The 228,626-nt window shown below is 57.7% G+C and carries 210 protein-coding genes, 3 tRNA genes, 5 pseudogenes and 2 riboswitches (2 of these 220 running past the window's edge); of the genes and pseudogenes, 97 read left to right on the top strand and 121 right to left on the bottom strand.

Features of this window, described 5'->3' with window-relative positions; all coding sequences use genetic code 11:
• The 4 genes from ACP7E4_RS01360 to ACP7E4_RS01345 all read right to left on the bottom strand — a co-directional run.
• Positions 1-335 carry the beginning of an endonuclease gene (locus ACP7E4_RS01360; protein ID WP_426110939.1) on the bottom strand. 619 nt of this gene lie to the left of the window's left edge, so the window shows 335 of its 954 coding nt (coding positions 1-335); its start codon is at positions 333-335; its stop codon lies beyond the left edge, outside the window.
• A gap of 61 nt (positions 336-396) precedes the next feature.
• The gene (locus ACP7E4_RS01355; RefSeq protein ID WP_426110937.1) at positions 397-735 is read right to left on the bottom strand and encodes a DUF7693 family protein; all 339 of its coding nucleotides are present in this window, start codon (positions 733-735) and stop codon (positions 397-399) included.
• On the bottom strand, positions 732-1,193 hold the full coding sequence (locus ACP7E4_RS01350; RefSeq protein ID WP_426110935.1) for a potassium channel family protein: 462 nt from the start codon (positions 1,191-1,193) through the stop codon (positions 732-734). The genes ACP7E4_RS01355 and ACP7E4_RS01350 overlap by 4 nt, the downstream gene beginning before the upstream one ends.
• A gap of 220 nt (positions 1,194-1,413) precedes the next feature.
• Positions 1,414-2,160 (bottom strand): substrate-binding periplasmic protein, encoded by a 747-nt coding sequence (locus tag ACP7E4_RS01345; protein WP_426110933.1) that lies wholly within the window; start codon positions 2,158-2,160, stop codon positions 1,414-1,416.
• A 397-nt stretch (positions 2,161-2,557) separates the two neighbouring features.
• On the opposite strand from ACP7E4_RS01345, the pseudogene ACP7E4_RS01340 reads away from it, so the two are divergent.
• The 4 genes and pseudogenes from ACP7E4_RS01340 to ACP7E4_RS01325 form a co-directional block, all read left to right on the top strand.
• Positions 2,558-2,722 (top strand): annotated as a pseudogene (locus ACP7E4_RS01340) (winged helix-turn-helix transcriptional regulator); the annotation flags it as partial.
• 48 nt (positions 2,723-2,770) lie between these two features.
• Positions 2,771-3,391 (top strand): TetR/AcrR family transcriptional regulator, encoded by a 621-nt coding sequence (locus tag ACP7E4_RS01335; RefSeq protein ID WP_426110931.1) that lies wholly within the window; start codon positions 2,771-2,773, stop codon positions 3,389-3,391.
• A gap of 149 nt (positions 3,392-3,540) precedes the next feature.
• Positions 3,541-4,659, top strand: coding sequence for an efflux RND transporter periplasmic adaptor subunit (locus ACP7E4_RS01330; protein WP_426110929.1), 1,119 nt, complete (start codon positions 3,541-3,543; stop codon positions 4,657-4,659).
• Positions 4,656-7,742, top strand: coding sequence for an efflux RND transporter permease subunit (locus ACP7E4_RS01325; protein ID WP_426110927.1), 3,087 nt, complete (start codon positions 4,656-4,658; stop codon positions 7,740-7,742). Before ACP7E4_RS01330 ends, ACP7E4_RS01325 begins: the two co-directional genes overlap by 4 nt.
• Positions 7,743-7,793: 51 nt before the next feature.
• On the opposite strand, the gene ACP7E4_RS01320 is transcribed toward ACP7E4_RS01325, so the two are convergent.
• The gene (locus tag ACP7E4_RS01320; RefSeq protein WP_426110925.1) at positions 7,794-8,687 is read right to left on the bottom strand and encodes a LysR family transcriptional regulator; all 894 of its coding nucleotides are present in this window, start codon (positions 8,685-8,687) and stop codon (positions 7,794-7,796) included.
• A gap of 66 nt (positions 8,688-8,753) precedes the next feature.
• Complete coding sequence (gene msrA / locus ACP7E4_RS01315; protein ID WP_426110923.1) at positions 8,754-9,260, bottom strand: peptide-methionine (S)-S-oxide reductase MsrA; 507 nt, start codon at positions 9,258-9,260, stop codon at positions 8,754-8,756.
• A gap of 107 nt (positions 9,261-9,367) precedes the next feature.
• Between msrA and ACP7E4_RS01310 the strand changes: the two genes are divergently transcribed.
• Complete coding sequence (locus ACP7E4_RS01310) at positions 9,368-9,559, top strand: hypothetical protein (protein WP_426110921.1); 192 nt, start codon at positions 9,368-9,370, stop codon at positions 9,557-9,559.
• Here the strand turns inward: ACP7E4_RS01310 and ACP7E4_RS01305 are convergent.
• Both ACP7E4_RS01305 and ACP7E4_RS01300 read right to left on the bottom strand, forming a co-directional pair.
• Positions 9,536-9,952, bottom strand: coding sequence for an NMCC_0638 family (lipo)protein (locus tag ACP7E4_RS01305; protein ID WP_426110919.1), 417 nt, complete (start codon positions 9,950-9,952; stop codon positions 9,536-9,538). The genes ACP7E4_RS01310 and ACP7E4_RS01305 overlap by 24 nt on opposite strands.
• A complete protein-coding gene (locus ACP7E4_RS01300) occupies positions 9,895-10,782 on the bottom strand; it encodes an SDR family oxidoreductase (protein ID WP_426110917.1) in 888 nt (295 codons plus the stop codon). Before ACP7E4_RS01300 ends, ACP7E4_RS01305 begins: the two co-directional genes overlap by 58 nt.
• Positions 10,783-10,880: 98 nt before the next feature.
• Between ACP7E4_RS01300 and ACP7E4_RS01295 the strand changes: the two genes are divergently transcribed.
• Positions 10,881-11,759 carry a helix-turn-helix transcriptional regulator gene (locus tag ACP7E4_RS01295; RefSeq protein WP_426110915.1) on the top strand — a complete coding sequence of 293 codons (879 nt, stop codon included), beginning with the start codon at positions 10,881-10,883 and terminating at the stop codon, positions 11,757-11,759.
• Between the two features lie 100 nt (positions 11,760-11,859).
• Here the strand turns inward: ACP7E4_RS01295 and ACP7E4_RS01290 are convergent, their stop codons facing one another.
• The 4 genes from ACP7E4_RS01290 to ACP7E4_RS01275 form a co-directional block, all read right to left on the bottom strand.
• Positions 11,860-12,606, bottom strand: a complete 747-nt coding sequence (locus ACP7E4_RS01290; RefSeq protein WP_426110913.1) for a substrate-binding periplasmic protein — start codon at positions 12,604-12,606, stop codon at positions 11,860-11,862.
• Between the two features lie 23 nt (positions 12,607-12,629).
• Positions 12,630-13,970: a diguanylate cyclase domain-containing protein gene (locus ACP7E4_RS01285; protein WP_426111491.1), complete on the bottom strand. Its 1,341-nt coding sequence runs from the start codon at positions 13,968-13,970 to the stop codon at positions 12,630-12,632.
• Position 13,971: 1 nt separating this feature from the next.
• Positions 13,972-14,742 carry a substrate-binding periplasmic protein gene (locus ACP7E4_RS01280; RefSeq protein WP_426110911.1) on the bottom strand — a complete coding sequence of 257 codons (771 nt, stop codon included), beginning with the start codon at positions 14,740-14,742 and terminating at the stop codon, positions 13,972-13,974.
• Between the two features lie 198 nt (positions 14,743-14,940).
• The gene (locus ACP7E4_RS01275) at positions 14,941-16,167 is read right to left on the bottom strand and encodes an MFS transporter (RefSeq protein ID WP_426110909.1); all 1,227 of its coding nucleotides are present in this window, start codon (positions 16,165-16,167) and stop codon (positions 14,941-14,943) included.
• A gap of 724 nt (positions 16,168-16,891) precedes the next feature.
• Between ACP7E4_RS01275 and ACP7E4_RS01270 the strand changes: the two genes are divergently transcribed.
• The 3 genes from ACP7E4_RS01270 to ACP7E4_RS01260 all read left to right on the top strand — a co-directional run bounded on the left by ACP7E4_RS01270 (position 16,892) and on the right by ACP7E4_RS01260 (position 19,350).
• Positions 16,892-17,527 carry an NADPH-dependent F420 reductase gene (locus ACP7E4_RS01270; RefSeq protein ID WP_426110907.1) on the top strand — a complete coding sequence of 212 codons (636 nt, stop codon included), beginning with the start codon at positions 16,892-16,894 and terminating at the stop codon, positions 17,525-17,527.
• Positions 17,528-17,579: 52 nt separating this feature from the next.
• Complete coding sequence (locus tag ACP7E4_RS01265; RefSeq protein ID WP_426110905.1) at positions 17,580-18,545, top strand: SDR family oxidoreductase; 966 nt, start codon at positions 17,580-17,582, stop codon at positions 18,543-18,545.
• A 184-nt stretch (positions 18,546-18,729) separates the two neighbouring features.
• The gene (locus ACP7E4_RS01260) at positions 18,730-19,350 is read left to right on the top strand and encodes an NADPH-dependent F420 reductase (RefSeq protein ID WP_426110903.1); all 621 of its coding nucleotides are present in this window, start codon (positions 18,730-18,732) and stop codon (positions 19,348-19,350) included.
• A gap of 172 nt (positions 19,351-19,522) precedes the next feature.
• On the opposite strand, the gene ACP7E4_RS01255 is transcribed toward ACP7E4_RS01260, so the two are convergent.
• The 3 genes from ACP7E4_RS01255 to ACP7E4_RS01245 form a co-directional block, all read right to left on the bottom strand.
• Complete coding sequence (locus ACP7E4_RS01255) at positions 19,523-19,942, bottom strand: nuclear transport factor 2 family protein (RefSeq protein ID WP_426110901.1); 420 nt, start codon at positions 19,940-19,942, stop codon at positions 19,523-19,525.
• Between the two features lie 79 nt (positions 19,943-20,021).
• Positions 20,022-20,621: an NADPH-dependent F420 reductase gene (locus tag ACP7E4_RS01250; RefSeq protein ID WP_426110899.1), complete on the bottom strand. Its 600-nt coding sequence runs from the start codon at positions 20,619-20,621 to the stop codon at positions 20,022-20,024.
• 73 nt (positions 20,622-20,694) lie between these two features.
• Positions 20,695-21,429, bottom strand: a complete 735-nt coding sequence (locus tag ACP7E4_RS01245; RefSeq protein ID WP_426110898.1) for an SDR family NAD(P)-dependent oxidoreductase — start codon at positions 21,427-21,429, stop codon at positions 20,695-20,697.
• A 111-nt stretch (positions 21,430-21,540) separates the two neighbouring features.
• Between ACP7E4_RS01245 and ACP7E4_RS01240 the strand changes: the two genes are divergently transcribed.
• Complete coding sequence (locus ACP7E4_RS01240; protein WP_426110896.1) at positions 21,541-21,924, top strand: winged helix-turn-helix transcriptional regulator; 384 nt, start codon at positions 21,541-21,543, stop codon at positions 21,922-21,924.
• Between the two features lie 400 nt (positions 21,925-22,324).
• Here the strand turns inward: ACP7E4_RS01240 and ACP7E4_RS01235 are convergent, their stop codons facing one another.
• From ACP7E4_RS01235 to ACP7E4_RS01225, 3 genes are read right to left on the bottom strand one after another with little or no spacing between them, the layout of a single operon-like run.
• Positions 22,325-23,194 carry an NmrA family NAD(P)-binding protein gene (locus ACP7E4_RS01235; RefSeq protein ID WP_426110894.1) on the bottom strand — a complete coding sequence of 290 codons (870 nt, stop codon included), beginning with the start codon at positions 23,192-23,194 and terminating at the stop codon, positions 22,325-22,327.
• A gap of 32 nt (positions 23,195-23,226) precedes the next feature.
• Positions 23,227-23,397, bottom strand: a complete 171-nt coding sequence (locus ACP7E4_RS01230) for a hypothetical protein (RefSeq protein ID WP_426110892.1) — start codon at positions 23,395-23,397, stop codon at positions 23,227-23,229.
• A complete protein-coding gene (locus ACP7E4_RS01225; RefSeq protein ID WP_426110890.1) occupies positions 23,394-23,618 on the bottom strand; it encodes an alcohol dehydrogenase catalytic domain-containing protein in 225 nt (74 codons plus the stop codon). The genes ACP7E4_RS01230 and ACP7E4_RS01225 overlap by 4 nt, the downstream gene beginning before the upstream one ends.
• Positions 23,619-23,720: 102 nt before the next feature.
• On the opposite strand from ACP7E4_RS01225, the gene ACP7E4_RS01220 reads away from it, so the two are divergent.
• Complete coding sequence (locus ACP7E4_RS01220; RefSeq protein ID WP_426110887.1) at positions 23,721-24,596, top strand: LysR family transcriptional regulator; 876 nt, start codon at positions 23,721-23,723, stop codon at positions 24,594-24,596.
• A 134-nt stretch (positions 24,597-24,730) separates the two neighbouring features.
• Here the strand turns inward: ACP7E4_RS01220 and ACP7E4_RS01215 are convergent, their stop codons facing one another.
• From ACP7E4_RS01215 to ACP7E4_RS01205, 3 genes are read right to left on the bottom strand one after another with little or no spacing between them, the layout of a single operon-like run.
• The gene (locus ACP7E4_RS01215; RefSeq protein WP_426110885.1) at positions 24,731-25,345 is read right to left on the bottom strand and encodes a LysE family translocator; all 615 of its coding nucleotides are present in this window, start codon (positions 25,343-25,345) and stop codon (positions 24,731-24,733) included.
• Between the two features lie 58 nt (positions 25,346-25,403).
• Entirely contained in the window at positions 25,404-25,592 is a 189-nt protein-coding gene (locus ACP7E4_RS01210) for an SDR family NAD(P)-dependent oxidoreductase (protein ID WP_426110883.1), read from the bottom strand.
• Positions 25,593-25,619: 27 nt separating this feature from the next.
• Positions 25,620-26,837 (bottom strand): MFS transporter, encoded by a 1,218-nt coding sequence (locus tag ACP7E4_RS01205; RefSeq protein WP_426110881.1) that lies wholly within the window; start codon positions 26,835-26,837, stop codon positions 25,620-25,622.
• A gap of 200 nt (positions 26,838-27,037) precedes the next feature.
• Here ACP7E4_RS01205 and ACP7E4_RS01200 point away from each other — a divergent pair, with 200 nt between their 5' ends.
• A complete protein-coding gene (locus tag ACP7E4_RS01200; RefSeq protein WP_426110879.1) occupies positions 27,038-27,496 on the top strand; it encodes a winged helix-turn-helix transcriptional regulator in 459 nt (152 codons plus the stop codon).
• Between the two features lie 902 nt (positions 27,497-28,398).
• Here the strand turns inward: ACP7E4_RS01200 and ACP7E4_RS01195 are convergent.
• Together ACP7E4_RS01195 and galE are read right to left on the bottom strand one after the other, a co-directional pair.
• The gene (locus tag ACP7E4_RS01195; RefSeq protein WP_426110877.1) at positions 28,399-28,740 is read right to left on the bottom strand and encodes a helix-turn-helix domain-containing protein; all 342 of its coding nucleotides are present in this window, start codon (positions 28,738-28,740) and stop codon (positions 28,399-28,401) included.
• A gap of 185 nt (positions 28,741-28,925) precedes the next feature.
• Positions 28,926-29,954, bottom strand: a complete 1,029-nt coding sequence (gene galE / locus ACP7E4_RS01190; protein ID WP_426110875.1) for a UDP-glucose 4-epimerase GalE — start codon at positions 29,952-29,954, stop codon at positions 28,926-28,928.
• Between the two features lie 288 nt (positions 29,955-30,242).
• Between galE and ACP7E4_RS01185 the strand changes: the two genes are divergently transcribed.
• From ACP7E4_RS01185 to ACP7E4_RS01175, 3 genes are read left to right on the top strand one after another with little or no spacing between them, the layout of a single operon-like run.
• Positions 30,243-31,418: a glycosyltransferase family 1 protein gene (locus tag ACP7E4_RS01185; protein WP_426110873.1), complete on the top strand. Its 1,176-nt coding sequence runs from the start codon at positions 30,243-30,245 to the stop codon at positions 31,416-31,418.
• The gene (gene glf / locus ACP7E4_RS01180) at positions 31,406-32,587 is read left to right on the top strand and encodes a UDP-galactopyranose mutase (RefSeq protein WP_426110872.1); all 1,182 of its coding nucleotides are present in this window, start codon (positions 31,406-31,408) and stop codon (positions 32,585-32,587) included. Before ACP7E4_RS01185 ends, glf begins: the two co-directional genes overlap by 13 nt.
• Before the next feature lie 25 nt (positions 32,588-32,612).
• Complete coding sequence (locus ACP7E4_RS01175) at positions 32,613-33,764, top strand: beta-glucosidase (RefSeq protein ID WP_426110871.1); 1,152 nt, start codon at positions 32,613-32,615, stop codon at positions 33,762-33,764.
• A gap of 171 nt (positions 33,765-33,935) precedes the next feature.
• Here ACP7E4_RS01175 and ACP7E4_RS01170 read toward each other — a convergent pair whose 3' ends face one another.
• Positions 33,936-34,184: a hypothetical protein gene (locus tag ACP7E4_RS01170; protein WP_426110870.1), complete on the bottom strand. Its 249-nt coding sequence runs from the start codon at positions 34,182-34,184 to the stop codon at positions 33,936-33,938.
• A gap of 114 nt (positions 34,185-34,298) precedes the next feature.
• Between ACP7E4_RS01170 and ACP7E4_RS01165 the strand changes: the two are divergent.
• Positions 34,299-34,622 (top strand): annotated as a pseudogene (locus tag ACP7E4_RS01165) (IS5/IS1182 family transposase); the annotation flags it as partial.
• A 97-nt stretch (positions 34,623-34,719) separates the two neighbouring features.
• On the opposite strand, the gene ACP7E4_RS01160 reads toward ACP7E4_RS01165, so the two are convergent.
• The gene (locus tag ACP7E4_RS01160) at positions 34,720-35,166 is read right to left on the bottom strand and encodes a MarR family winged helix-turn-helix transcriptional regulator (RefSeq protein ID WP_426110868.1); all 447 of its coding nucleotides are present in this window, start codon (positions 35,164-35,166) and stop codon (positions 34,720-34,722) included.
• Positions 35,167-35,220: 54 nt separating this feature from the next.
• Here ACP7E4_RS01160 and ACP7E4_RS01155 point away from each other — a divergent pair, with 54 nt between their 5' ends.
• Complete coding sequence (locus ACP7E4_RS01155) at positions 35,221-35,589, top strand: VOC family protein (RefSeq protein WP_426110866.1); 369 nt, start codon at positions 35,221-35,223, stop codon at positions 35,587-35,589.
• A gap of 315 nt (positions 35,590-35,904) precedes the next feature.
• Here ACP7E4_RS01155 and ACP7E4_RS01150 read toward each other — a convergent pair whose 3' ends face one another.
• The 8 genes and pseudogenes from ACP7E4_RS01150 to ACP7E4_RS01115 all read right to left on the bottom strand — a co-directional run bounded on the left by ACP7E4_RS01150 (position 35,905) and on the right by ACP7E4_RS01115 (position 41,891).
• Complete coding sequence (locus ACP7E4_RS01150; protein WP_426110864.1) at positions 35,905-36,633, bottom strand: amino acid ABC transporter ATP-binding protein; 729 nt, start codon at positions 36,631-36,633, stop codon at positions 35,905-35,907.
• Positions 36,630-37,316, bottom strand: a complete 687-nt coding sequence (locus tag ACP7E4_RS01145; protein WP_426110862.1) for an amino acid ABC transporter permease — start codon at positions 37,314-37,316, stop codon at positions 36,630-36,632. Before ACP7E4_RS01145 ends, ACP7E4_RS01150 begins: the two co-directional genes overlap by 4 nt.
• 3 nt (positions 37,317-37,319) lie before the next feature.
• A complete protein-coding gene (locus ACP7E4_RS01140; protein WP_426110860.1) occupies positions 37,320-38,048 on the bottom strand; it encodes an amino acid ABC transporter permease in 729 nt (242 codons plus the stop codon).
• A 98-nt stretch (positions 38,049-38,146) separates the two neighbouring features.
• On the bottom strand, positions 38,147-39,046 hold the full coding sequence (locus tag ACP7E4_RS01135; RefSeq protein WP_426110859.1) for a transporter substrate-binding domain-containing protein: 900 nt from the start codon (positions 39,044-39,046) through the stop codon (positions 38,147-38,149).
• 52 nt (positions 39,047-39,098) lie between these two features.
• Entirely contained in the window at positions 39,099-40,301 is a 1,203-nt protein-coding gene (locus tag ACP7E4_RS01130) for a pyridoxal phosphate-dependent aminotransferase (protein ID WP_426110857.1), read from the bottom strand.
• 559 nt (positions 40,302-40,860) lie between these two features.
• Positions 40,861-41,351 (bottom strand): annotated as a pseudogene (locus ACP7E4_RS01125) (transposase); the annotation flags it as partial.
• 56 nt (positions 41,352-41,407) lie between these two features.
• Positions 41,408-41,494: pseudogene (locus ACP7E4_RS01120) on the bottom strand (hypothetical protein); the annotation flags it as partial.
• 103 nt (positions 41,495-41,597) lie between these two features.
• Positions 41,598-41,891, bottom strand: a complete 294-nt coding sequence (locus tag ACP7E4_RS01115; protein WP_426110855.1) for a helix-turn-helix domain-containing protein — start codon at positions 41,889-41,891, stop codon at positions 41,598-41,600.
• Here ACP7E4_RS01115 and ACP7E4_RS01110 point away from each other — a divergent pair.
• Positions 41,890-42,654 carry an SDR family oxidoreductase gene (locus ACP7E4_RS01110; protein WP_426110853.1) on the top strand — a complete coding sequence of 255 codons (765 nt, stop codon included), beginning with the start codon at positions 41,890-41,892 and terminating at the stop codon, positions 42,652-42,654. The two genes, ACP7E4_RS01115 and ACP7E4_RS01110, sit on opposite strands and share 2 nt — an antisense overlap.
• Positions 42,655-43,070: 416 nt before the next feature.
• On the opposite strand, the gene ACP7E4_RS01105 is transcribed toward ACP7E4_RS01110, so the two are convergent.
• A tRNA-Asn gene (locus ACP7E4_RS01105) sits at positions 43,071-43,146 on the bottom strand.
• Positions 43,147-43,308: 162 nt separating this feature from the next.
• On the opposite strand from ACP7E4_RS01105, the gene ACP7E4_RS01100 reads away from it, so the two are divergent.
• From ACP7E4_RS01100 to ACP7E4_RS01080, 5 genes are all read left to right on the top strand, one after another.
• A complete protein-coding gene (locus ACP7E4_RS01100; RefSeq protein ID WP_426110851.1) occupies positions 43,309-44,934 on the top strand; it encodes an NADP-dependent glyceraldehyde-3-phosphate dehydrogenase in 1,626 nt (541 codons plus the stop codon).
• A gap of 129 nt (positions 44,935-45,063) precedes the next feature.
• Positions 45,064-45,651 carry a biliverdin-producing heme oxygenase gene (locus tag ACP7E4_RS01095; RefSeq protein WP_426110849.1) on the top strand — a complete coding sequence of 196 codons (588 nt, stop codon included), beginning with the start codon at positions 45,064-45,066 and terminating at the stop codon, positions 45,649-45,651.
• A 211-nt stretch (positions 45,652-45,862) separates the two neighbouring features.
• The gene (locus tag ACP7E4_RS01090) at positions 45,863-46,747 is read left to right on the top strand and encodes a DMT family transporter (RefSeq protein WP_341520039.1); all 885 of its coding nucleotides are present in this window, start codon (positions 45,863-45,865) and stop codon (positions 46,745-46,747) included.
• 158 nt (positions 46,748-46,905) lie between these two features.
• On the top strand, positions 46,906-47,139 hold the full coding sequence (locus ACP7E4_RS01085) for a hypothetical protein (protein ID WP_331152643.1): 234 nt from the start codon (positions 46,906-46,908) through the stop codon (positions 47,137-47,139).
• 111 nt (positions 47,140-47,250) lie between these two features.
• Positions 47,251-48,681, top strand: coding sequence for an NAD-dependent succinate-semialdehyde dehydrogenase (locus tag ACP7E4_RS01080; RefSeq protein WP_426110847.1), 1,431 nt, complete (start codon positions 47,251-47,253; stop codon positions 48,679-48,681).
• 74 nt (positions 48,682-48,755) lie between these two features.
• Here ACP7E4_RS01080 and ACP7E4_RS01075 read toward each other — a convergent pair whose 3' ends face one another.
• Together ACP7E4_RS01075 and pbpG are read right to left on the bottom strand one after the other, a co-directional pair.
• On the bottom strand, positions 48,756-49,214 hold the full coding sequence (locus ACP7E4_RS01075; protein WP_426110845.1) for a DUF2214 family protein: 459 nt from the start codon (positions 49,212-49,214) through the stop codon (positions 48,756-48,758).
• A 219-nt stretch (positions 49,215-49,433) separates the two neighbouring features.
• On the bottom strand, positions 49,434-50,369 hold the full coding sequence (gene pbpG / locus ACP7E4_RS01070; RefSeq protein WP_426110843.1) for a D-alanyl-D-alanine endopeptidase: 936 nt from the start codon (positions 50,367-50,369) through the stop codon (positions 49,434-49,436).
• 264 nt (positions 50,370-50,633) lie between these two features.
• On the opposite strand from pbpG, the gene ACP7E4_RS01065 reads away from it, so the two are divergent.
• Entirely contained in the window at positions 50,634-51,194 is a 561-nt protein-coding gene (locus tag ACP7E4_RS01065) for a hypothetical protein (protein WP_426110841.1), read from the top strand.
• A gap of 103 nt (positions 51,195-51,297) precedes the next feature.
• On the opposite strand, the gene ACP7E4_RS01060 is transcribed toward ACP7E4_RS01065, so the two are convergent.
• From ACP7E4_RS01060 to ACP7E4_RS01050, 3 genes are all read right to left on the bottom strand, one after another.
• Positions 51,298-51,480, bottom strand: a complete 183-nt coding sequence (locus ACP7E4_RS01060) for a hypothetical protein (RefSeq protein WP_331152648.1) — start codon at positions 51,478-51,480, stop codon at positions 51,298-51,300.
• Positions 51,481-51,594: 114 nt separating this feature from the next.
• The gene (locus ACP7E4_RS01055) at positions 51,595-51,789 is read right to left on the bottom strand and encodes a hypothetical protein (protein WP_426110839.1); all 195 of its coding nucleotides are present in this window, start codon (positions 51,787-51,789) and stop codon (positions 51,595-51,597) included.
• Positions 51,790-51,966: 177 nt separating this feature from the next.
• The gene (locus ACP7E4_RS01050) at positions 51,967-52,335 is read right to left on the bottom strand and encodes a hypothetical protein (protein WP_065835532.1); all 369 of its coding nucleotides are present in this window, start codon (positions 52,333-52,335) and stop codon (positions 51,967-51,969) included.
• A gap of 223 nt (positions 52,336-52,558) precedes the next feature.
• Here ACP7E4_RS01050 and ACP7E4_RS01045 point away from each other — a divergent pair, with 223 nt between their 5' ends.
• Complete coding sequence (locus tag ACP7E4_RS01045) at positions 52,559-53,371, top strand: shikimate 5-dehydrogenase (RefSeq protein ID WP_426110837.1); 813 nt, start codon at positions 52,559-52,561, stop codon at positions 53,369-53,371.
• Positions 53,372-53,437: 66 nt separating this feature from the next.
• Here the strand turns inward: ACP7E4_RS01045 and ACP7E4_RS01040 are convergent, their stop codons facing one another.
• The gene (locus tag ACP7E4_RS01040) at positions 53,438-54,115 is read right to left on the bottom strand and encodes a YceH family protein (protein WP_426110835.1); all 678 of its coding nucleotides are present in this window, start codon (positions 54,113-54,115) and stop codon (positions 53,438-53,440) included.
• A gap of 166 nt (positions 54,116-54,281) precedes the next feature.
• Between ACP7E4_RS01040 and ACP7E4_RS01035 the strand changes: the two genes are divergently transcribed.
• Positions 54,282-54,791, top strand: coding sequence for a DUF1993 domain-containing protein (locus tag ACP7E4_RS01035; RefSeq protein ID WP_426110833.1), 510 nt, complete (start codon positions 54,282-54,284; stop codon positions 54,789-54,791).
• 131 nt (positions 54,792-54,922) lie between these two features.
• Here the strand turns inward: ACP7E4_RS01035 and nhaR are convergent, their stop codons facing one another.
• Positions 54,923-55,825 (bottom strand): transcriptional activator NhaR, encoded by a 903-nt coding sequence (nhaR, locus tag ACP7E4_RS01030; protein ID WP_331152654.1) that lies wholly within the window; start codon positions 55,823-55,825, stop codon positions 54,923-54,925.
• 133 nt (positions 55,826-55,958) lie between these two features.
• Between nhaR and ACP7E4_RS01025 the strand changes: the two genes are divergently transcribed.
• Both ACP7E4_RS01025 and ACP7E4_RS01020 read left to right on the top strand, forming a co-directional pair.
• Positions 55,959-56,195, top strand: a complete 237-nt coding sequence (locus tag ACP7E4_RS01025; protein ID WP_426110831.1) for a hypothetical protein — start codon at positions 55,959-55,961, stop codon at positions 56,193-56,195.
• Between the two features lie 30 nt (positions 56,196-56,225).
• Positions 56,226-56,987, top strand: a complete 762-nt coding sequence (locus tag ACP7E4_RS01020) for a TerC family protein (protein WP_426110829.1) — start codon at positions 56,226-56,228, stop codon at positions 56,985-56,987.
• A 75-nt stretch (positions 56,988-57,062) separates the two neighbouring features.
• Here ACP7E4_RS01020 and ACP7E4_RS01015 read toward each other — a convergent pair whose 3' ends face one another.
• Positions 57,063-57,233 carry a hypothetical protein gene (locus tag ACP7E4_RS01015; protein WP_426110827.1) on the bottom strand — a complete coding sequence of 57 codons (171 nt, stop codon included), beginning with the start codon at positions 57,231-57,233 and terminating at the stop codon, positions 57,063-57,065.
• Between the two features lie 218 nt (positions 57,234-57,451).
• Here ACP7E4_RS01015 and ACP7E4_RS01010 point away from each other — a divergent pair, with 218 nt between their 5' ends.
• Positions 57,452-58,150, top strand: coding sequence for a peptidase C39 family protein (locus tag ACP7E4_RS01010; protein WP_426110825.1), 699 nt, complete (start codon positions 57,452-57,454; stop codon positions 58,148-58,150).
• Between the two features lie 33 nt (positions 58,151-58,183).
• Here ACP7E4_RS01010 and ACP7E4_RS01005 read toward each other — a convergent pair whose 3' ends face one another.
• On the bottom strand, positions 58,184-59,467 hold the full coding sequence (locus ACP7E4_RS01005) for an NAD(P)/FAD-dependent oxidoreductase (RefSeq protein WP_426110823.1): 1,284 nt from the start codon (positions 59,465-59,467) through the stop codon (positions 58,184-58,186).
• A 185-nt stretch (positions 59,468-59,652) separates the two neighbouring features.
• On the opposite strand from ACP7E4_RS01005, the gene ACP7E4_RS01000 reads away from it, so the two are divergent.
• Together ACP7E4_RS01000 and ACP7E4_RS00995 are read left to right on the top strand one after the other, a co-directional pair.
• Positions 59,653-59,729 (top strand) — tRNA-Val (locus tag ACP7E4_RS01000).
• A gap of 1,197 nt (positions 59,730-60,926) precedes the next feature.
• On the top strand, positions 60,927-61,358 hold the full coding sequence (locus tag ACP7E4_RS00995; RefSeq protein ID WP_426110821.1) for a nuclear transport factor 2 family protein: 432 nt from the start codon (positions 60,927-60,929) through the stop codon (positions 61,356-61,358).
• A 96-nt stretch (positions 61,359-61,454) separates the two neighbouring features.
• On the opposite strand, the gene ACP7E4_RS00990 is transcribed toward ACP7E4_RS00995, so the two are convergent.
• Positions 61,455-61,820, bottom strand: coding sequence for an NUDIX hydrolase (locus ACP7E4_RS00990; protein WP_426110819.1), 366 nt, complete (start codon positions 61,818-61,820; stop codon positions 61,455-61,457).
• 253 nt (positions 61,821-62,073) lie between these two features.
• Complete coding sequence (locus ACP7E4_RS00985) at positions 62,074-62,454, bottom strand: hypothetical protein (protein ID WP_426110817.1); 381 nt, start codon at positions 62,452-62,454, stop codon at positions 62,074-62,076.
• 273 nt (positions 62,455-62,727) lie between these two features.
• Between ACP7E4_RS00985 and ACP7E4_RS00980 the strand changes: the two genes are divergently transcribed.
• Together ACP7E4_RS00980 and ACP7E4_RS00975 are read left to right on the top strand one after the other, a co-directional pair.
• Positions 62,728-62,934 (top strand): hypothetical protein, encoded by a 207-nt coding sequence (locus ACP7E4_RS00980; RefSeq protein WP_426110815.1) that lies wholly within the window; start codon positions 62,728-62,730, stop codon positions 62,932-62,934.
• Between the two features lie 14 nt (positions 62,935-62,948).
• Positions 62,949-63,197 (top strand): hypothetical protein, encoded by a 249-nt coding sequence (locus ACP7E4_RS00975; RefSeq protein ID WP_426110813.1) that lies wholly within the window; start codon positions 62,949-62,951, stop codon positions 63,195-63,197.
• 6 nt (positions 63,198-63,203) lie between these two features.
• Here ACP7E4_RS00975 and ACP7E4_RS00970 read toward each other — a convergent pair whose 3' ends face one another.
• Positions 63,204-63,842, bottom strand: a complete 639-nt coding sequence (locus tag ACP7E4_RS00970; RefSeq protein WP_426110811.1) for a hypothetical protein — start codon at positions 63,840-63,842, stop codon at positions 63,204-63,206.
• 215 nt (positions 63,843-64,057) lie between these two features.
• Between ACP7E4_RS00970 and ACP7E4_RS00965 the strand changes: the two genes are divergently transcribed.
• The 4 genes from ACP7E4_RS00965 (at position 64,058) to ACP7E4_RS00950 (ending at position 70,121) form a co-directional block, all read left to right on the top strand.
• Positions 64,058-65,395 (top strand): MFS transporter, encoded by a 1,338-nt coding sequence (locus tag ACP7E4_RS00965; protein ID WP_426110809.1) that lies wholly within the window; start codon positions 64,058-64,060, stop codon positions 65,393-65,395.
• Positions 65,376-66,305, top strand: a complete 930-nt coding sequence (locus tag ACP7E4_RS00960; protein ID WP_426110807.1) for a 2-hydroxyacid dehydrogenase — start codon at positions 65,376-65,378, stop codon at positions 66,303-66,305. The genes ACP7E4_RS00965 and ACP7E4_RS00960 overlap by 20 nt, the downstream gene beginning before the upstream one ends.
• A gap of 189 nt (positions 66,306-66,494) precedes the next feature.
• On the top strand, positions 66,495-69,392 hold the full coding sequence (locus tag ACP7E4_RS00955; protein WP_426110805.1) for a sensor domain-containing phosphodiesterase: 2,898 nt from the start codon (positions 66,495-66,497) through the stop codon (positions 69,390-69,392).
• A 171-nt stretch (positions 69,393-69,563) separates the two neighbouring features.
• On the top strand, positions 69,564-70,121 hold the full coding sequence (locus tag ACP7E4_RS00950; protein WP_426110803.1) for a hypothetical protein: 558 nt from the start codon (positions 69,564-69,566) through the stop codon (positions 70,119-70,121).
• Positions 70,122-70,266: 145 nt separating this feature from the next.
• Here ACP7E4_RS00950 and ACP7E4_RS00945 read toward each other — a convergent pair whose 3' ends face one another.
• The 8 genes from ACP7E4_RS00945 to ACP7E4_RS00910 all read right to left on the bottom strand — a co-directional run bounded on the left by ACP7E4_RS00945 (position 70,267) and on the right by ACP7E4_RS00910 (position 79,703).
• Complete coding sequence (locus tag ACP7E4_RS00945) at positions 70,267-71,205, bottom strand: carbohydrate kinase family protein (RefSeq protein WP_426110801.1); 939 nt, start codon at positions 71,203-71,205, stop codon at positions 70,267-70,269.
• A 32-nt stretch (positions 71,206-71,237) separates the two neighbouring features.
• Positions 71,238-72,719, bottom strand: coding sequence for a xylulokinase (gene xylB, locus ACP7E4_RS00940; protein WP_426110799.1), 1,482 nt, complete (start codon positions 72,717-72,719; stop codon positions 71,238-71,240).
• 7 nt (positions 72,720-72,726) lie between these two features.
• Positions 72,727-74,211 carry a mannitol dehydrogenase family protein gene (locus ACP7E4_RS00935; RefSeq protein ID WP_426110797.1) on the bottom strand — a complete coding sequence of 495 codons (1,485 nt, stop codon included), beginning with the start codon at positions 74,209-74,211 and terminating at the stop codon, positions 72,727-72,729.
• Between the two features lie 18 nt (positions 74,212-74,229).
• Entirely contained in the window at positions 74,230-75,333 is a 1,104-nt protein-coding gene (locus ACP7E4_RS00930; protein WP_426110795.1) for an ABC transporter ATP-binding protein, read from the bottom strand.
• A gap of 57 nt (positions 75,334-75,390) precedes the next feature.
• Positions 75,391-76,224, bottom strand: a complete 834-nt coding sequence (locus tag ACP7E4_RS00925; RefSeq protein ID WP_426110793.1) for a carbohydrate ABC transporter permease — start codon at positions 76,222-76,224, stop codon at positions 75,391-75,393.
• A gap of 10 nt (positions 76,225-76,234) precedes the next feature.
• A complete protein-coding gene (locus tag ACP7E4_RS00920; protein WP_426111489.1) occupies positions 76,235-77,143 on the bottom strand; it encodes a carbohydrate ABC transporter permease in 909 nt (302 codons plus the stop codon).
• Between the two features lie 103 nt (positions 77,144-77,246).
• Complete coding sequence (locus ACP7E4_RS00915; RefSeq protein WP_426110791.1) at positions 77,247-78,557, bottom strand: ABC transporter substrate-binding protein; 1,311 nt, start codon at positions 78,555-78,557, stop codon at positions 77,247-77,249.
• Between the two features lie 240 nt (positions 78,558-78,797).
• Positions 78,798-79,703: an AraC family transcriptional regulator gene (locus ACP7E4_RS00910; RefSeq protein WP_426110789.1), complete on the bottom strand. Its 906-nt coding sequence runs from the start codon at positions 79,701-79,703 to the stop codon at positions 78,798-78,800.
• Positions 79,704-79,791: 88 nt separating this feature from the next.
• Here ACP7E4_RS00910 and cobF point away from each other — a divergent pair, with 88 nt between their 5' ends.
• Entirely contained in the window at positions 79,792-80,550 is a 759-nt protein-coding gene (gene cobF / locus ACP7E4_RS00905) for a precorrin-6A synthase (deacetylating) (RefSeq protein ID WP_426110787.1), read from the top strand.
• Positions 80,551-80,831: 281 nt separating this feature from the next.
• Here cobF and ACP7E4_RS00900 read toward each other — a convergent pair whose 3' ends face one another.
• Together ACP7E4_RS00900 and ACP7E4_RS00895 are read right to left on the bottom strand one after the other, a co-directional pair.
• A complete protein-coding gene (locus ACP7E4_RS00900; RefSeq protein WP_426110785.1) occupies positions 80,832-82,157 on the bottom strand; it encodes a glycosyltransferase in 1,326 nt (441 codons plus the stop codon).
• Positions 82,144-82,503: a response regulator gene (locus ACP7E4_RS00895; RefSeq protein WP_426110783.1), complete on the bottom strand. Its 360-nt coding sequence runs from the start codon at positions 82,501-82,503 to the stop codon at positions 82,144-82,146. The genes ACP7E4_RS00900 and ACP7E4_RS00895 overlap by 14 nt, the downstream gene beginning before the upstream one ends.
• 269 nt (positions 82,504-82,772) lie before the next feature.
• On the opposite strand from ACP7E4_RS00895, the gene ACP7E4_RS00890 reads away from it, so the two are divergent.
• From ACP7E4_RS00890 to ACP7E4_RS00870, 5 genes are all read left to right on the top strand, one after another.
• Positions 82,773-86,291, top strand: a complete 3,519-nt coding sequence (locus ACP7E4_RS00890; protein WP_426110781.1) for a response regulator — start codon at positions 82,773-82,775, stop codon at positions 86,289-86,291.
• Positions 86,292-86,339: 48 nt separating this feature from the next.
• The gene (locus ACP7E4_RS00885; protein WP_426110779.1) at positions 86,340-87,161 is read left to right on the top strand and encodes a CheR family methyltransferase; all 822 of its coding nucleotides are present in this window, start codon (positions 86,340-86,342) and stop codon (positions 87,159-87,161) included.
• On the top strand, positions 87,158-87,775 hold the full coding sequence (locus ACP7E4_RS00880; RefSeq protein ID WP_426110777.1) for a chemotaxis protein CheB: 618 nt from the start codon (positions 87,158-87,160) through the stop codon (positions 87,773-87,775). The genes ACP7E4_RS00885 and ACP7E4_RS00880 overlap by 4 nt, the downstream gene beginning before the upstream one ends.
• A complete protein-coding gene (locus tag ACP7E4_RS00875) occupies positions 87,769-88,950 on the top strand; it encodes a hybrid sensor histidine kinase/response regulator (RefSeq protein WP_426110775.1) in 1,182 nt (393 codons plus the stop codon). The genes ACP7E4_RS00880 and ACP7E4_RS00875 overlap by 7 nt, the downstream gene beginning before the upstream one ends.
• 98 nt (positions 88,951-89,048) lie before the next feature.
• Positions 89,049-89,426 (top strand): response regulator, encoded by a 378-nt coding sequence (locus ACP7E4_RS00870; protein WP_426110773.1) that lies wholly within the window; start codon positions 89,049-89,051, stop codon positions 89,424-89,426.
• A 61-nt stretch (positions 89,427-89,487) separates the two neighbouring features.
• Here the strand turns inward: ACP7E4_RS00870 and ACP7E4_RS00865 are convergent, their stop codons facing one another.
• Positions 89,488-91,518 (bottom strand): response regulator, encoded by a 2,031-nt coding sequence (locus ACP7E4_RS00865; RefSeq protein ID WP_426110771.1) that lies wholly within the window; start codon positions 91,516-91,518, stop codon positions 89,488-89,490.
• Complete coding sequence (locus tag ACP7E4_RS00860; RefSeq protein ID WP_426110769.1) at positions 91,515-92,999, bottom strand: ATPase domain-containing protein; 1,485 nt, start codon at positions 92,997-92,999, stop codon at positions 91,515-91,517. The genes ACP7E4_RS00865 and ACP7E4_RS00860 overlap by 4 nt, the downstream gene beginning before the upstream one ends.
• Positions 93,000-93,301: 302 nt before the next feature.
• Between ACP7E4_RS00860 and ACP7E4_RS00855 the strand changes: the two genes are divergently transcribed.
• Together ACP7E4_RS00855 and nudC are read left to right on the top strand one after the other, a co-directional pair.
• Positions 93,302-94,114, top strand: coding sequence for a crotonase/enoyl-CoA hydratase family protein (locus ACP7E4_RS00855; protein WP_426110767.1), 813 nt, complete (start codon positions 93,302-93,304; stop codon positions 94,112-94,114).
• Positions 94,115-94,130: 16 nt separating this feature from the next.
• Positions 94,131-94,967: an NAD(+) diphosphatase gene (nudC, locus tag ACP7E4_RS00850; protein WP_426110765.1), complete on the top strand. Its 837-nt coding sequence runs from the start codon at positions 94,131-94,133 to the stop codon at positions 94,965-94,967.
• Here the strand turns inward: nudC and ACP7E4_RS00845 are convergent.
• The 5 genes from ACP7E4_RS00845 to ACP7E4_RS00825 all read right to left on the bottom strand — a co-directional run bounded on the left by ACP7E4_RS00845 (position 94,935) and on the right by ACP7E4_RS00825 (position 98,952).
• Positions 94,935-95,714, bottom strand: coding sequence for a TSUP family transporter (locus ACP7E4_RS00845; RefSeq protein WP_426110763.1), 780 nt, complete (start codon positions 95,712-95,714; stop codon positions 94,935-94,937). The two genes, nudC and ACP7E4_RS00845, sit on opposite strands and share 33 nt — an antisense overlap.
• Before the next feature lie 95 nt (positions 95,715-95,809).
• Positions 95,810-96,577: an SDR family oxidoreductase gene (locus ACP7E4_RS00840; protein ID WP_426110761.1), complete on the bottom strand. Its 768-nt coding sequence runs from the start codon at positions 96,575-96,577 to the stop codon at positions 95,810-95,812.
• 26 nt (positions 96,578-96,603) lie between these two features.
• Positions 96,604-97,671: a phosphotransferase family protein gene (locus tag ACP7E4_RS00835; protein WP_426110759.1), complete on the bottom strand. Its 1,068-nt coding sequence runs from the start codon at positions 97,669-97,671 to the stop codon at positions 96,604-96,606.
• Between the two features lie 200 nt (positions 97,672-97,871).
• A complete protein-coding gene (locus ACP7E4_RS00830) occupies positions 97,872-98,186 on the bottom strand; it encodes an SCP2 sterol-binding domain-containing protein (protein ID WP_028621361.1) in 315 nt (104 codons plus the stop codon).
• A 55-nt stretch (positions 98,187-98,241) separates the two neighbouring features.
• A complete protein-coding gene (locus tag ACP7E4_RS00825; RefSeq protein ID WP_426110757.1) occupies positions 98,242-98,952 on the bottom strand; it encodes a histidine phosphatase family protein in 711 nt (236 codons plus the stop codon).
• A gap of 202 nt (positions 98,953-99,154) precedes the next feature.
• Here ACP7E4_RS00825 and sohB point away from each other — a divergent pair, with 202 nt between their 5' ends.
• Complete coding sequence (sohB, locus tag ACP7E4_RS00820; RefSeq protein WP_426110755.1) at positions 99,155-100,177, top strand: protease SohB; 1,023 nt, start codon at positions 99,155-99,157, stop codon at positions 100,175-100,177.
• Between the two features lie 156 nt (positions 100,178-100,333).
• On the top strand, positions 100,334-103,951 hold the full coding sequence (locus ACP7E4_RS00815; protein WP_426110753.1) for an NEL-type E3 ubiquitin ligase domain-containing protein: 3,618 nt from the start codon (positions 100,334-100,336) through the stop codon (positions 103,949-103,951).
• Between the two features lie 63 nt (positions 103,952-104,014).
• Here ACP7E4_RS00815 and ACP7E4_RS00810 read toward each other — a convergent pair whose 3' ends face one another.
• From ACP7E4_RS00810 to ACP7E4_RS00800, 3 genes are all read right to left on the bottom strand, one after another.
• A complete protein-coding gene (locus tag ACP7E4_RS00810; RefSeq protein WP_426110751.1) occupies positions 104,015-104,509 on the bottom strand; it encodes a DUF934 domain-containing protein in 495 nt (164 codons plus the stop codon).
• Complete coding sequence (locus ACP7E4_RS00805) at positions 104,493-106,151, bottom strand: nitrite/sulfite reductase (RefSeq protein ID WP_426110749.1); 1,659 nt, start codon at positions 106,149-106,151, stop codon at positions 104,493-104,495. Before ACP7E4_RS00805 ends, ACP7E4_RS00810 begins: the two co-directional genes overlap by 17 nt.
• 210 nt (positions 106,152-106,361) lie before the next feature.
• On the bottom strand, positions 106,362-106,529 hold the full coding sequence (locus tag ACP7E4_RS00800; protein WP_426111503.1) for a hypothetical protein: 168 nt from the start codon (positions 106,527-106,529) through the stop codon (positions 106,362-106,364).
• Between the two features lie 119 nt (positions 106,530-106,648).
• Between ACP7E4_RS00800 and ACP7E4_RS00795 the strand changes: the two genes are divergently transcribed.
• Positions 106,649-107,734, top strand: coding sequence for an ABC transporter substrate-binding protein (locus ACP7E4_RS00795; protein ID WP_426111487.1), 1,086 nt, complete (start codon positions 106,649-106,651; stop codon positions 107,732-107,734).
• A gap of 12 nt (positions 107,735-107,746) precedes the next feature.
• Here ACP7E4_RS00795 and ACP7E4_RS00790 read toward each other — a convergent pair whose 3' ends face one another.
• Together ACP7E4_RS00790 and metH are read right to left on the bottom strand one after the other, a co-directional pair.
• Positions 107,747-107,977 (bottom strand): DUF2970 domain-containing protein, encoded by a 231-nt coding sequence (locus ACP7E4_RS00790; protein WP_426110747.1) that lies wholly within the window; start codon positions 107,975-107,977, stop codon positions 107,747-107,749.
• A 105-nt stretch (positions 107,978-108,082) separates the two neighbouring features.
• Positions 108,083-111,790 (bottom strand): methionine synthase, encoded by a 3,708-nt coding sequence (gene metH / locus ACP7E4_RS00785; RefSeq protein WP_426110745.1) that lies wholly within the window; start codon positions 111,788-111,790, stop codon positions 108,083-108,085.
• Between the two features lie 349 nt (positions 111,791-112,139).
• On the opposite strand from metH, the gene ACP7E4_RS00780 reads away from it, so the two are divergent.
• On the top strand, positions 112,140-113,162 hold the full coding sequence (locus tag ACP7E4_RS00780) for an acyltransferase family protein (protein WP_426110743.1): 1,023 nt from the start codon (positions 112,140-112,142) through the stop codon (positions 113,160-113,162).
• Between the two features lie 130 nt (positions 113,163-113,292).
• Positions 113,293-113,886 carry a Fe-S biogenesis protein NfuA gene (nfuA, locus tag ACP7E4_RS00775; RefSeq protein WP_426110741.1) on the top strand — a complete coding sequence of 198 codons (594 nt, stop codon included), beginning with the start codon at positions 113,293-113,295 and terminating at the stop codon, positions 113,884-113,886.
• Between the two features lie 57 nt (positions 113,887-113,943).
• On the opposite strand, the gene cobM is transcribed toward nfuA, so the two are convergent.
• The 4 genes from cobM to ACP7E4_RS00755 are packed head-to-tail and all read right to left on the bottom strand — an operon-like array spanning position 113,944 to position 116,043.
• Entirely contained in the window at positions 113,944-114,690 is a 747-nt protein-coding gene (gene cobM / locus ACP7E4_RS00770) for a precorrin-4 C(11)-methyltransferase (RefSeq protein WP_426110739.1), read from the bottom strand.
• Between the two features lie 43 nt (positions 114,691-114,733).
• On the bottom strand, positions 114,734-115,153 hold the full coding sequence (locus ACP7E4_RS00765) for a cobalamin biosynthesis protein (protein ID WP_426111485.1): 420 nt from the start codon (positions 115,151-115,153) through the stop codon (positions 114,734-114,736).
• On the bottom strand, positions 115,143-115,844 hold the full coding sequence (locus tag ACP7E4_RS00760; protein WP_426110737.1) for a CbtA family protein: 702 nt from the start codon (positions 115,842-115,844) through the stop codon (positions 115,143-115,145). Before ACP7E4_RS00760 ends, ACP7E4_RS00765 begins: the two co-directional genes overlap by 11 nt.
• 10 nt (positions 115,845-115,854) lie before the next feature.
• Entirely contained in the window at positions 115,855-116,043 is a 189-nt protein-coding gene (locus ACP7E4_RS00755) for a CbtB domain-containing protein (RefSeq protein ID WP_426110735.1), read from the bottom strand.
• A 100-nt stretch (positions 116,044-116,143) separates the two neighbouring features.
• Positions 116,144-116,360: riboswitch (cobalamin riboswitch) on the bottom strand.
• A gap of 76 nt (positions 116,361-116,436) precedes the next feature.
• A riboswitch (cobalamin riboswitch) is annotated at positions 116,437-116,660 on the top strand.
• A gap of 112 nt (positions 116,661-116,772) precedes the next feature.
• Here ACP7E4_RS00755 and cobW point away from each other — a divergent pair.
• Genes cobW through ACP7E4_RS00735 form a run of 4 tightly spaced genes read left to right on the top strand, consistent with a single transcriptional unit; the run spans position 116,773 to position 123,304 of the window.
• Positions 116,773-117,837: a cobalamin biosynthesis protein CobW gene (cobW, locus tag ACP7E4_RS00750; RefSeq protein ID WP_426111483.1), complete on the top strand. Its 1,065-nt coding sequence runs from the start codon at positions 116,773-116,775 to the stop codon at positions 117,835-117,837.
• A 3-nt stretch (positions 117,838-117,840) separates the two neighbouring features.
• Positions 117,841-121,599, top strand: coding sequence for a cobaltochelatase subunit CobN (gene cobN, locus ACP7E4_RS00745; protein WP_426110733.1), 3,759 nt, complete (start codon positions 117,841-117,843; stop codon positions 121,597-121,599).
• Between the two features lie 20 nt (positions 121,600-121,619).
• A complete protein-coding gene (locus ACP7E4_RS00740; protein ID WP_426110731.1) occupies positions 121,620-122,633 on the top strand; it encodes an ATP-binding protein in 1,014 nt (337 codons plus the stop codon).
• 20 nt (positions 122,634-122,653) lie between these two features.
• Positions 122,654-123,304, top strand: a complete 651-nt coding sequence (locus ACP7E4_RS00735) for a vWA domain-containing protein (RefSeq protein WP_426110729.1) — start codon at positions 122,654-122,656, stop codon at positions 123,302-123,304.
• Positions 123,305-123,316: 12 nt separating this feature from the next.
• Here ACP7E4_RS00735 and ACP7E4_RS00730 read toward each other — a convergent pair whose 3' ends face one another.
• Positions 123,317-123,583, bottom strand: coding sequence for a hypothetical protein (locus ACP7E4_RS00730; RefSeq protein ID WP_426110727.1), 267 nt, complete (start codon positions 123,581-123,583; stop codon positions 123,317-123,319).
• Between the two features lie 385 nt (positions 123,584-123,968).
• On the opposite strand from ACP7E4_RS00730, the gene ACP7E4_RS00725 reads away from it, so the two are divergent.
• The gene (locus tag ACP7E4_RS00725) at positions 123,969-125,294 is read left to right on the top strand and encodes a sigma 54-interacting transcriptional regulator (RefSeq protein WP_426110725.1); all 1,326 of its coding nucleotides are present in this window, start codon (positions 123,969-123,971) and stop codon (positions 125,292-125,294) included.
• A gap of 26 nt (positions 125,295-125,320) precedes the next feature.
• Here ACP7E4_RS00725 and ACP7E4_RS00720 read toward each other — a convergent pair whose 3' ends face one another.
• Both ACP7E4_RS00720 and pnuC read right to left on the bottom strand, forming a co-directional pair.
• Positions 125,321-125,848, bottom strand: a complete 528-nt coding sequence (locus ACP7E4_RS00720) for an AAA family ATPase (protein WP_426110723.1) — start codon at positions 125,846-125,848, stop codon at positions 125,321-125,323.
• Positions 125,845-126,408, bottom strand: coding sequence for a nicotinamide riboside transporter PnuC (pnuC, locus tag ACP7E4_RS00715; protein ID WP_426110721.1), 564 nt, complete (start codon positions 126,406-126,408; stop codon positions 125,845-125,847). The genes ACP7E4_RS00720 and pnuC overlap by 4 nt, the downstream gene beginning before the upstream one ends.
• Positions 126,409-126,745: 337 nt before the next feature.
• Here pnuC and ACP7E4_RS00710 point away from each other — a divergent pair, with 337 nt between their 5' ends.
• Together ACP7E4_RS00710 and ACP7E4_RS00705 are read left to right on the top strand one after the other, a co-directional pair.
• Positions 126,746-127,576, top strand: coding sequence for an undecaprenyl-diphosphate phosphatase (locus tag ACP7E4_RS00710; RefSeq protein ID WP_426110720.1), 831 nt, complete (start codon positions 126,746-126,748; stop codon positions 127,574-127,576).
• Between the two features lie 8 nt (positions 127,577-127,584).
• Complete coding sequence (locus ACP7E4_RS00705) at positions 127,585-128,028, top strand: DUF1294 domain-containing protein (RefSeq protein ID WP_426110718.1); 444 nt, start codon at positions 127,585-127,587, stop codon at positions 128,026-128,028.
• A gap of 7 nt (positions 128,029-128,035) precedes the next feature.
• On the opposite strand, the gene ACP7E4_RS00700 is transcribed toward ACP7E4_RS00705, so the two are convergent.
• Positions 128,036-128,380 (bottom strand): MmcQ/YjbR family DNA-binding protein, encoded by a 345-nt coding sequence (locus ACP7E4_RS00700; RefSeq protein ID WP_426110716.1) that lies wholly within the window; start codon positions 128,378-128,380, stop codon positions 128,036-128,038.
• A 24-nt stretch (positions 128,381-128,404) separates the two neighbouring features.
• A complete protein-coding gene (locus tag ACP7E4_RS00695; RefSeq protein ID WP_426110714.1) occupies positions 128,405-129,310 on the bottom strand; it encodes a LysR substrate-binding domain-containing protein in 906 nt (301 codons plus the stop codon).
• Between the two features lie 128 nt (positions 129,311-129,438).
• Here ACP7E4_RS00695 and ACP7E4_RS00690 point away from each other — a divergent pair, with 128 nt between their 5' ends.
• Both ACP7E4_RS00690 and ACP7E4_RS00685 read left to right on the top strand, forming a co-directional pair.
• Positions 129,439-130,050, top strand: a complete 612-nt coding sequence (locus tag ACP7E4_RS00690) for an FMN-dependent NADH-azoreductase (RefSeq protein ID WP_426110712.1) — start codon at positions 129,439-129,441, stop codon at positions 130,048-130,050.
• Between the two features lie 213 nt (positions 130,051-130,263).
• Positions 130,264-131,304, top strand: a complete 1,041-nt coding sequence (locus ACP7E4_RS00685) for an alpha/beta hydrolase family protein (RefSeq protein WP_426110710.1) — start codon at positions 130,264-130,266, stop codon at positions 131,302-131,304.
• 10 nt (positions 131,305-131,314) lie between these two features.
• Here the strand turns inward: ACP7E4_RS00685 and ACP7E4_RS00680 are convergent, their stop codons facing one another.
• The 10 genes from ACP7E4_RS00680 to glgA form a co-directional block, all read right to left on the bottom strand.
• Positions 131,315-131,977, bottom strand: coding sequence for a glycosyltransferase (locus ACP7E4_RS00680; protein WP_426110708.1), 663 nt, complete (start codon positions 131,975-131,977; stop codon positions 131,315-131,317).
• Positions 131,974-132,588: an SAM-dependent methyltransferase gene (locus ACP7E4_RS00675; protein ID WP_426110706.1), complete on the bottom strand. Its 615-nt coding sequence runs from the start codon at positions 132,586-132,588 to the stop codon at positions 131,974-131,976. Before ACP7E4_RS00675 ends, ACP7E4_RS00680 begins: the two co-directional genes overlap by 4 nt.
• Positions 132,585-133,343, bottom strand: coding sequence for a PIG-L deacetylase family protein (locus tag ACP7E4_RS00670; RefSeq protein WP_426110704.1), 759 nt, complete (start codon positions 133,341-133,343; stop codon positions 132,585-132,587). The genes ACP7E4_RS00675 and ACP7E4_RS00670 overlap by 4 nt, the downstream gene beginning before the upstream one ends.
• Positions 133,340-134,359 carry an acyl-CoA dehydrogenase family protein gene (locus ACP7E4_RS00665; protein ID WP_426110702.1) on the bottom strand — a complete coding sequence of 340 codons (1,020 nt, stop codon included), beginning with the start codon at positions 134,357-134,359 and terminating at the stop codon, positions 133,340-133,342. The genes ACP7E4_RS00670 and ACP7E4_RS00665 overlap by 4 nt, the downstream gene beginning before the upstream one ends.
• Positions 134,356-136,560: a glycogen debranching protein GlgX gene (glgX, locus tag ACP7E4_RS00660; protein WP_426110700.1), complete on the bottom strand. Its 2,205-nt coding sequence runs from the start codon at positions 136,558-136,560 to the stop codon at positions 134,356-134,358. The genes ACP7E4_RS00665 and glgX overlap by 4 nt, the downstream gene beginning before the upstream one ends.
• A 153-nt stretch (positions 136,561-136,713) precedes the next feature.
• Positions 136,714-137,118, bottom strand: a complete 405-nt coding sequence (locus tag ACP7E4_RS00655; RefSeq protein WP_426110698.1) for a DUF2934 domain-containing protein — start codon at positions 137,116-137,118, stop codon at positions 136,714-136,716.
• Positions 137,119-137,135: 17 nt separating this feature from the next.
• Positions 137,136-139,919 carry a malto-oligosyltrehalose synthase gene (locus ACP7E4_RS00650; protein WP_426110696.1) on the bottom strand — a complete coding sequence of 928 codons (2,784 nt, stop codon included), beginning with the start codon at positions 139,917-139,919 and terminating at the stop codon, positions 137,136-137,138.
• Positions 139,916-141,994: a 4-alpha-glucanotransferase gene (malQ, locus tag ACP7E4_RS00645; RefSeq protein ID WP_426110694.1), complete on the bottom strand. Its 2,079-nt coding sequence runs from the start codon at positions 141,992-141,994 to the stop codon at positions 139,916-139,918. Before malQ ends, ACP7E4_RS00650 begins: the two co-directional genes overlap by 4 nt.
• Positions 141,984-143,798 (bottom strand): malto-oligosyltrehalose trehalohydrolase, encoded by a 1,815-nt coding sequence (gene treZ / locus ACP7E4_RS00640; RefSeq protein WP_426110692.1) that lies wholly within the window; start codon positions 143,796-143,798, stop codon positions 141,984-141,986. Before treZ ends, malQ begins: the two co-directional genes overlap by 11 nt.
• A 14-nt stretch (positions 143,799-143,812) precedes the next feature.
• Positions 143,813-145,399, bottom strand: coding sequence for a glycogen synthase GlgA (gene glgA, locus ACP7E4_RS00635; protein WP_426110690.1), 1,587 nt, complete (start codon positions 145,397-145,399; stop codon positions 143,813-143,815).
• Between the two features lie 595 nt (positions 145,400-145,994).
• Here glgA and ACP7E4_RS00630 point away from each other — a divergent pair.
• From ACP7E4_RS00630 to ACP7E4_RS00620, 3 genes are all read left to right on the top strand, one after another.
• Positions 145,995-146,486, top strand: coding sequence for a GNAT family N-acetyltransferase (locus ACP7E4_RS00630; protein WP_426110688.1), 492 nt, complete (start codon positions 145,995-145,997; stop codon positions 146,484-146,486).
• 139 nt (positions 146,487-146,625) lie between these two features.
• The gene (locus tag ACP7E4_RS00625) at positions 146,626-146,814 is read left to right on the top strand and encodes a hypothetical protein (protein ID WP_426110686.1); all 189 of its coding nucleotides are present in this window, start codon (positions 146,626-146,628) and stop codon (positions 146,812-146,814) included.
• A 23-nt stretch (positions 146,815-146,837) separates the two neighbouring features.
• Positions 146,838-147,146 (top strand): hypothetical protein, encoded by a 309-nt coding sequence (locus ACP7E4_RS00620; protein WP_426110684.1) that lies wholly within the window; start codon positions 146,838-146,840, stop codon positions 147,144-147,146.
• Between the two features lie 54 nt (positions 147,147-147,200).
• On the opposite strand, the gene ACP7E4_RS00615 is transcribed toward ACP7E4_RS00620, so the two are convergent.
• Together ACP7E4_RS00615 and ACP7E4_RS00610 are read right to left on the bottom strand one after the other, a co-directional pair.
• Entirely contained in the window at positions 147,201-148,943 is a 1,743-nt protein-coding gene (locus ACP7E4_RS00615) for a phosphoethanolamine transferase CptA (RefSeq protein ID WP_426110682.1), read from the bottom strand.
• A gap of 349 nt (positions 148,944-149,292) precedes the next feature.
• A complete protein-coding gene (locus ACP7E4_RS00610) occupies positions 149,293-149,466 on the bottom strand; it encodes a DUF6026 family protein (RefSeq protein ID WP_426110680.1) in 174 nt (57 codons plus the stop codon).
• A 317-nt stretch (positions 149,467-149,783) separates the two neighbouring features.
• Between ACP7E4_RS00610 and gnd the strand changes: the two genes are divergently transcribed.
• The 4 genes from gnd to ACP7E4_RS00590 are packed head-to-tail and all read left to right on the top strand — an operon-like array spanning position 149,784 to position 154,979.
• Positions 149,784-150,761 carry a phosphogluconate dehydrogenase (NAD(+)-dependent, decarboxylating) gene (gnd, locus tag ACP7E4_RS00605; protein WP_426110678.1) on the top strand — a complete coding sequence of 326 codons (978 nt, stop codon included), beginning with the start codon at positions 149,784-149,786 and terminating at the stop codon, positions 150,759-150,761.
• Positions 150,761-152,293, top strand: a complete 1,533-nt coding sequence (gene zwf, locus ACP7E4_RS00600) for a glucose-6-phosphate dehydrogenase (RefSeq protein WP_426110676.1) — start codon at positions 150,761-150,763, stop codon at positions 152,291-152,293. The genes gnd and zwf overlap by 1 nt, the downstream gene beginning before the upstream one ends.
• Positions 152,286-153,104, top strand: a complete 819-nt coding sequence (locus tag ACP7E4_RS00595) for an HAD family hydrolase (protein WP_426110674.1) — start codon at positions 152,286-152,288, stop codon at positions 153,102-153,104. The genes zwf and ACP7E4_RS00595 overlap by 8 nt, the downstream gene beginning before the upstream one ends.
• A 54-nt stretch (positions 153,105-153,158) precedes the next feature.
• Positions 153,159-154,979, top strand: a complete 1,821-nt coding sequence (locus ACP7E4_RS00590) for a glycoside hydrolase family 15 protein (protein WP_426110672.1) — start codon at positions 153,159-153,161, stop codon at positions 154,977-154,979.
• 15 nt (positions 154,980-154,994) lie between these two features.
• On the opposite strand, the gene alkB is transcribed toward ACP7E4_RS00590, so the two are convergent.
• Genes alkB through ACP7E4_RS00575 form a run of 3 tightly spaced genes read right to left on the bottom strand, consistent with a single transcriptional unit; the run spans position 154,995 to position 156,209 of the window.
• Positions 154,995-155,675, bottom strand: a complete 681-nt coding sequence (gene alkB, locus ACP7E4_RS00585) for a DNA oxidative demethylase AlkB (protein WP_426110670.1) — start codon at positions 155,673-155,675, stop codon at positions 154,995-154,997.
• 20 nt (positions 155,676-155,695) lie between these two features.
• Positions 155,696-155,878, bottom strand: coding sequence for a hypothetical protein (locus ACP7E4_RS00580; protein WP_065835617.1), 183 nt, complete (start codon positions 155,876-155,878; stop codon positions 155,696-155,698).
• Between the two features lie 25 nt (positions 155,879-155,903).
• Positions 155,904-156,209, bottom strand: coding sequence for a DUF1883 domain-containing protein (locus ACP7E4_RS00575; protein ID WP_020293889.1), 306 nt, complete (start codon positions 156,207-156,209; stop codon positions 155,904-155,906).
• A gap of 169 nt (positions 156,210-156,378) precedes the next feature.
• Here ACP7E4_RS00575 and ACP7E4_RS00570 point away from each other — a divergent pair, with 169 nt between their 5' ends.
• Positions 156,379-156,729, top strand: coding sequence for a hypothetical protein (locus tag ACP7E4_RS00570; protein ID WP_426110667.1), 351 nt, complete (start codon positions 156,379-156,381; stop codon positions 156,727-156,729).
• 67 nt (positions 156,730-156,796) lie between these two features.
• On the opposite strand, the gene ACP7E4_RS00565 is transcribed toward ACP7E4_RS00570, so the two are convergent.
• Positions 156,797-157,078 carry a hypothetical protein gene (locus ACP7E4_RS00565; RefSeq protein ID WP_426110665.1) on the bottom strand — a complete coding sequence of 94 codons (282 nt, stop codon included), beginning with the start codon at positions 157,076-157,078 and terminating at the stop codon, positions 156,797-156,799.
• 115 nt (positions 157,079-157,193) lie between these two features.
• Positions 157,194-157,382 carry a hypothetical protein gene (locus ACP7E4_RS00560; protein WP_426110664.1) on the bottom strand — a complete coding sequence of 63 codons (189 nt, stop codon included), beginning with the start codon at positions 157,380-157,382 and terminating at the stop codon, positions 157,194-157,196.
• 123 nt (positions 157,383-157,505) lie between these two features.
• On the opposite strand from ACP7E4_RS00560, the gene ACP7E4_RS00555 reads away from it, so the two are divergent.
• The 4 genes and pseudogenes from ACP7E4_RS00555 to ACP7E4_RS00540 form a co-directional block, all read left to right on the top strand.
• Positions 157,506-157,784, top strand: coding sequence for a UDP binding domain-containing protein (locus tag ACP7E4_RS00555; protein ID WP_426110662.1), 279 nt, complete (start codon positions 157,506-157,508; stop codon positions 157,782-157,784).
• 60 nt (positions 157,785-157,844) lie between these two features.
• A complete protein-coding gene (gene galU, locus ACP7E4_RS00550; RefSeq protein WP_020293893.1) occupies positions 157,845-158,678 on the top strand; it encodes a UTP--glucose-1-phosphate uridylyltransferase GalU in 834 nt (277 codons plus the stop codon).
• A 112-nt stretch (positions 158,679-158,790) separates the two neighbouring features.
• Positions 158,791-160,158, top strand: a complete 1,368-nt coding sequence (gene gorA, locus ACP7E4_RS00545; RefSeq protein WP_426110659.1) for a glutathione-disulfide reductase — start codon at positions 158,791-158,793, stop codon at positions 160,156-160,158.
• Positions 160,159-160,288: 130 nt separating this feature from the next.
• Positions 160,289-161,962, top strand: a pseudogene (locus tag ACP7E4_RS00540) (ATP-binding protein); the annotation flags it as partial.
• On the opposite strand, the gene ACP7E4_RS00535 reads toward ACP7E4_RS00540, so the two are convergent.
• On the bottom strand, positions 161,953-162,963 hold the full coding sequence (locus ACP7E4_RS00535) for a DNA-binding protein (protein WP_426110657.1): 1,011 nt from the start codon (positions 162,961-162,963) through the stop codon (positions 161,953-161,955). The pseudogene ACP7E4_RS00540 and the gene ACP7E4_RS00535 sit on opposite strands and share 10 nt — an antisense overlap.
• 170 nt (positions 162,964-163,133) lie before the next feature.
• On the opposite strand from ACP7E4_RS00535, the gene ACP7E4_RS00530 reads away from it, so the two are divergent.
• From ACP7E4_RS00530 to ahpF, 3 genes are all read left to right on the top strand, one after another.
• On the top strand, positions 163,134-164,087 hold the full coding sequence (locus ACP7E4_RS00530; RefSeq protein WP_426110655.1) for a site-specific integrase: 954 nt from the start codon (positions 163,134-163,136) through the stop codon (positions 164,085-164,087).
• Positions 164,088-164,188: 101 nt separating this feature from the next.
• Positions 164,189-164,752: an alkyl hydroperoxide reductase subunit C gene (ahpC, locus tag ACP7E4_RS00525; protein ID WP_020293898.1), complete on the top strand. Its 564-nt coding sequence runs from the start codon at positions 164,189-164,191 to the stop codon at positions 164,750-164,752.
• A gap of 124 nt (positions 164,753-164,876) precedes the next feature.
• A complete protein-coding gene (ahpF, locus tag ACP7E4_RS00520; protein WP_426110653.1) occupies positions 164,877-166,439 on the top strand; it encodes an alkyl hydroperoxide reductase subunit F in 1,563 nt (520 codons plus the stop codon).
• Between the two features lie 62 nt (positions 166,440-166,501).
• On the opposite strand, the gene gloA is transcribed toward ahpF, so the two are convergent.
• Complete coding sequence (gene gloA / locus ACP7E4_RS00515; protein ID WP_426110651.1) at positions 166,502-167,023, bottom strand: lactoylglutathione lyase; 522 nt, start codon at positions 167,021-167,023, stop codon at positions 166,502-166,504.
• Between the two features lie 153 nt (positions 167,024-167,176).
• Between gloA and ACP7E4_RS00510 the strand changes: the two genes are divergently transcribed.
• Positions 167,177-167,728: a DUF4946 domain-containing protein gene (locus ACP7E4_RS00510; RefSeq protein ID WP_426110649.1), complete on the top strand. Its 552-nt coding sequence runs from the start codon at positions 167,177-167,179 to the stop codon at positions 167,726-167,728.
• A 474-nt stretch (positions 167,729-168,202) separates the two neighbouring features.
• Here ACP7E4_RS00510 and ACP7E4_RS00505 read toward each other — a convergent pair whose 3' ends face one another.
• From ACP7E4_RS00505 to ACP7E4_RS00475, 7 genes are all read right to left on the bottom strand, one after another.
• Positions 168,203-168,565 (bottom strand): histone-like nucleoid-structuring protein, MvaT/MvaU family, encoded by a 363-nt coding sequence (locus tag ACP7E4_RS00505; protein ID WP_044901731.1) that lies wholly within the window; start codon positions 168,563-168,565, stop codon positions 168,203-168,205.
• A gap of 364 nt (positions 168,566-168,929) precedes the next feature.
• Positions 168,930-170,030, bottom strand: coding sequence for a tetratricopeptide repeat protein (locus tag ACP7E4_RS00500; RefSeq protein WP_426110647.1), 1,101 nt, complete (start codon positions 170,028-170,030; stop codon positions 168,930-168,932).
• Positions 170,031-170,165: 135 nt separating this feature from the next.
• Positions 170,166-171,560 carry an efflux transporter outer membrane subunit gene (locus ACP7E4_RS00495; RefSeq protein ID WP_426110645.1) on the bottom strand — a complete coding sequence of 465 codons (1,395 nt, stop codon included), beginning with the start codon at positions 171,558-171,560 and terminating at the stop codon, positions 170,166-170,168.
• Complete coding sequence (locus ACP7E4_RS00490; RefSeq protein WP_426110643.1) at positions 171,557-174,736, bottom strand: efflux RND transporter permease subunit; 3,180 nt, start codon at positions 174,734-174,736, stop codon at positions 171,557-171,559. Before ACP7E4_RS00490 ends, ACP7E4_RS00495 begins: the two co-directional genes overlap by 4 nt.
• Positions 174,737-174,748: 12 nt before the next feature.
• The gene (mexE, locus tag ACP7E4_RS00485; protein ID WP_426110641.1) at positions 174,749-175,993 is read right to left on the bottom strand and encodes a multidrug efflux RND transporter periplasmic adaptor subunit MexE; all 1,245 of its coding nucleotides are present in this window, start codon (positions 175,991-175,993) and stop codon (positions 174,749-174,751) included.
• A gap of 260 nt (positions 175,994-176,253) precedes the next feature.
• Positions 176,254-177,798, bottom strand: coding sequence for a Fic family protein (locus ACP7E4_RS00480; RefSeq protein WP_426110639.1), 1,545 nt, complete (start codon positions 177,796-177,798; stop codon positions 176,254-176,256).
• A gap of 221 nt (positions 177,799-178,019) precedes the next feature.
• Positions 178,020-178,595, bottom strand: a complete 576-nt coding sequence (locus ACP7E4_RS00475) for a TetR family transcriptional regulator (protein ID WP_426110637.1) — start codon at positions 178,593-178,595, stop codon at positions 178,020-178,022.
• A 131-nt stretch (positions 178,596-178,726) separates the two neighbouring features.
• Here ACP7E4_RS00475 and ACP7E4_RS00470 point away from each other — a divergent pair, with 131 nt between their 5' ends.
• Genes ACP7E4_RS00470 through ACP7E4_RS00460 form a run of 3 tightly spaced genes read left to right on the top strand, consistent with a single transcriptional unit; the run spans position 178,727 to position 181,684 of the window.
• Positions 178,727-179,809, top strand: coding sequence for an alkene reductase (locus tag ACP7E4_RS00470; RefSeq protein WP_426110635.1), 1,083 nt, complete (start codon positions 178,727-178,729; stop codon positions 179,807-179,809).
• 50 nt (positions 179,810-179,859) lie between these two features.
• Positions 179,860-180,648, top strand: coding sequence for an SDR family NAD(P)-dependent oxidoreductase (locus tag ACP7E4_RS00465; RefSeq protein ID WP_426110633.1), 789 nt, complete (start codon positions 179,860-179,862; stop codon positions 180,646-180,648).
• 34 nt (positions 180,649-180,682) lie between these two features.
• Positions 180,683-181,684: an NADP-dependent oxidoreductase gene (locus ACP7E4_RS00460; RefSeq protein ID WP_426110631.1), complete on the top strand. Its 1,002-nt coding sequence runs from the start codon at positions 180,683-180,685 to the stop codon at positions 181,682-181,684.
• Positions 181,685-181,890: 206 nt separating this feature from the next.
• Here the strand turns inward: ACP7E4_RS00460 and dctA are convergent, their stop codons facing one another.
• Both dctA and ACP7E4_RS00450 read right to left on the bottom strand, forming a co-directional pair.
• Positions 181,891-183,198 (bottom strand): C4-dicarboxylate transporter DctA, encoded by a 1,308-nt coding sequence (dctA, locus tag ACP7E4_RS00455; RefSeq protein ID WP_426110629.1) that lies wholly within the window; start codon positions 183,196-183,198, stop codon positions 181,891-181,893.
• 102 nt (positions 183,199-183,300) lie between these two features.
• Positions 183,301-184,470: a mandelate racemase/muconate lactonizing enzyme family protein gene (locus tag ACP7E4_RS00450; protein ID WP_426110627.1), complete on the bottom strand. Its 1,170-nt coding sequence runs from the start codon at positions 184,468-184,470 to the stop codon at positions 183,301-183,303.
• 99 nt (positions 184,471-184,569) lie between these two features.
• On the opposite strand from ACP7E4_RS00450, the gene ACP7E4_RS00445 reads away from it, so the two are divergent.
• Positions 184,570-185,463 carry a LysR family transcriptional regulator gene (locus tag ACP7E4_RS00445; RefSeq protein ID WP_426110625.1) on the top strand — a complete coding sequence of 298 codons (894 nt, stop codon included), beginning with the start codon at positions 184,570-184,572 and terminating at the stop codon, positions 185,461-185,463.
• Between the two features lie 124 nt (positions 185,464-185,587).
• On the opposite strand, the gene ACP7E4_RS00440 is transcribed toward ACP7E4_RS00445, so the two are convergent.
• Positions 185,588-186,502 (bottom strand): LysR family transcriptional regulator, encoded by a 915-nt coding sequence (locus tag ACP7E4_RS00440; protein ID WP_426110623.1) that lies wholly within the window; start codon positions 186,500-186,502, stop codon positions 185,588-185,590.
• Between the two features lie 469 nt (positions 186,503-186,971).
• On the opposite strand from ACP7E4_RS00440, the gene ACP7E4_RS00435 reads away from it, so the two are divergent.
• From ACP7E4_RS00435 to pgm, 5 genes are all read left to right on the top strand, one after another.
• Positions 186,972-187,994, top strand: a complete 1,023-nt coding sequence (locus ACP7E4_RS00435; protein ID WP_426110621.1) for a zinc-dependent alcohol dehydrogenase family protein — start codon at positions 186,972-186,974, stop codon at positions 187,992-187,994.
• Positions 187,995-188,680: 686 nt separating this feature from the next.
• Positions 188,681-190,186 (top strand): hypothetical protein, encoded by a 1,506-nt coding sequence (locus tag ACP7E4_RS00430; RefSeq protein ID WP_426110619.1) that lies wholly within the window; start codon positions 188,681-188,683, stop codon positions 190,184-190,186.
• 103 nt (positions 190,187-190,289) lie between these two features.
• Complete coding sequence (locus tag ACP7E4_RS00425; protein ID WP_426110617.1) at positions 190,290-191,696, top strand: PLP-dependent aminotransferase family protein; 1,407 nt, start codon at positions 190,290-190,292, stop codon at positions 191,694-191,696.
• Between the two features lie 180 nt (positions 191,697-191,876).
• Positions 191,877-194,120 carry an ATP-dependent DNA helicase gene (locus ACP7E4_RS00420; RefSeq protein ID WP_426111481.1) on the top strand — a complete coding sequence of 748 codons (2,244 nt, stop codon included), beginning with the start codon at positions 191,877-191,879 and terminating at the stop codon, positions 194,118-194,120.
• A gap of 136 nt (positions 194,121-194,256) precedes the next feature.
• Entirely contained in the window at positions 194,257-195,903 is a 1,647-nt protein-coding gene (pgm, locus tag ACP7E4_RS00415) for a phosphoglucomutase (alpha-D-glucose-1,6-bisphosphate-dependent) (RefSeq protein ID WP_426110615.1), read from the top strand.
• A gap of 81 nt (positions 195,904-195,984) precedes the next feature.
• On the opposite strand, the gene ACP7E4_RS00410 is transcribed toward pgm, so the two are convergent.
• The gene (locus ACP7E4_RS00410) at positions 195,985-196,680 is read right to left on the bottom strand and encodes a pirin family protein (RefSeq protein WP_426110613.1); all 696 of its coding nucleotides are present in this window, start codon (positions 196,678-196,680) and stop codon (positions 195,985-195,987) included.
• Positions 196,681-196,960: 280 nt separating this feature from the next.
• Here ACP7E4_RS00410 and ACP7E4_RS00405 point away from each other — a divergent pair, with 280 nt between their 5' ends.
• Positions 196,961-199,435 carry a UvrD-helicase domain-containing protein gene (locus ACP7E4_RS00405; RefSeq protein WP_426110611.1) on the top strand — a complete coding sequence of 825 codons (2,475 nt, stop codon included), beginning with the start codon at positions 196,961-196,963 and terminating at the stop codon, positions 199,433-199,435.
• 3 nt (positions 199,436-199,438) lie between these two features.
• Here the strand turns inward: ACP7E4_RS00405 and ACP7E4_RS00400 are convergent, their stop codons facing one another.
• From ACP7E4_RS00400 to ACP7E4_RS00375, 6 genes are all read right to left on the bottom strand, one after another.
• Entirely contained in the window at positions 199,439-199,696 is a 258-nt protein-coding gene (locus tag ACP7E4_RS00400) for a DUF1652 domain-containing protein (RefSeq protein ID WP_426110609.1), read from the bottom strand.
• Between the two features lie 417 nt (positions 199,697-200,113).
• Positions 200,114-201,139 carry a 2-hydroxyacid dehydrogenase gene (locus tag ACP7E4_RS00395; RefSeq protein WP_426110607.1) on the bottom strand — a complete coding sequence of 342 codons (1,026 nt, stop codon included), beginning with the start codon at positions 201,137-201,139 and terminating at the stop codon, positions 200,114-200,116.
• A 16-nt stretch (positions 201,140-201,155) separates the two neighbouring features.
• On the bottom strand, positions 201,156-202,472 hold the full coding sequence (locus ACP7E4_RS00390; RefSeq protein ID WP_426110605.1) for an MFS transporter: 1,317 nt from the start codon (positions 202,470-202,472) through the stop codon (positions 201,156-201,158).
• 65 nt (positions 202,473-202,537) lie between these two features.
• On the bottom strand, positions 202,538-203,503 hold the full coding sequence (locus tag ACP7E4_RS00385; RefSeq protein ID WP_426110603.1) for a sugar kinase: 966 nt from the start codon (positions 203,501-203,503) through the stop codon (positions 202,538-202,540).
• Entirely contained in the window at positions 203,496-204,293 is a 798-nt protein-coding gene (locus ACP7E4_RS00380; protein WP_426110602.1) for a sugar phosphate isomerase/epimerase family protein, read from the bottom strand. Before ACP7E4_RS00380 ends, ACP7E4_RS00385 begins: the two co-directional genes overlap by 8 nt.
• A gap of 68 nt (positions 204,294-204,361) precedes the next feature.
• On the bottom strand, positions 204,362-205,345 hold the full coding sequence (locus tag ACP7E4_RS00375) for a LacI family DNA-binding transcriptional regulator (RefSeq protein WP_426110600.1): 984 nt from the start codon (positions 205,343-205,345) through the stop codon (positions 204,362-204,364).
• Between the two features lie 301 nt (positions 205,346-205,646).
• Here ACP7E4_RS00375 and ACP7E4_RS00370 point away from each other — a divergent pair, with 301 nt between their 5' ends.
• The 6 genes from ACP7E4_RS00370 (at position 205,647) to ACP7E4_RS00345 (ending at position 213,556) form a co-directional block, all read left to right on the top strand.
• Entirely contained in the window at positions 205,647-206,765 is a 1,119-nt protein-coding gene (locus tag ACP7E4_RS00370) for an MFS transporter (RefSeq protein WP_426111479.1), read from the top strand.
• Positions 206,766-207,047: 282 nt separating this feature from the next.
• Positions 207,048-207,728 (top strand): hypothetical protein, encoded by a 681-nt coding sequence (locus tag ACP7E4_RS00365; RefSeq protein ID WP_426110598.1) that lies wholly within the window; start codon positions 207,048-207,050, stop codon positions 207,726-207,728.
• A gap of 75 nt (positions 207,729-207,803) precedes the next feature.
• A complete protein-coding gene (lexA, locus tag ACP7E4_RS00360) occupies positions 207,804-208,421 on the top strand; it encodes a transcriptional repressor LexA (protein WP_426110596.1) in 618 nt (205 codons plus the stop codon).
• Positions 208,421-209,038 carry a translesion DNA synthesis-associated protein ImuA gene (imuA, locus tag ACP7E4_RS00355; protein WP_426110594.1) on the top strand — a complete coding sequence of 206 codons (618 nt, stop codon included), beginning with the start codon at positions 208,421-208,423 and terminating at the stop codon, positions 209,036-209,038. The genes lexA and imuA overlap by 1 nt, the downstream gene beginning before the upstream one ends.
• 7 nt (positions 209,039-209,045) lie before the next feature.
• Complete coding sequence (locus ACP7E4_RS00350) at positions 209,046-210,461, top strand: Y-family DNA polymerase (RefSeq protein WP_426110592.1); 1,416 nt, start codon at positions 209,046-209,048, stop codon at positions 210,459-210,461.
• Positions 210,458-213,556 (top strand): error-prone DNA polymerase, encoded by a 3,099-nt coding sequence (locus tag ACP7E4_RS00345; protein WP_426110590.1) that lies wholly within the window; start codon positions 210,458-210,460, stop codon positions 213,554-213,556. Before ACP7E4_RS00350 ends, ACP7E4_RS00345 begins: the two co-directional genes overlap by 4 nt.
• 65 nt (positions 213,557-213,621) lie before the next feature.
• Here ACP7E4_RS00345 and ACP7E4_RS00340 read toward each other — a convergent pair whose 3' ends face one another.
• The gene (locus ACP7E4_RS00340) at positions 213,622-214,059 is read right to left on the bottom strand and encodes a response regulator (RefSeq protein WP_426110588.1); all 438 of its coding nucleotides are present in this window, start codon (positions 214,057-214,059) and stop codon (positions 213,622-213,624) included.
• A gap of 490 nt (positions 214,060-214,549) precedes the next feature.
• Between ACP7E4_RS00340 and ACP7E4_RS00335 the strand changes: the two genes are divergently transcribed.
• From ACP7E4_RS00335 to ACP7E4_RS00320, 4 genes are all read left to right on the top strand, one after another.
• Entirely contained in the window at positions 214,550-216,883 is a 2,334-nt protein-coding gene (locus tag ACP7E4_RS00335; protein ID WP_426110586.1) for an Orn/Lys/Arg decarboxylase N-terminal domain-containing protein, read from the top strand.
• Positions 216,880-219,063: an ornithine decarboxylase gene (locus ACP7E4_RS00330; protein WP_426110584.1), complete on the top strand. Its 2,184-nt coding sequence runs from the start codon at positions 216,880-216,882 to the stop codon at positions 219,061-219,063. Before ACP7E4_RS00335 ends, ACP7E4_RS00330 begins: the two co-directional genes overlap by 4 nt.
• A gap of 81 nt (positions 219,064-219,144) precedes the next feature.
• On the top strand, positions 219,145-220,509 hold the full coding sequence (gene potE, locus ACP7E4_RS00325; RefSeq protein WP_426110582.1) for a putrescine-ornithine antiporter: 1,365 nt from the start codon (positions 219,145-219,147) through the stop codon (positions 220,507-220,509).
• A 58-nt stretch (positions 220,510-220,567) separates the two neighbouring features.
• Positions 220,568-221,467, top strand: coding sequence for a polysaccharide deacetylase family protein (locus tag ACP7E4_RS00320; protein WP_426110580.1), 900 nt, complete (start codon positions 220,568-220,570; stop codon positions 221,465-221,467).
• Positions 221,468-221,540: 73 nt separating this feature from the next.
• Here ACP7E4_RS00320 and ACP7E4_RS00315 read toward each other — a convergent pair whose 3' ends face one another.
• Positions 221,541-222,629, bottom strand: a complete 1,089-nt coding sequence (locus tag ACP7E4_RS00315) for an NADH:flavin oxidoreductase/NADH oxidase (protein ID WP_426110578.1) — start codon at positions 222,627-222,629, stop codon at positions 221,541-221,543.
• Between the two features lie 87 nt (positions 222,630-222,716).
• Between ACP7E4_RS00315 and ACP7E4_RS00310 the strand changes: the two genes are divergently transcribed.
• Positions 222,717-223,019, top strand: coding sequence for an ArsR/SmtB family transcription factor (locus ACP7E4_RS00310; RefSeq protein ID WP_426110576.1), 303 nt, complete (start codon positions 222,717-222,719; stop codon positions 223,017-223,019).
• 93 nt (positions 223,020-223,112) lie between these two features.
• Here ACP7E4_RS00310 and ACP7E4_RS00305 read toward each other — a convergent pair.
• Positions 223,113-223,197, bottom strand: a tRNA-Leu gene (locus ACP7E4_RS00305).
• A 278-nt stretch (positions 223,198-223,475) separates the two neighbouring features.
• Between ACP7E4_RS00305 and gvpU the strand changes: the two genes are divergently transcribed.
• Positions 223,476-223,946 carry a gas vesicle accessory protein GvpU gene (gene gvpU, locus ACP7E4_RS00300; protein WP_426110574.1) on the top strand — a complete coding sequence of 157 codons (471 nt, stop codon included), beginning with the start codon at positions 223,476-223,478 and terminating at the stop codon, positions 223,944-223,946.
• 65 nt (positions 223,947-224,011) lie between these two features.
• Here the strand turns inward: gvpU and ACP7E4_RS00295 are convergent, their stop codons facing one another.
• The 5 genes from ACP7E4_RS00295 to ACP7E4_RS00275 form a co-directional block, all read right to left on the bottom strand.
• Positions 224,012-224,347, bottom strand: a complete 336-nt coding sequence (locus ACP7E4_RS00295; RefSeq protein WP_426110572.1) for a hypothetical protein — start codon at positions 224,345-224,347, stop codon at positions 224,012-224,014.
• Positions 224,348-224,396: 49 nt separating this feature from the next.
• A complete protein-coding gene (locus ACP7E4_RS00290) occupies positions 224,397-224,738 on the bottom strand; it encodes a transcriptional regulator (protein WP_426224875.1) in 342 nt (113 codons plus the stop codon).
• A gap of 44 nt (positions 224,739-224,782) precedes the next feature.
• Positions 224,783-224,968, bottom strand: coding sequence for a hypothetical protein (locus tag ACP7E4_RS00285; RefSeq protein WP_426110568.1), 186 nt, complete (start codon positions 224,966-224,968; stop codon positions 224,783-224,785).
• A 518-nt stretch (positions 224,969-225,486) separates the two neighbouring features.
• Positions 225,487-225,903, bottom strand: coding sequence for a hypothetical protein (locus tag ACP7E4_RS00280; RefSeq protein WP_426110566.1), 417 nt, complete (start codon positions 225,901-225,903; stop codon positions 225,487-225,489).
• Between the two features lie 173 nt (positions 225,904-226,076).
• Positions 226,077-228,626, bottom strand: the 3' portion of a protein-coding gene (locus tag ACP7E4_RS00275; protein ID WP_426110564.1) for an excinuclease ABC subunit A. The gene runs 117 nt beyond the window's last position; 2,550 of the gene's 2,667 nt are visible here — the last part of the coding sequence; its start codon lies beyond the right edge, outside the window; it ends in the stop codon at positions 226,077-226,079.

The following is a 228,626-nucleotide window of genomic DNA, read 5'->3' as shown; positions in this document are numbered from 1 at the left end:
CTTACACAGTGTTCACGACCGCCGTTCTGCCAGCACTGTCTCTGGTGGCCGAATGTCCACGCCGGAACGATGTGCTCCCACTCGGTTCTGTCGGAACGGTTTTCTTGCTTACGGGCTTGAAGGCCGCAGGAAGCGGCATCGATACGCCCACCCGATTTCCCCACCCACGTCCATTTACAGCCGCAATACAGGTCACCTAGCGGGCTGTTGGCCTGGTCTAGGTAGATCTTCTGTTTCGCGATGACCTTGGCTTCGGAAAAGTTGGATGGAGGGCTTGAGAAGGCGGGGTTGATGACGGCGATGGACAGCAACAAGACGTAAAGCAACAATTTCATGAGTGAGCATATTCAAAGTTTCAGGTGCCGCATTGTACTCATGTTCCGGTTGAGGACTGGCTCACAATCGCTTTAGTAATCGTTCAAGCGTCCCGTGTTCCCAGGTCGAGAGCAGGGCGATTGGGTCTGTACCGTATCGGTCGCCATTGTCGAATGACCACCGTCTGCCCTCCGGGCTGACGCACTCTTCACAGTAGTCGAGCTCATCGCAGTCGTTGTAGATCGTGATACGCCAGCCGTCGACGATAACGACGAACAAGCCGGCGTGGATCTCATCCCAGGACTGATCGCATGCCCTGGCCATGACGCGGCGTTCGAAAGTCACCTCGCGCAGGATATGGCAAACTTCCCTTGCGGTCAGCGCAGTGCCGGAGTCGTCAGTACGGTTGTCTGCATTCATGAGCTTTTCGAATCGCGGGCATGCACACGCGGTTCCTTTATGCCCCAGTATTTTTGCATCTCGATGAACAGGAAAGACGCCGTCCAGGTGATTAGCACCAGGCCGGTAAGGGCTTCGAGACCAGTGAGGAACTTGAGTGGGCCAATCGGCGAGATGTCACCAAAGCCAATGGTCGTGTAGGTGGTGAATGAAAAGTACACCGAGTCCATGAAACTGCCGTCAAAGTTGCCGGTGAGCTTGCCCAGCCTTTCGCTCTTGTTCATGAGGTAATAACCCAGCGCAAAGACCCAGACTTCAATTGCGTGGGCTACCAGCGCACCCATGACACCGAATACGATTCGGAACCGATGCCAGATTTTAAGCCTGGGCATGAGCAGGTTCAGGCGCAACAAGCACTCGTGGTGTATGAACACCGCAGTGGTGATGATCAGCATATTGATCAGGGTGACGAGGATCATGGGAGGCACTCTGCTCGGCGTTTTTGGGTGCGCTCAGCGCATGGCGTGATTATGGCCGGGATCACGGCAGGCCTGGGACTTGAACTGCGGTTTTCTGATCCGGATCAGGACCGGCCGCCGACATCTGCTGGAAGATCAGCCCGCACAGGAGCGATCCCGTAGCCTCGATTGCTCGGTCGAGGTGCTGACGGTTAGACAAGCATGTCGCGCCTCATTCACTTCACTGCCCAACACGTTGCTGGTACTGACGCTGGATGCGCTCCAGCTCGCCGGAATGACGCAGTTGCTCTAAAGCGCTGGCCCAGGCGGCTACCAGTTCGTCGTCACAGTCGAGGCTGAAGGCGATGTACAACGACGAGCGATAGAGTTCGATGGGAATCTGCCGTAGCGTACCGGGAGCGATGTTCAACCGGCGGCTGTAAAAAACCACCCCTGCATCGGTATCGCCGATGATGATGCTGGTGCGCCCGGCCAGCAGCATGCGGTAGAGCTGCAGGTTTTCGGTGGCGCTTCGGTCCAGGTTGTTGAAACCCAGCGACCGCAGCATATCGGGTACCAGGCCGGCATGGCGCGTAGTGATCTGCGGAGCGCGCAGCAGTTGCTCAAGGGAATTCACCGGCGGCGCGTTGGACAACTGATAGGGATGGATGGACTCTTCCACAATCGGTCCAACCCACTTGTATAGCGGCTCACGCTCCGGCGTGCGGAACATGGAATACATGATTGTCCTGGGCCGGGTTTTCAATACACGGGTGGCTCGCATACTGGGTAGCAGCACCACTTCAAAGTCATCCCCGGTCAGCGCCATGATGGCCCGGACGATTTCCGTGGTCATGCCGGTGAGCTGATTGTTCTCTTCGTAGTTGTACGGTGCCCATTCTTCGGTAACGACCTGATACTGCTCAGCCCTGGTCGGAGTGCCAGGCAATGCACACAACAATGCTGCGGCAAGTGTCCAATACTTCACATTTTCTGCTCGGTGAGCTGTTCAGTGTTCCAGGGTGGACCGAACAGGCAATACAAGCATAGACCGTGATGCGCGTATAACGGCGTAATGTCACCTGGAAGCGCAGAATTGATAACGCCGCGATTTGCGCCGCGCTGCTAGTAGATATTTTGGGTGAGCTCGCTATTGGCAATGCTGTCAGATTTATCCAGCGGGTGTGAGGCTATTCCATTGAGTCTATTCATGTGGATTTCCTTCAGTTCAGAAAGGTTTGGATTACCGTCGCGGCAGGCGCATACGGCGACGCAAGCTCACGAGCAGCGTTTTGCGTCATGAAGGAGGCAGCGAGAAGGATGAGCCCTACAACCGCTGGAATCGCACCTTTGAGCTTGCGAACACCTAAGTGTGCTAACCCGGACGAACTGTGTTTGCGCAAGTGCCCCCACGAGTCGAGTACAAAATTACCGAAAAAGCCCAAGGGCTTGGACCGATGATGGAGGCGCTTATGTTGTGGTGGAAAGAATATGGAGCAAGCTTGCCAGTTAAACCTGCCACGCGTGGTCGCATTCGTGACTATAGTTAGAATCGGTCACGCGTTGTCAATTGCCTGTTGGATGCGTAAGCTATTTGTATGAATCAGCCCTTAATAGCTTCACCTGGCGCCCGTGGCCCAGCCGATCACGGCATTCGAGACCAGATTGTCGCGGCGGCCAACGAACATTTCAGCCAATACGGTTACGGTAAAACCACCGTTTCCGACCTGGCCAAAGCCATCGGCTTTTCCAAGGCCTATATCTACAAGTTCTTCGATTCAAAGCAGGCGATCGGGGAGGCAATTTGTGGAAATTGTCTGTCGCAAATCATCGTGGCCGTCGAGCAAGCCATTCAGGTGGAGGGAGTTTCGCCCACGGAGCGTTTTCGGCGGCTGGTCAAAACCCTGATTATCAAGGGGGTAGACCTGTTTTTCAATGACCGAAAACTCTATGACATCGCGGCATTCGCGGCTTCGGAAAACTGGCCCAGCTCTCAGGTCTATGACGCGAGGATCAAGAGCTTTGTGTTGCAGATCGTGCGAGAAGGGCGCGAACTCGGTGAGTTCGAGCGCAAGACACCGTTGGACGAGACAGTCGATTCGATCCATCTCGCATTACGACCTTATATCAACCCGTTGCTGTTGCAGCACAATCTCGACGTCGTTGACGAAGCGCCTGGGCTCATTTCCAATCTGATCTTGCGCAGCCTGATGCCTTGATCGACCTGGCTCACAGGCACATTGCGAATCCGCTTTAGTACCAACCTCTAAACTCCGGTCAGCAAGGCACCGTTTATTGCCTGGTTAGTGACCATTGACATAATTAGTCACTTGAATGAGCATGGCGCATCCGCTTTCAAGAGGTCTTTATGATCCAGCGCCGTCTGCCATTCATGCTCATTGCCTTATTGCCGTTCGCGTTAGCCGCTTGCAACGAATCGATACCTGTCGACCCGCGCCTTCAGGTGCCTTTGGTGCGTGTAGGTATGGTTCAACCCTCTGTACCTGCAGCCCGCGTATTTACGGGTATCGTTGCAGCTCGCGTTCAGAGCGACCTCGGCTTTCGAGTTTCCGGGAAGGTCTCGGAACGCTTGGTGGACACCGGGCAAGGTGTCAAGCGTGGGCAGCCCCTCATGCGCATTGATGCCAATGATCTGGTGCTGACCGCCCGGGCCCAGCAAGAAACCGTGCTGGCCGCCATCGCCCGGTCCAGACAAGCCTCCGATGATGAACGTCGTTACCGTGCGCTGGTAGCGACCGGTGCCGTCTCTGCTTCAGCTTACGCAGGGTTTAAAGCGGCGGCCGACACGGCCACAGCGCAACTAAACGCAGCCAAGGCCCAGGCGGATGTAGCGAAGAATGCCACCGGGTATTCGACGTTGCTTGCTGATGCGGACGGGGTCGTGGTGGATACCTTGGCAGAGCCCGGCCAGGTGATCAGCGCAGGTCAGACAGTGGTTCGGGTGGCTCATTCCGGGCAGCGCGAGGCGCTGATTCAGTTGCCCGAAACGCTTCGTCCTGCGCTGGGATCGCGGGCCATGGTGGAACTGTATGGCCAAAACCAATCTGCCAGCAGTGCGCGTTTGCGTCAGCTGTCTGACTCAGCGGATCGGCAAACCCGTACATTCGAGGCGCGCTATGTGCTGGAGGGCGCGCTGGCCAACGCCACACTGGGTTCAACCATTTCGGTCGTGATTACCGGTACACCGGCTGACGATGCCAATGAATTACAAGTGCCAGTCACTGCCCTTTACGACGCGGGCAAAGGGCCCGGCGTCTGGGTCGTTGCGGGCGACCCTGAGCTGGTGACCTGGCGCCCTGTGAAGTTCCTCGGTTTGAGTAACGCAGAAACTGCGCGTGTGACAGGTAATCTCAATATCAATGATCGTATTGTCGCATTGGGAACTCATCTTTTGAGTGAGGGCCAGCAGGTCAGGGCTCAGGCGGTAGTCAACGCTCAGGCACCGGTGGCAGAGGTGCGCCGATGACCGGGTTCAACCTGTCCGCACTGGCCGTGCGCGAGCGTTCGATCACGCTGTTTTTGATCCTCCTGATATCCGTAGGTGGGCTGTATGCCTTCTTCAAACTCGGGCGCGCGGAAGATCCTGCCTTCACCATCAAACAGATGACAGTGGTCACGGCATGGCCTGGTGCAACGGCTCAGGAGATGCAGGATCAGGTGGTTGAAAAGCTGGAAAAACGTATGCAGGAACTGCGTTGGTATGACCGGACCGAGACCTTCACGCGACCGGGACTGGCATTCACCACCGTTTATTTGCTCGATAGCACGCCACCTTCCGCAGTCGCGGAAGAGTTTTATCAGGCGCGTAAGAAGATCCTTGATGAGACGGCGGGCTTACCTCCTGGAGTGATCGGTCCGATCGTCAACGACGAGTATGCAGATGTCACCTTTGCGCTCTATGCGCTCAAGGCCAAGGGCGAGCCGCAACGGTTGCTGGTGCGCGAGGCTGAGACCTTGCGCCAGCGCCTGCTGCACGTGGCGGGCGTGAAGAAGGTCAATATCATTGGCGAGCAGTCCGAGCGCATTTATGTCGAGCTGTCATACGAGCGTCTGGCGACGCTGGGTATTTCTGCAAGGGACATTTTCAGCGCGTTGAACGCGCAGAACATGATGACGCCTGCCGGTTCTGTTGAGACGAAGGGACCACAGGTTTTCATTCGACTCGACGGCGCGTTCGATGACCTGCAAAAGATTCGTGAAACCCCGCTCGTCCTGCAAGGCAGAACCCTCAAATTATCCGATGTGGCGGAGGTCAGGCGCGGATACGAGGATCCCACCACCTTCATGGTGCGCAACAATGGAGAGCCCGCGTTGCTGCTCGGTATTGTGATGCGAGACGGCTGGAACGGTCTGGATTTGGGTAAGGCGCTGACAGCCGAGACAACGTCGATTAATGAGAAAATGCCGTTAGGCATGACGTTGAGCAAGGTCACCGATCAGGCGGTGAACATAGATGCATCCGTCACCGAGTTCATGATCAAGTTTTTCGCGGCGTTGGGTGTCGTGCTGCTGGTGTGTTTTCTCAGCATGGGCTGGCGCGTCGGTATCGTCGTCGCTGCAGCGGTGCCGCTGACCCTGGCGGCAGTGTTCATTGTCATGGCTGCGACAGGTAAGGATTTTGACCGCATCACGCTGGGGTCGTTGATTCTGGCGCTGGGACTGCTGGTGGACGATGCAATCATCGCCATTGAAATGATGGTGGTGAAGATGGAGGAGGGTTATGACCGCATCAAAGCCTCCGCCTATGCCTGGAGTCACACCGCAGCGCCTATGTTGTCGGGCACGCTGGTCACTGCTATCGGCTTTATGCCTAACGGCTTCGCCAAATCAACGGCCGGTGAGTACACCGCCAACATGTTCTGGATCGTCGGCATTGCGCTGATCACTTCCTGGGTGGTGGCGGTGGTGTTCACACCCTACCTGGGCGTCAAACTACTGCCGCAGATCAAGGTGCCAGAAGGTGGGCATGCCGCGATTTACGGTACAGCCAATTACCGTCGTTTCAGGCGCGTGCTGGGTGTGGTTATTCGCCGTAAGGGCCTGGTGGCGATATCGGTGGTGGGCTTATTCATCGTCGCGATTCTCGGTATGGGCGTGGTGAAGAAGCAGTTCTTCCCCACGTCAGACCGGCCTGAGGTGCTGGTGGAGGTGCAGATGCCTTACGGCACGTCCATCGAGCAGACCGATGCAGCAGCGGCCAAGGTAGAAGCGTGGCTGGCTGAGCAACCTGAAGCCCGGATCGTCAGCGCCTACATTGGCCAGGGCGCGCCGCGTTTCTACCTGGCGATGGCACCCGAGTTGCCTGATCCCTCATTTGCAAAAATCGTTGTGCTGACGGCGAGTCAGGAAGAGCGCGAGGCCCTCAAGATCAGGCTTAGACAAGCTGTTGCTGATGGTTTGGCACCTGAGGCTCGCGTGCGTGTAACGCAGTTGGTCTTTGGCCCTTATTCGCCGTACCCGGTGGCCTACCGGGTGATGGGCCCGGACTTGGCAGTGCTGCGCGATATTGCTGGCCAAGTGCGCCAGGTCATGACCGACAGCCCCATGATGAGAACCGTCAACATGGACATGGGCGAGCGTGCTCCGGCACTCCACCTGACGCTTAACCAGGATCGTCTGCAGGCATTCGGTTTAACGTCCGCAGAGGTTGCTCAGCAGCTTCAGTTTCTGTTGACCGGAGCACCAGTGACCCAGGTGCGCGAGGATATTCGCTCAGTGTCGGTGGTTGCACGCTCTGCCGGTGACACGCGTCTTGATCCCTCGAAAATCGACGCCTTCACATTGACCGGGGCGCTGGGCCAAAGGGTGTCTTTGGCTCAGGTCGGAACAGTGGAGACCCGTATGGAGGAGCCCATCCTCAGGCGTCGTGATCGTACGCCGACCATCACTGTACGCGGTGATGTGGCTGAGGGGCTTCAACCGCCAGACGTTTCCAGCGCCGTGATGAAGCAACTGCAACCGATTGTTGAGCAGTTGCCTGTGGGCTATCGCATTGAGTTGGCAGGCGCGATTGAGGAGTCGGGTAAAGCGAACAAGGCGTTGCTGCCCTTGTTCCCGATCATGATCGCGCTGACGTTACTCACCATCATTATTCAGGTGCGCTCAATGGCGGCAATGATGATGGTGTTTGCCACCGCACCTCTGGGCCTGATCGGTGTGGTGCCGATGCTTCTGCTCTTTCAGCAGCCGTTTGGGATCAACGCCTTGGTGGGACTGATTGCGTTGTCAGGGATTTTGATGCGTAACACGCTAATCCTCATAGGTCAGATTCACTCCAATAAACAAGCGGGCCTGTCGCCTTATGACGCCGTGGTCGAAGCTACTGTACAACGCGCGCGGCCCGTCATTCTCACCGCGTTGGCGGCGATGCTGGCGTTCATCCCGCTGACCCATTCGGTGTTCTGGGGAACGCTCGCCTACACCCTTATCGGCGGTACGTTTGCCGGCACAGTGCTGACGTTAGTGTTCCTGCCTGCGATGTACGCCCTCTGGTTCAAGATCAAACCTGACACCTCTCAGGACGCTTCGAGCCCCGCACGTTCTGCCTGATTGGGCACCCGACAGGATATGTTCCTTTTAGAGAAATCATATGTCGTAGGGCTAACCCAGAGTTTCCATCAGATGGTCGACAAAACAGCGCAGCTTTAATGTCATTTGGCGGTCCGCCGCGTACAACAAGTGGATAGGGCGGACCGGTCCCTCGTAAGCGGGCAGGACCCGAACGAGGAGGCCGGACGCCAGGTCGCCCGCAAGGGCACGCTCGTAGCCGATCAAGATACCGAAGCCGTCGCGCGCGGCTGCACGCAAAGCCTCCCAATCATTGACATGCAGGCGCCCACGCACGGGTACTTCTGAGACAAGCCCATCTTGCTCGAATTGCCAATTGCGACGCAGATCGGATACCCAGGGGGCAAAGCCCAGGCACTCGTGGCTGATGAGATCCGACGGCAGTTGTGGCGTACCGTGTGCGAGCAGGTAAGCTGGCGACGCACAGGCTACAAGACGGTAGGGCTGCAACGGCCTCGCAACCAGCGCGAGATCTTTTTGCAGCGGTCCGAGGCGCACTACAGCTTCATAGCCTTCTTCCACCGGATCGATCAGACGATCTGACAATGTCAGCTCGACGTCAATTTCGGGATAGCGATCAAGAAAACGAGTAATTAACGGGACTAACTCATGGCGCCCATAAGTGACTGGAGCGTTAATCCGCAAACGACCTTGCGGCCTGGCATGTGAAGACTGGACCAGCGAGTCTGCGGCTTCCACTTCGGCAAGGACCGATTGGCATCGGTCCAGATAAAGACGACCGAATACCGTCAAGCTTTGCTTGCGGGTTGTCCGGTTCAACAAGCGGGTTGCCACCCGTTGCTCAAGCGCCTCGATATGTTTGGCTACCATCTGTGGCGACATATTGAGCTTTTCCGCTGCGGCAGCGAATGACCCGTAGCGAGCCGCCTGGACAAACACCGTCATGCTGGTCAGTCGATCAAGCATTAACAATCACCAGTTGTTAAACGAACAACATGCAACGTTGCGCATTGATGATGGCGCTACCGGGTCTCAGGCGCGTTTTGGCAGTTTCCAGTTCGGCCGGATGAAGTGGCAGGTGTAGCCGTTGGGAATCCGTTCCAGGTAATCCTGGTGCTCCGGCTCCGCTTCCCAGAAGGGTCCCGCCGGTTCAATTTCGGTAACTACGCGGCCCGGCCACAGTTGAGAGGCGTCGACGTCGGCGGCAGTGTCTTCGGCGACATCGCGTTGCTGTTCGCTGAGGTAGTAGATCGCCGAACGATAGCTGGGGCCGAGGTCGTTTCCCTGACGGTTGGGCGTGCTGGGGTCATGAATCTGGAAGAAGAACTCGAGGATCTGCCGGTAGCTGATGACGGCAGGGTCGAAAACGATTTCGATGGCTTCAGCGTGATTTCCGTGGTTGCGGTAAGTAGCGTTCGGCACCTCGCCGCCGGTGTAGCCGACCCGCGTGTGCAGCACGCCAGGGTAACGCCGCAGCAGGTCCTGCATGCCCCAGAAGCAGCCGCCGGCGAGGATGGCGGTTTCGGTTTGGCTGGTCATGGTCTGTCCTTCCCCTCGGTGATGTTGGATATCCGTTGTTATGAGGGCGCGCAGCGTGATTCCAAGGAGGGTTTGTCATCCTCCTCGAAATTTCTGTTTCATCCGTTTTGCCTGCCTCAGCCGTGTTGCCGCAGCACGTCATCTGTCGGGACATGCCGGCGCTGCCACCCTCCGAGATGGCGTTGCTCAGCACGGGTGCAACGCTCAATGCCGCGCAACTGGCATTGGTCGGCTACCTGCGCGAAGCGCTGCGCCAAGTCAGACGTGATTGCGGTTCATTGATCGATGATAGCCGCTGATCCAAGCACTTGAAGTTGCGCTGATTCAGATGAGGCGGTCGTAAGGGTAAACAACATTTTTCGCGTCGCGTTCGGAACTGACCACTCATAGGAAACAGTCTGAATCTGGCCGTTTGAGGCCGTTTTCGCTTGCTCGTTCTTCACCTGTCTAACGATAAGCGCAGCGGGTGCGTTCGCGACCAGCGCGGTAAACAACTTTGTAGCGGTCTCGGTATTCGCCTTTCGGACATGCACCGCGCAAAAATTCTTGCCGCCAGGAAGGGCAAGCACAAACGTCCCGTATTTATCCGGGACAGGCCACGCGTCGCTGACCAATTGGTTCGGGAGCGCATGGACTATCGGTTGAAAAAGCTTCTGAGGTCGGTAATCAAACCTGGCCCGCTTGGCTTCCAACCCAACCGCGTTTGGGTCTTGTTGCTCATGCTGGACATGTCCTTACCCACAAAACTCGATAGCCAGCCGAAACTCTCCATCGCTTGACCCGCTGGCACCACAACGGCGGGCAGGCCTAAGCCCTCTCCGATTGTTTCAGCAATGAGGCGAAAAGAGATGCTGGATTCGGCAGTTGCATGGTAACGAGCGCCCGGTTGGTGCTTTTCAAGGGCCAGGCGATACAAGTGCGCAGTATCTGCAACGTGAGCGGCGGACCACCGATTGAGCCCTTCATCGATATAGGCTGAGACTTTTTTTTCCCGCGCCAGCGTGATGACCTCGGTGACCAGACCTTGTTTATACGGGTTGTGGATTTGTGAAAGCCGCATGACTATTACGTTGACACCGCGTTGTAATAGCGCCTCTCCAGCCAATTCCGACGCGATCCGAGGATTGGGATGCTCTGGGTCGAAGTGATCTTCGTCAGCGGGCTGTCCTGGCGCTGGCGAGCCCATCGGCGTGCCGGAGGTGATGATCAACGGGCGCTCCGAACCTTCCAGTGCTGAACCCAAGGCCGCAATAGCACGTGAGTCCTTCTGACAATTGGCGACGAAATGTGCGAAGTCGTGATCGAACGCTGTGTGGATCACTGCATCGCACGCTTCGGCACCCCTCTGGAGGCTGGTGAGGTCTTCGATATTGCCCTGGTGGGGCTCGGCACCCATCGCCAGCAACGCACGAGCACCCGTATCTGAACGCGTCAGCCCCAGCACCTGGTGGCCTGCGTTGAGTAACTCACGGGTTACCTGAGAGCCAATAAAGCCTGTTGAACCGGTAAGAAATACGCGCATGTCTGAAATCTCTCTTTGCGGAAGTCCGCAGAGTGCGCGTAACGTTTATCCGGTTAAAGGTGTGACATTATCAGGGTATAAAAACTAACAGGATCACCATGGCAAGCCAGTCTGCTCATTTGCTGGGAACATATTTGAAGGATTGCCGAGCGCGTCTGGACCCTGTGAGTTTTGGTTATTCCAGCGCTCGTCGGCGCACTCCAGGCTTGCGCCGAGAGGAAGTTGCGCACCGTGCCAATATTAGCGCTACCTGGTACACGTGGCTGGAGCAAGGACGCGGTGGCGCACCCTCCGCGCAAGTGTTGAACCGAATTGCTCAAAGCCTGTTGATGACCGAGCCGGAGCGGGAGCACTTGTTCATGCTCGCCTTTGGTCATCCTCCCGAAGTTGTCTACTCTGCGCCTGATGGGGTGACGCCGCGCTTGCAACGAGTTCTGGATACCCTCGAATTCAGCCCCGCTTTTATTAAAACCGCCACGTGGGATGTGTTGGCCTGGAACAGCGCTGCGGCGGCAGTTTTTACTGACTACAGTCTGCTGCCGGTCGAGCAGCGCAACATCCTGCGTCTGATGTTTTGCAACCCCGGCGCGCGGGCCAAACAAGACGACTGGCAGGCTGTCGCGCGTTTCATTGTCGCTGCATTCCGGGCGGATGCCACACGCGCCGGAGCTGCCGCCGAAGTCATCAAGCTCGCCGATGAGCTCTGCATCCTGAGCCCCGATTTCGCGGCGTTGTGGCGTGACAATGACGTGCGTCTACAGGGTGAAGGAACCAAGCGCCTGCGCCATGCAATCCATGGCGTCATCGAGCTGGAATACTCCGGCTTTGCGGTGGATGGTCGCCCGGACCTTTCGATGATCGTCTATAACCCGGTTTCGAACGCCGATGCAGATCGCGTCCGGGCGATTCTGGAAAGCCATTTGGCACCCGGAAGTGTTGCTCGCGACAAGTCCTGCAGACCTTCATCACGGCCCTAGAGACCTCGGCAAGGCTCCTGGCTGATGCAAGCAGCTGGTACCGATCCAAATCGGCCATATCGCCCGAGCAACAGGTGACAAGCGACGAGGCAACAGTCGCTCAGTCCGTTAGCTTTGAGGGACGATCTTCACTCCATATCCGGGCCACTGCCCCTGAGGCTTCGAGTTGCTCGAATGAGCGCCGGGCCTTGTCGACCACTTCGTCCGATGTGCCTCGACTGAACGCCATGTATATCCTGGCGGGCTGCTCGCTGATCGAATAGATTTCCTCCAGCGAGTCAAAATCCAGCTGCGCGGCTTCACTGGCCAGACGTGCCGAGGGCTCTGACATCGGGAGCAGCTGGATTTGTTGATTGAGCAATTTTTGAAAGTTATCGCGATTATCGGCTGACACAACCAGGCGAGTGAACCCTTGCAGCTCCAGAAAAGTCTGCTTGGTATCGTTACGGACCACGCCAACAGTGTAGCGTTTGGCATCTTCAAGGCTGTTCACCGTGATACCGGTGCGCCCACGTAACTTGTAAAACTTGATCGTAACCCTGTGGATCTCGCCTACCCACTCGAACAACTCTTCGCGGATCGCGGTACGCGTCACGGGATAGATCAGGACGTCAGGCTCATGCAAAGCCTTTTCGTAGGCCCGTGCCCATGGGTATATCGTGAGGCTATAGTCAGTCAGCGCAGCGCCTCGCAAGGTTTCTTCGACGATGCGAGTACCCGGACCGACAATCTTGCCGTCACGATGGTACGCGTACATAGAGTCCTCGGTCACCACTTCAATCCCCTCGGCGTGGGAGTGCAGGCTGACCAGGAACAAGCATGCGCAGAACGTCATACGAGAATGCATACAGACCTCATGGCCACACTGATTTATAAAGCGACGCGATTGCGCCCTTGAGATTTGGCCCGGTACAGCGCTTGATCGGCGCGTTGCAGCAATTGGTCGAAATGGTCCATGGTTTGGGGTTCCAGCTCAGCGACCCCGATACTCAAAGTCACAAAGGGCGACACGGTCGAGCCGCTATGTGGCAACTCTCGAGCAGCCAAGCTTGTGCGCAGTAGTTGGGCAGCGTTGTATGCCTGTTTTGCATCGACGTTAGGCAGGACCACTACGAATTCCTCGCCGCCCACTCGGGCAGCCAGTTCGCCAGAGCGTCCAAAGACGCTCCTCAAGGTTTCAGCGACCTGTTTCAGGCACTCGTCACCCAGCATGTGGCCGTAGGTGTCGTTGTAAAACTTGAAGAAATCGACGTCGCACATGAGCACCGCCAGCGGTGTGTTGTGACGCACGGCGCGGCGAAACTCCACTTCCTTCAGTTCGTCGAAATAGCGACGGTTGGCCAGTCCCGTCAGCGCATCGTGACGTGACAGGGCTTCGAGAGACTGATTGGCGGCCTTCAATTGCGCGGTACGCGCTTCAACCAGTTCGGCCAAATCATCGCGGCTGGCGGCAATGGCCAGTTCATCCGAATGCTGGCGCTCCAGATGGGCATGAAGATTGTCCTGAAGCTCATTCACTTGGGATTCGAGCAGGCCAAGCTCGTCCTGACGCCGCACTGAGCGCTGCAGCTTGAGGTGATTCCCGAGCGTTTGTGGCGCGAGCCCACCCAGATGCCTCGCGATGTGGACGACGTGCACGGTCACCAATCGATTAAACATGGTCATGACCAATCCAGCCAGCAACAACGACTGGATCACTTGCGTAATAACGATGCTCCGGGCTTCGCCCCAAAGACGCGCCCAAAGCAAATCAGCATCGCCTTCGATAGTCAGCGCGCCGACAACTTCGTGTGCTCCCGCATAGGGCTGGGCTACGAGCTGGCGATGCAGCATCGGCGCCTTGTCCGACGTGGCGTCGGTATAGCGATTGAGTTCAATGACTTCAGGCAATTGACCGGGGCGCAGGATGCTCAGCACCACGCGCCCGACCGGCGCGGCGCTGGCGACGCTGGCGAGTTGCTTGTTCAGCGATTCACGGTCCATTTCCCAAATGGCATGGGACAAGGTGTTTTGGAACACCTGATCGATCAGGACAAGTTCCGAATTCATCTCCTTCAGATTACTTTTCCAAGCCATCCAAGTACGCAAAGAGACCATCGCCAAGGTAAAGATCAGGCAAAATAAAAGCGTCGCCAGCACCAGGCGACGTCCCAGCGAGCTGAACCTGTTGCCTTGAGGTTGTTGAGCTGGACTCTCGAGATTACCCTCCATGTCATAACCACTTGCGCATGATGGCGTCGTAAACGCCATTGCGTCTGATGGTTTCCAGGCCTAGACGAAATTTTTCAACCGTCTGGGCCGGCGTCTCCCGGCTGAACGCCATGCTCAAGCCTTCCTGACTAGTGAGCTCTGGCAGCGCCAGGGAACGGATCAGCACCTTTTCCGGGTCTTCGCCATTCTGGCGGGTCAGGTACAGCGCGTTGAGTTCGTTGGAAATCCACAGTTCGACGTGATCGACTTTGAGCTTGCGGTAGTTGTGTTCGTACTTGGTGCTCGACTGCAGTTCCTCACCAATACGAAAACCTTTTGAAATCAGATATTGCTCCCCCACGTCCTGATTGACCGTAGCGATTTGATGACCGCGGGCATCGTTTAGCGAGTTGAGTTTTATCGGCCGCTCCGCCAATGAAAATATGTACCACTGAGTCGGCGCAATCGCGCCTACCCAGTGAAACAGCTCCTCTCGCGCAGGCGTGCGGGCAATTGAATAAATCAACACATTGCTTTCATTGAGCGCCAGCTCGTATGCACGCGCCCAGGGCATAGGTTGAATCGAAGTTTCAATGCCAATCTCCTTGAGTACGGCCTGAACCACTTCGGTACTCATGCCAGTCACCTGGCCATGCTGTGTCATGTTGTAGGGTGGCAACTCTTCCGTGACGATCCTCAAAGCAGGCTCTGCGTTGGCGGTCGGCGAAAACTCGCTTGCGGCCAAAAGCATGAGGACGCTAAACGTCAGTAGGCGGTTGAGCGGCGAAGCCATAGACGTTTACCCTGGTTTACTCATAGAGGCGGACGAGGCTTGGAGCCGTCGCCTTACTATTTATCGGCTGGGCTAGCGCGCGCTTGAGTTCACCCATGGAAACCGAAATTTTCAAGGGGTCGACTGAAGAATTGAGTGCCAGGGTTGGCCGAAAGGCGTCATTTAACACGGCAGGATCGGCGCCTTCCAACGGTCTGATCAGCAGGGTTGCGCCGCCAGGCTATTACTGACGTTACGCCCTAGGACAAGCACCGTAACAAAACCGAAGCCCACCAGGGCCGTGGCTAAACTCAACAGCACTGAGCTTCCCAGTTGGTCGACGATCTGCCCACCGAAGAACGAGCCCAACGCAATAATCACCTGGAACAAGGCGACGAATAATGGCATGCCGCGTTCGACATCCTTGGGCGCTACGACAAACATCCAGATACTGGCGCAGGCCGGGAAGGCGCCGAAGGCGAAGCCCCAGAGCGCCATCAGCATCGCTGCGCCGGTCATGCCGGTGGCGAAGTAGGGGAACAGTGCGGTGCTGATGCCGATCATCAGTGCGACCAGCAACAGGGTGTGACGCACGCTGCGGTTGGCGGCGAAACCGGCGAAAATATTACCCATCACTCCGGCCACGCCATACAGCAGCAGCAGTGAGCCAATAGTCGGCCCATCGAAGCCTGCACTTTGTTTGAAGAAGGGTGCCACATAGGTGTACGCGGCAAAGTGCGCCAGGCCAATCAGCAATACAGCGATCAATCCAACCCGAGATTGTGGATTGATAAACAAGGCCGGCAGGTCACTGATGCGAATGGCCTTGTCCGGGTTGAGCTGCGGTAGCAGGAAGATCTGCGCCAGTAGCACCGGTACACCCACTAGCGCGGTTACCAGAAAGGTCATGCGCCAACCCATCACGCCACTCAGCCAGGTGCCAACGGGCACGCCCAGCACGGTGGCCAAGGTCACACCGACCATGATGATCGAGGTGGCCTGGGCCACACCCACTCCCTTGGGGGCCAGGCGGCCGCTGAGGGCAATCGCAGTAGCCCAGAAACCGCCGATACTAATGCCCAATAGTACGCGGCCGAACAGCAGCAGGCTGAAGTCGCTGGCGTAGGCCACGACCGAGTTGGCGATGATCATTATCAGCGTCAGGCCGATAAGCAGATAGCGACGGTCCAAGGCGCCAATGCCAACAGACAGCAAAGGGGCGGCGAGGGCGGCCGCTATGCCGGGGAGGGTAACCATCAGACCGGCGTGGCCTGCACTGATGCCGAGGTCACTGGCGACATCGTTGAGTACGCCCACGGGGAGAAACTCACTGGTAACCAAGGCGAAGGCACCCACGGCTACAGATAGAATCGCCAACCATTGCTGTTTGACGCTCTGCGGACTACGTTCAGCGGGACCGTGAGGGGCGTGACTGGCGCTTGGCATGGTGCTGGGTTCCAGGGGGAAGGTCGCCTGACTGCAGGCGGGGGGGAGCGGGGAGAAAACGGGAGGCGATTATATGAGTCAGAATTTGCAAGCAAACAGGCGGGCCTTTCGATAGTAATCATCAGCGCAATCGATGAGACGCCCCGAGGGCAGCCTCCGCCTTACAGGAAACCGACCAAAGCTGAGCGCCTGCTTTTGGCCGATTTCGCCCCGTGGCGACCGGCTGAATTCGACCCTGAACCCCGCCATTCGCTGCACCTTGTAGCCGGTGGTGTGTGCATATAGTTCGTGCGACGTGACAGGGCGCGCTTGCCGTCTTGCTTATGCCTTACTCTCAGGAAACAGACATCCGCCATTGCAGACCAGCGCCTTCAACTCTTCGCTCTCCTGCGTGGGGCTTCGACTTAATCGAGTAGCGAACTCCTCGAGGTCCCGTGCGTACGGCTTCGATTCGTGCTTCTCGCTCCCAAGGACGATGTCGAGCACGATGGGAATGAGGATATATCCACGCCATAGTTCACTGCGCAATGGGACCGAACGTCTTCTTTAGACGTCGTTTTTCATGGCTGGATCTTGATATTGCTTGCGTTTAGCAAGTAAATTTCCGTCATTCACTTGCATTTTACAAGTGAAAAGACCAGCATGGCTCGTACGTTGATCGCGGCCGCCGGGTCGCGCCGGCAGTCCATGAATGATCAACCCCATATCTGCAAGGAAACTGCACATGAGCACTATCAGCATCATCGGCTCAGGTGGCATGGCTGCATCGATCGGCGGCCTTGCCGCCAAGGCCGGACACACCGTCGAGGTGATGAGTCGTGACGCCGCCAAGGCGCGGGCACTGGCCGAGCAGGTCGGAGCCGGCGCGACGACAGGAACGTACGGCGCCGCCCCGGCGGGGGATATTGTCATTCTGGCGGTTCCCTACTCCGCAGTTCTCGACGTGGTGAAGCAGTACGGCGAAGAACTGGCAGGCAAGCTTCTTGTCGACATCACCAACCCCGTCGCCCCCGACTTCACAAGCTTTGTGACCCCTGAGGACAGTTTCGGCGCGCAGGAGATCGCCAAAGCAGCCCCTGCCGACGCCGAAGTCGTCAAGGCGTTCAACACCCAGTTCTCCCACGTCCTGGCTGCCGGTTCTGTCGAGGGTCACCCGTTGGACGTGTTCATCGCCGGGGACGACGCGCAGGCGAAGGCACGCGTTTCGGCGTTCATCGAGAGCCTCGGACTGCGCCCGATGGACACCGGACCGCTGCTCATGGCGCGAACGCTGGAGCATGCCTGCCTGCTTTCGCTGGGCCTCATCGCCCACTCCGTCAAGCACACCAACTTTTCAATCGGCGTCAGCCTTCTCGGCTGAGTGCGCCTATAGCACCACTGCTCGCATCACATCACTTACAAGGAGCATCAACATGCACGTATTCGTCACTGGCGGGACTGGCCATTCCGGTCCGTACATCATCTCCGACCTCATCGCCGCCGGCCACGAGGTCACCGCTTTGGCCCGGTCGGACAGTGCGGCGGAGGTGGTCACTGCGCTCGGCGCAAAGGTGCGTCGCGGTGATCTCGATGATCTCGACGGGCTCAAGGAGGCGGCTGCAGCCGCCGACGGCGTGATCCACGTCGCGCACAGACAAGACCTGCTTCCGGTCGGCGGGATCGACGCTGTTGCCGCAGCGGAGGTCCAGATAATGCTCGCATACGGTGATGCACTGGCTGGAACGGGAAAGCCGCTGGTCGTGTCGGGAAGCATCGGTTCGCCGACTAACGAGGGTTGGCCGGTTCCTGGGCCGCTCCAGAGCCGACCGGCGACCGAGGAGGATCCGGCTCTTTCTCCGGCTGGCGATCAATATAAGGGCTCCCTGCGGGTTCGTAACATCGTGGAGCTTACCGTAATCGGTCTCGCAGAGCGGGGCGTGCGGTCTTCGGTCGTGCGCATTTCTGAAATCATGCACAGCTCAACCGACAAGGCCGGTTTCCTTCAGGTCCTAATCGGGCAAGCAAAGGAAAAGGGCGTCGTTGGCTTCCCTGGCGACGGCTCCAACCGGTGGGCGGCAGTGCATGCCCGCGACCTCGCGACCCTATTCCGCCTGGCGCTGGAGAAGGGTCCCGCTGGCAGATGCTGGCATGCGGTTGCCGAAGGGTCTATCCCGTACCGCGAGATCGCGGAGGCCATTGGCAGCCGTCTGAACCTTCCCGCCGTGCCCATTCCCGTGGACGTAATGATGGGGCCGGGTTTCTTCGGCTTCCTCGCGAACCTGGTGACGCTGGATACCCCGGCGTCGAACGATATCACGCGCCAGACGCTCGGCTGGACGCCAATGCAGCCCGGCCTGTTTGCCAATATGGACAATGGCCACTACTTCCCTGCCGCCTGAGTGAGCTGAGGCTGTTCGCCGGGTCGCAATGAGCCCGGCGAACAGCAACGGCGCGATGCCGTGATCCGTTCGACCCGAGCATGCATAAGGGCGGCGGATGCGGCCCGGCACACACGGGATATCAACCGTGGGGAGGCCCGTTCAGAGACTGCGGGCAATACCTCAACTCATTTGGAGATTACACATGAGCACTATCAGCATCATTGGCTCAGGAGGAATGGCCGCGGCGATCGCCGGTCGTACCGTCAAAGCTGGATACACCGTTGAGGTGGTCAGCCGCGACCCCGCCAAGGCGCAGGCGCTGGCCGACAAGCTCGCAGCCGGAGCGACCACAGGGAAGTACGGGGCCACTCCGGCCGGTGACATCGTCATCCTCGCCGTGCCGTATACCGGTGCGGCGTCGGTGGTGGCCGACTACGGGGAGGCGCTCGACGGCAAGGTGATCATCGACATCACCAACACGGCCTCTCCGGACCTCACGGGCCTCGTCTCTCCCGCCGGCAGTTCTGGTGCGCAGGAGATCGCCAGGATCGCCCCCGCCGGCGCGCATGTCGTGAAGGCGTTCAACACCCTCTTCGGCCACGTCCTTGCCAAGGGTGGGCGCCTCGACACGTTCATCGCCGCAGACGATCCGCAGGCCAAGGCGCGCGTCTCGACGTTCATCGAGAGTCTCGGGCTGCGTCCGCTGGATGTCGGCGGCCTGCACATGGCGCAGACGCTTGAGGCGCTCGGCCTGATGATGATCGGCCTGGCCAAAAACGGCGCCGGCACTTGGGACATCGCCTTGAACGTCGATATCGGCTGAATCGCCGACACCACGCCCCTCACCGCCAGACCCATAACGTATCTGATTAGAGCAGACGCGATCAGATGTGAGAGAGATGGAGAGATTTCGATGAATGTAAAAGAGATATTCTCTTGAATGCTCATAAAGACCTCTCCATTGCTCTTACATCGGATCGTGTAGTGTCGGTAATTCAGCCGAGGCCAAGTTGTTGCTGCATGACGGAAGCCTCGTTGTAGCAATGGAAAGATATGATCTTCCCGTTTTCGAGGTGGAAAACATCGCAAGACGGGACATCTATCGTCTTGCCCGTGGGAGCTAGAGTCCCGGAAGCAAGAGCCAGATCCCCTGTGTGCGTTCCCCGAATCGCGAGCTCGACAACGACGACATCTCCCGCGACGTGGATGTTCAACAACTCACGGTGGACATCGGGGAACGCGCTTACCAGGCCAGCGATAGAGTCACCAATGGCCTTCCCGCGGAACTTCATGCCGGAAGCCATATCCCACATGTATCCTTCCTCAGAGAACATCGAAACAAACTTCTCGATATCCGTTCCTTGCCCCTCCGCGGCGGCACAGAGTTCTCTGATTATTCTTTCATTATTAAGCATCATCGCTCCTTTTCTTCGTTATTAAGTACTTATCTAATCGTCGAGGCGGGGTAGCGTCGAAAGTTTCGATCACGATTCATCAGTCGAACTTGACCAGGTCCTTGAAGATCAGTTGACCCCAGCTATTTCCCCGCGCCTGCACAAGCAGTCCACCTTCCGAAAGGCCGCCAAGTCTGATCGGCGAGAAACCGAGTTTTTCCGCAAGCGCACCAATCTCCGCTGCGGCGTCGTCATCGTCGCTCGTCAGGAACACAACTCGCCTGCCACCCTGTACGGCCGGATCTTGACCAAGGACGGCAGCACCCAAATGATTGAAGCCCCTGACCAGTCTCGCGCCGGTGAAGGCCTGCGCGACAACCCTGGAAGAAGGCTGACCGCCCAGTTCCTCAGGGGACACGCCGTAGGCATTGGTCACATCGATGATGGTCTTGCCCTGCCAGGTCGGCAACGCCTTCGCGACATCCGGGTGCGACTCGAAACGGACCGCCAAAAAGACGATGTCCGCCTTGACGGCTTCCGTCAGTGTTTTGGGAATGATCTGGGGTCCGATCGCGGCCGCGGCGGGTGCGAAGCTTTCCGGGTCGCGGGTCGTTGCCACGGAGACTTCGATGCCGCTTCGGGTAAACGCCTTGGCCAGGGCCTGGCCGATATTGCCGAAGCCGATAATTGCGTAGCTCATAGTTTTTCCTCAGGTTTAACCACGCCCAGCGGGCTTCGAATATCGAATGGGGTGACCGACCGGGCGCAGTGAGTCAGATTTGCGCCAGGCCACCGTCGACGGCGACTTCGCTGGCGGTCATGAAGCTGCTGTCTTGCGACGCGAGAAAAGCGGCCACTGCGCCGATTTCCGCCGGTTCAGCCATGCGCTGTAGCGGATTCATCGCGGCGAAGACCTTCATGCCTTCCTCGCCTAGCGCTTGCTTCGCGAGATCGGTCGCCGTCGGCCCGGGCGACAGCACGTTTACCCGGATGCCGGTGCCCTTCAGATCCTCCGCCCAGGTCTTCGCGAGGTTGCGCACTGCTGCCTTGCTCGCGCTGTAGGCACTGAATGCCGGGGCGCCCGTGGTGCCGGCGCTCGACCCGGTCAGGATGATTGAACCGCCCTGGCCCATCAGCCGCAGCGCCTTCTGGACCGTGAAGATCGTACCCTTCACGTTGGTGTCGAAGGTTTCATCAATGTGCTCGGCGGTGATCTTGCCGAGCGCAAGCGGGCTTCCTGCCCCGGCATTGGCGAAGACGATGTCGAGGGTTCCGCGCTCGGCCTTCACCGCCGCGTAGAGTTGGTCGAGGTCGGCCTCATCGGAAACCGAGCCCTTCACCGCACGGGCATTGGGCCCGAGCTCGGCCACAGCGGCGTCGAGCGCTGCCTGTCGGCGACCGAAGATGAAGACGAAGGCGCCTTCCTCGATGAAGCGCTTGGCTGCGGCGAGGCCGATACCGGTAGCGCCGCCGGTGATCACGGCGGTCTTTCCATTCAGTCTGGTCATGACGTGCATTTCCCTGGAGTTCTATGCAAGCAGGGAACTGCTTGCTTGAGAACAACTATGCAGTCCTGATAACCTAAGGACAAGTATGCACCTTTTGGTAAGTATAAAATTATGACGACGTCTTCTGAAGTCTGCGGTACCGGTTGCGGGCTCAACGCCACGCTGCGCATCATCTCGGGCAAGTGGAAACCGCTGATCCTGTTTTTCCTGCGCGACGGCCCGAAGCGCTACGGCGAGCTCAAGCGCTTGATCGCAGGGGTCAGCGACAAGGTGCTGATCCAGGCGTTGAAGGATCTGGAGGCCGATTGCGTGCTGGCGCGGACCGACTACAAGGAGGTCCCGCCACGCGTGGACTACGCGTTGACCCCGCTCGGGCGCAGCCTGGCTGACGCGATCATCCCGCTGTGCACCTGGGGAACCGAGAACGCGGCGGAAATGGCCAGCATCTTCGCCAAGCGCGACACTTCGCCCTGGCAAGATGCTGGAAAAAGCTGAGTTGGGCGACGCTCCGCATTCGTGTGAGGGCGGCAGGTTTAATTCTTCCATCAGACTGTCAGGATGCGTGGTTTGGGCGTTCTGGCACATGTTTTAGACGAAAGCTGAAGGTCCGCTTCTGGCCCCTCGCCGACTTTTACCGCCTGATTGAGCATTAACACGCTGCCTCGAAAGGGTCAGGCCTGCGTTGGGCGGACGAGCTTCAAGATGCTCGCGCGCGGCGGCAATATGACGTAGTCCAAGGGAGATGTACTTGATAAATTTACTCTGCCCGTGCGACTGAACAAACGTTGATTACTCATCGCGGTGTTCTCTTTTAGGGTTGAAAACCACACGTAATAGATTCAATAGGGGGCAGTACGCTAGCCAAAAATGAATCCACCCCCTTTGCCATGGCGGCTTAAGCCTCGGCAACGGCCTCGCGCACGAAGTCTTCGTAGGTGCGCAGCGGGTGCCCAATGATGGTCTGAAGCTTTTCTACCGTTCCTTCAGTTGATTGCATGCCGAAGGTCTGGATACTCGCCATCATCAGGCGCATGTCATAAGCCAGCCAGGTGGGACCATACAAAGCCAGCTGTCCTTCGAAAGCGGCTACGTCATCACCCCCGTAGGCGATCTCCCGGCCCAGAGCTGCACTCCAGGTCTTCGCCACGGACGCACCGGTGAGCACATGCGGCCCAACCAAATCCAGCGTTACACGATCCAGCGCAGAGGGTGCTTTGTCGCGTCGCAGCAGCTCTGCAACCGCGACATCAGCGATATCGCGCGCATCAATCATCGACACGCCCGCCGAGCCTATGGGCATTGGGTATACCGAGTAGCTCTGAATCGTCTGTTGGACCATGCGGTCGTTTTGCATGAAGTAAGCCGGACGCAGAACAGTTGCAGGAATGTCGAGGCTGTCGATCATGCGCTCAACGGTATGCTTGCCAGTGAAGTGCGGGACATTGGTGAATTTGTCGGCATGAATCACCGACAGGTAAACGATGCGCTCGATACCAGCCTCGCGAGCGAGGTTCAACGTGATAAGGGCCTGGGTTACCTCGTCGGGCGTCACGGCATTGAGCAAGAACAGCGTGCGCACCGAGGACAGCGCGACACGCATCGAAGCTACATCGGTGAGGTCTGCGACAACTTCAGTGACGCCTGCCGGGAACTCTCGCTTGGCCGCTTGGCGTACAAGGGCTTTGACCTCGGCGCCAACCTCAGCAAGGCCTTGAGTGATGAGTGAACCGATAGTGCCCGTGGCACCAATAACAAGAATGCTCATTTTGAAACTCCTGCGTTGAATATATGGGTGGGTCAGAGAGTGAAGTCCGCAACGACCTTGCCAGTGCGTGAAGCGGTGCGATTGCGTTCGATTGCCTTGGGGATGTCAGTGAAGCCAACTACGTCGCCGACCCTCGACTGAAGCGTGCCGCTGGCGACTTCCCAGGCCAGCTTTTCCAGCAATTCAGGGTCAGGTTTATTCATGAACCAAAGGCCCCGGCGCCCAGCACGATGGGCAATGGACGCGGGAATGCATTGCGCACATGACCTTCGCGAACCTTCCAGTCGATGCCGTTCACGCCAGCGGCTCGAACCAGAACCAGAACCTGGCCTTGCTCTGGTGCTGGCTTCTCGATCTCGGCAATTTGTGCGGCGTCCGTGCCGCCGTATGCCCTGATCCGTACAGCGCGTTGGATGGTGCTCATTGGAATTCCTCATATCGTGTTCCGATGACGAGAAAGTAATCCGTTGCACTTACAAAACAAAGGTCACAAGATACAGACACCTCGTTTCAAATATGGAACACCATGAGCCTGAACGCGCTGATCGATTTCATTCTCGTCGCCACCCATTCGGGGTTGGGAAAGGCAAGCCGTGCGAGCGGTATTTCCAAAGCCACCTTGTCGCGCCGAATCGCCGATCTTGAAGAACAACTGGGAGTAAGGCTGGTTGAGCGAAGCGCGCGTGGTCTGAAGCTCACCGACGCTGGTGAGGCGCTGATGTCTCGCACTGAAGGCCCGCTGAGTGAAGTGACCGAAGCCTTGACGGCAGCACGAGAAGGCGTTTCAACGCCTCGCGGACGTTTGCGAGTCGCTGCCCCGATTCTGTTCTCGCAGCTCGCGATGGGGCGTATTGGCGCCGAGTTCTGTGCGGCCTATCCGGAAGTCTTGATTGAGGTCGTGGCGGAAGATCGCATGGTCGACCTTGTCGAGGAACAATTTGACGTCGCCATTCGAATTAATCCAAGCCCGGATAGCAGCCTGGTCGGACGGTGCTTCGCCAAGGACCGGCTGATAGTTGTGGCGGCGCCTGAAATACCCAGGCCGATGCCCGGCGCGATCAGAGCCGTTCCGGGCATCGTGACCTCAACGTTCCAGCCTACCCATTGGAGTCTCGATGGCGGGCAGTTGGTCCTGGAGCCGATCCCGAAAATGCGGTTCTCTTCATTGCTAATGGTCCGCGATGCGGCCATAGCCGGTGGCGGTGCAGCCCTCATTCCTCAGTCCATTGCATGGGACCAGCTTGCCCGTGGTGATTTGGTTCAGTGGGGCACGGTGTCAGGTGTTGAGCCAGCGCTTTGGGTCTTACATACGTCCAGGCGGCTTGCGGCTCCGAAGGTTCGCGCATTCGTCGACTTTATGTGTGGTAAATACCCAGACATGTCTCTTGTTCTGAGGGGATAGAACTCTTCGCTCCTGACTAATGCGCCCTCTATATTGGGTTGTAGCAGCCACCGGCGAACGTCCGCTTGTGGCGATGAATCCTCAGGACCATAGCAAGGACTTTCGATCTCGATAGATACTCTGTCGTAGGATTGCTAAACCAGCTGGCGGATCCCCAGAGACAAAATCAAACCGCCACACAGTCGATCAATTGCTTTTTTCATCCCTTGATACCCGGCAGCGATCTTAGGTTGGGAAAGAGCGATTGCGACCATTCCATACCAGGTCATTGAAACCACCACTACAACTGCCAGCATCGACAAAAACGTGCCCGGCGAAACGTGGGCGGGGGCTGCGGCTGAAAAGACAGCGGCATAGAAGGCCATGGACTTGGGGTTGCCAATGTTAGTAATCACCCCCTGAATGAAAGACTGCCTGTAACTTCCGGCGACGGCATCATTTAGCGGGCCAATCGCATTCTTCCCCGCGTTGATCAGCAGCCGGAATCCGAACCACATCAGGTAGGCAGCCCCCAGAACCTTCACAACAAGCGCAGTCCAGGGGAACGCAGCAAATACAATCCCGAGACCTGCAATTGCACAGGTGGACCAGAACAAGTTGACCAGTACGATACCCGCTACCAAGGCCAGAACTTCTGACCGTGTAGCAGCCACCGCTTTATGGACCACTGCGACAAAATTTGGCCCAGGGATAACGACACCGGCGAGGTAAACCCAAAAAACTGTCAAAACGGCGGAGCCATCGATCATGTGCTTCCTCGCGAGTCCTGTGGACGGTGATCGTCACGGAAATGAGATGTTCTAAGAGCTAGGTCGCTTGTGACCTCCACGTCCAATGTATCGCAGCCTTCGTTGCGTTGTAGGTCGGCGAGGGCGCATACGGGACGTACGCAAGTCCCGAGGATACGTTGACAATCACAGCACCCTGCCGGGTTTTCAGGTGGTCTATGAAAGCGTTGATAACGCGGATGGGGCCGAGGAAGTTGATGGCAATCATGGTCTCGGCGTTGGCAATGTCGGGTTTTCATAGCGATTTTCGTTGTAGATCCGATGATAAATGCGACGTCAGAATCCACAAAAGCAGAGCAGTAGTGCTGATGAACCCGCCCAGCAGGCTTACCGCAAACCATCCCCAGAGTTCATATACCTGCGTCGCGGCTACGGCGCCAAGCGCGCTACCGATCGAGTAAAAGCACATGTAGGCGCCGACCATGCGGCTATGGGCGTCAGGTCGAGCGGCAAAGATCATGCTTTGGCTGCTGACATGTACGGCTTGCACCGCGAAGTCGAGCAGGATTACCCCGCAGACCAATGCGAGCAGGGACGTCTCTGCAAAAGTTATCGGCAACCATGACAGCGTTAGCAGACCCAGCGAGAGCCCCGTCACTTTTTGTCCGTGCCCTTGATCGGCCCAGCGTCCGGCTCTTCTGGCAGCAAGCGCTCCGGCGACACCGGCCAAGCCGAACATGCCAATGGCAGTGTGCGACAGCGATAGAGGCGGGGCGCTCAATGGCAACACCATCGAAGTCCATAACACGGAAAAAGCGGCAAAGATCAGTAAGGCCAGCACGCCGCGGATCCGCAAAACCGGGTCGGTGATGAAGAGTTTGAAGAGCGACTGGATGAGCCCGAGGTAGGACTCCAGTTGAGGCGGCGGCGGTGTAGCAGGAACCACCTTCCACAGTACCGCCGCAATGGTGAGCATGAGTCCCGAAGAAAGAAAATAGACAGCCCGCCAGCCAGCTAGATCTGCGACCAGTCCGGAGGTGAATCGAGCCAGAAGAACCCCCATAACGATTCCGCTGGTTAACGTGCCCACGACCCGCCCGCGTTGCGATGGAGTTGCAAGCACAGCGGCATAGGCCACCAGCACCTGAACGACCACCGCCATCAAGCCAACCACGATCATCGCTCCCAGTAGGACCAGCCATTGCTGTGCTGCGCCAACTGCAGCCAGAGCAATCGCGGACAGCAAAACTTGAATCAGCACCAGCCGTTTACGGTTGATCAAATCGCCAAGCGGTACGATAAAAAGCAAGCCAAGCGCATAACCCACTTGAGTGGCTGTCACCACGATTCCGGTCATCCCTGATGTAATACCCAGGCTATCGGCCATCGAGTCAAGCAAAGGCTGGGCGAAGTAAACGTTGGCAACGGCCAGGGCACACGTGACAGAAAACAGCAGCGTGAGCGAAGGGGAAAGGCCCGGCAACCGGTCGGCGCGGCTTTCTGTCGCAGCCATATGCGGCGATCCCGAGCACGATGGGGATGAGCACTCAGCCGGTGAATGAGTATCTGCTGTCATGCGTACTTCCATGGAGTAAGCTGGTTTCAATTAACTACCGGGTTGGATTGTTGTTCGATCCGGTTTTAAATTGCAACCAGTTTTCGCCTGATCAATAGGCAGATCTGGCAAATCAACATTCCGTGAGGGGAAAAAAGATGATCGAAGACGCCTCACCGCAAAGCGGTGAATGTCCGGTGGCAAGAACACTGGAGGCAATTGGTGATCGCTGGTCGCTGATGATCATCCGCGACGCATTTGACGATATCCGCCGATTCAGCGATTTTCAAAAGAGTCTGGGCGTCGCCAAAAATATTCTGGCATCGAGGCTCAAAACGCTGGTTGCGGTCGGGGTGTTCGACATTCAGCCAGCATCTGATGGCAGCGCCTACAAGGAGTACGTGCTTACGGAAAAAGGACGGGAGATATTTCCGGTGGTGGTCAGCATGAGACAGTGGGGTGAACGTTTCCTGTTCGAACCGCAAGAGACGCGCTCCGTGCTGCTGGACAACGCAACCGGGCAACCGCTGATGGCGATCGTTGTTCGCTCATCCTGCGGTCAAGAACTTAAGCCGTCAGACTGCCACAGAGTAGGGCGCGTGGCCGACGGGTCGTAAATCGACAGTAGTCTGATTTACATGGGATGACTCTGGGGGAGTTCCCCGCCCGATACCTGCCGCTGCGCTCTCTGGCGACGATAAGCAGCTCGTCCAGGTGTATGTCCTGGGCAAACTGAAAACTGCTAGCAGCCAAGCGCATGCTCGACCCGAGGCACCGCTAAAGGGGTAGTCACGCTGCAGTGCTTATAACGTCGCTTATGTGAAATCGGCCCCCCCGCTGCGCTGCGTGTTCGAGAAACTTGACGCAGGCGAAGTGAACGACTAGGCGCATAGGTTACCGAGCCGTGCTTGGTACTTTCCAAAAAGCCCAGCAACGTCCATCCGTCTTCAATCGCCTCGTTCGCGGCCCTGACGCCTGTTGCTTCTTTCAGTTGGGAAACTTCGTTCAACTCCATGAGTAGCCTCTCCTCGCACTGTCGAATAACGGCCCATCGGACCGCATAGGCCTAGATCGCGACGGTTCCGTTCAGCCCCGTCCTCAGCTTTGATGCACAGGCAGATGATCAAAAGGTCTATCCACCATGTCGATGGCTTGAGCTCCCTGGCACTGGCTACACACAACAAAATCACCAATTCGAGTTCCAACGCCCGGACCATCCTGTCTGTTGCTCGCTGAGGTCGCTGCTCCCTGTCAGTGCCACGCACCGTTGAAAAAACGTTTTATGCTCGATGTCACACCTCCGTATGAGACCTTGATGACGCTCAACTATTCATCACTGACAATAGTAGGTCAGCCATACGGCGACACATGACCGCTCGGCAAAAAAATAGCCATACGTTTTCTATACGGCGTTGTGCGAATGTGCTTTGCGCGGATCAAGTGCGACGAGTAACTGGACATCAGTCGCGCCACTACGGCCAACCATACCGCGGCTATTGATAGCAGGGTCACGCCGAATCTAAACAGGCTCACTGTCTACCCTCTCGCGCAACGCCGCCATCGAGAGAATGAGTTGTTCCAGCGCTCGCTGATCGGTATCAGGCAACCGCCGAAACGCCTTTAAGACTTGCTGCTCATTCTCAGCTAACTGCGTTTCATGCAGAGGGCTGCGCTCGCCCGTCAGGATAAACGGGACATCCCAATCCGCAGCGTACAGCCTGACCAGATAATCCGCCCGCGGCATCCGCCGGTTATGTTCATAGCAGGCTTGGGCATTAGGTTGCACTCCCACCACCTCCGACACCCCACGAAGGGTCAAATGGCGCGCTTCACGCTCCAGCCTTAATCGTTCACCTATCATCATTACTCCTTCTCTGAAAGGCTCGCTCTCAGCGGAATTCGCTCCACTTCCTTCCAGGCTAAATTAAACGTCAGCGCTAATAGCACTTCAGCGCGTCTTTCGGGGCGAAGTTTCACCCGCAATCTCGAGGAGCAAACGGATTGTCGGTAGAGCGTAGTTGCGGATTGGCATCTGCACTTTTTCTATCAAATGGCCAGCGAATCAACCTCGTAACCCCGCGGATTCTGACAGTGCCAGCGCCAAGCGTCCCTCAGCATTTCGTTGAGATCTCGAATGGCGCGCCAACCCAACTGACGCTCTGCCTTGCTCGGATTGGCCCAGCACTGAGCAATGTCGCCGCCACGCCGCGCGCTGTAATTGATCGCGATGCTTACCCCGGAAATACGCTCAAATGCGCGCACCACCTCAAGCACCGAATAACCGCATCCTGTGCCCAGGTTCCACACATGCACACCGATCTTGCGTTGTAAATAATCCAGAGCCTTGAGGTGCCCCTCGGCCAGGTCCATCACATGGATGTAATCGCGCACCCCAGTGCCATCGGGAGTGGGGTAGTCATCACCGAAAACATTCAGCGCCGCCCGTTCACCGGTGGCCACCTGCAGGATATAGGGGAGCAGGTTATTTGGCGTGTTGGAGGGCGCCTCACCGAGGCTTCCGCTGCGGTGGGCGCCAATCGGGTTGAAGTAACGCAACAGGCCTACTGACCAGCGGTCATCGGATAGGGCGATGCTGGTCATGACATTCTCTGCCATGAGTTTCGAATGACCGTAAGGATTCGTTGGCTGTCCCGGCACACTAGCTTCGTCGATCGGCATCTGCGCGCAATCGCCGTAGACGGTGGCCGAAGAGCTGAACAGCAAAGTGTGCACGCCTGCGCTCGCCATTGCCTGGCATAGCGTCACGCTGCCACTGACGTTGGTTTCAAAATAACGTAATGGCTCTCGGACACTCTCGCCAACGGCTTTCAGTCCCGCACAATGCACAACGGCGTCAATTGGATAATCATCGAAAATGCGATCAAGCAGAGCGCGATTGCGCACGTCGCCCTTGATGAAGCCCGGTCGCGCTCCCGCCAGGGCGGCGACCCGTTCAATGGCGAGCCTAGAGCTATTGCACAAGTTGTCCAGTATCAAAACGGCGTCGCCCTTGCGCAGGAGTTCCACGCACACATGGGCCCCAATGTAGCCAGCACCTCCGGTGACCAAAATCATGACCTCACCCTCATCCCTAGGCGAGCAAAGTTGCGTCGCTTAGAGTTATGGGGCCGCGCGTGGCGAGTAGTTCAGAGAATTAACCCGATAGGTATGTGCCCTTCATCGGCTTGCTGGCAAACACGTTTGAACGCTGACAATACGCCGTATCTCCAAAACCATAGAAGCGCGCAGAACGTGACATCGGATCACCGGGGTCGCTCTTCGACCGCAAGAGTTGTCGTGGAAGCCAGGTTGCTACTGCGCTTCAGATTCTGTTTGGTAACGTATACCTAAAAAGGAAAGATTATGAATCTTGTAGAGCAACCTGACGCGCAGTTGACTCCCACATCCCTGGCACCAGATCCACATCTCGGTCAGTCCTTGCGTCCTGTTCTTTTATGTCTATCGCACCTGCGCTGGGGCTTTGTTTATCAACGCCCTCAACACGTGATGTCGCGCCTGGCCAAAGATTACGACGTGCTGTTTTTCGAGGAGCCGATTCACGACGCCGGCGACAAGCATTGGCTGGAACAGACACAACCTTCCAACAGTGTCACCGTGCTCGTGCCGCATATTCCGTGCGGGCTCACCCCCGAGCAGATCACCGCCGCACAGCGACAGTTGCTCGACGACTATCTGTCGGTCCACGCTCCGTCGCAATTACTGCTGTGGTATCTCACCCCCATGAGCCTGGATTTCACCTCGCACCTCAAAGGCCAAGTGACGATTTTCGACTGTATGGATGAGTTGTCAGCCTTCAAGGGCGCACCTGCGGAACTGGTGGAAAAAGAACGTCAGCTGATGAGTCGGGCGGACGTGGTATTTACAGGTGGTTACAGCCTCTGGGAGGCGAAGCGCAAGCTCCACGCCAATGCGCATGCTGTTCCCAGCAGCGTCGACCTTAACCATTTCGGTACCGCACGCCAGTCCTTGCCGGCGCCAGCCGATCAAGCCAACATTACCCATCCGCGGCTCGGATTTTTTGGGGTTATCGATGAGCGATTCGACATCGCGCTGGTAAGCGAACTCGCGCTTCAACGTCCGCAATGGCAGATCGTGTTAATTGGCCCGGTGGTGAAAATCGATCCAGCCCTCCTGCCACGCTCCCCCAATATTCATTACCTCGGCAGCAAGGATTACATGCAGTTGCCGGCATATCTGGCCGGCTGGGATGTGGCTCTGATGCCGTTTGCGCTCAACGAGTCAACGCGTTTCATCAGCCCGACCAAAACCCCCGAATACCTCGCGGGCGGTTGTCCTGTGGTGTCCACGGCCGTTGCTGATGTGGTGCGAGTTTATGGCGACAGCGGCGTGGTAAAAGTCGCCGGGACTGTAGATGAATTCATCAGCGCCATCGAGAGCATTCTGACTGACGAACAAGATTCAATGGGGTTCATTCAGCGCATCGATGCTGTGCTCGACGGCATGTCCTGGGACAAGACATGCGCGGTAATGAAGGAGCAAATCGAATGCCTCAGATAACATTGGAATCCGCAATCACCGGCTCAGCCTCAGTTCGATACGATTACCTGATCGTCGGCGCCGGATTTGCGGGTAGCGTGCTCGCAGAACGCTTGGCCGCCGAGCTCGGTAAACGAGTCCTGCTGATCGATCGTCGCGAGCACATCGGCGGCAATGCCTACGACCATTTCAACGAAGCGGGCATCATGGTCCATCGTTATGGGCCGCATATTTTCCACACCAATGCCGAGCGCATTGTGCAGTACTTATCGGCGTTCACCGAGTGGAGGCCCTACGAGCATCGGGTACTGGCGCAGGTCGCCGAGCATCTGGTTCCGATTCCGATCAACCTGACTACGTTGAATAGCTTGTACGGTTTGAACATGACTGAGCAGCAGGCTGCAGAGTTTCTCGCCAACCGTGCACAACCGGTGGAAACCATTCGTACCTCGGAAGATGTGGTGGTCAATCAAGTCGGCCGGGAGCTCTACGAGATGTTTTTCCGTGGCTACACGCGAAAACAATGGGGGCTGGACCCGTCCGAACTCGACAGATCCGTCACCTCTCGCGTACCCACCCGCACCAACAGCGACGACCGTTATTTCGGCGACACCTATCAGATGATGCCGCTCGATGGCTACACGCGAATGTTCGAGCGCATGCTCGAACACCCGAGCATCGACATCCTGTTAGACACCGAGTTCATTGCGGTGCGTGAGCGAGTCAGCTACTGCCATCTCGTGTATAGCGGTCCAATCGATGAGTATTACGATTACTGCTTCGGCAAGCTGCCGTATCGGTCTTTGAAGTTCCAGCACGAGACACTGGCCCAGTCGCAGTTTCAACCGGTGTCGGTGGTCAACTATCCCGACGAAACAGTGCCCTATACACGCATCACCGAATACAAACACCTGACCGGGCAAACGCATCCGTTAACCAGCATCAGCTACGAGTTCCCTTGCGCGGACGGCGACCCCTACTACCCAGTGCCGCGCGCGGAAAATACCGAGCTGTACAAACGCTACAAAGCACTCGCCGACCGCACGCCGAACGTTACTTTTCTCGGTCGGTTGGGGACGTACAAGTACTACAACATGGATCAGGTAGTGGGCCAGGCCTTGGCGCTTTATCAACGCATTGCCGAAGTGACGGCCAGCGCGAAGGTAGTCGCCTGCGGAGTTGAGTCATGATTGCCGGCGGACCGGTCCAGGCGTCATGAGCTCTCCTGGCCTGTTCAACAGCTTTCTGTTAGCCGGTTACGAATGCTCGTCGCATCGGCGCAATGACGGTCGACGGCTTGATCTGTGTGCCAGCACTGGCCACGCCCGTTGGGTGGACAGTGATTATCGGCAACTGGTGACTGCAAACATTCGTACGATCCGCGATGGCTTGCGTTGGCACCTGATCGAGACGCGCGCGGGGCATTACGACTGGAGCTCTTTTTTGCCGATGCTGCGCGCCGCCCGCGAGTGCAATCTGCAAGTGATCTGGGACTTGTGCCATTACGGTTATCCCGACGATCTGGATATCTGGCGACCGGCGTTTGTTGAGCGTTTCGCGAAATTCTGTGCGGCAGTCGCGCGGCTTATGAGGGAGGAGGGGATTGATGCCCCATTCTATTCACCGCTCAACGAAATTTCGTTCTGGAGTTGGGCCGGCGGCTCCGTCGGGTATTTCAATCCGTCGGCGCACGGGCGGGGGCTGGAACTCAAGCATCAACTGGTCCGCGCGAGCATTGCGGCCATCGAAGCCATCCGGGAGCAGGCGCCGGCTGCGCGGTTTGTGCAGTGCGAGCCGCTGATCAATGTCATCGCCGGTTCTCACCGTGTAGATCAGATCAACGCTGCCGAGGATTATCGGCAGTCGCAGTTCGACGCCTGGGAATTACTGACTGGGAGACAGTGGCCGGGGTTGGGCGGCCAGGAGTCTTATCTGGACATCGTCGGCGTCAATTACTACCCGTATAACCAGTGGTTTCTCAACGGAGCGAAGATCCTTCGCGGCTCACCTCAGTACCGACCGCTGGCGGGGATGCTCGCCGAAGTGCATCAACGCTACAGGCGACCCATGTTTCTTTCTGAAACCGGCGCCGAGGGCGAAGATCGCGTTCCATGGCTGGCGTATATCTGTAAGCAGGTCGAAGTGGCGATGCGCCGCGGCGTGCCGGTCGAGGGCATTTGCTGGTACCCGATCCTCGACTATCCCGGTTGGGACGACGACCGATACTGTCCCGCCGGCCTGTTCGGTTTCGCCGATGGCGAAGGGCAGCGCGCCCCGTATCATCCCCTCGGCCTGGCGATGCAGGAACTGAAGCAATCGTTCACTCATCTCCGTGCGGTTATTGGTCAAGGCACCGATGGAACATAAAGAGGAACACCCGAACAGTCCTTACTGGACCAACTGATAGCGTTGCTCTGGGGCTAGCGATTGCAACCAACACGTGACTAACCAAGCTTGAAATTTTACGGCTATTGATGGCTATCGACGGCAACACAGCCTGAGGATGCTAGGGCGTAAAGCCCTAGCAGGCAGCAGATGTCACTTTTTCTTTTTCGCCGGCTTTTCTGCCTTCTCTGATTTCTTAACCTTTTCCGGTTTGCTATCAGCTTTTTTTGCAGATTTTTTTGATTCGGCATCTTTTTTCTTGTCTTTCTTTTCGGAAGATTTCGAAAGAGCCGAGTCCGCAGCTGATTTCTTTGCGGGTGATGACTTTTTGTCCTTCAATTCCTTGCTGGCTTTCGAAGCTTCACCTTTGCTTTTCTTCTCGTCTTTAGCCACGTTGACCACCTCTCGAAGTTTGCCGGTATTGGCAAATTGCCTGTGGGATTATCCACACGCTGATCATTAGGCGAGCGCGTCCGATAGCGGTTCAAATTTTTTTGATGCGTCGAGATAGGTGGGGTGGCGGCGATGGATTCGGCGGATCGGGCAACGCCCGAAGTGGCCGAGGCCAAGGCCAAGCGACTGAAAGAAAAAATCGAAACGCTGAAACAGCAGATGCAGAAACTCAAGGAAATCGAGGCGCAGCTCCACGAAAGTCCAGATCAGCAGATCTCCCTCACAGACCCAGATGCACGCTCAATGGCCACGAGCGGCCGAGGCACCGAAACGGTTGGGTACAACGTACAAACAGCTGTCGACGACAAACACCACCTGATCATTGCCCCTGAGGTGACCAACGTCGGTAATAATCGTGGGCAACTGAGCAATATGGCAACCCTCGCGACTCTCAGTTTTCGAGGTATTTAATGCGTTTTACACAGCCTGGACCCAAAGCAGACATTCAACGATGGCAGGTTCCCAGCTATCAGACATTGGACGATTAATCGTCCAACGCAGCGGCACAACGTTTAAGCAACTCGCATAGAAGCCTGGCCTCTTCTGCTGACAGCATGGAGAGCATCTGCCGTTCCACTGCGTCAGCAGCTTTCGCTCCATCGGTGGCGGCCTTCTGACCTGCTTTCGTCAGATCGGTCATGATGACGCGTCCATGCTTCGGGTGCGGGCTACGCACAATCAGTCCTCCACGTTCGAGATTGACGAGAATCCCCTGCATGGTCTGCGGCGTCACGAAGGCCGCACGAGCCAACTCGGCATTCGAGATTTGCGGATTGCCAGCAACGGCAAGTAGGACTGCGTTCTGAGGCGCCGTTATGCCGATCTGCGCGAGCTCGGCATCCAGCCGCTGCCTCAGTCGATGTTGTGCGATTTTCAGGTTGTAGCCAATCCAGTCGACTCCGCTTCGAGGTGCGAGCTTCGGCGTTGACATGTCAGGATCCTTATAATATTGTCAGGTCCCTTATATTGATTGATCGGAGCTAATATGACAACTCCACTCGGGCCGGACTTCATCGCCTTGCAAGTGCGTAACCTCGCTGCATCCCGCAAGTTTTACATGGAGGTTTTTGGTTTCGAGGTTTCGGCGCACTGTCCTCCCGGAGCAGCCATTTTTCAGACCGAGCCAATCCCGTTGGCGCTGCGAGAGCCACTGCATGCACTTCCGGAAGTGGGACCTCTCGGTGTAGGCATGGTGCTATGGATCGCGTGTCCCGACGCTGATGCACTGCACACCCTCATTATTCAGCGAGGCGGCATGATCCTCAGCCCGCTCGCCGATGGACCTTTCGGTCGTTTCTTTGCTGCCAGTGATCCTGATGGCTATGCGATCACTTTTCATACGGCACGGAGCTGACTCCATTCATGCTCTAAAAGTTGGTAGTCTGCCCATTGGGGCAATCGCGGAAGCCTCAGGTGCATAGTTGGCATCGAGCTCTGGAATGAGTACCGCAGCAGGAGTTTCAAAAAGGGCGACGGCAAAGGTGCGTGTCGTGGTAGCGGGATCAAACAGCTCAGGCTGGCTGACCAGTCACTTGAGCCGCTCGAATACATGCAGCAGCTCCTGTTCCAGAGCCTCTGCGCGAGGGGGCGGCACAACACTCAGCCGTTTGCCGCTGGGACGAATATGCCAATTCCAGGCCCTCCCCAGTAGACCGACCGATGTCCGAACTCAGTGTTGCAGGATCTTGGACAGGAAGCTGCGAGCACGTTCGGAGCGTGGGGCGCCGAAGAATTCCTCGGATTTCACGTCTTCAATGATTTCGCCGCCGTCCATGAACACAATGCGGTCGGCTACTTTACGGGCGAAGCCCATCTCATGGGTGACGCACATCATGGTCATGCCTTCGCCTGCCAGCTCTACCATCACATCCAGCACTTCATTGACCATTTCCGGGTCCAGTGCCGAGGTGGGCTCATCGAACAACATGGCGATCGGGTCCATGGCGAGGGCGCGGGCAATGGCGACCCGTTGCTGTTGGCCACCGGACAGCTGAATAGGGTACTTGTGCGCATGTGCCTTAAGGCCCACGCGCTCCAGCAGCGCCATGCCCTTGCTGGTGGCGGTGGTGAGGTCGCGCTTGAGCACCTTGATTTGCGCCAGGTTGAGGTTCTCCACGATAGTCAGGTGCGGGAACAGCTCGAAGTGCTGGAAGACCATGCCCACTCGCGCGCGGAGTTTCGGCAGGTCGACGCCGCGGCCGGTGACCGGTTGGCCGTCAATGAAGATCTCGCCTTCCTGCACCGGCTCTAAACCGTTCACGCACTTGATCAGGGTACTTTTGCCCGAGCCGGACGGCCCGCACACGACCATCACCTCACCGCGTGAAAGCTGGGTAGTGCAGTTTTTCAAGACCTGGAAATCACCGTACCATTTGCTCAGGTTTTTCATCTGGATCATGCAGTTCTCTCCGTGCTTCTTTTCAGGCGTTTACTCAGCCGGGACAGCAGGTAGCAGATCACCAAATACACCAGTGCCACGAACAGGTACAACTCCACCAGGCGTCCGTCGCGCTGGGCGAATTTGCTGGCCGCACCGGTAAAGTCGGCAATCGATAGCACATACACCAGCGAGGTGTCCTGAAACAGGATGATGGTTTGGGTCAGCAGCAACGGCAGCATGCGCCGCAGCGCCTGCGGCAGTATCACGTAGAGCATCGCTTGCGCCGGGCGCAGGCCCAGAGCCTGGGCTGCCTGCTTCTGACCGCCGGAAATACTTTGGATACCGCCGCGGATGATTTCGCTGTAGTACGCAGCCTCAAACATGCAGAAAGTCACGAAGGCGGTGACCACCGGACCTATCTGCACCGGGCGTTCGGTGTGGAAGGCCATCTGCAGCAGCAGCGGCATCAAAAAGTAGAACCAGAAGATCACTAGTACCAGCGGAATACTGCGCATGACCGTGACGTAGCCCAGAGCGAAGCCACGCATCACGCGGTTGCCCGACAAGCGCATCAATGCCAGCAGGGTGCCGGCAACGATGCCCACCGACATCGCCACAAGCGTCAGCAATAAGGTGAACTTCAGGCCGGTCCACAGCGCCGGCATGGCCCGCACAATGACACTGGGGTCTAGATCGAACATGACTTACCTCGTCGCGCCGCGAACGGCCAGGGAGCTTTCGATACGACCCATGACAAACGTCATCAGCAGCGAAATGGCCACGTAAATCACCGTCGCCGCCGTAAAGGCTTCGAAGGTATTGAATGAATATTCGCTGACGTTGCGCGCCTGCGCGGTCAACTCCATCAGGCCAATGGTCAGCGCTACCGAAGAGTTTTTCAGGGTGTTGAGTGCCTCGGAAGTCAACGGCGGGAACACCACGCGGATTGCCTGCGGCAGCAGCACATTCAGGTACATCTGCGTGGGCCGCAAACCCAGGGCCAGGGCCGCGCCGCGCTGGCCATAGGCGACCGACTCGATGCCGGCCTTGAACAGCTCGGAAAGCTTGGCCGAGGTGAACAGGGTCAGCGCCACCACGGCACTGAAAAAAGACGGGTAGGGCAGGTCTTGCTTGAGGTAGTCGCCCCAGGAAATGGGCAACAGTTCAGGTACCACGAAGAAGCAGATGAACATCTGTACCAGCAAGGGGATATTGCGAAATACCTCGGTGTACAGATTGCCCAGCCATACCAGCGGGCGCACCGTGCTGGTACGTAGGGTACCGACCAGGCCGCCGATCAGAAATGCCAGGATAAACGCGGCGAGGGTGGTCGCCAGGGTCCAGCTGGTGCCGGTGACCAACCATTGCAAATACGAAGCTGACTCTCCGGGAGCAAAATCCCAGAACACGCTCCAGTTCCAGTTGTAATCCATGCCAACACCAACGTTCAGGGAGAAGCACTGCATGCGGCCAGGCGCACAACGGCGCGGCGCAGGTGCGCCGCGTCACTGCCTGGCGTGAAGGTGGCGGGTCAGACGCCGGTGTCGTTCGGGTTGGCGATGGCCTGCTTCAACGCATCGCTCATCGGCAGGTTGATCGTCGCGTTTCTCGGCGGGATCGGCTGCTGGAACCATTTAGGGTACTGGGTCTCGATCACGCCGGTGCTGTACAGAGTGCGCAGCACATCGTCGGCGAAGGTCTTGAACTGCGGGTCGTTCTTGCGAATGCCGATGGCGTAGGGTTCGGCTGACATCGCTTCAGGCAGCAAGGAGTAGGCGTCCGGACTGCGGCTTTGGGCGATGGTTGCCATCAACTGCACGTCGTCGTTGATATAGGCCACGGCACGGCCGGTTTCCAGCATCAGGAAGGCTTCGCCGCCATCTTTGGCGTTGAGGATTTTCAGGTCCAGCTGTTTCTCGCGGTCAAGGTTCTTGGTGATCCACTCGCCGCTGCCACCGGTGATCACTACTACCGACTTGCCTTTCAGATCGGCCACGCTGTTGATGCCAGCGGTTTTCTTGACGGCGTATTTGGCGCTGGCGATGTAGCTGGTCAGCAAAAAGCCGATCTGCTTCTGGCGCTCGACGGTGTTGGTGGTAACGCCGCACTCCATGTCGATAGTGCCGTTGATCAGCAACGGGGTACGGGTGGCCGCAACCACCGATACGTACTCGGTCTTGAGGTTGGGCTCACCGATCTTGACCTTGATCTGGTCGACGATTTTCTGGCATAGCTCGATGCTGTAGCCGATAGGCTGCTGGGCGTCGTTCAGATACGAGAATGGCAGCGACGCATCGCGGTAGCCAAGCGTGACAGTGCCCAGTTCCTTGATTTTTTTCAGTGTACCGGTCAGGTCGTCAGCTTGCGCAGCGCTTGCACCCAGGCAAACGGCGACAACCAAGGCAAGCAGCTGTTTCTTTTGATCGAGCATGGGGATCTCCGATGTTGTTATGGCAGCTTTGGCACAACGAAAAGCGAAAGCTTCAGCGCAAGGCTGAAAGCGCTTCGCGAATGGCAACGACAGCTTTGGTTATCTGTTCGCGTGAGGTGGCAAATGACAGTCGAAAGTAACCTGGCATGCCAAACGCTACGCCCGGTACTACGGCAACACCGGCGTGGTCGAGTAGGTAGGCCGACAGCGCCACGTCGTCGTTGAGCAGCTGGCCCTGCGCGGTAGTGCGGCCGAACAACTGGCTACATTCAGGGAATGCGTAGAACGCACCGGCTGGCGCGCTCAGGCGCAGGCCCGGGCATTGGCTCAGGCCGTCTACCAGCAGCTTGCCGCGCTGGGCGTATTCTTTGGCGCTGCTGCTGACGAAATCCTGTGGACCTTCGAGGGCGGCGCGGGAGGCTTCCTGGCTGATGGCGCTTGCGCCAGAAGTGCTTTGTGACTGGATCTTGCTGATGGCGGCGATCAGTTCCTTGGGACCTGCGCCGTAGCCGATGCGCCAGCCGGTCATGGCGTAAGCCTTGGCCACGCCGTTGATCAGCAGGGTGCGCTCACGCAGTTGCGGGCAGGCGTTGGCAAACGAAACGAAAGGCTGGTCGGCGAGCAGCACGTGCTCGTAGATTTCATCGGACATCACCAGCACATTGGGGAAATCTTCCAGCACCTTGCCAAGCGCCTGCAGCTCAGCTTCAGAGTAAATCGCGCCGCTGGGGTTGGACGGTGAGTTGAGAATCAGCCAGCGGGTCTTGTCGCTCAGCGCACCTTGCAGTGCCTGCGCCGTGAGCTTGAAGCCGGCATCGATGCCGCAGGGAATGATCCGCACCACGCCGCCGCTCAAGGTGACGATATCGGAGTAGGACACCCAGTAGGGCGCTGGAATAACCACCTCGTCGCCAGGTTCCAGGGTCGCAACGAACGTGTTGTAGATCACCTGCTTGGCGCCGTTGCCGACGGTGATTTCATCAACGCCATAGGTGAGGCCATTTTCGCGCTGAAACTTGCCGACGATGGCCTGGCGCAAGGCCAGGGTGCCTTGCGGTGCGGTATAGCGCGTGTGTCCATCGAGCATCGCTCGGTGCGCGGCCTCGATGATATGGCTGGGGGTATCGAAGTCGGGTTCGCCCAGACTCATATCAACAATGTCGCGGCCCTCGCTGGACAGCTGCTTGGCGCGCATGGAGATGGCCATGCTGGGAGACGAGGAAATTTGGCGGACGCGCTTGCTTTCAAAATTCATGAAAAACTGCCTTCCTTATAGTCGTGCGCCAGGGCCATTAAGACATCCTGTCGTCCTAGTTGTATGACGTAGTATGACATGGGCAAAACGCCATCTGCAATCGTCAAAATGCGTAAAATTCAACACGTTGAAAAGGGTATTGCGAAGCAGTATGCAGGCAATTTGGCGGGGGGTGGCTTGGGCTCATCCCGCTGCAAGCGGTCGACTGAAACACGGCGAATAACATTCCCAAGTACTGAATTCACGGACCGCGAGCATCGCAAGCGCTGCACCCCCATTCGATTTTCTGAATTTGCTTGGATCGTGGTAAGCCCGCGCCCCTGTGCGTTTGAGCGTGGCATTCGGCCTACTTTGGATAGATCGCCGCCGATCATGAGTGACCGCCTCTGGCCCAGAGTGTGTAAAAAACGCGCGGGTGTACTGTCGGTGCGTAGCGCCGACGGTTTTTAGCTGAGTAGCTGCTCGCGGTAAGCCCTATGGGTTGTCACTATTGTCATGGAGGCTTCAGCGAGGCTTCAAGCATGCGAGGTAGGCAACGAAGCCAACCCTTTCAGGCCGACAACACCTTCATTTGCACTTTCAGCTTGGCGATTTTCTCTTCCAGCACCGTCTTGGCTTCAGAGGATGTGGGATCTTGCCGATCCGCAGTATCGAGTGCCGCCAGGTAACGGTTGATGCTCGATTCGATTTCTTCCATGCCCACCTCAGCTTGGCGCTGGTGAAGTTACGGTCGCGGTTGTTGACGGCTTTAAACTTGCTGCCATCAATGGCGACCAGATTCTCACCGAATAATCCCAGCTGCTGACACAGCACTACGAACTGGCGACAGACGCCTCGGATAGCCTTGCTGTTGTCTTTTCGGAAGCTGGCGATGGTCTTGAAATCCGGCATCAAACGCCCCGCCAAACACATCAGCTCAGCGTTGCGTTGAGCTCTCGCTCCAGGCGTCGGCTCGACTGGATGCGGTTGAGATAGCCATAGCCATAGCAGGACTTCAGGGTGGTAAGCAGGCCGGCCAGTGTCAGCAGGAACAGCACCGTCGAAACCCAAATTGCTACATCGATGCCTTGCGCAACGATGTCCACAAACTGATCGCCCAAGCGCAGGTCGATGGCGAGCTTGGGGTAGCGCTCGCGAAACCTGGGAATCGCTGGCGCCAATATGTTCAGCCAGATAGGCGGCGGCGCGGTCACTTTCAAGGTGCCGGAGGGCTCAGCGCGCGAGGCCACTGCGGCCTGCTCGATGTCCTCTACTTCGCGCAGAATTCGTAGCGCCCGTTCGTAAAAATCCCGGCCTTCAGGTCGGGATCAACGAGCGGGTGGTGCGGCTGAATAAACACGGCTCGAAATGTTGCTCCAGGCGTTGCACGCTTTTGCTGATAGCGGACGGCGACGCAGATAAATCACGGGCTGCAGCGGTGTAGCTGCCTAAAGAAGCAGCGCGGGCAAAGGCAATAAGACCGGTAAGGCGGTCTAACTCAATTTGTTCCGTAATGGCACTAGTGAAGCGACCTATAGCCTGATTATCAATGTTGACTCGAATCTTTAGTCTTTGTCCAACGCCATTCAGGCAGTCAAGGAGATCGATCATGAGCCATTCCACCACCATCCAAACCGCATTTACCCAACAGCTACCCGCTCATCTGGAAGGCCGCACGGTGGTGATTTTCGGCGGCACATCCGGCATCGGTTTAGCCGCCGCGATTCAAGCCAAAGCCGCCGGAGCATCGGTGATCGTGATCGGTTCCAATGCCGAGCGCGCCGAGCAAGCGGCGACGGAACACGGGCTTGCCGGCTGGCGCGCCGCTGATGTCACCAACGGCGATGCCGTCTACGCCGCCTTGGCGGACATCCCTTACGTGGATCATCTGGTTCTACTCGCCGGTACATTTGTGGCGGGCAAAGTGCTGGACGCTGAAATCGACTACCTGCGTCGAGCGTTCGAAGAGCGTATATGGGCTTCGTTGCACGCCATCCGCGCGTTGGGAAATCGGTTGTCCAAGGACGGCTCGATCGTCTTTATCTCTGGTTGTTTGGCCGATCGGCCCAACGCGTATGGCACCGCCGTGATCGCTGCAGCATCGGCGGCAATGGAAGCGCTGGCACGTGGTCTCTCCCTGGAGCTGGCGCCTATCCGTGTGAACACCCTGTCCCCAGGCCCGATTGACACCCCCATCTTTAGCAAAGCCCTGGGCGAGGGGCGCGATGCGTACGTGAGCGCATGGGAGCAAGTGCTACCGTTGCATCGCATCGGTACCGCCGCTGAAGCAGGCGCCGCTACGGTTTTCCTGATGACCAACACCTTTATGAACGGCGCCACGCTAAACATCGACGGCGGCGCTAGGCTGGTCTGAGTGACCTGCCTCGCACTGAGTTCATTTCAGGAACAACGCCATGACTGCGCTGGATGCGTTGCGGTTTAGGATTGCTTGCGACCAGAACCGGCCTGTTTTCTCCATCACGGCTAAAGCCCTCCTACGTGGGATCGTAGTTCCTTTGGTAGGGGCTTTAGCCGCGATTTTTTTGAGGGCAGCAGAAGGTCCGCTTTTGGCCCAGTTGACCACTACACGGCAAGCTGAGTCGGAGAGTGGAGCAGTGGTGCGCGACATAAGGGTACTCCCTATTATCTAACTGACCTTTATCCCAAACTCCACCCTTAAAGCGGCTGGTACCCACCGGAATCCGACGGAACGCCAAAACGAAAAAACCCGCCAGAAGGCGGGTTTTTTGGGGATTCAGAGATTTTGAAAGCCTTCTCTGGAACCTTGTCTGGCTCCACGACCTGGACTCGAACCAGGGACCCAGTGATTAACAGTCACTTGCTCTACCAACTGAGCTATCGCGGAATGAGCGCTATGTTACTGATTGGATTGGAGAAGTCAAGCAAGCCCGTGAAATATTTTCGGTTGCCGACGGACTGTCTTTGCAGGGGGTTCGTTCGAAGCGGGGGTTTGGCGTAAGGTGGCAAGAAGGCGTTTTATTGCCAATCTCACGAGAGGTGTGAAGAAGTGACTTTTAGCAGCCAACTTGAAACGTTATTTCCTGCGCTGGACGACATTCCGCAACAGTATCGTCCAGGCGAGGCCATCGAGCAGCGCGAATACCTGGTCGGTGGGGCTTTGCATGTGTGGCCGGGGCCGTTGGCGCCGGTGCGCAGCCCGATCTGCCTGACGGCTCCGGAAGGCATCCGCTCGGTGATTCTCGGCAGTACGCCATTGATGGACGCCGCAACTGCGATGACAGCGTTGGACGCTGCCGTTCAGGCTTATGACCGGGGGCAGGGTAGCTGGCCGACGATGCGGGTCGTGGATCGAATCCGTCACGTTGAGGCCTTCCTCAAGCGCATGCGAGAGCAGCGTGAAGCCGTGGTCAAGTTGTTGATGTGGGAGATCGGCAAGAATCTCAAGGATTCGGAAAAGGAGTTCGATCGAACGTGCGACTACATCACCGACACCATCAACGCATTGAAAGAGCTGGACCGGCGTTCGAGCCGTTTTGAACTTGAGCAGGATACGCTGGGCCAGATCCGGCGCGTGCCGTTGGGGGTAACCCTGTGCATGGGCCCTTACAACTACCCGCTGAATGAGACGTTCACGACGTTGATCCCTGCATTGATCATGGGTAACACCGTGGTTTTCAAACCAGCGAAGTTTGGTGTGTTGCTGATTCGCCCGCTGCTTGAAGCGTTCCGTGACAGCTTTCCAGCAGGTGTGATCAATGTGATCTACGGCAGTGGACGCGAAACCGTCAGTGCCTTGATGGCCAGTGGCAAGATCGACGTCTTCGCGTTTATCGGCACCAACAAGGCTGCCAGTGACCTGAAAAAGCTGCATCCCAAGCCTCATCGTCTGCGCGCTGCGCTGGGTCTGGACGCGAAGAATCCGGGCATCGTTTTGCCGGATGTCGATCTGGACAATGCAGTCAGCGAGTGTGTTACCGGTTCTTTGTCATTCAACGGACAGCGCTGTACCGCATTGAAGATTCTATTTGTTCACGAAAACGTGGTTGACAGTTTTCTGCAGAAGTTCACGGACAAGCTCGCCCAGCTGAAACCCGGGATGCCATGGGAACCAGGCGTGTCACTCACACCTTTGCCCGAGCCGGGGAAAACCGAATACCTCAAGGGGCTGGTTGATGATGCGCTGGAAAAAGGCGCGCACGTAGTAAATCCAGGCGGTGGCGAAATCCGCGAAACGTTTTTTTACCCCGCGCTGTTGTATCCGGTAAATGCTCAGATGCGGGTTTATCACGAAGAGCAATTCGGGCCAGTGGTGCCTGTCGTGGTGTATAGCAATCTGGAAAAAGTGATCGACTACGTGCTGGATTCCGACTTCGGCCAGCAGTTGAGTATCTTCGGCACAGACTCGGCCCAGGTCGGTCGACTGGTCGATGCATTTGCCAATCAGGTTGGCCGTATCAATATCAACGCGCAGTGTCAGCGTGGCCCGGATCAGTTTCCTTTCAACGGCCGAAAAAACTCAGCGGAAGGAACGTTGTCTGTGCATGATGCCCTGCGGGTATTCTCGATTCGAACCCTTGTGGCTACCAAATTCCAGGAGGGGAACAAGGCGTTGATCAGCGATATCATAAGAAACCGAGAATCGAGTTTCTTGACCACTGATTACATTTTCTGAAAAGTAGTTCATGGTTATCGGCGTCGCGATTTGGCGCCGATTGCCATTGTTGAGCCTCTACTTACACTTTGCCGGACTTGAAAGACCTTGGTTGAAACCCACACTCAAACAGCGATGAGTCCTGGGAAGATGACTGTCTCTCTGGTTCATCAGAAACTGCGCGATGCCACCGCCGCGCCCCATCAATCCCTTGAGAAAAGACTGCCGTTTGTGTCTGCTGACCTCGACAGAGGTGTGTACCTGCGCCTGCTCGAAGCCTATTACGGCTTTTACTTTGCCCTTGAGCGACAACTCGACCAGGTTTCTGATCTTGATACGTCGAGTCTCATCGGCCGACATAAAGCTGCGGCACTGGCCCGGGATCTTGAAGTGCTGGGGCTCACTCAGGAGCAAATTGCTGCGCTTGCCAGATGCGATGAACTGCCGCCACTGAACAACAGGCTGCAAGCGCTGGGTGTCATGTATGTGATGGAAGGCGCCACGCTCGGCGGACAGGTATTGAGTCGGATCGTAAAGGCCAAGCTGTCGATTGATAGCGACAGTGGTGGTGCATTCCTTAATGTTTATGGCGCCGCCGCAGGGCAGATGTGGAGGCGTTTTCTTGCACTGCTTTCGGCCGTTGATGACCCTTTGCAGCGCGATCAGGTCGTCCGGTCTGCGCTTCTTACCTTTGGAAGTTTTGAGCGTTGGTTGGAACGCTCGAGGGTTTTACGTTAGTTGGCGAGGAGGCAGAAAACTTTGCCTGGCTGTGGACCTTCGCGTCGTTGCGGGACCGCTCGGTCATAAATATTCCTGAATTCACCGGCTTTGTTTGGATTAGGGCCGGCGCTTCTATATTCTTGCGCTATCCATCACTCAGGGACGGCGGGCACATTGCCGTATTGGCATCCAGTCAAGTGCCTGTTTTCTGCCTCGCCAAGGAAACTCGATGAGCACTGCCAGCACGCCCTTATCCGGCGTCAATCAGCCACTCAAGGGTATCGCCCTTATTGTTCTGGCGACTCTTCTCTTCTCTACGCATGACACGCTGTCCAAATACCTGTCGGGTTTCTATCCCATCGTCATGGTGGTCTGGGTGCGGTATGTCGTGCACACCTTGCTGATGGCCTGCATTTTCATGCCTTCGGCGGGCTTGCGGGTATTGCGAACCAAGCGGCTGAAACTGCAAGTGATGCGGGCGCTGTGTCTGTTGGGCACGAGCCTGTTTTTCACCACCGGCCTGATGTACATACCGCTGGCCGAAGCGACCGCCGTTAACTTTCTGGCCCCCTTGCTCATCACTGCGCTGTCGGTGCCATTGCTGGGCGAGCACGTGACGCGCAAGCAGTGGGCGGCTGTATTGGTCGGTTTTGCCGGGGTGCTGATCATCGTCCATCCCGGTGGCGAACTGTTTACCCCAGCCAGTCTGCTGCCACTGTGTTCGGCGTTGTGTTTCGCTTTCTATCAACTGTTGACCCGCATGGTCAGCGCCCATGACAGCCCGACGACCAGTAACTTCTTCGCCGGCCTGTTCAATACCCTTGTGATGTCGGCATTGGTGCCCGTTTTCTGGAAAACCCCAGAGCTCAAGCATCTACCGTTGATGCTGGCGCTGGGAACATGTGGCATGGTCGCGCACTTGCTGCTGACCCAGGCTTATCGCTTCGCAGCTCCGGCGATGCTTGCTCCGTTCAGCTACTGCCAGATTGTGTTCGCAGGCCTGCTGGGTTATCTGGTCTTCGATCATGCCCCATCGCTGACCGCGCAGTTCGGCATCACTGTCATTTGCCTTAGCGGCCTGGCAGCCGCCTGGCAGCAACGCAGAAAAGGCTGATTTGCTCAGCTTTGGCATCGGGGCGCAAACGCTGGCCCCTGATCTCTTCAGGCAGGTTTACCATGTGCTCACCTTTTTACCGCGTCGGTAACTCGGCAGGTTTGTCCTTGTTGCCCGACGCGGTCTTCTGCATTTTTTTGCACGTCAGGAATTAAGACATGAGCATTGACCAGATATCCCTTCCAAAAGGCGCAGGCCCGCACGCTGAAAAACTGTTTGAAGCCATCACTCAGGCGGGCACGGTCAGCGAGCTGAATCGCGCGGGTGGCAAGGCTGAGGGCTTCGTGCTCGGGCTGGAGACAGCCAAGGCGATCAAAAGCCAGATCGCCGAGCGGCTCTATGTGGTTTTCGATGACGCCGCAACCCAGCGTGAAACCGAGCTCACGGCCTGAGAAACGACGCTATCCAAGGGAGCTTTTCGGGCCGAAGGATATTCAGGCTTGACCAATACGCGCAGGTACCCCTAAATTCGTTCATCACTTGAATGCGATCGGAGAATCTCTATGTATCCTGATGTTCAGCTTTTCATCGACGGCCAGTGGCGCGCCAGCCGCGATGGTCGAACCTTGCCAGTCATCGATCCTGCCACCGGTGAAACGCTGGGGACCGTAGCCCATGCCGACATCGCCGACCTCGATGAAGCGCTGGCCGCTGCCGAGCGCGGTTTTGCGCTGTGGCGCCGGACTTCGGCCTTCGATCGCTACAAAATCATGCAAAAGGCTGCGCACTTGCTGCGTGAGCGCGTCGAGACGATCGCCCGAATCCTGACTCAGGAACAAGGCAAGCCGCTGGCAGAGGCGCGCACTGAAACGCTGGCGGCAGCCGATGTGGTCGAATGGCTCGCTGAGGAAGGTCGTCGCAGTTACGGGCGTATCGTTCCGTCGCGAGGCGCAGGCATCGAACAGAAAGTCATCAAGGAACCCGTAGGTCCCGTTGCTGCCTTTACGCCGTGGAACTTCCCGATCAATCAGATCGTGCGCAAGCTGTCGTCGGCATTGGCTGCCGGCTGCTCGATCATCATCAAGGCCCCCGAAGAGACCCCGGCTTCACCCGCCGAGTTGATTCGTGCCTTCGCCGATGCCGGTGTCCCGGCAGGTGTGATTGGTCTGGTTTATGGCGATCCCGCGCAGATTTCCGGCTATTTGATTCCACATCCAGTGATCCGTAAAGTCACGTTCACTGGCTCGACGCCAGTAGGCAAGCAACTGGCGGCCCTGGCCGGTCAGCACATGAAGCGCGCGACGATGGAGTTGGGCGGGCACGCACCGGCACTGGTTTTCGACGACGCCGATATCGATCTGGCGGCCCGTGTGCTGACCATGTCCAAGTTCCGTAACGCCGGTCAGGTCTGTGTTTCCCCAACTCGGATTCTGGTGCAGCGCGGTGTGTTCGACGCTTTCACCGAGAAGTTCGTTGGCCTGACCCGGGAAATCAAGGTCGGCAACGGACTTGATGCCACCACTACGATGGGGCCGGTGGCCAATGAGCGACGCATCCCGGCCTTGGCGGCATTGGTGGATGATGCGCGTGAAGCCGGCGCGACCGTACACACGGGTGGGCAGGCCATCGAAGGTCCGGGTTATTTCTTCGCGCCGACTGTGCTCAGCGGCCTGACGCGCGATATGCGCATCATGAACGAAGAACCTTTCGGCCCTGTTGCATTGCTAGTGCCTTTCGACACGCTGGAAGAGGCCTTGGAAGAGTCCAATCGGGTGCCTTTCGGGCTCGCGTCGTATGCGTTCACCACATCGATGAAAACGGCCAATGCGTTGAGTACCTATATCGAGGCGGGCATGCTGTCGATTAACCATTTGGGCATCGGCCTTCCAGAGATTCCATTTGGCGGGATCAAGGACTCAGGTTATGGCTCCGAAGGCGGCACCGAAGCCATCGAGGCGTACCTCAATGTCAAGCTGGTGACTCAGTACAACTGATATGATACCGCCCCTACCGGGTTCGACTCGGCCGCGAAACCTTCACGGGTCTCGCGGCCGAGTCGTTTCTGCTTCTAGCTGAGCAGGTTGCCCCGAGCCATCCCGGTCGCGGCGATCACCATGATGACCATCAACGCCGCTTCTGCATGGCTGATCCTGGCAAATCGTCGGGCGCGACGCGTGTCGATGTGCTCCTGGTTTTTGAACGCTAGACGCCACTTGATGAACGCGAACATGGGAATGACTTCCAAGGCGACAATTGCAATGAAAGCCAGCATCTTCAGATGAAACAGTGGCTGGTGCAGGTAGTAATACGAGCCTTTTTCGAAACCGCCAAACGCGCGAAGGGCGCCCGTAATCAACAGTATTGCAGCGGCGATTCCCCAGATGTTATCCACCACGAATACGTCTCTGAAGGACCTTGGGTCATCGTCACGCAGTCGGCGCAACGCGCGTCCTCGTGCCAGTACAGCCGCCAGGGCAAAACCGAACGCCAGTAGATGCAACGCGGCCAGAAGCCATTTGACGAGCATGTTTTGTACTCCCGAAAGCCGCTCGAATTAATGCAAGCGTTGACAGAGGTTTAGCTCATGGGAGGATTGTTTGCTTGAACCGCGATGGGCTAAAGGATGAAATTTTTGTTAAGTGAGGTAGTTAAAGCTGAAGTTCGGGGGCGGCAATCGCCGATCAACTGCAAAGTGTGCGGAGCTTTGCAGTTGATCGCCCGATTCAGGAAATGAAAAACAGGGCTGTTACTCTTTTGCCTGCAATCCATTCTGTTTCATGATCAGGTTTTTTTCCTTTTTATACTGCAAGGCAACTTCCGGCGCTGGGCCGCTTTTACCTGTCTCCATCCACAGGCGCAAACGGCTGGCGTCGGCGAAGTGGGTGTATTTGCCGAACGCATCGAGGATCACCACTGACACCGGGCGATTGGCCATGCTGGTCAGCAGCACCAGGCAGTGGCCCGCTTGGTTAGTGAAACCGGTCTTGGTCAGCTTGATGTCCCAGGTGGATTTGCGGACCAGGTGGTCGGTATTGCTGAAGCCCAGGCTGTAGGTGGGCTTACGGAAAGTCACGGTCTTTTCTGGCGTGGTGCTCAGCTCGCTCAACATCGGGTACTTCCGGGCCGCCAGGACCAGCTTGGTCAAGTCGCGCGCGGTCGATACGTTGTAGATCGAGAGGCCGGTCGGCTCTACATACACCGTGTGTTTCATGCCAAGCGCCTTGGCTTTAGCATTCATCGCCTGGATAAACGCCGCGTAGCCACCAGGATAACTGTGGGCCAGGCTCGCAGCTGCGCGGTTTTCCGATGACATCAAGGCAATCAGCAGCATCTCCTTGCGCGGCAGTTCGCTGCCAATCTTGACCCTGGAAAACACGCCCTTCATTTCCGGCGTTTGCGAGATGTTGATCGGGATGACTTCATCCATGGGCAGTTTCGCGTCAAGCACAATCATCGCCGTCATCAGCTTGGTGACCGAAGCGATGGGCACAATCACGTCAGGGTTGCTGGAATACAACACCTTGTCCGTTTGCAAGTCGACGACCATGGCGCTGCCGGAGGCAAGATGCAGTTGTGATGGGTCGCGTGAAATAGCGGCGGGTTCGTTCGCCTGGGCACTGCTGCATAGTGCCGGGCCTGTAAGAGCAAATAATAGGCCGACTAGAGAAAGATGAATTTTCAAGCGAGATGCTCACTAAGAGTGGAAAGTACGATATCGCACGGAGTTATAAGAACAATGCCGCATTTTAGGAGCACAGTTCGTTACTGTCGATGGGTGTTGTAGGACCTTTCGCTAATAAAACTGCAGCGACAGGCAAGGTTCAGCTTCTGCCGAGAAACCCCGTCGATCAAGGCTGGTTGTTGAATAGTCGTGGTGTGCCAGGCGCGCAACGATTAGCATCCCATGCCATCGATAGTTGCCTACGAAGATCAAAGGAGTCGCGCAATGCCCAAAGGGTTTATCAGTAAGGATTACGCAGTATTGGTGATCGTCGCCGGTGCCGTCGCAGTAGTCCTGTCGGGCTTGGGGTTTTTTTCCAGGCCGGCCGATTGGGCGGGTTGGGTGCAGGCCACGGGATTGATCGTCGGGATAATGGTGGCGGTGGCTATCCCGGCCATTCAGAAGAAGCAGGATGCTGCAACTCAGCGTCAGCAATTGCGTACGCGTGAAACCGGTTATGCACGTCGTATCCAGTACCTGTGCGGTGAACTCAGCGAATTGTTGGCCAAGATCAGCGTCAGTCTGAATCATTTGCGTGCGTCCGATCGGCACCGTTTGCAAAACACGTTGCAGGACTATCTGCATCGCCTGTTCGAATCCCACAAGCATGACTTGAACGATGATCGCGTGGTCATTGCCTATGAGTTACGGCAAGTCGCCAATGACTTGATTGATGAACTTGAGAGCGGGCGTGCTGATCGGGTGGTGTTCATGGGCCTGGAGAAACGCCTGCAGAAACTGGCGCATCGTTGTCAGGTCAATGCCGCCATGGCCGAGCGTAGCTGATTTCGAGCAGGCAAAAAAAAGCCCGCACCAGGGGAGGGATGCGGGCAAGGGGTTGTGCGGAGCAACGCACGATTTCAGGTAAAACGAAATTCGGTGAAAACCCTTAGCCGTTGAGCTGGGCGCCGTCGAGTTTCTCGGAAAGCGCCTGGGCGGCAGGCAAGGATGCGAATGGCCCGCTGACGGGTTCGCCGTTCTGCATCAGATACCAGCAGGCCAACAGGCCGCGTTCTCTGAGGTTCGCCGGAACAGCGCTTCCAACAACTGACATGATTTGAACCTTGGTCATAACTGCCTCCATCAATCTATGGCGCTACTTTAAGGCGCCACGGCGGGATGCAGAAATCACCGCTCTCGATAGTCGACATTGATGACAAGACAAATGTCCGGGAGGTCGCAGCGATCAGTCGACAACCAGATCCAGCATTGCGACAACTTCCTGATCGGTCAGTACACCTTTGTCGACCAGGCTTTGTGTCAGAAGTGAGAGAAACTTGGCGGTGCGATGCCCCTCAAGACTCTTCAACTCTGTCAGCGCGCTGTAGACCTTGTTCGAGGTGCAGAGTCCAGCCGCTCGGTGCGGGTGCTGTGTCGGCATAAACGCATTCCTTGTTTTTATGAGGTTCGATACGGCTATCTACAGGATGACCGGCCATCCATTGAATGATTCCGCCAATGATGATCGGTTCCCAATCCAGTCAATGTTCTGAAAACGACTTTTCCTGTACCTCACAAACAACAACCCCGCCTGGCGGGCGGGGCTGAAGGTCTACTGTTACCAGCGACCGCGATCGTAATAACCACGGGGCGGACCGTAGTAATAGCCGGGTGGCGGGCCGTAATGGCGTGGCTGATAGTAGACCGGTGGCGGGACGACCACTTGATAGCCCGGCTGATAGTAAACCGGTGGCGGCGGCGCCTGGACATACACCGGCTGCTGCACATAAACAGGCTGTGGCTGTTCGACATAGACGGTTCGGTCACGGCCTGACGAAACCACTGCACCCACCACCGCAGCGCCGACAATGGCACCAACGACTGCCGGACCACCCCAGCCACCACCGCCGCCGCCATGGGCGTTCGCTTGGCCTGCGAGGGCTAGGGCACCTATTAACAAGGCAACCTTGGGGATTTGACGAATCATGACTGTTCCTCGGCTTTCAACCCCGTTGTCGCGGGCTTGCATTCTTCTCAAGCACTGCCACGGGATAATTCTAAGACAGCGGTTCCAGGGAAAACTGCGAAGCCGTTGCGTAAATTTTGTGTAAGGTATCCGGCGTGTTTATAACTACCGGATCGACTTACTGATGCGGCGTGAATAGTACGCCTGCCGGGCAGGTTTTTTCTAATGCCGTTGAGGAGAAATAATGCTGATGGTCCCCAACAAAGAAACGCAGCTGTGCATGTCGCTTGCTGGACGCCCTGGCAACTTCGGGGTGCGTTTTCATAATCACTTGTACGAACAGCTTGGACTCAACTTTTACTACAAGACATTTACGACTGGCGACCTGCCTGCCGCAATCGGCGGAATACGCGCCCTCGGCATCCGTGGATGTGGCGTATCGATGCCGTTCAAGGAGGCGTGTATTGAATGGGTGGACGAGATGGACGCCTCAGCCGCCGCGATTCAATCGATCAATACCATCGTCAATACCGACGGACATCTGAAGGCCTACAACACCGATTACATCGCTGTGGCGCAACTCCTGCAAAGTCGAGCCGTACCACGCAGCGAGTTTGCCTTGCGCGGCAGCGGCGGCATGGCCAAGGCCGTGGTGTCAGCGATGCGCGATGCTGGCTTCACGAACGGGATGATTATCGCCCGCAATGAAAATACCGGCCGAGCGCTGGCTGACGCCTGTGGACTGCGCTGGCAGGCTGAGCTTGGCACGGAGCGTCCGCCGTTGTTGGTCAACGTCACGCCGTTGGGCATGGCCGGTGCGCAGTCTGAAGAGCTGTCCTTCAGCGAGGACGCCGTTGAAGCCGCAGACACGGTTTTCGATGTGGTGGCTACGCCAGCAGATACGCCGTTAATCAATGCCGCCAGACGCCTGCAGAAACACATTATCAGCGGCGATGAAGTCGCGGCCATTCAGGCACTGGAGCAGTTCGTGCTCTACACCGGCGTGCGTCCGACCAACGAGCAATTCCAGCTGGCTGCAGCGTTTGCTCGGGGCTGAGCTGCCTCTTGGCCCTGTTGCCGATATCGGGTAACAGGGCAGGGCGCGATACTTGATGGCTGGCGCCTATTCAAGTTTCGCCAGGCGTTCTTCGAGGGCGGCAATGCGCGCTTCCAGCTCGTCCAGGCGTTCGGCTGATGCTGATGCCGAACTGCCGGAGCTGCGCTCTGGCGGATTCTGCCGGTTAGCGAGTATTTCCTGCAGCTCGTCGGGATTGCCCAGGGTGTGCATGTAACGGTCTTCGCGCTGCCCGGACTGGCGCGGCACCAACATGGCCATGTTGCGGGAAATCAGCCGTTCCAGCTGGTGAACCACTTGGTCGTTGTCCTCGAAGTCATGCATGCGGTTACTGCGAGTGAGCAGCTCGTTGACGGTTTGCGGACCGCGCAGCAACAAAAGCCCGGTCAGAATGACCTGCGCCGGGACCAGCTCCAGCGCCTTGTCGACTTTGTGTTCCCAGCGATCAGCGCGGCTGCCCATCACCAGGCGCGTCAAGCGACGGCCTTCCAGGGCGCGCAAGCTTTGACCGACCTGACCGGGGGTCAGGTTCATCACCGGATCGCGGCTGGTTTTCTGATTGCAGGCGGTGACCAGGGCGTTAAGGGTCAGCGGATAGGTTTCCGGACTGGTCGCTTGCTTTTCGATCAGGCAACCCAGAATGCGCAATTCCGTACTGTTCAGATGCAGCGCGTCGGTTGTGTCGGGCGCGTCTGTAGGTGACGTCGAGGGCTGTTCGATAGACATGGCGCTTTCCATAGGCGATGGCGGGCAGTCAGCCTAGGCTGTGTGATGAATATTTTCCAGCGCCTGAAGCCGGTCTTCGCGCTTTTCCCGGACGACGACAATAAAGACCGACTGCGTTACCAGGATAGCGTGCCTATAATCGCTTACCTTTCATTCAGGATCTGTCATGACTATTTCTTTGTATTCCGCCTCCATCCCGGTGTTTCAGCAAATGCTCAATGCCTTGAGCGCTATCCTGACCAAGGCTGAGGCACACGCAACCGAGAAGAACATCCAGCCCGAAGCTCTGCTGCAGGCTCGGCTGTTTCCGGACATGCTTAACTTCACCCGCCAGGTGCAGATAGCCGTCGACTTCGCCAAAGGGGCTTCGGCACGTCTGGCGAATGTAGAAATGCCGAAATATGACGATACCGAGACCACGTTTGCCGAGCTGCAAGCCTTGCTCGCCAAGACCCTGGCGTTCATCGGCAGCATCAAGCCAGAGCAGGTCGACGGCAACGAAGCGATCGAAATCATCCTGCGTCCGGGCACACCAAAAGAAAAACGTTTCACCGGCCAGAGCTATCTGCTGACCTACAGCCTTCCGCAGTTTTTCTTCCACGTCACCACCGCTTACGACCTGCTGCGCCACAACGGCGTAGAAATCGGCAAGCGTGATTTCATGGGCGCAGTTTAATTCGCGTCGTATCCATGAGTCGCTGACCAGCGCCAGTCGAGTCGCCGGAAGACGTTTTCATGCGGCGGCTTGTTTTGCGCAAGGCGCTCAGATGATTTCAACCCGGCAGTCTTCCGTTTACCGCTCTGCACCTAGACGGCATCGGTGAACAGCTTGTGCCGGGCGCTTTCGGTGATCGCGATAATGCCCGGGTGCTTGACCTTGCGTTCTACGGAAATGGCGTAGAACGACTCGGTCACGGCATCCGTCTGGCCGAGCAGTTCGACGCCGTATTGCGCCTGCACCTCATCGGCGATCACGCTGGGCGCGACAAATATGCCGCTGCCTGACTTGCCGAAAGCCTTCATTAGCGCGCTGTCGTCGAATTCTCCGACAATGCGCGGCTGCACGTTCTGATCTGCAAACCAGCGCATCAACCTGCTGCGCACCACGGTTTCCTGTCCTGGAATCAGCAACGGCGCACCCTGCATGCTGGCAGGGAAGTCTTTACCATAGCGCTGGGCCAGTTCCGGCGTCGCGAAAAAGCTGATGCCGCACTCACCCAACTTCTGGCTGTAGCCTTTAATATCCAGGTGCGAAGGCATCGGACTGTCAGAGATCACCAGATCCAGGCGCTGGATTGCCAGATCGGCCAGTAACCGTTCCAGTTTGTCCTCCCGGCAACTTATACGCATCGGTTCCTGCAACTCCATGGTGGGCGCGATAAGCCGATAGACGATCGATTTGGGCACCACATCCGCCACGCCGACGCGAAACAGAATCTGCTGCTCGTCCGGCTGCGCACGTAGCATCGCTTCAAGCTCATTGCCCAGCTGAAACATTTGCTCGGCGTAGGGCAGGGCCAGCCGGCCGGCTTCGGTCAATTCCAGCTGGCGTCCGACCCGCTGAAACAGATCGACACCCAGGGTTTGCTCCAGCAGGCTGATCTGGCCGCTGATGGTCTGCGGCGTCAGGTTCAATTGGTCGCAGGCGCGAACAATGCTGCCGGTTTTCGCCACCACCCAGAAGTAATGCAATTGTCGATAATTGAGCATGAACTTTCCCGATTCGGTATAACCGAAGTATACGCCTTGAAAATACGAATTTTACTGAACTATCTGCCTGACTAGAATGCGCCCCTATCGCCGGATCGAGTCAACGCATCCGGCTAATCTCATGAGGCACTCCATGATCAAACCTTTGCGCGTCGCACTGTTCACGCTTCCTCTCTTGTTTCTGGCTGGATGTGATCAAGTGGAAACATCCACCAAACAACTGTTGAACACCGCCGCCGATTCTGCCAAACAGGCCATCGACGATACGCAGAAGGCCGCCACCAAAGCGCTGGACGATGCCAAACAGGATCTCTCCCTGGCGCTACCCAAACCTGAATCCAAAGCAGACAAATCAAGCAAAGAAATCTAATCTCGTTTTCAACTGAACCAGGGCATCACTATGGAATATCTTTTAGAACTTGCGACAAGCCCGGCGGCTTGGGTCGCGTTGGCGACTCTAGTCGTCATGGAAATCGTCCTCGGGATCGATAATCTGATCTTTATCTCGATCCTGACCAACAAATTGCCAGTGCATCAGCAGCAGAAAGCCCGCCGGTTGGGTATCGGCATGGCGTTGTTCCTGCGCCTGGGCCTGCTCAGTACTGTGGCGTACATCGTGCAGCTTACCGAGCCGGTGATCGAAGTGCTTGGCCAGACGTTTTCGTGGAAGGACATGATCCTGATCGCCGGTGGTTTGTTCCTGGTGTGGAAAGCGACGACCGAAATTCACCACAGCGTGGACATCAAGACTGAGGCCGAAAAGAAGATCGAATCGACCCTTACCTTGGGTATGGCTGCAGCGATCGGTCAGATTCTGATGCTCGACCTGGTGTTTTCCATCGACAGCATCGTGACCGCCGTGGGCATGACCGAACACTTGCCAATCATGATCATCGCGGTGATCAGTGCCGTGATAGTCATGCTGGTCGCTGCTGATCCGCTGGCGAAGTTCATCAACGACAACCCAACCGTAGTGATGCTGGCGCTGGGCTTTCTGATCATGATCGGCATGACGCTGATCGCCGAAGGCTTTGGTGCTCACGTGCCTAAAGGTTACGTCTACGCGGCCATGACTTTCTCGGCATTGATCGAAGGTTTGAACATGCTGTCGCGCCGAGCCAGGCTCAAACGCGAAGCGGCTCAGGCGTCAGAGGCGCAGTAATTGGAGCAGTAAATCAGGCAGTAACAGAAGAGGTCGGCGCGGTTGAAATCCGCCGCCGACCTTTTCACGTTGAGATCAATGGGCGGCCGCGTGGGGGCCTTTTCCTGGCTTTTCGCGTTTGACAGGTGCAACACTGGTGTCACGGTGATGATGACGCCGAGAAATTCGCATCACACCCCAGAGCATGGCGGTGGCAACAGCCATCCATGCGGCGATCAGCATCACGATTGTCATTCCCAGGCTCATAAGTCCTCCACGGACTTGCTTTCTATCCAGTCCTTCTAATCGACAGTTTAGTCCCCGGCATGTTTCGGTAAATTGACCAATGGTCTCGAACTCAGGATCAATTTCGCATAGCCAGCCGCCCTGACTGCGCTATCAGGCTATACCAGTGCGCTGTGTCGCCCTATGATCGGCGTTCGAGTCAGGCCGCAGGTGGCCGACGTCTGTTGAAGTGAGTGAACATGCTACCGGTATTACTCCGATCACCCAGGGTTGGCACGAAATGGAAAGTTCTGGCTGTTGCCATTGTCTTGAATCTGGTCGGCTGCGCATCAGCTCTTACGCCTGAAATCCAGCGCCTGCCGGATCGGGTTGAGCTTAATAACGTGCCGTTCTTTCGCGGCAATGCTTTTCAAAGCGGACCAGGCGCGCTGGCCAGCATGTTGGCCAATCAGCGTGTCCAGATAACCCCGGGTTTGCTCGACAAACCACTGCAGTTGCCAAGCGGCGAGGGCAGGCTTGAGCAAAGTATGCCGAAGCTGGCGCGCGAGTACGGTTTCCTCGTGTATCCCCTGGATGACGGCTTGCAATCGTTGTTGACGCAAATTTCTGCCGGGTATCCGGTCATGCTGCGCTTTTCCGAGGGCACCGTCCTCAAAGAGCCGCGCTACGCGGTGCTGGTGGGCTACAACCGGATCAAGCAGACGGTGCTGCTGCATGCGGGCATGAACCGTCGTCTCCTGATGAGTTTCAGCAGTTTCTCATCGGCCTGGTCGAACGCAGGAAGCTGGGCGGTGTTGATCCAGAGTCCGCGTCAGTTGCCTGCCAACCTGAACGAGCAACGCTGGGTAAAGGCGGCGGAAGATCTGGCTCAGGCGGGTCAGGAACAGGCAGCAGGCGAGGCGATCAAGACATTGAAGGCCCGCCAGGTTGTTAATTGAGTTTGAGCTGCGCATCGCGCCGCTCTCGATGCCTCAAAAACCCAGTTTGTCTCTCAGGCCGTAATACCAGGCGCCCAGAGCAGTCAGTGGCGTACGCATCAACTTGCCACCGGGGAAAGGGTAGTGCGGCAGTCCGGCGAATGCATCATAGCGTTCGGCCTGACCGCGCAACGCTTCGGCCAGCACTTTGCCCGCCAGATGCGTGTAGGTCACGCCATGACCGCTGCAACCCTGAGAGTAATAAATGTTGTCGCCAAGCCGCCCGACCTGAGGCAGACGGGATAGCGTCAACAGGAAATTTCCGGTCCAGGCGTAGTCAATTTTCACGTCCTTGAGCTGCGGAAAAGCCTTGAGCATCTTTGGCCGGATGATTGCTTCGATGTTGGCTGGATCACGGGCGCCATATACGACTCCACCGCCAAAGATCAGGCGTTTGTCCGCTGAAAGACGGTAGTAGTCCAGTAGATAATTACAGTCTTCGACGCAGTAATCCTGCGGCAGAAGCGTGTTCGCCAGCTCGTCGCTCAACGGCTCGGTGGTAATGACTTGCGTGCCACAGGGCATGGACTTGGCGGCCAGTTCAGGGACGAGATTACCCAGATACGCGTTGCCCGCGATAATGATGAACTTGGCGCGAACCTTGCCCTCGGCGGTATGCACGACAGGGTTGGCGCCGCGCTCGATGCGAATGGCAGCCGACTGCTCATAAATCGTGCCGCCCAGGGAGTCCACCGCAGCGGCTTCCCCCAGTGCAAGATTCAACGGATGGATGTGCCCGCCACTCATGTCCAGCAAGCCGCCAATATATTGGTCGCATGCCACCACTTCCCGAATGCGGGCTTGATCCATGAGCTCCAGTTGAGTGTGGCCGTAGCGCTCCCAAAGCCGCTTCTGCGCTTCAAGGTGGCCCATTTGCTTGGGTGTCAGCGCGGCGAAGACACCGCCGTCCTTCAAGTCGCACGGGATCTGATACCTGGCAACCCGATCACGAATGATCGTAGCGCCCTCGAACGCCATCTGCCCCAGCAACTGCGCCTGTCCAGGCCCGACTGTGCGCTCGATAACATCGATATCACGGCTGTAACTGTTGACGATTTGTCCGCCATTGCGCCCCGACGCGCCGAAGCCAACCTTGGCCGCCTCCAGCACCGTTACCCGAAAACCGTGCTCCAGTAGAAAGAGCGCGCTGGACAAGCCGGTATATCCCGCGCCAATCACGCACACGTCTGTTTCTACCTCGCCCTGCAGTTGAGGGCGAGGCGGAGCTGGATTGGCCGAAGCTGCGTAATAGGACTGCGGATAAAGAGTGTTCGCCATCCTTTAACCTCCGTTTAATATATTTTACGAATGGACCGATCCTACCGGAGATCAAAAAACTGCACCAGCCAGCGACGTATTAAAGGCGAAAACCGGAAATCGTAAAAAATACGCATATTCATAGAGTTAGCGTGAAAATAGGTGTTGACACACATTTAGATATCCGTAGAATGCCGACCCACAGCAGGCGCGTAGCTCAGTTGGTTAGAGCACCACCTTGACATGGTGGGGGTCGTCAGTTCGAGTCTGATCGCGCCTACCAAACAAATCCGCTCTCTGCTGGGCGGTCTAGAAAGGTCAACCGAAAGGTTGGCCTTTTTTTGTGGGCGGCGTTTGGGATGGATTTGCAAAACCCCGGTCTTTGGCGACGGGCACATCCTTGACGCCTGCTACTGCCTAAACTTGGATCTATCCATCGCTGGATATAAGTGGTCAGCGCGCTCCTCCATGTCCGAGGTGGCAGGCGACCACGTTAGATGGTCTGGCCGACGGTGCATTGAAATGGATGATCGACGAGGCCGCGCAATGCGGGCTTGAATTCAACAAGGCAGTCGCGCAGATCACGCCGGACTACCACGACATGATGCATGACTCCTGTGATGGTGTGTTTGGTGTGTTACCCACGATTCCTCGAAGTATTTCGCATCTCACGGGTGATGCCGCGGGCTTTCACTCTTCCGCTTTGCAGCGTCAACAGGACCCACCCATCAGTCATCGCCCTATCGTGCGGCACGCCAATTCGAGCCGTACCCGTGGTTTTGTCTGGTGGGCGCCATTGCCAACAGTGATGGAGTGGATGGAAAGGGTATCTGATAAAGCCCGAGTCCTTTGTGATTGGACTCGGATGTCCCTATACACCGAAACGCTCGGGGTACTTATATGCGTACGCCAATGATGCCTGGAACTGCTACGACAACAATAAGGGCCACGTCGCACTCAAGATAAGTTGACGCTGTTATTGGTGCATGCTCGCGTTGATGGCGTCTACTCCCTGCTGGGCGGACAGGAAGGGCTAACTGAAAGGTTGGCCCTTCGTTGTGGACGGCCTTGAGCAATCGATTTTCACCGCCGGACTTTCAAGTATAGACACCCGTATATCCGCCACGCTCGCTCAACGTGCGCCGTATTTATTCTCATCACCTGCATCTGTTTCGAAACCCGCTCCGCTCGGACAATGGTCCCGCCAGGCCGCTTGAGCAACTGATCAAATTTCAGAAATGCAAAGTTGGCTGTGCCGACAACCTGTCATTTGAGTAGGAGACATGATGGCCAAGCTTGCGTTTTTCATGATTGGATTTCTGGTGTTGACCATTGGCATCGCCATGCTTGCGACGATTCCGCCGACGTAGCGGTCTGGCGTCAGCGCTGACCCTTGCCACCTGCATCGGATCTGCTATGTTGTATGACGTCGTATAAATCTGTTACATCTCTGCGTCATCACAACAATAAGGAATCATCGATGAAGAACTACAAACTGCTGCTCGGTTTTTTGTGTCTGTTCGGCGGCTACGTAGCCACCGCTCACGCCTCTGACGAAGCTGATGTTGAAAAAGCGGTAGATAAACTGACCCAGGCGATGTGGCACAAAGACATAGCCGAACTGCAGGCGCTGACAGCGGACAACCTGACTTATGGTCACTCCAGCGGCACCATTCAAGACAAGAAAGCATTCATCGCCGATATCGAGACAGGCAAGAGCGCGTTTCAGGAACTGAAGATGCTCAATCAGAAAATCACCCTGTCCAACGACGTTGCTCTGGTGCGCAATCACTTCTCCGCTCAGGCCATCAACAGCGGGAAGCTGGTGCCGACCGAGATCGAGAACTTCCAGATCTGGCAGAAGCAGGGTGGCAAGTGGTTACTGATTGGTCGCCAAGCCTTCCGTTTCTGATTGTTAGCCCATGTTCTGTCCCGGCAGTGGTGGAACATGGCAAGCCCGGCATGAAATCGCATAAGCGATGATATGCGCCAGGCAAGCGGGTTTATTTCAACCCGCTTGCCTCGCGTAAGATTTAACGATGGCCTTGGTCGCTGAACTGGCATTCAGATCGCTGACGTTTTTCATGTGCAGCCACTTGCAGGCCGCGATTTCATTTTGAGGTGAGGGCTTGGCAGACGCCGAGACCATTGCCATGAAAATGTGATGAATGACTTTGTCTTTTCCGTACTCGGCCAGATAGATCAATTCCAGATCCTCCAAACCGGTTTCCTCACTCAATTCCCGGATCGCTGCCTGTTCAGGCGTTTCGCCGGTCTCGATTTTACCGCCAGGCAATGCCCATCTTGATTTCGGTTTGCGCACATAGAGAATCATGCCATCCCGGTTGCAAATCACTGTGGCTCGTTCTTTCATCGTCTGCTCTACCTTTTCACACGACCAATGGTCACTGCGGGTCGTTTGCTTGTACGTGCTGTGTTCGAAGGTAAATCAGTCAGTTCACGGTTATAACTTCACTGTCATAAATCCTTCACATTAATTGTAAAAGCATTAATGATGCCAAGAGCGGTGCATATGTATTTTCGGCAAAAAAAAGCCCGGTTTAAGGCCGGGCTGGGGAAATCGCTCTGAGCAGATTGCTGCCGGGATAGCCTTCGCCATCATCTTCCTATTCATGACTGCTCAAGTAATCCGGCTTGGCTACGAAACTGGCGATTCTGCGATAAGTCTGGTCATCCGTGGCTGCCAGGAACTTCCTGCCATCCTTGAGTGTTGCCCAGAACGTCACTTCTGTTTCTTCCCCCGCGAGCATGAGACCCGCTGCGGCCCCCATCGGGCCCAACATCAGGGCGCCTGCGAGTCCAAGGCCAATGGCGTCTTCTACTCTTTTACTGGACACCTGGCTGGCAATTGCCACCGATTTGAGTGCCTTGCCCGAAATCTGGATACCAGGCCAGGGATGCAGGGGCGTCTCGATTCTGATTGCGCCGCAAATATACTCCCCATCACCCTGAAGAAAGTCACCCGCTAACACCTTGATCTTAGCCATGTGATATCTCCCTGTTTTCAACGAGAACAATGATTCCGCGCCCCGGAAAAGTGCGTGTCAAGCGCGCAGGGACGAAGCGCTGACTCACTTGAGTAACAGCAAACTGCAGTTGGGTGTGGCGCGCGGGATAGAGCAGGCGGGCGCTCTATGACCGGTGGCGACCGGTCATCGGACAACTTCTGCCAAACGATAGATGGGGGTGTCCATATCAATTACAGGGCAGTCACAAAGCTGCCGTCGGCTACGAAATGCGCTTGAATGGATGGAACTGTTATGACGTTTCGGAACGATTTTCAAAGTCAGGCAAATGCGTTGATGGTAGAACTGGACGACTCCACTTCAGTGATGATGGGTATGGTTTGTTCCCACCAGACGACAGGTCCTGTCTGGGAGGCGGCATCCATGCGCCAGAGCACCTCGTTCGGTAGATTGGCTGCATTCCTCAAGCGCTCGGATCATTTCGGTCTGGCTCTGGGCTGATCAAGGCTCTCTTTATGGCTGAGCTTTATACGCACCTTGTCGCTTATCGATTCAACGGTGAGCAGCGGCAACAGTTATTTGAACTGCCTGATGCCGCGTTGCCCGCGCATGTCGCTGCATTGCATCTGCTGCAGTTGCACTTCGGCGATGGGGAAAACAGTCTTATCATGCCTTCTGCTGATTCGGCGCCTGGCGAGATTGTGCAGCAGGCGCTGCTGCTCGGTATTTCCGAAATCCGTTCCGAGCCCGCAGCGCCAGCATAAAAGCGGTTACATCGGTGGTGTAACGCCGTCCTTGCCCGCAGATATCGCCTGCGCGGACAAGCTGCCATCGGCGGCTTTCTGGGCAAACATCACGACCTTGACCCCTGGCTTCAGCAAACTTCTGTCCCCCGGGACCAGATTTACAATTGGCACGTCCTCAGGAATGACAATCGTCTTCTGCCCGCCTTTGTAGTTAACCGTGATTGAGCGGCCATTGCTGGTAACCAGATCGCCCACCGCTCCATTGGTCATGGTGCTGTCCTTGGCCAGATCAAACGGGCGGTGCCCATCGCCGGTGCCGGCCATTTCTGGGGGGAAGACGTGGATTTCCAGTGCCTTGAGCGTGCCGTCCGGCAGCGGAACGGCGGCCGAGCCGATGTAACTGCCCGGTTTGATGTCGGCGACCTGGGCCAGCGTCACCCCGCGAACCTGGGTTGCTTTCAGCAAGTTTACGGTCAGATCCTCACCTCGATTGGTACGGACCTTCAACACGTCACCTTCAAGCGCAGTGATCGTCCCTCGCACACCCACTCTCGGCGCCGGAGCATCCTGCGCAAAGCTCTGGCTGGCACCCAACAGACAAGATGTCAGCACAGCGGTGGACAGAAGCATGCGGCGCAATGACTGGCCGAGTAGAACGTTCATAAGGGTATTTACCTGTGAGTCGGTCAAGGAAATCGGAGCTTACACCCAATAACAAATCCTGCCATAAATCACATCCCATATAATGGGATATGAATTCATATATTGAAATAAATAAACATCTCGTCTAAGGTCGCTTGCAACGGATTTCGCCGACTGGTGCCTTCAAGGCCAGCGGTCCCGACAATAAAGACAAAAAAAACAACAGAGGGCTGTTTATGTCCAATCCCATCGAGACTGGCCTGCATGCCAGCACCATCGGAAGACTCAACTTGAAGTTGATTCCATTTCTGATGCTGCTCTACATGGTCGCTTACATCGACAAATCGAATATCTCCGTCGCTGCACTGCAGATGAACGCTGACCTGGGCCTGACCGCACGCATGTACGGGCTGGGCGTAGGACTGTTCTTCCTCACCTACATTTTGCTCGAAGTGCCCAGCAGCCTGATCCTGACCAAGGTCGGCGCGCGCCGCTGGATCGCCAGGATCATGATTACCTGGGGCATCGTCGCCGCAGGGATGTGCCTGGTGCAGACCGCCAATCAGCTGTACGTCATGCGCCTGTTGCTGGGCGCCGCGGAAGCTGGCTTCACGCCCGGTATCATCTATTACCTGTCTCAGTGGTACCCGAAGACTGATCGCGCCAGAGCCATGTCGTTCTTCTACATTGGCGCGGCGTTGGCCTCGGTAATCGGCTTGCCGCTGTCCGGCGCGTTCCTGCACATGGACGGGATCTTGGGTGTCAGCGGCTGGCGTTGGCTGTTTCTGCTTGAGGGTATTCCGGCGGTCATACTCGGCATTGTTGTGCTGCGTTATCTCCCGGACTCGCCGGAAAGCACTCATTGGCTGGATGCGGCGCAGAAAAAATGGCTCGCGCGCACGATTGCCGCTGAGCAGGCCACGACGCCGATTTCTCATAAGGACGCCTGGCACGTCGCGTTCCGCAATCGCCGGGTCTGGTTACTCAGCCTGTTCTGGCTGCTCCAGGCGTTTGGCACCATCGGTATTACGCTGTTTCTGCCGCTGATCGTACAGTCGGTATCGAAGCAGGGCTCCTTCACCGTGAGTGTCATGTCGGCACTGCCATTCTTCGTCGCCTGTATTTTCATGTATCTCAACGGGCGTCATTCCGACAAATCCAATGAGCGCGGCTGGCATTTGGGCGGGCCGTTGCTGGGTGCCGGGGTGTTGCTGGCTTTGGCGGTGTTCAGCGGCAATCAATGGCTTTCCTACGGGATGCTGGTCCTGGCCGTGGGCCTCAACTGGGCGGCGACGCCAGTGTTCTGGGCAACCACCACTGAATACCTCTCCGGTCCGGCGGCAGCGGTTTCCATTGCGTTGATCAACTCCATTGCCAACCTGGCTGGCCTGGGCCTGCCGCCTGCGATGGGCTGGATCAAAGACGTCACCGACAACTACGACTATGCCTTGCTGCTGGTTGCCGGCGCATTGCTGGCCGGCGGTGTTCTGGGGATTTATCTCGGAACGGGGAAAACCCCTACGGTTGCTCAACCTGTTATTCAAGGGAATGTTGATGAAATCTCACGTGCTTAAAATCGCCCGGTTGCCGGAATTGTTGACTCAGCGTTTGCACGTCGAGTACCAAGTGACCGACGCCACGGAAAACCCTGCAGAGCTGCCCGCCAGCGCATTGGGTGTTCGCGCGCTGTTGGCCAATGGTGAGTCCCGGGTTAGCCGCGAGTTGATTGAAAAGCTGCCCTTGCTGGAAATTATCGTGGTATTCGGCGTGGGTTACGACGGCGTGGATGTCCAGGCCGCCAGGGAGCGGGGCATCCGTGTGACGCATACGCCGGATGTGCTTACCGACGATGTCGCGGATTTCGCCATGGCCTTGTTGCTGGGCATCGGCCGCCGCACCGCCGACGCTGACCGCTTCGTCCGTGCCGGTGCCTGGGCGGACGGGCCGTTTCCGTTTACCCGGAAGGTCAGCGGTGCCCGACTGGGCATCATTGGTCTGGGCCGTATCGGCAAGGCAATCGCGCGTCGTGCAGCGGGGTTCGACATGCGCATCGCTTACACCGGTCGCAAGCCTCAGGACGTGCCTTATGATTTTTTTGCCTCGGTCATCGACCTCGCTGCGGCAGTGGATTTCCTGGTGATCGCAGTCGGCGGCGGTGAAGAGACTTTGCATCTGGTCGACACTGATGTGCTCAATGCCTTGGGCCCGCAAGGCATTTTGATCAACGTCGGTCGCGGCAGTGTAATCGATGAAGGCGCGTTGGCCGCCGCGCTTCGGGACAAGCGCATCTATGCGGCGGGGCTGGACGTTTTCGAGAACGAGCCGCGGGTTCATCCGGATCTGCTGGGGCTGGATAACGTATTGCTGACCCCACATATGGCCAGCGCCACTCAGGATACCCGCCAGGCAATGGCCGATCTGACGTTGAGCAACCTGGCAGCGTATTTCGCGGGAGAAGCGTTGCCGACGCCCATTCCGGAATAACAGCTAAAGCCCAACTGCAGTCTGACAACCACCGACGCCATCCATGCTCATTTACGACATTGTTTTGCCCGTCAGTGATAAAGAAGTGAAATAACTCAATTTTCTTATAGGTCAATCGAATATCCCGCTTGCGCCGCCCAACACCCGCCGCGAATATAAGCCCTTGCGGTTTCTGGTTTTGGAGCTTTCATGAATGTACCTCCCTTGGCCCATGACCAGAGACGTCCCGACCATGGCAAAGGTGCAGCAGCGGAATTGATTGCGAGCATGGAAGCGTTAACTCTCCCAGCGAGTCAGGCCACTATCGAGACGCTGCTCCTGGCTGCCAAGAGTCAGGTGCCTGATGTCGCCTGGGCCGTCTACGGTGCTGGCGAAACAATGTATCTGTTGGGCCATGGATCGGCGTTGCCTGCGCCCGATTGGCCTGCAAGTATTGCGGCCGACCAGCTTGAGGCGCTGTGCCGGACTCAGCGATTGCACCGTTGGCCGGCCGGCAGGGGTGAAGAGGCGCTGGGCTGGCTGTTGGCACCGCAGGCGCAGTGTGCTAGTCCGGAACTGGCCACTTTGGCGTTGCAGGTTGGTTATCAATTGCAGACCCAGGCGCTGGCGCGCGCGCAGATCACCCAGCGAGTGCTGTACGAAATCACTTATCTGGCCAGTACCACCCGACATCGCGGCGCGTTTCTGGAGGGCGTACACAAAGAACTCGCCACGCTTATCGACGCTGAAAACTTTTACCTGGCCCTTTACGATGCGGGCACCGGCAAAATCACCTATCCCTATTACGTCGATATCACCGATGTCGATGCTCTTGAGCCTGAAGCGCACGAATATCTGGACCCGACGCAGCTTTCGATGACTGGTTATGTCTTGACCCGTGGCCAACCGCTGTTTGTCGATGCTGCGGATATCGAGCGTGCCCGCCAAGAGGAGAAGTTTTTCTGCCTTGGCCATCGACCCGAGTTCTGGATGGGCGCGCCGCTCAAAAATGCGTCCGACGATGTCTTCGGCATGCTGGCCATGCAGGTTTACGACGTGTCGCGGGTCTACAGCGCAGAAGATCGGGTGCTGTTCCAGGCAGTCGCGCGTCATGTGGCCATGGCGCTGGATCGTATTCTGCACCGCGCCGACCTTGAGCGAACCGTGCTGCTGCGCACGCAGGAGCTGTCCGCGCTCAACGCCGCGCTGCGTCAGGAAGTGGTGGACCGTGAACGCGCCGAACATTTGCAGAGCGCGTTGTTTCAGATTGCCGAGCTATCGAGTCAGCCGGGCGACATGGCCGAGTTGTTTCACAGCCTGCATTTGATTGTCGGCGAGTTGCTGGTTGCCCTGAACTTCTATATTGCGCTGTACGACACCGCCACCTGCGAAGTGACCTTTCCCTATTACGTTGATGAGCGATTGACCAAGCGGCCGTCGCCCCGGCGGGGCCAGCGTGGCTATACCGAATATGTGATCCGTCAACGGCGCGCCTGCCTTATCGATAGTGACGATGCGCTGCGTCTTGAAGCAATTGGCGAGATCGAAATAGGCAACGAAGACAATCGTTCATGCTCCTGGTTGGGAATTCCGTTGTTCGAGGGAGATGACGTACGTGGTGTGCTCGCCGTGCAGAGTTATTCGCCGCTGGTGAGCTATTCATTGCGCGATCAGGAGTTGCTGACCTTTGTTTCGCGTCATATCGACACTGCGCTGTCGCGGCGCAGTGCCGCCGAAGCGGTGCACACCGACAACCTGCGCCTGGAGGCCAGGGTTCGCGACCGCACCCGCGAGCTCGATCAGGTCAATGCCAGGTTGCAGCACGAGAACTCTCACGATTCCCTGACGGGCCTGCCTAACCGCAGCCATCTACAGCAACGCCTGCATGCCGCCTGGCAGGATTTCCGTGACCACGGCCAGCCGATGGTGGTGATGTTCATCGACCTGGACCGCTTCAAGCTGGTCAACGACAGCCTCGGTCATCATTTCGGTGACTTGCTGCTGACCCAGGCAGCGGACCGTCTGCGCAGTTGCATGCGTGACAGCGACTTGCTGGCGCGATTGGGTGGCGACGAGTTTGCCGTGCTGGCGGTCAGCGCAACGCTGGATATGGCCGTGGGTATTGCGCAACGAATCCTCCAGGCTTTCGATCTGCCATTTCGTGTGGACGCGCATGCGGTATTTTCATCGTGCAGCATCGGCATCGTCGGTGCCGACAGTCAATTCCATCACGAGCCCACGGATCTGCTGCGCGACGCTGATGTGGCCATGTACCGGGTCAAGAATGGCGGGCGTGACAGTTACGCAGTGTTCAATCAGGAGCTGCGCCGGGAAGTCTCCGATCAGGTCGAGCAGGAAGGCGCGCTGCGCAATGCGCTCAAGCGCACTGACGAGCTGATTCCGTATTTCCAGCCGATCATCGGTATTGAAACCGGCAAAGTGTTGGCCCTCGAAGCACTCATTCGCTGGCGCCAGCCTGACGGCCGAGTGGTCGCTCCTGGTCATTTCCTGCCGGCACTTGAAGGCTTGCGGCTGATCGGGCGGCTGGATCAATACATGTTGCAGTGCGTCATCGCCATCCTGGCGCAGCCGGCCAATAGTCATTGGCCGACCGTCCACGTGAACTGCTCCAGCTACAGCATTACCCGCCCCGAGTTTGCCGGGGAGCTGCTGGACATGTTGCAACGCTACCAGGTGGCTCCGTCGAGAATTTGCCTGGAGCTGACTGAAGGCGCGCTGGTTGCCGAGCCGGAACTCGCCCGGCAATCCATGAAACAGTTGGCGGACCACGGCATGTCAGTGGTACTGGACGATTTCGGCGCTGGCTTCTCGTCGCTCAGCTACGTGCATCAGTATCATTTCAGCGGCTTGAAAATCGACAAGTCGTTCATTCTAGAACTCACCACCAGTGCGCGTAGCCGGGCTATCGTGCGGGCCATTGTGCGCATGGCGCAGTCTCTGGATTTGACTGTTGTGGCGGAAGGCGTCGAGGACGAAGCGACCCTCGACCTGTTGCGTGAAATCGGTGCAGGTCAGGCGCAGGGGTATTACTTCTCCGTACCTTTGCCACAGGAGCAATTGTTCCTGAGTGATGATTTCGTCCAGTGACCTCTGCGGCATTGCGCTGCCACTTGCGGTTGCCCTTTGCCGCTCGGCCTGACCCAAATGCCGTAGGCGCGGCATTGAAGCCCCCGTAATCAAAGGCCTGTAGCGAGGATTATGAAGTGGCACTGGTTTTGCTGCGTTATACGTACTGCACTTTGCAGCAGGAGGTGAGCGATGAATACAGCCAGCATCAGCACGCTCCATCATTTGGTATCACAAGTGGTGGGGCGCAAGACCCAGGAGGACGTGTCCAAGGACGCATTCGCCGTCCCGGTCGCAGCGGCCAGTCCGGTTCCGGCCGTGGACGCAGTCAGCGAAAACACCAGCGACAGCAGCAAGGATTCAACCTTCGACGAAGCGTTCGCCAAGTTGTTGGTGAACTTGAAGGCGTCGACTCAAGCGGCGGATGCGCAAGCCGCATTCACGCCTATTGCCGTTGATACCAGCATTGCCGCCAGGGATTCAGCCGTGACCAGTGAGGCCGATGTGGCTGCAGCGACGTCTTCGACTTCCTCGGCGCAACAGCAGTTCATGGACTTCATGAATCTCTCGCCTGCCGAGCAGATGCGCGAGAAGCTGACAGGGGTGAGCAAGGAAGAGTACGAAGCCATGTCGCCGGAACAGAAACTGTCCGTCGACAACAAGCTTCAAGCTGCATTGAAAGAACAGCAACAGACAGCGACTGCCGATATCAACGGCAAGATTCTGGCGGCCAGGTTGGCGTTGGTTTAAAGCGTTTCTGAACAAACGCAGGCTCGTTGGAGCGAGGCTTGCTGTGGGACCGGCTTTAGCCGGGAAGGCAATTGACGCCTTCACGACTAAAGTTGCTCCTACGGCCGATTCGCGGGCAAGCCTCGCTCCAACGGCTCCTGTGTCGCTAACCCAACTGCTGCCGATACGGCAAATCCGGGCCGACCTTGGTGCAGGTCAGCGCTGCGGCTTTCACTGCAAACCTGAGCATCTCATCCAGGGTTTCCCGAGATAACGACGGCAAACTGGCCGGGCTGTCGAGTTGGCGTTCGGTGAGGAACGTTATCAAGGCTGCCTGAAAGGTGTCGCCCGCGCCGACGGTGTCGGCAGTAATCACTGTCTCTGCCGGAATCGACCAACTGCCGTGCTGGCGGGTGAAGATGCTCGCGCCTTGGGTGCCGCGCGTCAGGACGACCAGTTGGCAGCGCTTGGCGAGCCAGCTTTGCGCGATGTCTTCAGGGCTGCGTCCTGGATAGAGCAGCGCCAGGTCTTCGTCGCTGACCTTGATAATGTGCGCATGCTCGGCAAAGGTGCTGATCTGTTCGCGCCAGCGAGTGATGTCAGGGGCGGGATTGAGGCGCACGTTAGGGTCCAGCGTAATCAAGCGTTGGTCACTTTCGCGTGCAACCAGCGCCAGCAAGGTGTCGGCTATCGGCTGAACCACCAGTGAAAACGAGCCCACGTGTATGCCGCGTACCTCGTCGCTCAGTTCCGGTAGATCCCCGAGTCGTAATTGTCGGTCTGCGCAGCCTTCGCCACGAAAGCTGTAGTGGGGCGAGCCGTCGGCACCCACGGCAACCATGGCCAGCGTCGTAGGTGCATCGAAATTCACCAGATAGTCGGCACGTACGCCTTCTTCATCCAGAACGGTGCGCAGCCGCCGGCCAAGATAGTCCGTTGACAGTCCGGCAAAGAAACCGGAGTCCACACCCAGCCTGCGCAAGCCGACGGCGACGTTGAACGGCGAACCTCCAGCAATCGCCTGAAAGCCCAGTGTGTTGCTCTTGCCAGCGCTGCCTGGCTGGCTGAAAAAATCGAACAGCGCTTCGCCACAAACCAGATACATAGGTGCTCCCTGAAAATAGTGCGCCAGCGCCGTCAACCGACCTGCAGCTGGCTGCGATAGCGCTCATAGACGCGTTGATAAGCCGCGACATTTTGCTCGTGTGGACGGGTTTCACTGGCCGAATCCAGGCTGACGCAGCGCACGCACAGTTGTTCGAGACTTTCTTCGCCGTGGGTCGCTCGGGAAAAGCACCAGGCCGCCTGAATCGCCGCCCCGAGTGCAGCCGCCTCGCTGTGTTCGGTGCAGATGACCGGAGTGTTCATGATGTCCGCGACGATCTGCCGCCACACGGCGCTTTTCGCGCCGCCGCCGATCAGCCGAATGTTCTCACTGCGGATGCCGCTGGCGCGCAACAGGTCCAGGCCGTAACGCAAGCCGAATGTGGTGCCTTCAACCACGGCGCGACTGAGATTGGCCCGGGTCAGGTTGGTGCTGTCCAGACCCAGAATGCTGCCGGTGGCGTGGGGCAGGGCGGGCACGCGCTCGCCGTTGAGGAACGGCAGCATCAGCACACCTTCGGCGCCGATTGGTGCCTGGCTGACCGCCTCGTTGAAGGCTGCGATATCCAGCCCCAACAGTTCGCGAATGGCGCTGCTGGCATTGGTCAGATTCATGGTGCAAATCAGCGGTAGCCAGCCGCCGGATGACGAACAGAACGTCGCGACTGAAGGCTGTTCGCTGACCGTTGGCTGCTCGGCGAAGGCGTAGACGGTGCCGGACGAGCCGAGGCTCATGGTGATCGCGCCTGGTTGAATGTTGCCGGTGCCAATGGCGCCCATCATGTTGTCGCCGCCGCCGCTGGAAACCAGCGCCGAGGGGTTCAGCTCCAGCAACTGCGCGATGTGCGGCAAGATCTGTCCGACCGGTTGCTGCGCTTCCAGCAACTCGGGCAATGCCCGGCACAAGCGGCCGCTGGGGTCGATGTGTTCCAGCAGCGGCAAATCCCAGTCCCGGGTGCGTACGTTGAAATAGCCAGTACCCGATGCGTCGCCGTATTCGCTGCAGCAACGGCCGGTCAGCCAGTAGTTGAGGTAGTCATGGGGCAACAGAATCTTGTCTATTTGCTCAAAGACGCCGGGATGTTGTTCCAGCGTCCACAACAATTTGGACACCGTATAACCCGGCGCAATGGCAACTCCTAGGCGCGCCAGCGAGCCGCTTTCGCCGCCAAGGTACTCCAGCAGTCGGTCGTTTTCCGACGCGGTTTCGGTGTCGCACCAGAGTTTGGCCGGGCGCAACACCTGACCCTGGCGGTCGAGCAGCACCAGGCCATGTTGCTGACCGGAAACGCCGATCCCCTGAATCTCGGCACCGGAAATGCCAGCCTGGATCAGTGCGTCCCGGGTCGCTTGTTCAAAAGCCCCGAGCCATTGCTGCACGTCCTGTTCGCGGCGCCCGTTGGCGCCGCTGATCATGCTGTGGGCCGCAGAACCCTGGCCCAACACCTTGCCGCTGGCGGCGTCGAGCACAATCGCCTTGGTACCTTGGGTGCCGCAATCGATTCCGAGAAACATAGGCGCCTCAGACAGTTTTGGCCAACAGGTTTTCCAGAGTCTTGCTGACCCCCAGTTCCTTCAGGCAGTTGAGATTGTGCTCGAAAGCAGCAACGAACTCGGCGGACTGCGGGATGGCATTGCCGAAGATTTCTTCGACGTCCAGCAAGCGCTGAGTGATCAAGACGTCATCGGCCACCAGCGCCTTGCAGAACTCGGCACGGGGATCGACAACGGCATAAGGCACGCCATTTTCACCTTCGCTGCGTTGCAAATACACGGCCCAGGCCGCGACCACCAATGACGCCCGCTCAAGGTTGCCTTGATCGAGAATCAGGCGATTGATGGTCGGCACGGTGAACTTGGGGAATTTCGACGAGCCGTCGGAGCAAACCCGCTCCAGCTGGTCGGCAATCGCCTGATTGGAAAAGCGCTCGATCAAAGTGTCTTTGTAGCCTTCCAGATCGATCCCGGGGACCGATGCCAGCTGCGGCGTGACATCCAGGTCCATATAAGTGCGGATGTACTGCACGAACAGCGGGTCGTTCATGGTTTCGTGAACGAAGCGATAACCTTTGAGCGCGCCCAGATACGTCAGCGCCAGATGGCTGCCGTTGAGCAACTTGATCTTCATTTCTTCGTAGGGCGTCACGTCATCAGTGAACTGCACGCCGACCTTTTCCCAGGCTGGACGCCCGTCCACGAACTTGTCTTCCAGCACCCATTGCACGAAGGGTTCGCACACCACGGGCCACGCGTCGTCGATGCCTTTGTCATCCGCCAGCTGCAAACGATGCGCTGAGCTGGTCATCGGCGTAATGCGGTCGACCATCGCGTTGGGGAAACTCACCTGTTCGGCGATCCAGTCGTGGAGATCCGCATCGCGTAGCGCGGCAAATGCCAGCAGCGCCTTGCGCGCCACCGCGCCGTTGTGCGGCAGGTTATCGCAAGACATTACGGTGAAGGCGGGCGTGCCGCTGGCGCGGCGCTTGCCCAAGGCCGCGCAAAGCAGGCCGAAGACAGTTTTCGGCTGCTCCGGGTTGGCGAGGTCGTACTGAATCTGCGGCAAATGGGCCATGAACTCGCCATTGCTGTCGTCGATGCAATAGCCGCCTTCGGTGATGGTCAGCGAGACGATGCGGATCTGCGGGCTGGCGAGTTTGTCGATCAAGGCCTGGATGCCGTCTTCGGCCAGCAACATGCCGCTGATGGCACCGATCACGCGGGTTTCGGTATCCGGGGTGTCGCCCAGTTCGTATAGCGTGTATAGAAAATCCTGATCGACCAGCGCGTCATGCACCGTTCGATCTTCCGGACGCAGGCCAATGCCGCAGATGCTCCAGTCGTGGCCTTCGCCGGTGTTCATCAAGGCATCGGTATAAAACGCCTGATGCGCCCGATGGAAACCGCCGACGCCGATATGGGCAATGCCCTGCCGTGTCGCAACCGGAGAGTAGGCCGGAAGGGCAATGGTTTCGCCCAGTTGGGACAGGTTCTGCTTGTTTAGTTTCATGGTAGCGATCTCTAAGACTTAGGCGGCGACCTGCAAGGCTTTGGCTATCACCAGACCCTGGGCGTCGAACAAATGACAGTGCGCGCTATCCAGATGCAGATTGAGCGTCTCGCCATACTGGCTGGCCAGGTCGCCACGAATACGCATGGTCAGCATCTCGCCAGCGTGCGTGCGCACATGGCAATAGGTGTCGCTGCCCAGCCGTTCGCTGACATCGGCGATTACCTGCAACTGGCAATCACCTTCCTTGGCGAGATTCAGGTGTTCCGGGCGGATGCCCAGGGTCACCGGATTGCCCACGCTCATGTGCACATTGGAGAACGGCAGGCTGATGCGCGTGCCGGCGTCCAGTTCCACTTCGCAGCCATTGGCCTCGACACGGCTGACCTTGCCCTTGAGGAAGCCCATTTTCGGCGTGCCGAGAAAACCGGCGACAAACAGATTGGCCGGGTGGTGATACAACTCCAGCGGCGAGCCGACCTGCTCGACCTTGCCACCGTTGAGCACCACCACCTTGTCGGCCAGGGTCATGGCCTCCACTTGATCGTGGGTCACGTAGATCATCGTTGCTTGCAGCTCTTTATGCAGGCGCGACAATTCCAGGCGGGTCTGCACCCGCAAGGCGGCGTCGAGGTTGGACAGCGGTTCGTCAAACAGAAAAATTTTCGGGTTGCGCACGATGGCGCGGCCGATGGCAACGCGTTGACGCTGGCCGCCAGAGAGTTGCTTGGGTTTGCGCTCCAGCAGCGGGCCGAGTTCGAGAATGCGCGCGGCTTCGTCGACTTTGCGTTTGATCTCGGCCTTGTCGCCACCCGCCAGGTCCAGGGCGAACGACAGGTTCTTGCCCACGGTCATGTGCGGATACAGGGCGTAGGTCTGGAACACCATGGCCAGGTCGCGTTTGGCCGGGGTCACCTGAGTGATATCACGTCCATCCAGTTCGATGGTCCCGGAAGTAACGTCTTCCAGACCGGCGATCAAACGCAGCAGTGTGGATTTGCCGCAGCCAGACGGACCGACGAAGACTACGAACTCACGGTCGTTCACGTCCAGGTCGATGCCCTTGATGATTTGGTGGCCGTCGAAGCCTTTTTGCAGATTTCTGATGCTGAGGTTAGCCATGGTGGCCTCCGTTCTTGTTCTTGTTCTTGAAATGCGTGGAATTCAGGTTGGAACTGCTCATTTGACGGCCCCGAACGACAGGCCGCGCACCAGTTGTTTCTGGCTGATCCAGCCGAAGATCAGGATCGGCGCGCAGGCCAGGGTCGACACCGCCGAAAGCTTGGCCCAGAACAACCCTTCGGGGCTGGAATAGGAGGCGATCAATGCGGTCAACGGCGCGGCGTTCGATGAGGTCAGGTTCAGCGACCAGAAGGCTTCGTTCCAGCACAGGATCAGCGACAACAGTGCCGTAGAGGCCAGGCCACCTTTGCAGATCGGGATCAGCACCTTGAAGATTTCCTGACGGGTGCTGGCACCGTCCAGCCTCGACGCTTCGAGGATTTCGCCGGGAATGTCCTTGAAATAGGTATAAATCATCCAGACCACGATGGGCAGGTTGATCAGGGTGTAGATCACGATCAACGCGATGCGCGAGTCCAGCAGGCCAAAGGTCTTGGCCAACAGGTAGATCGGCATCAACACGCCCACCGGCGGCAGCATTTTGGTGGAGAGCATCCACAGCAGCGTGCTCTTGGTGCGCTTGGTTTCAAAGAACGCCATGGAGTAGGCGGCTGGAATTGCGATCAGCATGCACAACGCCGTGGCACTGAAAGAAATCAGCACCGAGTTCCAGGCAAAGTGGAAGTAATCGCTGCGCTCCTGAATGTGCAGATAGTTTTCCAGGGTCGGGGTGAAAATGAACTGCGGCGGTGTGGCGAACGCATCGATCTCGGTCTTGAAACTGGTCAGGACCATCCAGAAGATCGGAAAGAAAATCAGCGCCGCAATGGCCCAGCACAGCGTGCCGAGCAACATGCTTTGCACACGGCGGGATTGTTTGAGCGTCATCATGGCAAGGCCCTCATGACTTGTCGGTGAGGTTTTTGCCGATCATCCGAATCAGGATGATCGCGGCAATGTTGGCAATGACCACGGCAATCAGCCCGCCAGCCGACGCCATGCCCACGTCGAATTGCAGCAGCGCCTGGTTGTAGATCAGGTACGCCAGGTTGGTCGAGGCGAAACCGGGGCCGCCATTGGTGGTGGTGAAGATTTCCGCGAACACCGAAAGCAGGAAGATCGTCTCGATCATCACCACCACGGCAATTGGCCGGGCCAGGTGCGGCAGCGTCAGGTGCCAGAAAATCGCAATGGGGCCGGCACCGTCCAGGCGCGCCGCTTCTTTCTGTTCCTGATCCAGCGATTGCATGGCGGTCATCAGAATCAGGATGGCGAACGGCAGCCATTGCCAGGAGACGATGATGATGATCGACAGCATGGGGAAATGCGCGAGCCAGTCGATGGGCTGGGCGCCAAAGAACTTCCAGACCGCGGCGAGGATGCCGGACACCGGATGGAAAATCAGATTCTTCCAGATCAGTGCGCTGACCGTGGGCATGATGAAAAACGGTGAAATCAACAAGACGCGCACGATGCCCCGGCCGAAAAACTCACTGGCCTCCAGCAATGCCGAAATCAGCACGCCGAGTATCACGCTGATCGCCAACACACTTCCCACCAGCAGTACGGTGTTGGTGGCGCCCGGCAGAAAGCCGCTGTCGGTGACGAAGTATTCGAAGTTTTCCAGACCGACGAATTCGTTCTCGCCGGGGTTGAGCAGGTTATAGCGAATCAGGGAAAAGTAGATGGTCATGCCCAGCGGCACGATCATCCACACCAGCAGCAACAAAACTGAAGGGCTGACCAGAAACCAGCCGGGTTTGGTCAGATGGCTTTTTTTGGTCTGTGGTTGATCGCTGGACGATTCCATGCGCGGACTGGCGGCTGAGGTATTCATGATGGCTCCGAACCTGGGTGCAAAAGTGAGCAGAGTATCGAGGGACAAGCGTCCCCCGACCGATAGTCAGTGACGACTATTTCTTCGGATAAGCCGCTCGCTTCATGTCCCGCTCCGTGGAGGTCTGGGCTGCAGCGAGAGCCGCGTCAACGGAGGTCGTACCCACCAGCGCAGCAGAGAATTGCTGGCCGACTGAAGTCCCGATTGCCTGGAATTCAGGAATGGTCACCAATTGGATGCCCACATAAGGCACGGGCTTGAGCGTTGGTGCTTTAGGTGTGACGGCCTTGAGGGATTCCAGGGTGATTTTCGCGAACGGCGCGGCTTTCATGTACGCGTCGCTGTAAGTGGAAGCCCGGGTGCCCGGCGGTACGTTGGACACGCCATCCTTGTCAGCGACCAGTGCGGCGTATTCCTTGGAAGTCGCCCAGCTGCTGAAGGTCTTGGCATCGGCCTGGTTTTTCGCGCTGGTGGGGATCGCCAGAGCCCAGGAGTACAACCAGGCTGAGCCTTTGTCGGTGACTTCATGGGGGGCGTAGGTAAAGCCGACGTTATCGGCGACCTTGCTTTGGGCCTTGTCGGTGACGAAAGAACCGGCGACGCTGGCGTCCACCCAGATTGCACATTTGCCGCTGTTGAACAGCGCCAGATTTTCATTGAAGCCGTTGCTGGATGCGCCCGGCGGGCCGGACTTCTTCATGGTGTTGACGTAGAAATTCAGCGCGTTCTTCCATTCGGGCTGATCGAATTGCGGTTTCCACTGCTCGTCGAACCAGCGCCCACCAAAGGAGTTGGCGACGGTGCTGATCAGCGCCATGTTCTCGCCCCAGCCCGCCTTGCCCCGCAGGCAGATGCCGTACTGTTCTTTGGATTTGTCGGTCAGTTTGTCGGCGAACTCAGCAATCTGCGTCCAGGTCGGACGCTCCGGCATGGTCAGCCCGGCGGCCTTGAACAGGTCGGTGCGGTAATAGGTCATGGAGCTTTCGGCGTAGAACGGCAGGGCGAACAGCTTGCCATCGACCGACAGACCATCGCGCACAGAAGGGAACACGTCATCCAGCGCGTAGTTGGCCGGCAGGTCCTTCATCTCCTGCAGCCAGCCTTTGGCCCCCCACAGCGAGGCTTCGTACATGCCAATGGTCAGCACGTCGAACTGGCCGCCTTTGGTGGCGATGTCGGTGGTCAGGCGTTGACGCAACACGTTCTCTTCGAGCACGACCCAATTGAGCTTGATGTCCGGATGCTGTGCTTCGAAGGTCTTGGACAGCCGCTGCATGCGGATCATGTCGCTGTTGTTGACGGTTGCGATGGTTACGGTGCCGGCGCTGACCAAGCCGCTGAGCGTCAGGCAGGTGCTTGCAAGTAGCAGTTTTGCTGAGGTCTTCATCGATCACTCCTCTTCCTCGCCCATTGAGCTGCAGAAGGTCGGTTATTGTTTTTGTCTCTTCCGGAGGCAAGGAAGATGTGTACTGATTACAACGGGACGCAGACGCAATGACAAATCCTGCGCCGCACTGCAACTGATACTATTTTGCACTCCGTGAGCGGGACGAAAGCTTTCCCTACCACGCTGCAACAGCCAATAGCGCTGTTTGAGCGTAGACGATGAGGATTGGCGAGGGGTGAATCAGTACAGGTTCTGCTCGGTCAGGCGCTGAACGGCCAGACGGCGATAATGCGAAGGCGTCATGCCTTTGAGCTGCTGAAAGCGTCGGTTGAAGTTGGAAATATTGTTGAAGCCGGATTCGAAACACACATCGGTGACCGGTTTGTCGCCGTCGGCGAGCAGTTCGCAGGATTTGCTGATCCGCAGGCGATTGACGAACTCGACGAAACAGCGCCCGGTTGCCTGTTTGAAGACCCGAGAGAAATACGCGGGCTTCATGCCCAGATAATCGGCGACTTCCTCCAGGGGCAGTTCCCGGGCGTAGTGGGCAAAAATATAGTCAACGGCGCGGTTGGTCCGATCGATACTGTGCTCGTCGGCCATTTGCGCGCAGGTGCTGCCGGACAGCAGCTGGTAATCGTCGCTGGCGGCCAGTAGCTCCAGCAGGATAAAAAAGTGCCCGAGACGGCTGATGCCCTTGGCGTCGGCGATTTTCTGCATCAACTTCATGGCTTGGCGAATGGTGCGTCTGCAGCGGAATTCAATGCCCGATTGTGCGCGTTCCAGCAGGGGCGTCAGGGTTTTGAGTTCGGCGAAGACCTGATTGCCGCTTTCGAACAACTCATCGGTGAAATTCACCAGCATGTCGCGCTTGGGGATGACTTGATCTTCCTCAATCTGGCTGATCCAGTTGTGTGGCAGGTTTGGCCCGGTGAGGAACAGGCTTTCCGGGTAAAAATTACCAATGTAATCGCCGACGAAGACTTTTCCCGAACTGGCAACGATCAGGTGCAGCTCATATTCTTTATGAAAGTGCCAGCGCACCAGCGGACAAGGAAAGCCGTGTTCGCGATAGATAATCGACAACCCGTTGTGATCGTCCATCAGTTCGTAGGAAGGATCGGTGACTCTTGTTGTTTTTGTCATGCGGCGGCCGTTCAAAGAGTTGCCAAGTGACTAATGTGCCTACGCCAGCGGCGCTAGGCAATGCCTGTACATTTGCGGGATGCAAGCAATGAAAACTGTCCTTCTGATCGGCATTGGCGCGGGTCATCCCGAACACATCACTGTTCAGGCCATTAACGCGCTGAATCGGGCCAAGGTGTTTTTCATTCTGGATAAAGGTTATGCCGACGATGACCTGCTCAGGCTGAGAAAGGAGATCTGCCAGCGCTATATTACCGATCCCGATTACCGATTTGTCGTCGTCCAGGACCCGCAGCGTGAAGCCGATCCGCTTTCCTATGAGGCCGGCGTCGAGCGCTGGCACGAGCAGCGTGCGGTGTTGTTCGAGCGTCTGATAGACGATGAACTCAAGGCTGATGAAACGGGCGGGTTTCTGGTGTGGGGCGATCCGTCGATTTACGACAGCACGCTGCGCATCCTTGAGCGAGTGTTGAGCCGAGGACTGATCGAATTCGATTACGCGGTCATTCCGGGCATCTCCAGCGTTCAGGTCCTGGCGGCGCAACACCGCATAGCGCTGAACCGGGTAGGCGAACCTATCCACATCACCACCGGGCGACGCCTGGCAGCGGAGCAGGGGGCGAACGTGGACAACGTGCTGGTGATGCTGGACGCCCATTGCACTTTCGAACGGTTTGTCGGCCAGGGCCTGCATATTTATTGGGGGGCGTATCTGGGCACCGCTGACGAGATTCTTATTGCTGGCGAGCTGGATGACGTCTGCGAACGCATCAAGGACGTCAGGCAGAAGGCGCGTCAGGACAAAGGCTGGATCATGGATACGTATCTGCTGCGTAAGCTGGATTAGCATCTGTTGGAGGGTTGCCCGCGAACGGGGATTTCCAGTCGCCATATGCACTACCAGAACTGACGTATTCGCGGGCAAGCCTCGCTCCAACGGATCTGGACGTACAGCCGATGCATTTGCATCTACTGGAATGCCGTCTTCCCGGATAAATCCGGTCCCACAAAATCAGCGCGATCTAGTGGGACCGGATTCATCCGGGAAGGCGTCGGTTCAGACAATACTTCTGCGGCGCCTGTCAGTTGCCCTCAGACATAGAATCTCCAACGAATATTGGGTGGCATCTACAGCGAACGATTCTTCGCCTCAATCCACTGCGCCATGTACTTGGTGCTTTTGTGGTGATGGTGACGCAGCATCGCACCAGTGAAGTTCGCGGTTCGGTGTTCCTGCAGGTTTTGCCGCAGGTCGGTGATGCGCTCGATCAGACTCGCGCAATGTTGTTGATGCTGATATCGCGCTTCAAGCAGCGCCCAGCCGGCCTGCTGCGCCTCTTGCCATAAACTGCGGTGTTGATACAAACGAATGGCCGCATCGGCAATCGCGGTGGCGCTATTGGCGATCGTGCCCGGCCAGGGCATGTCGCCGTGCATGGCTTCGGCACCGATGGATGTGGTGACGGTTGGTGTTCCGCACAGCATGGCATCGACAATTTTGCCCTTGATGCCCGCGCCGAACCGCAATGGCGCCAGACAGACCCGTGCCGCTGACATCACCTGCAAGGCATCTTCGGCCCAGTTCATGATATGGAAACCCTGAACCGGGTTATGCAGCGCCGTGGCCTTGGGCGGCGTGTAGGCGCCGTAAATGTGCAGTTGGGCCTTGGGCAGTTGCTGGCGGATCAGCGGCCAAACGGAGTTCTTGAGCCACAGCACCGCGTCCCAGTTGGGGGCGTGGCGGAAGTTGCCGATGGTGAGGAAGTTCGCCCGGTCCTCGAACGAGGGCGGCGCAGTGACATTGCCATCAACCATCAGCGGACACCAATGCAGTAACGCCGCCGGCAAACCGAACCTCGCCGTAAGCAGCTGGATTTCCACATCGGAGGTCATCAGGCTCAGATCGCAGCGATAGAGTGCCGCCACTTCCCGTTGCGCCAGGTCACCGGTCGCCATCCCGGAATAAATCGTCGCTTCTGAACAATAAAGATAATCAGTTAAATCATCTGGTTGCGAGCTGTTTTCAAGAAACTGCTTGAGCTGCAAATGACGAGCATTTCGCAGGCTTTGCAGGTCCGAAGTTTCCAGGACGCGCAGGGCATTGGGACACTGCTTTTCGACTCGCCAGCCAAATTGCTCTTCGATCATGAACTGATCGAAAAGCACGATATCCGGGGCCAGTTCACTGACAAATACGTCGAAACTGCTGTTGTTGAGTTCAATACGCACTTGTGCAATGCCAAGCGCTGCAAGATCCGCGACATGCTCGCCCTCTGTCGCAGGACTGGCGAAAGTAATTCGCCAGCCTTGTTCGAGAAAGCACTGGATCAACTGCATCATGTGTCCGCTGGCAGCCGATGAACGTGGCTCCGGCCAGACGTAACCGATAATCAGGACGCTGGTCGGTTCAGCGTTGCGCGCAGCTATCGATTGATGCGTATCAGGCTTGTTCAAGGATGCTTTTAACCTTGTCGCGCAGTTGATCAATGGAAAACGGTTTGCCGATGGAATGCATGCCGGCCGGCACGGAGATATTTTCCGCGTAGCCGCTGGCGAATAGCACGGGCAGCGTCGGGCGTTTTTCACGGGCTTTGACGGCCAGTTCGGTGCCGGTCATGCCAGGCAAGCCTTGGTCGGTCATCATCAGATCGATGGTTTGCGCGGTATCGCCAAGAAACTCCAGCGCCTGTTCTCCGTCCGCAGCCTCCAGCACGCTGTACTCCAGCTCCTCAAGAACGTCGACGATCAGCATGCGCACAATGTTGTCGTCTTCGACGACGAGAATGGTGCTGGCAGACATGATGGGTTTCCTTGAAAAAAAGAAAGTAGTCGATGGCGGTGTAGCGTCGCCCGTTTATGAGTAAGTAAAACGCCTGTGGAAGTTCCCGCTGGCTGTTAAAAACCTCCATTTGAAGGGCGTCACCCGTCTAATGGTGACATCCATTGGCTATCTGGTGATGAAATCGTTACAAAAGTTCTGAAATTTCAACCCGATGTATCAGAAATGAGAGTCTTTTACTAAAGATTGCGGCAAACTCCAACGTTTTGATAAATCGCCTGGGACTTCTCATGATCCATCCGTCTACCGTCGATGAGCAACGTTTCCGTAAACTGCTGAGCCGCAACGTCAGTCTGCCTTTGGCCGTCGGCGTTATCAGCGCGGTTTTCTTCATGGGTCTGATCACCTATCTGTTGTCCGTGATTCAGTGGGTCGAACACACCGACCGGGTGATCAACAACACCAACCGTGCGCTCAAGTTGTCCATCGACATGGAAACCGGTATGCGGGGGTACCTGCTGACGGGGGATGAGCATTTCCTGGACCCTTACGAAGTTGCCAAGCCGGGGGTCAGCGCTGAACTCAAAGGCCTGGAGGCTCTGGTTGCCGATAACCCGCCCCAGGTTGACCGTCTCAAGCGCCTGACCGCGCTGCAGGAAGAATGGAACAGATACGCGCTGGAAATGATCTCGCTTCGGCACCAGAACGGCGATTATTCGGCAGCTGTCCAGGCGGGGCGCGGTAAACGCCTGACTGATGAAATTCGCAATGAGTATGAGCAGTTTGTCGCGACCGAGCAGCAGCTGCGCTTGTCGCGCAACGATAACGTCACGCGCACCACGGTCTTTTCCACCGCGCTGTATCTGATATTCGTCTTGAGCGTCAGTGGTCTGCTGGCGTTTGTTGGCCGCAGGGACATGGTCGCCTTGTCCACCAGCTACGCCGACAATCTCAAGCTTCAGGAAGCCAATGCCGAGCGCTTGCAGAAAGTCGCCTGGCTGCGCAACGGCCAGAGTGAGCTGGCGGAACAAGTGCTGGGTCAGCTGACCCTGGCCATGCTCGGTGCCAACGTATTGCGGTTTTTTGCGCAGTACCTCGGGGCAGTGGTTTCGGCGGTCTATGTCAGTCAGGAACATGGCGGCCTCAAACGTGTGGCGAACTATGGGTTTTCCCGGGAGCAGGAAAACCAGGAACACTCGATCTACAGCGGTGAAGGCATCGTCGGCCAGGCCGCCCTTCAGAAGCAGATCATCAAGCTTGAAGATGTACCCGTTGACTATTTCAAGGTCACCTCGGGGCTGGGCGAGGGCTCGCCGCGCAGCGTGGTCGTGATTCCCACCAGCAACGATGATCACGTCAATGGCGTCATCGAATTGGGCTTCCTGCGTCCGCTGACCGACCAGGACCTTGAGTTCATGGAGCTGATCGCCGACAACGTCGGCACTTCCATTGAAGCTGCGCGCTATCGCCAGCGTCTTCAGGAGGTTCTGGCTGAAACCCAGCAGCTCAATGAAGAGCTGCAAGTACAGCAGGAAGAACTGCGCACCGCCAACGAGGAGCTTGAAGAGCAGTCGCGAATCCTCAAGGAATCCCAGGCGCATCTGGAAACCCAGCAGGCCGAGCTTGAGCAAACCAACGAGCAGTTGGCCGAGCAGGGCCAGGCGTTGTCGGATCAACGTGACGCGCTGGACCGTAATAACGCAGAGCTGCACATCGCACAGATCGAACTCGAAGCTCGTGCCGATGAACTGCAAAGGTCCAGCAAGTACAAGTCCGAATTCCTCGCCAACATGTCCCATGAGTTGCGCACGCCACTCAACAGCTCGCTGATTCTGGCCAAGCTGCTGGCCGAAAACCCGACGGAAAACCTCACGGCCGAGCAGGTCAAGTTTGCCGAGTCGATCTATTCGGCGGGCAACGACCTGCTCAACCTGATCAATGACATTCTGGACATTTCCAAAGTCGAAGCCGGCAAGCTCGACATGCGCCCGGAAAACAGTAGCGTGGCGCGTCTGGTCGAAGGCCTGCGCTCCATGTTCGAGCCATTGGCCAACGACAAGAAACTGGACTTCCACGTCGAGCTGCAGGCAGGCGCGCCGACGCTGTTATATACCGACCGCCAGCGCCTGGAACAGATTCTGAAAAACCTGCTTTCCAATGCCATCAAGTTCACTGAAACCGGCATGGTCAGCATGATCGTCTCCCGTCAGCCCGGCGCAGGCATTGCCTTTACCGTGCGTGATTCAGGGATCGGCATCGCTGAAGAGCAACAGCAGAGCATCTTCGAGGCGTTCCGTCAGGCCGACGGTACGACCAATCGCCGTTACGGTGGCACCGGGCTGGGATTGTCGATTTCCCGGGATCTGGCCGCCTTGCTTGGTGGCTCGATCAGCGTAACCAGCGCTCCAGGACAAGGCAGTAATTTCACCCTGGTCCTGCCGGAGCAGTACGTCGAGCAGGTTCAGCTGGAATATGGCCAGGAACCCGCTGCGGTGGTTGCCTCGTCGCTGCCGGTTGCCCACGTTGTCCATACGGCGCCTGCCCCGGTTGTCGCGATAGCCGCACCGGCGCAGACGAGTCCGATTGCGAGCTTCGCCGATGACCGCGACAAAGGGCCGTTCACCAAACGCTGCATTCTGGTCATCGAAGACGAGGTGGCGTTCGCGCAGATCCTGTTCGATCTGGCCCATGAATTGGGTTATCACTGCCTGGTCGCGCACGCAGCCGACGACGGCTTCAATCTGGCGGCGCAATTTGTCCCGGATGCCATCCTGCTGGACATGCGCCTGCCGGATCATTCGGGGCTCACCGTCCTGCAGCGCCTCAAGGAGTTGGCCTCGACCCGCCATATTCCGGTCCACGTTATTTCTGTCGAGGATCGCCAGGAAGCCGCCATGCACATGGGCGCGGTGGGTTACGCCGTCAAGCCGACCACTCGTGAAGAACTCAAGGATGTCTTTGCCAAGCTCGAAGCCAAGCTGACCCAGAAGGTCAAGCGCATCCTGCTGGTTGAAGACGATGCCTTGCAGCGTGACAGCATCGCGCGCCTGATCGGTGATGATGATATTGAAATCACCGCGGTCGGCTTTGCCCAGGATGCCCTCGATCTGTTGCGCGACAATATCTACGACTGCATGATCATCGATCTCAAGCTGCCGGACATGCTCGGCAATGACCTGCTCAAGCGCATGGCTACCGAAGAAATCTGCGCCTTCCCTCCCGTGATCGTCTACACCGGGCGCAACCTGACCCGCGATGAAGAAGCCGAGCTGATGAAGTATTCGCGCTCGATCATCATCAAGGGCGCGCGATCGCCGGAGCGTCTGCTTGATGAAGTGACGCTGTTCCTGCACAAGGTCGAGTCGCAGCTGTCCAATGAACGGCAAAAAATGCTCAAGACCGCGCGCAGCCGCGACAAAGTGTTTGAAGGCCGCAAGATCCTTGTGGTCGACGACGACGTGCGCAACATCTTTGCCCTGACCAGCGCCCTCGAACACAAGGGAGCGGTTGTCGAGATCGCCAGGAATGGTTTCGAGGCAATCAGCAAGCTGAATGAAGTCGAAGATATCGATCTGGTCCTGATGGATGTGATGATGCCCGAGATGGATGGCTACGAAGCGACCACCGAGATCCGTAAGGACCCTCGCTGGCGCAAGCTGCCGATTATCGCGGTAACCGCCAAAGCCATGAAGGACGATCAGGAGCGCTGCTTGCAGTCCGGCTCCAATGATTATCTGGCCAAGCCTATTGATCTGGATCGCCTGTTTTCGCTGATCCGTGTCTGGTTGCCGAAAATGGAACGTATTTGAGTTCCAGCGGCCAAATTTGGGCTTTCGTCTTCATCACCGGGCTGACCTATGCATCAAGATCGAAATACCGAGATAGAACTACGCCTGCTGATAGAGGCGATTTATCTCAAATACAGCTATGACTTTCGCGATTATTCCGGCGCGTCGGTCAAGCGACGGGTCAACCATGCGTTGCGGCAGTTCGACTGCTCGACCATTTCTGCCTTGCAGGAGCGGGTGTTGCACGATCCGGCGGCGTTCATGCAGTTGCTGCAATTTCTCACCATTCCGGTCAGTGAGATGTTTCGCGACCCTGGGCATTTTCTGGCGATCCGTCAGGAAGTCGTGCCATTGCTCAGAACCTACCCGTCGATCAAAATCTGGATCGCCGGTTGCAGCACGGGGGAAGAGGTCTATTCGATGGCCATTCTGCTGCGTGAAGAAGGGCTGCTGGATCGCACGATAATCTACGCCACCGACATCAACCCCAGATCCCTGGAAAAAGCCAAACAAGGGATCTTTTCCCTGGAAAATGTTCGCGCCTACAACCAGAACTATCTGAAGGCGGGCGGTCAGCGGGAGTTTTCCGATTACTACACCGGAGCCTATGAGTACGCGATTTTCGACAAGACCTTGCGCGAGAACGTGACCTTTGCCGACCACAGTCTTGCAACCGACAGCGTATTCTCTGAAACTCAATTGATTTCCTGTCGCAATGTACTGATTTATTTCAATAAAAAGCTTCAGGACCGAGCCTTCGGGTTATTTCACGAGTCGCTTTGTCATCGCGGCTTCCTGGTGTTGGGCAGCAAGGAAACCCTGGATTTTTCTGCTTACAGCAAGAGTTTCGAGGGTTTGGTGAAACAGGAACGGATCTACCGCAAGTCATGAAGACAACTTTCAGCAGCGCCGAATTGACTGGTCAGGCATTACCCGTGGTTGACGCAATTGTCGTGGGCGCGTCGGCGGGCGGTGTTGAAGCCTTGTTGAAGATCTTCGGGGCAATCAAACCCGGTTTTCGCTTGCCGATTCTGACGGTATTGCATGTGCCTGAAGAGCGCCGCAGCCAGCTGGCTCAGGTGTTCCAGGCGCGTTTGCCAATTCCGGTCAAGGAAGCCGACGACAAGGAAAGTATTGTGCCCGGCACGTTGTATTTCGCGCCGCCGGGTTATCACTTGTCAGTGGAGACTGATCTGAGTCTTTCCCTCAGCCAGGAAGATCGGGTGTTCCACTCGCGACCCAGCATCGACATTCTGTTCAGTTCGGCCGGCGACGCATTCGGCGCCCGGCTGGCGGGCATATTGCTGACTGGAGCCAATAACGATGGTGCCGCCAGCCTGGCGTATATCAAGCAGAGAGGGGGTATGACTGTAGTACAAGATCCGAATCAGGCTCAGGCGCGCACCATGCCCGAAGCGGCGCTGGCATTGCACAGCCCCGACTATCTGCTGCCTCTGAATGACATCGGCCAACTATTGATCGAGCTGGAAAGAATCGCATGTTGAGTCATATCCAGGCCAAGCTGCTGATCGTGGATGATCTGCCGGAAAACCTGCTGGCGCTCGAAGCGTTGATCAAACGCGAGGATCGCGCGGTGTTCAAGGCGCTCTCAGCGGATGAAGCGCTGTCTCTGCTGCTGCAACATGAGTTCGCCATGGCAATTCTCGACGTGCAGATGCCGGGGATGAACGGTTTTGAACTGGCAGAACTGATGCGCAGTACCGAACGCACCAAGAGCATCCCCATCGTGTTCGTCAGTGCGGCTGGTCGCGAGCTCAATTACGCGTTCAAGGGTTACGAAAGCGGCGCAGTGGATTTCCTGCACAAGCCCCTCGATATCCATGCGGTCAAAAGCAAGGTCAACGTGTTTGTCGATCTGTATCGCCAGCGCAAGGCCATGAAGGAGCAGGTCGAAGAACTTGAGCAAAGCCGACACGAGCAGGAGGCGTTGCTCAGGCAATTGCAGACCACGCAAGGCGAGCTTGAACGCGCTGTGCGCATGCGCGATGACTTCATGTCGATCGTTTCCCACGAAGTACGCACGCCGCTGAACGGGCTGATCCTGGAAACCCAGTTGCGCAAATTGCACCTGGCCAAGGACAACATGGCCGCGTTCACGCTGGAGAAGCTGCGAGCTATGGTCGACCGTGACGAGCGGCAGATTCAGAGCCTGATTCGCCTGATCGAAGACATGCTCGACGTGTCCCGCATCCGTACCGGCAAATTATCGATTCGCACCAGTCCATTCGATCTGGTGGAACTGGTCAGCAATCTGCTGGAGAGTTTCTCCGCACAAATCGCTGCGGCCGGGTCGACCGTCAGCTTTACCGCCGACGATCCGGTCATCGGCGTGTGGGACGAGTTTCGCATCGAGCAAGTGGTCGCAAACCTGTTGACCAATGCCTTGCGCTACGGCGCACGCAAACCCATCCGTGTTCGCGTGTACAGCGCGGATGGCGAGGCGCGGGTTGACGTGCGTGACGAAGGCATTGGCGTCAGCCCGGAAAACCAGAAGCGTATCTTCCAGCAGTTCGAACGGGTTTCCGCCAATCATGCAGTCCATGGGCTGGGCCTGGGTTTGTTCATCTCTGATCAAATCGTCGCAGCTCACGGCGGGACAATCAGCGTCGAGAGCGAGGAAGGCAAGGGTTCGCTGTTCCGCATAAGCTTGCCCCTTTGAGCGGAGCGACGCATTGGGCGGATTAATCCGATATTCGCGCAACCTACGCAACGCTGCACGGTCGTAATGGCAGCTATTTATAGATCGAAGGCAGTCCAATGAGCTCAGATGCAGAAAATGTCGTACTCATCGTCGAAGACGAACCGCTGATTTTGATGCTGCTCGCTGATTATCTATCAGGCGAGGGATATCGCGTTTTACAGGCAGAAAATGGTGAGCAAGCGTTTGAAATACTGGCCACCAAGCCGCACCTGGATCTGATGATTACCGATTATCGTCTGCCGGGCGGGATTTCCGGGGTGATGATTGCCGAGCCAGCGGTCAAGCTGCGACCTGAGCTCAAGGTCATTTTTATCAGCGGTTATCCGGCGGAGATTCTTGATTCCGGCAGCCCGATTGCTTTCAAGGCACCGATTCTCGCCAAGCCGTTCACCATGGACAGCTTGCATTGCCAGATTCAAAACCTGCTCTCCTGACAGCCTTGTGTTGCGACAACGCCACTGACCAGTGAGTCGATGGCGTAGAAAAGCGCGCTTCTCAGGCTTCAATCATTTCCCGAACCTTGGCCGTCAAATGATCGAAGGCGAACGGCTTGGTGATCATCTGCATGCCGTCGTCGAGGAACCCCGCGCGCACCGCTGCATGCTCGGCATACCCGGTAATAAACAGCACCTTGAGCCCCGGTCGCAACTGGCGACCAATTTCAGCCAACTGACGCCCATTCATGCCGGGAAGGCCTACGTCACTGATCAATAGATCGATGCGTTGCGCGGATTCCAGGATAGGCACTGCGGCGTCAGCAGCCCCGGCAACCAAAAACTGGTAACCCAATTCGCTCAGCACTTCGCTGACCAGCGCCCGTACTGCGGGATCATCTTCGACGATCAGCACGGTTTCTCCAGCATTCGCCTGGGTCGCGTTGGGCTCATAGGCCAGATCATCCTGAACTTGCTCGCCTTTGAAGCGCGGCAGGAATAGCTGCACCGTTGTGCCGCTACCCACTTCACTCTTGATCGACACGTGACCATGGGACTGCTTGCTGAACCCGTAGATCATCGACAGCCCAAGTCCCGTGCCCTGGCCGATGGGCTTGGTGGTGAAGAATGGGTCGAAGGCACGGCTGATCACCGTTTCCGGCATGCCGTAACCGGTGTCACTCACGCTGAGCACGACATAGTCGCCGGGCAGCAGGTTCTCATGGGCATCGGTGAACGACCGTTCCAGGCGCTGATTGAAGGTCTCCACCAGCAGCAGGCCGCCGTCGGGCATGGCGTCACGAGCGTTCAGAACCAGATTGAGCAGGGCGCTTTCCAGCTGATTCGGGTCAGCCTCGGCGGTCCACAATTGCTCATTGAGACGCATTTCCAGACGGATGCTTTCGTTGAGGCTGCGGTGAATCAGCTCGCCCATCGAATGCACCAGCTCGTTCATTTGTACCGGCTTGGAATCCAGCGACTGCCGACGGGAAAAGGCCAGCAAGCGATGGGTCAGGGCGGCGGCACGGTTGGCCGACGTCACGCCCAGATCGATCAGGCTGTCGAGATCCTCGGTGCGGCCACGGGCCAGGCGCCTGCGCAGCAACTCAAGGCTGCCGATGATGCCGGTCAGCATGTTGTTGAAGTCATGGGCAATGCCGCCAGTCAGCTGACCGACTGCTTCCATTTTCTGCGACTGGCGCAGCACTTCTTCGTTATGGCGCAGTTGCGAAGTGCGCTCTTCGACCTGCTGTTCCAGGGTTTCGTTAAGGCGCCGCAATTGGGCTTCGGCCTGTTTGCGCTCAGTGATATCGGACGTTACGCCCACCAGCGAACTGACCCGGCCATTTTTGGCCCGGATGGCTCTGGCGCGAACATCAACCCAGTTCAATGAGCCATCGGGCCAGATGTTGCGGTACTCAATGATAAAGTCGTCACCCGAATCGAGGCTGCGTTGCAGCGCCGATTGCATGGACGGTTGATCCTCGGCGTAAACCGAGTCCAGCCAGTCGGCATACGCGAAAGTGTCGTCATCGTTCCGGCCGTAGTGCGATTTGCTGATGGCCGAGCAAGTCAGGCTCAGAAACTCCGCATCCAGTTGCCATGACCCAAGCCTGCCGGCCTTCAAGGCGTTTTGCAGGCGTTGCTCGCTTTCCAGCAGATCTTCCATGCGCGCCCGGGCTTCGTATTGACGGCGGCGCCCACGAACAGCGGTCGTGACCAGACTGACCAGGGTTGCGGGATGGAAAGGGCGCTCCAGGAACGTCACGTTACCCAGCAGGGCACCAAGGTACGCTGACGGGTTCTGTTCAGGCCCACCGTGATGGGTCAGCAAGACGATGGGAATGTCGGACCAGGCAGGCTGGTTCTTGAGCGTTTCAAGCAGCACGCTGATGTCGGTGCCGCGCAGCGCCTCATCGGCAATGATCGCCATACCGGCGCCCGAGCCGAGTTCCTTGCTCAATTCGAGCAGGTTCGAAGTCGCCATGGCGGGAAATCCTGCTTCCTGCAAAAGCGACAACGCAATCTGGCTGTCGCGCCCACGCGGGGCGAGAATGATGGCGCGTTCCGAAAACAGCCCTGGCGTACTCACACGTCATCATCCGGCAGTAAAGGCTTGTTTTCGCCAAAGTAGTGAGGTACCCCGCGCAACACACCTTGAAATGCCTCAAGCGGCGCGCCGATTTTCAGTCCAGTACTGCCGATCCGGTATTCGCGTATCGTCGATTCGTGGGTGCCGGTGCGTTTTTTGATGATGGAAATTGCTCGACGTACCTGACCCATGGCTTCGAAATAGCGCAGCAGAATCACAGTGTCAGCCAGATAGGTGATGTCAACCGGGGCGCGCATGTCGCCGACCAGGCCGTGCTGTGCCACGGTCATGAACGTCGAAGCACCCTGGCGGTTGAGATAGAGCAACAACTCGTGCATGTGCAGCACCAGCGCATTCTCTTCAGGCATTGCCGCCTGATAGCCGTTGATGCTGTCGATGACAACCGTCTTGATCTGCTTCTTGTCCACGTAACTGCGGACCCGATGGGCGAATTCACCGGGTGACAATTCAGCCGCATCGACTTGTTCGATCAGCAGGTTGCCAGTTTCCTGCAATGCCGCCAGATCAATACCCAGCTTGTTCATGCGGTTGAACAGCAGGCCCATCTCTTCATCGAAAATGAACAGGCCGACACGTTCTCCGCGCGCGACCGCAGCCGCAGCGAACACCATGGAGATCAGCGATTTACCGGTACCGGCCGGGCCGAGGATCAGCGTACTGGAGCCTCCGTCGATACCACCGCCCAACAACGAGTCCAGCTCGGCGATGCCGCTGGAAATAACCTCTCGCGGGTACTGATGGCGATGTTCAGCAGCAACCAGTCGCGGAAACACGTGAATACCGTCGGCCATGATTGTGAAGTCGTGGAAACCGCCCCGGTACTTTTGGCCGCGGTATTTCACGACCCGCAAGCGGCGGCGTTCCGCACCGTAGTTGGGGTTGAGTTCTTCGAGGCGTATCACTCCGTGGGCGACGCTGTGCACGGTCTTGTCCAGTGCTTCAGTTGTCAGATCGTCCAGCAGCAGCACGGTTGCATCAAAGCGTGCAAAGTAATGCTTGATTGAAAGGATTTGCCGGCGATAGCGCAACGAGCTTTGCGCCAACAGGCGGATTTCGGAAAGGCTGTCAATGACCACGCGGGTCGGTTTGACTCGTTCGACCACTTCGAAAATTTGCCGCGTGGCCTCGCCCAGTTCCAGGTCCGAGGAATACAACAGACTCTGATGATTTTCGGTGTTGAGCAGACTTTCCGGGGGTGTCAGCTCGAAGATGACGATGTTTTCACCCAGCTCCCAACCGTGGGAAGTCGCGCCTTCGCGCAGTTCTATGTCCGTTTCCGATAGCGTGATGTAAAGGCAAACTTCTCCGGCGAGCGCGCCAGCCTGAAGAAAGTGCAACGCTACAGTGGTTTTACCTGTTCCGGGTTCTCCTTCGAGGAGAAACACATGACGTCGAGACAGACCTCCAGAAAGAATGTCGTCAAGACCTGTGATGCCGGTTGCTGCTTTTGATGTGATCAAGAATCGCCCTCTCGCGACCTGGGGGGAAGTCTGCGCGGAACCACCTCATGCCAAATGGCTGCAGGACCGCGTACTGCTTGTTGCGTGAGTGATGATTGCTTACTTGATACTGGACCGCTTCGAGAATCGGCGGTTCATAATTTTGCCTAACAGCCTCGGGTTTTTCCATGCGGCCCAATGGGGTGCAAGTCCGGGAAATGGCGCAACCATCGCCTTACGAGCGGTCATTAAGCCTTGTTATAGTCTGTCGGCCGACATTGCGTCCTCGCCAATAACAAAAGCCCCCATTCAAGGAGTCATCCGTGCCCGACTATCAAGCGTTTGTCGTTGAGGTTAACGAGCACATCGCTCACGTGCAGATCAATCGACCGGACAAAGTCAACGCCATGGACGCAGCGTTCTGGTCTGAAATCATCGAGATCTTCCAGTGGATCGACGACACCGATGACGTACGCGTGGTGGTCCTCAGCGGTGTCGGGAAACACTTTTCCTCAGGCATCGACCTGATGATGCTCGCGTCGCTGGCCAACGAGCTGGGTAAAGATGTCGGCCGTAACGCGCGTACCCTGCGACGCACTATCTTGCGTCTGCAGGCTTCCTTCAGTGCCGTCGATAACTGCCGCAAACCGGTCCTGGCGGCGATCCAGGGTTACTGCCTGGGCGGTGCCATTGACTTGATTTCCGCGTGCGACATGCGGTATGCCGCTGAAGATGCGAAGTTCGCCATCCGCGAGATAGACATGGGTATGGCGGCGGATGTCGGTACCTTGCAGCGCCTGCCGCGCATCATAGGTGACGGCATGATGCGTGAGCTGGCGTACACCGGGCGTACGGTCCTGGCACAGGAAGCGCAGCGCATCGGTCTGGTCAATCAGACGTTCGCGGACTTGCCGGCGTTGCTGGAAGGCGTGTTCGCCATCGCCCGGGAAATCGCGTCAAAGTCACCGATTGCAATCGCCGGCACCAAGGAAATGATCACCTACATGCGCGACCATCGGATCGATGACGGCCTCGAACACGTTGCTATCTGGAACGCTGCCATGCTGCAATCAGCGGATCTGAAGCTGGCCATGGTCGCGCACATGAGCAAGCAGAAACCGATATTCGAGAATTGAGTGAGGGGAGGGTTCCATGACAAGTCGTAAACGCTGGAGCACCGCTGTGCTGGACACCGAGGTAACGGGCGGCTGGGCGGTGGTTAACGGCGAGCAAGGTTTCCTGCTGGACGACAATGGTGTGATGTTCCCCCGCGAATGGCTCAAGAGCCAGGACCTGCCGGTGATCGGCGAACACGGTATCGGCCACTTTGATGGCGAGCCGGTGTTCGTCCTGGTGCTCAAGGGCGCGGTGGAAATCGACGGTTGCCGCTGGCAAGGGCTTCGGCAGTTCATGCTGGAAGGCGATTTTGCCGTCTTCCAGAAACTCGGCTATGCGGCGCAGATCAGCACCTGGACTCGCGAGCATCGTTATTGCGGGAGTTGCGGGCGGCCCACGCAGCAAGTACCAGGCGAGCGGGCGATGTACTGCGAGCATGACAACCTGCGGTTCTACCCGCGCATCTCACCGAGCATGATCGTCTTGATCACGCGGGGTGACGAAGTGCTTCTGGCGCGCTCGCCGCGTTTCGTGACCGGTGTCTACAGCACCCTGGCGGGCTTTGTCGAACCGGGAGAGTCGGTGGAAGACTGCGTTCATCGGGAGGTCATGGAAGAAGTGCAGCTCAAGATCAAGGACATCGTTTACATGGGCAGCCAGTGCTGGCCGTTTCCCCACTCGATGATGCTGGGTTTCCACGCGCAATATGAAAGCGGCGACATCGTGCCTCAGGCCGATGAAATCGAAGATGCCCGCTGGTTCAGCATCCACGATCTGCCGCCGCTGCCGGCCAGCCGTTCCATTGCTCGCTACCTGATCGATTCTTACGTGGCGCGGCGTTTAGGCACCGCCGAACCAGTGTTGCCAGGCTAGGCGAACGGTCAAGCCCAGGACGACGGTGATGAACACCGGGCGGATGAATTTAGCCCCGCCCTTGATCGCCGTCCGGGCCCCGAAAAACGCGCCGATCATCAGCGCCGAGCCCATGCTCAAACCGATCAACCAATCGACCTGTCCGGAAAAAATGAATACCGACAGCGCTGCAGCGTTGCTGACGAAGTTCATGCTGCGCGCCACGCCGCTGGCCTTGACCAGATCCAGTGGGTAGATCAATAAACTGCTGACCGTCCAGAAAGCGCCCGTGCCGGGGCCGGCAACACCGTCATAAAAGCCCAGCCCGAGCCCATGCGGCAGCTGCCACTTCTTTTTGATCGGGACGTTGCTGTCCAGCGGCGCTTTGGCCGTACCGCCGAACAGGAGATACAAGCCGCAGCCGAAAACAATCACCGGCAGCATCTGGTTCAACCATTCAGCGGGCAGGTAATGGGCGACCACTGCACCGATCAGCGCACCGACAGCAGTGCCCACCAGCGCGTGAATCCATTGGCGGGGATCGAACAGCTTGCGACGATAAAACGTGAAGCTGGCAATCCCCGCACCAAAGGTGGAACTGAGCTTGTTGGTGCCCAATACCAGGTGCGGCGGCAAACCGGCAGTCATTAGCGCCGGGATGGTCAGCAAGCCACCGCCACCGGCAATGGCGTCAATGAATCCGGCAACAAAGGCAACAACGGCGAGCACCGCGAGGGTGGTCAGGTCGACACTGAGTTCAAATGGCATGGCGAAGGGCTTATAGGCAGTTTGCGCAGAAAAGGCTGCGTCAGAAGCCGCGCATCTTAACCCCAAGCCGTTGGCGTGTCAGTTCGCGTTCGGCCTCAGGACAGAAATCCCCCATCCACATTCAGCGCAACGCCGGTGGTGTAACTGGACGCCTCACTGGCCAGGTACAAGACCGCGCCCGCCATTTCGCTCGGTGCCGCCACCCGTTTGAGCGGGATTTGCTGCAAGGCCATATTCAGGATCGCGTCGTTCTTGACCAGTGCCGAAGCAAACCTGGTGTCGGTCAGGCCGGGCAGCAGGGCGTTGCAGCGAATGCCGAACGGCGCGCATTCCTTGGCGAACACTTTGGTCATGTTGATGACGGCGGCCTTGGTCACCGAATAGATGCCCTGGAATTCGCCGGGCGAGATGCCATTAATCGACGCCACATTGATAATGCTGCCGCCGCCACCTTCGCGCATCAATTTGCCGGCTTCGACCGACATGAAGAAATAGCCGCGAATATTCACGTCGACGGTCTTCTGGAAGGCACTCAGGTCAGTGTCCAGCACATTGCAGAACTGCGGATTGGTCGCTGCATTGTTGACCAGAATGTCCAGGCGTCCGAACTGTTCGCGGATCTGCGCAAACACTGCGCTGATCTGATCCATCTCGCCGATGTGGCAGGCAATCGCGGTAGCCTGGCCGCCATCGGCAATAATCGCGTCGGCGACTTGTTGGCAGCCGTCGATCTTGCGGCTGGAGACAATCACATGTGCGCCTTGTTGGGCGAGCAGTTTGGCGATGGCCTCACCAATGCCACGGCTGGCGCCGGAAACAAAAGCGATCTTGCCATCGAGGTCAAACAGTTGGGTCTTGGACATGTCGTTTTCCTGTCAGCGGGTGGCTGTCAAAGTGTGGATCGGCCGATCACCTGCAGGCTCATTTGCTCCAGCAGCTTGTTCATGTGAATGAACTGCGCGAAGCGTTTGTCCTGAGTCTGGCCGTGGAAAAAACGGTAGTAAATCTGCTGCACGATACCGGCCAGGCGAAACAGGCCGTAGGTGTAGTAAAAATCGAAGTTATCGATGCGGATGCCGGAGCGTTCGGCGTAATAGTCGACAAACTGCTGGCGCGTGAACATGCCGGGCGCATGGCTGGGTTGGCGCCGCATCAACTGGACGGCCGCCGGGTCGCCGGCTTCGATCCAGTACGCCAGGGTATTGCCCAGATCCATCAGCGGGTCGCCCAGCGTTGTGAGTTCCCAATCCAGCACGCCAATAATGTTCATCGGGTTGGCGGGATCGAGCAGCACGTTATCGAAGCGGTAATCGTTGTGCACGATGGACGGTACCGGATGGTCCGCTGGCATTTTGGCGACCAGCCAGGCCTTGACCACGTCCCACTGCGGCGCATCGGGGGTGCGGGCCCTGGCATAACGCTCGCTCCAGCCGTGGATCTGGCGTTGTACGTAACCCTGAGGCTTGCCGAGATCACCCAGGCCGCACGCTTGATAATCAACGCGGTGCAACTCCACCAGCCTGTCGATGAAGTTCTTGCACAGGGCCTGGGTCTGTCCGGCATCCAGGCCCAGTTCCGGCGGCAGATCCGAACGCAGGATGATGCCCTTGATGCGCTCCATCACGTAAAACTCAGAGCCGATCAGCGAGTCATCCGTGCAATGCACGTAAGCTTTCGGGCAGTAGGGAAAGGCGTCTTTGAGTTGATTGATGATGCGGTACTCGCGACCCATGTCGTGGGCAGACCTGGCCTTTTGCCCGAAAGGCGGGCGGCGCAGCACCAATTCCTGCTGAGGGTAATGGATCAGGTACGTGAGGTTGGAAGCACCGCCCGGAAACTGGCTGATTTGCGCCGTGCCGCTGAGGCCGGGGATCTGCGCCTTCAGGTAGGAATCGATCAGCGCGGCGTCGAGTTCTTCACCGGGGCGGATGTCTGTGGACTGGTCAGTAAGCGCCATGCTTATCCCTTCTGCTTATTATGGTGCGGGCGAATCATTGACTAATCGAATGTAGCTCACAAGCCGAAAACCGTCTTATCGACCTGCGTGTTGCTGCCCGATCATTGATTGTGATTGCTCGGACAATTGGCCATGCGGTGATCTGCAGGCATAAAAAAACCGAAGCCCTGCGGCTTCGGTTTCAGGGCATTGTGCTGCAATCAGGCCGGGAACAGCTCGCTCAGCTTCATCGCCAACATCATGTCGCCTTCAGCGCGTAGCTTGCCGCCCATGAAGGCCTGCATGCCATCGGTCTCGCCGCTGACGATGCCCTGCAGGGTTTCGCCGTCCATGACCAGCGTCACCTGGGCATCCGGGTTTTCACCTTCCTGCAACTCACAGGTACTGTCCTTGACGATCAGCGAGAAATTCTTGGTCTCGTCGATGCGGAAACCGAAAACCAGATCCAGGCCTGCAGCGGCAGCAGGGTTGAACTTGGCTTTCATTGCTTGTACGGCGTCGGCTACGGAGGTCATGGTTCGATCCTTATTGTGTTGATAGCGATGTCCCGAAGAACAGGTTTGACCGGACTCAGCGATAAGTGATGAGTTCCGGCGTCTTCAACAGCTGCAAGTGAGCATGGCTGTTGAAAGAAGCCAAAGCCACCTCACGACCACGAAACTTAAGCTGGTTGAGTGAGGTGTTGACGATTTGCCAGTTGAGTTCAAATGCCTGCGGCGCAGGTATTCGGGTAATCAGATGGAGCAGGGCGGTAATAGTGCCGCCGGACGTGAAGACTGCGATGCGCTCATTCGGTCCGGCGCTTTCAAGAATAGCCAGCAGCCCAACCTCGACCTGGGCGACGAAGCCCAGCCAGCTTTGCAACCCGGCGGTGTCGTGATCGCCGCTGAGCCAGCGGCTAATGATCAAGGCGAACAGCCGTTGAAATTCGGCGCGGTGCTCGCCAGCATTGCGCATCACATGCAGCGCTTCCGGTTCGTCAGCAAGCATGGCCGGGAGCAGGGCGCGAATCACTGCGTCGGCGTCGAACTCATCGAATGCGCGGTCAATTTCCAGGCGAGGGGTCGGCAAATCAAGAGCGGTGAACTGAGCCAGCGTAATTTCTGCGGTGTGCTGTTGCCTACGCAAGCCGCCGGCGATGCAGCGGTCGAAGTTCATGCCCAGTTGAGCGAGATGCTGGCCCAGAACCTGAGCCTGACGAATTCCGATGGGCGACAGCACGTCATAGTCGTCTGCGCCGAACGAAGCCTGGCCATGTCGTATCAAATAGATGCTGCCCACGTCCGCTTCGTCCCGGTACGTTGAAAGTTTTGCGAGGTTATGAGGATGCCCGGAGCGTGTCAATAAAAAAACATACGCTTGTTTGAATCAGCGTGTCGGGAGCTGTCACGATGTCCGACTGGTCGGCGCCGGACTGCGCCGGTATGCTGGAACCATCCGCTGCCCTTGCTTGGAAAGGGCGCAATCCATGTGAGGAGTATCTGTGGAGTTTTTAGCCGATTACGCCAGCTTCCTGGCCAAAACGGTCACCCTGGTCGTCGCTATCGTTGTTGTTCTGGTCGCCATCGCTTCCATGCGCGGCAAGGGCCGACGCCGTTCTGCCGGGCAGCTGCAAGTCACCAGGCTCAACGATTTCTACAAAGGGCTGCGTGAGCGCCTTGAGCAATCGCTGCTCGACAAAGAGCGGGTCAAGGCTTTGCGCAAGGAGCAGGGCAAGGCGCTCAAGAAAGAGAAGAAGCTGGGCGAACCCAAACCTCGGGTTTACGTCATGGATTTCGACGGCGACATCAAGGCGTCCGCCACGGAAAGCATGCGTCATGAGATCACCGCGCTGCTCACCCTGGCCACCGACAAGGACGAAGTCGTCCTGCGGCTGGAAAGCGGCGGCGGTATGGTGCACAGCTACGGGCTGGCTTCCTCGCAGCTGGCGCGGATTCGTCAGGCCGGTATTCCGTTGACCATCTGTATCGACAAAGTCGCTGCCAGCGGCGGCTACATGATGGCGTGCATTGGCAACAAAATCATCAGCGCACCGTTCGCGATTCTCGGTTCCATCGGCGTGGTCGCGCAGTTGCCCAACGTTAATCGCTTGCTGAAAAAGCACGACATCGACTTCGAGGTTCTGACGGCGGGTGAGTACAAACGCACCTTGACCGTGTTCGGCGAAAACACCGAGAAAGGTCGTGAGAAGTTTCAGGAAGATCTGGACATTACCCACGACCTGTTCAAGAACTTCGTGGCGCGCTATCGGCCGCAGCTGGCCATTGATGAAGTAGCCACGGGCGAAGTCTGGCTGGGCATGGCAGCGCTGGATAATCAGCTGGTGGATGAGCTGAAAACCAGCGACGAGTATCTGTCCGAGCGCGCCAAAACCGCTGAGGTGTTCCATCTGCACTATGTCCAGCGCAAAAGCTTGCAGGAGCGCGTTGGCCTCGCGGCAACCGGTTCGATAGACCGCTTGTTGCTGAATTGGTGGAGTCGCCTGACGCAGCAGCGCTTCTGGTAATACCTGTTGGTTGTACGTTTCACATCAAGCGCTTGTTGTCGTCACTGACAGCAGGCGCTTTTTTATGCGCTGGATGCGGTAATTATTGAGGCTTTTTTACCGGGGGCGCGTTGATAGGCTATGAGTCATTTATTGCAATAAGGAGATTGCAACCCCATGCCTGACGCAGTTATTGACCCGTATCTCAACCCTCTGCTGGACGCATTTGTCGCCAGTCGCGGCGTGATCGCCAAAAGCCCGGCAGCTTATGCAAGGCAGGTCATCAAAGCCCACCTACAACAAAGATGGCAACAGGATATCGAACCTGATGACGTCCGACTCAATACCTTCATTTACTCTGAGGTGCGGGGCGCAGACAGCTACCCGGCAACATTGCACACGTCGTTGTCGTTGACCGACGCATTACTGGGCAAATGGCATCAGCACCTGACGATGTTCAGTGGCCTGGGGTATGTAGAGCCCTACCGGCCTGGTGGCGTACCGATGCATCTCGTCCCTTCATTGAATACTGAATACCATTCATTGGTTTACGAAGGGTTATACCGTCGATGCGAGCCGCAGACCTACGACGCGAACACGCATCTGAATATCGATCCTGCCGAATTCAAGAAATTTGTCTGGGCCATTGATCTGCGGCATCAGTACATGGGCTATCTGAAGACCTTCGTCGACGGCCACGCTCAGTCCTACCCGGTATTGGCTAAAGCCGCTTTCCTTAAAGCAGCATTTCTCCAGCGAGACGAAAACAGCCTGCTGGAGATTGATAAACAGCTGGTGCTCAAGAGTCTGGGTTTGCCATCTTCACAGCAGTGGCAGGCGTTGACGCCCGCGCTGCTTGAAATAGCGGTGCCCATTGATCCCCATATCGTTGTAGCGCCGTTGAAAATTCACCGATATTGCGCCACCGACGCACTGGTCATCAAAGATGCACAGTCCGGTCGCGCGGTGCTGTACGTGCCCGGTAACTCTTCGCCTCTGCACGGTTTCGACAATGAGCAGCAGCTTGCCCGGTGGGTGGCTGAACAGTGCCGCGATATGCTCAAGCGCAGGTCGCTTGAGGGTCACTTCCCGGAAAAAGACTCCCACGACGGTGTATTTCTCAGCGGTCTGCACAATGCCCTTGAAGGCATTGCGCGGTATCCGCGATGGCTTAACAACGCAACCGGCATCTGGTCACCCGTTCACTGTGTCCATTCGGGCAGCAAGATCCACGGCGATCCCTTTGTTTTCCTGCGCGACCGCATGGTGGAACGGTTGCGAGCCGATGCGATATTCAGCATCCATACTCGAGGCGATGTCCGGCTGGAAGGCTTTGCCCAGGGTTTGAACCGAAGCCTGATCTTCACCGGTGTCGTCGCCCTGATCGTGCCTGAGGCAATTCCGTATATCGTCGGGCTGTGTATCTCGCTGATTGGCGTGGGCGCTGATCAGGCTTTCACAGGCCGGACCTTCCAGGAGCGTCGTCAAGGGGGCGAGCGTGTGCTGTTTGGGCTATTGAATGCTTTGCCATTGGCGGCTGAGAAGCTTGTCGCGGTTGCCAACGAAGCGGGCGCTGCTGCTGAAGATGTGACAACCATTAGCGGTGAGTTGAAACCTGCATCTGCCGCAACAGCAGATGGCGATACGCAGCCAGGCAATGTCACCCGACCCCAATTTGACTATGCGCCGCCGAACCTTAGATCCCTTGATGCCGGACTGCGCGACTCGTTGCGGGCATACGAAGCGCCGCCGGATTCACTGCGCGGTCAACCGACGATTCACGGCCCGAACGGAATGCTCGATATCTATCACCGCGAGGGTCGGTATTTCGTCGCTTTGCACGACAAAGCCTACGAAGTTCGCTGGGAGCAGGCTGCACGTCAATGGCGAATAACTGACGGCAACGGCAAGCCCGGCCCTTTTCTCAGGCAACAGGAAAATGACCAGTGGGACATCGACCTCGGCGGGCTCAAAGGCGGAATGGAGGGCGATCAAGTGGTTCCGAGCAACCCGCTTATCGCTTCTGGGCCTTCGCTCCACGAGCAAGTCAAAGCGCTGTATCCCGGATTTACATCGGATCAGACCGCTGCATTTCTGGCTGAGCTTCGTGCCAACGGCACGTCCATCGAGATCCAGTTGGCCCGCCTGTCCACGGAGTTCAAATCCCTTGAGCGGGCGCTTGAGCGCTGGGCCAAAGGACCGATGACCTGGCGGGCGGTCACCGAAACCCATTCGGTACCCGTTTCAGAGCTGGCCCGACGTCAAGCGGCAGATATTATCAAGCGCTGCTGGCAGCGACTGACCCCGGTGGACGGCCCGGTTGCTTTACGTCTCGACGGTTATGTACTTGACCTGCATGGCATCACCATGGGTGATCTTCCACATTTGCCAGCGGACTTCAGTCATGTCACGGCGGTCAATCTGTCGCGCACTTACATTTCCCAGCAAAGCGCCAGCGAACTCATCAGCAAGACCCCGAATTTGCGCTGGCTGAACCTAGAGAACAATTTTTTTCGCGGTGTACCGGCCAGCGTCTCAAGGTTGAGATACCTCACGCGCTTGACCCTGGCCAATAACCGCATCGTTCTGACGCCGTTCATCCAAGGGCTGCTGCGCCCGCTCAGAACATTGCGGCTGCTGAACCTGGAGCGGAACCCGTTAGGGTCCGCACTCGACGTGAGCTCCATGCCTGGGCTGGTCAATCTGTTCCTGCGCAGCACCGGTCTGGAACAGGCACCGACCGGTGTCTTTGAGCTCTCAGAGCTAATGGCGCTTGATCTGAGGAGCAATCGCATTGTCACGCTACCCGATGCCTACTTCGAGAACCCATGGACGGCGCACCGAACATTGCTTGATGGCAACCCGCTATCCGTTGGTACCCGAGCGCGCATCGCGCAGGTAGGTGGACCCTCCGTCGCGGTGCAGCCGGTGGAGGGGGTAGACGTTTGGCTACCGAACACACCCGCGTTGGGGCGTATTCAGCGGCGAACCCTGTGGGAATTGTATGGAGCTGAAGACAACGCTGACGACTTTTTCGATCTGCTCGCCCGGTTGCGAAGTTCTGCCGACTTCAATCTGACCCCGGATGCGGTGACAGAGCGCGTCTGGCTACTGATGGAGGCGGGCGCTGAGGACCAGGTGTTGCGCAGCCGCCTGGTTGCCATGGCCACCAATCCGCAGACCTGTGTTGACGGCGCTACGGTCATGTTTAGCGAGATGGAGTTGGAAGTGCTGGTGACCAAAGCTCGAGCGCTGGCGGCGACGGGACACGAAGGGCCGCAACTGGTAAAACTCCTGCGCGGTCTGCTTCGCCTGGAGGAAGTTGACGGTATTGCCAGGCTGGACGCGGCGGGCCGAATCGGGTTCACCGAAGATATTGAGGTGCTGCTCGCTTACCGCGTAGGCCTGGTCAGGCGACTGGACTTGCCCTTGAGCACGCGAACCATGCAGTTTTCCGGTTCGGCTGGTGTTACCCAGGAGATGCTGGACAGGGCGGAGCAGCTAGTTCTTGCGCGAGAAACCCAAGCGGCGTTGGTGGAATTCTCCCTCAAACGGGAGTTTTGGGTGAAGTACCTTGAAGAGCGCTATCCCGCTGAATTTCTGGCTTGCCGCAAACCTACCGAGCTGCGCATGGAGGCCCTTGACGAACTGCAAAGCGAAGGCGGCATGACCGATGGCGCCTACAAGAATTGCGCCGAAGAAATCCTGCGCCAGCGTCGGGCGGACGAAGGTGCGCTGATGAAACAATTGACTCAGGTCGAGCTGGCTGACGGCCCCGGCGCCAACAGCGTTTGAGTCTTCATTAAAAAGGCCAGGCCGGATAAATCCGGCCTGGCCTTTATTCATGCGGACAGTCGCTTAGCGTCGGCGAAACAACGGTAAAGGCTCATCGGCCGAAGCCTGATACGTCACCGAAAAATCCCGCAGGCCTTCCAGGGCTTCGTAGGGGTCTTTGTCTGCACGAATCGCGAAGGCATCGAAGCCGCAGCGGTGCATGTAGAACAACTGGTCGCGTAGCACGTCGCCAATGGCGCGTAACTCGCCTTTGAAGCCATAGCGATCACGCAGCAAGCGCGCATTGGAGAAGTTGCGACCGTCGGTGAACGCCGGAAAGTTCAAGGCGATGACCTGGAACTCGTTGACGTCATCGCCGATTTCTTCGGCTTCTTCATCGCTGTCCAGCCACACACCGAGCCCGCCGTCACGGGCCTTGAGGGCGTGGGCGTGATCGCGCCACAACGCCAGCGGCACGATCAGGTCATCACAGTTGGACAGACCGTCCAGCGTCGTGTCCTTGGGCAGCAAGTGCCAGGTTTCGTCGATGACTTCGTTGTTCTTAATGATTCGCTGCATAGACGCGCTCCTTGAAAGGGTCGATACCGATACGCTGGTAGGTATCGATGAACCGCTCGTCTTCGTTACGTTTTTCAACATAGACGTCGATCAGCTTCTCAATGACATCAGGCATCACGTCCTGGGCGAAGGACGGGCCGAGAATCTTGCCCAGGCTGGCGTCGCGGCTTGCGCTGCCACCCAGGGAAACCTGGTAGAACTCTTCGCCTTTCTTGTCCACGCCCAGAATGCCGATATGCCCAACGTGGTGGTGACCGCACGCGTTCATGCAACCGGAAATGTTCAGGTCCAGCTCGCCGATGTCGAACAGGTAATCCAGGTCGTCGAAACGACGCTGGATGGATTCGGCAATCGGGATCGACTTGGCATTGGCCAGGGAGCAGAAATCGCCGCCAGGGCAGCAGATAATGTCGGTCAGCAGGCCGATGTTCGGCGTGGCAAAACCTTGCTCGCGCAGCTCATTCCACATGGTGAACAATTGCGTCTGCTCAACGTCAGCCAGAATGATGTTCTGCTCGTGAGAGGTGCGCAGCTGCCCGAAGCTGTAGCGGTCGGCCAGATCGGCGATGCCGTCCAGTTGCTTGTCCGTCACATCGCCGGGTGCAACGCCGGTTGGCTTGAGCGACAGGGTCACGGCCGCATAGCCAGGCTTCTTGTGGGCCAGGACGTTGCGGGTGCGCCAGCGTGCAAAACCGGGGTGCTGTTGATCCAATGCAGCCAGTTCGGCGGATTGATCAGTTAACGAACGGTATTCAGGGTCGACGAAGTGTTTGGCGACGCGATGCACTTCGGCATCGGTCAGCGTGGTCTGGCCGCCACGCAGGTGAGCCATTTCCGCCTCGACCTTCTGCGCGAACACTTCAGGCGTCAGTGCCTTGACCAGAATCTTGATCCGGGCCTTGTACTTGTTATCGCGACGGCCGTAGCGGTTGTAGACCCGCAGGATGGCGTCGAGATAGCTCAACAAGTCCTGCCACGGCAGGAACTCATTGATGAACGCGCCGACAACCGGCGTACGGCCCAGGCCGCCGCCGACCAGAACGCGAAAGCCCAGCTCACCCGCAGCGTTCAGCACCGGCTCAAGGCCAATGTCGTGCACTTCAATGGCCGCGCGATCAGCGCTGGAACCATTGATGGCGATTTTGAACTTGCGCGGCAGGTAAGCGAATTCCGGATGGAAAGTCGTCCATTGACGCACGATTTCGCACCACGGGCGCGGGTCCACCACTTCATCGGCAGCAACGCCGGCGAACTGATCAGTGGTCACGTTACGCAGGCAGTTGCCGCTGGTCTGGATCGCGTGCATTTGCACAGTGGCCAGCTCAGCCAGGATATCGGGAATGTCTTCCAGCGCCGGCCAGTTGAACTGAACGTTCTGACGGGTGCTGATGTGCGCGTAGCCCTTGTCGTAGTCGCGGGCAATCTTCGCCATCATGCGCGCCTGACGGGAAGTGAGTTGCCCGTAAGGCACCGCAACACGCAACATCGGCGCAAAGCGCTGAATATAAAGGCCATTTTGCAGGCGCAGCGGACGAAACTCTTCTTCGCTGAGTTCCCCCGCCAGGTAGCGTCGGGTCTGATCACGGAACTGCTTGACGCGGTCCTCGATGATCCGCTGATCGTACTCGTCGTATACGTACATATAGGTCCTGTTCTCAGGCAATAACGGCAAATCTGCGCGCACGGCCGCGCACTCCCAACGGAGCCGAGGGAAGATACCAGTTTGCAGTTATGCGCAAAAGTGAAGTTTGAATATATGCACAGAACCAAAAGTACTAAGCCGTCCGTGTTACCTGGATAACCCTGCTTGTCATATGGGCATGCGTCAACTTTACTGAGGTCGAGCCAGCAGTCAGTGTGACTGTGAGCTCTTTTTTGCAGCCACCCAAATAAGACCGACAAGAGGGATGCAATGAATAATCACCCGAAGATCAGCAAATCCGATAGCCATGTGGATGCGTGGGCCATTTTCTTCATCATATTGCTCGTCGTGGGGGCCGCGGTTTTCTGGGTCAGTCACCAGTAGCTCAATCTGCTCCAATATAACGGTACAGATAATCGGGTCAGCAGCCGATACGTATTCATATGCCATATCGCGGCGGGAATATGTCTGGCTCTATTCAAGGCTCGATTGTTGGTATCAACCGGCTTGTCCGCGGCTTGCTGTTAACGGCAGGTTGCCTATGGGCAAGTTCGTCCATGGCTGTTTCCGTGGTTTTCCTGAACCCCGGCCCGACCTCGGACGGCTATTGGCAGTCGTACGGCAGATTCATGCACGCGGCGGCTGAAAAGCTCGATATGTCCCTTGAGGTGATTTACACCGACCGGGACACGCGCAAGCTGTTGACGTACGCCCGCGAGGCGCTGCAGGGCACCAACCGTCCGGATTATCTGGTGTTCTCCAACGAGTTGAACGTCGCCCCGGAGATTCTGCGCCTGTCCAGGGGCAGTGGCGTGAAGCTGTTCGCGGTCAACAATACCCTTACGCAGAATCAGATCGCCATCCTCGGTGATCTGTCGCAAAGCTATCCGGACTTTATCGGCAGTCTGGTGGGCAACGATGAGGAAGCGGGTTACCTCACCGCGAGTCAGTTATTCAGCCTGGGTTCCGCCGCTGCGAAAGGAAGGCCCGTTGAGTTGCTGGCTTTTTCTGGCACCAACAACACGCCGGTATCGCTCAAGCGCGAGCAGGGCATGTATCGCGCCCTGGCCGAGCATCCCGAAGTGCATTTGCGTCAGATCGTTCTGGGCGGCTGGCGCAGGGATCGTGCTCTGGAGCAGGCGAGGATCTTGCTCAAGCGCTATCCCGGTATTCGTCTGGTCTGGACGGCCAACGACCAGATGGCGTTCGGTGCGATGGACGCTGGGACTGAGAATGGCAGGCTGCCAGGTAAGGACATCCTGTTCAGCTCGATCAATTGGGCGCCGGCGTCGCTGGATGCGGTTCAGGATGGGCGTCTGAGTGTGATTGCCGGCGGCCATTTCATGCTGGGCGGCCTGGCCATGGTGTTGCTGCACGATTACGAGGCAACCGATCCTGGCGCCCGACATAATATGGGCGCACGGGAAGCACAATTGATGAAGCTGCTGACACCCGACGACATACCGAGAATTCGCATCGCCAGTCAGCGCGACGACTTCGGCATTGATGTACGACAGCTCAGCCTTGAAGGCAAGCCGGCTGGCACCGAGTACGAGTTCATCCGCAAAACCCTCAAGCCTTGAAGCACCCTGGGCTTAGCCCACAGCGAAGTGCATCACCAGCTGCACCACGCCGAATAACATCGCAGCGAAAATAATCGTGAACAGCAGACCCAGCGCGACAAAGTGCACGGGTTTGCCGTGGGTGAAGTCTCGCTCGCGATTTTTGCCACTCTGCACGCCGAAAGCGGCTGCCATGACGCTGTGCAGCATCTGCCAGAAAGTCGGCGGCTTGCCATTTGGAGAGTTGTTGAGTGGATCGTCCATACAGCCTCGCGGTTGTTTGTTGAACAGGTCGCACAAAGCTTAGGCGAAAAAAAGGAGCGCATGCTCGCGCCCCTTCAGTTCCTCGCATGCCAACGTGCGTGCGCTTTACTCGTCGTAGCCCAGGTTCGGTGCCAGCCAGCGTTCGGTGACGCTCAACTCCTGGCCTTTACGGGCGGTGTAGCTTTCGACCTGATCCTTATCGACCTTGCCTACGGCGAAATACTGCGCTTGCGGGTGGGCGAAGTACCAGCCGCTGACCGCTGCTGCCGGGAACATGGCGTAGTGCTCGGTGAGGAACACGCCGCTTTTGCCTGGCTGGCCATCGGGCATTGGGTCCAGCAGTTCGAAAAGGGTGCCTTTTTCCGTGTGGTCCGGGCAGGCCGGATAGCCTGGGGCAGGGCGGATGCCGACATATTGTTCCTTGATCAGCTCGTCATTGCCCAGTTGCTCGTCCCTGGCATAACCCCAGTATTCTTTACGAACCTGTTGGTGCAGCCATTCAGCGCACGCTTCGGCGAGACGGTCAGCCAGGGCTTTGACCATGATCGCGTTGTAATCATCGCCCTTGTCCTGGTAACCCTTGGAGACTTCTTCTGCGCCAATGCCGGCGGTGGTGATAAACCCACCGACATAATCCGTCACGCCGCTGCTCTTGGGCGCGACGAAGTCGGCCAGGGAAAAGTTCGGTTTGCCATCGGTCTTGATGATCTGCTGGCGCAAATGGTGCAGTTTGGCGATTGGCTTGCCGTCGTCGCCATAAACTTCCAGGTCATCTTCATCCACCTGATTCGCCGGCCAGAAGCCGAACACCGCACGGGCACTGATCAGTTTCTCGTCGATCAGCTTGCGCAGCAGCTCCTGTGCGTCAGCAAACAGCGAAGTCGCGGCTTCACCCACGACTTCGTCGGTGAGGATGCGCGGGTATTTACCGGCCAGATCCCAGGAGATGAAGAACGGCGTCCAGTCGATGTATTCGGCCAACACGTCGAGGTCGATATTTTCCAGCACTTTGGCGCCGGTAAAGGTCGGCTTCACCGGGGTATAGGTTTCCCACTCGAACTGTGGCTTCTTGGCGACCGCCGCGCCATAGCTCAGGCGTTCGGTGCGGGCGCTACGCGCCGAGGTGCGTTCGCGGACCTCGATGTATTCCAGGCGGGTCTTCTCGATGAACGCAGGCTTCAGTTCCTTGGACAGCAGCTGAGTCGCCACGCCTACGGCGCGGGACGCATCAGTGACGTAGATGACCGCGTCATTGCTGTACTTGGGTTCGATCTTCACCGCCGTGTGCGCCTTGGACGTCGTGGCGCCGCCGATCATCAGCGGAAGATGGAAGTCCTGACGCTGCATTTCCCGGGCGACGTGGACCATTTCGTCCAGCGAAGGTGTGATCAAGCCAGACAGGCCAATAATGTCGCACTTCTGTTCTTTGGCGACCTGCAGGATCTTTTCCGCCGGGACCATGACGCCGAGATCGACAACGTCGTAGCCGTTACAGCCGAGTACCACGCCGACGATATTCTTGCCGATATCGTGGACGTCGCCCTTGACCGTCGCCATGAGGATCTTGCCCTTGGCTTCCGGCTTATCGCCTTTTTCCAGTTCAATGAACGGAATCAAGTGGGCCACAGCCTGTTTCATCACCCGAGCGGATTTCACCACCTGAGGCAGAAACATTTTCCCCGAGCCGAACAGATCGCCGACGATATTCATGCCGGACATCAGCGGGCCTTCGATCACCTCGATCGGGCGGGCGAACGATTGGCGGGATTCTTCGGTGTCTTCGACGATGTGCGTGGTAATACCTTTGACCAGCGCATGTTCCAGGCGCTTGTTCACCGGCCAGCCACGCCATTCTTCGGTTTCAGCTTCCTTGACGCTGCCGTCGCCCTTGAACTTGTCGGCAATCGCCAGCAGCGCGTCCGTGCCTTCCGGATTGCGGTTGAGCACCACATCTTCCACGCAATTGCGCAGCTCGGCCGGGATCTGGTCGTAGATCTCCAGCTGACCGGCATTGACGATGCCCATGGTCAGGCCGTTGCGAATCGCGTGCAGCAGGAACACCGAGTGGATCGCCTCGCGCACCGGGTTGTTGCCCCGGAACGAGAACGACACGTTGGACACGCCGCCCGAAGTCAACGCGTGGGGCAGGTTGTCGCGGATGTACGCACAGGCATTGATGAAGTCGACAGCGTAGTTGTTGTGCTCCTCGATACCGGTGGCGATGGCGAAGATGTTCGGGTCGAAAATGATGTCTTCCGGCGGGAAGCCCACTTCATTGACCAGGATGTCGTAAGAGCGCTTGCAGATTTCTTTCTTGCGCGTTTCGGTGTCGGCCTGGCCTTTCTCGTCAAATGCCATCACTACCACGGCCGCACCATAGCGCTTGCACAGTCTGGCGTGATGAATGAATTGCTCGACGCCTTCCTTCATGCTGATGGAGTTGACGATGCCTTTGCCTTGAATGCACTTGAGACCGGCTTCGATCACTTCCCATTTGGACGAGTCGATCATGATCGGCACGCGCGAGATATCCGGCTCGCCAGCAATCAGGTTGAGGAAGGTCACCATGGCCTTCTTCGAATCCAGCATGCCTTCGTCCATGTTGATGTCGATCACCTGGGCACCGGCTTCGACCTGTTGCAGGGCGACTTCCAGGGCTTCGGTGTAGTTATCTTCACGGATCAGGCGGGCAAAACGGGCGGAGCCAGTGATGTTGGTACGTTCGCCGACGTTGATGAACAGCGACTGGCGATCGATGGTGAACGGCTCAAGGCCCGACAGGCGGCAGGCTTTCGGAATATCCGGGATTTCACGCGGCGCATATTTGCTGACCGCTTCGGCGATGGCCTTGATGTGGCCCGGAGTTGTGCCGCAGCAACCGCCGACAATGTTAAGAAAACCACTCTGGGCGAACTCTTCGATGACCAGCGCGGTTTGCGCCGGAGTTTCGTCGTACTCGCCGAATTCGTTGGGCAGGCCGGCATTGGGGTGCGCCGAAATCCGCGTGCTGGCCTTGTTGGACAGCTCTTGCAGATAAGGGCGCAACTCACTGGCGCCCAGTGCGCAGTTCAGGCCTACGGAAATAGGTTTGGCGTGGCTGACCGAGTTCCAGAAGGCTTCAGTGGTCTGCCCGGAAAGCGTACGCCCCGAGGCGTCGGTGATGGTGCCGGAAATCATGATTGGCAATTCGAAGCCGAGTTCTTCGAACACGCCCTGCACGGCGAAGATCGCCGCCTTGGCATTGAGGGTGTCAAAGATGGTCTCAATCAGGATCAGGTCAGCGCCGCCCTCGATCAGGCCTTTGGTGGCTTCGGTGTAGTTTTCTACCAGCTCATCGAAGGTGACGTTGCGATAGCCGGGGTTGTTCACGTCCGGTGACAGCGAGCAGGTGCGGCTGGTGGGGCCGAGCACGCCAGCGACAAAACGCGGCTTGTCCGGAGTTTCCAGGGTTTTCGCATCGGCTACTTTACGAGCCAGGCGCGCGCCTTCGACGTTCAGCTCATACACCAGCTCTTCCATGCCGTAATCGGCCTGGGAAACCTGGGTGGCGTTAAACGTGTTGGTTTCCAGGATGTCCGCGCCAGCGTCCAGATAAGCTTTTTCGATGGCGCCGATGACATCCGGGCGGGTCAGGATCAGCAGGTCGTTATTACCTTTGACATCACTTGGCCAGTCGGCGAAACGTTTGCCACGGTAATCCTGCTCTTCAAGACGGTAGCTCTGGATCATGGTGCCCATGCCGCCGTCGAGGACCAGAATCCTCTGTTGAAGAGCTTGCTGGAGAGCGTGATGGCGAGCGGTGCGGTCAGACATAGGGCTACCTGGAAAAGGTCGATACAGAAAGGCCGAGATGATATCAAACCCGAACACTTTTAGTGTTGATTACCCTTTTGCATGAATGTTGTTCATGTTAGCCGATGTCCGGCACGCTTTTTTTTGCAGGGCTGCTCATGACCTCTGCGGAGCCCGCTCACAAGGGGAAATTTGAGCGAAGGCCTTATGGAACATGGCTTGCGGCCATCTTTTGATTTACCCCCTTTAGTCAGTTTCTCTGATCTTTTCCTCGAAAACGTGGTCCGACTCCACGAGTGTCCGGAGGCGCGCTTCTCGTTTGCCTTCCCGGGCTGCGATTCAAAAGTCAGGCGACAGAGGTTGTTTATAGATGTTGATTTCGGTTCAAGCCTTGCGGGCACTCGCCGCATGGGCAGTGGTGTGTCATCACTTCATGCAGATTTTTTTCGACTTCCATGCCTCGGGCCCGATAGGTCAGTTTTTCGTTGCCAAAGGTGCTGTAGGTGTCGACATTTTTTTCGTCATCAGCGGGCTGGTGATTTTTCTTTCGACACAAAATACCGACATGCCAGCCAGTCGTTTCATGCTTAACCGGATTATCCGCATCGTTCCTGCCTACTGGTTTTACACCGCCGTAATGGGGCTGCTTCTGGTTTTCGCCGCGCCTTTGCTGCCCCATCAGGTCATCAGCTGGCAGAATTTCCTGCTGTCGTTGCTGTTCATTCCCTCTGAAAATCCCGGCGGCTATGGGCTGTATCCCACGCTGAATGTCGGCTGGACGCTGAACTATGAAATGCTGTTCTACCTGTTGTTTTCGACGGTGTTTCTGTTTCAGCAACGCCATCGTCCGCTGATCGTTGCCGCCGCGCTGTTTGCCGTCAGCGAAGTGCTGGCGCGCTCCGGGCTGATCAGCCGCTTCTACGGCAATGACATCGTCTATGAGTTTCTGCTGGGTATCGGCATCGGGATCATCTATCGCAAGGGCTGGATCAAAGAAGGGGTCTGGTTGCCACTGCTCGGCATCGCCGCCGCTCTGGTCGCGATCTACCACCTGACTCCAGCGGAGCGCTTGCTTAATTGGGGCGTGCCCAGCGCGTTGATTGTTTTGTCGTGCATTTCCCTGGAGCCATGTTTCCGGGGTAACCGGCTGCTCAAGGTTCTCGGAGATTGCTCGTATTCGGTGTATCTGCTGCATGTGTTGGTGCTGTATGCCGGCTGGCTGGCGGCCGAGCATTTCGCCCTGAATCCGTATCTGGTGTTCGCGGTATGCGTGCCCGTCATCGGTTTGGGCGCGTGGGGCAGTTATGAATGGCTGGAAAAAGGCCTGTATCGCCGTATGAAAGGCTGGCTGGACAAGCGCCGCAGCGCTGACGCCGCGCAAGTTCTTTCCTGATTGGCTCTTTCCTGGCCGGCGCATTTGCGACCGGCTCTTCCCCGACCTGCTCTTTTCCGACAAAAACACTAGGACTTTGTATGACGCCGCCGATTGGCGTAAACTGCCGGCACGTCTGCGAGGAATTTTCATGACCGCTATCATTATTACCGATGCTGCCCACGACTATCTGGCCGATCTGCTCGAAAAGCAGAACACCCCGGGCATCGGCATCCGCGTGTTTATTACCCAACCTGGCACCCAATACGCTGAGACCTGCATTGCTTATTGCAAGCCGGGCGAAGAGAAACCGGAAGACAAGGCCATTGGCCTGAAAAGCTTCACGGCCTGGATCGATAACTTCAGCGAAGCGTTTCTCGACGATGCCGTCGTCGATTACGCCACAGACCGCATGGGCGGCCAGCTGACCATCAAGGCGCCAAACGCCAAAGTACCCATGGTCAATGCCGACAGCCCGATCAACGAGCGCATCAGCTATTACCTGCAAACCGAGATCAATCCCGGTCTTGCCAGCCACGGCGGCCAGGTGACACTGATCGACGTCGTCGAAGAAGAAGACAAGAACATCGCTGTGCTGCAATTCGGTGGCGGTTGCCAGGGTTGCGGTCAGGCCGATGTGACGCTCAAGGAAGGCATCGAGCGCACCTTGCTCGAACGTATTCCCGAGCTGAGCGGTGTGCGTGATGTCACCGACCACACCCAGAAAGAGAACGCTTACTACTAAGCGGTTTTCAATACCCACAAAACCCCGACGCGTTCGGGGTTTTTTGTGGCTGCCGTTTCACGGCCTGAACAAATGCGCATGTCCCGCACGATACAGCGACGACTCCCCAAAGCTATCGTCCGCCAGAACGCGTCCCACCAGAATCAGCGCCGTACGCCGAAAGCCTTTAACACGCACCTTGTCCTCGATGTCCGCCAGCGTGCCCAGGGCCCAGTCCTGATCCGGCCAGCTGGCGCGATGCACCACGGCAATCGGGCAGTCACTGCCGTAATGGGGCAGCAGTTCGGCAACGATCTTGTGCAGATTGTTGACCCCCAAGTGAATCGCCATGGTGGCGCGATGCTGCGCCAGGCTCGCCAGCTCTTCGCCGGGCGGCATCGTGGTCTTGTCGGCGAAACGGGTGAGAATCACGCTCTGCGAGATGTCCGGCAGCGTCAGCTCAGCGCCTAGCAGGGCGGCGCACGCAGCGGTGGCGGTAACGCCGGGAATGATCTCGAACGGAATGTTCGATTCGCGTAAATGACGGATCTGCTCGCCAATGGCGCCATACAGGCTTGGGTCGCCTGAATGCACGCGAGCGACATCCTGGCCCTGTTCATGAGCGGATTTCATCAAGGCGATGATCTGTTCGAGATGCAATTCGGCACTATTGCTGATCTGCACGGCGTTATGACCGTCCAGCACCGCCGTTGGCACCAGCGATCCCGCATAGATGATCACCGGACAACTACGGATCAGACGTTGCCCCTTGACCGTGATCAACTCCGGATCGCCAGGGCCTGCGCCGATGAAAAAAACGGTCATGGAAACTCCAGATTCTTGAGTGAAAGCGGCGTGAGAGGCGGGATTATCGGCTATCGAGCAGGGTGCTGGCCAAGGCAAATGTTGCCTGCCGATTATTGACCCGTGGGATAAGCAAGCGTGCAGGACCTGATCGGTTGGCCAACGCTAATGCTGCGCTCTCCGCAACCCCATAACAGCCGGTGTGCTCGAAGGTGGTCAACGAACGATGCGTCAATTGCGCTTCATAGGCGTTGAGTTGTTGTGCGCTGAAGACTGTCAGCGGTAAGCGAAGCCGCAGAGCCAGCTCCAGCAACCCAGGCTCGTCGCTTTTCAGGTCGATGGAGGCGAGGGCGCTGAGGTCTTGCAACTCAAGGTCATGACCGCGAAGGCTGTGTTCGATTAACTCAAGCATTACGCCAGCGGAACATCCGCGTTGGCAGCCGAGCCCGGCCACCAGCGTCGGCCGCAATTGATCAGGCTTGATCAAGGTCGGTGTTGTTACGGCGGAACAGCCAGGCGCTGATCACGCCCATGGCAATCCAGAACAGCGCGTTGGTCAGCAGCGAGGCGATCTTGAATTGCGACTCAAGTGCCTCAGGCGCCAGGCTTTCATGCACGGGCGGTTGTGGCGCGCCGATGATATGCGGCACGACCAGAATCGCCACGCCCAACACTTTAAGCAGCCAGTTCTTGCCAAACACGATCAAGGCGAGCGCGACGGCGGTGGACGCTGCGGTGCCGATCCACCAGATTTGCCGTTGGGTCAGGTCCGCTGCAGCAGTGCCCGGCAGTTCTGGCGGCAGGCCAAGGGTCGGCGCGAGGGTGAACACCGCAAAACCGGCCAATCCCCACAGTACGCCTTGGGAGGTTTTGCCCGGAGCACGCAAGGTATAAAGGCCGGCCAGCATCAGCGCGAAGCCTACCGCGACTACCAGATTGCCACCGGTAGTGGACAGAATGCGCTGCCAGCCATCCTGCGGAGACCAGGCTTCTTCGTTGTGCACATGACCGGTCGGGGCGTTTTCGGCGTGCTCGTGAACCTGTTCGGTCGGAGCGTTCTCGTAGGTTTCGGCTTGCAGAATCAGCGGCACGACCCAGAAGCTTTGCAGCAGGGTCAGAAACAGCGCGGCAATCAGGCCGGTGAAACCCGCCGTTTGAGCAATTCGCTTGAACATGGCATCAGTCTCAATGGCAAGGAAAGGCAGAGCTGTGGCGGGTGTCATGCGCGGCATTGTGCACGGCGTCGATGTGCGAGAAACCGGCAAAGTACACCAGGCACGCGCCGAGAATGGCAGCGCTGAGCGCGGCGGTCAGGCGTTGAGTCTGGGTGGCAGTGGTCGTACTGGCGGAATGACTGGTTGTACTGATCGACATGGCGCTTCCCTCTTGGATGTCGGCAAGGTGAGGGGAACGCACGGGAACTCCGCTGACAGGCGTCAGCAGAGATCAACAGCGCCCGCCCACCGCGGGTTTGTCAGAAGTTTCATGTCGGGCCGGTCTCCGGGCTTGCGAGGGGCTGATTGCTCAACCTGAAAAAGCCGCCTTCCCATGCCGTTGCCGGCCACAGTGGATCTGACTCTTCACTCGCTTACCGTTGCGGGGGCAGCGCCGGACTTGCACAAGCCATGAGGCCTGAACGCACCGGTTTCCCGTTTCACCCTGTGAAGGGCACCCGAACAAGGCGTACAGGAGAGCATGGGCTGGCGCTGAACGTCAATCAGTTCGCGTCGGGCGCTGGCTGGTGATTGACCTGTCGATGGTCACTGCGTAGCCTTGCCGGTTCGAGGTTCTGTGCCCTGCACCCGCTGCCCTGCAGCCGGAAAGCGCACAGCTAAGATGGGAACGCGGTCAATGCCGCGGCTGCCCCCGCAACTGTAAGCGGTCAGGTTCATTGCACAGCCACTGCGACAAGCGGGAAGGCGCCATGAATTGCAGGTGGAAGTTCACCCGTAACCGCAAGCCAGGAGACCTGCCTCGACCTGGGCATCTTGCCCTGCAAATTCTCACTACAACCGGGCGGGGTGATCCGGTGGCGAATCCAGTCCTGTGGCTGATCACCGGATTTTCGTCCTGTTTGCCCGCCGCTTTGCCAAAGGGCACCTGATGAAAACACTGGCCAAACTTCCCGTCACCATCGTTACCGGCTTTTTGGGCTCGGGTAAAACCACGCTGTTGCGCCATATGCTCGACAACGCCGAAGGCCGCCGCATCGCGGTAATCGTCAACGAATTCGGCGAGCTGGGCATCGATGGCGAAATCCTCAAGCAATGCACCATCGGCTGCACCGAAGAAGAAGCCAACGGCAGGGTTTACGAGCTGGCCAACGGTTGCTTGTGCTGCACCGTCCAGGAAGAATTCTTCCCTGTGATGCGCGAACTGGTGGCGCGTCGTGGCGATCTTGATCACATCCTCATCGAAACCTCCGGCCTGGCATTGCCCAAGCCACTGGTACAAGCCTTCCAATGGCCGGAAATCCGCAACGCCTGCACCGTGGATGCCGTGATTACCGTGGTCGACAGCCCGGCAGTGCTGGCTGGCACCTTCGCGGCATTTCCTGATCAGGTCGATGCCCAGCGCAAGCTTGATCCGAATCTGGACCACGAATCGCCACTGCACGAGTTGTTTGCCGACCAACTGGCCAGTGCCGACCTCGTCATCCTCAACAAAGCCGACATGATCGACGCCGCAGGTCTGGCTGCCGTGCGTGCCGAGGTGTCCGAAGAGTTGCCGCCGGCGGTCAAGGTCATCGAAGCCAGCAGCGGCCGGTTGCCAATCAGCGTATTGCTGGGTCTGGGGGCTGAATCGGAACTGCATATCGACGCCCGGAAAACTCACCACGATCACCACGAAGGCGACGATCATGACGATCATGATCATGACGCTTTCGACTCGATTTCGATCAAGCTGCCACAGGCCGATGAAAGTGCGCTGCTCGATGCGCTGACTCGGCTGGTTGTCGAACATGGCGTCTTGCGCGTCAAGGGGTTTGCGGCCATTCCCGGCAAGCCAATGCGCTTGCTGATTCAAGGCGTCGGCACGCGCTTCGACAAGCATTTCGACCGCGCCTGGGGCGTTGACGAAGAGCGCGCAACCAACCTGGTGTTGATTGGCCAGAAACTGGACGCAGCGGTACTTGAAGCACAACTGCGTGCTGCGGTTGCTGGCTGACCCATGCACCTACTGAGAACCCAGCCCGGTGGTTTCGTGCCGGACGACAGCATCGCCGACCTGGGCCAAACCCCCGCCGAGCTGGTGATTCTCTGTAGCGGCGACTCAAGCCTGGCCTTGCTCGCCGAAGCTGCGCAGCAGTTACCCGACGACTACCCGAGCCTGCGTCTGGCCAATCCGATGCAGGTGCAGAATCACGCCTCGGTTGACCTTTATGTCGACCAAGTGCTGCGCCACGCGAAAGTCATCCTCATTTCCTTGCATGGCGGCATCGGCTACTGGCGCTACGGCGTCGAGCGGCTGATCGAGCTGGCCGGGCGAGGGGTGCAGGTCATTCTGGTGCCGGGTTGCGACAACGCGGACCCGGAGCTGACCGATCTGAGCACTGTCGCCGCCGAGGACTGCCAGCGTCTTTGGCAGTTCTTGCGTCAGGGCGGCATGCACAACGCCCAGGAACTCTATCGCTGTCTGGCGAGCGGCTGGCTGGGGCGCGATTACTCGTGGTCCGAACCACAGCCCTTGCCGCGCACGACGATCTATCACCCGAACAAGCCCCGTGCTGAACTCAATGATTGGCAGGCCGACTGGCAAGCTGGGCAACCGGTTGTGGCGTTGCTGTTTTATCGCTCCCATCTGCAGGCGGCCAATACCGCCTTTATTGATGAGTTTTGTCTGCGCTTGCAGGCGCAGGGTTTGAATCCGCTGCCGATTGCGGTGGCCAGTCTTAAAGAAGCGGGCTGTATAACACTGGTGGAAGACTGGCTGGATGAGGTTGAGGCTGAGTTGATCCTCAATACCACCGGCTTTGCCCAGTCCAGTCCGGAAGCGCCGCACCTAAGGCCGTTTCGCCGCAATATCCCGGTTATTCAGGCGATCTGCGCGCAGGACAACGAACCTGGCTGGCGCGCGAGCGAACAAGGCCTGGGTGCCCGGGATCTGGCGATGCACATTGCCTTGCCGGAACTGGATGGACGAATCATCAGTCGGCCGATCAGCTTCAAGGATCTGGCCTGGCACAGTGAGCGCAGCCAGTCGGACGTGGTCTGCTACCGCGCTCAACCGGAACGGATGGACTTTGTCGCCGAACTGGCGCGGCGCTGGATTCTGCTGGCGCGCTTGCCCAACGCCGACAAACGCGTTGCCTTGATCCTGGCCAATTACCCGACCCGTGACGGGCGCATTGGCAACGGCGTAGGCCTCGATACTCCAGCGGCGGCGCTGAACATTCTGCGCGCCATGCAGGGTGAAGGTTATCCACTTTCGCCCCTGCCTGAGTCCGGCACTGCGTTGATCCAGCAACTGCTTGGCGGGGTCACCAATGATCTGGACAGTCTGGATTTACGCCCGTGCCAGCAAAGCATGGCGCTGGATGAATACCTTGCCGCCTTCAATGCAATGCCAGTGGCCAATCGGGAGGCGGTCAACGCCCGCTGGGGTGCGCCGGACGCTGATCCGATGTTCCGCGCCGGGCGGATGATGATAGCCGGGTTGCGCTTCGGCCTGACCTTCATCGGCATCCAGCCAGCCCGGGGTTATCAGGTGGACCATAGCGCGGTCTATCACGACCCGGACCTGGTGCCGCCCCATGGCTACCTGGCGTTCTACTTCTGGTTGCGCAACGTCTATGGCGCTAATGCGCTGATTCATGTGGGCAAACACGGCAATCTGGAGTGGTTGCCGGGCAAAGGCGTTGGTTTGTCCGAAAGTTGCTGGCCAGATGTGGCGCTGGGCGCGATGCCGAATATCTATCCGTTTATCGTCAACGATCCGGGCGAGGGCGCGCAGGCTAAGCGGCGCACCCAGGCGGTCATTATCGATCACTTGATGCCGCCACTGACCCGCGCCGAGACATACGGGCCGTTGCGTGACCTTGAATTGCTCGCCGACGAATACTACGACGCCCAGCTGCTCGACCCGCGCCGCGCCCTTGAGCTGCAGCGCGACATCCTCAAGCTGGTGCGCAAGACCCATATCGATCGTGAGCTCGCACTTGAGTCGGTCAATGACAGCGACACCGCAACCTGGCTGCCGCGTCTGGACACCTATTTGTGCGATCTGAAGGAATCGCAGATTCGCGACGGTCTGCATATCTTCGGCGAATCTCCGAGCGGGCGTCTGCGTATCGATACGTTGCTGGCTCTGCTGCGTATTCCGCGCGGTGACGGACGAGGTGCGCAAGCCAGTCTGTTGCGAGTGTTGAGCAAAGCGTTCGAGCTGGGTTTTGATCCTTTGGACTGCGAACTGGCGCAGCCCTGGGAGGGGCCTAAACCTCAGGTTTTACTTGAAGTCAGCTCGGACCCCTGGCGAACGGCGGGGGATACTCGGGAGCGGCTTGAGCTCTACGCTGCCTGGTTGATAGCGCAAGCGGTTGCAGGTTGTGATGGAAAAATATCGATTGTTAACAACGAGTTGAATTTGATTGTTGATAATCTACGCGAAGTTGTTGCGCCGCGCCTGGATGCTTGCGGACCCGGAGAAATCCAGGGGTTGCTGGACGCCTTGAATGGGCGTTTTGTCCCCGCCGGCCCCAGCGGTGCGCCAAGTCGTGGGCGTCTGGATGTGTTGCCGACCGGGCGCAATTTTTTCTCCGTGGATGTGCGCAACCTGCCAACCACCACGGCCTGGCGTATCGGCTTCCAGTCGGCAAACTTGTTGCTGGAAAGGCACTTGCAAGACAATGGTGATCATTTACATCAACTTGGTCTTTCAGTCTGGGGCACCGCCACGATGCGTACTGGCGGTGACGATATCGCTCAGGCCATGGCGCTGATGGGCGTGCGTCCGGTCTGGGCGACGGGCAGCCAGCGAGTCGATGATTTCGAGATTCTGCCGTTGAGTCTGCTGGATCGGCCGCGAGTGGATGTCACGCTGCGGGTGTCGGGGTTTTTCCGCGATGCGTTCTCCAACCTGATTCGGCTCTTTGACGCTGCGGTGCAAGCGGTGGCGGATCTGGATGAACCGGATGACATGAACCCGCTGGCGGCCAAGGTTCGCCAGGAGCGCGCTGCTCTTGAAAGCACCGGGATGGCTAAGGAAGATGCAGCACGACAGGCGGGCTGGCGAATCTTCGGTGCCAAGCCGGGGGCTTATGGCGCGGGCGTGCAGGGCGCCATTGATGGGCGCTTGTGGCAGAGCCGCGACGATCTGGCCGAGGTCTACCTGAATTGGGGCGGCTACGCTTATGGCGGTGGCGACGAAGGCACTCCGGCCCGGGAACGTTTCGCTCAGCGCTTGTCGCAGGTCCAGGCAGTTCTGCAAAACCAGGACAATCGCGAGCATGACTTGCTCGACTCCAATGACTATTACCAGTTTCAGGGCGGGATGCTCGCCGCTGCAGAAAGCCTGAGCGGGACTAAGACCGCCAGCTATCACGGCGATCACAGCCAGCCGGATCTGCCGAAGATTCGCACGCTCAAGGAAGAACTGAATCGAGTGATACGCTCCCGTGCGGCCAATCCGAAATGGATCGACGGGGTTAAACGCCACGGTTACAAAGGCGCATTCGAAATGGCCGCGACAGTGGACTTCCTCTTCGCCTTCGATGCCACCACCGAACTGATCGACGATCACCAATACGCAATGCTGGCCGACGCCTATCTGCTGGATCCATCGACCCGTGATTTCATCCAGCAACACAACCCTGACGCTTTGCGCGATATGACCGAACGTATGCTTGAAGCCCAGCAGCGCGGCCTTTGGCAAGAACCCGGTGATTATCGTGAGGCGCTGGAAACCCTGTTGCTGGACATAGAAGAAAACTGATGACGGTGCACGAGACGACCATGAGCGAAACTCCTCATTTCCCACTGGCGGCGGTAGTGGGCTCCGATGATCTGAAACTGGCCCTGTGCCTGACGGCCATCGACCCAAGGATTGGCGGCGTGCTCATCGAAGGGCCGCGCGGTATGGCCAAGTCGACCCTGGCCCGCGGGCTGGCTGACCTGCTCGCCAGCGGACAATTTGTTACCTTGCCACTGGGAACCACTGAAGAGCGTCTGGTGGGTACGCTGGACCTGGACGCGGCGCTGAGCGAGGGCCGCGCGCAGTTTTCCCCGGGAGTGCTGGCCAAAGCCGACGGCGGGGTTCTGTATGTCGATGAGGTAAACCTGCTGCCGGATCACTTGGTCGACCTGCTGCTGGACGTCGCCGCCAGCGGTATCAATCTGGTGGAGCGGGACGGCATTTCCCATCGCCATCCCGCGCGTTTTGTATTAATTGGCACGATGAACCCTGAGGAAGGCGAGCTACGCCCGCAACTGCTGGACCGCTTTGGCCTGAATGTCGCGTTGAGCGGGCAAACTTTGCCGGTCGAGCGCGGGCAAATCATTCGTCGCCGACTGGATTTTGACAGTGATCCTCAGGGGTTCTGCGCGCAGTGGCAAACTCAGCAGGACGCACTACGCCAACGCTGTGAGCAGGCGCGCCAGTTGCTGGACAGCATCGCCCTGGACGATCAGGCGCTGCAGACCATCACCGAGCGCTGTTTCGCCGCTGGCGTCGACGGCATGCGCGCCGATCTGGTCTGGCTCAGAGCGGCCCGTGCCCACGCGGCATGGCGTGGCGATGGCGTCATAGAAGAGCAGGATATTGATGCCGTTGCCGAGTTCGCCTTGCGTCATCGGCGCCGACATCTCCCGCCGTCCGAGGCGCAGAGCCCGGCACCGCAGACCCGGCAGCCAAACCCGCAAGAGGCTTCAGAAAAAGAACAGGGCCAGGGCAGTTGGGGTGAGCTTGCGCCGCAGCCAATGCCTGTAGGCACTCGGCGCGACGTACCGAGCTGGCCAAAAAAGCCTTAGGCATCCGCTCCCGCGCAACCTTGGGGGCGGATGCCAATCCTCGCCCTGGACTGCTGAAAGGAGGAAAAAGCGGTGCGCCACGCAACGCTGGCGACGGACACATTGCCTGGGTTCCCACTTTGTTGCGTGGGCGGCCTCAACTGCGCAGCGATCTGGTGCGTCAGCCGCGCAGCAGTCAATCCGGTGAAATGTGGTTGATCATCGTCGACGCCTCGGCTTCCACGCGACGTCATCAGGCGTTGAGCCTCGCTAAAGGTGTGCTCGCTCAAGTGTTCGATGATGCTTATCGCCGCCGGGTACGACTGGCGCTGCTGACTGCCACTGGAAGTGCGCCCCGCTGGCAACACCAGGGTCTGAAGGCTTCGAAAGCGCTGCAACCCTGGCTGGACAGCCTCGGGGCAGGCGGTGGCACGCCGTTGTTTGCCGCGTTTGATCAGGCTGCCCAGTGGCTAGCCTTGCGGCAAAAGCGCTATCCGGCAGAGCAGCATCGATTGCTGGTCATGACGGATGGCCGGGTAAAGGATCAAGCGGCGCTGGTAACATTCAGTTGCCCAGGCTTGTTGATCGATATCGAGTGCGGACCGATCCGCCTGGGTCGCGCCGAGCAATTGGCTGCCCGGCTCGGGGTCGACTATCGGCATATTGAAAGCCTCGCTGACGCCGACCTTTAACTCAGCTTTCATTCAAGCCGGCATGGTCCACGGCTCAAGTCGATAACCTTCATTGCTGATAGCGGCGCGCGCATGTTCAAGCATGCTCGCCAGTTGCGCAGGGTCCGAATAGGCACTGCGTGGAATCTGGCTGTGACCAATGCGGGTGCTGGTCCGGTCGATGACGCTCAGACTCAGTTCGCCGTTACCGTCTTGTGGCGCCCACGCCACGCACTTGAAGGGTTCGAAGGCGTGTCCAGCGATCAGCAGTGCATCGTTGAAGCGCAATGGGGCGTTCATGATCTATTCCTCAAATGGCCCGTATCAAGTTCGTCGCCGTCGGTGGGCATACCGTTCGGCTGGTTACTTGTGTTGATGCCAATTGACCGGGGTTGAGTCACATCACGCGCCTATATTTTTTGATTTTTTTACAGGTGCCACGTATTTCGCAGCCTCCAGACAAGCTGTCAGCGCGAACTAACGGGCAACTAAGCCTATTGGCGAACCGTCTCATTAATGAAAATCCACCCGGTTAGTCGCCTAATTACATTTCGATCTTAGCCTTATAGTTAAACGGTACAAGTGCGTGTCAAATTTTTGCTAATGTAAGGATCGTGCTCGCCAACTGTCTGTTTATAAAAAACTTTCTTCATTAATTTTGGAATCAAGGCGCCAGGGAATTCTTATGCATGAATCGGCACCACAGCGACGTCTATTAATTGTTGATCCATGCGATGACTGTCACCAGCTTATCCCCGTCCTGCGCGCTGCAGGCTGGGACGTCGATAGCAGCACTCTGGAGTCTGCCATCGGCCGCAGCTGTGATGTGGGCCTGATTCGCTTGATGCCTTATCACTTCGACCACCCCGAGTTGGTCAAGGAGCTGATTACCCGCAGCCACACCGAGTGGATCGCTGTGCTTACACCTGATGATCTACGCCGGGAGAAGATCGGCGACTTCGTGTGTGAATGGTTTTTTGATTTTCATACGCTGCCTTTTGATGTCGCCCGTATGCAAGTGACCTTGGGCCGTGCATTCGGCATGGCGCGGTTGCGGTCTCAGGGCAGCACCTATGTGTCGGGCCAGGAGCACGAGATGCTCGGTGAAAGTCGACCAATTCGCGAATTGCGCAGATTGTTGAGCAAACTGGCACCCACTGAATCACCGGTGCTGATTCGTGGTGAAAGCGGGACCGGCAAAGAACTGGTCGCACGCACTTTGCATATGCAGTCGCATCGCCGACACAAACCCTTCGTTGCGATCAATTGCGGCGCTATTCCGGAGCATCTGATTCACGCGGAATTGTTCGGCTACGAGCAAGGAGCATTCGAAGGTGCTCATGAGCGCAAGATTGGCCAGATTGAAGCTGCTGATGGCGGAACGTTATTTCTCGATGAGATAGGCGATCTGCCTATGGATCTGCAAGCCAACCTGCTGCGGTTTCTGCAAGACCGGCATATCGAGCGTATCGGCGGCAGCGAGCCGATTCCGGTTGATATCCGGGTGCTGGCGGCCACGCATGTCGACCTTGAGGCCGCCATTCGCAAAAAGCGTTTTCGCGAAGACTTGTACTATCGGCTCAACGTTCTGCAAGTCGGTACGGCGCCGTTACGTGAGCGGCATGGCGACCTGGCCTTGTTAGCCAACCATTTCGCACATTTCTACAGTCAGGAAACCGGACGTCGAGCGCGTAACTTCAGTCAGGACGCATTGATCGCGATGGGCAAGCATGACTGGCCGGGAAATGTGCGGGAACTGGCAAATCGGGTGCGGCGCGGCCTGGTCCTGGCGGAAGGTCGCCAGATTGAAGCATCTGATCTCGGGTTGCTGGGTGAAGAAGACGTCGCCACCAGCATGGGCACCCTGGATGAATACAAGTCCCGGGCCGAGCGTCAGGCACTGTGTGATGTGCTGACCCGCCATAGTGATAACCTCAGCGTTGCGGCCAAGGTTTTGGGGGTGTCACGTCCGACGTTTTACCGATTGCTGCACAAACACCAGATTCGATGATGCGTTGGGGTATTTACGCCGGGCAGTCAGTCGCCAGCGAGCAGTCCCCGAACAGCAGCGAAAGCCTGTATCCGCCGCTTGATCCAATCCCCGCTGATGACTTCGTACGGCTGCTGATGGGCTTCCAGCCAGTGCTGACTGGCTGAAAAGAACGTCTGGCGTGACGCAAGTTCTGGCTGACAGCGTTGGCCGTCACTGATCCAGTCGACCCCTTCGGGTGCCAGCAACAAATGCAGGTCGTAATGGCGTTGCAGTAATTGCTGCTCGACCCAGGCCGGACAATCCCCAAACAACGCATGACTCCAAAGTATGTTGCTCAGCAAGTGCGTGTCGAGAATGACCAGCGCGCAGGCGGTAGCGCGGGCGGCGTCTTCTCGATCCAGCTGTCCTTGAGCGATTGCCGGGATATCGGTGTACACCGTGTCGCGTTGCTGCTGATCAATAAAGTCGCGGACGTACTCGTCAACCACCACGCCGCCAAAATGCCGCTGGATTTCGCTGGCCAGCCAGCTTTTGCCACTGGATTCCGGGCCGGCAAGCACCAGAACCTTCATTGAGCAAGCGTCGGAATGCGATGCCATTCGCGCCAGCCCTGGATTGCCAACAGCAGGAACATGCCGTAGAGCGCAGCGGTCACGTACAGCTCTTTGTAAACGAACAACCCGACAAAAATGACATCAATCGCAATCCACAGTGGCCAGCACTGCACGCGCTTTTGTGCCATCCAGACCTGAGCCACCAGGCTAAAACCCGTCAGCGCCGCGTCGAGCCAGGGTTGTGCTGCGTCGGTGAAGTTTGCCATCAGCCCGCCCAGCACCAGACTTACGATCACACCCAGTCCCAGGCCAATGAAAACGGTGCCCAATGGCAGCCAGGTGATCGCTCGAACTTCCCGTGTCGGGCCGCGTCGGGTCCATTGCAGCCAGCCGTAGACTTGCAACGCGGCATAGATCACTTGCAGCAGTACGTTGGAGTACAGCTTGATGTCATAAAAAATCCAGCTGTAGATCAATACCATCACCAAGCCGATAGGCCAGCACCATGCGTTCTGTTTGACCGTCAGCCAGACAGCGATTACGCCCAGGGCTGCGGCGAACAGTTCAATAGGGGACATGGGTACTCCTTGGCGGTGAAGAAAAACGCGGGGGATTGTAAGCGGATATCGACCGATCAGGCAGCGTTTGCTTCGTCGCATGCGGATCGCAGGCCGGGAATGCGCTAGCCATAGAGCCGGTCACACATTGGGCCGCAGAACGTCAACGCTTGTGCGTCAATCTTCAATGCAAGCGCAGCCCCCACAAGGTCTGCTAGCATCGCCACGCCTTGCACCGGGATCAACGCCAAGCTCCGGTTTTTACGGGGTTTTCACATTGCACCGGGCATATTCGCGACCGAATTGAATTCAACAATTTTTAGAGGCCTGCTTCGAGCATTGCTTCACTGGGGGAATGATGGATCTTTGGACCGCCGCGCAGGCATTGATTCTCGGGGTAGTGGAGGGTTTGACAGAGTTTCTGCCCATTTCCAGCACTGGACATCAGATCATTGTCGCTGACTTGATCGACTTCGGTGGTGAGCGCGCCATGGCGTTCAACATCATCATTCAGCTCGGCGCGATCCTGGCGGTGGTCTGGGAGTTTCGGCGCAAGATTCTTGATGTGGTCATCGGTTTGCCCAAACAGCGCGATGCCCAGCGTTTCACGCTCAATCTGTTTATCGCATTCCTGCCGGCCGTGGTGCTGGGGGTTATTTTTGCGGATCTGATTCACGAATACCTGTTCAACCCCATCACTGTCGCCACGGCGCTGGTGATAGGCGGCGTGATCATGCTGTGGGCTGAACGCAGGGAGCATGTGATTCGGGCCTATAGCGTTGACGAAATGACCTGGGTCGACGCCTTGAAAGTCGGGCTGGCCCAATGTCTGGCGATGATTCCAGGCACTTCACGCTCTGGATCGACGATTATCGGCGGCCTGTTGTTCGGCTTGTCGCGCAAGACCGCCACCGAGTTCTCGTTCTTTCTGGCGATGCCGACCATGGTCGGCGCTGCGGTGTATTCGGCTTACAAGTACCGCGACCTGTTCCGCCCGGATGATTTTCCGGTGTTTGCCATCGGGTTTATCACCTCGTTTATCTTCGCCATGATCGCCGTGCGTGGGTTGCTGAGATTCATCGCCAGCCACAGCTATGCAGTATTCGCCTGGTACCGAATCGCTTTCGGTCTGCTGATTCTTGCCACCTGGCAGTTCGGTTGGGTGGACTGGACCTCGGTCAAAGGCTGAAAAACACAATGCAAGAGCGTAATCAGGCAGGAAACAGGAGCAACGCCGAAGCCGCTCGGGGCAAGCGTTCCATGCAGTTCCCGAAACTCAAGTTGATCATTCTGATCCTGGTGTGTGCCGTGCCGTTTTTCGGCGCCTTGTCCATGCTGCTGCAGGGTTCATGGCTGCCCTCGGCGGTTTATCTGGGCATGAGCCTGCTGACGTTTGGCCTGTATTGGCGCGACAAACGTCAGGCCCGGCTGGATGGCTGGCGTACACCCGAGAAGGTCCTGCATGGCGCCGAGCTGCTGGGTGGCTGGCCGGGTGCCTTATTGGCGCAGCAGGTGTTCCGGCACAAGACGCGCAAGGTGAGTTACCAGCTGGTGTTCTGGCTGATCATCCTGCTGCATCAGGTGGTGTGGATCGATCGGGTATTCCTCGGCGGTAATTTTTTGGCCCGGCACTTTTACTGAGCCGCGATCAGAGCTTCAGCGCGACTTGCAGGCGCTTGGGCAGGCGACTCACCACCAACTGGTGCGAGCGGGTCAGTAAGTCCTTCAGCTCCGCGTCGCTGATGGAGTAGGGCACCGCCACGCTGATCCAATAGGCCCTGGCCAGATAGGGCGCCGGGCGAATGCCCGGGCGGTCGACGTATCCCAGGAACAGCTCCGGCGCGACCTTGAACGACAGGCCTTGGCCAGCAAGGTCCATTACCGCGAACATCTTCTTCTCGGCTATCGAGAACACTCGCGTACCACCCCATTTGTAATCTTCGCGAGCGCCTGGCAGCTGCAGGCAAAATTGCGCGACTTGTTCTATCTGCATAAATGATCTCCGGCGTAGGCGTGTTCAAGTGCAGCCTTGGTCTTGAGTGAAGGAGGCAGTGACGTGATCGATCCAGGCCCGAACGGCAGGCAGCATGCCACGGCGCTGAGTGTAGGCGGCCTGGAGATTACCTCCGGGGAGCGACCAGTCTGGCAGCAACCGGATCAACTGCCCGTTGGCCAGCTCCTTGTGGCAATTCATCATGGGCAACATCGTAATACCCAGTCCGCGTAACGCAGCGCTTTTGCGAATCGGAAAATCATCGACGACCAGGCGTGGTTCCAGCGCAATGTCGACGCGTTGGCCGTCCAGGTGTTGCAGTCGGAAGTGAACCTTACGGTCTGCCTCGACAGCGCCCAGAACCGGCAGGCTTGCCAGATCCGCCGGGGTGTGAATGGCATTGCCATCCAGGAGCGCAGGAGCAGCGACCAGCGCTACATGCGCTGGCGACAACTGGCGAACAATCAGGCTTGGATCTTCATCACCGATATCGCGCACGCGCAGCGCCACATCGATGGCTTCGTTGACCAGATCGACTCGCCGATTGACCAGCAGCAGCTCAAGCTGGACCTGCGGGTGCCGCAAGAGAAACTCATCGATCACCGAAGACAGGTTCCAGTGAACCATGCCGACGGGGCAGGAAACCCGTAATCGCCCGCGAGGCTCGGCAGACAGGGAAGCCACCGCTTCATCGGCCATTTCCGCTTCCAGCAGCATTGCCTGGCAATGGCTCAAATAGCGCTCGCCAACTGCGGTAAGCGCCAGTTTGCGGGTGGTGCGTTGCAGCAGGCTGGCATTCAGACGAGTTTCCAGCTCGGCAATTCGCCGTGACAAGCGCGACTTTGGAATCCCCAATTGGCGTCCGGCGGCAGCGAAGCCGCCGGCTTCGACCACTTTGACGAAGTAATAAAGATCGTTGAGATCCTGCATGGGTGTACCGATTGTTCTATAGGTGGGACAAACTATCGCATTTATGCCGACTAATCAGCCATTGGTTTGCGCTGTAGGATTATCCCACTTGATCGCCAAGCGGCGATTCTCCACTTGGGAAGCACGTTATGAAACTTTTGCACATCGATTCCAGCATCCTCGGCGATCACTCCGCTTCGCGTCAGCTCAGCCGCGCCGTTGTTGAAGCGTTCCAGTCCGCCGAGTCCGGCGCCGTGGTGACTTATCGCGACCTGGCCAGTGATGCACTGGGCCACTTTTCCGCTTCGAGCCTCGCTGCCGCCGGTACACCGCTGGAAGGCCGTGATGCTGCGCAGAAACAGGAAGTGGATGGCAATGAAGCCACGCTGCAGGAATTTCTCGCCGCTGACGTCGTAGTCATCGGCGCACCGATGTACAACTTCACCATTCCAAGCCAGCTCAAGGCCTGGATCGATCGCATCAGCGTCGCCGGCCGTACTTTCCGCTACACCGAAACCGGCCCTGAAGGTCTGTGCGGCGGTAAGCAGGTGATCATCGTCTCCACAGCAGGCGGCCTGCATCAAGGTCAGCCGAGCAGCGTCGGCCATGAAGACTTCCTGCGTCTGCTGTTCGGTTTTATCGGTATCACCGATATCAAGTTCGTATTCGCTCATGGCCTGGCGTACGGCGACGAGCCACGCGCCAACGCTATCAGCAGCGCCCGGAAACTGATTGCTGAAGAACTGTTCGCAGTCGCCTGATCCGGATTGCTGTACTGAAAAAACCCCAACGCTCATATCGGGCCTTGGGGTTTTTTGTTGGGCAATAAACCGGGTCGCTGCGCGGTTATTTGCGCCTCAAGGTTTATTTCCATTTAGTTGGCCCGCCTTATGCACTATTTCATCCAAAGCGACTCTTATTCGTAGATACGCCACCGGGCGTGGGTCGTTGCAGAACCAAGGTAGGGCGTTGTCATGGTGCGTCTGTGTGCACTGCTGCTGATTTGTTTGTTCAACGGCTTGGTTTCGGTGCAGGTGCAGGCTGCCGAAACCTGGAGCGTCGGCTTTCATCAGATCGATTTCCCCGATCCACTGGACTCGCAGCCGATGCACGCCATCGCCTTTTATCCCTCCACCGACGAGGAGCAGGTGAGCAAGGTCCAGGGCTACACCATTGAAGCCGCGCAGGACGCGCACATCGCAATGGGCCGTTTTCCACTTCTGATGCTCTCTCACGGCAATACCGGCACACCGCTGGCGCTGCACGATCTGGCAACGTCGCTGGCTCGTCAGGGTTTTGTCGTCGTCGCGGTGATCCATCCCGGAGACAATTATCTCGATCACAGCCGCCTTGGCAGCCTGAGCAACCTGTATGGGCGACCGTTACAAGTCTCCGAAGCGATCAGTGCCGCGCTGCTTGACCCCATGCTTGCGCCTTACCTGAGTGCCAATCAGGTTGGCGTCATCGGTTATTCGGCCGGAGGTGAAACCGCCTTGATTCTCGCTGGCGCGCAACCGGACCTGCAGCGTCTGCGCAAATACTGCGTGGAGCGCCCGCAGGACCGCGACGCCTGCAAGACCCAGGGCGAGCTGCTTGCCGACCGTGATGATCTGAGCCCGCAGGCCGATCCCCGGGTTGGCGCACTGATGCTGATGGCGCCGCTCAGCCTGATGTTCGGCCGCACCACCCTGGGCGAGGTTCATGTGCCCGTATTGATGTACAGTGGCGACGGCGACGAGTTGCTGGCCATCGACATGAACGCGGATGCCCTGGCGCGCAAGTTGCCGCAAACCCCGGATTACAAGCTATTGGCCGGGGCAGGGCACTTTGTGTTCATGGCGCCTTGCACCGACGAACAGCGAGCGACCATGCCGATCGTTTGCACTGATCGAGAAGGCGTGAATCGGGAAGATATCCATCGCAACCTGAGTGCCGAGGCCGTGCGCTTTTTCGAAGAGGTGCTGGGTATGCCTGAACTGGCGCACACCGGGATGCAGACTGCGCATCAGCAGTAAGAATACGGGCTCAAGCGGGGCTGCTGCTCAAGGTTCGCAAGTAGTCGCCAAAGCCACCTTGGGCACGCGCGTTGAGTCGAGTGCTGGTGGTCACACGCGGACGGCAACTCCAGGCGATATGTGCACCGCTCATCTCCAGTTGGCGAATCAGCTGTATATCTTCGTGACAGGCCAGCGGCGGAAATCCACCCGCGCGCAGGTACGCTGCGGCACTGACGCCCAGATTGGCGCCGTGGATATGTCGATGATCGTCGCGATGCTGATAATGCTGTTGGTAGCGGATTTGTGCATGTTCAGGAATATCCTTGTCCCACTGGCCCGGAGTGACGGTGCCGCACACCGCATCGGCATCCAGCGCCAACTGCTCGACCAGCCAGTCTTCGGCAACGGTGCTGTCGCCATCGGTACAAGCAATCCAGCGCGCCCCAAGATCCAATAAATACTGCGCGCCGGCCGCGCGGGTCTGGCCGACGTTGCGCGCCAGCACTTCAAGGATGGCGACCGGATAACCGCGAGCAATCTCGGCCGAGGCATCGGAGCAACTGTCGAGCACCGCGAGCACCACCACCTGTTCACCGGCGAGGGCTGGGTGCTGGCCAGCCTGCAGCACGGTTTCCAGGCACGCGCCCAGCAATTGCTCCTCGTTATGCACTGGAATCAGTACGCCGATCATCGAAGATTCTCCTGTTGTGCGACCGACGTTGGGCCCCGGCTCCATAGGTCGAGGAGGAAATCCGTCTCCTGATGGCTAAACACCCGGTGCATGCCCAGACGCTCCTGAAGGACGCCATGCACCTGCTCGGCGTTCATCGGACACCCGTCGATATGCGCTCGCCAGTGGCAGGCGAGCAGTTCGCCGTCTTGAGTCAGCGACTGCAACGCGCGATCAATCCAGAGTTGCAGGTCGCGCTCATCGAGGTAGTAACCCAGCTCGCTGAATACGATCAGATCGAATTGACCTTCCGGCCACTGTTGCGGCAGGCGGCCATGCATCACGCTCGCATGGCTGAAACCGGCCAGGCGTTCCCGCGCCAACTCGACCGCTGGCAGGCAGGTGTCGCAACAGACCAGACGCTCACACCGAGTGGCCAGATCCGCGCTGAGTTCGCCATTGGCGCAGCCGGGCTCAAAAATCCGTTGATAGCGTTCCCTGGGCAGAGCCGCCAGCGTCAAAGCGCGCTTGCGGCGTTCATACCAGCGCTGTTTGAACGCCCAGGGATCGTTGTTGCCGTTAAACAGTGCGTCGAAGTAACGGTCATCGACACTGGAAGATCGACGATTCACAGGAACACCACTTCAAAGGGCCGCATCAACCGTTCCAGCACCGAAGGCGGTAGAACCGGCGGCAGGCCGATCAGTGGATCGCCCTCAAGCTGGCTGGCGAAGGCATGCGCTGCATGACGCTTGCGCGCGGTGGTCATCGGGTCGAGAAGGATTTTGCGCGCCCGATCCCATGGTAGGCGGTCATCTTCGGGCTCGGCCCAATGCCAGGCCCAGATGGGCACCTCATGAAATTGCGCGCCCACTGCGGCGGCAGCACGAGCACTGGCGCGGCCAACGGCTTCATGATCGGTATGCCCGTCCATAGCCCAGGTCGCAAATACCACGTCGGTGGGCCGCAGGTAGCGCTCAAGAAATGCCACCAGCTCGTCTTCCTGCTCAGCAACTGCGCTGTCGCTGAACCCGCCACGAATCCATTGCAAACTTTGCAACGGGATATCCAGGCGCCGCAACGCTTCGGCACTTTCCTGAGGGCGAATAACACTCAGACGCTCCGTCGTCCACGCTTGCGAGCCAGGATGGCTGCCACTGCCGTCGGTGATGGAAATCAGCTTCAACTGGCGATCCAGGTGGGCAAGCTGACGCATAAGGCCACCGCAACCGAGAATTTCGTCATCCGGATGCGGCGCAATGATGACTGCACGGGAATTGACCGGCACCAGCGCATCGACCGTGATCACTGGCAATTGAGCCAGTTTTTGCGAGTTATTCCAGGCTTGCAGCGAGGTGCCGCTGCCGACGATTGGATTGCCTTTCATAGCAGCCACTTCCGTGTTGGCGGGACAGAGACAGCGCGGGCGGTGAGTTGGCCCAATGCCGCCAGGTCCCGTTCCGCGTGACTCTGGCGCAGAAATACCGGCAGATCTGCGATCAACCGGGCGAAATGCGCGTCCTTGCAATAGGGGCCAGCCCCCATTGCGCGACCCACATGGAAAATAATCTGTTCAGCGCTGTGCTCGATAGCCGCACGACAACGCCGAGCCAACAGCTCGACATCGTCTTGCGGGTTTGCATCGAGGCTGACAGCTGCTGTTTGAAGCACTGTTGACGCGCTGTGCAGTGCAACATCTACCGCACCCAGATGCGCCAGAGCATGCGGCTCATCCTGTTTGATTGCCTGTTGCAGCAAGCGCTGGGCAATCGCGCGGGATGCGCCGTACCAGCAAGCGGCAATACCGATGCCGCCTTGCCAGAATCCGGGCCGGCCCAGATAGGCACCGGGTTCACCGACCGCCATGGCCTGAGCATTCTCGAACAGCACTTCCACGCTGCCGGTAGCGCCCATCCCAATGGCACGCCAGCCGTCATTGCTGACGGTGACGCCCGCCTGATCGAGCTTGACCGCCACCAATTGCTGGCGATCCTGCTCGTCCCAGGTCGTGATCAGTGCGTGACTCAGTACCACCGCGCCGGAACACCAGGCCTTGCGGCCGTTGAGTACCAGCGAACCCGCGTCATGACGAACATTGACCCGGGCCTGAGGCGGTTCGGCAGCCCACATGCCCCAGGTGCTGCCCATTTCGGGCAGTGGAGCCTGAAGCTCGTGCATGATCGCCAGAGCATCCGTGTGACCTTCGAACAATTTGCACAACCCAAGGTCGTGCCCGGCCACACAGGCCAATGCCTGCCAGCGTTCAAGTGTCTGACCGCCGGCAGGAAAGGGCAGCTGATCCAGCCGTTCATTCACCAGCGCCTGCAAGCACTCGCCCAGCGCACGCGTATCGGCATAGCCGTGCCTGCGCCAATCGAGAAACTCGCTCAGCGCCTGGCTCATGGCTGCTCGTCGCGCTGCAATTCGAACAGCAGCAGGGAGCGCGCTGTGACCGTGTACTCAGCACCGAATACAAACTCTTCCTTCAAGCGTGCATCCGGCTGATTGGTGTCGAGCAGGCAGGTCCAGTGAGCGCCTTCCGGTACTTGCGGCAGGGTGAAATTGACCCCGTCGTGGTGCGAGTTGACCACCAGCAGCAGCGTTGCGTCCGCTCCTGGGCGACGAATACCGGTTTCCTGTGCGCGGCCATCCATCAGCATGCCCAGGCAACGGGCATTGGCGTCTTCCCATTGGTCGATACCCATTTCGCTGCCGTCCGGAGACAGCCAGGTCACATCCTTGACGCCGATTTCTTCGTTGTAATCGCCTACCAGGAAGCGGCTACGACGCAGGATCGGATAAGTCTGACGCAGTTTGATCAAGCGTTTGACGAACTTGAGCAGCGCTTTGCCGTCTTCGTCCAGGTCCCAATTGACCCAGCCAATTTCACTGTCCTGACAATAGGCGTTGTTGTTGCCGTGCTGGGTGCGGGCGAACTCGTCACCGGCGACCACCATCGGCGTGCCTTGGGCCAGCAGCAGCGTAGCGAAGAAGTTACGCATCTGCCGCAGGCGCAGCGTGTTGATTTCCGGATCGTCAGTCGGGCCTTCAACGCCATGGTTCCAGGACAGATTGTTGTTGCTGCCGTCCTGGTTGTTCTCGTCGTTGGCTTCGTTGTGCTTGTCGTTGTACGACACCAGGTCGTGCAGCGTGAAGCCATCGTGAGCCGTGATGAAGTTCACCGAAGCCTGTGGACGACGGCCGCGCTGATTGAACATGTTGCCCGAAGCGGTCATACGACCGGCGAAGTCAGCCAGTTGCGCTTCGTCGCCTTTCCAGAACGCGCGCACGGTGTCGCGGAATTTGTCGTTCCACTCCATCCAGCCCGGTGGAAAACCGCCCACCTGATAACCGCCTGGACCGCAATCCCACGGCTCGGCAATCAATTTCACCTGGCGCAATACTGGGTCCTGACGGCAGGCGACGAGGAAGCTGTGACGCTCGTCGAAACCGTCGTGGTAACGGCCGAGGATGGTTGCCAGGTCGAAGCGGAAGCCGTCGACGTGCATTTCCGTCGCCCAATAGCGCAGCGAATCGGTAACCATTTGCAGCACGCACGGGTGGCTCAGGTCGAGTGTGTTGCCGGTGCCGGAATCGTTGATGTAGAAGCGTTTGTCATCAGGCATCAAGCGATAGTACGAAGCGTTGTCGATGCCGCGCATGGACAGGGTCGGGCCCAGCTCATTGCCTTCCGCGGTGTGGTTGTAGACCACATCGAGGATCACCTCCAGACCGGCATGGTGCATGTGCGCGATCATTTCCTTGAACTCGGCGATCTTGCCGTGGGCAAGGTAGCGCGGGTCCGGAGCAAAGAAGGCAATGCTGTTATAGCCCCAATAGTTGGTCATGCCTTTATGCAGCAGATGCTGGTCATTGACGAAGGCATGAATCGGCAGCAGCTCGACGGACGTTACGCCCAGCTTGCGAATGTGCTCGATCACCGGCTCGACCATCAGGCCGGAGAAGGTACCCTTGAGTTCATCCGGAACTTCAGGATGACGCATGGTAAAGCCGCGTACGTGCGTCTCATAAAGAATGGTCTTGTCCCACGGCACGCTGACGCGCTGATCGCGACCCCAGGTATAGGCGGGGTCAATGACCTTGCTTTTGGGCACGAACGGCGCGCTGTCGCGCTCGTCGAAGCTCAGGTCGCCGTCTTCATGGCCAATGGTGTAGCCGAACAAGGCTTCCGACCATTTCAGCTCGCCGACCAATTGCTTGGCGTACGGGTCGATCAGCAATTTGTTGTGGTTGAAGCGATGACCGTTCTGCGGGTCATAAGGCCCATAGACCCGATAGCCGTAGATCAGCCCTGGGTGCGCGTCGGGCAAATAACCGTGGTAGATCTCGTCGGTGTATTCCGGCAGCTCGATGCGTTCGAGTTCGACCTCACCTGTCGAGTCGAACAGGCAGAGTTCCACCTTGGTTGCATTGGCCGAGAACAACGCGAAGTTGACACCCAGACCATCCCAGCTGGCGCCAAGCGGGAAGGGCAGGCCTTCCTTGATGCGCGAGGAATTGATTTCCGGAATCGCGCTCTTTTCCTTGGTAGGTTCGCCCTTCGGGGCCTCTTTTTTTGCGGTTTTAGACTGCTGCGTACTCATGGCTTATCCTGGATCGTAGATTTACAAGGCGGCCGGGACCGCTATCGAAGCCCGTGGCTTCAATAAAAAACTGAAAAAAATGGGTTTGCCGCAGGTGAGGACCGTGACCCATCCATCCCCTGCGGTCTTTAACTAACGCTGCACCCTGAGAATTCAGGAAGCCGAAGGCTTGCGCGGCTTTTTAACAGCGGGTTTCGCAGGCTGTTCTGCCTGGGTCGCGGGTGTGGACTGCTTACTCTTGGCTGCTGGAGCTGCAGCCGGCTTTGCAGCAGGTTTCGCTGCAGGCGCAGGCTTGGCCGCCGGGGCTGCGGCGGCCTTGCTGGCAGGTTTGGCAGGCGACTTGGCGGCAGGAGCGGTTTTGCCGTCAGATGTCTTGTCGACCTTAGACGCCTTAGGCTTTGCTGCCTTGCCAGCCGAGGACTTTCCTGGGGCCTGCGCCTCGGCTTCCGCCAGTTTGCGAGCCATTTTCCAGTGGCGATCTTCCTGGCCTTCAGGCTGGCCTTCAGATTCCCAAATCTGATATGCAAACTCGCGAATTCGTTTATCGTCGGCACTCATCTCGACACTCCCAGGTATTACGTAGTTTTGATAAATAGGTTCACAGAAAATTCCTGGAGCGCTGCGCTGAGCAACAACTCCCTACCGGTTGTGACTACAGCCTCCGAAAAAAGTCCCTTCCAACCTGCATCAGAATCCGTGAACGGTAAAAGGACCCGCGTATCCCCCCAATTGTCGGCATTGATGAATGGAGCCTGGGCGGTGCCCAATAGTTCACTAAACAAGCGTGGAACAATGACAATTGCGCGTACGCCATCCAGGGTTCGGGCGAAAGCCAGGACTCGATCAGCGTGGACCCCAGCCACTTCCAGCGGGATGTACTGGCCGCGACTGAACAAGCCTGGATGGTCGGCGCGCAGGTTCAAGACCTTGGCAATCAACGCCTGTTTGATTCGCCCGTCCTGCCAGTTGCCGAGCAACTCGGTGACGCTGGCAGTCTCGCTTAACGATTGCGCCCTGGCAGGATAGTCAACCGGACGCCGGTTATCCGGGTCCACCAGGCTGAAATCCCAATACTCGGTGCCCTGGTAAAGATCCGGCACACCCGGCACGGTATTGCGAAGCAAAGTCTGCGCCAGACTGTTAAGCGCGCCTGCTGCGGCGATTCGGTTGGCCGTAGCGCCTAACGACTGACGCAAAGCGAGGCCTTCAGGAGCGAGCAGGATGTTGTGCAGGAATTCCCGACATGCGCGCTCATACGGCTCGTTATTGGCGCTCCAGCTACTTTGCAGTTTAGCCTCGCGCAGGGCTTTTTCCTGCCATTGAGTCAGTCGGTTCGCGTAGGTCTTGTAGTCTTCCTCGCTTTCCAGACCGAAAGGCCAGCTACCCAACATGGCTTGATACAGCATCAGTTCATCGCCAGCGCTGATTGCGACATCAGCACCTTTGAGGGGCAGGGCCAATTGCCTCCAGCGCTCGACTTGCTCGGCGTACCAGCCCGAGCACTCGCTCAATACGGCCAGCCGGGTTCGTGTATCTTCGCCGCGTTTGTGGTCGTGCGTGGCGGTGGCCAGCAGATTGTCGGGGAACGCTTCCAGACGTTTGAGGCACGCCGCATGGAAGTCTTCACCGGGTGCGCTGAAGTGTTGCGGGTGGAAACCCACGTCGTTACGCGACAGCAATACCGCACTGCGATAGAACGACGTGTCTTCCACTGACTTGGCCGCCACCGGGGAGGTCAGTTGCTGGAAGCGCACGCACGCATTGCGGTACAACTTGCGCTGACGGCCGCGCGGCAGCCCGCGCCAGGATTCGCCACCCAGCCAGCGTTGCAGGTAATCCAGTACCTGCCAGTCAGCCTCGCTCAACAGAGTGCGGGCGCCTTGCATGGCCTGCTGAAAGAAGCGGTCATCTTCTGCGGAGCGGCCGCACACGCTGATATAGGTGCGATAGATCGGAAAGTTGACCACCAGCGCCAGCAACGCCCGGCGAATCGCACCCAAGGTCAGGTCGCGGCTCATCAGATCGCTGCGCGCGACTTGCAGCAGGGATTGCGCGACGTTTTCGAAGTCCCCGGCCAGTGTGCCGTGTAATACCAGGTCGCGAGCTTCCAGCACTTCCTGATTGAAATCAGCAGTGCGTTCACTCAACCGACTCCACAGTTCTGCCAGTGGGACCTGCCCCTTGGGATCATGTTGCAGCAGCGACACCTGGTTCATGAATTCGTAGCCGGTCGTGCCGTCTACGCCCCAATCCTCACGCAGCTGTTCGTCAGGACCCAGGATCTTCTCGACAAAGATCGGCAGATGCGCCAATTCGGTGCCCGGTGGTCGTTGTGAGAGCAGGCTTTCGACGCGGCGGCGCAGTTTGCGGCCGTAGCCACGCGGATCGGCGAGCCCGTCAATATGATCGATGCGCAAGCCGTCAACCAGGCCTCTGGCGATCAGCTCGAAGATCTTGCCGTGAGTTGCTTCGAATACATTGGGCCGTTCAACGCGCAAACCGCCAAGCTCGTTGATGTCGAAGAATCGCCGCCAGTTAATGTCGTCACCCGCCGTTCGCCAGCTGGCCAGACGATAGTGCTGACGTTCAAGCAGTTGATGCAGGTGCTCGAATCCCTCGGGTTTGCTGGAGTCGAATTGTGCCAGACCCTGCTCGATAGCCGCTGCGACGCTGCTATCCTGAGCCAGTTCGGCGAGTTCTGCACGGGCCTGACGAGCGCGTTCATAAGCCTGCGGATACTGCTCCAGCGCAGCAAAACGCTTGCTCAGCTCGATCAACTGCGGCTGTTTTGCCGACTCCAGCAACGGACCGTAGGTGGCCGGATTGATCGGAAAGTGATGCTGATAGTGCTCGATGTAAAACGCGCCATGCTCAGCATCGAAGCGTAAGGGGATCTCGCCTGCCTGCAACACGGTGCCGTAATCGCTGCTCAGGAACGGCAACAGCAACTGACCCTCAAGCAAAGGGTCGGGAGAATTCCACTGGATGTCGAAAAAGTCCGCGTATGGGCTACGGCGTCCCCATTCGAGTAGATCGAGCCACCATGGATTATCTGCGCCGCCAACCGCCATGTGGTTGGAGACGATATCCAGAATCAGCCCCATGCCATGTTCGCGCATCACGCTTACCAAGCGGAGCAGGGCAGGTTCGCCGCCGAGCTCCGGGTTGATCAAGCGTGGATCTACGACGTCATAGCCATGCATCGACCCGGCGCGCGCTTTGAGCAGCGGCGAAGCGTAGATATGGCTGATGCCCATGCTGGCGAAGTAGGGTATCAACGGCACTGCATCGTCGAGGGTAAAATCTTTGTGAAACTGCAGGCGCTGGGTGGCGCGCAGCGGATTGATAGCGCGGCTCATTGGTCACGCTCCGCAGCTTGCAGACGTGCCTGCGATAGCAGCTCGATACGTCGCGCCACGTGCGGGTTATCCAGCAAAGTGGCGCTATCGCCCGGCAGTCGGCGCCTCCAGTTCGGGTGGCTGTCAGTGGTGCCCGGCAAGTTGAATTGCTCGGACAGGCCCATCGCGTCTTCCATCGGCAACAACACCAACGGCGCGCGGGTATGACCCAAATAACGAACCGACGCATCAATGATCTGATCGACTTCCAGATTGTCGTCGCAGAAATTATCGGAATTCTGCGCCAGAGCGTTACACAGTCCGGCACGCTCTTTTTGTCGATCCTGGCGCCATTGCCCGGCTTGCTGGTCGTCCACAAGGTCGAGCTTGCGGTTCCAGTCGATGTCTTTCTCGGTCAGCCAGCCGGCCAGCGTCGGCAAATCATGGGTGCTGGTCATCGCGAGGGCTTCGTCGGACCAATCCAGGACCGGTTTGAAATGCGCGTTGTGTTGTTCGAACAGCAAGACCCGCATACCAAGAATGGCCCGCGCCGACAGCTTTTCATGCAGGCCTTCAGGCACGGTGCCGAGATCCTCACCCAGCACCACGGCTTTGTGCCGCCATGACTCCAGGCTCAGCAGGCGCAGCAAGTCATCCAATGGATAATTCAGGTACGCGCCTTCACTGGCCAGAGCACCCAGCGGTACCACCCAAAGCCGTTGCAGGCCCATCACATGGTCGATACGCAGGCCGCCAGCATGAGCGAAATTGGCCCGCAGCATTTCGATAAAGGCACGGAAACCATTGCGCTTGAGGCCAGTCGGGGAAAATGCCGAGATACCCCAACTTTGCCCGGAACGGTTGAGAATGTCCGGTGGCGCACCGACGGTCAGCTCAGAAAGCAGCTCATCCTGGCGACTCCAGGCCTGGCTGCCAGCGCCGTCCGCGCCCACGGCCAGATCAGCAACCAGCCCAACACGCATGCCGCTGCTGCGGGCGGCGATTTGCGCGCGCTCAAGGCCGCGAGCCATCAACCACTGCGCAAATGCGTGGAAACTGATTTGCGCGCCATGTTCAGCGGCGAAGCGCGCAATCGTGTCGCTGCGTGGATTCTTGAATTCTGCCGGCCATTCGTGCCAGTTCTGGCTGATACCCAAGCGATCACTTTCGTCACGCAGGGTTTCGAAACGACAGTGATTCTCCAGCGCCTCGCCGCCACTGTGGCGGAAGCTGTTGAAGTCTTCGTGCAAAGGGTGGTCGCAACCACTGAACGCTTCGTAAAGCTTGTGCAGCAGTTTCCATTTGGCCGTAGCCGCAGCGGGCCAATCGATCAACTCAAGCTGTTCGAGGCGCTGCAGTTCATCGCCGAGCCCGGTTTCTTCGATGGCCAGACGCAGTGCTCGCTCACCGAGAATTGTGCCCGGCGAACAATACAGGCTGTTCAGGAACAGGCGGCTTGAAGGCGAGTAGGGGCTGAAGCGGTGGGGATCGTTGGCGAACATGGCGTGCACCGGACTGATCGCCAGGGCATCAGCGCCTCGTTCGCCCGCCTTGCGGGCCAGCGCCTCCAGCGCTTGAGTGTCACCAAAGCCGCCATCACCTTCGCGACGCAAGCCATACAGTTGAACGGTAAGGCCCCAGGCCCGGGCGACCTCGGTGTCGGTAGCCATGGCCATGCTGAAACAGGTTTCAGGCGCGACGGCGATGGTCACATGCTGCCCGGCAATGCTCAGTTGCTGATAACCAACGGGCGCCAGCGCTGGCAGCTGCCCAGTGGCGGTCAGGTTGGCGTCGATCGTAGCGCCGTCCTCCAGCAGCAGCACAAACGGGGTGCCCGGTTCAAACCAGGCACTCAAGTCCAGGTTGCTGCCGTGGTCGACGGTCAGCAGTGGCGGTGGAGTCGGCTGATGGTTAGCAGCCAGTAGCCGTTGCAGGCTAGCGTCGATTTCATCGTGGCTGTCGGCGGGATAACCCAGGCCGTCCAGTACTTTGCACAGAACTTGCGGGCTGACGCGTTGCGGCCGGCCGTTTGCATCGATCCAGTCCACTGACAACCCTGCTTCGGTTGCCAGTGCCTCTAGTTGCTCATTGCTCATCCTGTATCTCCAGAACATCGATTGCTATCAGGCTGACAATGGCCGTGTAAGGATTGAGGGTGCCTCGCCGGGAAAGTTCTGCCGCATGTGGCAGTGTTTCGAAAAGAACGCTGGCCGGGTGCCATTCAGGTGCGGTTACCGCATGCTCGGACAAGTTAAGGTCGATACGCAGTTGGCTGCCGTCGCCCATGCGCCAGAGCGCCGAAACGGCGCCTTCGCTCAATACGTCACAGCCAAGAGCTTCTGCGCCTTGCAGGCGTGGCATGATTTCGCGATGGCGGATTTCCAGCAGTTGGCGATAAAGCTCCAGCCAGCTGTGGTGATCGGCACCGATGTCGGTTTCCAGGTACACCGCGTCGAAAGCCGGTCTGCAGGCTTCGAAAGTCGCCAGTTCGTTGGGATCCGGAATGTGTTCGCGTTTCTCTTCATCAGCGAATGCAGCGAAGTCGGCAAATTCATTACGACGACCTTCACGGACCGCATCGGCCAGTTCGCCATGGTGGTCGGTGAAAAACAGGAATGGCTCGCTCGCCGCCCACTCATCGCCCATGAACATCAGCGGAATCATCGGCGAAAGCAGCAACAACGCAGTCGCTGCTTTCAGGGCTGGGCCATGACTGATCTGCGAGAGCCGCTCACCAAAGGCCCGGTTGCCAATCTGATCGTGGTTCTGCAAAAACAACACGAACGCACTCGGCGGCAAATGGCCGCTCGATTCGCCGCGAGCATGCCCGTGGCGGGTGCTTTCGCCCTGATAGACAAAACCCTGACTGAGCAGACGAGCAAGCTTTGCAGTGGCCTCGTGGGCGAAGTCCGAATAATAAGCGTCGGTTTCGCCGGTCAACAGGACGTGCAGCGTGTTGTGCCCATCGTCGTTCCACTGCGCATCGAAGCCCTGCTCCAGGAGGCTGGCTTGATTGAACTCGTTCTCCAGGTTCAGCCAGACGTGGCGCGGCTTTGGGATTCTCTCGTGGACAGTGGCGGCGAATTCGGTCAGGAAACTCGAATCGTTGATGGCGTGAACGGCGTCCATGCGCAAGCCGTCGAAGCGATATTCCTCCAGCCACATCAGTGCGTTATCAATAAAGTAATCACGCACTTCTCGGCGGCGGAAGTCGATCGAATTGCCCCACGGGGTATGCACATCTTCGCGGAAGAAGCCTTTCGCATAGACGCCCAGATAATTGCCATCCGGCCCGAAGTGGTTGTAGACCACGTCGAGAATGACCATCAACCCGAAACCGTGAGCCGTATCGATCAGATGCTTGAGTTCGTCCGGCGTGCCGTACGAAGACTGCGGCGCATACGGCAGCACGCCGTCGTAGCCCCAGTTGCGCGTGCCGGGGAACTGCGCAATCGGCATCAGCTCGATAGCGGTCACACCTAACCCGGCCAGGCGTTCCAGATGTGTCTCGACGCCAGCATAGCCGCCCAGCACGCCGACATGCACTTCGTAGACAACGGCCTCATGCCATGGCCGCCCCAACCATTGGCTGTTCTGCCATGCATAAGAAAGGGGGTCAACCACAATGCTCGGGGAATGGACATCTGAGGCTTGAGCGCGAGAGGCGGGGTCGGGGACTTCCATGTCCCCATTGATTTTGTAGCGGTACTGAGTGCCCGCCGGGCAGCGGGCCTCGATTGCAAACCAACCGTCTTCCTGGGCAAGCATGGCCAGAGACTCGCCACCTTGCAGTTCAACACTTACGTGGTCCGCATCCGGTGCCCAGAGGGCAAACCGGGTGTTTTCAGAGTCCAGCAATACGGCGCCGTGGCGCCAGTTGTTTTCTGTACGCAGAGGCATCCAGCTACCCCTTGTTAATAATGAAGAGAAACACCCACATTCTTTTTCAACAGGTCCTGATAAAGCTCTGCGTATGGCTCTACCGCTTGGTGCCAGTTGAAAGGGGCGGCCATGGCTCTGCAGCGCATGGCATTAAGCAACGCCGGATTGGCGAATACGTTGAAAGCTCGATTCAAGGCTTCGGTATAGCTCTCAACCGTAGATTCATCGAACAGGAAACCCGTTACACCGTCTTCAATCGTGTCTGCCAGTCCGCCTGTATTGCGCGCAATTGGCAGCGAGCCAAAGCGTTGGGCGTACATCTGACTCAAGCCGCAAGGCTCGTAGCGCGAAGGCATGAGCAGGAAATCACTGCCGGCAAACATGCGGCGGGCATCGGTTTCATTGAAGCCGATACGCACCCCGATCTGACCAGGGAAGCGCAGCGCCAGATCGCGCATGGCGTCTTCTTCCTCAGGCTCGCCCCTGCCAATGATCGCGATTTGTCCGCCTTGCTCGACTATGTGTTCAGCGACACCGATGGTCAGGTCCAGGCCTTTTTGGTAAACCAGTCGGGAAACCACGGCAAACAGCGGGCCGGTAGACGGTTCCAGTTCGAACAACTCCCGAACGTGATCGGCGTTGATTTCCTTGCGCTGCCATTCATTGGCCGTGAAGTGGCAAATCAGATGCTCATCGGTTGCCGCATCCCAGCTGGCATCGATGCCGTTGGGAATGCCGCTGAGCTGACCACGATTGGCTTTGCTCTGCAGGAAACCTTCCAGCCCGCAACCAAACTCTGGCGTGGTGATTTCCTTGGCGTAGGTCGCACTGACCGTCGTGATGTGGCTGGCATAAGCCATACCTGCTTTGATAAACGACAGCTTGCCGTAAAACTCCATGCCGTCGGCCCCAAGCGCTTCGTCGGGAATCCCCAACTCACGGCTTGAACCGGTGCTGACAGTGCCCTGATAAGCAAGGTTATGGATGGTGAAAATGCTCGGCGTTGCCTGGCCGCGCCAGCGCATATACGCCGGTGCAAGGCCGGCAGGCCAGTCATGTGCGTGGACCAGTTCCGGACACCACTGGGTCTTGACAGCACCTGCGGCGAAATCGGCAGCGGCCAGGCCCAGGCGTGCGAAACGAATATGGTTGTCCGACCAGTCGCGGCCATTGTTATCTGCGTACGGAGTGCCTTCGCGTTCGTACAGTTCAGGACAGATCAATACGTAGATGACCAGTCCGTCCTTCATATCCATGCGGCCAATTTTGCAAGGAGGAAGGGCGGCGTAGCCCCCTAACTGACTGATGACATGAATCGGATTGCCGCTATTGAGGACCTGCGGATAGCCGGGTATCAGCACACGGACGTCGTGCAGGTGACGCATGGCTCGCGGCAGAGCAGCAGACACATCGCCCAAACCCCCGGTTTTGACCAGGTCAGCCAATTCCGACGTCACGAACAGGACTTTACGCCTGTTGACCGGAGCAATCATTGGCTGTGAGGTAGGCAGTTGCAGCAGTGGAACGCTCGTCGTAGCGAAAACCGGCAGATGAGTCAGCTCGCTGGCCGGCTGATTAAAACTCTCTCCCTTCTGGGTTTTGACAGCGGCGCTTATCATCGTTTTCTCCCATTTAATACAGTGTTAGTACTGCACTTGAGTTTTTATTGGCCATGTCCTATGGCCGGGCATAAAAGCACTACGCAAGATCAGTACCCATTTACCGTTTGCGTTAAGACTGGACAGAGCGACAGCGCCTATGTTGGGCACACTGCCAACAGCATAGGCGCTCTATTAAGCTGACCCATGGGTATTCGAGAAGTTTCGACTTTTTTTGTCAGAAATGTCTGGAATGCGGCTTGGCACGACGTTTTGATCGAGTGAGACGGCGGTCCGATGAGCGCTGAACTCGCCTTATGCTCTTTTTTAGAGCGGCTTTTGGCGCAAAATCTCAGTGATTACCGGTCGTCGGATTGTTCGACAATTGGACCACTATAGGCGCCTTGCAGCGCGCTGTATTCCATTTGTGAGCATTTAAGGTACGGCGCAGGGACCGGATGCTTTTTCCTGGTGCGCGTGTCGCCAGTTGCGAGGGCACCACGATAAAGAAGTGCGAGCCGGTCGAAACAATTTGGCGCGCGACGAGATAGAATCAGCGGCCCAGGGCTGAATTCTATGGAAGAGGCCCATCCAAAGCAGTCAGATGAGGAAGGAAATGGAAGCCCCAGAGGTGTTGGTATTGCAAGCGAGTTACACCAATCCGGTTCACGCTGAAGCAATCGGCTTCCTGCTGAATCAGTACGCGCAGGATGTCATGGGCGGTGGAGAATCCCTGTCCATCGATACGCAACAGCAACTGGCCGTTGAATTGGCCAAGCGACCCCACGCCTTCAGTGTCCTTGCGTTCGTTGCAGGTCAACCGGTCGGGCTGGTTAACTGTTTCGAGGGTTTCTCAACCTTCCAGTGCCGCCCCTTGGTCAATATCCACGATGTCGTCGTGATTGGTGGGCAACGAGGACTGGGAATCAGCCAGAAAATGTTGAGCAAAGTGGAAGAGATCGCTCGCCAGCGCGGTTGTTGCAAGCTGACCCTGGAAGTGCTCGAAGGCAACACGGTCGCCCAGGGTGCTTATCGCAAACAAGGCTTTGCTGGATATGAACTTGATCCGGCTATGGGCAAGGCGATGTTTTGGCAGAAGCCCCTGTAAGCACGATGCGCCAAGGGCTGGGACGCCCGTAGGATTGTTCTGAGTTTTCCGTCCTCACATTGCAAGCCTCTTCGGATGCGGGCACTATTTTTCCAGCCCGCCCAGCCAGGACGGCGCCAGAATCGATAGGAAGACGGAGATGACAGGAAGCAAATCCCAACGCGTGGAGCGCGATCTGATGAGTCGTGCAATGGATGTCACCGTGATTGCGACGACGATAGGTAGTGCCTCCGTCGCCAACATGTTGATACCCGGCCTGGGCAGTGCAGTGATCGGCGCAGTTCTGGGAGCCGTTTTCGGTTTTCGCGCCACTCGATTCGCGGATTGAAATCAGCGCCAGGGAAGGCCGATATGATTTGGGATCAAACCAGCTGCTCTGTGGTGAGCAGCCTTCTGTTTATAGCTATATATCTGGGGTTGTCCGTTCATCACCGCCAAACCCCGGAACTCGCCCATGCCGTGATCATCGCGATGTCCTGCTCGGGTGTGGTGGCGGCTATTATGCTGGGCAACCTGACCTATTTTTCCGCGCCTGAAGCCCTCGGGGTCCTCGGTAGTAGCAAGATCAGCATTTTCGTCGGTACGCTGGCGATGATCTGGGTGTCGATTACTTCGGTTACCTCCAGTGTCCTGCACCCGCGAAAAATCGCCGGGCAATAACTGCAAAAGGCCTGTCATTGCTGACAGGCCTTTTTTTTGCTCGTTCTGATCGGGTTACTTCTGGGCAACTTCCGGTGTGGGCGGTACGGGTTTATCGCCTTGCAGAAGCGCGAAATCGGTGAGCCCTTTCTCGTGGTAAGGATCGCCAATCATGCGCGGACGCTCCTTGAAGTCGAAACTGACCAGACTCTTGCTCGTGTCCAGCTCATCAAACGTCAAGCCGGCCAGTTGTGCCCAGGTATGGATCAGCTGTGAGCTGGTGTATGGCCTGTTCTTGATGCTGGTAAAATCCCAGTTGTGGGTTTGTTGCCACTTCGGTGAGGCGTAGACCATAAAAGGAACGGTATACATGGGCATCGTCGGTTTGGCTTCGTTACGGCCCAGGACGTTATGGCCGGGCGAATCGTAGACGTCTTCGCCGTGGTCCGAGAGATACATCAGAAAGCCATTTGGATCGGTTTTGGCGTATTCCTTGATGAGGCTCGACACGACGAAATCGTTGTACAGCACAGCGTTGTCGTAGCTGTTATACAGCTCCAGCTGGCTGTCGCTGATCGCATCCGGCACGCCCTTGCGGTCGGTGAACTTCTCGAAAGCCGGTGGGTAGCGATACTGATAACTCATGTGAGTGCCCAGCAGATGCACCACGATGAGCTTACGCGGCGCAGGGTCGGTCAAGGCCTTGCCGAACGGCTCGATGACGTCACCGTCGTATTGGCGGGCGTTCTGATTGCGATTGTTGTTGAGGTACACCTGTTCATCGGCCTGCTCGGAAAACGTCGTGAGCATGGTGTTGCGCTTGGTCATGGTTTGCTGATTAGTGATCCAGAACGTCTTGTAACCGGCCTGTTTCATTACGCTGACCAGCGATGGCGTCTTCAGGTACAAGTCAGGGTTTTCTTCGTCCGCGAAGGTCAGAACCTGCTGCAGCGCTTCGATGGTGTAGGGCCGCGGCGTGATGACGTTGTTGAAGACTTGCAGCTCATTCTTGAGCTGATCCAGGTTCGGCGTGGTCTGGCGCGGATAGCCATACAGGCTCATGCGTTGGCGATTGGTTGATTCACCGATGACCAGGACCATTGTCGCGGGCAAATCGGCCTGTTGATCCTTGAGGTTGCCCAGCGGCGCAATGTTGCTACTGCTCTGGAGCATGCCTTGCATACTGTCCAGTTGCTGAGTGTAGCGATGGTAAGCCACGAGCATCTGCCAAGGCACCGCAGGTTCGATTCGGGTTTCGAAGGCTTCGATCCCGGACGCTACGTCATCGTGGCGAGCCAGCTGTTTGGCCAGCGGGTAACCAATGATTGCCACCAGCAAAGCTACCGCTACAGCCCATGCTCGACCTCGGGGCATGTACACCGGGCGCAGGCGAGTCCACAGGAAAATCGCAAAGGCGGTGTGAGCGATGAACCCAAGAACGATCCACCAGGCAAAATACTGAGTCATGTACTCGCCCGCTTCCGACACGTTCGACTCGAACATGATGAAGATGACGCTCTGGGAAAATTCCTGCTGATAGATAAAGAAGTAGCCCAGGCTGGCCATCGAGCAAGCCCACAGAACGACACCGATGACTGCCGCCATAAGCCGCGTCCTGGCCGGGAACATCAGCATAGGCGCGAGCCAGATGCCGCTCATCACGAACGCCTGACGAAACCCGGAGAATCCTGAGGTGTTGGTCAGCTGTATCAGTAATTGAGTAATGCCAGAGAAGTACCAGAAAAAAACGAACAGCCAGGCGAGGCCAGCCCAGTCAAAACCTTTCGGAGTCGTATCGCTCCGTTTAACCATTGTCATCAAGCGCTCCAACTCATCATTCAGTTGAGCGGTCCGGAATGAAGGTCCCGGCCGCTCGGCACGTCCCTGGTGCGCGAGGCACAGAACCAGGGCATTTCACAAGGGGCGCAAGTATTGCGGCGCCGGTGTGAAAAAAATGTCAGCAGTTGCGGCGGGCAGGGGTGACAGTGACAGTGCAGAGGTTACAGAATGTGTCCGTGAGCATCAGGACGGTCGAAGATGCCACGGCGCATGACCCAGGATGATCTGGAGAGCCAAAGGAAAGGGGGAGTCGTAGGCGGGCAAGCCGGCGAATCGGGCTTGCCGCGATAATCAATAGTGCAGATGCGTTACAAGTTGCCCGCGGGGTTCAGGCGTGCAGTGCAGTGATGGACTGGCTTGGTTGGGACTGTTGCAGCATGAGGCTAAGATGAGCGACCTTTTTCTGCAATTGCTCGCGCTCTTCTTTAAGCTTGCGCAGTTCGTCACGGCGGACAGTGACATAGAGGGTTTGTGGTGCAAGTGCTGGTAGTAGTGTGCTCATTGCTCACCTCGCGAATGGCGGGATTCAACCTGAAAGGCCTTTTGCAATGACTATCGAACGCCGAGTCGCCGCTGCATACCTCTCTATCGGCACCGATTCTGATTTCTTTTGCGCAGGAATGGAACTTTTTTATTTTCAATGGTCGCGAACGTTTCCCAATCGCGACAGAATGGCTTTATCCGACAGTTTGCAAGCACGCTTTCACTGTCGACGGGAACCGATGTCTGACCTTTCAGGACTAACCCCTCATGCGAGGCTCTCCCGCGGGTGAGCCGGATTGAGGCACCTTTTTCTACAAATTTTAGGAGCAAGGCCACATGCAACTTGGAATTGTTGGGCTGGGCCGCATGGGCGGCAATATCGCAAGACGTTTGATGCTCAACGGCCACACTACTGTGGTGTTTGATCGCGATGAAGCATCGCGTAGCGTGCTGGCCAAAGAAGGCTCGACGGCTGTGGCTGATCTTGCCGCGATGGTCGCGGCAATGGATAAGCCACGGGCCATTTGGGTCATGCTTCCGGCTGGCGATCCGACCGAAGAAACCATCGAGGTTCTGAGCGGCTTGCTTGACGCTGACGACGTGATCATTGACGGCGGCAATACGTTCTACAAAGACGACGTGCGCCGCGCCAAGGCCCTGACTGCCAAAGGCTTGCATTACGTGGACGTCGGCACTTCAGGTGGCGTCTGGGGCCTGGAACGCGGTTACTGCATGATGATCGGTGGTGAAAACGATATCGTGCGTCGCCTGGACCCGCTTTTCGAAACCCTGGCTCCGGGCTATGGTTCAGTAGAACGTACCAAAGGCCGTGATTCTGCGGATGACCGTGCCGAACGTGGCTACATACATGCCGGCCCGGCGGGTTCGGGGCACTTCGTCAAGATGATCCACAACGGCATCGAGTACGGGATGATGCAAGCCTTTGCCGAGGGCTTCGATATTCTCAAACAGAAGAATTCGGAAAACCTTCCGGCCGAGCAACGTTTTGACTTGAACATGGCTGATATCGCCGAGGTTTGGCGTCGCGGTAGCGTGGTTTCGTCCTGGTTGCTTGATCTGACTGCCGATGCCCTGGCGACCGATCCACAATTGGACGCCTATTCCGGCGCAGTGGCTGACAGCGGCGAAGGCCGTTGGACCATCGAGGCCGCCATGGAGCAGGCCGTGCCGGTGCCGGTGCTTTCCAGTGCGCTGTTTGCCCGTTTTCGCTCGCGGCAGAAAAGCTCGTACGCTGACAAGTTGCTCTCGGCCATGCGCTTCGGCTTCGGCGGCCACAAGGAGGGGCCAAAATAATGGGGCTGTCGCGCAGCTCATCCCAGCAGACGCCCGCCGTGGCGCCGCCTACGACCCTGTTTCTGTTCGGCGCCCATGGTGATCTGGTCAAGCGCTTGCTGATGCCGGCGCTGTACAACCTGTCCCGCGATGGTCTGGTCGACGATAACCTGCACATTGTCGGCGTTGACCACAACGCGATCAGCGATGTCGATTTCGCAAAAAAACTTGAAGATTTCATCCGCCAGGAAGCCGCTGGCAAAGTGGCGGAGGGCGGCAAGGAACCTCTTGATCCGGAATTGTGGCGCCGCCTGGCCAGCCGAATCAGCTATGTGCAAGGGGATTTTCTCGACGATTCCACTTATGCCGACATCGCAACCAAAATCGAAAGTACCGGCACCGGCAATGCAGTGTTTTATCTGGCGACAGCACCGCGTTTCTTCAGCGAAGTGGCGCAGCGCCTGGGCTCGTCGGGATTGCTGGTGGAAAGCGATGAGGTATTTCGCCGCGTCATCATCGAAAAGCCCTTCGGCTCCGACCTGCCCAGCGCGGTCGCGCTGAATGCCTGCTTGCTGAAGGTGATGAGCGAGAAGCAGATTTACCGGATCGATCACTATCTGGGCAAGGAAACCGTGCAGAACATCCTTGTCAGCCGGTTTTCCAACGGGCTGTTCGAGTCGTTCTGGAACAACCACTACATCGATCACGTGCAAATCACCGCGGCTGAAACCGTCGGCGTTGAGACCCGGGGCAGTTTTTACGAGCACACCGGCGCGCTGCGGGACATGGTGCCGAATCACTTGTTCCAGTTGCTGGCAATGGTGGCCATGGAGCCGCCTGCCGCCTTTGGCGCCGATGCGGTGCGTGGCGAGAAGGCCAAGGTGGTAGGGGCGATTCGTCCCTGGTCCGAGCAGGAAGCCTTGACCAATTCCGTGCGCGGCCAGTACGCGGAAAGCAGCAAGGACGGCAAGGTCATCCCTGGTTACCGCCAGGAGAGCAAAGTCGAGCCGGACAGCACTACGGAAACATTCGTCGCACTCAAAGTGATGGTCGATAACTGGCGTTGGGTCGGCGTGCCGTTTTATCTGCGCACCGGCAAGCGTATGGGCGTGCGTAGCACCGAAATCGCTATTTCATTCAAGCCGGCACCTTATGCGCAGTTCCGTGACACCGAAGTGGATCGTCTGAAGCCTAACTTCCTGAGAATCCAGATCCAGCCCAATGAAGGCATGTGGTTTGACCTATTCGCCAAACGACCAGGTCCGACTCTGGATATGGAAGATATCGAGCTGGGCTTCGCTTATAAAGACTTCTTCGAAATGCAGCCGTCCACCGGTTACGAAACACTGATCTATGACTGCCTGACCGGTGATCAGACACTTTTCCAGCGCGCTGACAATATTGAAAACGGCTGGCGTGCGGTGCAGCCTTTCCTGGATGCCTGGCAGAAAAATCCTCAAGTCGAATTTTATAAAGCTGGCGAAGATGGACCGGCCGCTGCCGATGATTTGCTGGCCCGTGATGGTCGTGAATGGCGGGATATCGATGTCTGAACAACCTTGGCGTCCAATCAAATTTCTGCTTTCCGATATTGATGGCACACTCCTGCGTCCTGATCACAGCCTGAGTCAGGCCAATGTCGACGCCGTTGCCCGGCTCAAGGCAGCCGGCATTCTTTTCACGGTTGCGAGCAGTCGTCCGCCTCGTGCCATGCGCCAGCAGATCGAAGCCTTGGGTATCGATCTGCCCTCCGTGGCATTCAACGGCGGCAATATCATCAACCCTGACGGCAGCGTGCTCAAAGCCTATCGAATAGCCGAGGCGGCGGCACGCACCTGCATCAATCTGTTTGCCGATTACCCGGTGTCGCTATGGGTATTTGCCGACGATCAGTGGTTCCTGATGGATGCTGCGGGCGACTACGTCGACCACGAACTCACGACCCTGGGTTACGAGCCGGTGCAGGTCGAGAGCTTCGAACCCTACATTGGGCGGGTAGACAAAATCGTCGCGGCCAGCAAGGACTTCGAACTGCTCAAGCGTCTTGAGTCGCAGCTCAATCCACTTATCGCCGGGCTGGCGCTCGCAGCGCGTTCCCAGCTGTATTATCTGGACGTTACTGCGCTGGACGCCAATAAAGGCAAGGCGTTGTTGACCCTGGCAGAGCTGTTTGGCATCGAGCCCGCGCAGACGGCGGCCATTGGCGACGGTGGCAACGATGTCGCCATGTTCCATCAGGCCGGTTTGTCGATCGCCATGGGGCAGGGCGAAGAAAGCGTGCGCCGAGAGGCGGATCACGTGACGGGCAGCAACCTCGAAGACGGAGTCGCAGCAGCGATTGAGCGCTACATCTTGCCGCGCTAAGCAAGTTGTGCAGCGCGCAGGTCACCAACATTTCCACGATGGCGGACGCTTTTCATGGCTGCACTGATCGAAGACTACGCATTGCTCGGCAACTGCAAGACTGCCGCGCTGGTCGCCAGGGATGGTTCGCTGGACTGGTTGTGTTTCCCAAGGTTCGATGCGCCTGCGTGCTTTGCAGCCTTGCTGGGCTCGAGCGATAACGGCCGCTGGAAGATCTCGCCAAAAGAGCCGGTGATCTTTACCGAGCGTCGTTACCGCGAAGGAACTTTGATCCTGGAAACGGTGTTCCAGACCGCAAGTGGTCGAGCCATGCTCATCGACTTCATGCCTGTCGATGAAGGCAGTCACGTGGTACGAACCGTGGTCGGGCTTGAGGGCGAAGTCGCGTTTGGTATGGACCTGGCCATCCGTTTCGACTACGGCAGCACTGTGCCGTGGGTGGAGAACAGGGACGGCGAGACACTGACGGCGATTGCCGGGCCGGAAATGCTGGTGTTGCGCGCCACGGAAACCTTGCACGCGCTGGATCACCATACCGGCTGCGATTTCCGGGTCACGGCGGGCCATCGCGAGACGTTCGTATTGAGCCATCAGGCTTCCACTGACCCCCTGCAAACGGCTATTGATACCGATCGGGAATTGCAGCGCACCGAGCGTTTCTGGCGCGAGTTTTCAGATCGTTGCCCTGACGTCGGCCAGTGGACTGCGCAGGTCAAGCGTTCGCTGATCACCCTCAAAGCCATGACCTACGCGCCCACCGGCGGCATCGTCGCGGCGGTCACTACTTCGTTGCCCGAGCAATTGGGCGGCGAACGCAACTGGGACTACCGGTTCTGCTGGCTGCGTGATGCAACCATGACGCTGCTCGCGTTCATGAACCTGGGCTACTTCGAGGAGGCGTCGGCCTGGCGAGAATGGCTGCTGCGCTCAGTGGCCGGTAATCCGGAACAGATTCAGATCATGTATGGCTTGGGCGGGGAAAGGCGTCTGCCGGAATATGAGCTGCCCTGGCTGAGCGGCTACGAAAACTCCAAACCGGTACGCATCGGCAACGGGGCGGCGACGCAAATGCAACTGGATGTCTATGGAGAAGTCGCTGACGCCATGATCCAGGCGTTGAAAGGTGGCCTGCCACGCCTGCCGCGCAGCGTAGCAATCTCCAAAGTCATCATGCCTTTTCTTGAAAAGGTTTGGCATATGCCGGACAAAGGCATCTGGGAGATTCGCGCGGAGCCACGGCATTTTACCCATTCCAAAGTCATGACCTGGGTCGCCTTTGACCGCAACGCGTCGCTGATCGCCCAGACCGCTGTCACCGACGACGACCGGGCATTGGCGCAGCACTACCGCAGCGTGGCTGACCAGATACATGCGGATGTATGCCTGAATGGCTTTGATGTGGAGCTCGGCAGTTTCGTCCAGACCTACGGCGCCAAGGGGCTGGACGCCAGCCTGCTGCAGATCGCATTGACCGGGTTTTTACCGGCTGATGACCCACGGGTCATCGGGACAGTCGCGCAGATCGAGCGCAGCCTGATGCAGGATGGCTTGCTGTTGCGTTACAACAGTGACCATAGCGCGGACGGCGTTTCCGGCAGTGAAGGGACTTTTCTGGTCTGCTCGTTCTGGCTGGCGGACGTCTACGTCCTGCTCGGGCGGCGCCAGGAGGCCAGGGAGCTGTTCGATCGGTTGTGCGCCCTATGCAACGACGTGGGACTGCTGGCCGAGCAATACGACCCGCGCAGCAAGCGTATGCTGGGCAATTTTCCCCAGGCGTTCAGTCACATTGGCATCATCAACACGGCGTTGAACCTGCACCGCGTGATGTGCCCGGTCAAGGCTAGGGCGATGTGCGAGGCTGCCACTGCCGAATAACTCTCAGTTGCCCGATTACCTGGCTTTTCTGAACGTTATGTTGATCCGCTGCTCGCCCAGCAGCGGATGCAGCGCCGGTTTGATCGGCAACACACCGTGAAAGCGCAGGCGATCGACACCGCCCCAGACCACCACATCGCCGTGCTGCAAGACGATTCGCTGTGCCTTGTCCTTGCGCTCGAAGCCGCCAAACAGAAACACCGCCGCAATTCCCAACGACAGCGATACCACCGGCCATTGCAGATCCTGCTCGTCCTTGTCCTGATGCAGAGACATTTTCGCGCCCGGAATATAGCGGTTGATCAGGCAGGCGTCGGGGGTGAAGTCGGGAAATCCGGTGGCCGCTGCGGCTTCGCGTGCCAGCTGCATCAGCACCTCGGGTATTGGCGGCCAGGGCTGGCTCGTTTGTGGGTCAAGTGCGCTGTAGCGATAGCCGTGACGGTCGGTAGTCCAGCCAAAACTGCCGCAACTGCTGAGTGCGGCAGACATGGTGAAGCCGCCAGGAGTAACCATGTGCCGAAACGGTGCCTGGGCCAGCACGCCCTCCAATGCGGGAAGCATGCGGTCGATCCAGGGCGTCGCGAAGCTGCGCAATACCCAGGAGCAAGGCCCGATCTGTTCAACCGCAAGCTCCGGCTGCTGCGGATCATCGCTGAACAGATCGAACGTCAGTGGAGTGTTGCCTTCGCGTTTCATGATTTGCAGGCGGGCAGGGCTTACAAGGCTTTGCTGACTTTCACATCAGAGATAGTGTCGCCGCTCTGATCGTGCATTTTTTCCAGTGCCGCACGCGCTTCGTCAACCGAGGCTGAACTCAGTTGAGCAAACTCGAAGCGGCGTTCGCCGTTGAGTTTGTAGCTGATGGCGAACTTGGTAGTCGGTGTCGCAGGCGTATTCAAGAGATCTCCTTGATAAAAACTGTGATCAGCTAAGCCGTGTGGTCGAACGACGGACGATTTTGATCGAGTGCGTGAAAGTGCTTTTGCGCCCGCCATTGGTGTCCAGCTTGCGACCGGCCGTATCTATGGTGATATTCCAGAAGCCAGTGCTGGGCGCAGCGATCTTGGCCGGGAATCTGTCGAAAGCGCCTCCATGATAGGTATGGCGGCCGCCATTTTTGAAACTGCGGAAGTTTGAATCGTTCATCAGGCGAATGTTGCAGAGCTGGGAGCACTCGATGACGACCAGATCGTCTTCGTTGAGGTGCTCGCGCTGGTGTACGAATTTCATGAATGTCTCCGACGGTAAGGCTTTTTTCGAAAAACCAAAACGATAGCATGGCAAGCCCCGGCATTACCCGGCGATTGAAACTTTATTGCAGTGTTTCTGGCTAAAAGTGCCCTAACCGGGATTTAATCGCCCCCACGCTTGTCGTAGCACTTTTATTTGGGAGGATTGTATGAAATTGGGTGTTGTCATTTTGGCCCTCGCGATGACCGGTTGCGCCACCGTCGCGGACATCGAACACACACCAGCCACGATGAACGTGATGTCTGGCAAAAATCCGCAGGAATATGCCGATTGTTTCGTCAGCAAAATCGCGGGTAGTCGCAAGCCGCCGACCATTGAGCCGCATCGCGATGGCTTGCGGGTGATCGTCGCGCAAAAACTCAATAAAGATCCGGCCGCGATCCTGGATATCGAAACGCGCTCCGGCGGTAGCTCTATCAAGGTCTATGAACGCTTGTCGAATTTGCCGCTGCGGCCTAAAGACGTCCAACGCGCGGCCACTGCCTGTATTTCCGGTTGATTCGTTCCGGCCGCTGAATGGCGGCCTTCACCATGCATGACATTACGTCGCGGGGCTGGAGAAACAGCTATTTGCACACCACCAGCACACTGCGGCTTTTGAAATTGCCGACGTCCACGCCCAGGGTTTTGTCAGCTTCCTTGGGTTGCGGCGTGCCGTCGGTTCCAACAATCTCGTAACCTGTTCCGGCACAAGAGGCGTCAGCTTTTTCGTAACAGCTGGCCCATGACATGGCTTCGCCCGAGCAATCAATGCTCAGACCCTGCTTGCCGTTTTTCATGTAGGTGTTAGATGCGGTCGCGCACCCGGTAAGGCCCAGTACAGCAATAATGGACAAAAATCTGATCATGTTTTTTTGCGCTTCATGGTGAGGCTGAGAGGGGAAAAGTTGGGTTCGCAGGTTCGACACAGTGAATGTGCCATTGTTCCGACATCATTGGGATAACTTTACTATCAAAGCGCGATCAAGGCTTGGTGGTGGACCGGCGACGTGCAGCCTTGGGCTGATCCTGCAAGACCGCAGCCACCTCGATGGCTGAGCTCTCAGTGGCAAATGGACCGGCAATTGACTCGCCGTCGGCGGCGGTTACCCACCATTGCCCATCGTCCAGCTTTTTGATCAGATACCCGTTTACGCTTTTTACGTCCGACATCGGAACTGCCTCGTTCAGTGGTGTTCAAGCCGCGCATGATAAAGCCCCTGCTATCTGGCTGTCGCCCCCGCGTCACAGGGTCGCAATCGGTTCGCGCTGCAAAAGCCCAGGCTCGCGGTGGCGATGAGACTACGCGGCTTTTTTGCAGTGCAATATTCCTACGCAATTCAAACGCGTCAGCTACGCTTGCACGGGTCGTTGTACAGCTGTGTAGAAGGCGCAGATGCAGTTGTTCTGGTCACCGATTTGAAGCAGTTTCGCCAACCAGATTTAGCGCGGATACGAGCTTTAATGCGTATGCCGGTGCTGTTCGATGGTCGCAATATCTATGATTTTGCGGAACTATCTGCTCAGGGATTCCTCTACCATGGCATCGGAACGGCCAGCGGCGGGGCATTGTAAGGTGACCTCCGCCTGATTAGACTGCGCCGCAAACACCCACAGCCCTTATCAAGGACTCTTATGATCAAAAAATGCTTGTTCCCAGCAGCCGGTTACGGCACTCGCTTTTTGCCAGCGACCAAAGCCATGCCCAAGGAAATGCTGCCGGTGGTCAACAAGCCACTGATCCAATACGGCGTGGAAGAAGCACTTGATGCAGGTCTGAATGAAATCTCCATCGTCACGGGTCGTGGCAAACGTGCTCTCGAAGACCATTTCGACATCAGCTATGAGCTGGAAAACCAAATCAAAGGCACCGATAAGGAAAAATACCTCGTCGGTATTCGTCGCCTGATCGACGAGTGCAGCTTTTCCTACACTCGCCAGACCGAAATGAAAGGCCTGGGTCACGCGATCCTCAGTGGTCGCCCGCTGATCGGTAACGAAGCGTTCGCCGTGGTCCTGGCCGATGACTTGTGTGTAAACCTCGATGGCGAGGGTGTATTGGCCCAGATGGTCAAGCTGCACAAGCACTATGGCTGCTCGATCGTTGCCATTCAGGAAGTTGATCCGAGCGAAACCCAGAAGTACGGGGTTATTGCCGGTGAAGAAATCAAGCCTGGTCTGTTCCGCGTGACTGACATGGTTGAGAAACCAAAGCCAGAAGATGCGCCTTCCAACCTGGCGATCATCGGCCGTTACATCCTGACGCCGGACATCTTCGAAAAAATCGAAGCGACAGAGCCGGGCAAAGGCGGTGAAATCCAGATCACCGACGCCCTGATGAAGCAGGCTGCCGAAGGCAACGTGCTGGCTTACAAGTTCAAAGGCACGCGCTTTGACTGCGGCGGCGCTGAAGGTTACATCGAAGCAACCAACTTCTGCTTCGAGCATTTCTACAAGAAAGGCAGCTAAAGCTCTGAGATTCTTTCAGACTTTCTTGTAGGACAAAGCCACCTTCGGGTGGCTTTGTCGTTTCTGACTGAACGCTAAGCGGTTATGCTGTCGTTCAGTTCAGGAGATGCACATGGCTTACGATTTCGACCTCTTTGTAATTGGCGCTGGCTCCGGTGGCGTACGTGCCGGCCGGTTTGCAGCAGGATTTGGTGCTCGTGTCGCGGTTGCCGAAAGCCGTTATCTGGGTGGTACCTGTGTCAATGTCGGCTGTGTGCCCAAGAAGTTTCTGGTCTATGGCGCCCATTACGCGGAAGACTTCGAGCAAGCCAAGAGCTTTGGCTGGACCAGCGGCGAACCGGGCTTCAACTGGTCCACACTGATTGCCAACAAAGACAAGCAGATCCATCACCTCAACGGCATCTACCGCAATCTGCTGGTCAACAGCGGCGTGACGCTGCTTGAAGGCCACGCAAAGCTGACCGGCCCGAACCAGGTGACGATCAACGGTCAGACCTACAGCGCCGAACATATCCTCATCGCCACCGGCGGCTGGCCGCAAATGCCCGACATTCCGGGCCGCGAGCACGCGATCAATTCCAACGAAGCTTTCTTTCTAAAAGAACTGCCCAAGCGCATCGTCGTGGTCGGAGGTGGTTACATTGCGGTGGAGTTCGCTTCGATTTTCCATGGCTTGGGCGCCGACACCACGCTGATGTATCGCGGCGAGCTGTTCCTGCGCGGCTTCGATGGCAGCGTACGTACGCACTTGCACGAAGAGCTGATCAAGCGCGGCATGGAGGTTCGTTTCAACACGAATATCGAGCGTATCGAAAAACTCGCCGATGGCACACTGCAAGCGCATCTTGAAGATGGCAGTTCCTTGAACACCGATTGCGTGTTCTATGCCACCGGCCGCAGGCCGATGCTCGACGACCTTGGCCTGGAAACAGTGGACGTCAAGCTCAACGAGGACGGCTTCGTCGACGTCGACGAAAACTATCAAACCAGCGAACCCTCAATCCTGGCGATTGGTGATGTGATCGGTCGTGTGCAGCTCACGCCGGTTGCCCTGGCCGAAGGCATGGCGGTGGCGCGTCGCCTGTTTCAACCTGAGCAGTTTCGGCCGGTGGATTACTCGCACATTCCGACTGCGGTATTCAGCCTGCCGAACATCGGTACGGTTGGTCTCACCGAGGAAGACGCGCGCAAGGCTGGGCACGACGTGCAGATCTTCGAAAGCCGCTTCCGGCCGATGAAGCTGACCCTGACTGACAATCAAGAGCGCACCCTGATGAAGTTGGTGGTCGATGCCACTACCGACAAGGTTCTGGGGTGCCATATGGTCGGTCCGGATGCCGGTGAGATTGTCCAGAGTCTGGCAATCGCGTTGAAGGCCGGCGCGACCAAGCGCATATTCGACGACACCATTGGCGTGCATCCGACCCTGGCAGAAGAGTTTGTGACAATGCGTACTCCGGTCGCCCCCAAGCAAGCCTGATCAACACCAATACGCGTCAACCCGAGATTCAGGATGAAGCTCGGGAACACCCTATATTTCTGGAAGGACCCGGCCATTGAGCAGAAATCACCCTTGGGCAGTGCTGCCGCTGCACTCTGCCGAGCAAGACGAAGAAACTATGCGCAAGATAGATGCATTGCGTGAAAGCGAACGACAATTCCGTATGCTGGCTGACAACATGAGTCAGCTGGCCTGGACTGCTGATTCGGCGGGCAATGTCTATTGGTACAACGAGCGCTGGTACGCCTACACCGGCTCGTCCCTTGAAGCCATGCAGGCTCTGGGTTGGCGGTCGGTGCATCATCCTGATCACGTGGAGCGAGTCACCGCCCGCTCGGCGCATTGCTTTGCCACCGGTTCGATCTGGGAAGACACATTCCCGCTGCGAGGCAAAGATGGCACCTACAGCTGGTTTCTCTCCCGCGCGCTGCCAATGCGTGATGAGGAAGGTCACATTACCCATTGGCTGGGGACCAATACCGACATCACCGCTCAGGTGAATGCCGAAGAGGCGTTGCGTGAGCTCAATGAAAGTCTTGAGTGCCGGGTTGCCGAGCGAACGCGCGAGCTGGCCTCCATCAACGAGCTGCTGCAAAGAGAGATGGCGGAGCGCGAGCAGGCTCAGGAGGCGCTGCGTCACGCGCAAAAAATGGATGCCATCGGCCAGCTGACGGGCGGGATTGCCCATGATTTCAACAATATGCTCACGGGTGTACTGGGCGCCCTGGACCTGATCCAGCGTCGAATAGCGGCAGGACGCGTCGGCGAGATTGATCGCTATATTCATGTGGCAGTGACTTCCGCCAATCGCGCGGCGGCGTTGACTCACCGGTTACTGGCCTTCGCGCGCCGACAATCACTGAATAATCGCAACGTGGACGTCAACCACATGGTGACGTCCATGGAAGAACTGTTGCGCCGCACCACCGGGGAAAGCATCGAGTTGTCCATCGAGCTGGAGCGCGACCTGCGGCAAACGCATACCGATGAGCATCAGTTGGAAAACGCGCTGCTGAACCTGGTCATCAATGCCAGGGATGCGATGCCCGAAGGCGGGCAGCTGATCGTGCGCAGTCGCAACGTCGACATTCGCGCCCCGCAGGGCCTGGTCAGTCCCGGCGACTATGTGCAACTCAGTATTGAAGACACTGGCTGCGGGATGGCTGCAGACGTTATCGAGCGCGCTTTTGATCCCTTCTTCACGACCAAGCCCATAGGGCAGGGCACCGGCCTCGGCTTGTCCATGGTTTATGGCTTTATCAAACAAGCGGGCGGCCACGTGGTGATCGACAGCGCTGAGGGGCGAGGCACGCGCATCAATCTCTACTTGCCATGCAAGGTCAAGGAAGCTGTGCGGGATGTGGCAGAGGCGGGAGCGGCCCATTCGCCCCGAGCTGTCGAGGGCGAACGCGTGCTGGTCGTTGAAGACGAAGATGCTGTCAGGATGCTGGTGATTGATGTGTTGCGCGAGCTGGGTTACTCAACTCTTGAGGCCAGTGATGCCAAGGCGGCCTTGCCCATGTTGCAAGGCCCCGAGCGAATCGATCTGCTGATCACCGACGTGGGCCTGCCTGGCATGAATGGCCGACAGCTTGCCGAGATCGCTCGACAACAGCGTCCTGCATTGCAAGTGCTGTTTATTACCGGGTACGCGCCCAGCGCTGAGAATCGAAGTGATTTTCTCGACCCGGGGATGGACATGTTGGCCAAGCCATTCAGTGTCGATGAGCTTGCGCTGCGGGTTCGCAAAATGATCGAAGGGCGCATGCCGGTTCACGCTTGAGCCGGCGGCGGGGCTTCCTCGTCAGTTGACGCCAGATCCTTGCGCAGATTATCCAGCGCCAGCTCGGTTTTGATCAGAATCAATTCCAGCACCCGGCCTTGTTGCTCCTGATCGGTCAGACGCTGCTTCAGTTCGCCGACTTCTTCATGATTGGCGCGCAGGCGCTCCTCCAGCAGCGCCCGCTGGGTCTGCGCTTGTTGTAGTTGCTCGGACGCACTGTTGGCCTGAAGGGTCAGTCGGGCCAGCTGATCTTTGTGCGTGTCCAGTTCGCGAGACGTACTACGGCTTTCAGTCAGCAGCCGCTCATTGGCGCGGTTGAGCTGAGTGATTTCCTCCTGCCGAACAAGTGCGTTTTGCTGGGCCTCGCGCAACTCCATTTGTACTTGCTGCACCTGGCCTTCGTGGCGTCGTTGCTCCTGATCACGCTGCTCTTTCACCGAGTTGCGGTAATGCTCCAGGGCATCGCGGGCGTGCAGGTGTTTTTCTTCCAGCGAGCGGATTTGTCCGTCCTTGTCTTCAAGGCGCGTCGCCATGTCCTGACTGGCTTGTTGAAGCCGCGCATTCTCGGTTTGCTGGCCCTGCAATTGCTCGCGCGTGTCGAGCAGCGTAGCGGTTTGCTGATTGATCTTCTGGATCTGCTCGGCGCAACGCTGATCTGAATCGCTCAGCGCCTTTCTGGTGGTATCCAACTCATCTTGCAGTACCTGCTGCTGGGTATCGAAGGCTGTCTGCGCCTGATCGATGCGTTCCTGCGCCTGTTCCTGCAGGCGCTGAGCGAGGCGGGCGACCAGTTCGGCCAGCTCATCGCCAATCGTTTCCTGAGGCGCGCCACGACGCAGATCGGTTTCATCCAGCTCTTTCAGGTATCGGTGAATGGTGGTTTTCGAACCGGTATTGCCCATTTCGACGCGTACTGCATCGATGCTTGGGTGCTCACCACGGGCGATAAGCGCCAGCCGTGCTGTCTGCACTGTTGCCTTGTTTACACCGCCGCGCGCCATGTTGCCTCCTACGATTACGTACTGTGGTATGTACCCTGTAATTACATACTATAACAACAAATGGAAATTTGCTAATTTCCGTAAATACAACACGGGATATTGGCGTATTATCCCGCGTCAGTACATTACTGGCCGTCAAGACGCTTGAAACGAGTACGCAAGGAGCAGCCATGAGTGACATCGACCGCTATATCGAGGCCGCGACGCGGGATAACACCCGACGCAGCTATCGGTCGGCCATCGAGCATTTTGAAGTGACCTGGGGTGGGTTCCTGCCTGCCACCAGCGAAGCCGTGGCTCGTTACCTTGCGACCTATGCTGGCTCACTGTCAGTCAACACCTTGAAGCTACGACTCTCGGCGCTGGCCCAGTGGCATAACAGCCAGGGTTTTGCCGACCCAACCAAGGCTCCGGTAGTACGAAAAGTACTGAAGGGCATTCGCGCCTTGCACCCGGCTCAGGAAAAGCAGGCCGAGCCGCTGCAATTGCAGCATCTGGAACGGGTCGCGCTGTGGCTGGAGAACGATGCCGCTCAAGCGGCAGCCGAGGGTGATCGTCCGCGGCTACTGCGTAGTCGACGAGACAGCGCGCTGATTCTGCTGGGGTTCTGGCGCGGCTTTCGCAGCGATGAGCTGTGCCGCGTCCAGATTCAGGATGTGCAGGCGACAGCGGGTTCGGGCATCACGCTGTATCTTGCGCGCAGCAAAGGCGATCGAGACAATCTGGGCAAGCGCTACCAGACGCCGGCCTTGCAGCGTCTGTGCCCGGTGCAGGCGTACGTGGAGTGGATCAACTGTTCGGCGCTGGTGCGCGGTCCGGTGTTTCGCGGGATTGATCGCTGGGGCAACCTCAGTGAAGAGCCGCTGCACGCCAACAGCATCATTGCGTTGCTGCGTCAGGCGATGGAGCGGGCGGGCGTGGCGGCCGAGCTGTACACGAGCCATTCACTGCGTCGCGGTTTTGCAACCTGGGCTCATCACAATGGCTGGGACCTCAAGTCGCTGATGAGCTATGTGGGCTGGAAGGACATGAAATCAGCGATGCGCTATCTCGAAGCCACGCCGTTCGCCAGCCGGGAAGAAAACCTAATGCAAATTTCGTCTATTAATAAAGATCTCTTATAGTGAAAAGCAATCAGGAGCATGAGCTTTGCCAATGAGCTCATGCCAACGATTGTGCGTAAGCTCCACTTCATCGAATTCAAAACCCATCAGGAGATTCACCGATGCCTATCATCAACAGCCAAGTAAAACCGTTCAAAGCCACTGCATTCCAGAACGGCGCGTTCGTCGACGTCTCTGAAGCTGACTTTAAAGGCAAGTGGTCTGTCGTGTTCTTCTACCCAGCCGACTTCACTTTTGTATGCCCGACCGAGCTGGAAGACCTGGCTGACAACTACGCCGAGTTCAAAAAATTGGGCGTAGAAATCTACGGCGTGTCCACTGACACCCATTTCGCACACGCTGCATGGCACAACACCTCGCCAGCCATTGGCAAGATCCAGTACCCACTGATCGGCGACCCGACTCACCTGCTGTCGCGTAACTTCGATGTGCTGATCGAAGAAGCAGGTCTTGCTGACCGTGGCACCTTCGTGATCAACCCGGAAGGCCAGATCAAAATCGTTGAGCTGAACGACGGCGGTGTTGGCCGTGACGCTACCGAGCTGCTGCGCAAAGTCAAAGCTGCTCAATACGTTGCCGCCCACCCAGGCGAAGTTTGCCCAGCCAAATGGAAAGAAGGCGAGGCTACTCTGGCTCCGTCCCTGGACCTGGTTGGCAAGATCTAAGTCGATGATTCGGCTGGGGGCCATGAGCTCTTGAGCAAGTAAACCGCATCGCCCCTAAAAAACGCCCGGGCGACCATCGCCTGGGCGTTGTTTTTTCTACCCTCTTAAAATGGAAATCGCCCGCATGTTGGACGCCAATCTTAAAGCCCAGTTGAAGTCGTACCTGGAACGGGTCACACAACCGATCGAGATCGTCGCGTCCCTTGATGACGGCGCGAAATCCAAGGAAATGCTGGCACTGCTTAACGACGTGATCAGCGTTTCGAAAGACATTACCCTGAATGATAGCGGCACCGACGTGCGCACTCCGTCGTTCTCGCTCAACAGCCCCGGGAAAAACATCAGCCTGCGTTTCGCCGGCATCCCGATGGGTCACGAATTTACCTCGCTGGTGCTGGCGCTGCTGCAAGTCGGCGGCTATCCGTCCAAAGCCAGTGCCGAAGCCATCGAACAGGCTCGCTCGCTGCAAGGCGAGTTCCGGTTCGAAACCTATTTTTCTCAGTCCTGCCAGAACTGCCCGGACGTCGTCCAGGCCCTGAACCTGCTGGCCGTGCTCAACCCGAACGTGCATCACGTCGCCATCGACGGTGCGTTGTTTCAGGACGAAGTCACTGACCGGCATGTCATGTCGGTACCGAGCATTTATCTGAACGGCGAGCTGTTTGGCCAGGGCCGCATGGGCCTGGAAGAAATTCTCGCCAAAATCGATACCGGCGCTGGCGATCGGCAGGCGGCAAAACTGAACGCGAAAGAAGCCTTCGACGTATTGGTCGTCGGCGGTGGTCCAGCGGGTTCCGCTGCAGCCGTTTATGCCGCCCGCAAAGGCATTCGTACCGGCGTCGCGGCAGAGCGTTTCGGTGGTCAGGTGCTGGACACCATGGCCATTGAAAACTTCATCTCGGTCCAACACACCGAAGGCCCGAAACTGGCCGTAGCCCTTGAGGAACACGTCAAGCAATACGAAGTCGACATCATGAACCTGCAACGCGCCGAGCAGCTGATTCCCGGCACGGACGGCGCATTGCATGAAGTGAAATTCGCCGGCGGCGCGAGCCTCAAGACCAAGACCGTGATCCTGGCAACGGGTGCACGCTGGAGGGAGATGAATGTCCCAGGCGAGCAGCAATATCGCAACAAGGGCGTAGCGTATTGCCCGCACTGCGACGGCCCGCTGTTCAAAGGCAAACGTGTTGCGGTGATCGGTGGCGGTAACTCCGGCGTTGAAGCGGCAATCGATCTGGCCGGTATCGTCAGCCACGTGACACTGCTGGAATTCGACGTGCAACTGCGCGCCGACGCTGTTCTGCAACGCAAATTGCACAGCCTGCCGAACGTGACGGTCATCACCAATGCGCAAACGTCGGAAGTCACCGGCGATGAGCTGAAGGTCAACGGTCTGCGCTACAAGAATCGTTTGAACGGCGAAGAAGTGACCGTCGCCCTTGAAGGTATCTTCGTGCAGATCGGTTTGCTGCCCAACACCGATTGGCTCAAAGGCACCATCGAGCTGTCGCCACGGGGCGAAATCGTTGTCGACTCTCGCGGCGAGACGTCGATCCCAGGTATTTTCGCTGCTGGCGACGTAACCACGACGCCTTACAAGCAGATCATCATTGCTCTGGGTGAGGGCGCCAAGGCATCTCTCAGCGCCTTCGATCACTTGATCCGCACGTCCGCGCCCGCCTGATAGACACGGGCAACAAAAAAGGCCTCATGAGCGATCATGAGGCCTTTTTTTGCATCAACTCATCACAGCGGCGTTGGCTGAATGATTTCAACCCAGTAGCCGTCCGGGTCTTTGATGAAAGCGAGGCTGTTCATACGGCCGTCAGCCAGGCGTTTCTGGAAATCCACACCTAATGTCTCGAAGCGTTCGCAGGCAACGTGAACGTCTGGCACTGAGATGCAGATATGCCCGAAACCGCGCGGATCGGTATTGCCGTTGTGATAGGCGAACGCCGGATCGTTTTCAGTCCCGTGGTTGTGGGTCAGTTCCAGGATGCCGGGGATCGACTTCATCCACTGATTGCGTTGCGCATCGTCGGCCGGGATCTGGGCCTTGTTCACCAGTGCCAGGAAGTACAGGCTGAATTCGGCCTCAGGGAAATCGCGTTTTTCCACCAGGCTGAAGCCCAGCACCCGGGTGTAGAAATCCAGTGATGCGGTGATGTCTTTCACGCGCAGCATGGTGTGGTTGAACACGAATTGCTGAGTCGCGGCTTCCGGCTCGGCTGTCACGCCGGGAAAGGTGTTGAGTGCTTGCAGGCTCATGGATAGCTCCGATTGAATGTTCGCAATGGGTTAAATGATACGGGGCGTGTCGCCTGATTGCCAAATGCCCGATGGATAGGCCGTCGCCGCTCTTGTTCAGACTGGCGTTGCGCGTCAGACTTTCCGGCTCATGCCTTGTGGAAAACGGCCATCATGTTTATCCGGTTATACCGCGTATCAATAGCGGGCCTTTGCCTGTTGTTGGCTTCAGGCTTCGTTCAGGCGAACGATGCCATGATCACCTGGCCTGAAGGATGGCAGATTGAGTCCATGCCTCCCGAAGCAGACGCCAGCGGCAAGCCCGCTGTGCAGATAAGACAACGCGCGGTCAAGAACGATCAGGTAGGCAATCCGATGATGGTCATGGAGTTGACGCAATCGACTCTGGTAGCCGGTCATCAGGTGAACGTGGAGGGTGTTTTGCTGGAAATGCGCAAGGCTATTCAGGTGATGTTTGCCCGCAGTGGATTCCAAAGCGTTTGTACCCGAACCCGCCAGGGCACCCTGAGCCAGATACCCGCGCTGGAGACGACATGCACGATTACCCAGAACGGGGTGCATGTGATGACTCAAACGTTGGTTGCGGCAGCCAGCAAGGACATGGCCTGGTCGCTGTCCTACGCAGGTTCAGCTGAAGGTTATGCGGCGACCAGGGAAGAAGCCCAGCGGATCCGCGATGGCGTGCGCCTCAATGGCAGTCACTAAGCGCTGCGGAGACAAATTTCAGGCAAAAAGAAGCCCGCCGAAGCGGGCATTGGGGCGCTAATCCTTTAGCAGCCTCTATCCTGAGATATCGGGTGTGAAAAATTCGTGAACCATTCGTTCAAAATTCGGATGAGGGCATGCTAAAAAATCAGAAGTTTCCGACAGATTAGAACGAAGCAACTGACAGTTTTTATTTTTATATCTTGGGTTTCTATCAGGCCGACGCTCATAACGAACAGATATTTAAAAATGTCTGAAGCGGTATTTTGCGTCCGGCAATGATCCCTAAATAGGGGGGCAGATATCCCAAGGTGCTAATACGATAGTTCTAACATAATGAAACGGTGTTGAACGAATTTGAACGCTCTTTAGCGCTGCTTGCTGTACTCGATGCCGCTGATGTATTCGATACTATTCATTGACGTCAATAAAAAAGCCCTGCAGGGCAGGGCTTTTTATATTCATTGGTTTCGCTCAAGCGCGAAGCCATGAATCGACGGTATCAATACCGTATTGCTCTTTCCAGGACTTCAGGCCGCGATGATTTCCACCTTTGGTCTCGATCAGTTCACCCGTATGCGGGTTCTGATAAACCTTGATCACTCGAGCCCGGCGACGCTTGGGCCCGGCAGGGGCGGCCTGGGCTGAAGAACCTCTAGGGTCGAGGATTGCGATGATGTCACGCAGGCCCTTGTCATAGCTGCTCATCAAGCCCTGGAGTTTCTGCTCGAATTCAATCTCCTTTTTTAGTCCGGCATCGTTCTTCAAGGATTCCAGCTGTGCCAGCTGCTCTTGAAGGGCTTTTTCTGCTGCTCGAAACTCGGCAAGTCTAGACAAATAACATACTCCGACAGTGTAGTGGCTGTAACCCGCCAACAGCGCATCTGGAAAAAGCGGTTGGCTGACTCGCTCGCGAGACCATTACCCTGGGACCAGGTGCACAGTACGTTGATGAACACAAAGCTGGCCTTCAGTCCCGTCCCGAAGAGAGGGTAGTTGCATCGGTTGCGTGTAAATCATGCACGTTTTTTTTGAGTTAGAAAATAGTCCAGAGATAATTAAGTATAAGAACGACCGATGAGGAGTTGCTGGTTTTTACCCAATCTTGTGTTATTGCGTGAAGCAAGACGTAAGTAATTTCTGATATTAGAGGTCGCCGGGAAAAAAGCGAGCGGCCATTCCCGGCTTGATTTCCACCGCACTACAAGCCTTGCTGCAAGACTGGATCGTCTGGATTCTGCTGCTCCAGCTCGGCCAAAAGCACCTGGACCATCTGTAATTGGCCGTTCTCTTTCCAGTAATTGATCAGCAACACCCTTGCGCGTCGGTTTCCTGGCTGACGCTTGAGAATTTCGATCAATTGTTTTTGCGCTGCCTCCAATTGGTCCAGATCATGAAGGGCAACCGCCAGGTCATAACGGTAATCGTTGTTTTCCGGTTCCAGTTCCAAAGCCTTGGCCAGCCCCAATAGCGCGAATTCGGTCTGGTCGTGCTGCAGCAGCCACATTCCCAGGGCATGTTGCAGCCGCGAAGATTGTGGGTGCCGCTCCAGGAGCTGCCGGAACAGTTGGCGCGCCTTGTCGGTCTGCCCTTGCTTGTCGACCAGCTCGATCTGCGCCAAAGCGGCGTCCAGGTTTTCCGGTTCAAGGCTCAATGCTTGCTGCACGCTGGCCAGGGCTTGGGCCGGTTGGCCCTGATGCATGGACAGTCGCGCCAGTTGCAGTTGATTGGCGACGCTGGGTGGTTCGGTTTTTAATGTCACCGCATAGTCTTCGGCGCTTTTTTCCAGTGCTGCGTAATACAGTCCCAGATCATCGGGAGAAAGCCCGAGCAGGGCGCGGATTGCGCTGAATCTTACCGCTGGCTCCGCATCATCCAGTAATGGGCCAAGCAACAAGCTGCGTTGGCTGGATGAAGCCATCGTCGTGACAACTGTAATAGCTGCCTGGCGCACCAACGGTGAGTCGTTGTGCAAGTCGGCATCGACCAGCTTCAGGGCATTAGGACTGGGGTAATTGCCAAGTTCGGCCAACAGACTGGCGCGGCGGATATCCGACAGGTCGGTTCTTGCCAGTTGCTGATAGAGCACGCGAGCGGCGCCTGGTTTGCCGTTGTGCGCTTGTTCGAGGGCTTCGGCGTAGGTGTGAGCCAGCGGGGCCGAGACGTTGTTCGACGGCGCGTTGCGCCAAGCGAGAAATCCAAGAATCAGCAGGACCGACAGAAGGGCAAATGCGCCTCTTTTCAGCCAGCGATGTCGAGCGGTTACCTGAGAGGAAGAACCTGGTAAAGGCGATTTGGGCATACCGGTATCCAAGTCATGTCGGGTTGCAGCTTCGGGGAGTGATCGCTGACTGTCAAACGGCGGAGCATAAAAAAGCCCCGCGACCGAACAGTCGCGGGGCTTTCGCCTGTAGCTATTCAGCTAACTGGCATCAGATCAGGCCCGAGGCTGCCAACCGCCGCCCATTGCCTTGTAAATCGCGACGATGCCGCGGTACAAGTCGATTTCGGCTTGTGCCTGGGAATCCTCGGCAGACAGGCGCTCGCGTTCGGCATCGAGAAGGACCAGGAAGTCAGCAGTGCCTTCGCGGTACTGAATCGAGGCCAGATTCGCCGCCGCGCGACTCGACTCGCTTTGGCGAATGATTGAGAGCAAGCGTTGCTGGCGTTTGTCGTAGTCGCTGAAGGCGTTTTCCGACTCCTCCAGAGCCAGCAGCACTTGTTGCTCGTAGTTGGCCAGCGCGCCTTCGGCGTCGGCATCGGCACCGCGAATGCGCGCTCGTACACTGCCCAGATCGAAGGCAGCCCAGGTAATGCTAGGCCCTAAAGCCCAGGCCTTGGCGGCCGAAGAACCGATCTGCGAGCCGCGTCCGGCGGTGAAGCCCAGAAAACCGCTGAGGCTGACTCTCGGGAACAAATCCGCGGTTTCCACGCCGATTCGTGCGGTAGAGGAGGCCAGTTGACGCTCGGCGGCCCAGACATCAGGACGATGACGCAGCACCTGGGTTGGATCACCGATAGCCAGCTGCTTGGAAATGGCGGGCAGCTTCGACGGGCTCAAGTCGACACTGAGGGTCTCCGGCCGCTCACCCAGCAAGGTGGCGATCCGGTTCCGCTGCCGAACCTGCTCGGCCTGCAGTTGTGGCACTGAAGCTTCCACTGCCGCCAGCCGCGCATCGGCGCGCACCACATCCAGCTCGTTGCCCACGCCAGCATCACGCAGTTGCGCTGTTACGCCTCGCGAGTCCTGCTGGTTCTTGAGGTTGTCACGGGCGATGCGCTCGCGAAGCTGCGCGCCACGCAACTGGCCATAGGCATCGACCACTTCGGCAGTCAGGGTGACTTGCAGGTCGTACAAATTGGCTTCGGCGACGTCCTGATCGGCGGTGCTGGCTTCCAGTTGACGCTGGATACGCCCGAACAAGTCGATCTCCCAGGCCATGTCCAGACCCAGGTCATAACGTTCGCTGTGTACGCGCTGCTCGGTGATGCCCGGTTGTTGCCCTTTGGCCTGGTCACTGCTGACCCGGCTGGTGATGACCGGCATGGCATCGTTGCTGACGTCATCGCGGATGGCGCGGGCGGCCTTGAGTCGGGCGAAGGCAACACGCAGTTCGCGGTTGCCGTTGATCGACTGAGCCACCAGTTTATTCAGGGTCGGGTCATCGAATTGCTGCCACCAGATGGTATCCAGATGACTGCGATCGTAGCTGCCCTGAGCGGCTGCCGCGACTTTGGCCGGGGCCGTATCGGGCGCTTTGTAGTCCGGTCCGACTGCGCAGGCGGCCAGGGCCAGAACCAGCAGGCTCGGTAGAAACAGTTTTACGCTCATTGATGCGTCTCCAGCTTCAGAGCCTTCTCAGCCTTGCGGGTTTCTTTACGTTCAACAAAGTTGCGGATCAGCACGTAGAACACTGGCGTCAGCAGCAGGCCGAAGAAGGTCACACCCAGCATCCCGGAGAACACCGCGACACCCATGGCGTGGCGCATTTCTGCACCGGCACCGCTGGAGAACACCAGAGGCACAACGCCCATGATGAACGCGAAGGAGGTCATCAGAATCGGGCGCAACCGCAGGCGGCAGGCTTCCAGGACCGCAGCCAGTGGCGTCATGCCTTCGCTTTGTTTGTCCTTGGCGAACTCCACGATCAGAATCGCGTTCTTACAGGCAAGCCCCACCAGCACGATCAATCCGATCTGGGTAAAGATATTGTTGTCGCTGCCAGTCAGAATCACCCCGGTAATGGCCGACAACAGGGTCATTGGCACGATCAGGATCACCGCCAGCGGCAAGCTCCAGCTTTCGTATTGAGCCGCCAGCACCAGGAACGCCAGCAGTACGCAGAGCGGGAACACCAACAGCGCCGTGTTACCGGACAGGATTTGCTGATAGGTAATCTCGGTCCATTCGTACGTCATGCCGTTTGGCAGTTCATCCTTGAGCAGTTTTTCCATGGCTGCCTGAGCCTGGCCCGAGCTGTAGCCCGGCGCTGCGGCACCGTTGATTTCAGCAGTGATAAAGCCGTTGTAATGCATGACCCGATCCGGGCCAGCGGTGTTTGTCACATTGATGAAGGTTGCCAGCGGGACCATCTCGCCCAGATTGTTGCGGACTTTGAGCTGACCGATCTGATCGGCATCCTGACGGAACTGTTGTTCTGCCTGAACGTTGACCTGATAGGTACGACCGAAGCGGTTGAAGTCGTTGGCATACAGCGAACCCATGTAAACCTGCAGGGTGTCGAAGATGTCGCTGATGGCAACCCCATGGGTTTTGGCTTTTTCACGATCGATAGCTGCATCGACTTGTGGCACGTTGACGGTGTAGCTGGTGAACAAGGCTGCCAACTCGGGAACGTTGTGGCTCTTGGTAATCACGTTCATGGTTTCTTTGTACAGCTCGTCGTAACCCAGGTTGCCCCGGTCTTCGATCTGCAGACGGAACCCGCCGATGGTGCCCAGACCTTGTACCGGTGGCGGCGGGAAGATCGCCATGTACGCGTCCTGAATGGCGCCGTACTTGCCATTCAGCGCCCCGGCAATTGCGCCGGCGGACTGGCTGGCGTCCTTGCGTTGGTCGAACGGCTTCAGGGTCACAAACACGATGCCTGCGTTCGGGCTGTTGGTGAATCCATTGATCGACAGGCCAGGGAAGGCAATCGCGGCCTCAACGCCGTCCTGTTTCAGGGCGATATCGGACATGCGCTTGATGACATCTTCAGTGCGGTCAAGGCTCGCAGCGTCTGGAAGTTGCGCGAAGGCCACCAGATATTGCTTGTCCTGCGGCGGCACGAAACCGGTTGGCGTGGTAGCAAAACCAAAATAGGTCAGCACCATCAATCCTGCGTAGAGAATCAGCGCGATACCACTGCCACGGATCACGCGCCCGACAACACCTACGTAGCTCTTGCTGGCCCGTTCAAATACTCGGTTGAAAGGCTTGAACAGCCATCCGCCAAAGATTCGATCGAGGAATTTTGAAAAGCGGTCCTTGGGAGCGTCGTGAGCCTTGAGGAGCACTGCAGACAATGCCGGTGACAACGTCAGTGAGTTGAAAGCCGAGATCACGGTCGAAATCGCGATCGTCAATGCAAACTGCTTATAGAACTGCCCGGTCAAGCCGGAAATAAAGGCTGCCGGCACAAATACCGCGCAGAGTACCAGCGCCGTGGCAATGATCGGCCCGGTGACTTCACGCATGGCGCGTTTGGTCGCTTCGACGGGGTTGTGCCCCAATTCGATATTTCGCTCGACGTTTTCCACCACCACGATGGCATCATCGACCACGATCCCGATGGCCAGCACCAGGCCGAATAGCGACAACGCATTCAGCGAGAAGCCAAACAGGTGCATCACGGCAAAGGTGCCGATCAGGGAAACCGGGACCGCCACCAAGGGGATGATCGACGCCCGCCAGGTCTGCAGGAACAGGATCACCACCAGAACCACCAGAATCAGTGCTTCAAACAGCGTATGAATCACTGCTTCGATAGAACCCCGGACGAACACCGTCGGGTCATAGGCGATGGCGTAATCCATCCCTTGCGGGAAGCCTTTTTTCAGCTCGGCCATCTTCGCGCGAACATCGTTGGAGATGTCGATGGCGTTGGAGCCAGGGCGCTGGAAGATCGGAATTGCGACGGCGGGCTGATTATCCAGCAGCGAACGCAAGGCGTATTGGTTGGAGCCCAGCTCGATCCGCGCAACATCACGCAGGCGAGTGATTTCGCCATCCGCGCCAGCGCGGATCACGATGTTCTCGAACTCCTCTTCACTGACCAGACGGCCCTGGGTATTGATCGACATCTGGAAGCTGGTCGCAGACGGCGAGGGCGGCGCACCCAGCTGGCCGGCAGCTACCTGACGGTTCTGTTCGCGAATCGCATTGACCACGTCGGTTGCGGTGATATTGCGCGAAGCGGTCTTGTTCGGATCCAGCCAGACTCGCAGCGAGTAATCGCCCATGCCGAACAATTGCACATCACCTACGCCACCAAGGCGGGCCAACTCATCCTTGATATTAAGGATGGCGTAGTTGGACAGGTAGAGCATGTCGTAGCGTTTGTCCGGCGAGGTCAAGTGGACCACCATCGTCAGATCGGGCGAGGCCTTGTCCACGGTGATGCCGATGCGCGTCACTTCCTCGGGAAGTTTCGGTTCGGTCCGGGTCACTCGGTTTTGCACCTGCACCTGGGCGTTGTCCAGATCGGTGCCCAGCGCGAAGGTGATCGTCAGGGTGATCTTACCGTCAGCGGTGGATTGCGAAGACATGTACAACATGTTCTCGACACCGGTAATGGCCTGCTCAAGCGGTGCTGCGACGGTTTCACCGATCACTTTCGGGTTGGCACCCGGGAAGTTGGCGCGCACCACCACAGTGGGCGGCACGACTTCGGGGTATTCACTGATGGGTAACTGGAACAGCGAGATGGCGCCAGCGATCAAGATCATCAGCGACAAAACTGCCGCGAAGATCGGTCGCGAGATAAAAAATTGCGAGAAATTCATCTATTTAGTCCCTTAACCGCGTGGCGTAGCAGTGCTGGCAACTTTGACGGCCACTTTAGGTGGCGTCACTTGCGGCAGATTGCTGGCTTCGAGGGCTTGGCGTTGTTTGAGAAGAGCGGCGAGGGTTTCAGCGCTGGCCATCTGCGTCATTTCCGGGTCCACAGGCTGGCCGGGACGTACGCGCTGCAGGCCTTTGACGACGATGGTGTCGTCTTTATTAAGGCCGCTGCGCACGATGCGCAAACCTTCGACCTTCGGCCCCAGTTCGACCGGGCGATAAGCCGGTTTGTTGTCCTTGTCCATGACCAGAACAAATTTCTTGCCCAGATCGGTGCCGACGGCCTCGTCGTTGATCAGTACAGCTGAATATGTACCGCTGCCCACCAGCTTGAGCCGCGCATACAAGCCAGGGGTATAGCTGCCGTCCGCGTTATCAAATACCGCCCGACCGCGAATGGTGCCGGTTTTCGGGTTGACCTGGTTGTCGACGAAATTCATCTGGCCTTCGTGGGGATTGCCCGTCTCGTTGGACAGCCCCAGATAGACCGGCGTGGTCTGCCCGCGTTGACCCTTGCGGGCCAGATCTGAGTACTTGAGGAATACGCGCTCGTCGGCATCAAAGTAGGCGTAGACCTTGTCGGTGGACACCACGCTGGTCAAGGCCGTGACGTCGGCGGTGACGATGTTGCCGGCAGTGATTTCTGCACGGCTGACGCGTCCGCTGATAGGGGAGGTCACGCGAGTAAAGCTCAGGTTCAAACGGGCCAGATCAAGCTGGGCCTGGATCGCAGCGACGCCGGCTTTGGCTTCCTGGGCGCTGGTAGTGCGCGAATCAGCCAGTTCGGCCGAAATTGCGTTGTTGGTGCGCAGGCGTTCGCCACGTTGCGCTTCGTTATCGGTGCGGGTAGCTGTAGCGCGAACTTGCTGAAGCTGGGCTTCGAGGCGGCGAACTTCCGACTGGAACGGGCGGGGATCAATCTGGAACAGCAGATCGCCTTTCTTGACCAGTGCGCCATCGGTGAAGGCAACGGAATCTATCTGGCCGGAGACGCGCGGGCGGATTTCCACGGTTTCCGGCGCTTCAAGGCGTCCGGTGAACTCGTCCCACTCATTGATCGGTTGCTCCAGAACCTTGGCAACGCTGACTTTGGCAGCCGCCGGAGCCATCGTCGCCTCAGGCGCCCGACCGCAGGCGCTGATCACCACCAGGGCCAAAGCGGCAAGGGGGTAGCGCAAATGATTGAATGTCTGAGCCATTGGAAAATCCGCCGATAGTATTGAGATGGGCGGATTCTGTTCTGAGGGGTGTTATTGCACGAATCGAATGAAGCAAAGGTGAATATCATTCGGAATGATATTGACCATCCTTCTACCCGTAACAATCAAAGACTATCAGGTAAACCGGCGAACATCTGCACAGGGCTCTAAAGCGCTGGTTCCAAACGGGAGTCTTGGCATCAGGTTGATTGAGCTTACCCAGGTCGCTTCCGATAAGGATCAGGACGTGAGGTCGGAGGCTACTCTTCGCCGCTCCCCACTTCTCGTTCTTCGAACGCGAAGCGCACCGCTTCCACAACACGTTCCGCCCGGTGAGCGTCTTCCAGCTGCGGATACGCTTTCTTCAACTTGCCAGAGACCTGCCAGCCGTTTTCCTTGAGCGAGCGAATGATGCGGTTGGCGTCCTGATCCGGCATTTCGAGCACCTCTTTGAGCCGCTCCTGGGCGCGCTGGAAAATGACCAGCACACGGGCTTCATCGGCCATCTCGGTACGGACCGTATGCGCTACGACCTCTGCCGTGTACAGGACGTGTTCGGTCAGATCGGGATAACGCCATGCGAATTGCGCGTCTTCGTAATCATCAAAGGTCAGGTTGCTCTGGGTACCGTCCTCGTAGGCGTCGAGTTCCCCAAAACGATAAGACGCTGCGTAACGTTGCATGAATGGCCGCGAAAAGACCTCCAGTGTACGATCGTAGCGCGCCCGGAAATCGATCGAACTGGTGATGGTGGCCGATACCGGCAGGATCACGCCATCCGGCACCGCCTTATCGCGGATCAGCGAGTCGTTGATCAGGAATCGATGTATCCGGCCATTGCCGTCCCGCATGGGATGGATATACACGAAGGCGAAGGCGAGTGCCGCTGCACGAGCCAGCGGCTCGGCGCCCCGTGTTGCCAGCTCGAATGCCTTCAGACCATCGAGCAGTTGCGGTATCTGCTCAAATTGCGGCGCAATGTAGTGCACGATGTCCTCGCGCATCGTCGCTTGTCCCACAAACACCGGGGAACGTCGCAAGCCGAGGCCCACAGCATCATGGCCCAAGATACCGGCTTGCAACGTGTGCAGGCTGTCGTTGCTCAACGGGTCGTCGATATGGCCACAGTACCTGGCGATCACGTGGGCAAACCGCTGGATCCTGTCGGACTTGTCTGCCTCTTTCTCGATCAGAAAGCTTGCACGCGACTCTTTGAACGTCAGCCAGCTGGCCGTGCGTATCAGGATGTCGGCGCCGTAGGTCTGGTTCAGCTCGCGCAGTGCTGCATCCAGGTCAAATTGCAGCGCCTGCTGGACGGTCTCGGTACGGCGGATCAACGGGCAGAAATCCGGCACACCTGGCAGATTATCGTTGATGCGCCAACGCCGCATCCGTAGTGGCTCAACGCGGGTCAAGTACTGGTGCGACGACACGGCATCGACATAGCCACCATTGGTGACATCTGGAACATCCAGATGCTGCGCGGTCAGCCACTCATACAAGAATCCAGTACGACGGGCGTATTGGCCAAAAGGTGCTTTCCGGCACCAGGCTTCGATGGACTCTGGGCCGGCAGCCGCAAACAATCGGGCAAAAAACTCGAGGTGAATTTCTTCGTACTTGAGTCCAAATTCGAAGTGCCCCGCGAAGTCGTCGGTAGGCTGGTAGCTGGCGGGATACTTGTTCTCGACATGTCCGGCGGCCTCGCGGCTCCTGCGTGTCGTACCGATTACCGATTCGACACGCAGAGGTTGTGCAAGCGCAATACCGTAGCGATCGGCGAGAGCCTTGAAGCCTACTTGCATGGTCGAATTCCCTAATAGGGGTTAAAAAATGATAACTGCAAGAGGATAGTACGCGAAAACAATAATCTGATAGCCGCGAAAACGCTAACGTTGGCTTGGATTTGATAACTAATGAGCTGTGCTGGCCGAAAATGATAAAAAACGGTAATCCTTTGGACACATGTCCTGTAGTCGCTGCTGCCAGGGTCTCAGCGCAGACCTGAAGAAGATCTGCAGGCTTGCTACGCCTCAGTGGCGGTTGGCATCAACGACGCGAGAATGGCATCGCGGCTAGCCGCGAGAATCTCATCAGCAAGCGGTGAGTCGTCGGGGCAGGCGCGCGACATCACGATTGCGCCCAGTGCGTGCGCCAATATGGCAAGGCGCGTTGCCCGCGCCCGGGCCGCGTCCGATTCGTCCGATTCGTCTCGTAACACCGCGAGCTGGGTCTCGATCCCGGCAGCAAACGTGGCCCGAACTTCTTCCTCTTTACGGGCCGCATCCGCGCACAATGCGGCCATCGTGCAGCCTGCGGCGCGGTTGTCGCGATGCTCGCGAGAGAGATAAACCTTCACGAACTCAGACGCTGAAGCACGCTCTGTCAGCGCAGCAGACTGCATCATGCCGCAGGATGCCGATTCCGCCATCAGGTCGGCTTTTGAGCGGAAGTGCTTGTAGAAGCCGCCCTGAGTGAAGCCAGCCGCCGCCATCAGATCGGCAATGCCCACCCCGTCATAGCCACGCTCCCGAAAGAGGGCGGACGCAGTTTCAACGATGTGCGCGCGATTGGCCTGCGCCTGTTGCTTAGTAACTTTCATCGTTCATCCAACAACGGTTACTCAAATAGGAGTCCGTCACTATACATTGATGTTGATCGACATCAAACCGTTGACATTTTAGAGTTCAGTCGTAATCATTGCGGGCATCCCAACCCCGGAAGCTGAATAAAATGTCCGAGCAAACGCTTTTCGAACCCTATGTCCTGGGTGATCTGACCCTCGCCAATCGCATCGTAATGGCACCGCTGACGCGCAACCGTGCGGGCGCCGGTTTGGTTCCGAGCGAGCTGGCAGCGACTTACTACGCCCAACGCGCCTCGGCGGGACTGATAATCACCGAGGCCACCCAGGTCTCAGCCCAGGCGCAGGGCTATCAGGACACCCCCGGTATTTATACGCCGGAGCAAATTGCAGGCTGGCGTAAGGTTACGGACGCCGTGCATGCCAAGGGTGGACGCATCTTTGTCCAGCTTTGGCATGTAGGCCGCGTTTCACATGTTGACTTGCAACCGGGTGGCCTGGCGCCTGTCGCTCCTTCAGCGATCCGGGCGCAAACCAAGACTTTCGTCAACAATGGATTTGCCGACGTTTCCGAGCCTCGCGCTCTGGAACCCGGCGAACTGCCAGGCATCGTGAACGACTTTCGCCAGGCGGCGGCCAATGCCATTGCCGCAGGCTTCGACGGTGTGGAGATTCACGGGGCGAATGGCTATCTGCTGGAACAGTTCATCAAGGATGGGGCCAACCAGCGCACTGACGCCTATGGCGGGTCGATAGAAAATCGCGCGCGCTTGTTACTGGAAGTGGTTTCTGCCGTGGTGAAAGAGATCGGTGCCAATCGCACCGGCGTGCGTATCTCACCGGTATCGCCTGCCAACGGAATTTCCTGCAGCGATCCGCAACCGCAATACGACTACATCACCGAGCAACTCGATGTTTTGAGCATAGCCTTTGTGCATGTAGTGGAGGGTGCGACCGGCGGCCCGCGCGATGTGGCCGAGTTCGACTACGACGCACTACGCCATCGGTTCAAGCAGGTCTACCTGGCCAACAACGGCTACAACCTGGAACTTGCCACGACCCGTCTCAACGCGGGCAAGGCCGATCTCTTCGCCTTTGGCCGGTCGTTCATCAGCAATCCCGATCTGGTTGAACGCTTGAAAACCGGGGCGTCGCTGGCGCAGCCCAATCCGGCCACGCTTTATGGCGGCGGCGCTGCTGGCTATACCGACTATCCAACCATCTCCGGCTGAAGCTCTCAACTGCTCAGGCCCAGCCAAAATACATTTTGAAGGATTTCCCAATGACAACGCTTGCGACTGTACTTATCACCGGCGCCTCCTCTGGTATTGGCGCCATCTATGCCGAACGCTTCGCCCGTCGTGGCCATGACCTCGTGCTTGTCGCACGCGACAAGGCACGCCTTGATGCCTTGGCCGTACGCTTGCGTGAAGACAGCGGCGTTGCTGTCGAAGTGCTCCAGGCCGACTTGACCAATCCCGCCGACCTCACCGCAGTCGAAACCCGTCTGCGCGACGACGCTCACATCGGCATTCTGATAAACAATGCAGGCCTGGCTCAGTCCGGCGGTATCGTCCAGCAAGGTCCTGAGGCCATTGAAAGGCTTATCGCGCTGAACATCACCGCAGTGACACGGCTCGCGGCAGCGGTCGCGCCACGCTTTGCACAATCGGGTACGGGCTCAATCGTCAATCTTGGATCAGTGGTGGGTTTCGCGCCCGAGTTCGGCATGACGATCTATGGCGCTACCAAGGCCTTCGTGCTGTTCCTGTCCCAAGGACTGAACCTGGAATTGTCGCCCAAAGGCGTATACGTCCAGGCAGTGCTGCCAGCGGCAACCCGCACTGAGATATGGGAGCGCGCAGGTATTGACCTCAACACGATCTCCGAGGTGATGGAGGTTGAAGAGCTGGTAGATGCCGCACTGGTCGGATTCGACCGCCGCGAACTCGTCACGATCCCGCCACTGCACGCCGCTGGTCGTTGGGATGCGCTGGATCAGGCGCGCCAGGAATTGCTGTCCGATATTCGCCAAGCTCATGCCGCCGAGCGTTATCGACCGCAAGCCTGACTCTCATCACGCGCCCCTTCGGAATCAGAGCACTATGAAAGCGCTTATTTTCAAACGCTATGGCAAATCGCCTGAAATCGGGCTTGCTCAGGTTCCTCGCCCAGAGGTGAAGCCCGACGAAATTTTGGTCGAGGTGCATGCTGCTGGAATAAACCCCATCGACAACATGATCACCACGGGCCTGTTCAAGCCTGTTTTGAAGTTTCAATTGCCTGCCACTATGGGCAGCGATCTGGCTGGCGTCGTTACCGAGATTGGAAGCAGCGTAACCCGCTTCAAGATAGGTGATGCCGTCTTTGCCAGCGTGTTCGACCTCGGCACAGGGTCAATAGCCGAATTCGCGGTCGTACCTGAGCGTGTTGCTGCGCCAAAGCCAGCCAACCTGGACTTTGTGCAAGCGGCTTCAATTCCGATGGTAGGGCTCACCTCGTGGCAAGCACTGAAGGAGCGCGCTGATCTTCGACCCGGGCAGAAAGTGTTTATTCCGGCAGGATCCGGGGGCATTGGTACCTTTGCGATCCAGTTTGCCAAATACCTCGGTGCCAAGGTGGCAACAAACACCAGTACAGCCAACGTACAGATGGTGAGCCGCCTGGGCGCAGATGAGGTGATCGACTACAAGAAGCAAGCGTTCGAGAAAGTGCTGCGCGGCTACGATCTAGTGCTCGGCACGATTAGAGGGGACGCGATCGAGAGGTCCCTCGATATCCTCATGCCTGGCGGCAAGATCATTTCCCTCGTTGGGCCACTGGATAAAGCGTTCGCCCGAGCCCGCCGATTGAACATCTTCCTCGGTTTTGTCTTCGGGCTAATGAGTCGCAAGATCCTGCGGCTGGCGAGAAAAAAAGACGTGAATTATTCATTTCTCTTTGCTCGCCCCGATGGCGCCCAACTCAACGAAATTCGCAAACTGCTCGAGTCTGAGCGTATCCGGCCGGTGATCGACAAGGTCTTTGCGTTCGAGCAAGCGAAGGAGGCGCTCGAATATCTGGCCCAAGGCCGCGCCAAAGGCAAAGTCGTCGTCAGGATTAAATAAATTTCCAGTCGCAGCAGGTGTGCGAGCGATCGCGAATGGTGGTTTCTTGCCGATAGCGGCCTGTATGGGTGCCTGCCAGCATATACGGAAGCCGGGAGCCGCTTTGTTCGCGCAGCGCCTCGCAGGTCGTTTTGATTGCGACAGACCTGGAATGCACTACCGGTCATAGCCGCTTTCGAAGCGGAATGACCGGATCGCTTTGCAGATTATTTTTGCGCCAGCAATGCCTTTCTTGCCGCCTTTTCGTGTTTCATGGCGGCGATTTCACGCTCGCAGGCCTCGACATCGAACGAATTGTCCCACTTCGCAATGGCAATGGTGCCGATGCCATTCCCGATCAGATTGGTCACGGCCCGAGCTTCGTTCAGAAAGCGGTCAATGCCCAAGAGCAAGACGAGGCCTACCAGCGGAATGGAGTGGATGGTCGTGAGTGTCGCTGCCAGTGTCACAAACCCCGCACCCGCCACGCCAGCCGAGCCTTTTGACGTCAGCAGAAATACACCCAGCAGAATCATCTGATCCATAAATGTCAGCGGCGTATTGGTCGCCTGGGCGATAAAGATGGCCGCCATGGTGAGATAAATGCAGGTGCCGTCCGCATTAAAGGTGTAACCCGTAGGCAACACCATGCCCACCACCGATTTTTTGCAGCCAAGCTTTTCAAGCTTCACCATCATTCGTGGCAACACGGCTTCGGTTGAGCAGGTGCCAAGCGTGATGAGAATTTCATCCTTGAAGTAGCGGAGGAATTGCATCATCGGCATACCCGACCATCTGGCAACCGTGCCCAGCACCACCACGATGAAAATCAAGGTGGTGATGTAGAGCGCGACCAGCAACTGGCCGAGTGACAGCAGAGTACCAATCCCGTACTTGCCGATAGTGAACGCCATGCCGGCACCGGCACCAATCGGAGCCAAACGCATGACCATTGCCACGATCTTGAACAGGCCTTGCAGGAACAGATCAATGGTGTTGATCAGCGGCTTGCTGGTTTCGCCCATTTGAACCAGGGCAACACCCATCAGTACCGAAAGCAGAATGACCTGAAGCATCACGCCATTGGAGAATGCGCCAAGGAAGGTATGGGGGATGATATTGAGAAAGAACTCAATGGTGCCGCCTTGCTCGCTGGCGGCCTGGCTGTACTTGCTGATAGCACTACCATCAAGCGCGCTGACGTTAATGTTCATCCCGACGCCTGGCTTGACGATGTTGACCACGATAAGGCCGACGACCAGGGCGATGGTAGATAGAATCTCAAAGTAGATCAGCGCTTTTACGCCAATCCGCCCAACCTCTTTGATACTGCCCATCTTCGCGATACCAACGACGACCGTACCGAAAATAATGGGCGCCAACAGCATTTTGATCAGTTTGATGAAGCCATCGGCAAAGGGTTGGAGTTTGGCGCCGATATCAGGCACGAAGTAACCGATTGCCGCACCGATCACGATGCCGATAAGCACTTGCACATACAGCTGGCTATACCAGCGGGACTTGGAAGTTTCCACGGAAGCACCTCATTTTATTTTTGTGATGGGCATGTGGCTTGGCGTCACTGGGTGACGCCGGGTTCTGCGACCTCTTGCAAAGAGGCCGCAGATAGAGGCTGATCAGCCTTCGCCCAGCTCGCGCATGACTGCGTACAAGGCTGACTTGGCTTCGAAGCCAACACCTGGAATATCCGGCAGACCGACATAACCGTTTTCCACCTTGATCCCGTCAGCGAAGCCACCGAAAGGCTGGAACACGTCCGGGTAAGATTCGTTGCCACCCAAGTGCAGACCCGCTGCGATGTTCAGGGACATCTGGTGACCACCGTGTGGAACTACGCGACGGGAAGACCAACCCATTTCTTCCATCACTTTCAGGGTGCGCATGTACTCCACGAGCCCGTAGGACAGCGCACAGTCGAACTGGAGAAAGTCGCGATCAGGGCGCATTCCGCCATGGCGCAGAAGGTTACGGGCATCCTGGTGGGAGAACAGGTTTTCACCCGTAGCCATGGGCAGTTCATAGTGATTGGCAAGCTCGGCCTGCAGGGCATAGTCCAGCGGATCGCCAACTTCTTCGTACCAGAACAGGTTGTACTTCTTGATGGCCTCTGCGTACGCAATACCGGTCTTTAGATCGAAGCGACCATTGGCATCGACCGCCAATCGACGACCGTCTCCAACGACCTCAAGTACCGCTTCGATGCGACGAATATCTTCGTCCAAAGACACAGCACCAATCTTCATCTTGACCACGTCGTAGCCACGATCCAGATAGCTCTGCATTTCTGCTTTGAGCTTGGTCTGGTCTTTGCCAGGGTAGTAGTAGCCTCCCGCTGCGTAGACCCAGACCTTGTCATCTGCCACGCCGTTGCGGTAGCGGTCAGCCAGCAGGCGATACAGCGGTTTGCCTTCAATCTTGGCAACGGCATCCCATACCGCCATGTCGATGGTGCCAACTGCGACCGAGCGCTCGCCGTGGCCGCCAGGCTTCTCGTTGGTCATCAGGGCTTTCCAGATGGCGAACGGATCCAGGTTGTTGTTTTCATGGTCGACGAGAGTGTCTGGATCTGCTTCCGAGATACGCGCCAGGAAGCGATCACGCATCAGTGCGCCTTGCCCGTAGCGGCCGTTGGAATTGAAGCCGTAGCCGATGACAGGTTTTCCATCGCGGATTACATCCGTGATGACAGCGACAACCGAGCAGGTCATTTTGGAGAAATCGATATAGGCGTTGGCAATTGGGGAGGCGATAGAAACAGTTTTTTCACGAATCTCTACGATGCGCATGACGGGTTCCTCTTGTTGTTTGTAGCCCCACGTTATGCTTTGCGATGTCACCCGCCCAATGCTATTAATGCCGCACCCTATGCACAGGAGGCATGGCCCTTGGAACTCGTTTGGCTTGAAGATCTTTCAGCGCTTGCGGAGTACGGCAGCTTTGTCCGTGCCGCCGAAGCACGCCATATTACCCAGCCTGCCTTCAGCCGCAGAGTTCGTTCATTGGAGAACTGGATGGGGGTCGAGCTGTTTGTGCGCACCCCACAAGGAGCAACGCTTACCGAGGCAGGAAGGAAAATTTTGCCCAGTGCTCAGGAAGCTGCCAGACATTTGTACCGGATGCGCAACGAGGCTCAAGAGGTAGCCGGGATGGCAGCCAGGTCGCTGCAATTCGCGGCAACTCACTCCCTGTCGTTTACATTTTTCCCCAAATGGCTTCGAAGCTCAGAAAAGGGTGCCCCCATTGAGGCTGTGCAGTTGCACTCGGATAGCATGGCTGTCTGTGAGCAGATGCTGATACATGGCCAGGTTCAGTTTCTGCTCTGCCACCGCCATCCCGACGTTCCGCCTCTACTCGCCCTTGATCAGTTCATCAGCAAGAAGGTGGGGGAGGACGTTCTCGTTCCTCTTGCGAGTGCTTGCGCCAACTTCGGCACCTCGCCTGCGGCATTGCCATACCTCGCTTACACCCACGAGTCTGGATTGGGCCGTATTGTCGCCCACAGATTGCGTGGCAAGGAAGATTACCTTCACCTCAAACCACTTTTCAGCAGCCACCTTGCAGCGGTACTGATGTCCATGGCCCTGGAAAGCAAGGGAGTGGCGTGGCTGCCCAAGAGCCTCACTGAGCAGGAAATCCTGGAAGGGCGCTTAGTCAGAGCGCTCGACGAAAGTTGGGATATTCCTCTGGAAATTCATCTGACCCGCCCAAAAGCAATCCTCAGTCAGTCTGCCGAAGCGTTCTGGAACAGGGCGGGGAGTGACGCGCAGCCTTCCACATGACGCGTTGCGCTGCTCGTTGGAAATACACGGCGACGAGGCAGATCAGAGACGGCAGCCAGTGCTCCCTTGCATATTCAGGATGTGATTTTCTAGTGTTAGTGATCAAGCGCTGCGCCGGCTTGATTCAGAGACTATCCGGATCCCCAAAGAACATCTGAATCCTCGAACGCAGCCAGCGTTCCCCAGGGTCGTTATCCTGCGAACCGCGCCAGGCCATATGCAGCTCGAACGTCTGCGTCTCGATCGGCAACTCCTCGGCACGCACGCCGCCCGCCGCAGTCAGTACGGCGGCGGCATAGTCCGGCACGGTGGCGATGATGTCGGTGCCCGCCAGCAACGTTGCCAGGCCGTTGAACTGCGGAACCGCCAGCACCACATGCCGTTTGCGGTCGACTTTTTCCAGGATGCCATCGATAAACCCACTCAAGTCCCCCGCAAACGACACCAGTGCGTGCGGGCGCGAGCAGAAATCGTCCAGGCTCAACGCCCCAGGCATGGAGTCAGCACGCAGCAACATTGCCTTGCTGCGGCGCAGGACCTTGCGCTTGGCGTTGGCGGGCAGGTCGTTGGTGTAGCTGACGCCGATGGAAATTTCGCCGGAGGCCAGCAGCGCCGGCATCAATATATAGTTGACGCGACGTACTACCAGCACGATGCCAGGCGCTTCGGAGCGCAACCGCTTGAGCAGCGCGGGCAGCAAGGCGAATTCGGCGTCGTCGGAAAGTCCGATGCGAAAAACGGCGGTGCTGGTCGCTGGATCGAACTCGGAAGCGCGGCTGACCGCCGTGGAAATCGAATCCAGGGCAGGCGAGAGCAGCCCGAAAATCTCCGTCGCCCGGGCGGTGGGTTCCATGCTGCGGCCGGTGCGTACGAACAGCGGATCGTCAAACAGCCCGCGCAGCCGTGACAACGCGGCGCTGATTGCCGGTTGCCCGAGAAACAACTTCTCTGCGGCGCGTGTCACGCTGCGTTCATGCATCAGGGTTTCGAAAACGATCAGCAAATTGAGGTCGACGCGACGCAGGTCGTTGCGATTCATGGCGGGTGATCTCGGGACATTTGTCGAAGCAGTGGGCAGCCAGCAGAAAGCCGGTGTGTTCAACGCTGGCGTGAATAGTACGAGCAAATACGTGGTTTGCGCATTCATAAATTCATCGCGAGATCAGATACCTGCATCCAGAGTCTCTAATGTGCCTCAGATTCATTGAACGTCCGGCAGCAACGATGACCAAAGATTTACCAGACCAGGCACGAACCCGGGGTTTGCCGGTAACGGCTCACCGGACACCTGAAGATGAAACATTCCATGGGTTGCAATGTACGTGCGACATGCGAACAATGGCCGCCCATGACCACATAGGCAGTCTGTGATTGTCGCCAGGCCAAAAGCCTACGAAATGTGATGACAATCAATGACAGGCATGTCGACTATTAATAGCCACTGATAGTGTTCCCGGCAGCGCCCGGATAGAGTTCATGGCATCAAGGTTCATTAGGCGAGGTTCGAAATGTCCCGCACGATTCGTTTTCATCAGTTTGGCCCAGCCGAGGTGCTCAAGATCGAAGAGCATCCTGCCGCGTTGCCTGCACCCGGTGAGGTACAAGTACGTGTCCAGGCGATAGGCATCAGCTGGTATGACGTCCTCTGGCGGCAAAACCTGGCGTCTTCCCAGGCGCGACTCCCTGCAGGCATGGGCCACGAAATGGCTGGCGTTGTTACTGCACTGGGTGAAGGCGTCGACGATTTTGCTGTTGGCGACAAGGTTGCCAGCTTTCCATCGGCAGACCCGAACCAGCATCCGGTATACGGCGAGGTTGTGGTTCTGCCCCGGTCTGCATTGACCCGTTATCCCGACGTGCTGACGCCACTGCAAGCGAGCGTGCATTACACGCCGCTGCTGGTTGCCTATTTTGCTTATATGGACCTGGCGCGCATCAAGCCTGGGCAGACCGCCTTGGTGACCGATGCCAGCCATTGCGCCGGGCCGGCCTTTGTCCAGTTGGGCAAAGCATTGGGTGTGCGCGTCATCGCTGCCACCAAGACTGACGATGCACGGGATTACTTGCTGTCGCTGGGGGCCGATAAAGTTGTGGTCACCGAAGAGCAGGATCTGCTGATGGCGATCAACAAATACACTGATAACCGTGGCGTCGATGTTGTGCTCGACGGCCTTGGCGGTCCGCAGATGTCCATCATGGGCGACGTCCTGGCGCCACGCGGCAGCCTGGTGCTTTATGGCTTGCAAGGTGGCAACCAGACTCCGTTCCCGGCGTGTGCCGCTTTCCAGAAGAACATCCAGTTTTTTGTGCATTGCCTGGGTAATTTTACCGGCAAGCCTGAATTGGGTATCTCTCAGGATGAAGCCGCGTTGCAACGCGCCTTGCGCGACATCAATCAGCTGACTGCAGATCGGGTTCTGGTGCCGCTCAAGATGCGCGTGTTCCCGTTCAGCGAAGTGGTCCAGGCTCACCGCTATATGGATGGCTGCCCGATTGGCGGGCGAGCGGTACTCGAAGTGGAGCCTGTCTGATCAACGCTTGAGAAGTGCTGCAGCAGCACTTCGGTCTCCTCGACGCCTCCAGCCAGGCGTCGATGCACTTACCCACTCCTGACACCCTCAACTTCACCTCCCGCCTTCTCTCAATATTTCAGCACCCCTGAATATAAGTCTTCGCCGCGTTATAGCTTCAAGCGCTAACCGCGGATGAATGAATAGTTGAACCCCCTGCATTTAATGACGTTCAAGTTGAAGCGTTACTGTTTTATAAAAACATCAATAAACATGGGATAGTATTTCGCGGAAATATCGACTGAGCGAGTTTAATATCACGTCCGCTTCAAGGGTTTCTAACCGGGTGCGCGTCCCCGATGCTTCCTGTGAAACTCATCCTTGTCTTACGCCCACCCCGGAAATCTCCGAGTGGAATGCTTGAGCCCCGTGGCTAGGCGCTTGCCAGTGAAAAACAGACTAGGAAAAGACATTCACTTACACGGCGAAATTAAACTGACCTGTTTAGTTGTTTATGTTTAAACTTTTTTAAGTGGGCCGTGTTTTGCGACTTATCTGTACCTTGTAATTGTTGGATTAATATTGATAATAGTTGGGTAATTATTACTCAGGGAATGAGTCATGGTCGATTATTCACGCAGACGGCTGCTCGATTTAAATTCAATCTGCACACCCTTGCACGCCGATACGCAAGCAGGTGAAATACGATGAGTTCTATACACGAGCAAGCGATGAGTTATGTGTATCAGCAAGTGTTGCAACGCTTGTTGGGCCACTTTACCCGCGCCGAGCGGACCGCCTTGCAGTTATTGATTCAGCGTTTGATCGTGGCCGCAGGTGGCATCGAGCGTATTGCCAGCTTCAAGGTCATGGTGGCATTCAGCGGCGGCAAGGACAGTGCGTACACGGTCGCCTTCCTGCGGGCTGCGCAGCTGAGCATTGCCGGCAGATCACCTGCGACATTCAATCTGCGCGTCGCCACCATGCGTCATGCGGGCATGACACCCGCCGTCATGGGCAACATTCAGCGCACCTACTCGGGACTTTTTCTTCACGACGATCCCCGGGTCGAATTGTTGGTGGTGGATAACCAGTACGTACAGATTTTTGAGCCGGAATTGCCGTTCTCCCAGGCAGGGCGCGAGCAAAACCGCTCGGACATGCTGCTGAGCGGGCATTTGTCGGCAGGGGACGGCCGTACCACGTTCTGCAATAGCTGCTATTTGGGGATCGCGGAGTTTTTCGGGCGCGCCGCTGCTTGGGGCACCGGCGTCGATGCCCTGGTCAGCGGCGATTCGCGCAAGGAACAGAAGCAATATATCGCCTGGATCATGCGTCTGGTGCCACGCACCGCGCAGCGTTTCAGTGATTGGGGCAACCAGAACTTCAACGGCGTACTGCGCACTATCGACAGCATTGGCCAGGCGTATTATCAGGAACTGTACGGCGATGGCAGCGAAACGGCTGGCCGTGTCGTCCGCCCTCTGGGTTTTCCGAACAAATCCGTCGTGCCGTCGTACATCACCATTTCTGATCTGATGCACAGCAACGTCGAAGAACACTGGAACCTGCTCACCGAATTTCTCGGCTTCCGTTTCGATGATCTGGCGTTCAGCTTCAGTGAGTCGGACTGCGCCAATCCGTTACTCATGGCGCATATGCGCGGCCTGAAAGCTCAATATGTGCAAGGCCGTACCTATGCCGACGGGATTGCCGAGTATCTTGAGCTGGCCAAGGCAATGATGCGCAGGAAGCAAATGCCTCAGCGTCTGATCGATCAGGCATTGGGCGCGTACGTCGGCGAGGCGCGTTTGCAGGCACGTCGGGAATTGGCTGCGGCATTTGCACTGGAAGGGTTCGGCCTGAATGAAGCGCAACTGGTGTGCCTGCTTTTTTCACCCTTCGTCGATGAAGGGCGAGACCTGGAAATCTTCCTGCGCCGCTGTCATCCGGGCATGCTGGTTGCGCTGCCGGACCTGCATAAGGCGCTGGCAGGAACGTCCGCCCCTGAGCAAGTGATCCAGTGGTTGATCGATATCAGCGGCCTGAGCATCAAAGGCTTGCAAAACCTCTATCTCAAACAGCGTGTGGATTTCAGCCAGCAACACTCGATCATTGCTCGGGTACGCGCCGCCGATCCTGATAAACGAAGGATCTCGACGGTCGATTCGGTTACCGGTGAAGCGGTTACGGAAATGATATCCGGACGCTGATTCATTTCCGTATCGGCAGCTGCGTGGCCGGCGCCATGTCAGGCATATCATCAGTCAACGAGAAATTTGGCCCCAGCGTTTTACGCAAGGACCGGTGTCGCTCATGAAAACTAAACCTGATTTCGCCTATCACACGGTGTATCGCTATCTCGTCGGGCTGATCAACGACGCTCCGAGCGATACGGCAACACGGCTGCCTTCACTGCGCCAGTTGGCGCTGCGTTTGAAGGTGTCGATTTCGACGGTGCAAAACGCCTATTCAATACTGGAAAAGGAAGGCCGGGTCTGTCCTGTGCCTAAATCCGGTTACTTTGCGCAACCCAATGGCTGCAGCGACTGCTCGCCAGGCACTTCGGACGGTACGCAAAGCCTTCTGGAAACCCTGTACAACAGCGCGCGCCGCCCTGGAATGCTGGTGCTTGGCAACGATCAACCCACTCAGGTGCAGTCGTTGGAAAGTCCGCTTTTGCTGATTGAACGTGAGCTGGTCCGGCAGTATCCCGGACCACTGGATCCGAACTTCCAGCCATTTGGCGATGTGGAACTGCGATCTGCGCTGGCGGCGCATTACACGGTATCGACGCAGCGCAGCTGGCTTCCGGAAGATGCCTTTGTCGGACCTGATCTGCTGGCCATGATGAAGGTCGTGCTGGAAACCCTGGCGCTGCGCGGCAGTACGGTTCTGGTTGAGTCACCCTGCACCTGGACGCTGTTGCGCCTGTTGCAGTCGTTCAACATCCGGGTCATCGAATTACCCGTGGATCAGGCCGGGTGTATCAACGTCCCGGCGCTGGATCAGGCGTTGCTCACCGAAGGCATAGGCCTGGCCCTGTTACCGTCGTTTCTCAATGCGGTCCGCGGCAACGCCCTGGTCGCCGAGAATCGCCAGGCGGTTGCAGATCTGTTGAATCGGTACCGAATCTGGGTACTGGAGAACGACAGCCATGGCGAGCTCAGTTTCGTGACACCCCACAGTCGGTTGCGCGATCTGATCGACCCCGAGCGGCTATTGATCATTGGCTCATTCGACAAAATCCTTGGCGCCGAGGCACCTTATGGCTACTTGCTGGGCAAGTTTTTCAACCCGCAATGGCAGCAATACTTTTTGTTGCAGGCGTTCAACCTGCCGCCGATCCGGCAAAAGGCTATTGCACGGTTGTACAGCAGCGGGCGCCTGGATCTGCATCTGGTCGAGTTGCGCCGGTTGCTGGAGCAGCGAATGCTGGCCATGACATTGCTGATTGACCGTCACCTGGGACGCCTGTTGCAGTATGAGATGCCGCAGGGTGGGGCGGTGATCTGGGCTGAAAGCGTGTCATGCGTGGACATGCGCCAGGTATTTGATCAATTGTTGCAGGAACGCATTGTCATTGCTCCGGGCGAACTGTTCAGCCTGCAGGGTTTGCATCGCCAGAACCTGCGCATCAGCTACGCCATCGGCGAACATTTGCCTATCGAGACCACGCTCACGACCTTGCGCCGCGCGTTGTCCGAGGCGCGCTGCGCATGAGATCCGGGACAATCGGGCCGTCGATCCATTTAAATTTGCAAGACCCGGAACAGACTGTTATCTGTACACCCATCCAGTATCGGCAATCGATGGTTCGTCCCGGCAGTGACTTCAGCTACTACTTCAATCCCCCTCAGCGAAGCGCTCGCGCCCGCTGGCACGAACGCTACGGTTTATGTCGTGGCGGTCCGCGCGCTGTGCGAGTTTACGGCGAAGGCCGGTGACCTCGACCTGCGTTTCACCCCGGCGCCGACTGCTCAGCAGGGCATAGCCGGGCATCGTACCGTTGCGGCGCGGCGCGGCCCGGATTATCAGACCGAAGTGGCGCTGTCTGGCGAGTATCAGCAATTAAAGGTCCGGGGCAGGGCGGACGGCTATAACCCGCAACTCAATCAGCTTGATGAAGTGAAGACTTACCGTGGCGAATTTGCCGCCATTCCCGACAACCATCGGCAGCTGCATTGGGCCCAGGCAAAAATCTACGGTTGGCTGTTGTGCCAGCAATTGCAGCTGAGTGAAGTCAATCTGGCGCTGGTGTATTTCAATATCATCAGTGAACAGGAAACCGTGATTCGTGAACGGCATACAGCTGAACATCTGCGGGGATTTTTCGACAAGCACTGCGAGATATTCCTGCAGTGGGCGCGTCAGGAGCTGGCTCACAACCACCAACGCAATGACGTGCTGCGCGGCTTGAAATTTCCCCACGCTGGCTTTCGTATTGGTCAGCGGCATCTGGCCGAGTCTGTCTACAAAGCGGTCAGCACCGGCCGTTGCCTGATGGCTCAGGCCCCCACCGGCATCGGCAAGACTATCGGGACGTTGTTCCCCATGCTCAAAGCCGCGCCCAGCCAGCAACTCGACAAAATATTTTTCCTGACCGCCAAAACACCCGGGCGCAAACTGGCTCTGGACGCTCTCGGCGTGATCAGGCACAGCGCGCCGGAGCTTGAATTGCGCGTGCTGGAGCTGGTGGCTCGGGACAAGGCTTGCGAACATCTGGACAAGGCCTGCAATGGCGACTCATGCCCGCTGGCTCGTGGTTTCTATGACCGGCTTCCTGCCGCGCGCAACGCCGCGTTGACCGCACCGTGGCTGGATCAGGCCGGGATGCGTCAAGTGGCGCTTGAGCATCAAGTGTGTCCGTACTACCTCAGCCAGGAAATGGCGCGCTGGTCGGACGTGGTGATCGCCGACTACAACTACTATTTCGACCTGAGTGCCTTGCTGTTCGGCCTGGCGCAGTTCAATCAATGGCGTGTCGCGGTGCTGGTGGATGAGGCGCATAACATGGTCGAGCGCGCCCGGCAGATGTACAGCGCCAGCCTCGACCAGCAAAGCATGAACGCCATCCGCGACGTTGCGCCCGTACCCTTGAAGAAATCCCTGGAACGCTTGAATCGCGACTGGAATGCGCTGCACAAAGAGCAGATCGCAACGTATCAAGCCTATCCCGGCACACCGGGCAAGCTGCTGCAAAGTCTCAACCTGTGCGTGACGGCAATGGGTGATTACTTCAATGAGCATCCCGACGCTGTCGATGGCCCGCTGCAAAGCTTTTACTTCGAGGCCATCGCCTTTGTGCGCATTGCTGAACTGTTCGACGAGCATTTCGTGTTCGACATCAGCAAGCGCGAATCACGGGGCAAACGCAGCAGCTTGTCCAGGCTCTGCCTGCGCAACGTAGTGCCGGCAAATTTCATCCGCCCGCGATTGACCGCCGCGCGCTGCAGCGTGCTGTTTTCCGCCACCCTCAGCCCTAGGCATTACTACGCCGACTTGCTCGGTTTGCCCGTCGATACGGCATGGATCGATGTCGAGTCGCCTTTCAATCGCCAGCAGCTGGACGTGCGGATCGTCAGCCAGATATCCACCCGTTTCACCCATCGTCAGGCGTCCCTGGCGCCCATCGTCGAGTTGATGGCCGAGCAGTTTGCAGCGCGACCCGGCAATTACCTGGCCTTCTTCAGCAGCTTCGATTATCTGCAACAGGTCGCGCAGTTGATGCAGGCGCAGCATCCGCAGGTGCCGATCTGGCAGCAGGCGCGCGGCATGAGCGAGGTTGATCGTCACGGCTTCCTTGAGCGTTTTACCCTTGAAAGCCAGGGCATCGGCTTTGCGGTGCTGGGCGGGGCATTCGGCGAGGGGATCGACTTACCGGGCGCGCGGCTGATCGGGGCGTTCATTGCGACACTGGGCCTGGCTCAGTTGAACCCGGTCAATGAACAACTTAAACAGCGCATGGCCGCGCTGTTTGGCGCAGGCTACGATTACACCTACCTTTATCCGGGTCTGCAAAAAGTCGTGCAGGCCGCTGGCCGGGTGATCCGCAGTCAGGACGACAGTGGTGTTGTGATGCTGATCGACGACCGTTTTGCCGAGCGCAAGGTGCAACAACTGCTGCCCAAATGGTGGCAGCTTTGATGCTCAAGGGTTTAGGGATCGATAGCCGAGCGCAGTGGTCAAACTGCCAGTAAACTGCCGCGCCGCTGCTATTTTTCTATTCAAAGCCTTTACAGCTGCCTGCGTTATTTCTATTTCCTGTCTCCATGGAGGTTGTATGAGTCTGAGTCCTTTCGCCGGCAAGCTGGCACCAGCCGAATTGCTGGTCGATGTTCCCCGATTGGTAACCGCCTATTATACCGGCCAGCCGGACGCATCGGTCGCGACCCAACGAGTCGCTTTCGGCACCTCCGGGCACCGTGGCAGTTCTTTTGATTTGAGCTTCAACGAATGGCACGTTCTGGCCATCAGCCAGGCCATCTGCCTGTACCGCCAGCTGAACGGCATCGACGGTCCGCTGTTTCTCGGTGCCGACACCCACGCGCTGTCGACACCCGCCAGTGCCACCGCCCTGGAAGTCCTGGCCGCCAATGGCGTGCACGTGATGATTTCCGAAGGCGACGAATACACCCCGACACCGGCGATTTCCCACGCGATCATCTGCTACAACCGGGGCCGCACGTCGGGCCTGGCGGACGGTATCGTCATCACGCCTTCGCACAATCCACCGGAAAGCGGCGGCTTCAAATACAACCCGCCCAATGGTGGCCCGGCCGATAGCCATATCACCAAGTGGATCGAAGCCAAAGCCAACGAACTGCTGGCCGAGAAGGTTCTGGGCGTGACGCGTATGAGTCACGACCGAGCGTTGCGCGCTGACACGACGCATCGCCATGATTACCTCAACACCTACGTCGCAGACCTGAAAAACGTCATCGACATGGATGCTATCCGCAACGCCAATCTGCGCTTGGGCGTCGATCCGCTGGGCGGAGCAGGGGTGCGCTACTGGTCGGCGATTGGCGAGCATTACGGCCTGAATCTGGACGTGGTGAACAAGTTCGTCGATCCAACATTCCGCTTCATGAGCGTCGACTGGGACGGTCGGATTCGCATGGACCCGTCGTCCAATTTCGCCATGCAGGGCTTGATCGGTCTCAAGGACAAATATCAGGTCGCCTTTGCTTGCGACCCGGACCATGACCGCCACGGCATTGTCACGCCGAGCGGCGGCCTGCTCGCGCCGAACAATTACCTGGCAGTGTCCATCGACTATCTGTTCCAGAATCGCCCGGACTGGCGTGCCGATGCAGCCGTGGGCAAAACCGTGGTCAGCAGTGGCATGATTGATCGGGTTGCTGCGCGCCTCGGACGTCGTTTGTATGAAGTGCCGGTGGGCTTCAAGTTCTTCGCCGAAGGGCTGTTCGACGGCTCGCTGGGTTTCGGTGGCGAAGAAAGTGCCGGCGCGTCATTCCTGCGCAGGGACGGTACGGTCTGGACCACCGACAAGGACGGGCTGATCCCCGCTTTGCTGGCGGCTGAAATCACTGCGCGTAAAGGCCGTGATCCGAGCGAGATTTATCAGGCGTTGACCGAGGAATTGGGCGAACCGTTTTCGACGCGCGTTGAAGCCAAGGCCAATCCGGAGCAGAAAGCCTTGCTCGGCAAGCTGTCACCCGATCAGGTTAAATCTACCGAACTGGCCGGTGAGCCGATTCTCAACGTGCTCAGCCATGCGCCGGGGAATAATCAAGCCATCGGCGGCCTCAAGGTCATGACCGAAAATGGCTGGTTCGCGGCGCGTCCATCCGGTACCGAGGACATCTACAAGATCTACGCCGAGAGTTTCGTTGGCGATGAGCACCTCAAGCGCCTGGTTGCTGAAGCGCAGGTTCTGGTGGATGCGGCGATTGCGCCCAACTGATCTTTTTTACTATGCAAAAAGCCCCGACTCTTGCGAGTCGGGGCTTTTGTCTTTCTGGCTGAAGCGGTTGTCATGAACTGGTTACGCAACGTCTACCAGAACGATTTCACTGTCCTCGATGGCGGTCACGCGCAGCACTTGCTCATCTTCGACCGCGATACCGTCGCGGGCCACAGCGTGCAGGCCGTTGACTTCGATGCTGCCGGTTGCCGGAACCAGATAGGCTCGGCGACCTGCGTCCAGACGGTATTCTGCGGTTTCGCCGGCTTTCAGGTTGGCTGCCACCAGACGTGCATCGGCGCGAATGCGCAGGCTGACGTCATCGCCGCGCTTGCCGCTCGCCAGGGTCACAAAGCCTTCACGATCACCTTTGGGAAACGGTTTGGCGCCCCATGAAGGTGCCGCGCCGGTTTCGTTGGGCATGATCCAGATCTGGAAGATCCTGGTCGCCGTGGATTCCATGTTGTATTCGCTGTGGGCAATCCCGGTTCCGGCACTCATCACCTGCACATCGCCTGCTTCAGTGCGGCCCTTGTTACCCAGGTTGTCTTCGTGGGTAATTGCGCCTTCACGAACATAGGTGATGATTTCCATGTCGCGGTGCGAGTGTTTCGGGAAGCCAGTGCCAGCTTCGATCACGTCGTCGTTCCAGACCCGCAGCTGGCCCCAGTTCATGCGTTTTGGATCGTAATAATCAGCGAACGAGAAGTGGTGATGTGCGTCCAGCCAGCCGTGGTTGGCGCCGCCCAATGTGTTGAAAGGTCGTAATTGCAGCATGGTGTGGCCTCCTGAGCAGTGCCGGGCAAGGTGTGAATGTCCGGGCTGCTGAACGATGTTTCGTGGTTGATGGAGCAATGATCTATCAAATATGCATCGGTAAAAAGCGGGTATTTTGGCTAGTTACTATCTGATTAATTGATATATTAAAAGCATCTGATTCTCCATTTCACCTGCAATTGATCGGCTAATTGCTTGATCACCAAGCTTTTCACTGGAGCTCAGGCACGAATAGCGCGACCATGGCGCCTTCGCTCATCTGTTCACTGCTGGAGCCTGCGTGCCGGACACTGATCTTCATCCCCATGCCGAGCTGGAACTGACGCCAGCGGATCATCTGCCTTTCTTCAAACGGCTGGTGGCCCGGCTGCTGGGAAAATCCCTTACACGACTGGGCTCGCAACACAGCCCCTCATGGTCCCAGGGCCATGCCGACGGATATCTGAACGGCCATTTGCAAGGCGTCGATGAGGGCTATGCCGAAGGACATCTGGACGGGATTGAGCAAGGTCGGCAAGTGCTGGTGATCCGCGACACGCGTCCCGGCGAACATCGCGGTCCAAAGGTGGACGACCATCTGTTCGACGATTGGCGCCTGCCGCTGAGCGCTGAATTGAAGAAACTGATCAAGACCGATGTCGCCCTCAAGCTGCCGCCCCAGGCGCAGCCCAGTGCGGCGCAATGGAAGATGATCTTCAGCGACACCCCTTCAACCTATGTGATTGCCGGCGCGGGCGCTGGCAAATCCACTTCGTTGGTATTGCGCGTCCTGGTGCTCAGCCATTACCTGGGTTTCGAGCTGGACTCGATGACCGTAGTGACCTTCACCCGCGAGTCGCGTAAAGACTTCGTCAACAAGCTGATCGAGATTTTCGGCTTCTGGGGCCATGACCTCAGTCAGAAGCAGGCGCGCGAGCTGGTCAGGACCTTCCATTCGCGGATCTTGCCACTGGTGCGCAGTCTGCCGGGTTTCGAACAGCTGACGGCGTTCGAGAATCTCGGCAGCCAATCTACCGTTGGCATAGAGGAGGGTGCTGACAGCAACCCTTTCGACTTGCGCATCAACGACGCGCAACGTCAGCAACTCAACCTGTGTTATCGCGACCTGTACGCCAGCAACGAGCGGTTCCGCGAGGTCATGGCGCCGCTGTATCGCCAGGCGTTGCAACTCAAGGAGCTGGAACGCGACCATCCGGATGTGCAGAAGCGTGTCACCGTCACCGAGCTGTCGGCCAAGCGTGATGAAGAGTTGTGCGACACCATTGAAGACCTGTGGATTCGCGCCAAGGCGTGGCCGATCAAAGGCATCGAACCCATGCGCCAGACGGTGGAGATCAACGGTTTCGGTTTTCACCTGCACGGGTATATCGCCGAACTGGACGCCTGGGTGGTTCTGGGCTTCGACCCGACGGAAGATCAGCAGTTGAAACGTCCCGGGGCGAAATTGCCGGTCTGGGCTGAATGGGTTATCAAGCGCACCCTGTTTCAAGCTTTCTGCCGCAAGCCATTGATATGGCTGGAAAGCTATGAAGCTGGCGGCCGGGTTCTACAGTCGCTTTCCGGCGCTGCGGTTGCCGGGCCGGGCTTTGATTACAAGGTCAAAGGTGAGCTTGGAGCCGCGCCACTGCTGGACAGCTTCGTGACTGCGGCAAGCTTTATTGAAAACCTGGCGCTCGATGTTCCGGCTGCGGTGGCGCAAATGAGCTTTGCCAAGGACGACCCGGATCGCTATTTCTTCGAGGCATTGAGCCTGTTCTGGAAAGCCTTCGAAACTCACCTGCTGGCGCAGACGCCGCCGGTGATGACCTACAACCGGATGTTTGCCCTGTTTGGCGAGAATTCTCCGGAAAACCTGAACGCTGTAGGTGATGCGCAGCTCCGGCCACTTTCGCATTTGATGATCGATGAATTTCAGGACGTGTCACCGCAGATTGTTTCGTGGGTCCGGGCGAGCCTTCGGGAAATTCGTCGGCGAGGCCCGTCGTTGCACATCGGGCGTACGGCTCAGCACAGTTCGTTGCTGTGTGTCGGCGACGACTGGCAGTCGATCTACGGCTGGCGCGGCAGCTCACCCAAGTTCTTCATGGAATTCCCCAGGGAGTTTTCCTCGCCGGCGACCACCAAGGTGATGCTTAGCGAGAACTATCGTAGCCATCAGTACATCATCGACGCTGCCGAACATATCGTTCGCGCCGCACCGGCCATCGCCGGCAAAAAAGCCCGCTCCTGCGCAGCTGCTCAGGAATTGCTGCCGGTCACTGTGCTCAGTCGTGAGGATCAGGCACTCGAAGAACGGCTGATGGAACACTACAACGACGGCGATTCAATTCTATTGCTGTACCGAAAAAGCAGTGAAAAAGCTTCTTTATCCAAAGGCTTACAATCGCTTATTAATGCAGATTATGCGAAGCCGCCCGAGAAGCGTCGTTTCAAGCAGTTGACCTATCACAGCGCCAAAGGGCTGCAAGCCGATGCGGTATTCCTGCTCGGCGATTGCCAGCATCTGACCCATTCGCCATACAAGAACCAACTGTATCGCCTGGCCGGGTTGGGCAATGCTGGCGATACAGACGCATTTGATAACGCGCAGAAGGATGAAGTGTTGCGTCTGGCTTATGTCGCGATCACCCGCGCTGTCCGGCACTGTTACTGGTTTATCGATGGCAGCGCGAAAGAGGGTGCAAATGTGACCAAAGCGTCGGATCGGATCGACGCTGGCCAGGTGTTTTTTGAGGATTTGCGCCGCAAAACCTGAGGTTCAGGAGACGTTCATTACCCTGGGTGGGCGGAACGACTCCAGTTCCGCCTCGATCGCCTCGATAATCAGTTCCACCTCCGTCGCATTCATCACCGTTGCGCAAGGCAGGCCTGCGATGGCAATGACCGTTTCGCCGCTGGCCCGATCAAAAAGTCGGGCAACCATACTGCTGGGTGCGTCCATGGTGGCTTCGAAACCGACCGGATGGAAATACCAGCGCATCAGCTGGCAAGCGTTGGGGAACGTGACTTTGTTCATTCAGCCCACCTCGTCTACATCGGCACTGGCGTTAGCTCCAATGGGTAGGGAAGGACCGGTCGAGATGACCAGCAAAAGCACTGGTGGACCTGGAGGCGGGATCTTGGGGAAGATTCCCACAATGGTCGAGGCGCTTTCCTGATAAGAAATCTGAACAGTCCTATCGAGAAACAAAAATAGCACTGCATCGGTTACAAACAGAAAACTTTTTTCCTGATCGGGTGAAGTTTTGCATTTTTATGATCCAGATCATGTTGGTTATTCCTTAAACATCTTTCAGAGCGGGCCAACGGCCCATTCTGGCTTGAAGTCACCCGACGCTTCATTCGTCCGCACAATCCAAGGTGATGCCATATCTTGTGGGAGAGGACTTGTCCTCGATGGCTGTAATTAAACACTGCATGTGGGTCAGGCGGATCAGGGTTGTCTGTGCGGGCTATCGAGGACAAGTCCTCTCCCACCAAAGCCCTTCTCCCAACCTTTCGGATTGACCAGATTCGCGGGCTTCTCGCCCTTGAGCGCACTGAGGACATTGTCCACTGCGCAGCTGGCCATGGCCTCACGGGTTTCGTGGGTGGCCGAGCCCATGTGCGGCGTCGCCACGACATTGTTCAGCTTCAGCAGTGGCGAGTCGCTGGCCAGCGGTTCGCGCTCGAACACGTCGAGCCCCGCACCCCGTATCCGGCCGCTTTGCAGCGCCTCAATGAGCGCCTGCTCGTCGACCACCTTGCCCCGGGCGATATTGATCAGAATGCTCTCCGAACGCATCAAGGCCAGTTGGTCTTTGCCAATCAATCCCTCGGTTTCAGCGGTCAACGGCACCGTCAGGCAAACAAAATCGGCTTCGCGCAACAAAGCCTCCAGACTGCGATAGCCCGCATTGAAGCGTGCTTCCACGGCCGGTTTTGGGGAGTGACTGTGATACAGCACCGGCATGCCAAAACCGAAATGGCCGCGTTGGGCCAATGCCTCACCGATCCGGCCCATGCCGATGATGCCTAATGTCTTGCCATGCACGTCACTGCCGAAATGCGCGGCCCCGATGTTCTGTTTCCAGTCACCATTGCGCACCATATTGGCCAGTTCGACCACCCGTCGCGCTGTGGCCATGATCAGGGCAAAGCCGGTATCGGCGGTGGTTTCAGTCAGCACGTCCGGGGTATTGCACAGCGCAATGCCCCGGCGATCCAGATCCTCGATGTCGTAATTGTCCACGCCGACGGAAACAGTGGAGATCGCCTCCAGTTGTGGCGCGAGGTCCAGCAAAGCCGCATCCAGCTTGATGCTCGCGCCCAAAAGCCCCTGCGCATAAGGCAAAGCCGCGCGCAATCGGGCGAGATCGTCACGCTTGGGATCTTCGATAAGCGTGACTTCCGCGTGGGCCTGCAAGCGCTCCATGAGCGCGGGCGACAGCGTCTTGTAGAGAACGACATGCTTTTTCATCGGGAACATTTCCATTTCAAGGATGGGCCGGGGCGCGAGGGGCATTGCGCTGATCAGCGACAGGCTTGGTTTTGTTGTCTGGCCTGAGCATCAGGGTCAGGAATACCGACAGCAGCAGCGAGCCGCTCATGAACAGGTACGAAGCGCTCAGGGTTCCCGTCACGCCATTGAGGTAACCCACCAAATATGAGCCGGCAAACGAGCCGAGTGCGCCGAGGCTGTTGATCAACGCCATGGCACCACCGGCCACATTCGACGGCAGGATTTCCGGCACGATGGCAAAGAACGGCCCATAGGGCGCATACATGCAGGCACCGGCAATCACGAGCAGGGAATAGGACCACCAGAAATGTTCAGTGCCCAAGGCGTAGGAGCCATAGAAGGCAATCGCGGCCAGCAGCAACGGCGGCCATACGAATAGTTTGCGCTTTTGCAGTTTGTCCGAGGCCCAGGACACCACGATCATGCCGATCACGGCAGCCAGATAAGGTAAGGCCGACAACCAACCGGCCTCGACCATGTCCATCTGCATGCCTTTTTTCAGAATGGTCGGCAGCCACAGCACGAAGCCGTACACGCCGATACTCCAGCAGAAATACTGCGCGGCGAGCAGCAGGACTTTGGGCGAGCGAAAGGCCTCGGCATAGTTCTTCACCGGTTTTATACCGACTTGCTCGGCGTCCAGGCGCGTTTGCAGTTCGGTTTTCTCCGCTTCGCTGAGCCACTTGGCCTGGGCAGGACGCTCGTCCACCAGGCGCCACCAGATAAATGCCCAGATAACGGCTGGCAAGCCTTCGACGATAAACATCCAGCGCCAGTTGAAATGGGCTACGAGGTAACCGGAAACCACTGACATCCAGAGCATGGTCACCGGATTACCGAGAATCAGCACGGTATTGGCCCGGGAGCGCTCGGCGCGGGTGAACCAATAGCAGAGATAAACCAGCATGGCGGGCATAACCGCAGCCTCAACGACACCGAGCATGAAGCGGATGCCGATCAGCATGTAGGCATTGGAAACAATGCCAGTCAGCGTCGCGAGACTGCCCCATAGGATCAGGCTGACAAAGATCAGCTTTTTAACGCTTTTCTTCTGCGCGTAGATCGCACCCGGCACCTGAAAGAAGAAGTAGCCAAGAAAGAACAGGGCTCCCAGCAACGACGACATACCTGGGGTGATGTGCAAGTCTTCGGCCATGCCCGAGGCGGCAGCAAAACCGTAGTTGGCCCGGTCCAGATAGGCCAGGCTGTAGGTAATGAACACGATGGGCATGATCAACAGCCAGCGGCGTTTCAAGCCGCTGGTTTTAACGCTATCGAGTAACTTTTCCATTTCGATCTCCTGAGCTTTTTGTTGTTGTCGCAGCAGGTACGGTTATTCACTAGAGCAGGGGTGGTTCAGACCAGTTCCGCCAGTTTCCGGCTGATGGGTAGCGCCGCGTCGAGCGCCGCGCGGGACGGCAGGCCTTCCATATCGCCACGACTTTGCACGGCCTGACTGCCGATCCAGTTGCCCCGGCCCACGGCCTGGGCAAACCCCTGGTTTTCCAGCAGGGCGCTGACCACGCCGACGGCGAAACCGTCTCCGGCGCCGACGGTGTCAACCACCTGGCTGACCGGTACGCCGGCGACAAACCCCTGATCGCTTTGCGTGCGGTAATACGCGCCGTTAGCCCCGAGTTTGACCACCACCGCTTCGACTCCCTGGTCCAGGTAGAACGCGGCAATGTCCGGCGGATCTTCATAGCCAGTGAGCACCAGACCTTCGGCCAGACCTGGAAATACCCAATGCGCCAGGCTGGCGAGGTAGTTGATCTCGTTGATCATGCGCGCCTGGTTCGGCCACAGGGACGGGCGCAAATTAGGATCGAACGACACGCTGCGCCCGGCGTTATGCATGCAGGTCATCAATTCCCGGGACAGATCACGGCAACTGTCCGACAGCGCCGCCGGAATGCCGGTTGCGTGCAAATGCCGGGCGGTGAGCAGACGTGGATCGATGTCCTTGATCGACAAGTGACTGGCCGCCGAACCCTTGCGGAAATACTCCACGGCAGGATCTGCGCCCTGCAGTTCCCGGGACTTGAGCTGAAAACCGGTAGGGTGCAGCGGGTCCATGGTCACGTGCTGACAACTCACGCCTTCACGTTGCAGGCTATCAATGACAAAGCGACCCAGCGAGTCATCGCCGACGCGGCTCAGCCAGGCAACCTTGAACCCCAGGCGCGCCAGGCCGATGGCAACGTTGCTGTCGGCACCGGCAATGCGTTTCTCAAAATGACTGACCTGAGCCAGATCGCCGGGCTGCTCCGCGACGAACATCGCCATGGTTTCGCCGAATGAAAGGATATCGATCTCAGACATGGTTCAATGCCTCGCGCTGCTGAATCGGCGAATCCGGAGCGAGGTGCGCAAGGATGCCCACCTGCTGGCGGGTGATCGTTAGCAAATCGTCGCCTTGCAACGGGTATTCGATGGCACGCGGGACGGCGTTCGGCATATACGCGAGCAGTTGTCGCCAGGCAGGCAAATCAGCCTCGGCAGGCGGGACCGCGACCAGCTTGTCACTGGCATTGCGGGTCACGGCCTTGAAGTGCACGTATTGCACAAAGCGGCCCAGTTGCTGAGCGGCGCTGAGCACATCCTGGTCCTGCCATTGCCAATTGCCGACATCGAAGGTCATGCCGATGTCTAGTTTCAGGGCCTGCACCTGCGCGAAGAAACGGCAGAAGGGCGCGATGATTCCGCCATGGGCGGTCTGGTCATTTTCCACCAGCAATTGCACATCGTGGTGGGCCAGTTCTTCGCTCAGCGCCTGTAGATCACAGGCTTCAGTGAAATGACCGAGAGAAACTTTCAGCCACTTCGCACCGCAGGCATGGGCCCGTTGCAGGGTGACTGCCAGTTGTGGATTGGGTTGCGGCTGATCAGCCAGCCACAATTCCAGCGGTGCCGAATACAGGCATTCCAGGCCTTGAACCTGAATCGCCAGGGCCAGGGCGGGAAAATCCTCAAAGGTGAACAGCTCCTCGCGCAACTCGATGCGCGAAACCTTGCTATCGACCAGCAATGGAATGAAAGCGGCTTGCCCGCGCTGTCGGACCAGATCGGCGCCGAAGCTTGAAAGACTGATGGAGACGGGATTCATGTGCATTATTTTTGTCCTCTGAAACCGGTTTCATTTTTTACTGTAAAAATTGGATCGAACAGCGATCGTTCAGATCAGGAGCGCGGTCGAGTCGAGCCGCGCACGATCAATTTCGCTGGAAAGTCGAACAGCCGGCTGGGCGCCTGATCGCCACGCAACCGGTTGAGCAGACATTCGAATGCGGTGATGCCCATGTCATGGGTGGGTTGGGCGAGGGAAGTAATGCCGCTGCCCACCAACGGATACCAGTCCAGTTCATCCAGGGCGATCAGGCCGACATCATCGAAAAGCGCGCAACCCAATTCCCGCAGCAGCCGGGTGGATGTCAGCGTCGCCACGCCATTGGCGGTGAACAGCGCCTTGGGGCCGGGGCCCGGTGCGGCGAGAAAGGTTTGCAGATTGCCGGCCAGTTGCTCATCGGTTTGCGTGACGTGTCCGCGAAGCCGCGGTCGCTGTGCTATCAGGCGGGTGAAGGCTTCCATGCGTTCCAGTCGGGAACTGGTTCCGTCCTGTTGCTCGCTGACCAGCAAAATGTCGCGGTAACCGCAGTTTTCAAGATGATCGATGGCTTGTTCGACTGCTGCGGCGTTGTTCAAGCCGACCAGATCACTGTCCAGTTGGTCAACCCGACGATCCACGAGGACCATGGGCAACTCGCGATGCAAATCGCGCAGTTCATCGAGATGATGCCCGAGGGTATTCACGATCAAACCCTCGATGTTGTAGGAACGCAACGCTGCCAGGTGCAGGCTTTCCTGCTCGTCATCCCGATCGGTGTTGCACACCACGAGGCTATAACCATGACGTCGGCAGGCGGTTTCGACACCGTGCATGACGGCAATGGAATAAGGGTTACGAATATCGGCGACGAGCATGCCGATCAGGCGGGTGCGACCGCGTTTCAGGCCGCGGGCCATTTGATTGGGGCGATAACCGAGGGTTTCGATGGCTTGTTCGATGCGCAAGGCGATGGCATCGGAGAGTAATTGCCGGTCGTCGCCAATGAAACGCGAGACGCTGGCCTTGGATACACCGGCCAGATCGGCAACATCATTCATGGTCACGCGCGCACGCGGTGACGGAGGAAAGCTACTCACATTGAACACCCTGTTGGATTTATTGGCGGGCTATGTTTACAGGCTCTGTTTACAGAGCTCTGAAAACGGTTTCAGAAAACACCATAGCCGCGCTTACGTCAACACGGCACCGGATGAAAGGCGGTATTTGTGGGTCTGGGACCGGGTTGATGGCTAATCCTGCGCAGCGTATTAGCGTGTGAGTTTTATGAAAGAAGTGTTGTCAGGCCGCATTCCAGAGCCGCATGCTGCACGTCCGTTTTGTAACCGGCTGTTTCTCGAAATGCCTGCGGTTAAACCTTCCGTTGATGCTGCCTCTCGTCGTTCGGCCATAGTCCTGGCGCTGTGTTTACCCAGTGACGTGTTGCTGTATCTGCTGTTACCGATGCATGTGCAGGTATTTGGCATCAGCCTGGCCCAGGCCGGAGTGTTGCTGGCGGCCAATCGATTGGTGAGGATTTTTGGTTACAGCTACGTGGTGCGTTACTACGCGCGCCATGGTGATCGTCCTACGGTCATGCTGGCTGCGGCGACAGCAACGGTCTGCGCGCTGGGTAATGCCTTCATTTCCGGATTCTGGTGGCTGCTGATCCTGCGCCTGGGCTGGGGATTGGCCTACGCGGCGCTTAATTTGTCGACTCAGGTCCTGGCCACTTCGGAACCAGCGGGGGCGGCGCATCGCTCAGGTCGTTCCCGGGCCTATATTGCTATCGGCCCCATGCTGGCCTTGCCGCTGGGCGCATTGCTCAGTATCCAGTTCGGCCCACGACCGGTGTTTATTGTGCTGGCCTTGGCAGCGTTGCTCGGTTGCTGGGTGGCCCGTGGCTTGCCGGGGGTCGCACATGCCATGCCAACGGCTTCCGGCTGGCGTTTCAAGGCGCCGGACAGTGTTGCGATCTGGTCGTTTGTTGAAGGCGTCGCGCTGGACGGGCTGTTCATTTTTGGCTTATCGCTGCAGGCGCAAGCCGTGATGGGTACCAATGCGGTCCTGGTTGCGGGGGTATTATTGGCCTTGCGTTATGTCTCGGAAATGCTCCTGAGCCCATTGGGCGGCCGCCTTGCTGATCACGTCGGGGCCGTGAATATGCTGGTGGTGTGCTCGGTGCTGACCTGCATCGCACTCATGGCATTCGGTTCCCATTGGTTGATTCCAGGGGCCGCCAGCGTGTTGATCTTGCGCGCGGTGCAACTGCCTTTGGTGACCACGCTGGTTGCGCAACGCAACCCCGGGCCGGGTCGAGTGCAAGCTTTGGCCGCCAACGCTGTGTGGCGAGATATCGGCGCTGGGCTGGGTCCATTGTTGGCGGGGGTGTTATTGCCGGTTGCGTCTGCCACATGGGTGTATGCTGGTGCCGGGCTTGCAGTGGCGATAAGCGCAATCATCTGCGGGCTGCGCAAGTAGCTTTCGAGCAATAGTCTTTCGGTCTCTATAACGGGACAGCACTTTACTCATTGATAGTTCGAGTATTTATGGTCCTGAATGCAACCTTCAGGCCTTATTCGACTCTTATCGTCACATTCTTTAAATCGACACATTGGACAACTAGCCTGTGAGTAGCCATCACAGCCAGCCGCATGCTGATCGGAACATGGAGTTGCGGGGGAGCGAACCCACTCAGGGAAGCACATTCGCAGTAGCGATCGGCGCTATATCTCCAATAATGCATACCAGAATCCGAGAATAATGAAAATTTTCAAAGCGCCCCTCATCACCCGATTCCAGCGTCGCTGTGCATTCTTCGTTCTCCCTGTCTTGCTAGTAGCGTCCTCGGCGTTTTTGTTCAGCGTGGGCAAGGGCGTACATGCCGAACCCAAGAACGGTACACAAACCCTGGTGTTCATGCGTCACGCAGAAAAGCCTTCCATGGGCCTGGGGCAGTTGAACTGTCAGGGCCTGAATCGCGCCATCGATCTGTCAGAACTGCTGCCCAAGGAGTTCGGCAAGGCTAATTTCATCTTTGCCGCCAACCCCAGCCGTCACGTTGAAGAAGGCGAGGGCGATCATTCCTACAGCTATCTGCGTCCTTTGATGACGGTTGGTCCCAGCGCGATAAAGCTTGGCCTGCCCATCAACATCGACTTCGCGGCCAATGACACCAGCGATCTCGCCGATGAACTGATGAATGACAAGTACCGCGATGCGACTATTTACACGGCCTGGTCCCACGGTTATCTGCCTGAGTTGATCAATAAGGTGGCAGAGGAAGCGTCCGGACAAAAAATCAAACTTGTGAACGACTGGACGGGCGATGATTTTGACTCGCTGTCCGTGCTGACCCTCAAGTGGACCAACGGCAAAGCGACGCTCGAATACGAGAACTACAAGCAAGGGCTGAACGACGGTGCTGAAGGTTGTCCGACTTGATTCAGCCTTCGCCGGTCGCTGATTTCGAGTTTGGCGACCAAATGCTCTAGGCAGCAAAAGCGCAAGGGAGTACAAATGTACTCCATGAGCACATTATCTCCTCGCCGTAGCGCAATTCTTACCTTCATCCGCGATCGCATCGCGCAGCAGGGCCAATCACCGAGCCTTGCGGAAATCTCCGAAGCCTTCGGTTTTGCCTCGCGCAGCGTGGCACGCAAACACATTCTGGCCTTGACCGAGGCCGGTCTGATCGAAGTCATGGCCAATCAGGCCAGGGGCATTCGCCTGATAGAGAAGACCCCACGTCCCGAACTCATGGAAATCCCGGTCATGGGCCGCGTGGCCGCTGGCCTGCCGATTGGTCCGGATGTCGGCACCCACGACACTTTGCTGCTGGACCGCGCAACGTTTTCCCGCGTGCCGGACTATCTGCTGCGGGTGCAGGGCGACTCGATGATCGAGGACGGCATCCTTGATGGTGATCTGGTCGGCGTCCATCGAAGCAGTGAAGCCCACGACGGGCAGATCGTGGTTGCACGGCTGGACGGCGAAGTCACCATCAAACGCCTGCAAACCGGCGAGAACAAATATCTCCTGCTGCCGCGTAACCCGGCTTATGCGCCGATTGTGGTCGAACCCCATCAGGATTTCGCCATCGAAGGCGTGTTCTGCGGCCTGGTCAGGCGTGAATGATGGGCGCCGTGGTCAGCCTCGATGCGCTGCTGGACGAGCGCCGGGTCTGGAAAGGCCGGCAGACTGCGCCTTCAGTCAGCCCGCAGCCCACCGGCCATTCAGCCCTGGATGCCGCGCTGCCTACCGGCGGCTGGCCTGCATCAGCACTCAGTGAAATCCTGATCCCTGCCGATGGCAGTGGCGAGTTACGTCTGTTATGGCCAGCCCTGGCACGGCTGGCTGACAAGGGCGAGCGTATCGTCCTGGTTGCACCGCCGTTCATTCCTTACCCCCAGGCGTGGGAAGCGGCTGGCGTGGATCTACGCTGGCTGGCGGTGATTCAGGCCAGCGAGCGCGACGGTTTGTGGGCTGCCGAGCAATGCTTGCGCTCTGGCAGTTGTGGAGCAGTGGTGTGCTGGCCCCGGCAAGCGGATGACCGGGCACTGCGTCGTTTGCAAGTGGCCGCCGAAACCGGGCAGACCCTGGCATTTGCCTGCCGCCCCATACAGGCCGCGGCCAATCCATCGCCCGCTGCATTGCGCATTGCCATTGATACCCGCCCCCTGCAATTGCGGGTGCTCAAATGTCGGGGCGGTATGGCGCCGCCATTTCCCATCCCCTTTACGACAGACGCTTGAGGTTCTTATGTTGTGGGCCTGTGTCTTGTTGCCACAACTGGCGCTCGACGGCGTCATGCGCCGCCGCACCAATGCTGATGAACCGCTGGCGCTGCTGAGCGGCACGCCGCAACGGCGGATATTGCAGGCAGTCAATCCGGCCGGCCGAGCCTTGGGGCTGCGGCCCGGTCAATCCTTGAACAGTGCCCATGCCATGGTGCGGGATTTCGCCACCGCAGAATTCGACCCGGCAGAAACCGAACGCTGGCATCGATTGCTGGCTGCCTGGGCGTATCGCTTCAGCTCGCAAGTAAGTCTGAAATACCCGCGCGTGTTGATGATGGAAGTCGAATCAAGCCTGGGTTTGTTCGGACCGTGGCCGGTGTTCGAAGCCCGGCTGCGTGCGGAATTGAGCGCCTTGGGGTTTTCCCACCGGATAGTCGTGGCGCCCAATCCTGTGGCTGCGCGCATGTTGGCCAATGTTCACGACGGACTGGCGGTTACCTGCCGCGAGAGCTTGCGTAACGTTCTGGAACAGATGCCGGTGGATCGCATCGGCCTGAGCCGCGAAACCGCAACGGCCTTCACGCGCATGGGCCTGCGCAATCTACAACAGGTTTTCGGATTGCAACGTAACAGCCTGGCCCGGCGTTTTCCGGCGCATGTCATGCAGCATCTGGATACCTTGCTCGGAGAGCGGCCAGTGGCGTTGGAGTTCTATACGCCGCTGGACTATTTCGATGTGCGTATCGAACTGAATTTTGACGTCGAGTCTCATCAGGCCTTGCTGTTTCCCCTCAAACGGCTGGTTTCCGATCTGGCGATGTTTCTCGGCGGGCGCGACAGTGGCGTCCAGCGTTTCACCCTGCATCTGGAACATGTCGAAGGCGCTGACACGCTGGTACCGGTCGGACTGCTCAGCGCAGAACGCGATGGCGCCATGCTGTTTGAACTGGCGCGCGGTCGCCTGGAGCAGATTCAGGTGCCTTCCCCGGTGCGTGCAGTGCGCCTGCACGCCCGTGATTTGCCGCCATTTGTCCCGGCTCATCGGGAGCTATTTGATGAGCGCCCCCAGCAATCACTGCCCTGGGAGCAACTACGCGAACGCCTGCGTGCCCGCCTGGGCGATGAGTCAGTCAATGGCTTGCGCCTGCGCGCCGATCACCGGCCCGAATGTGCCTGGCAAGCCGACACTGAAACCAAAGCCCGGCTTTCCCAGCCGAAAGTGCCGCGTCCCGGCTGGCTGTTGAGCCAGCCATCACCGCTACCCAAGGCCGGTACGCGAATCCTCGCCGGGCCTGAGCGTATCGAGTCCGGTTGGTGGGACGGCGGCGATGTCAGGCGCGATTATTTCCTGATCGAAACCCGGACTGGCCAGCGAGGCTGGGCCTATCGGACCGTGGGCGAGGGCGGCGACCTGTTGCTGCATGGCTGGTTCGCATGAACAACCCATATGCTGAACTGCATTGCCTGTCGAATTTCAGTTTCCAGCGCGGGGCCTCCAGCGCCGCAGAATTATTCCAGCGCGCCAAAGAGCACCAATACCAAGCCCTGGCGATCACCGACGAATGCACATTGGCCGGCATCGTGCGCGCCTGGCAAGCAGCCATGGATAACGGTCTGCCGTTGATCATCGGCAGCGAGATCAGCATCGCCGATGGCCCCAAGATCGTGCTTCTGGTGGAAAATCTCAGTGGTTATCAAGCGCTGTGCCGGTTGATAACCCTGGCCCGGCGCAGAGCCAAAAAAGGTGAATACCTGTCATTGCGGGAAGATTTCCCGGCTGCGGGCAGCGGTTTGTTGGCGTTATGGCTGCCGGATCTCGAATTGCCAGTAGCAACGCTTCAGGAGCAAGGAGTGTGGCTGGGAGCAACATTCCCTGCAGCAACGTGGCTGGCGGTCGAACTGCATCGTGGTCCAGATGATCAACAGCGTTTCGGTCAACTCCAGACGCTGGCGCACGCGCTGGATATCCCGCTGGTCGCCAGTGGCGATGTGCACATGCATGCCCGTGGACGTCGTGCCTTGCAAGACACCATGACCGCTATCCGCCATCACACAACCGTGGCCGAGGCCGGGCATCGGCTGTTCGCCAACGGTGAGCGATACCTGCGTCCGCGCAGCGCCTTGCTTGAGCTGTATCCCGAGCAGTTATTGGCGCAAACGCTGTCGATTGCTGCGCGCTGCACCTTCGACTTGAGCCAGTTACGTTATGAATACCCGCATGAACTGGTGCCGGCAGCACATACGCCGGGCTCATGGCTGCGGGAAGTGACTGAGCAGGGTGTCCGCAAGCGCTGGCCTCAAGGACTGAAGCCAGCGACCCGGGCGCAGATCGAAAAGGAATTGCAGCTGATTGGCGAGATGAAGTTCGAGAGCTACTTTCTCACGGTCCACGACATCGTCTGCTTTGCGCGCAGTCGCCACATTTTATGCCAGGGCCGAGGTTCGGCGGCCAATTCGGTAGTCTGTTTCGCCCTTGGCATCACCGAATTGAATCCCGAAGAGAGCAATCTGCTATTTGAGCGATTCATTTCCAGGGAGCGCAACGAGCCGCCGGATATTGACGTGGATTTCGAACATGAGCGCCGCGAGGAGGTTTTGCAGTACGTTTTCAAACGTTATGGCCGGGGCAGGGCAGCTCTGACCGCAGTGGCCAGCACCTATCACGGCACTGGCGCGGTGCGTGATGTGGCCAAGGTGCTGGGTTTGCCGCCGGACCAGATCAATGCACTTGCGCAGTGTTTCAGTCGCTGGAGCGACGAAATACCTCCTGTGGAACGTCTGCGTGAAAGCGGATTTGACCCCGATGCGCCGATACTACGGCGCGTGCTGGCATTGACGGACACGCTGATCGGTTTCCCCCGGCATTTGTCGCAGCATCCCGGCGGTTTTGTCATTTCCGAGCACCCGCTGGAAACTCTGGTGCCAGTGGAAAACGCGGCAATGGCCGAACGCACCATTATTCAGTGGGACAAGAATGATCTGGATCTGGTGGGTCTGCTCAAGGTCGATATCCTCGCCCTGGGCATGCTCAGCGCGTTGCGGCGCACTTTCGATCTGGTGCGTACTTACCGAGGTCAGCAATGGACCCTGGCGACGCTGCCTGCGGAAGATCCTGCCACCTACGAAATGATCGGCCGGGCAGACACCATCGGGGTATTCCAGATCGAGTCCCGAGCGCAGATGGCCATGTTGCCGCGCCTCAAGCCCGTGACCTTCTACGATCTGGTCATCGAAGTGGCCATCGTCCGGCCGGGGCCGATTCAGGGTGACATGGTCCATCCCTACTTGCGCAGGCGCAACAATGAAGAAGCGATCACTTATCCACCAAGGCTGAAAAAGGTGTTCGAGCGCACCCTTGGCGTTCCTCTGTTCCAGGAACAGGTCATGGAAGTCGCGATTCTGGCGGCCGATTACACGCCCGGTGAAGCCGATGAGCTGCGCCGCTCCATGGCCGCCTGGAAGCGCCACGGCGGGCTGGAGTCGCACCGCCTGCGTCTGGCTGAGCGCATGAAGGCCAATGGTTATGAGCCGGAGTTCATCACCCGGATTTTCGAACAGATCAAGGGTTTCGGCAGTTACGGCTTCCCGGAATCCCATGCCGCCAGCTTCGCTTTGCTGACGTACGCCAGTTGCTGGCTCAAATGCCATGAACCGGCGGCCTTCGCCTGCGCGCTGATCAACAGTTGGCCCATGGGTTTTTACAGTCCCGATCAGATACTTCAGGACGCGCGGCGTCACCACATCGAAATTCGCCCGGTGGATGTACGCTACAGCGACTGGGACTGTTCACTGGAACCTGTCGATCATCACGAACACAACCGGACCCTTGCGATTCGCATGGGCATGCGCATGATTCGCGGCTTTCGTGAAGAAGATGCCCGTCATATCGAGTCTGCCAGGGCGAATAAAGTATTTGTCGACGCCACCGATCTGGGCCTGCGTGCGGGGCTGGACAACCGGGCGCTGGAGGCATTGGCCGACGCTGGCGCGTTGCGTGGGTTGATCGGTCATCGCCATCGGGCGCGCTGGGAAGTTGCCGGAGTCGAAGCGCAGCGTCCGCTGTTCGGCCCGGAACATACGGTTGAGGAGACGCAAATCGCCTTGCCTTTACCCACCGTGGCGCAGGATGTGTTCGCCGATTACGCCACGACCGGAACCACGCTGGGCCCTCATCCCCTGGCCATGTTGCGCCGTCAACTGGCCGCCAAACGCTTTCACAGTTCTCAAGATTTACTCGACGTTGAGCATGGACGCATGATCAGCGTGGCCGGGCTGGTGGTAGGCCGTCAGCGTCCGGGTACAGCCAGTGGCGTGACCTTCGTTACGTTGGAAGATGAGTTCGGCATGATCAATGTCGTGGTCTGGCTCGACCTGGCTCAACGTCAACGCAAGATTCTGGTGGGTGCCAGCTTGATGCAGGTATTCGGGCGGTTGGAGTCGCAGAAGGGCGTGCGGCATGTGATTGCGCAGCGCCTGTTCGATCTGACGCCGCTGCTTACCGGGCTGGATGTTCGCAGTCGTGATTTTAAATGAGGGCGGGAGCGAAGCCTGATTGCGGGCAAGTACCTCACGGTATAGGGCGCAACAGGCCTGGCGCACTAGCGAGGCGTGCTGCTGATTGATTCCAGAGGAGTATTGACCCGGTCAAGTTGAGCCATTACCCCATTGAGCAGTTGGGTAATCGTCCAGGGCTTGGCGATGAACAGCACGTCAGGCTTGATCTGATCGCTACCAGGCGTACCGTGCCCGGACATGACCACGATCGGTATGTCAGGCCATTTCTCACCCACCAGATTAGCCAGCGCAATGCCATCCATACTGCCCGGCATGCGCACGTCGGTCAGCAGCAAGGCAATCTCGTGGCCGTGCGCGTTGAGGTAATTGACTGCCTCGTCAGCATTCTCGACCGCTTTGGTTTCCAGCCCTTCTTCAGACAGGATTTCGCATACGAAGTCCCGAATCATTGGCTCATCTTCAACAACAAGCACCAGACTCATTGTGGATCGGGTCTCTTCGTACTGCGGTGATTGAGTCATTTTGGTTCCCTCAGCCTGCACATTAAAAATCCGGGAGCACTGCAACGTTGGATCCATTTTCGTTGTTCCCAGACATCTGAGCGAAATCAAACGGAAAAAATTCATTTTTAAATAAAAAGCGATGAGTTCCAGACGACCGGCATCAAACCATGGAGCTTACCTGGGCCGGTCCTCAGCATTGATTCAGATCAATTCCCGAGTTTGCCACTCTGCAAAAATAGCGGCTCTTCAGCCCCGACGCTGCCATATGGCCCCTCATTATCTAAATCCCTCCGTGATCTGTTCGTTCAGGAAAGGGACGGCTCAGTGAAAGTTTCAATTTCCCGACTACGCTTCCTTACCACCTCTGCTGTGGTTGTAAGTTCCCTTCGCTCTCAAGTCAAAAGTCACTCACAGATCAACTTCCCCAGATATTCCGCAACGTCAGTTTTCAGATTGCCTATCGCAATCGATAGCCATGTCATGCGCTCTTAGAACAGGAAGTTTTAAAATGCCTCGTAAACAGCAAGCCCGATTAGGTATGAAAGCACTGCTCATTCATGAAGATCTTACGGCACTGACAGCAGCAGGCAGGGCTGTCAGAGAAATGGCCGAGGTTCTGGAGCAGCGTCAGGTCGAAGTGCTTCAAGCGCAAAGTGCGTTGGATGCAGTCGCCATCATCAATGCCGATCCCATGGTGCAATGTGTCCTGCTGGATTGGGATCTGGACCTGGACGATGGTCACGAACAGGCTATGACTGTACTCAATGCAGTACGCGCCCGCAGTGAAGCCTTGCCTATTTTTCTGTTGGCTGATCGCAGCAGCGCCGCCACTGTTCCACTTGAAGCCATGCAGAAGTCCGACGACTTTATCTGGTTACTTGAAGACACCATTGCGTTTATTGGCGGACGCATTGTCGCAGCCATCCAGCGTTATCGGGAAGCGGTACTGCCGCCAATGTTCTCGGCATTGGTGAGATTTTCCCAAGTCTATGAATACTCGTGGCATACGCCGGGACATACTGGCGGGACTGCTTTTCTGAAATCCACGGCCGGGCGGGCGTTTTTCGATTATTTCGGCGAAAACCTGTTCCGCTCCGACCTGTCGATTTCCGTCGGTGAGTTGGGATCACTGCTTGATCATTCCGGTCCCATCGGCGCCAGCGAAGTGTATGCGGCACGCGTCTTCGGCGCCCATCGCACGTATCACGTCACCAACGGCTCATCGACATCCAATCGGGTGATCCTGATGGCCAGCGTCACTCGCGATCAGGTGACGCTGTGTGATCGCAATTGCCACAAGTCGGTGGAGCACGCCATGACCATGTCCGGCGCGTTGCCGACGTATCTGATCCCGTCGCGCAACCATTACGGCCTGATCGGCCCGATCCCGCCGGAGCGTCTGAGCGCCAGCTATATCGCTGAATCGATTGCCAACAATCCGCTGGTCCACGCTGACATCGACCCGACGCCGATGCACGCGATCATCACCAATTCGACCTACGACGGGCTTTGCTACAACGTGCGCCGGGTTGAAGAGCTACTGGGTGAAAGTGTTGATCGTTTGCATTTTGACGAAGCATGGTTCGGTTACGCGCGCTTCAATCCGATGTATCACGAACGCTTCGCAATGCACGGCGAACCGGCCGGCCACAGCGCTGATCGGCCGACGGTTTTTTCCACTCAGTCCACACACAAGCTGCTCGCCGCACTGTCCCAGGCTTCGATGATTCACATCCGTGATGGCCGTCGTCCCATTGATCACGCGCGTTTCAACGAGGCATTCATGATGCATGCCTCGACATCGCCCAATTACGCGATCATCGCTTCCAATGATGTCAGCGCCGCCATGATGGACGGCCCGGGCGGCAAGGCCTTGACCGGCGATGCAATTCGCGAGGCGGTCTCATTCCGACGCATGCTGGCACGTCTCAATGCCGAGTTTCTGGAGAAGGGCGAGTGGTTCTTCAACGTCTGGCAGCCCGATACCGTGTTCGACCCCGCACAAGGCAAAGACATTGCGTTTCATACCGCCAGCGATGATCTGCTGGCCAGCGAGCCCGCCTGTTGGGTACTCAAGCCTAATGCGGCCTGGCACGGGTTTGGCAATATCGAAGACGGTTACTGCCTGCTGGACCCGATCAAGGTGTCGATCACCTCGCCCGGAATCCTCGCAGGCGGCGGCATGAGCGGGCAGGGCATTCCTGCACAGGTGTTGACGGCTTATCTGGATCGGCAAGGCATCGTCGCCGAGAAAACCACTGATTTCACCATCCTGTTCCTGTTCTCCATCGGCGTGACCAAAGGCAAGTGGGGCACGCTGGTCAATGCGCTGCTCGACTTCAAGCGTGACTTCGATAACAACGCGCCGCTAGAACTGGTGCTGCCACCCCTGATGGCTGCTCATGGCGCGCGCTATCGCGGTCTGGGCCTGCGCGACCTGTGCGAAACCATGTTTGCCACCATGGCGCATCTGGACACCACCGCTGCGATGTCCCGTGGTTTCTCGACCTTGCCGGTTCCGGACCTGAGTCCGGTGCGCGCTTTCGAGCAACTGGTGCGCGGCAACGTTGAAGTGTTGAGTCTGGAACAGATGGCGGGTCGTACCGTGGCCACTGGCGTGGTGCCTTATCCACCTGGCATTCCGTTGTTGATGCCTGGCGAGAACGTCGGCCCCGCAGACGGCCCGTTACTCGGCTATCTCAAGGCTCTGGAAGCGTTCGATCATCGTTTTCCTGGCTTCACCCATGACACTCATGGGGTGGAAGTGGAAGAAGGTCTTTATAAGGTTCGCTGCCTTACGCAGCCAGCCGTCAACCCATCTGTAGCTGAGGTTACCCAGTGAATCGTTTGAAAATTGCTGCCAGTCTCGCCAGCCGCAGCAGCTTCGCCACCGCGCGTACCGTGTTGGAATTCAACGAAACCGATCTGACCGACATCGCTGCAGCGGTCATCAGTGCCGAAGACGTGCGCAACGGGCTGCTGGAAGTCATCCGCACCTCCGGGTTTGATATCCCGATTTTCTTTGCTGTCACGGCCAAAGACCAATTGACCCCGGAAAACCTGCCGAGCATAGAACATGTACTGCTGCAAATCAGCGGGGTGTTCGACCTTGGCGTCGATGATGCGCAGTTCTACGGCGACAAGCTCGAAACCGCTGCCAGCCAGTATGAAGAAGCCTTGCTGCCGCCGTTCTTCGGCGCATTGAAACACTATGTGGAACGCGGCAATTCGACATTTGCCTGCCCGGGCCACCAGGGCGGCCAGTTCTTCCGCAAGCATCCGGCCGGTCGGCAATTTGTCGAATTTTTCGGTCCGACCCTGTTCCGCGCCGACCGCTGCAATGCCGATGTCGAGATGGGCGACCTGCTCATCCATGAAGGCGCTCCACTGGAAGCGCAGAAGCGGGCGGCCAAGGTGTACAACGCCGACAAGACCTACTTCGTGCTCAATGGCACCTCGGCCTCGAACAAGGTGGTGACCAATGCCTTGCTGACCCCGGGCGACGTGGTGCTGTTCGACCGTAACAACCACAAGTCCGTGCATCAAGGAGCCTTGTTCCAGGCGGGTGCCACGCCGCTGTATCTGGAAACCGCGCGCAACCCCTATGGTTTTATCGGCGGCATCGACGCCCACTGCTTTAACGAAGATTACCTGCGCGAACAGCTGCGCACCGTCGCGCCGCACAAAGCCGATGAGCCCCGGCCGTTTCGCCTGGCAGTGATTCAACTGGGCACTTACGACGGCACGATCTACAACGCCCGGCAGGTGGTGGATCGCATCGGTCATTTGTGCGACTACATTTTGTTCGACTCAGCCTGGGTCGGTTATGAGCAATTCATCCCGATGATGAAAGACTGCTCGCCCATGCTGCTCGAACTGGGCCCGGAAGATCCTGGCATCTTCGTCACCCAGTCGATCCACAAGCAACAGGCAGGCTTTTCCCAGGCCTCGCAGATCCACAAGAAAGACCGGCACATCAAAGGCCAGGATCGCTACTGCAATCACCATCGTCTGAACAACGCCTTCATGGCTCAGGCGTCAACCAGCCCGTTTTACCCGCTGTTCGCCTCGCTGGACGTCAATGCCCGCATGCACAGCGGACGCAGCGGCCTGCGCCTGTGGAGCGAATGCGTTCATGCTGGCATCGAAGCGCGCAAGCTGGTCATGGACAACTGCACATTGATTCGGCCGTTCGTGCCGCCAACCATCGACGGCCGTTATTGGCAGGACTACCCGACGGACGTGATCGCCAATGATCTGCGCTTCTTCAAGTTTCATCCCGATGAGCGCTGGCATGCGTTTGACGGCTATACCGACGATCAATACTTTATCGACCCGTGCAAGCTGTTGTTCACCACGCCGGGCATCGATGCAGTCACCGGCGCCTATACCGAATTTGGCGTGCATGCGGGCATATTGGCCACCTTTCTGCGCCAGTACGGCATCGTGCCGGAAAAGAGCGACCTGAACTCAATTCTCTTCCTGCTGACACCCGCTGAAGGCAAGGCGAAGATGCAGCACCTGGTGGCGCAGATCGCGCGTTTCGAGCGCTTCATTCATGACGATGCGCTGCTCGCGCAAGTGCTGCCCAACCTGTATCAGGCCAATCAGGTCCGTTACCAGGACTACACCATCGGCCAGCTGTGTCGCGAGATGCACCAGTTGTACGTGCGCCATGACGTCAAGCGTTTGCAGAAGGAGATGTTCCGCAAGGTCAGCATGCCGCCGATTGAGCTCAATCCACGGGATGCTCACCTGGAGTTTGTGCGCGGGCATTGCGAATTGATCGCCTTGCAGGACGCCAAAGGCCGCATCGCTGCCGAAGGCGCATTGCCGTATCCGCCGGGTTTGCTCTGCGTGGTACCCGGCGAAGTCTGGCAAGGCCCGGTGTTGGAATACTTCCTGGCCCTGGAAGACGCGATCAATCACTTCCCCGGTTTCAACCCCGAGTTGCAGGGTGTGTATCTGCGCGTCGAAGACGACGGCCGTACCCGCGCCTACGGTTATGTCATCAAGCAATGATCCATCTTGAGGGGCGCCGGCAATCTCTTGCCGGCGTTTTCACCGGAATACCGCGCTGTGTCAAAAGCGCAGGAGTGCGACATGGTTAGTACAGTCAAGAAAATGAACGTGGTCCAGCTGACAGTGCTGACGGCGATCAACATGCTGGGCTCGGGGATTGTTCTGTTGCCGTCCAAGCTGGCGCAAGTGGGGACGATTTCGATTTTCTCCTGGATCGTCACCGCGCTGGGTTCTCTAGCGCTGGCGTATGCCTTTGCCAAGTGCGGACGCTTCAGCCGCAAGCCCGGCGGCATGGGCGGCTATGCCGAATATGCGTTTGGCCGCTCCGGCAACTTCATGTCCAACTACACCTATGGCGTATCGTTGCTGATTGCCAACGTGGCCATTGCGATCACGGCCGTGGGCTACGCGACGGTGCTGTTCAACATGACGCTGACCCCGATTGGCGTCGCCATGGCCACCGCCGGACTGTTGGTGCTGACCACCGTGGCCAACTTTGGTGGTGCGCGGATTACCGGTCAAATCGGCAATGTCACCATTTGGGGCGTGGTCATTCCGGTATTGGGTGTTTCGGTGCTGGGTTGGTTCTGGTTCGACAAATCCTTGTACGTTGCGGCCTGGAATCCCCATGACATGCCGCTCTTTGAGGCAGTGGGTGCCTCCATTTCCATCACGTTGTGGGCGTTTCTCGGCCTTGAGTCCGCGTGTGCCAACACTGATGCGGTGGAAAATCCGGAGCGTAACGTGCCGATCGCCGTACTGGGCGGCACCTTGGGTTCGGCGGTGATTTACATCGTGTCCACCAACGTGATTGCCGGGATTGTACCCAACGTGGATCTGGCGGCCTCCAACGCGCCGTTCGGCCTGGCGTTCGCCACTATGTTCACCCCCATCGTCGGCCAGATCATCATGGGCCTGATGGTTATCGCCTGCATCGGTTCGCTGCTGGGTTGGCAGTTCACCATTGCCCAGGTGTTCAAGAGTTCGGCGGACGTCGGCTACTTCCTGAAACTGTTCGCCAAAACCACCGCCAAAGATGTACCCATCGTTGGCATGCTGGTGCTGCTGGCCTGCCAGGTAGCGCTGACCCTCATGACCATCAGTCCGGACCTGAGCAAGCAGTTCGACATGATTGTCAATCTGGCGGTAGTCACCAACCTCGTGCCCTACCTGATGTCCATGGCGGCACTGATGACCATGCAGAAGGTCGCGGGTGTCTCGCCACGCGATGCCATGTTCACCAACGCGATTGCCTATATCGCTGCGGCGTATAGCTACTACGCGCTGTACAGCGCAGGGGCCAACGCGATGATGCTGGGCGGTATCGTCACCATGCTGGGCTGGACGCTGTATGGCACGGTCAGCCGCCGCTTCATGACGATTGACGCCATTGTGGTGTCAGATCCGGTGATAAACGCGGATGCGGGGACAGCAAGAGGCCAGTAGACTGTGCGCCAGATATTCCATGGCGATTAACGTCAGTCACTCGGACTACAGCAGATCAATGAGACGTATCGTCAACGCTTTAACCGGGCTCGCCATGCTGGCGAGCCTCGCCGGTTGTATTTCCGCCCCGATTCCATTAACCGCAGAGACCTCCCAACGTCTCCAGTCACAAGCCCCGATCCGGTTTTTGCTGACCTTTGACGATGGCCCCAGCGCTTCGGGGTTCTCCAATCCCACGCTGACGGTCCTGGACAGCCTTAAAAACAATCCATTGCAGCCGGATATCAAAGCCGTGTTTTTTGTGCAAACCGGCGCTGCGCGGGCGGGCGGCAGCGAGCGTGGCCAGCGGGTGATGCATCGGGAGAACGCGGCAGGACATATCCTGGCGTTTCATACCGCAACGCCGGGGCACACCAATCATCGTTCCTTGTCACCTGAAGTGCTTGAGCAATCCCTGAGGGCAGGCAGTGCCGCCATCGCTGCGATCAGTGGCACGCCGCCTGCGCTGGTCCGCCCGCCGTTCTGGAATTACGACAAACGCACTTTTGCCGCTTATCAGCAGCACGGTATGCACGTCTTGCTGACCGACGTGAGCGCCAATGACGGCAAGATTTGGGGATTCAATGCGAGCCCGCGTCGACGCGCCAATATGCTCAGGCAGCTTTCCGAAGTTCGTGAGCGTATTGCTGCCGGCGATTTGCCTATCGTGGATGGCGTGGTTCCCGTAGTGGTGACCTTCCATGACCTGAATCGCTATTCAGCCCGACACACCCGGGAATACCTGCAGATCCTGCTGGATAGCGCCAAGGCCACAGGCGTCACGACCGCCGACAAGCCGTTTTACGATGACCAGTCGACGTTGCTGCGTGCAGCGTTAGCGCGCACGGTTCAGAACGGCGACGAGCCCGTGCATTTGCCCGGAATGTGGAACTGGATCTGGGGCGCCAATTCGCAGTGATGCGCGACGCGGTAATCATTGATGTGAAAAAGGCGACCTGTTGGTCGCCTTTTTTGCTGGATGGTGCGAGCTGTCAGTAGCGTTCAAGCCAGTGAGCGTAAGGGGCTGGCAAGGTCCAGGAAGCGCGCTCCACACCCAGCTCCTTGGCGGCGAAATAGGCCCAGTGCGGGTTGGCCAGGTGAGCACGACCGACCATGACCAGGTCCAGTTGCCCATCCTTGACCACTTGTTCGGCGATGGCCGGAGTACCGAAGCCCCATGCGGAGGAAACTGGAATGCCAGCCTCGCGACGCACGCGCTCGGCAATCGGGCCCATGAACGATGGTGCCCACGGAATATTGGTTTCCGGGATCGTGAAGCCGATGCTGACGCTGAGCATGTCCAGGCCGGCAGCCTTGAACTGGCGAGTCAATTCGATGGATTCCACCAGCGTTTGCTCGTCGCGGCCATCGAACTCAAGCACACCGAAACGGGCGGTCAACGGCAGGTTTTCCGGCCAGACATCGCGCACTGCCGCCAGGGTTTCCAGCAGGAAGCGGCTGCGGTTTTCGAAACTGCCACCGTAAGCGTCTTCGCGATGATTGGAGTGCTCGGAAAAGAACGTCTGCGCCAGATAACCGTGGGCGAAGTGCAGTTCCAGCCACTCGAAGCCCGCATCCCGCGCACGACGGGCCGCCGCGACGAAATCATCACGAACGCGGGCGATGTCGTCCAGGGTCATCGCTTTGGGTTGTTTCGGCAGATTGGCACCGAAGGCGATGGAGGAGGGGGCAATGGTGTCCCAGCCGCGCGCATCATCGGCGGCAATATGATCGTCGCCTTCCCAGGGACGGTTGGCACTGGCCTTACGACCGGCGTGGGCGATCTGGATGCCCGGCACTGATCCGGCAGCCTTGATGGCTTGCACCACCGGCACGAATGCCTGGGCCAGTTCGTCGTTCCAGATGCCGGTGCAGCCCGGCGTGATGCGGCCTTCAGGTGCGACCGCCGTGGCTTCCACGATGACCAGACCCGCGCCGCCGCGAGCGATGGCGGCCAGATGCACCTGATGCCATTCGTTGATCAGGCCATCGACAGCGGTGTATTGGCACATAGGCGGCACAGCGATGCGATTGCGCAGCGTGATGTCTTTAAGCGTGTAGGGTTGGAACAAAGCAGACATGGTCAGACCTCGGGTCAATTGCAAATTCGGTTGTTCGATACTATTCGAACAATGGCCGTCTGGCAAACCCTTGTGTATGATCCGTCCATGCGTCCATTCAAACATCCGCCAGTCAGTGATTTCATCCTCGAACGGGTCTTCTATGCCCTGAGCGACCCCGTACGCCTTGAAATCGTTCGCCACCTCGGCCGGGTCATCGACGCCAGTTGCGGTGAACTGGATGGCGGAAGACCCAAGTCGAGCATGTCCCATCACTTTCGTGTGTTGCGCGATGCCGGGCTGGTCAGAACCCAGAGCGTGGGAACCACCCACATGAACTCACTGCGCAGAGAAGAACTGGACAGTCGGTTTCCTGGGTTACTGGCGGTGATATTGGCGCAGCAGAGCTGATTGAAGTGGTATTTGCGGGCCAGAGCTGAAATTTTCAGGGCGAAAACAAAAAGGGCCTACCCGATAATTGCGGTAAGCCCTTGCTGTATTAGATGGTGCCCCGAGCCGGGGTCGAACCGGCACGTCCTGGAACGAGGGATTTTAAGTCCCTTGCGTCTACCAATTTCGCCATCGGGGCGGTCTTGCAGAAGAGCAGGGAGGATATACATCCAGCTTGCCTGAAGCAAGCTTGCAAACCCCTTATGTGAAACAGAATCTTGCTTCGCCCCCAAAATAAAAAGCTTGAGAATCATGACTCTACGCGGCTCGCCCAGGATAGACGAGCCGTTGCAAGCGTGACCTGCGTCTGATAATGCACATTCACATTTCGTTGTCGGCACGGACATTGCGCTGTTTTGTTTTGGGTCTCAGTGCTGTATAGCTTGAGCTCCCATTTTGTGTAGCACGGAGGCAACAATGACAGACGCACGCCAGAATCAGCAGTCGGACACGTCAGCCAGCGGTGAAATTGAGGACGCGCTTTCGCATTTGAAGTGGCAGGGCAAGCAGATCGATTGGCTGCTGCAGTGGCTGGTCAAATTTGTGGCAAACACCAAGGTAGAGATGGGTATCACCCTGACCGTCGGCGGCAATCTCGTTTCAGGTCAATTGATTTCCCATGACGCGTACTTTGAACAGTTGGCAGCCGATATTTCTGCGCCTTTCGCTCAGTTCAACAACGGCACCGAAGCCTCCATGAAGGAGATGATCCTGTCATTTCGCCCAGGCGAATCCACGGACGATACTCCAGAGTTTCACTTCATTCATTTGAAGGACTGCAAGACTTACTCAAATGAGCAGAACCCTATTTGCGCAGAGGGTGTTCTCTGGCGCGGGAAAATTGCCTCGGTGACCGGTTTCACTATTGGCCTCATCACCCGCAAATAAGCCATTGGTCCCTACAGGCCCCGACGTGAGCGGGGCCTGTCATCGCAACTGGACGTGAGCTGTCCTCATTGTCCCGCGAGCAGTTTCAATACCGTCAGGTTGCGTCGAGAGGGCTGCTGTGCGACAGGACGCACGATTGAGATCACTTTCCCAAGCCCCGAACAATGTTCAGCGCCCTCGTTCTCGATGGCTTCCAATAAGGTTTTAGCCAAAATAGTTGCTCCGTAAGGGCCTCTATAATCCGCTGGCCGGATCCCCGACACGCCATAAACAGCATGAGTGTAAGTGTGTGTTAACACGAGCGAGACCCTGTTGATATCAGTTTCTTTACACGACACCTTGTAATCGCGAAGTCGAGTTTCCAGCACATTGCCTATCTGGTGAATGGACAGCAGTTTCATAACGACTCCTTTTCCTTAAAGTACGAAAGGCATTACCTATGCTTAATCGTTATCCATTGAACATTGTTACCGCATCGATCCCGTCATGGAACGCAACGTTACGCGTTTCCGGGTTGTCATTCAAAACGCCATTCAGACGGAATAAAAGATGACTCATGAGCTGTTTGTCAGCACCTTCTATATCTCGATAGGCCGCTATGAACAATCGTTCACTGCCGGTGAGTTGCGACAGCCCGACCGACCGCTTTCCTGTGAGAATGAACAGCAAGTCAATTCCGGTGACCGCTATCGCAGCCAGGTAGTCACCACGAGGAAGTCGACGCCCACTTTCATACTTGACCTGCGCATTAGGTTTGACACCGCCGACGGCCGCAAATAGATACTGAGGCATGCCTACCCTGATTCGCTCGTTGCGCAGCCTGACATGCAAAGTCTTCATATCATGAACAGAGAAATGCGCGCAGCGGAGTTTGATTTTTCAACGCAGCAGCGTCCGGTTTCCAGCGGATGGCTTGCGGGTCGCGAGCCGGAACCGAGAAGATTTGAAGTTTGACATGTTTCGATTTCGGACAATAACAAGTGTGCCAGCCGGGCCACGGCTGACAGGCTGAGATAATTCATTTTGGCGACTCCTGAAATAGCATATATCTCCTGACTGTTAACATGCGTTAACACTAACTCCAATGTTCCATTTTTGAGAAAGTTGCACTGAACCCTGTAACCATGCAGCCGAAGGCGAAGGGCCATTGCCAAATAAGCTGGTGCTAATGAAATCATGCCATACGTCCGCGTCATTTGTTGCTAACTTAGCAAGACATGTTTTTTGAGTAAATAGCGTTGGCACACTGTTGTCACACGTGCCGAGTGCAATACAAGTACAAAAGCTCTCTAGCTTGGGCGTTATAGAGATTTAATGCCGTTATAAAATATTGCGGCAGCGAGAGTTGGCGCGAAAGTGAACTTAGCGTTCGAGTGAGGGAGTTGCGTGAGAGTGTGCGTTTGGATGTATCAGGAAACAGACAACAATCTCGATCAGAGGAATACCGTGGCCAACACCGTTGGAATGCTTGAACGGGTTGGCCTGGGTATCATTGCATCACCAGCGCCGCTCCGGAACGCCGGAGCGGACGAGCAACAGATCAATTGCGACGATGATTACGCTTGTTCTTGTGCTTGCGAGAGTGGCTTTTGTCGTTGCTGCTGCTACCAAGGTTGTTACCCACTGCGCCGCCCGCTGCGCCACCCAGGCCAGCGCCGATGGTAGAGCCGGTGCTGCCGCCCAATTGATTGCCGATCAACGAACCGCCGGCAGAACCGATGCCGCCGCCAATGGCTGCCTCAGTCCGGCTGCCTTTGCGCGCGCCTACAGCGCTGCCCGCAGCGCCGCCGACGCCAGCACCTACCGCCGCGCCGGTGCTGCCACCCATTTGTTGTCCGATGACATTACCCAACGCTCCGCCCAAGCCGCCGCCAATCGCTGCAGTACCGTCGCCAGCCGCCATCGCGCCTTGGGTGATGAGAAAACTAAGTGCCAATGTTGGAAAGATAAAACGCATGCCGTGAACCTCAGAAATACACACTGCGTGTAGTGGCGTCCTGATGGCTACCACTGTACAGGCCGCCACTCTACCACCAACTGATCGCAACGAATGTCCGATCAGATGGAATGCTGGCATTGATCTCCAATCGACTGCCGGACCGCCTTCCACGGCAGTCGGCAATCCAGCCCTTATCGCCCCAGCAACGGCTTGAGAAATGGCGCGGTTCGACTCGTCTTGACCTTCGCCACGGCCGCCGGTGTGCCGCTGGCAACGATGCGGCCACCTTCGTCACCGGCACCTGGGCCGATATCGATCACCCAATCGCTCTGCGCAACCACGCGCATCTCGTGTTCGACCACGATCACGGTATTGCCGGCATCCACCAGCGTGTTGAGTTGTATAAGCAGGCGATCAACGTCGGTCGGGTGAAGACCTGTGGTGGGTTCATCCAGAACATACAAGGTCGCGCCGCGTTGCGCGCGCTGCAACTCGGTGGCCAGTTTGATGCGCTGCGCTTCGCCACCGGACAATTCAGTTGCCGGCTGGCCCAATCGCAAATAGCCCAGACCGATATCCCGCAGCACCTCTAGAGCGCGCAGCACCGACGGCTCAGCCGCGAACTGAATCACGGCTTCGTCAACAGTGAGGTGCAGAACCTGCGCAATGTTCAGCCCTTGCCAGGTCACCGTCAGGGTTTGCGGGTTATAGCGGGCGCCATGACAAGTCGGGCAGGGCGCGTAGACGCTGGGCATGAACAACAATTCAACGCTGACAAAGCCTTCGCCTTCACAGATGGGGCAGCGACCTTTGGCGACATTAAAGGAAAACTGACCGGCATCGTACCCGGCGCTTCGGGCCTGGGGCGTTGCGGCAAAGATCTTCCGGACCTGATCAAACAACCCGGTATACGTCGCGAGGTTGGAGCGTGGCGTGCGGCCGATTGGCTTCTGATCGACCTGGACCAGGCGACGAATACCTTCAAGCCCTTCGGTGACTTTTCCGTCACTGGTCTGCGGCGCGTCATCTTCAAGGCTGGGTGCTTCCCGGGCTTGATCCTGAGCGGGACGTCCCAGATGCGCGCCTACCAATTCCAGCAGTGCGTGACTGACCAGGCTGGACTTGCCAGAGCCGGAAATCCCTGTCACGGCGGTAAAACAGCCAAGCGGGAACGCAGCGCTGAGGTCATGCAGATTGTTTCGCGTAACCCCTTCCAGGCGTAACCAGCCCGAAGGCTCGCGTCGGGGATGAGCCGGGAGTTGGTGCTCGGCAAACAGGTGCAACCGGGTCTGCGAGGCCTCGACATCGGCAAGTCCGGCGGGAGGGCCGCTGTACAGAACACGTCCACCTTGTTCACCCGCTGCCGGCCCGACTTCAATGAGCCAGTCGGCACGACGCATGGTTTCCAGATCATGCTCCACGACAAACAACGAGTTCCCTGCGGCCTTCAGGCGTTGCAAAGCGCTGAACAACGCCTCGCCGTCAGCCGGATGCAAGCCTGCGGAAGGTTCATCGAGTACGTAGATCACGCCAAACAGTTGCGAGCCCAGCTGGGTGGCCAGGCGCAGGCGCTGCAATTCTCCGGAAGAAAGCGTCGGGGTGCTGCGATCCAGCGCAAGATAACCAAGGCCCAGTTCGGTCAGGGTGCTGACTCTGGCTAGCAGATCCTCGGCGATGCGTTGCGCCGCCAGCCGTTTCTCAATGGATAAGCTGGGTGTCAGCCTTACGTCCGGGGCCGCCGAGTGGTCAGATTTGCCTTGGGCTGCGCGCTGTTTACGAGTCCGCCTGGACTCTTCTGGCGTAATGACTTCGGCCTCGCCGAAATTCTCGGTGAGGAATTTCTCGTCAGCCACGGGCTTCAATACCTGGGCCAGTTGCAACAACGGCATCTGCGACAGCTCGCCGATGTCCAGGCCGGCGAAGGTTACCGACAGCGCCGCGCGGGTCAGGCGTTTGCCCTGACACAGTGAGCACGGGCTGCCGATCATGAATTGCGCCACACGCTTCTTCATCAGCGCACTTTGCGAGTGGCTGAATGTGTGCAGCACATAGCGCCGAGCGCCGGTAAACGTCCCTTGATAGCTCGGCTCGAGTTTGCGTTTGAGCGCGACTCGGGTCTCTTCCGGCGTCAGGCCTGCGTAGACCGGAACCGTTGGCTGCTCGTCGGTAAACAGAATCCAGTCACGCTGCTTTTTCGGCAGATCGCGCCACGGAGTGTCCACGTCGTACCCCATGGTGACCAGAATGTCGCGCAGGTTCTGGCCCTGCCATGCGGTCGGCCAGGAGGCGATAGCGCGCTGGCGGATGGTCAGTGAGTCATCCGGCACCATCGTTTGCTCTGTCACTTCGTAAACCCGGCCCAGCCCGTGGCATTGCGGGCACGCGCCCTGCGGGGTGTTGGGTGAAAAATCCTCGGCGTAGAGCATCGGCTGCCCGGGTGGATAACTGCCGGCGCGGGAGTACAGCATGCGGATCAGGCTTGAAAGTGTCGTTACGCTGCCAACTGAAGATCGGGCGCTGGGCGATCCGCGTTGTTGCTGCAGCGCCACGGCGGGCGGCAGCCCTTCGATGGAATCCACATCCGGCACGCCAACCTGATCGATCAAGCGCCTGGCATACGGCGCCACAGACTCAAAGTAACGGCGCTGCGCCTCGGCATACAGCGTCGAGAAGGCCAACGACGATTTTCCGGACCCCGACACACCGGTGAACACCACCAGTGCGTCACGGGGTATGTCGAC

Origin of the sequence: Pseudomonas sp. DSP3-2-3 (assembly GCF_049898225.1) — a bacterium.
GTDB lineage: Bacteria > Pseudomonadota > Gammaproteobacteria > Pseudomonadales > Pseudomonadaceae > Aquipseudomonas.
This window is presented reverse-complemented; position numbering and strand designations above follow the sequence as displayed.

Coding starts and splice junctions, on each gene's coding strand:
- ACP7E4_RS00565 (WP_426110665.1), bottom strand. CDS start 157,078: ATGATCAGATTTTTGTCCATTATTGCTGTACTGGGCCTTACCGGGTGC.
- ACP7E4_RS01290 (WP_426110913.1), bottom strand. CDS start 12,606: ATGCATTCTCGTATGACGTTCTGCGCATGCTTGTTCCTGGTCAGCCTG.
- ACP7E4_RS01035 (WP_426110833.1), top strand. CDS start 54,282: ATGACTATTTCTTTGTATTCCGCCTCCATCCCGGTGTTTCAGCAAATG.
- ACP7E4_RS00295 (WP_426110572.1), bottom strand. CDS start 224,347: ATGAAACTGCTGTCCATTCACCAGATAGGCAATGTGCTGGAAACTCGA.
- ACP7E4_RS00760 (WP_426110737.1), bottom strand. CDS start 115,844: ATGTTCAAGCGAATTGCTCAAACGGCGGGTTTCACCGGCCTGATTGCC.
- ACP7E4_RS00880 (WP_426110777.1), top strand. CDS start 87,158: ATGAAGACAACTTTCAGCAGCGCCGAATTGACTGGTCAGGCATTACCC.
- ACP7E4_RS00815 (WP_426110753.1), top strand. CDS start 100,334: ATGCCTGACGCAGTTATTGACCCGTATCTCAACCCTCTGCTGGACGCA.
- ACP7E4_RS00465 (WP_426110633.1), top strand. CDS start 179,860: ATGACAACGCTTGCGACTGTACTTATCACCGGCGCCTCCTCTGGTATT.
- ACP7E4_RS00960 (WP_426110807.1), top strand. CDS start 65,376: ATGAAATCTCACGTGCTTAAAATCGCCCGGTTGCCGGAATTGTTGACT.
- ACP7E4_RS01110 (WP_426110853.1), top strand. CDS start 41,890: ATGAGCCATTCCACCACCATCCAAACCGCATTTACCCAACAGCTACCC.
- ACP7E4_RS01250 (WP_426110899.1), bottom strand. CDS start 20,621: ATGAGCTACGCAATTATCGGCTTCGGCAATATCGGCCAGGCCCTGGCC.
- ACP7E4_RS00925 (WP_426110793.1), bottom strand. CDS start 76,224: ATGATGACGCTCAAACAATCCCGCCGTGTGCAAAGCATGTTGCTCGGC.
- ACP7E4_RS00500 (WP_426110647.1), bottom strand. CDS start 170,030: ATGCCCAAATCGCCTTTACCAGGTTCTTCCTCTCAGGTAACCGCTCGA.
- ACP7E4_RS00980 (WP_426110815.1), top strand. CDS start 62,728: ATGACGTTTCGGAACGATTTTCAAAGTCAGGCAAATGCGTTGATGGTA.
- ACP7E4_RS00625 (WP_426110686.1), top strand. CDS start 146,626: ATGACAGGAAGCAAATCCCAACGCGTGGAGCGCGATCTGATGAGTCGT.
- ACP7E4_RS00830 (WP_028621361.1), bottom strand. CDS start 98,186: ATGACCTCCGTAGCCGACGCCGTACAAGCAATGAAAGCCAAGTTCAAC.
- ACP7E4_RS01220 (WP_426110887.1), top strand. CDS start 23,721: ATGAGCCTGAACGCGCTGATCGATTTCATTCTCGTCGCCACCCATTCG.
- ACP7E4_RS00460 (WP_426110631.1), top strand. CDS start 180,683: ATGAAAGCGCTTATTTTCAAACGCTATGGCAAATCGCCTGAAATCGGG.
- gorA (WP_426110659.1), top strand. CDS start 158,791: ATGGCTTACGATTTCGACCTCTTTGTAATTGGCGCTGGCTCCGGTGGC.
- ACP7E4_RS01330 (WP_426110929.1), top strand. CDS start 3,541: ATGATCCAGCGCCGTCTGCCATTCATGCTCATTGCCTTATTGCCGTTC.
- ACP7E4_RS01045 (WP_426110837.1), top strand. CDS start 52,559: ATGCTGATGGTCCCCAACAAAGAAACGCAGCTGTGCATGTCGCTTGCT.
- ACP7E4_RS00655 (WP_426110698.1), bottom strand. CDS start 137,118: ATGAGTGCCGACGATAAACGAATTCGCGAGTTTGCATATCAGATTTGG.
- ACP7E4_RS01230 (WP_426110892.1), bottom strand. CDS start 23,397: ATGAATAAACCTGACCCTGAATTGCTGGAAAAGCTGGCCTGGGAAGTC.
- ACP7E4_RS01245 (WP_426110898.1), bottom strand. CDS start 21,429: ATGACCAGACTGAATGGAAAGACCGCCGTGATCACCGGCGGCGCTACC.
- ACP7E4_RS00990 (WP_426110819.1), bottom strand. CDS start 61,820: ATGAAAGAACGAGCCACAGTGATTTGCAACCGGGATGGCATGATTCTC.
- ACP7E4_RS01115 (WP_426110855.1), bottom strand. CDS start 41,891: ATGATCGATCTCCTTGACTGCCTGAATGGCGTTGGACAAAGACTAAAG.
- ACP7E4_RS01075 (WP_426110845.1), bottom strand. CDS start 49,214: ATGCTCGTCAAATGGCTTCTGGCCGCGTTGCATCTACTGGCGTTCGGT.
- ACP7E4_RS01025 (WP_426110831.1), top strand. CDS start 55,959: ATGATCAAACCTTTGCGCGTCGCACTGTTCACGCTTCCTCTCTTGTTT.
- treZ (WP_426110692.1), bottom strand. CDS start 143,798: ATGCCTCTGCGTACAGAAAACAACTGGCGCCACGGCGCCGTATTGCTG.
- malQ (WP_426110694.1), bottom strand. CDS start 141,994: ATGAGCAATGAGCAACTAGAGGCACTGGCAACCGAAGCAGGGTTGTCA.
- nhaR (WP_331152654.1), bottom strand. CDS start 55,825: ATGCTCAATTATCGACAATTGCATTACTTCTGGGTGGTGGCGAAAACC.
- ACP7E4_RS01185 (WP_426110873.1), top strand. CDS start 30,243: ATGAATCTTGTAGAGCAACCTGACGCGCAGTTGACTCCCACATCCCTG.
- ACP7E4_RS01260 (WP_426110903.1), top strand. CDS start 18,730: ATGAGCACTATCAGCATCATTGGCTCAGGAGGAATGGCCGCGGCGATC.
- ACP7E4_RS00700 (WP_426110716.1), bottom strand. CDS start 128,380: ATGCAGATAGAACAAGTCGCGCAATTTTGCCTGCAGCTGCCAGGCGCT.
- ACP7E4_RS01155 (WP_426110866.1), top strand. CDS start 35,221: ATGACAACTCCACTCGGGCCGGACTTCATCGCCTTGCAAGTGCGTAAC.
- ACP7E4_RS00320 (WP_426110580.1), top strand. CDS start 220,568: ATGAGACGTATCGTCAACGCTTTAACCGGGCTCGCCATGCTGGCGAGC.
- nfuA (WP_426110741.1), top strand. CDS start 113,293: ATGACCGCTATCATTATTACCGATGCTGCCCACGACTATCTGGCCGAT.
- ACP7E4_RS00440 (WP_426110623.1), bottom strand. CDS start 186,502: ATGAATCGCAACGACCTGCGTCGCGTCGACCTCAATTTGCTGATCGTT.
- ACP7E4_RS00690 (WP_426110712.1), top strand. CDS start 129,439: ATGAAACTTTTGCACATCGATTCCAGCATCCTCGGCGATCACTCCGCT.
- ACP7E4_RS01225 (WP_426110890.1), bottom strand. CDS start 23,618: ATGAGCACCATCCAACGCGCTGTACGGATCAGGGCATACGGCGGCACG.
- ACP7E4_RS01015 (WP_426110827.1), bottom strand. CDS start 57,233: ATGAGCCTGGGAATGACAATCGTGATGCTGATCGCCGCATGGATGGCT.
- ACP7E4_RS01130 (WP_426110857.1), bottom strand. CDS start 40,301: ATGAATTTTGAAAGCAAGCGCGTCCGCCAAATTTCCTCGTCTCCCAGC.
- ACP7E4_RS01300 (WP_426110917.1), bottom strand. CDS start 10,782: ATGCGCGTATTTCTTACCGGTTCAACAGGCTTTATTGGCTCTCAGGTA.
- ACP7E4_RS01235 (WP_426110894.1), bottom strand. CDS start 23,194: ATGAGCATTCTTGTTATTGGTGCCACGGGCACTATCGGTTCACTCATC.
- ACP7E4_RS01065 (WP_426110841.1), top strand. CDS start 50,634: ATGCCCAAAGGGTTTATCAGTAAGGATTACGCAGTATTGGTGATCGTC.
- ACP7E4_RS00920 (WP_426111489.1), bottom strand. CDS start 77,143: ATGGAATCGTCCAGCGATCAACCACAGACCAAAAAAAGCCATCTGACC.
- xylB (WP_426110799.1), bottom strand. CDS start 72,719: ATGTTTCTCGGAATCGATTGCGGCACCCAAGGTACCAAGGCGATTGTG.
- ACP7E4_RS00730 (WP_426110727.1), bottom strand. CDS start 123,583: ATGAACGCCCCATTGCGCTTCAACGATGCACTGCTGATCGCTGGACAC.
- potE (WP_426110582.1), top strand. CDS start 219,145: ATGGTTAGTACAGTCAAGAAAATGAACGTGGTCCAGCTGACAGTGCTG.
- ACP7E4_RS01275 (WP_426110909.1), bottom strand. CDS start 16,167: ATGCCAAGCGCCAGTCACGCCCCTCACGGTCCCGCTGAACGTAGTCCG.
- ACP7E4_RS00875 (WP_426110775.1), top strand. CDS start 87,769: ATGTTGAGTCATATCCAGGCCAAGCTGCTGATCGTGGATGATCTGCCG.
- ACP7E4_RS01080 (WP_426110847.1), top strand. CDS start 47,251: ATGTATCCTGATGTTCAGCTTTTCATCGACGGCCAGTGGCGCGCCAGC.
- ACP7E4_RS00895 (WP_426110783.1), bottom strand. CDS start 82,503: ATGTCTGCCAGCACCATTCTCGTCGTCGAAGACGACAACATTGTGCGC.
- galE (WP_426110875.1), bottom strand. CDS start 29,954: ATGATTTTGGTCACCGGAGGTGCTGGCTACATTGGGGCCCATGTGTGC.
- ACP7E4_RS01055 (WP_426110839.1), bottom strand. CDS start 51,789: ATGCCGACACAGCACCCGCACCGAGCGGCTGGACTCTGCACCTCGAAC.
- ACP7E4_RS00840 (WP_426110761.1), bottom strand. CDS start 96,577: ATGTCCAAGACCCAACTGTTTGACCTCGATGGCAAGATCGCTTTTGTT.
- ACP7E4_RS00395 (WP_426110607.1), bottom strand. CDS start 201,139: ATGAAAAAGCATGTCGTTCTCTACAAGACGCTGTCGCCCGCGCTCATG.
- ACP7E4_RS00950 (WP_426110803.1), top strand. CDS start 69,564: ATGAATACAGCCAGCATCAGCACGCTCCATCATTTGGTATCACAAGTG.
- ACP7E4_RS00610 (WP_426110680.1), bottom strand. CDS start 149,466: ATGAGCACACTACTACCAGCACTTGCACCACAAACCCTCTATGTCACT.
- ACP7E4_RS00870 (WP_426110773.1), top strand. CDS start 89,049: ATGAGCTCAGATGCAGAAAATGTCGTACTCATCGTCGAAGACGAACCG.
- ACP7E4_RS01265 (WP_426110905.1), top strand. CDS start 17,580: ATGCACGTATTCGTCACTGGCGGGACTGGCCATTCCGGTCCGTACATC.
- ACP7E4_RS01060 (WP_331152648.1), bottom strand. CDS start 51,480: ATGACCAAGGTTCAAATCATGTCAGTTGTTGGAAGCGCTGTTCCGGCG.
- ACP7E4_RS00495 (WP_426110645.1), bottom strand. CDS start 171,560: ATGAGCGTAAAACTGTTTCTACCGAGCCTGCTGGTTCTGGCCCTGGCC.
- gnd (WP_426110678.1), top strand. CDS start 149,784: ATGCAACTTGGAATTGTTGGGCTGGGCCGCATGGGCGGCAATATCGCA.
- ACP7E4_RS00595 (WP_426110674.1), top strand. CDS start 152,286: ATGTCTGAACAACCTTGGCGTCCAATCAAATTTCTGCTTTCCGATATT.
- ACP7E4_RS00470 (WP_426110635.1), top strand. CDS start 178,727: ATGTCCGAGCAAACGCTTTTCGAACCCTATGTCCTGGGTGATCTGACC.
- cobF (WP_426110787.1), top strand. CDS start 79,792: ATGAAAACTGTCCTTCTGATCGGCATTGGCGCGGGTCATCCCGAACAC.
- ACP7E4_RS01325 (WP_426110927.1), top strand. CDS start 4,656: ATGACCGGGTTCAACCTGTCCGCACTGGCCGTGCGCGAGCGTTCGATC.
- ACP7E4_RS00530 (WP_426110655.1), top strand. CDS start 163,134: ATGAGTGACATCGACCGCTATATCGAGGCCGCGACGCGGGATAACACC.
- ACP7E4_RS01335 (WP_426110931.1), top strand. CDS start 2,771: ATGAATCAGCCCTTAATAGCTTCACCTGGCGCCCGTGGCCCAGCCGAT.
- ACP7E4_RS01175 (WP_426110871.1), top strand. CDS start 32,613: ATGAGCTCTCCTGGCCTGTTCAACAGCTTTCTGTTAGCCGGTTACGAA.
- msrA (WP_426110923.1), bottom strand. CDS start 9,260: ATGACCAGCCAAACCGAAACCGCCATCCTCGCCGGCGGCTGCTTCTGG.
- ACP7E4_RS01050 (WP_065835532.1), bottom strand. CDS start 52,335: ATGATTCGTCAAATCCCCAAGGTTGCCTTGTTAATAGGTGCCCTAGCC.
- ACP7E4_RS00575 (WP_020293889.1), bottom strand. CDS start 156,209: ATGAAATTCGTACACCAGCGCGAGCACCTCAACGAAGACGATCTGGTC.
- ACP7E4_RS00475 (WP_426110637.1), bottom strand. CDS start 178,595: ATGAAAGTTACTAAGCAACAGGCGCAGGCCAATCGCGCGCACATCGTT.
- ACP7E4_RS00720 (WP_426110723.1), bottom strand. CDS start 125,848: ATGAAGGTTCTGGTGCTTGCCGGCCCGGAATCCAGTGGCAAAAGCTGG.
- ACP7E4_RS00365 (WP_426110598.1), top strand. CDS start 207,048: ATGAAAATTTTCAAAGCGCCCCTCATCACCCGATTCCAGCGTCGCTGT.
- glgX (WP_426110700.1), bottom strand. CDS start 136,560: ATGAGTACGCAGCAGTCTAAAACCGCAAAAAAAGAGGCCCCGAAGGGC.
- ACP7E4_RS00685 (WP_426110710.1), top strand. CDS start 130,264: ATGGTGCGTCTGTGTGCACTGCTGCTGATTTGTTTGTTCAACGGCTTG.
- ACP7E4_RS01280 (WP_426110911.1), bottom strand. CDS start 14,742: ATGGCTTCGCCGCTCAACCGCCTACTGACGTTTAGCGTCCTCATGCTT.
- ACP7E4_RS01355 (WP_426110937.1), bottom strand. CDS start 735: ATGAATGCAGACAACCGTACTGACGACTCCGGCACTGCGCTGACCGCA.
- ACP7E4_RS00615 (WP_426110682.1), bottom strand. CDS start 148,943: ATGACAATGGTTAAACGGAGCGATACGACTCCGAAAGGTTTTGACTGG.
- zwf (WP_426110676.1), top strand. CDS start 150,761: ATGGGGCTGTCGCGCAGCTCATCCCAGCAGACGCCCGCCGTGGCGCCG.
- ACP7E4_RS01240 (WP_426110896.1), top strand. CDS start 21,541: ATGACGACGTCTTCTGAAGTCTGCGGTACCGGTTGCGGGCTCAACGCC.
- ACP7E4_RS00480 (WP_426110639.1), bottom strand. CDS start 177,798: ATGCAAGTAGGCTTCAAGGCTCTCGCCGATCGCTACGGTATTGCGCTT.
- ACP7E4_RS00450 (WP_426110627.1), bottom strand. CDS start 184,470: ATGCGCATCGTAGAGATTCGTGAAAAAACTGTTTCTATCGCCTCCCCA.
- ACP7E4_RS01010 (WP_426110825.1), top strand. CDS start 57,452: ATGCTACCGGTATTACTCCGATCACCCAGGGTTGGCACGAAATGGAAA.
- ahpC (WP_020293898.1), top strand. CDS start 164,189: ATGCCTATCATCAACAGCCAAGTAAAACCGTTCAAAGCCACTGCATTC.
- ACP7E4_RS00695 (WP_426110714.1), bottom strand. CDS start 129,310: ATGCAGGATCTCAACGATCTTTATTACTTCGTCAAAGTGGTCGAAGCC.
- ACP7E4_RS00490 (WP_426110643.1), bottom strand. CDS start 174,736: ATGAATTTCTCGCAATTTTTTATCTCGCGACCGATCTTCGCGGCAGTT.
- metH (WP_426110745.1), bottom strand. CDS start 111,790: ATGTCTGACCGCACCGCTCGCCATCACGCTCTCCAGCAAGCTCTTCAA.
- ACP7E4_RS00710 (WP_426110720.1), top strand. CDS start 126,746: ATGGATCTTTGGACCGCCGCGCAGGCATTGATTCTCGGGGTAGTGGAG.
- ACP7E4_RS00350 (WP_426110592.1), top strand. CDS start 209,046: ATGTTGTGGGCCTGTGTCTTGTTGCCACAACTGGCGCTCGACGGCGTC.
- ACP7E4_RS00845 (WP_426110763.1), bottom strand. CDS start 95,714: ATGCCATTTGAACTCAGTGTCGACCTGACCACCCTCGCGGTGCTCGCC.
- ACP7E4_RS00345 (WP_426110590.1), top strand. CDS start 210,458: ATGAACAACCCATATGCTGAACTGCATTGCCTGTCGAATTTCAGTTTC.
- ACP7E4_RS00570 (WP_426110667.1), top strand. CDS start 156,379: ATGAAATTGGGTGTTGTCATTTTGGCCCTCGCGATGACCGGTTGCGCC.
- ACP7E4_RS00935 (WP_426110797.1), bottom strand. CDS start 74,211: ATGAAACTAAACAAGCAGAACCTGTCCCAACTGGGCGAAACCATTGCC.
- ACP7E4_RS00705 (WP_426110718.1), top strand. CDS start 127,585: ATGCAAGAGCGTAATCAGGCAGGAAACAGGAGCAACGCCGAAGCCGCT.
- ACP7E4_RS00335 (WP_426110586.1), top strand. CDS start 214,550: ATGCCTCGTAAACAGCAAGCCCGATTAGGTATGAAAGCACTGCTCATT.
- ACP7E4_RS00390 (WP_426110605.1), bottom strand. CDS start 202,472: ATGGAAAAGTTACTCGATAGCGTTAAAACCAGCGGCTTGAAACGCCGC.
- ACP7E4_RS00780 (WP_426110743.1), top strand. CDS start 112,140: ATGTTGATTTCGGTTCAAGCCTTGCGGGCACTCGCCGCATGGGCAGTG.
- ACP7E4_RS00555 (WP_426110662.1), top strand. CDS start 157,506: ATGAGACTACGCGGCTTTTTTGCAGTGCAATATTCCTACGCAATTCAA.
- ACP7E4_RS00285 (WP_426110568.1), bottom strand. CDS start 224,968: ATGAATTATCTCAGCCTGTCAGCCGTGGCCCGGCTGGCACACTTGTTA.
- pnuC (WP_426110721.1), bottom strand. CDS start 126,408: ATGTCCCCTATTGAACTGTTCGCCGCAGCCCTGGGCGTAATCGCTGTC.
- ACP7E4_RS01205 (WP_426110881.1), bottom strand. CDS start 26,837: ATGGCTGCGACAGAAAGCCGCGCCGACCGGTTGCCGGGCCTTTCCCCT.
- ACP7E4_RS00665 (WP_426110702.1), bottom strand. CDS start 134,359: ATGAGCCAGGCGCTGAGCGAGTTTCTCGATTGGCGCAGGCACGGCTAT.
- ACP7E4_RS00340 (WP_426110588.1), bottom strand. CDS start 214,059: ATGACTCAATCACCGCAGTACGAAGAGACCCGATCCACAATGAGTCTG.
- ACP7E4_RS01320 (WP_426110925.1), bottom strand. CDS start 8,687: ATGCTTGATCGACTGACCAGCATGACGGTGTTTGTCCAGGCGGCTCGC.
- ACP7E4_RS01350 (WP_426110935.1), bottom strand. CDS start 1,193: ATGATCCTCGTCACCCTGATCAATATGCTGATCATCACCACTGCGGTG.
- ACP7E4_RS00970 (WP_426110811.1), bottom strand. CDS start 63,842: ATGAACGTTCTACTCGGCCAGTCATTGCGCCGCATGCTTCTGTCCACC.
- alkB (WP_426110670.1), bottom strand. CDS start 155,675: ATGAAACGCGAAGGCAACACTCCACTGACGTTCGATCTGTTCAGCGAT.
- ACP7E4_RS01285 (WP_426111491.1), bottom strand. CDS start 13,970: ATGGAGGGTAATCTCGAGAGTCCAGCTCAACAACCTCAAGGCAACAGG.
- pgm (WP_426110615.1), top strand. CDS start 194,257: ATGAGTCTGAGTCCTTTCGCCGGCAAGCTGGCACCAGCCGAATTGCTG.
- ACP7E4_RS00315 (WP_426110578.1), bottom strand. CDS start 222,629: ATGTCTGCTTTGTTCCAACCCTACACGCTTAAAGACATCACGCTGCGC.
- ACP7E4_RS00310 (WP_426110576.1), top strand. CDS start 222,717: ATGCGTCCATTCAAACATCCGCCAGTCAGTGATTTCATCCTCGAACGG.
- ACP7E4_RS00985 (WP_426110817.1), bottom strand. CDS start 62,454: ATGGCTAAGATCAAGGTGTTAGCGGGTGACTTTCTTCAGGGTGATGGG.
- ACP7E4_RS01210 (WP_426110883.1), bottom strand. CDS start 25,592: ATGATTGCCATCAACTTCCTCGGCCCCATCCGCGTTATCAACGCTTTC.
- ahpF (WP_426110653.1), top strand. CDS start 164,877: ATGTTGGACGCCAATCTTAAAGCCCAGTTGAAGTCGTACCTGGAACGG.
- ACP7E4_RS01135 (WP_426110859.1), bottom strand. CDS start 39,046: ATGCTCGATCAAAAGAAACAGCTGCTTGCCTTGGTTGTCGCCGTTTGC.
- ACP7E4_RS00590 (WP_426110672.1), top strand. CDS start 153,159: ATGGCTGCACTGATCGAAGACTACGCATTGCTCGGCAACTGCAAGACT.
- ACP7E4_RS00375 (WP_426110600.1), bottom strand. CDS start 205,345: ATGAATGATGTTGCCGATCTGGCCGGTGTATCCAAGGCCAGCGTCTCG.
- ACP7E4_RS00425 (WP_426110617.1), top strand. CDS start 190,290: ATGAAAACTAAACCTGATTTCGCCTATCACACGGTGTATCGCTATCTC.
- lexA (WP_426110596.1), top strand. CDS start 207,804: ATGTACTCCATGAGCACATTATCTCCTCGCCGTAGCGCAATTCTTACC.
- gloA (WP_426110651.1), bottom strand. CDS start 167,023: ATGAGCCTGCAAGCACTCAACACCTTTCCCGGCGTGACAGCCGAGCCG.
- ACP7E4_RS00650 (WP_426110696.1), bottom strand. CDS start 139,919: ATGAGCCGCGCTATCAATCCGCTGCGCGCCACCCAGCGCCTGCAGTTT.
- ACP7E4_RS00930 (WP_426110795.1), bottom strand. CDS start 75,333: ATGGCTAACCTCAGCATCAGAAATCTGCAAAAAGGCTTCGACGGCCAC.
- ACP7E4_RS00410 (WP_426110613.1), bottom strand. CDS start 196,680: ATGCTGCAATTACGACCTTTCAACACATTGGGCGGCGCCAACCACGGC.
- ACP7E4_RS01270 (WP_426110907.1), top strand. CDS start 16,892: ATGAGCACTATCAGCATCATCGGCTCAGGTGGCATGGCTGCATCGATC.
- ACP7E4_RS00385 (WP_426110603.1), bottom strand. CDS start 203,503: ATGTCTGAGATCGATATCCTTTCATTCGGCGAAACCATGGCGATGTTC.
- ACP7E4_RS00995 (WP_426110821.1), top strand. CDS start 60,927: ATGAAGAACTACAAACTGCTGCTCGGTTTTTTGTGTCTGTTCGGCGGC.
- ACP7E4_RS00510 (WP_426110649.1), top strand. CDS start 167,177: ATGTTTATCCGGTTATACCGCGTATCAATAGCGGGCCTTTGCCTGTTG.
- cobN (WP_426110733.1), top strand. CDS start 117,841: ATGCACCTACTGAGAACCCAGCCCGGTGGTTTCGTGCCGGACGACAGC.
- ACP7E4_RS00890 (WP_426110781.1), top strand. CDS start 82,773: ATGATCCATCCGTCTACCGTCGATGAGCAACGTTTCCGTAAACTGCTG.
- glf (WP_426110872.1), top strand. CDS start 31,406: ATGCCTCAGATAACATTGGAATCCGCAATCACCGGCTCAGCCTCAGTT.
- ACP7E4_RS00885 (WP_426110779.1), top strand. CDS start 86,340: ATGCATCAAGATCGAAATACCGAGATAGAACTACGCCTGCTGATAGAG.
- galU (WP_020293893.1), top strand. CDS start 157,845: ATGATCAAAAAATGCTTGTTCCCAGCAGCCGGTTACGGCACTCGCTTT.
- ACP7E4_RS01160 (WP_426110868.1), bottom strand. CDS start 35,166: ATGTCAACGCCGAAGCTCGCACCTCGAAGCGGAGTCGACTGGATTGGC.
- ACP7E4_RS00790 (WP_426110747.1), bottom strand. CDS start 107,977: ATGGACGATCCACTCAACAACTCTCCAAATGGCAAGCCGCCGACTTTC.
- ACP7E4_RS00380 (WP_426110602.1), bottom strand. CDS start 204,293: ATGCACATGAATCCCGTCTCCATCAGTCTTTCAAGCTTCGGCGCCGAT.
- ACP7E4_RS01295 (WP_426110915.1), top strand. CDS start 10,881: ATGGCAAGCCAGTCTGCTCATTTGCTGGGAACATATTTGAAGGATTGC.
- glgA (WP_426110690.1), bottom strand. CDS start 145,399: ATGATAAGCGCCGCTGTCAAAACCCAGAAGGGAGAGAGTTTTAATCAG.
- ACP7E4_RS00810 (WP_426110751.1), bottom strand. CDS start 104,509: ATGCAGCGAATCATTAAGAACAACGAAGTCATCGACGAAACCTGGCAC.
- ACP7E4_RS01090 (WP_341520039.1), top strand. CDS start 45,863: ATGAGCACTGCCAGCACGCCCTTATCCGGCGTCAATCAGCCACTCAAG.
- ACP7E4_RS00630 (WP_426110688.1), top strand. CDS start 145,995: ATGGAAGCCCCAGAGGTGTTGGTATTGCAAGCGAGTTACACCAATCCG.
- ACP7E4_RS00670 (WP_426110704.1), bottom strand. CDS start 133,343: ATGAAAGGCAATCCAATCGTCGGCAGCGGCACCTCGCTGCAAGCCTGG.
- ACP7E4_RS00975 (WP_426110813.1), top strand. CDS start 62,949: ATGGCTGAGCTTTATACGCACCTTGTCGCTTATCGATTCAACGGTGAG.
- ACP7E4_RS00680 (WP_426110708.1), bottom strand. CDS start 131,977: ATGATCGGCGTACTGATTCCAGTGCATAACGAGGAGCAATTGCTGGGC.
- cobW (WP_426111483.1), top strand. CDS start 116,773: ATGAAAACACTGGCCAAACTTCCCGTCACCATCGTTACCGGCTTTTTG.
- nudC (WP_426110765.1), top strand. CDS start 94,131: ATGACAAGTCGTAAACGCTGGAGCACCGCTGTGCTGGACACCGAGGTA.
- ACP7E4_RS00805 (WP_426110749.1), bottom strand. CDS start 106,151: ATGTACGTATACGACGAGTACGATCAGCGGATCATCGAGGACCGCGTC.
- ACP7E4_RS00755 (WP_426110735.1), bottom strand. CDS start 116,043: ATGTCGATCAGTACAACCAGTCATTCCGCCAGTACGACCACTGCCACC.
- imuA (WP_426110594.1), top strand. CDS start 208,421: ATGGGCGCCGTGGTCAGCCTCGATGCGCTGCTGGACGAGCGCCGGGTC.
- ACP7E4_RS00945 (WP_426110801.1), bottom strand. CDS start 71,205: ATGTATCTGGTTTGTGGCGAAGCGCTGTTCGATTTTTTCAGCCAGCCA.
- ACP7E4_RS01040 (WP_426110835.1), bottom strand. CDS start 54,115: ATGTCTATCGAACAGCCCTCGACGTCACCTACAGACGCGCCCGACACA.
- ACP7E4_RS01085 (WP_331152643.1), top strand. CDS start 46,906: ATGAGCATTGACCAGATATCCCTTCCAAAAGGCGCAGGCCCGCACGCT.
- cobM (WP_426110739.1), bottom strand. CDS start 114,690: ATGACCGTTTTTTTCATCGGCGCAGGCCCTGGCGATCCGGAGTTGATC.
- ACP7E4_RS01020 (WP_426110829.1), top strand. CDS start 56,226: ATGGAATATCTTTTAGAACTTGCGACAAGCCCGGCGGCTTGGGTCGCG.
- ACP7E4_RS00430 (WP_426110619.1), top strand. CDS start 188,681: ATGAGTTCTATACACGAGCAAGCGATGAGTTATGTGTATCAGCAAGTG.
- ACP7E4_RS01145 (WP_426110862.1), bottom strand. CDS start 37,316: ATGTTCGATCTAGACCCCAGTGTCATTGTGCGGGCCATGCCGGCGCTG.
- mexE (WP_426110641.1), bottom strand. CDS start 175,993: ATGGCTCAGACATTCAATCATTTGCGCTACCCCCTTGCCGCTTTGGCC.
- ACP7E4_RS00370 (WP_426111479.1), top strand. CDS start 205,647: ATGCCTGCGGTTAAACCTTCCGTTGATGCTGCCTCTCGTCGTTCGGCC.
- ACP7E4_RS00560 (WP_426110664.1), bottom strand. CDS start 157,382: ATGTCGGACGTAAAAAGCGTAAACGGGTATCTGATCAAAAAGCTGGAC.
- ACP7E4_RS01140 (WP_426110860.1), bottom strand. CDS start 38,048: ATGGATTACAACTGGAACTGGAGCGTGTTCTGGGATTTTGCTCCCGGA.
- ACP7E4_RS01255 (WP_426110901.1), bottom strand. CDS start 19,942: ATGCTTAATAATGAAAGAATAATCAGAGAACTCTGTGCCGCCGCGGAG.
- ACP7E4_RS00910 (WP_426110789.1), bottom strand. CDS start 79,703: ATGACAAAAACAACAAGAGTCACCGATCCTTCCTACGAACTGATGGAC.
- gvpU (WP_426110574.1), top strand. CDS start 223,476: ATGACAGACGCACGCCAGAATCAGCAGTCGGACACGTCAGCCAGCGGT.
- ACP7E4_RS00740 (WP_426110731.1), top strand. CDS start 121,620: ATGAGCGAAACTCCTCATTTCCCACTGGCGGCGGTAGTGGGCTCCGAT.
- ACP7E4_RS00280 (WP_426110566.1), bottom strand. CDS start 225,903: ATGCGTTTTATCTTTCCAACATTGGCACTTAGTTTTCTCATCACCCAA.
- ACP7E4_RS00620 (WP_426110684.1), top strand. CDS start 146,838: ATGATTTGGGATCAAACCAGCTGCTCTGTGGTGAGCAGCCTTCTGTTT.
- ACP7E4_RS01005 (WP_426110823.1), bottom strand. CDS start 59,467: ATGGCGAACACTCTTTATCCGCAGTCCTATTACGCAGCTTCGGCCAAT.
- ACP7E4_RS01150 (WP_426110864.1), bottom strand. CDS start 36,633: ATGATCCAGATGAAAAACCTGAGCAAATGGTACGGTGATTTCCAGGTC.
- ACP7E4_RS01195 (WP_426110877.1), bottom strand. CDS start 28,740: ATGATAGGTGAACGATTAAGGCTGGAGCGTGAAGCGCGCCATTTGACC.
- ACP7E4_RS00835 (WP_426110759.1), bottom strand. CDS start 97,671: ATGGCGCTTACTGACCAGTCCACAGACATCCGCCCCGGTGAAGAACTC.
- ACP7E4_RS00725 (WP_426110725.1), top strand. CDS start 123,969: ATGCATGAATCGGCACCACAGCGACGTCTATTAATTGTTGATCCATGC.
- ACP7E4_RS00955 (WP_426110805.1), top strand. CDS start 66,495: ATGAATGTACCTCCCTTGGCCCATGACCAGAGACGTCCCGACCATGGC.
- ACP7E4_RS00400 (WP_426110609.1), bottom strand. CDS start 199,696: ATGAACAAAGTCACGTTCCCCAACGCTTGCCAGCTGATGCGCTGGTAT.
- ACP7E4_RS00435 (WP_426110621.1), top strand. CDS start 186,972: ATGTCCCGCACGATTCGTTTTCATCAGTTTGGCCCAGCCGAGGTGCTC.
- ACP7E4_RS01095 (WP_426110849.1), top strand. CDS start 45,064: ATGACTGTCTCTCTGGTTCATCAGAAACTGCGCGATGCCACCGCCGCG.
- ACP7E4_RS00915 (WP_426110791.1), bottom strand. CDS start 78,557: ATGAAGACCTCAGCAAAACTGCTACTTGCAAGCACCTGCCTGACGCTC.
- ACP7E4_RS00290 (WP_426224875.1), bottom strand. CDS start 224,738: ATGCCTCAGTATCTATTTGCGGCCGTCGGCGGTGTCAAACCTAATGCG.
- ACP7E4_RS00535 (WP_426110657.1), bottom strand. CDS start 162,963: ATGGCGCGCGGCGGTGTAAACAAGGCAACAGTGCAGACAGCACGGCTG.
- ACP7E4_RS01215 (WP_426110885.1), bottom strand. CDS start 25,345: ATGATCGATGGCTCCGCCGTTTTGACAGTTTTTTGGGTTTACCTCGCC.
- ACP7E4_RS01200 (WP_426110879.1), top strand. CDS start 27,038: ATGATCGAAGACGCCTCACCGCAAAGCGGTGAATGTCCGGTGGCAAGA.
- ACP7E4_RS00965 (WP_426110809.1), top strand. CDS start 64,058: ATGTCCAATCCCATCGAGACTGGCCTGCATGCCAGCACCATCGGAAGA.